At 72.7% G+C, this 228329-nt stretch carries 207 protein-coding genes and 2 riboswitches (2 of these 209 cut by a window edge); of the genes, 71 read left to right on the forward strand and 136 right to left on the reverse strand.

Annotated elements, in window-relative coordinates; translation table 11 throughout:
* Positions 1 to 607: the start of a glutamate synthase large subunit gene (gene gltB, locus FLV34_RS01075; RefSeq protein ID WP_147942166.1), read on the reverse strand. 3920 nt of this gene lie to the left of the window's left edge; the window shows 607 of its 4527 coding nt (coding positions 1-607); the start codon lies at positions 605 to 607; its stop codon lies beyond the left edge, outside the window.
* Positions 608 to 765: 158 nt separating this feature from the next.
* Between gltB and FLV34_RS01080 the strand changes: the two genes are divergently transcribed.
* Positions 766 to 2325, forward strand: a complete 1560-nt coding sequence (locus FLV34_RS01080) for a bis-aminopropyl spermidine synthase family protein (protein WP_261985608.1) — start codon at positions 766 to 768, stop codon at positions 2323 to 2325.
* Positions 2326 to 2474: 149 nt separating this feature from the next.
* On the opposite strand, the gene FLV34_RS40115 is transcribed toward FLV34_RS01080, so the two are convergent.
* From FLV34_RS40115 to FLV34_RS01155, 15 genes are all read right to left on the reverse strand, one after another.
* Complete coding sequence (locus FLV34_RS40115) at positions 2475 to 3398, reverse strand: hypothetical protein (protein WP_187280511.1); 924 nt, start codon at positions 3396 to 3398, stop codon at positions 2475 to 2477.
* Complete coding sequence (locus FLV34_RS01090; RefSeq protein ID WP_142645083.1) at positions 3395 to 4114, reverse strand: VIT1/CCC1 transporter family protein; 720 nt, start codon at positions 4112 to 4114, stop codon at positions 3395 to 3397. The genes FLV34_RS40115 and FLV34_RS01090 overlap by 4 nt, the downstream gene beginning before the upstream one ends.
* The gene (gene lgt / locus FLV34_RS01095) at positions 4111 to 5169 is read right to left on the reverse strand and encodes a prolipoprotein diacylglyceryl transferase (protein WP_147942167.1); all 1059 of its coding nucleotides are present in this window, start codon (positions 5167 to 5169) and stop codon (positions 4111 to 4113) included. Before lgt ends, FLV34_RS01090 begins: the two co-directional genes overlap by 4 nt.
* 204 nt (positions 5170 to 5373) lie before the next feature.
* Positions 5374 to 6111, reverse strand: coding sequence for a GPR1/FUN34/YaaH family transporter (locus tag FLV34_RS01100; RefSeq protein ID WP_147942168.1), 738 nt, complete (start codon positions 6109 to 6111; stop codon positions 5374 to 5376).
* Between the two features lie 387 nt (positions 6112 to 6498).
* Positions 6499 to 7245, reverse strand: coding sequence for a thioredoxin domain-containing protein (locus FLV34_RS01105; protein WP_142645080.1), 747 nt, complete (start codon positions 7243 to 7245; stop codon positions 6499 to 6501).
* Between the two features lie 51 nt (positions 7246 to 7296).
* Positions 7297 to 7863 carry a DoxX family protein gene (locus FLV34_RS01110; protein WP_142645079.1) on the reverse strand — a complete coding sequence of 189 codons (567 nt, stop codon included), beginning with the start codon at positions 7861 to 7863 and terminating at the stop codon, positions 7297 to 7299.
* 137 nt (positions 7864 to 8000) lie between these two features.
* On the reverse strand, positions 8001 to 8795 hold the full coding sequence (gene trpA, locus FLV34_RS01115) for a tryptophan synthase subunit alpha (protein WP_142645078.1): 795 nt from the start codon (positions 8793 to 8795) through the stop codon (positions 8001 to 8003).
* Positions 8796 to 8817: 22 nt separating this feature from the next.
* Complete coding sequence (gene trpB, locus FLV34_RS01120) at positions 8818 to 10044, reverse strand: tryptophan synthase subunit beta (protein WP_142645231.1); 1227 nt, start codon at positions 10042 to 10044, stop codon at positions 8818 to 8820.
* A gap of 44 nt (positions 10045 to 10088) precedes the next feature.
* The gene (gene trpC, locus FLV34_RS01125) at positions 10089 to 10913 is read right to left on the reverse strand and encodes an indole-3-glycerol phosphate synthase TrpC (RefSeq protein ID WP_142645077.1); all 825 of its coding nucleotides are present in this window, start codon (positions 10911 to 10913) and stop codon (positions 10089 to 10091) included.
* 144 nt (positions 10914 to 11057) lie between these two features.
* Complete coding sequence (locus FLV34_RS01130) at positions 11058 to 11483, reverse strand: DUF2752 domain-containing protein (RefSeq protein ID WP_147942169.1); 426 nt, start codon at positions 11481 to 11483, stop codon at positions 11058 to 11060.
* 10 nt (positions 11484 to 11493) lie between these two features.
* On the reverse strand, positions 11494 to 12183 hold the full coding sequence (locus FLV34_RS01135; protein WP_147942170.1) for an RDD family protein: 690 nt from the start codon (positions 12181 to 12183) through the stop codon (positions 11494 to 11496).
* Between the two features lie 439 nt (positions 12184 to 12622).
* Complete coding sequence (locus tag FLV34_RS01140; RefSeq protein ID WP_187280512.1) at positions 12623 to 13264, reverse strand: Trp biosynthesis-associated membrane protein; 642 nt, start codon at positions 13262 to 13264, stop codon at positions 12623 to 12625.
* On the reverse strand, positions 13261 to 13611 hold the full coding sequence (gene hisI / locus FLV34_RS01145) for a phosphoribosyl-AMP cyclohydrolase (protein WP_030509961.1): 351 nt from the start codon (positions 13609 to 13611) through the stop codon (positions 13261 to 13263). The genes FLV34_RS01140 and hisI overlap by 4 nt, the downstream gene beginning before the upstream one ends.
* Positions 13612 to 13652: 41 nt before the next feature.
* Positions 13653 to 14420: a hypothetical protein gene (locus FLV34_RS01150; RefSeq protein WP_142645073.1), complete on the reverse strand. Its 768-nt coding sequence runs from the start codon at positions 14418 to 14420 to the stop codon at positions 13653 to 13655.
* A 5-nt stretch (positions 14421 to 14425) separates the two neighbouring features.
* On the reverse strand, positions 14426 to 15169 hold the full coding sequence (locus FLV34_RS01155) for a FadR/GntR family transcriptional regulator (protein WP_147942319.1): 744 nt from the start codon (positions 15167 to 15169) through the stop codon (positions 14426 to 14428).
* A gap of 122 nt (positions 15170 to 15291) precedes the next feature.
* Between FLV34_RS01155 and FLV34_RS01160 the strand changes: the two genes are divergently transcribed.
* The 4 genes from FLV34_RS01160 (at position 15292) to FLV34_RS01175 (ending at position 19468) form a co-directional block, all read left to right on the forward strand.
* Positions 15292 to 16344 (forward strand): ABC transporter ATP-binding protein, encoded by a 1053-nt coding sequence (locus tag FLV34_RS01160; RefSeq protein WP_147942172.1) that lies wholly within the window; start codon positions 15292 to 15294, stop codon positions 16342 to 16344.
* Between the two features lie 97 nt (positions 16345 to 16441).
* Positions 16442 to 17671 carry an ABC transporter substrate-binding protein gene (locus tag FLV34_RS01165; protein ID WP_142645071.1) on the forward strand — a complete coding sequence of 410 codons (1230 nt, stop codon included), beginning with the start codon at positions 16442 to 16444 and terminating at the stop codon, positions 17669 to 17671.
* A gap of 71 nt (positions 17672 to 17742) precedes the next feature.
* Complete coding sequence (locus FLV34_RS01170) at positions 17743 to 18612, forward strand: ABC transporter permease (RefSeq protein WP_142645070.1); 870 nt, start codon at positions 17743 to 17745, stop codon at positions 18610 to 18612.
* A 55-nt stretch (positions 18613 to 18667) separates the two neighbouring features.
* On the forward strand, positions 18668 to 19468 hold the full coding sequence (locus FLV34_RS01175; RefSeq protein ID WP_142645069.1) for an ABC transporter permease: 801 nt from the start codon (positions 18668 to 18670) through the stop codon (positions 19466 to 19468).
* Positions 19469 to 19496: 28 nt separating this feature from the next.
* On the opposite strand, the gene FLV34_RS01180 is transcribed toward FLV34_RS01175, so the two are convergent.
* From FLV34_RS01180 to FLV34_RS01195, 4 genes are all read right to left on the reverse strand, one after another.
* Positions 19497 to 19931, reverse strand: a complete 435-nt coding sequence (locus tag FLV34_RS01180; protein WP_142645068.1) for a RidA family protein — start codon at positions 19929 to 19931, stop codon at positions 19497 to 19499.
* A 132-nt stretch (positions 19932 to 20063) separates the two neighbouring features.
* Positions 20064 to 20543: a DUF234 domain-containing protein gene (locus FLV34_RS01185; protein ID WP_142645067.1), complete on the reverse strand. Its 480-nt coding sequence runs from the start codon at positions 20541 to 20543 to the stop codon at positions 20064 to 20066.
* A 69-nt stretch (positions 20544 to 20612) separates the two neighbouring features.
* A complete protein-coding gene (locus FLV34_RS01190) occupies positions 20613 to 22487 on the reverse strand; it encodes an ABC transporter ATP-binding protein (protein ID WP_147942173.1) in 1875 nt (624 codons plus the stop codon).
* Positions 22468 to 24249, reverse strand: coding sequence for an ABC transporter ATP-binding protein (locus tag FLV34_RS01195; protein WP_147942320.1), 1782 nt, complete (start codon positions 24247 to 24249; stop codon positions 22468 to 22470). The genes FLV34_RS01190 and FLV34_RS01195 overlap by 20 nt, the downstream gene beginning before the upstream one ends.
* Positions 24250 to 24513: 264 nt before the next feature.
* Here FLV34_RS01195 and FLV34_RS01200 point away from each other — a divergent pair, with 264 nt between their 5' ends.
* The 4 genes from FLV34_RS01200 (at position 24514) to FLV34_RS01210 (ending at position 26918) form a co-directional block, all read left to right on the forward strand.
* Complete coding sequence (locus tag FLV34_RS01200; protein ID WP_147942174.1) at positions 24514 to 25149, forward strand: TIGR03085 family metal-binding protein; 636 nt, start codon at positions 24514 to 24516, stop codon at positions 25147 to 25149.
* 103 nt (positions 25150 to 25252) lie between these two features.
* Positions 25253 to 25417 carry a hypothetical protein gene (locus FLV34_RS40120; protein WP_168065545.1) on the forward strand — a complete coding sequence of 55 codons (165 nt, stop codon included), beginning with the start codon at positions 25253 to 25255 and terminating at the stop codon, positions 25415 to 25417.
* A gap of 578 nt (positions 25418 to 25995) precedes the next feature.
* Complete coding sequence (locus tag FLV34_RS40125) at positions 25996 to 26157, forward strand: hypothetical protein (RefSeq protein WP_167530286.1); 162 nt, start codon at positions 25996 to 25998, stop codon at positions 26155 to 26157.
* A gap of 521 nt (positions 26158 to 26678) precedes the next feature.
* Entirely contained in the window at positions 26679 to 26918 is a 240-nt protein-coding gene (locus FLV34_RS01210; RefSeq protein ID WP_142617153.1) for a hypothetical protein, read from the forward strand.
* Positions 26919 to 26961: 43 nt separating this feature from the next.
* Here FLV34_RS01210 and hisF read toward each other — a convergent pair whose 3' ends face one another.
* The 9 genes from hisF to hisD form a co-directional block, all read right to left on the reverse strand.
* Positions 26962 to 27732 carry an imidazole glycerol phosphate synthase subunit HisF gene (gene hisF / locus FLV34_RS01215; RefSeq protein ID WP_142617152.1) on the reverse strand — a complete coding sequence of 257 codons (771 nt, stop codon included), beginning with the start codon at positions 27730 to 27732 and terminating at the stop codon, positions 26962 to 26964.
* A gap of 3 nt (positions 27733 to 27735) precedes the next feature.
* Positions 27736 to 28155: a RidA family protein gene (locus FLV34_RS01220; RefSeq protein WP_205829677.1), complete on the reverse strand. Its 420-nt coding sequence runs from the start codon at positions 28153 to 28155 to the stop codon at positions 27736 to 27738.
* A 52-nt stretch (positions 28156 to 28207) separates the two neighbouring features.
* Entirely contained in the window at positions 28208 to 28933 is a 726-nt protein-coding gene (gene priA / locus FLV34_RS01225; RefSeq protein WP_142645064.1) for a bifunctional 1-(5-phosphoribosyl)-5-((5-phosphoribosylamino)methylideneamino)imidazole-4-carboxamide isomerase/phosphoribosylanthranilate isomerase PriA, read from the reverse strand.
* Positions 28934 to 28937: 4 nt separating this feature from the next.
* Entirely contained in the window at positions 28938 to 29309 is a 372-nt protein-coding gene (locus FLV34_RS01230) for a hypothetical protein (RefSeq protein ID WP_142645063.1), read from the reverse strand.
* Positions 29310 to 29423: 114 nt separating this feature from the next.
* Positions 29424 to 30056: an imidazole glycerol phosphate synthase subunit HisH gene (gene hisH / locus FLV34_RS01235; RefSeq protein ID WP_168065573.1), complete on the reverse strand. Its 633-nt coding sequence runs from the start codon at positions 30054 to 30056 to the stop codon at positions 29424 to 29426.
* Positions 30053 to 30205 (reverse strand): hypothetical protein, encoded by a 153-nt coding sequence (locus tag FLV34_RS40130; protein ID WP_167530285.1) that lies wholly within the window; start codon positions 30203 to 30205, stop codon positions 30053 to 30055. Before FLV34_RS40130 ends, hisH begins: the two co-directional genes overlap by 4 nt.
* A complete protein-coding gene (hisB, locus tag FLV34_RS01240; RefSeq protein WP_030509942.1) occupies positions 30205 to 30810 on the reverse strand; it encodes an imidazoleglycerol-phosphate dehydratase HisB in 606 nt (201 codons plus the stop codon). The genes FLV34_RS40130 and hisB overlap by 1 nt, the downstream gene beginning before the upstream one ends.
* Entirely contained in the window at positions 30807 to 31883 is a 1077-nt protein-coding gene (locus tag FLV34_RS01245) for a histidinol-phosphate transaminase (RefSeq protein ID WP_147942175.1), read from the reverse strand. The genes hisB and FLV34_RS01245 overlap by 4 nt, the downstream gene beginning before the upstream one ends.
* The gene (gene hisD, locus FLV34_RS01250; protein ID WP_142645060.1) at positions 31880 to 33187 is read right to left on the reverse strand and encodes a histidinol dehydrogenase; all 1308 of its coding nucleotides are present in this window, start codon (positions 33185 to 33187) and stop codon (positions 31880 to 31882) included. The genes FLV34_RS01245 and hisD overlap by 4 nt, the downstream gene beginning before the upstream one ends.
* 189 nt (positions 33188 to 33376) lie before the next feature.
* On the opposite strand from hisD, the gene FLV34_RS01255 reads away from it, so the two are divergent.
* The 4 genes from FLV34_RS01255 to FLV34_RS01270 are packed head-to-tail and all read left to right on the forward strand — an operon-like array spanning position 33377 to position 38308.
* Complete coding sequence (locus FLV34_RS01255) at positions 33377 to 34150, forward strand: DeoR/GlpR family DNA-binding transcription regulator (RefSeq protein WP_261985609.1); 774 nt, start codon at positions 33377 to 33379, stop codon at positions 34148 to 34150.
* Positions 34151 to 34191: 41 nt separating this feature from the next.
* Positions 34192 to 35634, forward strand: a complete 1443-nt coding sequence (locus FLV34_RS01260; RefSeq protein WP_142645059.1) for an FGGY family carbohydrate kinase — start codon at positions 34192 to 34194, stop codon at positions 35632 to 35634.
* Positions 35631 to 37073: an NAD(P)/FAD-dependent oxidoreductase gene (locus FLV34_RS01265; protein ID WP_221889845.1), complete on the forward strand. Its 1443-nt coding sequence runs from the start codon at positions 35631 to 35633 to the stop codon at positions 37071 to 37073. The genes FLV34_RS01260 and FLV34_RS01265 overlap by 4 nt, the downstream gene beginning before the upstream one ends.
* Complete coding sequence (locus FLV34_RS01270; RefSeq protein ID WP_147942322.1) at positions 37073 to 38308, forward strand: NAD(P)/FAD-dependent oxidoreductase; 1236 nt, start codon at positions 37073 to 37075, stop codon at positions 38306 to 38308. The genes FLV34_RS01265 and FLV34_RS01270 overlap by 1 nt, the downstream gene beginning before the upstream one ends.
* Here the strand turns inward: FLV34_RS01270 and FLV34_RS40135 are convergent.
* On the reverse strand, positions 38297 to 38950 hold the full coding sequence (locus FLV34_RS40135; protein ID WP_187280513.1) for a hypothetical protein: 654 nt from the start codon (positions 38948 to 38950) through the stop codon (positions 38297 to 38299). The two genes, FLV34_RS01270 and FLV34_RS40135, sit on opposite strands and share 12 nt — an antisense overlap.
* Positions 38951 to 39083: 133 nt before the next feature.
* Here FLV34_RS40135 and FLV34_RS01280 point away from each other — a divergent pair, with 133 nt between their 5' ends.
* From FLV34_RS01280 to FLV34_RS01290, 3 genes are all read left to right on the forward strand, one after another.
* Positions 39084 to 39440, forward strand: coding sequence for an arsenate reductase family protein (locus FLV34_RS01280; RefSeq protein WP_142645058.1), 357 nt, complete (start codon positions 39084 to 39086; stop codon positions 39438 to 39440).
* 103 nt (positions 39441 to 39543) lie between these two features.
* Complete coding sequence (gene ybaK / locus FLV34_RS01285) at positions 39544 to 40041, forward strand: Cys-tRNA(Pro) deacylase (protein ID WP_142645057.1); 498 nt, start codon at positions 39544 to 39546, stop codon at positions 40039 to 40041.
* A gap of 78 nt (positions 40042 to 40119) precedes the next feature.
* On the forward strand, positions 40120 to 41520 hold the full coding sequence (locus tag FLV34_RS01290) for an amidase (RefSeq protein ID WP_147942176.1): 1401 nt from the start codon (positions 40120 to 40122) through the stop codon (positions 41518 to 41520).
* On the opposite strand, the gene FLV34_RS01295 is transcribed toward FLV34_RS01290, so the two are convergent.
* Positions 41510 to 42028, reverse strand: a complete 519-nt coding sequence (locus FLV34_RS01295) for a hypothetical protein (RefSeq protein WP_142645055.1) — start codon at positions 42026 to 42028, stop codon at positions 41510 to 41512. The two genes, FLV34_RS01290 and FLV34_RS01295, sit on opposite strands and share 11 nt — an antisense overlap.
* Before the next feature lie 101 nt (positions 42029 to 42129).
* Between FLV34_RS01295 and murA the strand changes: the two genes are divergently transcribed.
* From murA to FLV34_RS01320, 5 genes are all read left to right on the forward strand, one after another.
* On the forward strand, positions 42130 to 43434 hold the full coding sequence (murA, locus tag FLV34_RS01300) for a UDP-N-acetylglucosamine 1-carboxyvinyltransferase (RefSeq protein ID WP_147942177.1): 1305 nt from the start codon (positions 42130 to 42132) through the stop codon (positions 43432 to 43434).
* A 52-nt stretch (positions 43435 to 43486) separates the two neighbouring features.
* Positions 43487 to 46513, forward strand: a complete 3027-nt coding sequence (locus FLV34_RS01305) for a transglycosylase domain-containing protein (protein WP_261985610.1) — start codon at positions 43487 to 43489, stop codon at positions 46511 to 46513.
* 418 nt (positions 46514 to 46931) lie between these two features.
* The gene (locus tag FLV34_RS01310; protein WP_147942178.1) at positions 46932 to 47609 is read left to right on the forward strand and encodes a response regulator transcription factor; all 678 of its coding nucleotides are present in this window, start codon (positions 46932 to 46934) and stop codon (positions 47607 to 47609) included.
* Positions 47584 to 48264 carry a response regulator gene (locus FLV34_RS01315; RefSeq protein ID WP_147942179.1) on the forward strand — a complete coding sequence of 227 codons (681 nt, stop codon included), beginning with the start codon at positions 47584 to 47586 and terminating at the stop codon, positions 48262 to 48264. The genes FLV34_RS01310 and FLV34_RS01315 overlap by 26 nt, the downstream gene beginning before the upstream one ends.
* A 53-nt stretch (positions 48265 to 48317) precedes the next feature.
* Positions 48318 to 48677, forward strand: coding sequence for a response regulator transcription factor (locus FLV34_RS01320; protein WP_205829675.1), 360 nt, complete (start codon positions 48318 to 48320; stop codon positions 48675 to 48677).
* Here the strand turns inward: FLV34_RS01320 and FLV34_RS01325 are convergent.
* From FLV34_RS01325 to FLV34_RS01350, 6 genes are read right to left on the reverse strand one after another with little or no spacing between them, the layout of a single operon-like run.
* Positions 48643 to 50088 carry an NAD(P)/FAD-dependent oxidoreductase gene (locus FLV34_RS01325; RefSeq protein WP_147942180.1) on the reverse strand — a complete coding sequence of 482 codons (1446 nt, stop codon included), beginning with the start codon at positions 50086 to 50088 and terminating at the stop codon, positions 48643 to 48645. The genes FLV34_RS01320 and FLV34_RS01325 overlap by 35 nt on opposite strands.
* Positions 50078 to 51976 (reverse strand): histidine kinase, encoded by a 1899-nt coding sequence (locus FLV34_RS01330; RefSeq protein WP_142645051.1) that lies wholly within the window; start codon positions 51974 to 51976, stop codon positions 50078 to 50080. Before FLV34_RS01330 ends, FLV34_RS01325 begins: the two co-directional genes overlap by 11 nt.
* Positions 51977 to 51979: 3 nt before the next feature.
* Entirely contained in the window at positions 51980 to 54397 is a 2418-nt protein-coding gene (locus tag FLV34_RS01335) for an ABC transporter permease (protein ID WP_147942181.1), read from the reverse strand.
* A 6-nt stretch (positions 54398 to 54403) separates the two neighbouring features.
* On the reverse strand, positions 54404 to 56803 hold the full coding sequence (locus FLV34_RS01340; RefSeq protein WP_142645049.1) for an FtsX-like permease family protein: 2400 nt from the start codon (positions 56801 to 56803) through the stop codon (positions 54404 to 54406).
* The gene (locus FLV34_RS01345; protein WP_142645048.1) at positions 56800 to 57519 is read right to left on the reverse strand and encodes an ABC transporter ATP-binding protein; all 720 of its coding nucleotides are present in this window, start codon (positions 57517 to 57519) and stop codon (positions 56800 to 56802) included. The genes FLV34_RS01340 and FLV34_RS01345 overlap by 4 nt, the downstream gene beginning before the upstream one ends.
* Position 57520: 1 nt before the next feature.
* Positions 57521 to 58822 carry an adenylate/guanylate cyclase domain-containing protein gene (locus FLV34_RS01350; protein WP_205829674.1) on the reverse strand — a complete coding sequence of 434 codons (1302 nt, stop codon included), beginning with the start codon at positions 58820 to 58822 and terminating at the stop codon, positions 57521 to 57523.
* 131 nt (positions 58823 to 58953) lie between these two features.
* On the opposite strand from FLV34_RS01350, the gene FLV34_RS01355 reads away from it, so the two are divergent.
* Together FLV34_RS01355 and FLV34_RS01360 are read left to right on the forward strand one after the other, a co-directional pair.
* Complete coding sequence (locus FLV34_RS01355) at positions 58954 to 59952, forward strand: cyclic nucleotide-binding domain-containing protein (protein ID WP_142645047.1); 999 nt, start codon at positions 58954 to 58956, stop codon at positions 59950 to 59952.
* Positions 59949 to 60722: an MBL fold metallo-hydrolase gene (locus FLV34_RS01360; protein ID WP_142645046.1), complete on the forward strand. Its 774-nt coding sequence runs from the start codon at positions 59949 to 59951 to the stop codon at positions 60720 to 60722. Before FLV34_RS01355 ends, FLV34_RS01360 begins: the two co-directional genes overlap by 4 nt.
* Positions 60723 to 60753: 31 nt before the next feature.
* On the opposite strand, the gene dnaE is transcribed toward FLV34_RS01360, so the two are convergent.
* Both dnaE and FLV34_RS43195 read right to left on the reverse strand, forming a co-directional pair.
* Positions 60754 to 64275 carry a DNA polymerase III subunit alpha gene (gene dnaE, locus FLV34_RS01365; protein WP_142645045.1) on the reverse strand — a complete coding sequence of 1174 codons (3522 nt, stop codon included), beginning with the start codon at positions 64273 to 64275 and terminating at the stop codon, positions 60754 to 60756.
* Positions 64276 to 64354: 79 nt separating this feature from the next.
* Positions 64355 to 65365: a chorismate mutase gene (locus tag FLV34_RS43195; protein ID WP_142645044.1), complete on the reverse strand. Its 1011-nt coding sequence runs from the start codon at positions 65363 to 65365 to the stop codon at positions 64355 to 64357.
* Between the two features lie 339 nt (positions 65366 to 65704).
* Here FLV34_RS43195 and FLV34_RS01375 point away from each other — a divergent pair, with 339 nt between their 5' ends.
* The gene (locus FLV34_RS01375; protein WP_147942182.1) at positions 65705 to 68365 is read left to right on the forward strand and encodes a serine/threonine-protein kinase; all 2661 of its coding nucleotides are present in this window, start codon (positions 65705 to 65707) and stop codon (positions 68363 to 68365) included.
* Between the two features lie 85 nt (positions 68366 to 68450).
* Here the strand turns inward: FLV34_RS01375 and FLV34_RS01380 are convergent, their stop codons facing one another.
* Both FLV34_RS01380 and FLV34_RS01385 read right to left on the reverse strand, forming a co-directional pair.
* Positions 68451 to 68942, reverse strand: coding sequence for a hypothetical protein (locus FLV34_RS01380; RefSeq protein WP_147942183.1), 492 nt, complete (start codon positions 68940 to 68942; stop codon positions 68451 to 68453).
* 188 nt (positions 68943 to 69130) lie between these two features.
* Complete coding sequence (locus tag FLV34_RS01385; protein WP_142645041.1) at positions 69131 to 69904, reverse strand: MerR family transcriptional regulator; 774 nt, start codon at positions 69902 to 69904, stop codon at positions 69131 to 69133.
* Between the two features lie 183 nt (positions 69905 to 70087).
* On the opposite strand from FLV34_RS01385, the gene FLV34_RS01390 reads away from it, so the two are divergent.
* Positions 70088 to 70813 carry a GNAT family N-acetyltransferase gene (locus FLV34_RS01390; protein ID WP_147942184.1) on the forward strand — a complete coding sequence of 242 codons (726 nt, stop codon included), beginning with the start codon at positions 70088 to 70090 and terminating at the stop codon, positions 70811 to 70813.
* 30 nt (positions 70814 to 70843) lie between these two features.
* Here FLV34_RS01390 and rpsD read toward each other — a convergent pair whose 3' ends face one another.
* Entirely contained in the window at positions 70844 to 71458 is a 615-nt protein-coding gene (gene rpsD, locus FLV34_RS01395; RefSeq protein ID WP_142645039.1) for a 30S ribosomal protein S4, read from the reverse strand.
* Between the two features lie 66 nt (positions 71459 to 71524).
* Between rpsD and FLV34_RS01400 the strand changes: the two genes are divergently transcribed.
* The 3 genes from FLV34_RS01400 to FLV34_RS01410 all read left to right on the forward strand — a co-directional run bounded on the left by FLV34_RS01400 (position 71525) and on the right by FLV34_RS01410 (position 74220).
* The gene (locus tag FLV34_RS01400) at positions 71525 to 72247 is read left to right on the forward strand and encodes a DUF2470 domain-containing protein (protein ID WP_142645038.1); all 723 of its coding nucleotides are present in this window, start codon (positions 71525 to 71527) and stop codon (positions 72245 to 72247) included.
* 195 nt (positions 72248 to 72442) lie between these two features.
* Positions 72443 to 73588: a sensor histidine kinase gene (locus FLV34_RS01405; RefSeq protein WP_142645037.1), complete on the forward strand. Its 1146-nt coding sequence runs from the start codon at positions 72443 to 72445 to the stop codon at positions 73586 to 73588.
* Positions 73585 to 74220: a response regulator transcription factor gene (locus FLV34_RS01410; protein WP_142645036.1), complete on the forward strand. Its 636-nt coding sequence runs from the start codon at positions 73585 to 73587 to the stop codon at positions 74218 to 74220. The genes FLV34_RS01405 and FLV34_RS01410 overlap by 4 nt, the downstream gene beginning before the upstream one ends.
* A gap of 123 nt (positions 74221 to 74343) precedes the next feature.
* Here the strand turns inward: FLV34_RS01410 and FLV34_RS01415 are convergent, their stop codons facing one another.
* Both FLV34_RS01415 and FLV34_RS01420 read right to left on the reverse strand, forming a co-directional pair.
* Positions 74344 to 75774: a M1 family metallopeptidase gene (locus FLV34_RS01415; protein ID WP_142645035.1), complete on the reverse strand. Its 1431-nt coding sequence runs from the start codon at positions 75772 to 75774 to the stop codon at positions 74344 to 74346.
* A 65-nt stretch (positions 75775 to 75839) separates the two neighbouring features.
* The gene (locus tag FLV34_RS01420; RefSeq protein WP_222709383.1) at positions 75840 to 78620 is read right to left on the reverse strand and encodes a M14 family zinc carboxypeptidase; all 2781 of its coding nucleotides are present in this window, start codon (positions 78618 to 78620) and stop codon (positions 75840 to 75842) included.
* A gap of 405 nt (positions 78621 to 79025) precedes the next feature.
* Between FLV34_RS01420 and FLV34_RS01425 the strand changes: the two genes are divergently transcribed.
* A complete protein-coding gene (locus FLV34_RS01425) occupies positions 79026 to 80951 on the forward strand; it encodes a serine/threonine-protein kinase (RefSeq protein WP_147942185.1) in 1926 nt (641 codons plus the stop codon).
* Between the two features lie 92 nt (positions 80952 to 81043).
* Complete coding sequence (locus tag FLV34_RS01430; protein ID WP_187280514.1) at positions 81044 to 82675, forward strand: serine/threonine-protein kinase; 1632 nt, start codon at positions 81044 to 81046, stop codon at positions 82673 to 82675.
* Positions 82676 to 82888: 213 nt separating this feature from the next.
* On the opposite strand, the gene FLV34_RS01435 is transcribed toward FLV34_RS01430, so the two are convergent.
* From FLV34_RS01435 to FLV34_RS01445, 3 genes are read right to left on the reverse strand one after another with little or no spacing between them, the layout of a single operon-like run.
* Positions 82889 to 83818 (reverse strand): RluA family pseudouridine synthase, encoded by a 930-nt coding sequence (locus FLV34_RS01435; RefSeq protein WP_142645032.1) that lies wholly within the window; start codon positions 83816 to 83818, stop codon positions 82889 to 82891.
* A complete protein-coding gene (gene lspA / locus FLV34_RS01440) occupies positions 83811 to 84368 on the reverse strand; it encodes a signal peptidase II (protein WP_312845711.1) in 558 nt (185 codons plus the stop codon). Before lspA ends, FLV34_RS01435 begins: the two co-directional genes overlap by 8 nt.
* 53 nt (positions 84369 to 84421) lie before the next feature.
* Complete coding sequence (locus FLV34_RS01445; RefSeq protein WP_142645030.1) at positions 84422 to 84814, reverse strand: TraR/DksA C4-type zinc finger protein; 393 nt, start codon at positions 84812 to 84814, stop codon at positions 84422 to 84424.
* 697 nt (positions 84815 to 85511) lie between these two features.
* Here FLV34_RS01445 and ileS point away from each other — a divergent pair.
* On the forward strand, positions 85512 to 88670 hold the full coding sequence (ileS, locus tag FLV34_RS01455) for an isoleucine--tRNA ligase (protein ID WP_142645028.1): 3159 nt from the start codon (positions 85512 to 85514) through the stop codon (positions 88668 to 88670).
* A gap of 82 nt (positions 88671 to 88752) precedes the next feature.
* Here ileS and FLV34_RS01460 read toward each other — a convergent pair whose 3' ends face one another.
* A complete protein-coding gene (locus tag FLV34_RS01460) occupies positions 88753 to 90000 on the reverse strand; it encodes an MFS transporter (RefSeq protein ID WP_147942187.1) in 1248 nt (415 codons plus the stop codon).
* 97 nt (positions 90001 to 90097) lie between these two features.
* Here FLV34_RS01460 and FLV34_RS01465 point away from each other — a divergent pair, with 97 nt between their 5' ends.
* Complete coding sequence (locus FLV34_RS01465; protein WP_142645026.1) at positions 90098 to 90460, forward strand: helix-turn-helix transcriptional regulator; 363 nt, start codon at positions 90098 to 90100, stop codon at positions 90458 to 90460.
* Between the two features lie 254 nt (positions 90461 to 90714).
* Here the strand turns inward: FLV34_RS01465 and FLV34_RS01470 are convergent, their stop codons facing one another.
* The 18 genes from FLV34_RS01470 to mraZ all read right to left on the reverse strand — a co-directional run bounded on the left by FLV34_RS01470 (position 90715) and on the right by mraZ (position 112679).
* Complete coding sequence (locus tag FLV34_RS01470) at positions 90715 to 92811, reverse strand: hypothetical protein (RefSeq protein WP_147942188.1); 2097 nt, start codon at positions 92809 to 92811, stop codon at positions 90715 to 90717.
* A gap of 46 nt (positions 92812 to 92857) precedes the next feature.
* The gene (locus FLV34_RS01475) at positions 92858 to 93721 is read right to left on the reverse strand and encodes a DivIVA domain-containing protein (protein WP_142645024.1); all 864 of its coding nucleotides are present in this window, start codon (positions 93719 to 93721) and stop codon (positions 92858 to 92860) included.
* A gap of 49 nt (positions 93722 to 93770) precedes the next feature.
* Positions 93771 to 94058 carry a YggT family protein gene (locus FLV34_RS01480; RefSeq protein ID WP_030509057.1) on the reverse strand — a complete coding sequence of 96 codons (288 nt, stop codon included), beginning with the start codon at positions 94056 to 94058 and terminating at the stop codon, positions 93771 to 93773.
* An 83-nt stretch (positions 94059 to 94141) separates the two neighbouring features.
* Entirely contained in the window at positions 94142 to 94669 is a 528-nt protein-coding gene (locus tag FLV34_RS01485; protein WP_142645023.1) for a cell division protein SepF, read from the reverse strand.
* 134 nt (positions 94670 to 94803) lie between these two features.
* On the reverse strand, positions 94804 to 95517 hold the full coding sequence (locus tag FLV34_RS01490; protein WP_142645022.1) for a YggS family pyridoxal phosphate-dependent enzyme: 714 nt from the start codon (positions 95515 to 95517) through the stop codon (positions 94804 to 94806).
* A 33-nt stretch (positions 95518 to 95550) separates the two neighbouring features.
* On the reverse strand, positions 95551 to 96987 hold the full coding sequence (gene ftsZ / locus FLV34_RS01495) for a cell division protein FtsZ (protein ID WP_142645021.1): 1437 nt from the start codon (positions 96985 to 96987) through the stop codon (positions 95551 to 95553).
* A gap of 247 nt (positions 96988 to 97234) precedes the next feature.
* Positions 97235 to 97906 carry a cell division protein FtsQ/DivIB gene (locus tag FLV34_RS01500; protein WP_142645020.1) on the reverse strand — a complete coding sequence of 224 codons (672 nt, stop codon included), beginning with the start codon at positions 97904 to 97906 and terminating at the stop codon, positions 97235 to 97237.
* A 31-nt stretch (positions 97907 to 97937) separates the two neighbouring features.
* Positions 97938 to 99362, reverse strand: a complete 1425-nt coding sequence (gene murC / locus FLV34_RS01505) for a UDP-N-acetylmuramate--L-alanine ligase (RefSeq protein ID WP_147942189.1) — start codon at positions 99360 to 99362, stop codon at positions 97938 to 97940.
* Complete coding sequence (gene murG, locus FLV34_RS01510; RefSeq protein WP_142645018.1) at positions 99359 to 100438, reverse strand: undecaprenyldiphospho-muramoylpentapeptide beta-N-acetylglucosaminyltransferase; 1080 nt, start codon at positions 100436 to 100438, stop codon at positions 99359 to 99361. The genes murC and murG overlap by 4 nt, the downstream gene beginning before the upstream one ends.
* Before the next feature lies 1 nt (position 100439).
* Complete coding sequence (ftsW, locus tag FLV34_RS01515) at positions 100440 to 101774, reverse strand: putative lipid II flippase FtsW (RefSeq protein WP_205829734.1); 1335 nt, start codon at positions 101772 to 101774, stop codon at positions 100440 to 100442.
* A 113-nt stretch (positions 101775 to 101887) separates the two neighbouring features.
* Positions 101888 to 103264 (reverse strand): UDP-N-acetylmuramoyl-L-alanine--D-glutamate ligase, encoded by a 1377-nt coding sequence (gene murD, locus FLV34_RS01520; RefSeq protein ID WP_142645016.1) that lies wholly within the window; start codon positions 103262 to 103264, stop codon positions 101888 to 101890.
* Positions 103246 to 104322, reverse strand: a complete 1077-nt coding sequence (mraY, locus tag FLV34_RS01525; protein ID WP_142645015.1) for a phospho-N-acetylmuramoyl-pentapeptide-transferase — start codon at positions 104320 to 104322, stop codon at positions 103246 to 103248. Before mraY ends, murD begins: the two co-directional genes overlap by 19 nt.
* Positions 104319 to 105686, reverse strand: a complete 1368-nt coding sequence (murF, locus tag FLV34_RS01530) for a UDP-N-acetylmuramoyl-tripeptide--D-alanyl-D-alanine ligase (RefSeq protein WP_147942190.1) — start codon at positions 105684 to 105686, stop codon at positions 104319 to 104321. Before murF ends, mraY begins: the two co-directional genes overlap by 4 nt.
* A gap of 63 nt (positions 105687 to 105749) precedes the next feature.
* Positions 105750 to 107324, reverse strand: coding sequence for a UDP-N-acetylmuramoyl-L-alanyl-D-glutamate--2,6-diaminopimelate ligase (locus tag FLV34_RS01535; protein ID WP_142645222.1), 1575 nt, complete (start codon positions 107322 to 107324; stop codon positions 105750 to 105752).
* Positions 107325 to 107403: 79 nt separating this feature from the next.
* Positions 107404 to 109134 (reverse strand): penicillin-binding protein 2, encoded by a 1731-nt coding sequence (locus tag FLV34_RS01540; protein WP_260617039.1) that lies wholly within the window; start codon positions 109132 to 109134, stop codon positions 107404 to 107406.
* Positions 109135 to 110153: 1019 nt separating this feature from the next.
* Positions 110154 to 111044, reverse strand: a complete 891-nt coding sequence (locus tag FLV34_RS01545; RefSeq protein WP_147942191.1) for a hypothetical protein — start codon at positions 111042 to 111044, stop codon at positions 110154 to 110156.
* A complete protein-coding gene (gene rsmH, locus FLV34_RS01550) occupies positions 111041 to 111964 on the reverse strand; it encodes a 16S rRNA (cytosine(1402)-N(4))-methyltransferase RsmH (protein ID WP_142645012.1) in 924 nt (307 codons plus the stop codon). The genes FLV34_RS01545 and rsmH overlap by 4 nt, the downstream gene beginning before the upstream one ends.
* A gap of 283 nt (positions 111965 to 112247) precedes the next feature.
* On the reverse strand, positions 112248 to 112679 hold the full coding sequence (gene mraZ / locus FLV34_RS01555) for a division/cell wall cluster transcriptional repressor MraZ (protein ID WP_079318531.1): 432 nt from the start codon (positions 112677 to 112679) through the stop codon (positions 112248 to 112250).
* A gap of 572 nt (positions 112680 to 113251) precedes the next feature.
* On the opposite strand from mraZ, the gene FLV34_RS01560 reads away from it, so the two are divergent.
* From FLV34_RS01560 to FLV34_RS01570, 3 genes are all read left to right on the forward strand, one after another.
* Entirely contained in the window at positions 113252 to 114232 is a 981-nt protein-coding gene (locus tag FLV34_RS01560; RefSeq protein ID WP_147942192.1) for a MoxR family ATPase, read from the forward strand.
* Between the two features lie 196 nt (positions 114233 to 114428).
* Positions 114429 to 115685 (forward strand): DUF58 domain-containing protein, encoded by a 1257-nt coding sequence (locus FLV34_RS01565; RefSeq protein WP_147942193.1) that lies wholly within the window; start codon positions 114429 to 114431, stop codon positions 115683 to 115685.
* Between the two features lie 35 nt (positions 115686 to 115720).
* On the forward strand, positions 115721 to 118162 hold the full coding sequence (locus FLV34_RS01570) for a DUF3488 and transglutaminase-like domain-containing protein (RefSeq protein WP_147942194.1): 2442 nt from the start codon (positions 115721 to 115723) through the stop codon (positions 118160 to 118162).
* Between the two features lie 218 nt (positions 118163 to 118380).
* Here the strand turns inward: FLV34_RS01570 and FLV34_RS01575 are convergent, their stop codons facing one another.
* The 14 genes from FLV34_RS01575 to FLV34_RS01640 all read right to left on the reverse strand — a co-directional run bounded on the left by FLV34_RS01575 (position 118381) and on the right by FLV34_RS01640 (position 129855).
* Complete coding sequence (locus tag FLV34_RS01575; RefSeq protein ID WP_142645008.1) at positions 118381 to 118761, reverse strand: DUF3040 domain-containing protein; 381 nt, start codon at positions 118759 to 118761, stop codon at positions 118381 to 118383.
* A 147-nt stretch (positions 118762 to 118908) separates the two neighbouring features.
* A complete protein-coding gene (locus tag FLV34_RS01580; RefSeq protein WP_142645007.1) occupies positions 118909 to 120153 on the reverse strand; it encodes a DNA polymerase IV in 1245 nt (414 codons plus the stop codon).
* A gap of 42 nt (positions 120154 to 120195) precedes the next feature.
* Positions 120196 to 120918, reverse strand: coding sequence for a methyltransferase domain-containing protein (locus tag FLV34_RS01585; RefSeq protein WP_142645006.1), 723 nt, complete (start codon positions 120916 to 120918; stop codon positions 120196 to 120198).
* 99 nt (positions 120919 to 121017) lie between these two features.
* Entirely contained in the window at positions 121018 to 121428 is a 411-nt protein-coding gene (gene nusB, locus FLV34_RS01590; protein ID WP_142645005.1) for a transcription antitermination factor NusB, read from the reverse strand.
* Between the two features lies 1 nt (position 121429).
* Positions 121430 to 121990 carry an elongation factor P gene (efp, locus tag FLV34_RS01595; RefSeq protein WP_142645004.1) on the reverse strand — a complete coding sequence of 187 codons (561 nt, stop codon included), beginning with the start codon at positions 121988 to 121990 and terminating at the stop codon, positions 121430 to 121432.
* A gap of 25 nt (positions 121991 to 122015) precedes the next feature.
* The gene (locus FLV34_RS01600) at positions 122016 to 123077 is read right to left on the reverse strand and encodes a Xaa-Pro peptidase family protein (RefSeq protein WP_142645003.1); all 1062 of its coding nucleotides are present in this window, start codon (positions 123075 to 123077) and stop codon (positions 122016 to 122018) included.
* A gap of 273 nt (positions 123078 to 123350) precedes the next feature.
* Entirely contained in the window at positions 123351 to 124385 is a 1035-nt protein-coding gene (locus tag FLV34_RS01605; RefSeq protein WP_142645002.1) for an LLM class F420-dependent oxidoreductase, read from the reverse strand.
* A 95-nt stretch (positions 124386 to 124480) separates the two neighbouring features.
* On the reverse strand, positions 124481 to 125278 hold the full coding sequence (locus FLV34_RS01610; protein ID WP_147942195.1) for an SAM-dependent methyltransferase: 798 nt from the start codon (positions 125276 to 125278) through the stop codon (positions 124481 to 124483).
* A 77-nt stretch (positions 125279 to 125355) separates the two neighbouring features.
* The gene (locus FLV34_RS01615; RefSeq protein ID WP_261985611.1) at positions 125356 to 125931 is read right to left on the reverse strand and encodes an NTP transferase domain-containing protein; all 576 of its coding nucleotides are present in this window, start codon (positions 125929 to 125931) and stop codon (positions 125356 to 125358) included.
* Positions 125928 to 127028 (reverse strand): XdhC/CoxI family protein, encoded by a 1101-nt coding sequence (locus tag FLV34_RS01620; protein ID WP_147942196.1) that lies wholly within the window; start codon positions 127026 to 127028, stop codon positions 125928 to 125930. Before FLV34_RS01620 ends, FLV34_RS01615 begins: the two co-directional genes overlap by 4 nt.
* Positions 127021 to 128220, reverse strand: coding sequence for a VWA domain-containing protein (locus FLV34_RS01625; RefSeq protein WP_261985612.1), 1200 nt, complete (start codon positions 128218 to 128220; stop codon positions 127021 to 127023). Before FLV34_RS01625 ends, FLV34_RS01620 begins: the two co-directional genes overlap by 8 nt.
* Positions 128213 to 129115, reverse strand: coding sequence for a MoxR family ATPase (locus tag FLV34_RS01630; protein ID WP_147942197.1), 903 nt, complete (start codon positions 129113 to 129115; stop codon positions 128213 to 128215). Before FLV34_RS01630 ends, FLV34_RS01625 begins: the two co-directional genes overlap by 8 nt.
* Before the next feature lie 106 nt (positions 129116 to 129221).
* Positions 129222 to 129542, reverse strand: coding sequence for a helix-turn-helix transcriptional regulator (locus FLV34_RS01635; protein ID WP_142644998.1), 321 nt, complete (start codon positions 129540 to 129542; stop codon positions 129222 to 129224).
* A gap of 118 nt (positions 129543 to 129660) precedes the next feature.
* The gene (locus FLV34_RS01640) at positions 129661 to 129855 is read right to left on the reverse strand and encodes a hypothetical protein (protein WP_147942198.1); all 195 of its coding nucleotides are present in this window, start codon (positions 129853 to 129855) and stop codon (positions 129661 to 129663) included.
* Between the two features lie 20 nt (positions 129856 to 129875).
* Here FLV34_RS01640 and FLV34_RS01645 point away from each other — a divergent pair, with 20 nt between their 5' ends.
* The gene (locus FLV34_RS01645) at positions 129876 to 130337 is read left to right on the forward strand and encodes a UbiX family flavin prenyltransferase (protein WP_142644996.1); all 462 of its coding nucleotides are present in this window, start codon (positions 129876 to 129878) and stop codon (positions 130335 to 130337) included.
* Positions 130338 to 130571: 234 nt separating this feature from the next.
* A complete protein-coding gene (locus tag FLV34_RS01650; protein WP_142644995.1) occupies positions 130572 to 131186 on the forward strand; it encodes a metal-dependent phosphohydrolase in 615 nt (204 codons plus the stop codon).
* 49 nt (positions 131187 to 131235) lie between these two features.
* Here the strand turns inward: FLV34_RS01650 and FLV34_RS01655 are convergent, their stop codons facing one another.
* Positions 131236 to 131502, reverse strand: a complete 267-nt coding sequence (locus tag FLV34_RS01655; RefSeq protein ID WP_147942199.1) for a DUF4031 domain-containing protein — start codon at positions 131500 to 131502, stop codon at positions 131236 to 131238.
* Positions 131503 to 132577: 1075 nt separating this feature from the next.
* On the opposite strand from FLV34_RS01655, the gene FLV34_RS01660 reads away from it, so the two are divergent.
* Positions 132578 to 133192 carry a hypothetical protein gene (locus tag FLV34_RS01660; protein WP_147942200.1) on the forward strand — a complete coding sequence of 205 codons (615 nt, stop codon included), beginning with the start codon at positions 132578 to 132580 and terminating at the stop codon, positions 133190 to 133192.
* On the opposite strand, the gene FLV34_RS01665 is transcribed toward FLV34_RS01660, so the two are convergent.
* Positions 133176 to 133484, reverse strand: coding sequence for a hypothetical protein (locus FLV34_RS01665; RefSeq protein WP_222709384.1), 309 nt, complete (start codon positions 133482 to 133484; stop codon positions 133176 to 133178). The two genes, FLV34_RS01660 and FLV34_RS01665, sit on opposite strands and share 17 nt — an antisense overlap.
* On the opposite strand from FLV34_RS01665, the gene FLV34_RS01670 reads away from it, so the two are divergent.
* The 5 genes from FLV34_RS01670 to FLV34_RS01690 all read left to right on the forward strand — a co-directional run bounded on the left by FLV34_RS01670 (position 133478) and on the right by FLV34_RS01690 (position 137592).
* Positions 133478 to 133690: a WYL domain-containing protein gene (locus FLV34_RS01670; protein ID WP_147942201.1), complete on the forward strand. Its 213-nt coding sequence runs from the start codon at positions 133478 to 133480 to the stop codon at positions 133688 to 133690. The two genes, FLV34_RS01665 and FLV34_RS01670, sit on opposite strands and share 7 nt — an antisense overlap.
* A gap of 71 nt (positions 133691 to 133761) precedes the next feature.
* Positions 133762 to 134619 carry an ABC transporter permease gene (locus tag FLV34_RS01675; RefSeq protein WP_142644991.1) on the forward strand — a complete coding sequence of 286 codons (858 nt, stop codon included), beginning with the start codon at positions 133762 to 133764 and terminating at the stop codon, positions 134617 to 134619.
* 128 nt (positions 134620 to 134747) lie between these two features.
* The gene (locus FLV34_RS01680) at positions 134748 to 135473 is read left to right on the forward strand and encodes an ABC transporter ATP-binding protein (RefSeq protein WP_142645218.1); all 726 of its coding nucleotides are present in this window, start codon (positions 134748 to 134750) and stop codon (positions 135471 to 135473) included.
* Positions 135470 to 136462: an ABC transporter substrate-binding protein gene (locus FLV34_RS01685; RefSeq protein WP_142644990.1), complete on the forward strand. Its 993-nt coding sequence runs from the start codon at positions 135470 to 135472 to the stop codon at positions 136460 to 136462. The genes FLV34_RS01680 and FLV34_RS01685 overlap by 4 nt, the downstream gene beginning before the upstream one ends.
* Complete coding sequence (locus FLV34_RS01690) at positions 136459 to 137592, forward strand: LLM class flavin-dependent oxidoreductase (RefSeq protein WP_142644989.1); 1134 nt, start codon at positions 136459 to 136461, stop codon at positions 137590 to 137592. The genes FLV34_RS01685 and FLV34_RS01690 overlap by 4 nt, the downstream gene beginning before the upstream one ends.
* Before the next feature lie 142 nt (positions 137593 to 137734).
* Here the strand turns inward: FLV34_RS01690 and FLV34_RS01695 are convergent, their stop codons facing one another.
* From FLV34_RS01695 to ribD, 6 genes are all read right to left on the reverse strand, one after another.
* Entirely contained in the window at positions 137735 to 138184 is a 450-nt protein-coding gene (locus tag FLV34_RS01695) for a PH domain-containing protein (RefSeq protein WP_147942202.1), read from the reverse strand.
* 185 nt (positions 138185 to 138369) lie between these two features.
* Entirely contained in the window at positions 138370 to 138858 is a 489-nt protein-coding gene (gene ribH / locus FLV34_RS01700; RefSeq protein ID WP_142644987.1) for a 6,7-dimethyl-8-ribityllumazine synthase, read from the reverse strand.
* Positions 138855 to 140114 carry a bifunctional 3,4-dihydroxy-2-butanone-4-phosphate synthase/GTP cyclohydrolase II gene (locus FLV34_RS01705; protein ID WP_142644986.1) on the reverse strand — a complete coding sequence of 420 codons (1260 nt, stop codon included), beginning with the start codon at positions 140112 to 140114 and terminating at the stop codon, positions 138855 to 138857. Before FLV34_RS01705 ends, ribH begins: the two co-directional genes overlap by 4 nt.
* A gap of 17 nt (positions 140115 to 140131) precedes the next feature.
* Positions 140132 to 140764: a nicotinamide mononucleotide transporter family protein gene (locus FLV34_RS01710; protein WP_142644985.1), complete on the reverse strand. Its 633-nt coding sequence runs from the start codon at positions 140762 to 140764 to the stop codon at positions 140132 to 140134.
* Positions 140761 to 141369, reverse strand: a complete 609-nt coding sequence (locus FLV34_RS01715) for a riboflavin synthase (RefSeq protein WP_142644984.1) — start codon at positions 141367 to 141369, stop codon at positions 140761 to 140763. Before FLV34_RS01715 ends, FLV34_RS01710 begins: the two co-directional genes overlap by 4 nt.
* Positions 141370 to 142476: a bifunctional diaminohydroxyphosphoribosylaminopyrimidine deaminase/5-amino-6-(5-phosphoribosylamino)uracil reductase RibD gene (gene ribD, locus FLV34_RS01720; RefSeq protein ID WP_261985613.1), complete on the reverse strand. Its 1107-nt coding sequence runs from the start codon at positions 142474 to 142476 to the stop codon at positions 141370 to 141372.
* A 131-nt stretch (positions 142477 to 142607) separates the two neighbouring features.
* Positions 142608 to 142758, reverse strand: a riboswitch (FMN riboswitch).
* Between the two features lie 339 nt (positions 142759 to 143097).
* Here ribD and FLV34_RS01725 point away from each other — a divergent pair.
* The 5 genes from FLV34_RS01725 to FLV34_RS01745 all read left to right on the forward strand — a co-directional run bounded on the left by FLV34_RS01725 (position 143098) and on the right by FLV34_RS01745 (position 149155).
* The gene (locus tag FLV34_RS01725; protein WP_142644983.1) at positions 143098 to 144126 is read left to right on the forward strand and encodes an ABC transporter permease; all 1029 of its coding nucleotides are present in this window, start codon (positions 143098 to 143100) and stop codon (positions 144124 to 144126) included.
* 32 nt (positions 144127 to 144158) lie between these two features.
* Positions 144159 to 145952 carry an ABC transporter substrate-binding protein gene (locus FLV34_RS01730; RefSeq protein ID WP_147942203.1) on the forward strand — a complete coding sequence of 598 codons (1794 nt, stop codon included), beginning with the start codon at positions 144159 to 144161 and terminating at the stop codon, positions 145950 to 145952.
* A 79-nt stretch (positions 145953 to 146031) separates the two neighbouring features.
* On the forward strand, positions 146032 to 147012 hold the full coding sequence (locus tag FLV34_RS01735) for an ABC transporter permease (RefSeq protein ID WP_142644981.1): 981 nt from the start codon (positions 146032 to 146034) through the stop codon (positions 147010 to 147012).
* 50 nt (positions 147013 to 147062) lie between these two features.
* Positions 147063 to 148127, forward strand: a complete 1065-nt coding sequence (locus FLV34_RS01740; protein ID WP_147942204.1) for an ABC transporter ATP-binding protein — start codon at positions 147063 to 147065, stop codon at positions 148125 to 148127.
* Positions 148124 to 149155, forward strand: coding sequence for an ABC transporter ATP-binding protein (locus FLV34_RS01745; RefSeq protein WP_142644979.1), 1032 nt, complete (start codon positions 148124 to 148126; stop codon positions 149153 to 149155). Before FLV34_RS01740 ends, FLV34_RS01745 begins: the two co-directional genes overlap by 4 nt.
* Before the next feature lie 331 nt (positions 149156 to 149486).
* Here FLV34_RS01745 and rpe read toward each other — a convergent pair whose 3' ends face one another.
* A complete protein-coding gene (gene rpe, locus FLV34_RS01755) occupies positions 149487 to 150158 on the reverse strand; it encodes a ribulose-phosphate 3-epimerase (protein ID WP_142644978.1) in 672 nt (223 codons plus the stop codon).
* Positions 150159 to 150292: 134 nt separating this feature from the next.
* Positions 150293 to 151579, reverse strand: a complete 1287-nt coding sequence (locus tag FLV34_RS01765; RefSeq protein WP_147942206.1) for an MFS transporter — start codon at positions 151577 to 151579, stop codon at positions 150293 to 150295.
* A gap of 53 nt (positions 151580 to 151632) precedes the next feature.
* On the opposite strand from FLV34_RS01765, the gene FLV34_RS01770 reads away from it, so the two are divergent.
* On the forward strand, positions 151633 to 152505 hold the full coding sequence (locus FLV34_RS01770) for a winged helix-turn-helix transcriptional regulator (protein ID WP_147942207.1): 873 nt from the start codon (positions 151633 to 151635) through the stop codon (positions 152503 to 152505).
* A gap of 198 nt (positions 152506 to 152703) precedes the next feature.
* Here FLV34_RS01770 and FLV34_RS01775 read toward each other — a convergent pair whose 3' ends face one another.
* The 20 genes from FLV34_RS01775 to pyrR all read right to left on the reverse strand — a co-directional run bounded on the left by FLV34_RS01775 (position 152704) and on the right by pyrR (position 177021).
* Complete coding sequence (locus FLV34_RS01775; RefSeq protein WP_261985638.1) at positions 152704 to 153987, reverse strand: RsmB/NOP family class I SAM-dependent RNA methyltransferase; 1284 nt, start codon at positions 153985 to 153987, stop codon at positions 152704 to 152706.
* 552 nt (positions 153988 to 154539) lie between these two features.
* Complete coding sequence (fmt, locus tag FLV34_RS01780) at positions 154540 to 155469, reverse strand: methionyl-tRNA formyltransferase (RefSeq protein WP_142644973.1); 930 nt, start codon at positions 155467 to 155469, stop codon at positions 154540 to 154542.
* A complete protein-coding gene (gene def, locus FLV34_RS01785; protein WP_147942209.1) occupies positions 155469 to 156017 on the reverse strand; it encodes a peptide deformylase in 549 nt (182 codons plus the stop codon). Before def ends, fmt begins: the two co-directional genes overlap by 1 nt.
* A 46-nt stretch (positions 156018 to 156063) precedes the next feature.
* On the reverse strand, positions 156064 to 157305 hold the full coding sequence (locus tag FLV34_RS01790) for a hypothetical protein (RefSeq protein ID WP_142644971.1): 1242 nt from the start codon (positions 157303 to 157305) through the stop codon (positions 156064 to 156066).
* Between the two features lie 23 nt (positions 157306 to 157328).
* A complete protein-coding gene (locus tag FLV34_RS01795; RefSeq protein WP_142644970.1) occupies positions 157329 to 158996 on the reverse strand; it encodes a hypothetical protein in 1668 nt (555 codons plus the stop codon).
* Between the two features lie 40 nt (positions 158997 to 159036).
* Complete coding sequence (locus FLV34_RS42130; RefSeq protein ID WP_261985639.1) at positions 159037 to 161703, reverse strand: hypothetical protein; 2667 nt, start codon at positions 161701 to 161703, stop codon at positions 159037 to 159039.
* 532 nt (positions 161704 to 162235) lie between these two features.
* Positions 162236 to 163423, reverse strand: a complete 1188-nt coding sequence (gene metK / locus FLV34_RS01815) for a methionine adenosyltransferase (RefSeq protein WP_147942210.1) — start codon at positions 163421 to 163423, stop codon at positions 162236 to 162238.
* A gap of 186 nt (positions 163424 to 163609) precedes the next feature.
* A complete protein-coding gene (locus FLV34_RS01820; RefSeq protein WP_142644968.1) occupies positions 163610 to 163978 on the reverse strand; it encodes a hypothetical protein in 369 nt (122 codons plus the stop codon).
* Positions 163979 to 164045: 67 nt separating this feature from the next.
* The gene (coaBC, locus tag FLV34_RS01825) at positions 164046 to 165464 is read right to left on the reverse strand and encodes a bifunctional phosphopantothenoylcysteine decarboxylase/phosphopantothenate--cysteine ligase CoaBC (protein WP_142644967.1); all 1419 of its coding nucleotides are present in this window, start codon (positions 165462 to 165464) and stop codon (positions 164046 to 164048) included.
* A gap of 14 nt (positions 165465 to 165478) precedes the next feature.
* Positions 165479 to 165742, reverse strand: coding sequence for a DNA-directed RNA polymerase subunit omega (rpoZ, locus tag FLV34_RS01830; RefSeq protein WP_030508986.1), 264 nt, complete (start codon positions 165740 to 165742; stop codon positions 165479 to 165481).
* Between the two features lie 13 nt (positions 165743 to 165755).
* Positions 165756 to 166400 (reverse strand): guanylate kinase, encoded by a 645-nt coding sequence (gmk, locus tag FLV34_RS01835; RefSeq protein ID WP_260617010.1) that lies wholly within the window; start codon positions 166398 to 166400, stop codon positions 165756 to 165758.
* Positions 166401 to 166438: 38 nt separating this feature from the next.
* A complete protein-coding gene (gene mihF / locus FLV34_RS01840) occupies positions 166439 to 166762 on the reverse strand; it encodes an integration host factor, actinobacterial type (protein ID WP_030450375.1) in 324 nt (107 codons plus the stop codon).
* A gap of 219 nt (positions 166763 to 166981) precedes the next feature.
* Positions 166982 to 167680 (reverse strand): orotidine-5'-phosphate decarboxylase, encoded by a 699-nt coding sequence (gene pyrF, locus FLV34_RS01845; RefSeq protein WP_142644965.1) that lies wholly within the window; start codon positions 167678 to 167680, stop codon positions 166982 to 166984.
* Complete coding sequence (locus tag FLV34_RS01850; RefSeq protein WP_142644964.1) at positions 167677 to 168651, reverse strand: dihydroorotate dehydrogenase; 975 nt, start codon at positions 168649 to 168651, stop codon at positions 167677 to 167679. Before FLV34_RS01850 ends, pyrF begins: the two co-directional genes overlap by 4 nt.
* A gap of 21 nt (positions 168652 to 168672) precedes the next feature.
* Positions 168673 to 169530, reverse strand: coding sequence for a dihydroorotate dehydrogenase electron transfer subunit (locus tag FLV34_RS01855; RefSeq protein WP_142644963.1), 858 nt, complete (start codon positions 169528 to 169530; stop codon positions 168673 to 168675).
* A 179-nt stretch (positions 169531 to 169709) separates the two neighbouring features.
* On the reverse strand, positions 169710 to 172988 hold the full coding sequence (gene carB / locus FLV34_RS01860; RefSeq protein ID WP_147942211.1) for a carbamoyl-phosphate synthase large subunit: 3279 nt from the start codon (positions 172986 to 172988) through the stop codon (positions 169710 to 169712).
* Positions 172981 to 174207, reverse strand: coding sequence for a glutamine-hydrolyzing carbamoyl-phosphate synthase small subunit (gene carA, locus FLV34_RS01865; protein ID WP_147942212.1), 1227 nt, complete (start codon positions 174205 to 174207; stop codon positions 172981 to 172983). Before carA ends, carB begins: the two co-directional genes overlap by 8 nt.
* Entirely contained in the window at positions 174204 to 175535 is a 1332-nt protein-coding gene (locus FLV34_RS01870; protein ID WP_222709385.1) for a dihydroorotase, read from the reverse strand. The genes carA and FLV34_RS01870 overlap by 4 nt, the downstream gene beginning before the upstream one ends.
* Positions 175532 to 176467, reverse strand: coding sequence for an aspartate carbamoyltransferase catalytic subunit (locus tag FLV34_RS01875; RefSeq protein ID WP_142644959.1), 936 nt, complete (start codon positions 176465 to 176467; stop codon positions 175532 to 175534). Before FLV34_RS01875 ends, FLV34_RS01870 begins: the two co-directional genes overlap by 4 nt.
* On the reverse strand, positions 176464 to 177021 hold the full coding sequence (pyrR, locus tag FLV34_RS01880) for a bifunctional pyr operon transcriptional regulator/uracil phosphoribosyltransferase PyrR (RefSeq protein WP_168065543.1): 558 nt from the start codon (positions 177019 to 177021) through the stop codon (positions 176464 to 176466). The genes FLV34_RS01875 and pyrR overlap by 4 nt, the downstream gene beginning before the upstream one ends.
* Before the next feature lie 490 nt (positions 177022 to 177511).
* On the opposite strand from pyrR, the gene FLV34_RS01885 reads away from it, so the two are divergent.
* The 4 genes from FLV34_RS01885 to FLV34_RS01900 all read left to right on the forward strand — a co-directional run bounded on the left by FLV34_RS01885 (position 177512) and on the right by FLV34_RS01900 (position 180198).
* Positions 177512 to 178006 carry a transcriptional regulator gene (locus FLV34_RS01885; protein ID WP_030508976.1) on the forward strand — a complete coding sequence of 165 codons (495 nt, stop codon included), beginning with the start codon at positions 177512 to 177514 and terminating at the stop codon, positions 178004 to 178006.
* Positions 178007 to 178193: 187 nt separating this feature from the next.
* Positions 178194 to 179438: an arginine deiminase gene (locus FLV34_RS01890; RefSeq protein WP_142644957.1), complete on the forward strand. Its 1245-nt coding sequence runs from the start codon at positions 178194 to 178196 to the stop codon at positions 179436 to 179438.
* Between the two features lie 66 nt (positions 179439 to 179504).
* Positions 179505 to 179774: a hypothetical protein gene (locus FLV34_RS01895; RefSeq protein ID WP_142644956.1), complete on the forward strand. Its 270-nt coding sequence runs from the start codon at positions 179505 to 179507 to the stop codon at positions 179772 to 179774.
* Positions 179767 to 180198 (forward strand): type II toxin-antitoxin system VapC family toxin, encoded by a 432-nt coding sequence (locus tag FLV34_RS01900; RefSeq protein WP_142644955.1) that lies wholly within the window; start codon positions 179767 to 179769, stop codon positions 180196 to 180198. Before FLV34_RS01895 ends, FLV34_RS01900 begins: the two co-directional genes overlap by 8 nt.
* A gap of 142 nt (positions 180199 to 180340) precedes the next feature.
* Here FLV34_RS01900 and FLV34_RS01905 read toward each other — a convergent pair whose 3' ends face one another.
* Both FLV34_RS01905 and FLV34_RS01910 read right to left on the reverse strand, forming a co-directional pair.
* The gene (locus FLV34_RS01905) at positions 180341 to 180778 is read right to left on the reverse strand and encodes an SAV_6107 family HEPN domain-containing protein (RefSeq protein ID WP_076432068.1); all 438 of its coding nucleotides are present in this window, start codon (positions 180776 to 180778) and stop codon (positions 180341 to 180343) included.
* 403 nt (positions 180779 to 181181) lie between these two features.
* On the reverse strand, positions 181182 to 182036 hold the full coding sequence (locus FLV34_RS01910; RefSeq protein WP_261985614.1) for a L,D-transpeptidase family protein: 855 nt from the start codon (positions 182034 to 182036) through the stop codon (positions 181182 to 181184).
* Positions 182037 to 182162: 126 nt separating this feature from the next.
* Here FLV34_RS01910 and FLV34_RS01915 point away from each other — a divergent pair, with 126 nt between their 5' ends.
* Together FLV34_RS01915 and FLV34_RS01920 are read left to right on the forward strand one after the other, a co-directional pair.
* Positions 182163 to 182639 carry a YbaK/EbsC family protein gene (locus FLV34_RS01915; RefSeq protein ID WP_142644954.1) on the forward strand — a complete coding sequence of 159 codons (477 nt, stop codon included), beginning with the start codon at positions 182163 to 182165 and terminating at the stop codon, positions 182637 to 182639.
* A gap of 44 nt (positions 182640 to 182683) precedes the next feature.
* Positions 182684 to 183262 carry a GNAT family N-acetyltransferase gene (locus FLV34_RS01920; RefSeq protein ID WP_147942214.1) on the forward strand — a complete coding sequence of 193 codons (579 nt, stop codon included), beginning with the start codon at positions 182684 to 182686 and terminating at the stop codon, positions 183260 to 183262.
* A 17-nt stretch (positions 183263 to 183279) separates the two neighbouring features.
* Here FLV34_RS01920 and metF read toward each other — a convergent pair whose 3' ends face one another.
* Positions 183280 to 184212, reverse strand: coding sequence for a methylenetetrahydrofolate reductase [NAD(P)H] (gene metF / locus FLV34_RS01925; RefSeq protein ID WP_142644952.1), 933 nt, complete (start codon positions 184210 to 184212; stop codon positions 183280 to 183282).
* A 140-nt stretch (positions 184213 to 184352) separates the two neighbouring features.
* On the opposite strand from metF, the gene FLV34_RS01930 reads away from it, so the two are divergent.
* Complete coding sequence (locus FLV34_RS01930; RefSeq protein ID WP_147942215.1) at positions 184353 to 185420, forward strand: polyprenyl synthetase family protein; 1068 nt, start codon at positions 184353 to 184355, stop codon at positions 185418 to 185420.
* A gap of 113 nt (positions 185421 to 185533) precedes the next feature.
* On the opposite strand, the gene thiE is transcribed toward FLV34_RS01930, so the two are convergent.
* From thiE to FLV34_RS01945, 3 genes are read right to left on the reverse strand one after another with little or no spacing between them, the layout of a single operon-like run.
* Positions 185534 to 186178, reverse strand: a complete 645-nt coding sequence (gene thiE, locus FLV34_RS01935; RefSeq protein ID WP_142645215.1) for a thiamine phosphate synthase — start codon at positions 186176 to 186178, stop codon at positions 185534 to 185536.
* Positions 186179 to 186215: 37 nt separating this feature from the next.
* A complete protein-coding gene (locus FLV34_RS01940) occupies positions 186216 to 186590 on the reverse strand; it encodes an Rv2175c family DNA-binding protein (RefSeq protein ID WP_142644950.1) in 375 nt (124 codons plus the stop codon).
* A gap of 43 nt (positions 186591 to 186633) precedes the next feature.
* Positions 186634 to 187812 (reverse strand): NAD(P)/FAD-dependent oxidoreductase, encoded by a 1179-nt coding sequence (locus FLV34_RS01945; protein WP_168065541.1) that lies wholly within the window; start codon positions 187810 to 187812, stop codon positions 186634 to 186636.
* Positions 187813 to 187983: 171 nt separating this feature from the next.
* Positions 187984 to 188094: riboswitch (TPP riboswitch) on the forward strand.
* On the opposite strand from FLV34_RS01945, the gene thiO reads away from it, so the two are divergent.
* The 4 genes from thiO to FLV34_RS01965 all read left to right on the forward strand — a co-directional run bounded on the left by thiO (position 188083) and on the right by FLV34_RS01965 (position 192683).
* The gene (thiO, locus tag FLV34_RS01950) at positions 188083 to 189219 is read left to right on the forward strand and encodes a glycine oxidase ThiO (protein WP_142644948.1); all 1137 of its coding nucleotides are present in this window, start codon (positions 188083 to 188085) and stop codon (positions 189217 to 189219) included. (Overlaps the previous riboswitch by 12 nt.)
* Entirely contained in the window at positions 189216 to 189416 is a 201-nt protein-coding gene (gene thiS / locus FLV34_RS01955; protein ID WP_079320013.1) for a sulfur carrier protein ThiS, read from the forward strand. Before thiO ends, thiS begins: the two co-directional genes overlap by 4 nt.
* A gap of 2 nt (positions 189417 to 189418) precedes the next feature.
* Positions 189419 to 190183 (forward strand): thiazole synthase, encoded by a 765-nt coding sequence (locus FLV34_RS01960; protein WP_147942216.1) that lies wholly within the window; start codon positions 189419 to 189421, stop codon positions 190181 to 190183.
* Positions 190184 to 190562: 379 nt separating this feature from the next.
* Complete coding sequence (locus FLV34_RS01965) at positions 190563 to 192683, forward strand: PASTA domain-containing protein (protein WP_261985615.1); 2121 nt, start codon at positions 190563 to 190565, stop codon at positions 192681 to 192683.
* 170 nt (positions 192684 to 192853) lie between these two features.
* On the opposite strand, the gene alc is transcribed toward FLV34_RS01965, so the two are convergent.
* From alc to uraD, 9 genes are all read right to left on the reverse strand, one after another.
* Positions 192854 to 193819, reverse strand: coding sequence for an allantoicase (gene alc / locus FLV34_RS01970; RefSeq protein ID WP_147942217.1), 966 nt, complete (start codon positions 193817 to 193819; stop codon positions 192854 to 192856).
* Positions 193816 to 195111, reverse strand: a complete 1296-nt coding sequence (allB, locus tag FLV34_RS01975) for an allantoinase AllB (RefSeq protein ID WP_261985640.1) — start codon at positions 195109 to 195111, stop codon at positions 193816 to 193818. The genes alc and allB overlap by 4 nt, the downstream gene beginning before the upstream one ends.
* A 102-nt stretch (positions 195112 to 195213) precedes the next feature.
* Entirely contained in the window at positions 195214 to 196386 is a 1173-nt protein-coding gene (locus FLV34_RS01980; RefSeq protein ID WP_222709386.1) for a glycerate kinase, read from the reverse strand.
* Between the two features lie 43 nt (positions 196387 to 196429).
* The gene (locus FLV34_RS01985) at positions 196430 to 197794 is read right to left on the reverse strand and encodes an 8-oxoguanine deaminase (protein WP_261985616.1); all 1365 of its coding nucleotides are present in this window, start codon (positions 197792 to 197794) and stop codon (positions 196430 to 196432) included.
* A 207-nt stretch (positions 197795 to 198001) separates the two neighbouring features.
* Positions 198002 to 198514 carry a (2Fe-2S)-binding protein gene (locus FLV34_RS01990; RefSeq protein ID WP_147942220.1) on the reverse strand — a complete coding sequence of 171 codons (513 nt, stop codon included), beginning with the start codon at positions 198512 to 198514 and terminating at the stop codon, positions 198002 to 198004.
* Positions 198514 to 199371 (reverse strand): xanthine dehydrogenase family protein subunit M, encoded by an 858-nt coding sequence (locus FLV34_RS01995; protein ID WP_147942221.1) that lies wholly within the window; start codon positions 199369 to 199371, stop codon positions 198514 to 198516. The genes FLV34_RS01990 and FLV34_RS01995 overlap by 1 nt, the downstream gene beginning before the upstream one ends.
* Before the next feature lie 3 nt (positions 199372 to 199374).
* Positions 199375 to 200247 (reverse strand): factor-independent urate hydroxylase, encoded by an 873-nt coding sequence (pucL, locus tag FLV34_RS02000; protein ID WP_142644941.1) that lies wholly within the window; start codon positions 200245 to 200247, stop codon positions 199375 to 199377.
* 1 nt (position 200248) lies between these two features.
* Complete coding sequence (uraH, locus tag FLV34_RS02005; protein ID WP_142644940.1) at positions 200249 to 200596, reverse strand: hydroxyisourate hydrolase; 348 nt, start codon at positions 200594 to 200596, stop codon at positions 200249 to 200251.
* Positions 200593 to 201066 (reverse strand): 2-oxo-4-hydroxy-4-carboxy-5-ureidoimidazoline decarboxylase, encoded by a 474-nt coding sequence (gene uraD, locus FLV34_RS02010; RefSeq protein ID WP_142644939.1) that lies wholly within the window; start codon positions 201064 to 201066, stop codon positions 200593 to 200595. Before uraD ends, uraH begins: the two co-directional genes overlap by 4 nt.
* A 175-nt stretch (positions 201067 to 201241) precedes the next feature.
* Here uraD and FLV34_RS02015 point away from each other — a divergent pair, with 175 nt between their 5' ends.
* The gene (locus tag FLV34_RS02015) at positions 201242 to 202081 is read left to right on the forward strand and encodes a deoxyribonuclease IV (RefSeq protein WP_147942222.1); all 840 of its coding nucleotides are present in this window, start codon (positions 201242 to 201244) and stop codon (positions 202079 to 202081) included.
* A 563-nt stretch (positions 202082 to 202644) separates the two neighbouring features.
* On the opposite strand, the gene FLV34_RS02020 is transcribed toward FLV34_RS02015, so the two are convergent.
* Positions 202645 to 203376, reverse strand: coding sequence for a LytTR family DNA-binding domain-containing protein (locus FLV34_RS02020; RefSeq protein WP_142644937.1), 732 nt, complete (start codon positions 203374 to 203376; stop codon positions 202645 to 202647).
* Positions 203377 to 203591: 215 nt separating this feature from the next.
* Here FLV34_RS02020 and FLV34_RS02025 point away from each other — a divergent pair, with 215 nt between their 5' ends.
* The gene (locus tag FLV34_RS02025) at positions 203592 to 204956 is read left to right on the forward strand and encodes a HAMP domain-containing sensor histidine kinase (protein ID WP_142644936.1); all 1365 of its coding nucleotides are present in this window, start codon (positions 203592 to 203594) and stop codon (positions 204954 to 204956) included.
* Here FLV34_RS02025 and FLV34_RS02030 read toward each other — a convergent pair.
* Positions 204943 to 206100: a sensor histidine kinase gene (locus tag FLV34_RS02030; protein WP_260617008.1), complete on the reverse strand. Its 1158-nt coding sequence runs from the start codon at positions 206098 to 206100 to the stop codon at positions 204943 to 204945. The two genes, FLV34_RS02025 and FLV34_RS02030, sit on opposite strands and share 14 nt — an antisense overlap.
* A gap of 27 nt (positions 206101 to 206127) precedes the next feature.
* Positions 206128 to 206748, reverse strand: a complete 621-nt coding sequence (locus FLV34_RS02035; protein WP_142644935.1) for a sulfite oxidase-like oxidoreductase — start codon at positions 206746 to 206748, stop codon at positions 206128 to 206130.
* 252 nt (positions 206749 to 207000) lie between these two features.
* On the opposite strand from FLV34_RS02035, the gene aroF reads away from it, so the two are divergent.
* Complete coding sequence (aroF, locus tag FLV34_RS02040) at positions 207001 to 208050, forward strand: 3-deoxy-7-phosphoheptulonate synthase (protein WP_142644934.1); 1050 nt, start codon at positions 207001 to 207003, stop codon at positions 208048 to 208050.
* Positions 208051 to 208114: 64 nt separating this feature from the next.
* On the opposite strand, the gene thiI is transcribed toward aroF, so the two are convergent.
* The 4 genes from thiI to FLV34_RS02060 all read right to left on the reverse strand — a co-directional run bounded on the left by thiI (position 208115) and on the right by FLV34_RS02060 (position 212747).
* On the reverse strand, positions 208115 to 209311 hold the full coding sequence (thiI, locus tag FLV34_RS02045; protein ID WP_142616738.1) for a tRNA uracil 4-sulfurtransferase ThiI: 1197 nt from the start codon (positions 209309 to 209311) through the stop codon (positions 208115 to 208117).
* A 244-nt stretch (positions 209312 to 209555) separates the two neighbouring features.
* A complete protein-coding gene (locus FLV34_RS02050; RefSeq protein WP_142645211.1) occupies positions 209556 to 210206 on the reverse strand; it encodes a response regulator transcription factor in 651 nt (216 codons plus the stop codon).
* 89 nt (positions 210207 to 210295) lie between these two features.
* Positions 210296 to 211537, reverse strand: coding sequence for a MacS family sensor histidine kinase (gene macS, locus FLV34_RS02055; protein WP_147942223.1), 1242 nt, complete (start codon positions 211535 to 211537; stop codon positions 210296 to 210298).
* 184 nt (positions 211538 to 211721) lie between these two features.
* Positions 211722 to 212747 (reverse strand): 6-phosphofructokinase, encoded by a 1026-nt coding sequence (locus FLV34_RS02060; protein ID WP_142644932.1) that lies wholly within the window; start codon positions 212745 to 212747, stop codon positions 211722 to 211724.
* Between the two features lie 263 nt (positions 212748 to 213010).
* On the opposite strand from FLV34_RS02060, the gene FLV34_RS02065 reads away from it, so the two are divergent.
* Together FLV34_RS02065 and FLV34_RS02070 are read left to right on the forward strand one after the other, a co-directional pair.
* On the forward strand, positions 213011 to 213919 hold the full coding sequence (locus FLV34_RS02065; RefSeq protein WP_142644931.1) for a helix-turn-helix domain-containing GNAT family N-acetyltransferase: 909 nt from the start codon (positions 213011 to 213013) through the stop codon (positions 213917 to 213919).
* A gap of 251 nt (positions 213920 to 214170) precedes the next feature.
* Complete coding sequence (locus FLV34_RS02070) at positions 214171 to 214773, forward strand: trypsin-like peptidase domain-containing protein (RefSeq protein ID WP_147942224.1); 603 nt, start codon at positions 214171 to 214173, stop codon at positions 214771 to 214773.
* A gap of 104 nt (positions 214774 to 214877) precedes the next feature.
* On the opposite strand, the gene FLV34_RS02075 is transcribed toward FLV34_RS02070, so the two are convergent.
* Positions 214878 to 216071 carry a PhoX family protein gene (locus tag FLV34_RS02075; RefSeq protein WP_261985617.1) on the reverse strand — a complete coding sequence of 398 codons (1194 nt, stop codon included), beginning with the start codon at positions 216069 to 216071 and terminating at the stop codon, positions 214878 to 214880.
* A gap of 385 nt (positions 216072 to 216456) precedes the next feature.
* Here FLV34_RS02075 and FLV34_RS42135 point away from each other — a divergent pair, with 385 nt between their 5' ends.
* The 4 genes from FLV34_RS42135 to mmuM all read left to right on the forward strand — a co-directional run bounded on the left by FLV34_RS42135 (position 216457) and on the right by mmuM (position 223121).
* Positions 216457 to 217746: a helix-turn-helix domain-containing protein gene (locus tag FLV34_RS42135; RefSeq protein ID WP_261985618.1), complete on the forward strand. Its 1290-nt coding sequence runs from the start codon at positions 216457 to 216459 to the stop codon at positions 217744 to 217746.
* 4 nt (positions 217747 to 217750) lie between these two features.
* Positions 217751 to 220618, forward strand: a complete 2868-nt coding sequence (locus tag FLV34_RS02085) for a VIT domain-containing protein (protein ID WP_261985619.1) — start codon at positions 217751 to 217753, stop codon at positions 220616 to 220618.
* An 804-nt stretch (positions 220619 to 221422) separates the two neighbouring features.
* Positions 221423 to 221890, forward strand: coding sequence for a MerR family transcriptional regulator (locus FLV34_RS02090; RefSeq protein ID WP_147942226.1), 468 nt, complete (start codon positions 221423 to 221425; stop codon positions 221888 to 221890).
* Positions 221891 to 222266: 376 nt separating this feature from the next.
* On the forward strand, positions 222267 to 223121 hold the full coding sequence (gene mmuM, locus FLV34_RS02095) for a homocysteine S-methyltransferase (RefSeq protein WP_142644927.1): 855 nt from the start codon (positions 222267 to 222269) through the stop codon (positions 223119 to 223121).
* Between the two features lie 191 nt (positions 223122 to 223312).
* Here the strand turns inward: mmuM and FLV34_RS02100 are convergent, their stop codons facing one another.
* The 3 genes from FLV34_RS02100 to FLV34_RS02110 form a co-directional block, all read right to left on the reverse strand.
* Complete coding sequence (locus tag FLV34_RS02100; RefSeq protein ID WP_142644926.1) at positions 223313 to 224851, reverse strand: MDR family MFS transporter; 1539 nt, start codon at positions 224849 to 224851, stop codon at positions 223313 to 223315.
* Between the two features lie 634 nt (positions 224852 to 225485).
* On the reverse strand, positions 225486 to 226193 hold the full coding sequence (locus FLV34_RS02105) for an SDR family NAD(P)-dependent oxidoreductase (RefSeq protein WP_142644925.1): 708 nt from the start codon (positions 226191 to 226193) through the stop codon (positions 225486 to 225488).
* A 299-nt stretch (positions 226194 to 226492) separates the two neighbouring features.
* On the reverse strand, positions 226493 to 227191 hold the full coding sequence (locus tag FLV34_RS02110; RefSeq protein WP_142644924.1) for a 1-acyl-sn-glycerol-3-phosphate acyltransferase: 699 nt from the start codon (positions 227189 to 227191) through the stop codon (positions 226493 to 226495).
* 118 nt (positions 227192 to 227309) lie between these two features.
* Between FLV34_RS02110 and FLV34_RS02115 the strand changes: the two genes are divergently transcribed.
* Together FLV34_RS02115 and FLV34_RS02120 are read left to right on the forward strand one after the other, a co-directional pair.
* Positions 227310 to 228074: a carboxylesterase gene (locus FLV34_RS02115; protein WP_142644923.1), complete on the forward strand. Its 765-nt coding sequence runs from the start codon at positions 227310 to 227312 to the stop codon at positions 228072 to 228074.
* A 12-nt stretch (positions 228075 to 228086) separates the two neighbouring features.
* Positions 228087 to 228329 carry the 5' portion of a hypothetical protein gene (locus FLV34_RS02120; protein ID WP_142644922.1) on the forward strand. Its footprint extends 255 nt past the window's final position, so 243 of the gene's 498 nt are visible here — the first part of the coding sequence; its start codon is at positions 228087 to 228089; its stop codon lies off the right edge, out of view.

Consider the following 228329-nt stretch of genomic DNA (forward strand, 5'->3'; position numbering starts at 1 on the left):
AGGTCAGCATGCCCTTGTAGACGATGGTCCGCGAGGACAGCGAGGCGAAGTAGACGTCCGCCTCGTGCTCGGCCCGCTTGCGGAAGGCGAACACGATCCGGTCGAGGTCGACGCCGGTCTCGCCGCCGGGCGAGGTCACGAACAGCTGCGCGAAGTGCGGCATGACCGCACGGGCGGTGGCGCCGGGCAGGTCGCGGTCCACCGGCAGGTCGCGCCAGCCGAGGACGGTGACGCCCTCCTCGGCGGCGATCTGCTCGATGAGGCCGATCGCGGTCTGCCTGGCCTGCTCGTCCAGCGGCAGGAACGCGGTGCCCGCGGCGTACGCGCCCTCCGCGGGAAGCTCGAAGTCCACGACGCCGCGGAAGAACGCGTCGGGGATCTGGGTGAGGATGCCCGCGCCGTCGCCGGTGTCCGGCTCGCTGCCGCTCGCACCCCGGTGATCGAGGTTGCGGAGCGCGGTCAGTGCCTTGGCGACGATGTCGTAGCTGCGGCGGCCCGCGACATCGGCCACCATGGCTACGCCACAGGCGTCATGTTCGAAACCGGGGTCGTAGAGTCCCTGGGGCTCGGGGAGACCTCCGGAAAGGCCAAGGCGGGCAGCAGGCATGTAGTCACTCCCGTCGTCAACGTCTGCGTGGAACAGAGGGACGACGCTGGCCCTGCTGCGGTTGTGGTGCTTAGAGATTACAACACGCTGCCGGAATAGTGCCCCCCAGGTCCGCTTCGCGAACCTTCACAGGCCAGCGCCGTGGATATGGTTTGCGCATGGGTGGTCATGAGGCGATCGACGAACTGCTGGCGGAGGCCGGAGTGGACGGCCTGCGCCTGCGCGGAGCGCTGTCGCTCCTGTCCGACGGCCGCTGGTGGACCCTGGCAGACCTGGTCCGGGATACCGCGACGTCGCGGCGGACGATCGAGTCGCTGCTTCGGGTGCTCCCCCTTGAGCACAGCGGCGACCGTGTCCGTATTCCCAGGGATCAGGCCAACCGCTACAACGTCTGGACGGATACGGATATTTCCGGTCTCGGGAATCCGGTCGCCGGAATGGTCGCGGAGCACGCCGAGACGCTCGGCCGCCTGGAGACCCTGATCGCCAAGGCGCCCCGGGGACGGCACGCGCTCGACCACGTCTCCGCGACCGCCGAGACCGTGCTGCGCCGCGCCCTCCTGCTGGGACGGCGGTTCTGGCTCCCCGGCGCCCGCCTGCTGTGCGTCGGCGACCACGACCTGACCTCGCTGGCCGTACGGATGGTCCATCCGGAGGCCGAGGTCGCCGTGGCCGACATCGACGACCGCATCCTGGAGTACATCGACGCCCAGGACCTCGGGGTGCGCACCCGCTGGGCCGACCTGCGCCTCGGCCTGCCGCCGTCGCTGCGCGGCTGGGCCGACCTCGCGATCACCGACCCGCCGTACACGCCCGAGGGGATCGGCCTGTTCGCCGCCCGGGCCGCCGAGGGCCTGCGCGACCGCGACCAGGGGCGGATCCTCGTGGCGTACGGCGCCTCCGAGCGCACCCCGATGCTCGCACTGAAGGTGCAGAAGGCCCTGTTCGACCTCAACCTGCTGCACGAGGCGATATTTCCGCACTTCAATCGGTATCACGGGGCGGAGGCCATCGGCAGCGCGGCGGACCTGTACGTGCTGCGGCCCACCACGAAGACGTGGCCGGCGATCGCCTCCCGGCTCGACCGCCTCGCCACCGCCATCTACACGCAGGGCCCGCAGGCCGTCGAGTCCGCCCCGGCGGCGCCGCCGGACGAGGCGGCCGTGGCGGCGTTCGGGCCGGACCTGCTCGCCGGCGACTGGCCGCGCGGCCTGCTGCCGAAGGTGCCGCGCACCCGGCTCGCCACCCTGCTGGCCAAGCCGTACGCCGCCGACCCCGAGCGGGTGGCGATCGCCGTGCCGGCCGGGCTCGAGGCGGCGCTGCCCCGCCTGATGCTCGCGACGCGCGCCCGGCACGTGCGCGTGCTCACCGCGGGTCCCGTGGCGGACGTGGTCGCCGACCTGCCCGCGCTCGCCCGCCTGCTCTCCCCCGTCTATCGCCTGGCCGCCGAGGGCCACGTCCTCGACGCCGTACGGCTCCCGCCCCCGGACGGCGGGCAGGACCGGGTGGTGCGCAGGATCATGGACAGCGCGCACGGGAAGACCGGCAACGCCTGGCGCGAGGCGTTGACCGAGACGGCCGGGCTCACCAAGCGGCAGGCCAGGGCCGCCGTCGAGGAGGCCGCGCCGTGGGCCCTCGACGCCGCCCCGCTCGAACTCCCCCTCCACCGCCTCAGCGGGCTGGCGGCACAAGTGACGGCACAGGTGACGACCGGCTGACGGTCCCATTAGGGCGCGGATCGCCGCGCCCGGCCCCAGCGGAGCACGGCCCCAGCTCAGCCGAACCGCCGTGGTCCACAACCCACACGTCCTCGTCTGGCGGCCGGCCCGACATCGGCCGGCCGTCTGACGACTACATGACCGGCGCTCTAGGGTTCGAGGGACGACTGCGCCGAGGTCGCCGTCGCGGACGGGGACGCCGCGGGAGAGGAGCCGGGTTCGGAGGGCGGCTCCTCGGACGGCTGCGCGGTGTCTTCCGGGCCCGGCGGCTGCGCGGGGTCCGACGGCACTCCCGTCACCTTCACCACGCGCCGGAAGATCGCCTTCTCGGCCTCGCGCACGGCCAGCCCGAGCATGATGAAGTCGTCCTTCTCTCCCGGTTCCGCGCCGTCGGTCCGGCCGATCCAGGTCACCCCGAGGTAGTGCCCCAGGACGTAGGCGTTGCCCTCGCTGTAGGTGCCGAACTTCGCCCGCGCCGACTCCAGCGGCTGCACCCAGGCGCCCCGGTAGAGCGACGCCAGCGACTTCGCCAGCGTGTCCGCCGCCGTGACGTCCGCCAGGTTGAACAGGGTGTACTGCGCGACGTACACGCCGTCGGCCGTGCCGTACAGGCCGCGTACGGCCTGGCTGCATCCGGCCTCGGCCAGCGCGTCGGCGAGATCGACTCCCCACACGGCGCCCGCGCACGACTGGTCGAGGCGGCTGGCGAGCCTGCGCAGCGTGACCTTCCCGGAGGTGAGCGTCCGCGCGCCGAACACCTCCTGAGCGGTCAGCGGCGCGGTGTCGGCCTTCCTGTCGGCGATCGGGGCCAGTTCCTGCACCGTCGGCCAGGGCTGGAAGGTCGCGGGCAGGCCCTCCCCCGACACGTCGCCCGACGCCTCGGCCGGTTGCGACTGCCCGCCGCCGATCGCGTTGACCACCAGCGTCAGCACGAGGGCGATCGCCAGCACTCCCACGGCGCTGACCGACCACACGACCACACGCTGCTGCCGGTCGTCCAGCCCGAGGTCGGAGAGCGCGGCCCCGGTCCGCCCCTCGGCCGGCGCCGGCGACCGGCGCTTGCGCTTGGTCATAGACCGCCGGTTCCAATCAGCGAGCCCAGTCCCCAGGTCAGCGAGGCCGCCACGGCCCCCACCACGAGCTGGCGCAGGCCGCTGAACCACCAGCTGCGGGCCGTCACCCGGGATACCACGGCGCCCGCGGCGAACAGCGCCGCCATCGACACCGCGGCCGAGATCCACAAGCCCCGCACGCCCAGCAGGTAGGGCAGGAGCGGCACCAGCGCCCCGAGGCTGAACGACAGGAACGACGACACGGCGGCCACCACGGGCGAGGGCAGGTCGTCGGGGTCCACGCCCAGCTCGGCCCGCGTGTGGACCGCCAGGGCCTCCTCCGGGTTGCGGGAGATCTGCCGGGCGACCTCCCTGGCGGTCTCCGGGTCCACTCCCCGCGCCTCGTACATCCGGGCGAGCTCGACCTCCTCGGCCTCGGGGTGCCGCTCCAGCTCCCGCCGCTCGACGTCGATCTCCGCCTGGGCGAGCTCGCGCTGGCTGGCGACCGACACGTACTCTCCGCCCGCCATGGAGAACGCTCCGGCGGCCAGGCCCGCGATGCCGGCGAGGGCGATGATCCTGGTCTCCGCGGTGCCGCCGGCGACGCCCGCGATCAACGCGAAGTTGGAGACCAGCCCGTCCATCGCGCCGAAGACCGCCGGGCGTAACCAACCGCCGGTGACGTCCCGATGCTCGTGGTGGATCTCGGCCCGCGCCCCCGTCGTGGCCTTCGTCATCGTTGGCCGGCCTCCGGTTCCGCCGCCGGGCCGTCGCTCGCGGCGCCCGCTCCCGCGGTCGCCGTCTGCTTGCCGGAGCCGGTGTCGCCGTCCGGCGGCAGGTCGTCGCCGGCGCCGTCTCGCGCCTCCGCGTCCTCCCGCTCCTCGCCGGAGACGAGCTCCGGCTCGTCGGCCTGGTCGCGTCCGTGGGCGGGATCGGCGGAATCGGCGGGGGCGGCGCCGGCGTCGCCGCTCTGCACGCCCAGCGGCTCCTCGCCCGTACGGGTGCGGGCCAGCCACAGGTATGCCAGCGCGCACAGGAAGATGACGATCGAGGTCCACTGGTTCAGCCGCAGGCCGAGGATGTGGTGGGCGGGGTCCACCCGCAGCCCCTCGATCCAGAACCGGCCGAGCGTGTAGCCCGCGACGTACATCGCGAACACCCGGCCGTGCCGCAGGCTGAACCTGCGGGCGGCGAGGATCAGCACACCGGCGAGCGCGAGGTCCCACAGCGACTCGTACAGGAACGTCGGGTGATAGAGGGTCTCACCGGGGACGGTGCCCGGGCGGCCCGGCTCGATCTCCAGTGCCCACGGCAGGTCGGTCGGGCCGCCGAACAGCTCCTGGTTGAAGTAGTTGCCCCACCGGCCGATGGCCTGCGCCACGGCGACGCCGGGGGCGAGGGTGTCGGCGATGGCGGTGAAGGAGATGCCGCGCCGGCGGCAGCCGATCCATACGCCGAGCGCGCCGAGGGCGATCGCGCCCCAGATGCCGAGGCCGCCCTCCCAGATGAACAGCGCGTCGATCGGCCGTTTGGGCGCGTCCGAGCCGAAGTAGATCTGCCAGTCGGTGATGACGTGATAGAGGCGTCCGCCGACGAGGCCGAAGGGCACGGCCCAGACCGCGAGGTCGGTGATCGTTCCGGGGGCGCCGCCACGGGCGCGCCAGCGGCGTTCGCCGATCCAGACGGCGACGATGACGCCGAGCACGATGCACAGCGCGTACGCACGGATCGGGATCGGTCCGAGATTCCAGACCCCCTGTGACGGGCTGGGAATCGAGGCGAGGAGGGGCATGTAACGTGACGTTACCGCAAGAGAGGGCGGGTCCGGAGCGAGGTCGCGGGCAACCGTTCCGCGACCTGCGCCGACCGATCATCACACCTTGTTCAGGCCCCGGCGGCGGGCGTACGGCGGAGACCGGCCAGGCGCGCGACCGCCCGGCGGGCCTCCGCCACCGGCCAGGCGCCGGGCGGCCGGCACCATCTGCGTGGTCGAGCATCAGAGCTGGTCGCGGACGCCCGCCTCGCGTGCCAGGCCCTTGGTCTGGTCGCCCAGGTCGCCCCGGAGCGCCGTACGGGCCCGGCCGAGGCGGGCCACGGGAAGGAGCGCGCGCCCGTGCGTGTCCTCCAGCTCGAAGGCCAGCGCGGCGTAGTAGGCGGCGGCCGCGAGCACCAGACCTGCGACGCCCGCCGCGGTCCGCCATTCCGGGGACGCGGTGAGCTCGTAGACACCGGTGAGCGCGAACCTGGTGGCCGATATCGTCATCACGACGGCGGCCAGCAGCTTGGGCAGGCCCGCGAGGGCCGGGACGAGCATGGCCGCCGCGGCCGTGAGCAGAACGACGCCCAGCGCCGGGTCGGCGGTGCCGGGCGCGGAGGTGCCGGGCGCGGAGGTGCCGGGCGCGGAGGTGAGCGTGACGGCGCCGACCACCGCCCACGTTCCGGAGAGGATGCCCATCGCGGCCCCGGCGACCGGATCGCGGGCGAGGAAGGCGAGCACCGAGACGAGGAACTGCAGCGGCGCGGTGAACAGCAGCACGGCCAGGGCGGCGATATGCGCCTGCGCGGCGGACACCAGTCGAAGCTCCACGACGGCGAAGGCGGTCGTGGCCATGGCGAGGCCGAGGAACCCCAGCGGCAGCGGGCTGCCCATGGGCCGCAGGACGACACGGACGGGACCGGCCTGTCCGTCGTCCCGTCCGCCGGACCGCTCTCCCGGGAGGTCGCGCCCGCTCATCGCCCCGGCCGGGGCGCCCCCCCGCGGTCTCGGTGGAAGACCCCGCTCTTGTGGGCCTTCTTCCCCGGTGTGGGCGGGCACGGCGCCTCCTCGCTCGGCTCACCGCCGCGGATTCGCCGGGCGCGGGCGGGAAACCGGCCGGACCGGCCCCTCCCCCGCCTGTGGCGGAGCGTGTGACACCGCGCTCGATACCCCTGTCGCGGGAGCGCCACGCGGCCCTTGCCCGATTCTTGGGGAGGGCCGCGTTCTCGGCGGGGGCCGCGCTCTCAGCGGGGGCGCGCTCTCAGCGGGGGGCGCGTTCTCAGCGAGGACCTGCTCTCGGCCGGACCGCGTTCTCGGCGAGGACCGGCCCGGGACGGCCCGGGTGGGGGCCGTCCCGGCGGGAGGTCACTTGCCGGCGTTCTCCACCGCGTCACGCAGCGAGCTCGGCACGAAGGCGACGTTGCTGTCGAGTTCCTTGCCGTCGATCTTGAGGGTCGGCGTTCCCTGCAGCTTCTGCGCGGTCATGGTCTGCGACGAGAACTGCTGGTGCGCGGCCACGTTGCGCTGCTGCCGCACGCAGGTGTCGAAGTCGGGGGCGGTGACGCCGGCCTGCTTGCCCCACTTGATCAGCTCGTCGGCGGAGAAGCCGCTCACGGTCTCGCTCGGCTGGTTCTTGTAGAGCAGGTCGTGGAACGCCAGCCACTGCCGCCCGTCGGTGATGCAACGGGCCGCGGAGGCCGCGCGCAGCGAGTTGCTCTTGGTCGGGTCCTCCGTGAAGATCGTGATCGGGTGATACACGACCTTGGCCTTGCCCTCGGCGGCGAGGTTCTTCAGCGTCGAGCCGCTGGTCTCCTCGAACTGCTTGCAGGCCGGGCACTGGAAGTCCTCGAACACGTCGACCACGGGCTTGGTCACGCCGGCCTTGGCCATCACGACCGTGCCGTCCTTCTCCACGGTGACGGGTGCGACATTGCCGGTCGCCTCCTCCGAGGTTCCCTGCCGCACCGACCACACCGTGAAGGCTGCGGCGATCACGACGATCACCGCGATGGTGACGATCATCGTGATGCGCTTGCGCTGCTCCTGCTTGCGCAGGGCCTCGCGCTGGGCCGCGATCCGGGCCCTGGCCGCCTCACTCGTCCGCTTGCTCACGAAGCTTCCCCCCTGGCTGTTTTCACGGCCGCGTGCCGCCGTCGTACGCGGTCACGCGGCGTCGTCCTCGCCGTCCGAACCGTCCGCGTCCGCTGTTTCCCGCTCCCCCGTGAAGCCCAGCGCGGAGTCCAGCGACAGACGGCCGGACGGCCTGACCACGATCCACGCCGCGCAGAGCAGCAGCCCGAGGTCGCGCATCAGCTCCCAGAAGTAGTTCGGATCCTGTCCGGCGGCGAGCGTGCCGTCCCCGCCGAAGCAGCCGCAGTCGATGCGCAGCCCCCGGGCCCAGGCCGACGCGATGCCGATGACGAACGCCACCATCAGCACCCCGCCGACGACCGCCACCGCGCGCGTGAACAGGCCGACGAGCAGCAGCAGGCCCGTGATGATCTCCAGCACGGGCAGGCCGTATCCCACGACCTGCGCGACGGAGTCGGGCAGAAGTTGATAGGCCCGCACCGCCTGGACCGACAACGCGGGCGCTCCGATCTTGAGCGCCCCGGCGACGATCAGTACGCCGGCGAGCACGACCCGTGCGGCGGTCGTGACCCAGGAGAGCACGGGTTTCGCGGGCTGTAACCGTTCGGACACCGAGGCGCCGGATGCCAACTGAACCATGAGTCTCCTCGCCCGGTAGGCAACACCGACTGAACAGTACCGGGACCCAACCTCACCATGTGCTGGATAAGAGCATGGTAAGCCGCCTTATCTTGGCTGCTCACGGCGCATGTACGGGAAGGAAACCCCAGGGCGGCTCAGCGCCGGACACCCCTGGCGAGTTCGGACGCGAGCTCGCGTACCGCCGCAAGACCGGACTTCTCGTCCGGCGCGTCGAGCAGGCGCCGGATGAAGGCGGACCCGACGATGACGCCGTCGGCGTACGCCGCGACCTCGGCGGCCTGGGCGCCGTTGCCGACGCCGAGACCGACGCAGACGGGCAGCGACGTGTTCGCCCTGGTCCGCTTGACCAGGCCCTCCGCCGCCGAGCTCACGGACTCCCTGGCACCGGTCACGCCCATCAGCGAGGCCGCGTACACGAAGCCCGTGCAGCAGGCGGCGACCCGGGCGATGCGCTCGTCCGGCGAGCTGGGCGCGACGAGGAAGACCGTGTCGATGCCGGCGTCCTTGCTCGCGGCGAGCCAGGGCTCGGACTCCTCGGGCGTCAGGTCCGGCGTGATGGTCCCGACGCCGCCCGCCGACGCGAGGTCGCGCGCGAAGCGCTCGGCGCCGTAGCGGTCGATCGGGTTCCAGTAGGTCATGACCAGCGTCGCGGCCCCCGACTTCGCCACGCCCTCGACGGTGCGCAGCACGTCGGCGATGCGGGTGCCGTTGGTCAGCGATCGGTGGACCGCGTCCTGGATGGTCGGGCCGTCCATGAGCGGATCGGAGTACGGCAGGCCGATCTCGATCACGTCGCAGCCGGCCTCGACCATCGCGGTCGCCGCGGCGACCGCGCCGTCCTTGGTCGGGAAGCCCGCCGGCAGGTAACCGACGAGCGCGGCCCTGTCCTCGGCACGGGCCTTGTCGAACACCGCGTGGAGTGTCGTCATCGGGATGCCCTATCGATGCTGATCAGAGGTTGAAGTACTTCATCGCGGTGCCCATGTCCTTGTCACCGCGGCCCGACAGGTTCACCAGGATGAGAGCGTCGGGGCCGAGCTCGCGGCCCAGCCGCAGCGCGCCCGCGAGCGCGTGCGAGGACTCGATGGCCGGGATGATGCCCTCGGTGCGGGCGAGCAGGGCGAAGGCCTCCATGGCCTCCGCGTCGGTCACGCCCTCGTAGGTGGCCCGGCCGGTGTCCTTGAGCCACGCGTGCTCCGGGCCCACACCGGGGTAGTCGAGGCCGGCCGAGATCGAGTGGGACTCGATCGTCTGGCCCTCCTCGTCCTGCAGGACGTAGGTGCGGGCGCCGTGCAGCACGCCGACGCTGCCCTCGGTCAGGGTCAGCGCGTGCTCGCCGGTCTCCGCGCCCCGGCCGCCGGCCTCGTAGCCGTACAGCCGGACGTCCTGGTCCTCGACGAAGGCGTGGAAGACGCCGATGGCGTTCGAGCCGCCGCCGACGGCGGCGCAGACGGCGTCCGGCAGCCTGCCGGTGAGCTCCAGGACCTGACGGCGGGCCTCCACGCCGATGATCCTGGCGAAGTCGCGCACGATCTCAGGGAACGGGTGCGGACCCGCGACGGTGCCGAACAGGTAGTGGGTGTGGTCGACGTTGGTGACCCAGTCGCGGAACGCCTCGTTGATGGCGTCCTTGAGGGTCTGGCTGCCGTTGGTGACGGGCACGACCGTCGCGCCGAGGAGCTTCATCCTGGCGACGTTGAGCGCCTGGCGCTCGCAGTCGACGGCGCCCATGTAGATGACGCACTCCAGGCCCATGAGCGCCGCGGCGGTGGCGGTGGCCACGCCGTGCTGGCCCGCCCCGGTCTCCGCGATGACGCGCCGCTTGCCCAGCCGCTTGGTCAGCAGCGCCTGGCCGAGCACGTTGTTGATCTTGTGTGCGCCCGTGTGGGTGAGGTCCTCGCGCTTGAGCAGGATCCGCGCGCCGCCCGCGTGCTCGGCGAACCGCGGCACCTCGGTCAGCGTCGTGGGACGGCCGGCGTACGTGCGCAGCAGGTGGTCGAACTCGCGCAGGAAGCCCAGGTCGGTCTTGGCCTTCTCGTACTCCGCGGCGACCTCGTCGAGGGCCGGGATGAGCGCCTCCGGAACATACCTGCCGCCGAAGATGCCGAACTTGCCGTTGATGTCCGGGTCGTTGCCGTGGACGCCGTTGCCGGCCAGGTCCGCGGGGGTGAGGATCATCCCCTCCGTCGCGGTCACGTGGCCTCCTTCCGATGCGCTGTCGTTCACGAGTGCCTCTCGGAGCCGGTGTCCTGCCGGGAGGCCGGGTGGGCGCCCGCGGTCACGAGGTCGTTGACCGCCGCCTTGGGGTCCCTGCCGGTGACCAGGCTCTCGCCGACCAGGACGGCGTCCGCCCCCGCCCTCGCGTACGCGAGCAGGTCGTGCGGGCCGCGCACCCCGGACTCGGCGACCTTGATGACGCCGTCCGGCACCTTGGGCGCGAGCTTGGCGAACACCTCGCGGTCCACCTCAAGCGTCTTGAGGTTGCGGGCGTTCACCCCGATGATCTTGGCGCCGGCGTCGACCGCCCGGGCCAGCTCCTCCTCGGTGTGCACCTCGACGAGCGGGGCGAGCCCGATCGACTCGGCCCGCTCGATCAGCGAGACGAGCGCCTGCTGGTCGAGGGCCGCCACGATGAGCAGGGCGAGGTCGGCGCCGTGCGCCCTGGCCTCCCACAGCTGGTAGGAGGTGACGATGAAGTCCTTGCGCAGGACGGGGATGTCCACGGCCGCGCGCACGGCCGCGAGGTCGGCGAGCGTGCCGCCGAACCTGCGCCGCTCCGTGAGCACGCTGATGACGTGGGCGCCGCCCTCCTCGTAGTCCGCCGCGAGGGCGGCGGGGTCGGCGATCGCGGCGAGCGCGCCCTTCGAGGGGCTCGACCGCTTCACCTCCGCGATGACCGACACCCGGTCGCCGCCGAGCGCGGCGTAGGCGTCCCGGGGTTCGGGTGCGCGGGCGGCGAGCCGCTTGAGCTCTTCGATCGGCACGTCGCGCTGCCGCTCCTCGAGGTCCTCCCGGACGCCCGAGATGATGTCCTCAAGAACACTCACGCGTCCTCCTCGCCTTTGGCTCGGAGCTCACGCGATCTGCCTGTCCGCTCGCTCACGCGTAAGGGTCCCTCCGGTCGGCTGCTCTGCGTGTCCTGCCCTGCGATGGTATCGGCCCGTCTCGCGTCGAGCCGCCACCGGGTCGATTCACGGTGCGAGGAATTGCCCGAAAGGCGTATTACGCACCACCCCGAAGACGGCCGCGACGGCGAGGAGTCCCCACAGGTACGCGGGGCGCGCGCCGTCCGGGCGCATGGGCCGTCCCTGCCATGATCGTAACGCCCATCGGGCCCACAACGTGATTACGACAGGAACGCAGAAGACAAAGAGCAGGTTCATCCGCGCCGCCCCGGCGATGTCGGCGTGGGCGAGGTCGTGCACGGCGCGCAGCGCGCCGCACCCGGGGCAGTAGAGGCCGGTCAGGTAATAGAGCGGGCAGACGGGGTAGTGACCCGGTTCGTGCGGGTCGACCACCGCCAGGCATGTCACCGCCGCGGCCAGAACGGCCGCGGCGCCGAACGGCGCGCACAGCGACCGCACCCGGTCGCGCGCGCGCCGTCCGGTGACTTCCATGGAGGTCAGCCTAACGCGGGGCTCGCACGACCACGGTGCCGACGATCTTGTCGGCGAAGGTCTGGCGCTTGGCGTCCCAGAGCGGCCACAGGTAGCCGATGTAGCAGGGCAGGCCGTCCACGATGTGGCAGATGTACCGGACGACGGCCATGCCGAATCCGATGTACTCGCCGGTCTGCTCCTTGACCGTCTGGATGCCGACGACCTTCTTGCCGACCGTCTGGCCGGTGGTGCCCTCCTTGTGCTTCAGCCACAGGCCCAGGCCGAGGGCGACGACGATGGCCAGGAGGGAGAGCACCAGGCCGATGCCGAAGCCGGAGCCGACCTGGCCGGTCTCCTGGTCCACCGAGCCGGCGCTCAGGGCGCTGCCGATGATGCTCAGGATCCAGGTGGGGACGCCGACGATGAGGCCGTCGATCAGCGTGGCGCCGACGCGCAGGCCCCAGTGCGCGAGCTCGGGAGCCGGGTAGCCCCCGGGCTGGCCGTACGCGCCGCCGTACTGGGCGCCGTACTGACCGCCGTACTGGTCGCCGGCGGGCGCGGACGGGTAGCCCTGCGGCGGCGGGTAACCGCCACCCTGGGGGTAGCCGCCCTGGGGAGGCGGGTAGCCGCCCTGCGGCGGGGGGTAGCCGCCCTGCGGGCCGGGCTGGTTCTGCGGGTAACCACCCGGGTTGTAGCCCGGGTCGTTGCCGTACGTCATGGAATGCTCCTGCGTGAGTGGGGGAAAAGGGGTCTCGGATCTTCTCAGCGCGACAAGACCGGAGACGGCCCCGAGAATCCGCGGAGCGCCGCATGGAGACGGGCCGGGGATGCCGGAGAGAAGTGACGCGACGACCACGCCGTTGCCGCCCGCGCCGGAAGGTGGCCGGCGCTGATGCGGACCGGACGGAGGAGATGGCGACGACCGCCGGACACCGGCGGCAGGTCACACCGGCCGGGCCGGCGGCCGTGGCCGCCTGTGCCGCCCAGCCGACTCCCGTGGCTCATTCGGTCTCCTACGCGACGATCAGAGGTCGGCGGGAAGCCTATCGGCAGCAGGGCGGCCGGCCGGGGCAAGACTTAGCTTTGTGGACAATTTGTAATCGAGGTGTAAACGGCCCAACACGCACCGGAGAGCTGCTCTCCAGCCGGTGGACGGGCTACGCGGTGGGGTCCTCACCCTCGTCGATGGCGTCCCACATCGCCCTGTCGGCGTCCTTGACCCTCGCGGTGCCGCCGCCCGTGCCGGTGTGCCCGGCCCCCCGCTCGTACCTGCTCGACATGCCGGGCCAGCGCGCGCTCAGGATCGCCGCCGCCACGCCCGCCCCGGCCAGGACGAGCCCGCCCACGACGGTGAGCAGCGGCCAGACCCAGGCGCGCGACTCCACGGAGATGTGACCGGAGGACGTCACCGCGGTCGTCATGTGCCGCGCGGCCACGGACAGGATCGTCGCCTCGCGCGTGCCGTCCCAGGCCCCGGCCGCGACCGCCACGCCGAGGAGGGCGACCACCACGCTCGTCACGCGCCGCGCGGCCCCCCGGGTCGCCAGCACGGCCAGCACGGCGGCGAGCGCGGCCAGCGCGGCGGGGGTGAGCCAGGCCACCAGGTCGTTGCCGGTGAGGGAGCCGCTGCCCGCTCCGGCGGGGCCTTCCGCCGTGCCTTTCACGGTGCCGAGCGCGACCCACACGCGGCCCGCGGCGAGCAGCGCGAGCCCGCCGCCTGCGGCGCAGGCGGCCAGCCACACCAGCAGCGAGCGCCGCGCCGTACGCGCCTGGTCGCGGGCGGGAGCGGGGGCGGTCACGGCGCGCCGCTCACGTCGAGGACGTCGGCGTCGAAGCAGGTGCGGTCGCCGGTGTGGCAGGCCGCCCCCACCTGGTCGACCTTGAGCAGGATCGTGTCGCCGTCGCAGTCGAGCGCCACGTGCTTGACCCACTGCACGTGGCCGGAGGTGTCGCCCTTCACCCAGTACTCCCCCCGGCTGCGGGACCAGTAGGTCGCCCGGCCGGTGGTGAGCGTGCGGTGCAGCGCCTCGTCGTCCATCCAGGCGAGCATGAGCACCTCTCCGGTGTCGTGCTGCTGGACGATCGCGGGCACCAGGCCGTCCGGCGTGCGCTTCAGCCGGTCGGCGATCTTGGGGTCGAGGGCCATGAGGCCAATTCTGCCGCAGCCCCCGGCCGCCCCCGCCGCCGCTATGCGGACGCGGCGGTCACCAGCGACAGCGGAAGATCGCCCACTCGGCGTACGGCGTGCTCCTCGCCGCCCCGGCCGCCCCGGTAGACCGATCCCGTGACCCAGGTCGCGGTGTTGGACGCGACGACCCGGCCCTCGTCGTTGACGAGGAACGCCGGGCCCGGGATCGCGCGCAGCGCCGGGAGCACCGCGGCCTCGAACCGCCGGACGAACACGTCGGCCGCGGCCACCCCGGCGAAGGTCCCGCCCGCCAGCACGGGCACCGACAGCGTGAGGCTGTACTCGTCGGTGCACAGATAGTCGACGTACGGCCCGCAGATCGTGCGCTCCGCGCCGGACGACGGGCCGGCGTACCAGTCCCAGTGGGTGTAGTCGTAGAAGGCGCTGCTCGCCGGGTCCATGTCCCGCAGGAGCTGCACGGGATCTCCGGAGGGGTTCTCCTGCCACCACTCCAGGTACCACGGCGCGTCGGCCAGCAGGCCGGGCGCGGCGATGAAGCCGATCCCCGCGATCAGGGCGGGCAGATGGGCGGGCATGTGCGCGGACAGCGCGCCGCCGCGCAGCCGGGCCCACAGCAGCGGGCGCAGCGCCGCGAGGTCGGCCGCCACCGGGCGGCGCGTGCCGCCGGCGGGCAGGGCGCAGGCGACGGCGGCGTCGCGGACCTCGCGCAGCGCCTCGAAGACGCCCTCGGCCGCCTCGCGCACCCGCGCCACCGCCGCGGCGGCGCGGTCGTGGCCGGCCTGCGCAAGAGACGCCACTGTGCTCATGCCTGTCACTCCCGCAGACGCAGCCGAAGCTCGATGAGGTGTCGTGTCGCGTCGAGCACGTGCCGCTCGGCGACGGCCCTGGCCTGCTCGCCGTCGCCGCGCTCGACGGCCTCGGCGATGGCGCGATGCTGTGCCGCCGTCTCATGGTGCCCGCCCAGGCCCTCGTGCGGAAGCCAGAGCAACGCTCCGATGTCAGCCTGTAACCGGGTCTCCTCCTGAGTGAGGCGAGCCGACTGCGAGGCCGCCGCGACCTCGATGTGGAACCGGCCGTCGAGCCTGCGCAGCCGGGCGCACGCCTCCGCGGACCCGGCCGCCTCCGGCGCGGCGGCGACGGCGTCCATCTCGTCCAGCGTGCGCCGCAGGGGCGCGACGTCCGAGGGCAGCGAGCGCTCGGCGGCGAGCCGGGCCGCCGCCCCCGCGATGGCCGCGTAGTGGTCGCCGAAGTCGCGCAGCTCGTCGGGGGCGAACGCGCGCAGCCGCGCCAGGAGGTCGATCCCGGCGGGACGCCGCACGAAGCTGCCGCCGCCCCGCCCGCGCCGCGTCTCGACCATCCCCTGCTGGCGCAGCGCCATGAGCGCCTCCCGCAGGGTCACGGTGGAGACACCGAGCCGGCCCGCGAGCTCGGCCTCGCTGGGCAGCTGCTCCCCGTCGGCGAGCAGGCCGACCGCGATCGCGTCGGCGAGCCGCCGGACCACGGCGTCCACCCGGGCGGTGCTGTCCACGGGTGAGAAGACGGCCAGGCGGGCCATGTTCACGGTCGCACTCCTGTTCGCCCGCGCCGTCGCGAAAAATCGGGCCTCCGCGGAAGTTCACAACAGTGATACCGGATCGGGTCTTTACGCGAAACATTTAACTCCATATGTTTCAGGTCATGCCAGACCAAGCAGTCAGTCTTCGCGGCCTGCGCAAGAACTTCGGGCCGGTCGAGGCCGTGGCCGGGATCGATCTCGACGTCGCCGACGGGGAGTTCTTCGCGATGCTCGGGCCGTCCGGGTCGGGGAAGACCACCGTGCTGCGCATGATCGCCGGGTTCGAGTCGCCCACGGCGGGCACGGTCGAGCTGGGCGGGCGTGACGTCACGCGGCTCGCGCCGTTCGAGCGCGACGTGAACACGGTCTTCCAGGACTACGCGCTGTTCCCCCACATGAGCGTGCTGGACAACGTCGAGTACGGCCTGCGGGTGAAGAAGGTGCCGCGAGCGGAGCGGCACGAGCGGGCGCTCGCCGCGCTGCGCTCGGTGCGGCTCGAGGGCTTCGAGAAGCGGCGCCCGGCCCAGTTGTCCGGCGGCCAGCGCCAGCGGGTCGCGCTGGCCCGCGCGCTGGTCAACCGGCCGCGCGTGCTGCTGCTCGACGAGCCGCTCGGCGCGCTCGACCTCAAGCTCCGCGAGGAGATGCAGGTCGAGCTGAAGGCGATCCAGCGGGAGGTCGGCATCACGTTCCTGTTCGTGACCCACGACCAGGAGGAGGCGCTGACGATGAGCGACCGGATCGCGGTGTTCGACCAGGGCAGGATCGAGCAGATCGGCACCCCCGCCGAGGTGTACGAGCGCCCGGCCACCGCCTTCGTCGCCTCGTTCGTGGGCACCTCCAACCTCGTCTTCGGCGAGGCCGCGCGGGCCGTGCTGGGCAGGGAGGGCACCTTCAGCGTCCGGCCCGAGAAGCTGCGCGTCGTGCTCGGCGAGGAGCCGCCGGCACCGGACGAGCACGAGGCCGCCGGTGTGATCCGCGAGGTCGTGTACGCCGGTCCGGCGACCCGGTTCGTCGTGGACCTCGACGCGGGCGGGCGCCTGATCGCCCTCCAGCAGAACCTGGAGGCGTCCTCCATGGACGTGACGGGCCTGCGCGGCGCCCGCGTCCGCCTCGTGTGGAACCGCCGGCACGAGTTCCCCATCGACACCCCGGCCGAGCCGGTCGCCGCCGGCTGACGCCGGCTGACTCCGCCACCGCGCCCCCGGCACCGCGCCCAGGCACCGCGCCCAGGCACCGCGCCCCCCGGCACCACTCACAGCAAGGAGAACCACGATGCGGTCCCCCCGTCCGCGTTTCGCCAGGCCGTCTCTCGTCGTCACCGCCGCGCTCGCCCTCGCGGCCGTCGCGGGCTGCGGCGGCGGCTCGTCCACCGACGGCGGCGGCTCGGCCGCGGCCCCCGGCGGCGCCTTCACCCCGCCGAAGATCGAGACCCTGAAGTCCCTCGGCCCCGGCGAGGGACAGGTCAACCTCGTCGCCTGGGCCGGCTACGCGGAGGACGGCTCCAACGACCCCAAGGTCGACTGGGTCCACCCGTTCGAGAAGGCCACCGGCTGCACGGTCAACACCAAGACCGCGGGCACGTCCGACGAGATGGTCAACCTGATGAAGACCGGCGAGTACGACGCGGTGTCGGCGTCCGGCGACGCCTCGCTGCGCCTGATCGCCTCCGGCACGGTCGCGCCGGTCAACACCGACCTCGTGCCCAACTACAAGGACGTGTTCGAGGGGCTGAAGCTCAAGCCGTGGAACTCGGTCAACGGGGTCGCGTACGGCATCCCGCACGGCCGCGGCGCGAACCTCCTCATGTGGCGCACGGACACGGTGAACCCGGCCCCCGACTCCTGGGGCGTCGTGTTCGACCCCGCCTCGCCCTACAAGGGCAAGGTGACGGCGTACGACTCCCCCATCTACATCGCCGACGCCGCACTCTACCTCATGTCGGCCAGGCCCGAGCTGGGGATCAAGGACCCGTACGCGCTGGACGAGACGCAGCTCAAGGCCGCGGTCGACCTGCTCAAGCAGCAGAAGCAGAACATCGGCGAATACTGGTCCGACTACACCAAGGCGGTGCAGTCGTTCAAGTCCGGCGACACGGCCGTGGGCACGACCTGGCAGGTGATCGCCAACCTGGTGGAGGCCGACAAGGCGCCGGTGCAGACGACGCTGCCCAAGGAGGGCTCCACCGGCTGGTCGGACACGTGGATGGTCGCCGCGCAGGCCAAGCACCCCAACTGCGCCTACAAGTGGCTCGACTGGATCATCTCCCCCACGGCCAACGCGCAGGTGGCCGAGTGGTTCGGCGAGGCGCCGGCCAACGCCAAGGCGTGCGAGCAGACGTCCGACAAGTCCTTCTGCGACACCTACCACGCGACCGACGAGGAGTACTTCTCCAAGGTCCACTACTGGACCACGCCGATCGCGCAGTGCCTCGACGGGCGCACCGACGTCAAGTGCACCGACTACTCCGAGTGGACCCGGGCCTGGACCGAGATCAAGGGCTGAGCGCTCCCCGGGGGACGGCCGCCCGGCCGTCCCCCCCTCGGCCGCATGAGCAGCCCCACGGAGAGAAGACGATGACGACCCTCACGACGACGGCCGCCTCCCCCGGGATGCGGAGGCGGGCCGCCTCATTCCTGCACCGGCACGCCGGCGTGCGGCTGTCGCTGCTGCTGTCGGCGCCCCTGGCCTGGCTGGGACTGGCCTACCTGGGCGCGCTCGCCGCCCTTCTGGTCACCGCGTTCTGGTCGACGGACGTGTTCACCGGTGACGTGGTCAAGGTGTTCACCTGGGCCAACTTCACCGATCTGGTCACCGGCGAGGTCTATCGCACGGTCGCCCTGCGCTCGATCGGCGTGGCCGCGGCGGTCACGCTGATCGACCTGGTGGTGGCCTTCCCCATGGCGTTCGCGATGGCCAAGCTGGCCTCGCCGCGTGCCCAGCGCTGGCTCGTGATCGCCGTGCTCACCCCATTGTGGGCGTCCTACCTGGTCAAGGCGTACGCGTGGCGGGTGATGCTGTCCTCGGACGGCGTGCTCGGCTGGGGTTACGGCCTGACCGCCACCGTGGTGACCCTGTCGTACCTGTGGCTGCCGTACATGATCCTGCCGATCTACGCGGGGCTCGAACGGCTGCCGAACTCGCTGCTCGACGCGGCCGGGGACCTCGGCGCGCGCCCGTGGCGGACGTTCCGCACGGTGGTCTGGCCGCTGACCTTCCCCGCCGCCGTGGCGGGGTCGATCTTCACGTTCTCCCTCTCCCTGGGCGACTACATCACCGTGAAGATCGTCGGTGGCAAGACCCAGCTCATCGGCAACGTGGTCTACGACAACATCGGCGCGGCCAACAACCTGCCCTTCGCCGCCGCCGTCGCCACCGTCCCCGTCGTGATCATGCTGGTCTACCTCGCGGCCGTACGCCGCACCGGCGCGCTGGAGAACCTGTGAGAGAGCGAAGCGAACGAACCGGCGACCGGATCCACCGGCGGGCGGAGGAGGCCCGGTGAACCTGTCTCGTACGGCCCGGACGCTGCTGCGGGCGGCGCTGGTGGCCGGCCTGGCCGTGATCTACGTGCCGCTGGCCGTGGTGCTGCTCAACTCGTTCAACTCCGACCGGACCTTCTCCTGGCCGCCCGCCGGGTTCACGCTGCGCTGGTGGGGCGCCGCCTGGGGCTCGGCCGGCCTGCGCGACGCGCTGTGGACCTCGGTCCAGGCGGGCCTCGGCGCGACCGCGATCGCGCTCGTGCTCGGCACGATGGCCGCCTTCGCGGTGCAGCGCTACCGGTTCTTCGGCCGGGAGACGGTCTCGCTGGTGATCGTGCTGCCCATCGCCCTGCCCGGCATCGTGACCGGCATCGCGCTGAGCAACACGTTCCACACGGTGCTCGGCCTGCCTCTCGGGCTGCTGACCGTGATCGTGGGCCACGCGACGTTCTGCGTGGTCACCGTCTACAACAACGTGCTGGCCCGGCTGCGCCGCATGGGCCTGAACCTGGAGGAGGCGTCGGCCGACCTCGGGGCGGACACGTTCACCACGTTCCGCCTGGTGACGTTCCCGATGATGCGCTCGGCGCTGCTCGCGGGCGGGCTGCTCGCCTTCGCGCTGTCGTTCGACGAGATCATCGTCACGACGTTCACCGCCGGGGCCGGCGTCCGCACGCTGCCGATCTGGATCTTCGAGAACCTGTTCCGGCCCAACCAGGCGCCGGTGGTCAACGTGGTCGCCGCCGCGCTGATCCTGCTGTCAGTGATCCCGATCTATCTGGCCCAGCGCCTGTCCGGCGGCGACCCGCAGACCCACTGAGGCGACCCGCCCGCCGGACTACCCGGCGTCATCCCGGCACCACCGCCGTCGAGGCGATCTCGACCAGCAGGTCCTCGCGGGCCAGCCCGGCCACCACGATCAACGAGTTGATCGGGTAGTCCCCCTCGGGGAACCACTCGGCGAGCACCTCGCCGATGCCGCGGCGCACTCCGGGAAGCGCCTCCCGGCTCGCGACCATCGTGAACAGCGAGACCAGCCCCTCCGCCGGGGTGCCTCCGGCGTCCTCGACGACCGCCGCGATGTTGCGCAACGCCTGGACGGTCTGCCCGTACGCGTCCGGGGCGACCGTTCCGTCGGGGGCGTTGCCGATCTGCCCCGCGATGTGCAGGACGGCGGCGTCCGGCGAGACCCGCGCCGCATGGCTGTACGCGCCGAGGGGCGGGGCGATCCTGTCCGTGCTGCGCCGCTCGACCAGCACCGGCTTCCCCACGATGTCCCCCATGTTCCGCTCGCTCCCGCTCCTGCCGCCGCCCTGGCGGTGATCTCCTTCATGACGGCCGTCAAGATACCCAACGCCTCGCCGGCCTCCTCGGGCCGGGCGGACAGCGGCCTCTCCGACGCCGTACGGACCTGATCAGGGACGGAAGACGTCGGCCGCGGTGATCGGCAGGACGCCCTCGCGCACGTGGGTGACCTCCTCACGGGCGCACACGGCGTAGGTGAGCGCGTCCACGTCGCCGGTGAGTTTCGCCGCCTTGCGCGACAGGCGCGCCCGCAGCCGTTCCGCGTCCACGGTGCGGCTCCACTCGGCCTCGCCGACGAGGACCGGAACGCGCGTGCGGGCGGGTTCCGCGAGCACGACGGCGTCGATCTCGTCCTGGCCGTCGTCCTTCCACCAGGGTCCGACGGCGACGACCCGGGGCCCGAGCTCCCTCGCCGCCGCGCGCCGCCGCAGGTGGTCTCGGAACGCCTCCTCGTAGACCTGCCCGAGATGCTCGCTCATCGCCTCGTACAGGGCCTGGACGACGTCCGGCCCGGCGCCCAGCTCGATGTCGGCCCGATAACGCGAGAGCGGGCCCAGGTAGAAGGCGAGGAAGGGGTTGACGAATCCCAGCCTTCATTACTGGCAGGGGACGTCGCTGACGTCCAACGTCGGTGACGTTCGACGTCAGTGACGCGGCATTCAGCGGACGGTGGTGGCGGTGGTCCAGGAGGCGTAGAGGTCGGCGTACACGCCGGGCTGCTCGACCAGGACGGCGTGCGGGCCGCGCTGGACGATCCGGCCGTGCTCGAACACGATGACCTCGTCGGCCGCCTGGGCGGTGGACAGGCGGTGGGCGATCGAGACGGCCGTACGGCCACGGGGGATGCCGTCGAGGGCGCGGGCGAGGCGCACCTCGGTGGCGGGGTCCACGGCGGAGGTGGCCTCGTCGAGCAGCAGCAGGTCGGGGTCGGCGAGGTAGGCGCGGGCGAGCGCGACGAGCTGGCGCTCGCCGGCGGAAAGGGACTCGCCCCGCTGGCCGACCGGGCTGTCGAGGCCGGCGGGCAGGCCGTCGAGCCAGTCGGCCAGGCCGAGCTCGGTCAGCGCCCGGGTGATCTCCTCCCGGGTCGCCGAGGGCCGTCCGAAGCGGATGTTGTCCTCAAGCGTCGAGTCGAACAGGAACCCGTCCTGCGGCACCATGACGATCCGCTCTCGGAGCGAGGAGAAGCTCACCGTGCGCAGGTCGGTGCCGTCCACGAGGATCCGGCCGGAGGTGGGGTCCATGAGCCGGGTGAGCAGCTTGGCGAAGGTCGTCTTGCCCGAGCCGGTCTCCCCCACCACGGCGATCCGCGTGCGCGGCGGGATCTCGACCGACACGTCGTGGAGCACCGGCGGCCCGCCGGGGTAGGCGAAGCCCACGCCGTCGAAACGGACCGAGATCGGGCCGCGCGGCAGCGTCGCACCGTTCTCGGGGTCGGCCACGTCGGCCGGGGTGTCGAGCACGCCCAGGATGCGCCGCCAGCCGGCGATCGCGTTCTGCGCCTCGTTCAGCACCTCGGTCGCGGTCTGCAGCGGGCTGATGAACAGCGTGATCAGGAACAGGAACGCGATGAGCCGCCCGGCCGTGATCGAGCCGCCGACGCCCAGCCAGACCCCGGCCACGACCACCAGCGCGACCGTGATCGAGGCGACCAGCTCGGTGACCGGGAACGTGAACCCGACGATCTTCTGGGCCCGGGTCTGCGCCACGCGCATCCCGTCCACCGCCGTGTCGATCCGGTCGGCGGTGCGGTCCTCCGAGCCGTACGCCCGGATCACCGCGCTGCCGACGACCGACTCGCTGACGGCGGCGAGGACGTCGCCGGCGCGCTCGCGCACCTTGGTGTACGCCTTGGCCACCAGGCGCTGGAAGCGGGGCAGGGCCAGCACCAGCGGCAGGAAGCAGGCCCACACCAGCAGCGTGAGCTGCCAGGAATAGACGGCCATGAGCACGGTCGCCACCACGAGCTGGCCGGCGGACACGATGACCATCAGCCCGCCCCACTGCATGAACGTGCTGATCTGGTCGACGTCGCCGGTCACGCGGGACACCAGGCCGCCGCGCCGCTCGGTGTTCTGCGTCAGCACCGACAGGTCGTGCACGTGGCGGAAACCCTTGCCGCGCAGGGCCGCCAGGCCCGACTCGGTGGAGCGGTAGAGCCGGACGTTCATCAGGTAGCCGCACAGCGCGGTCAGCACGACGGCGAGGGCGCACAGGACGACCGCGTTCCGGATGAACGGCAGGTCGGGCTCGCCCGACCCCAGGCCGCGGTCGATCACCTGCTGTACGGCGATGGGGACGACGACCTTGCCCAGTGTCGCCAGCACGGCCAGCACGAGCGTGCCGGTGAGCCCGCGGCGGAACTCCGGCGACAGCCGCAGGCCCTGCCTGAGCGTCTCCAGGGCGCTCCGGTCGGCCGACCGCAGAGACGAGGTCTCTCCCGTGGCCGTGTCGTTCACGGCGGTCACCGCGTCACGCTCCTCGTCAGGGTCCTCGTCAGGGTCCTCGGGCCGGGCGTCATGCCACGACCTCCTCATCGGTGTCTTCGAACGCGGCGCGTTCGGCCTCCTCGCGCTCGTAGGCGGTGACGAGGTCGCGGTAGCCCGCGCAGCGGGCCAGGAGCTGCTCGTGGGTGCCGTGGTCGGCGACCACGCCCTGCTCCAGGTAGACGACCTCGTCGGCCAGCGCGATCGTCGCCATCCGGTAGGCGACCACGATCACCGTGGCCTCGGCGGCCCCGTCGCGCAGGCCGTACAGGATGCGCTTTTCGACCTGCGGGTCGACGCTGGAGGTGGCGTCGTCGAGGATGAGCAGCCGGGGCTCGCGCACGACCGCGCGGGCGAGGGCGAGACGCTGGCGCTGGCCGCCCGACAACGTCGCGCCGCGCTCGCCGATCCGGGTGTCGAGGCCGGACGGCAGGGCGCTGACGAAGCCGTCGGCCTGCGCGAGCCGCAGCGCGGCCCAGATGCGCTCGTCCGGCACCTGGCCGCCGAGCGCGATGTTGCCGCGCACGGTGTCGTCGAACAGGAACGTCTGCTGCGGCACGAGTGCCACCGAGGCGCTCACCTCGCCCCTGGCCACCTCGCGCAGATCGACGCCGTCGACGCGGACGACGCCCTCGCCGGGGTCGATCAGGCGCGCGAGCAGCTGGGTGAGCGTCGACTTGCCCGCCCCGGTCGGCCCGACGAGCGCGATCGTACGGCCCGGCGCCACGGCGAAGCTCACGTCCTTCAGCACGGGGTTGCCCGGCACGTACGCGTAGGAGACGCCCTCGGCCTCCACCCGGGCCGGGCCGGAGTCGTCCAGGCGGGCGGTGCCGTACTCCATGGAGCCGGTGGCGTCGAGGACGTCCCTGACCCGCGTCCAGCCGACGACGCTGCGCGGCAGCTCGGCCAGCACCCAGCCCAGCGCCCGGATCGGGAAGGCGAGGAGGGTGAACAGATAGGCCACCTGGATCAGGTCGCCCGCCGCGACGCCGCCCGACTCCAGCCGCAGCGCCCCGACGAGCAGCACGGCGAGCACGCCCAGCGTGGGCAGCGCCTCCAGCATGGGGTCGAACAGCCCGCGGATCCGGCCGACGGCGACGTTGGCGTCGCGCAGCGCGTCGGCCTTGGCCTGGAAGCGCGCGGCCTCCGCGTCCTCGCGGCCGAGGGTCTTGACGACGAGCGCGCCGTCGAAGCTCTCGTGGGCGACCTCGCTCACCTCGGCCCGCAGCTGCTGGGCCCGCATCGCGAGCGGGGAGAGCCTGCGCTGGTAGACCAGGTTGAGCACGGCCACGGCCGGGAAGATCAGGAAGCCGACGACGGCGAGCACCGGGTCGACCAGCACGATCGCCACGGCGGCCGTCACCAGCATCACGACCACGCCCACCGCCATCGGCAGCGGGGCGAGCGGCGCCCAGGCCGCCTCGACATCGGAGTTGGCGTTGGACAGCAGCTGCCCGGTCGGGTGGCGGTGGTGCCAGGCGAGGGGCAGCCGCAGGTACTGCCGCGTAACGGCGCGGCGGGAGTGGGCCTGCATGCGGTATTGGTGGATCCCGGCCATGATGCGCCGGCCCATGATCCCGGCGGCCTTGAGCACCGCCACGCCCACGATCAGCAGGGCCGCCACGACCAGCGTGCCCGAGCTCGCCGCGCCGTCCCGGAACGCGGGCAGCACCGCGTTGTCGGTCGCCCAGCCGAGCGCCCAGGACGCGGCGACGGTCATCGCGCCGTAGACGGCGCTGGCGACGACCGCGCCGGTGAAGATCTTCGGCTCGGTTCTGATCGCCACGCCGATGACCTTGAGACCCTGGAGCATGACTGAGCTGCCGGGCCGCGCGGGTGACTCCTTGGTCGGCACGCGGTGCGTTCCTTCCGATCGGGGGACCTGCCGGGGCCGCTCCCTGTGAGCACCCCGAAGGGGGACGTTACTCACTCGGGGACGCCGCCGGATCGGTCACCGGACCGACGCCGCCCGAGTCCTTGGTCCTAGTTACTCCCTATCATCCTGATCAACCGGTTTATTCCTCGGACACCCGCGGCCGCCGGTCCGGGCGGGACGAGGGACGCATAGGCTGATCGCGTGACACACGCCCGGACAGAGCGCGCGGCGCTCTGCGACCTGCTCGACCGCCTCGGCCCCGAGGCGCCCACGCTGTGCGAGGGATGGGCGACGGCGGACCTCACGGCCCACCTCGTCCTGCGCGAGCGCCGGCTCGACGCCGCGCCCGGCATCGCGCTGCCGTTCATGGCGGGCTACACCGCCGCGGTGCAGGAGCGCGTCAAGCGCCGCCACCCCTATCCCGAGCTGGTCGAGCTCGTCCGTCAGGGCCCGCCGCGCTGGACGCCGTACGGGCTGGTCCCCGGCCTGGACGAGATCGTCAACACGGCGGAGTTCTTCGTCCATCACGAGGACGTACGGCGGGCGCAGGCCGGCTGGGAGCCCCGCGTCGTCCCCCGGGACCTCCAGGAGACGTTCTGGAAGCGGCTGCGCGGCGGCGCCCGGCTCTTCCTGCGCAAGGCCCCCGTGGGGGTCGTGCTCCGCCGTCCCGACGGGACGAAGACCGCCGGGCGGATGGCCGAGCCCGCCGTGGTGGTCACCGGCGAGCCGTCGGAGCTGCTGCTGTTCGCGTTCGGCAGGCAGGCGCACGCCCGGGTCACGTACGACGGGGACGCGGCGGCGGTCGCCCGGCTCCAGGATGCCCGTTTGGGGCCGTGAGGATGAATCGCGGGAGTTGTCCGGAATTCTCCACGTAAACCTCGTGCAATGGGGCAGCATGTGAAACCAGCGCACGACGTGTGGGAGCGTTTGGGAGCCCCGGATGAACCTCAAAAAGGTCCTGACCTATCTGGCCATCGCGTTCGTGGTCTTCTATTTGTTCACGCAGCCGGCGAACGCGGCGGACGCGGTCAAGAACCTGTTCGGGGGGATCGGCACGGGAGCCGAACGCCTGTCGGCGTTCTTCACGTCGCTCTTCTCGGGCTGAGGCGCGTTCGTCCGGGGCGCCGCCCCCGTTCATCCGGGGCGAAGCCCCCTGCCTGTCGGGGGCGAACCCGGACAAGCTCGAACGCGCGACCGCGCAGTGGGCCGCGGCCGACGCCGGCGATACCCGGGCCTTCCCGGACACCGTATGCCCACCATCCTCGGCAGCCCCCTGCTCACCTGGGCGGCTACGCACATTTCCGACATAGACGCTCGGTTCCGGCATGGCCCCGCTCTTCTCCCGGCCGAGCCCCGCTCTTCTCCCGGCCGAGCCCCGCTCGCCGCCGGCCAGAACCCGGTCGGCGGGGCCAGAACCCTGCTAGAACCCGGCTCGGCGCGGGCCAGAACCGCACTCGTTCGAGGACCGATCCCGCATGTTTCAGCGGCCGGACCCCGCTCTTTCCACGCCGCGCCGGCAGGGTCCGGACAGGCCCGCAGGTCGCCGGTATCGCGCCGCGATGAGCCGCTCCGTCCCGTCGTCTCACTATGAGGGCGGAACGGCCTCATGTCCTCTCGGCTAGTTATGATCATTACTGCCGCCGGGTACAAACGACCGGGATATCGACTGCAGGAGGCCCCCCGATGAAGGCGAAGAAGGTTCTTACGTACGCGGCCATCGCGTTCGTGGTCTTCTACCTCTACAGCCAGCCGCAAGCGGCGGCAGGAGCCGTGCGAGGCGTGTTCGACACGGTCAACACCGGAGCCAGCAGATTGGCGACCTTCTTCACCTCGGTGCTGAGTTGAGACCGTGGACCGCCCGCCTCCGTTCTCCCTCAGGTAACCCCGATCACCACCACAGGCAGCGACGAACCACTAACGAACCGCACTGACAGTCAGAGCCCCGAGGCTCTCCGCCCACAGGCCGGCAGGGCATCCGCCCTTGCTCCGCCGGCCTCTCCTTTCGCGTCCCCGCGTGACCGGCCGCAGTCTCATGCCGCCCGCGCCGCCCATGCCGCCCGCACCTCCCGCGCCGCCGGCGCCTCGTAAGCGCGTACTCCGCGCTCCATAGGCGCATACTCCGCGAACGCCCCGTCATCGCCCGCCGGACGGCCTCGGCGACCTCTGGGGACGGCCCCTCGCGCTCCGCGCACACCCGACCCTGCCCGAAATCACGATAAAGAACACACAATCGCGTATGCCGGTTTTCGCCCACTATCGTCCTATTTGCGGTGATTGGGATGGACGGTTGTGCGATGTCCGGCTGACCATTTGAGGAGGGCGGACTCCGGAGCGCCGCGTGATCCTTTGACGGACAGGAGACAGCTATGCGTGCCAAGCGTTTCCCGAGCCTGCTGGGCCTGGCGTTCCTCGCCGCATTCGGTCTCGCGGCGGCCCAGCCCGCTCACGAGGCGTCCGCCGCCACGACGTGCTGGGGCGACGACTGGTGCGGCCACGGCGGCCACGGCGGCGCCTTCCAGGGGCAGTGGCAGTACCAGTCGATGGCGTCGTCGTCGCTCGGGACGGGCCCGGACGCCTACCCCACGGCGATCATCGACATCGACTGAGCACCCACCGGCCGGGGGCCGGATTCCGGCCCCCGGCGGGCGGTCAGCGCACCGGGTGACCGGCCGCGCGCAGCGTGTCCTTGACCTCGTGGATCTTGAGCTGGCCGAAGTGGAAGACCGAGGCGGCCAGCACGGCGTCCGCACCGGCCTCCACGGCGGGCGGGAAGTCCTCCAGCCGCCCGGCGCCGCCGGAGGCGATCAGCGGGACGCTCACCGCCGCCCGTACGGCACGCAGCATCTCCAGGTCGTATCCCGACTTGGTGCCGTCGCCGTCCATGGAGTTGAGCAGGATCTCGCCGACGCCGAGCTCCTCCCCGCGACGCGCCCACTCCACCGCGTCGATGCCGGTCCCCCGGCGCCCGCCGTGGGTCGTCACCTCGAACCCGGAGGGCGTGGGCGGCCCGTCGACCACCCGGCGCGCGTCCACCGACAGCACGATGCACTGCGACCCGAACCGGCGCGAGGTCTCGGTCAGCAGCTCCGGCCGCGCGATGGCCGCGGTGTTGATGCCGACCTTGTCGGCGCCCGCGCGCAGCAGCCGGTCGACGTCGTCGGCCGACCGCACGCCGCCTCCGACCGTCAACGGGATGAACACCTGCTCGGCCGTACGGCGCACCACGTCGAGCATGGTCTCGCGCTCGCCCGAGGAGGCGGTGATGTCGAGGAAGGTCAGCTCGTCGGCCCCCTCGGCGTCATAGCGCGCGGCCAGCTCGACCGGATCGCCGGCGTCCCTGAGGTTCTCGAAGTTGACCCCCTTGACCACCCGGCCCGCGTCCACGTCAAGGCAGGGGATCACCCGCACCGCCACGGTCATCGCTCAGCCTCCGCAGTCGCCACGTTCCACCGGCCGGTAGGCCTCGACCTCGACCTCGACCAGCATGCGCTCGTCGACCAGCCCGGCGACCTGCACGCTTGTGCAGGCGGGCCGTACGTCGCCGAAGACCTCGCCGTGGGCCTTGCCGACGGCATCGAAGTCGTCGGCGTTCACCACGTAGAGGCGGGTCCGCACCACGTCGGCCCGGGTGATGCCGGCCTTCTCCACGGCGTCCAGCGCGATGGAGAAGGCGGTGAGCGTCTGCTGGTAGGCGTCGCCCACGTGCTGGACCTCGCCGCCCACGGTGGCGGTGCAGCCGGACACGAGCACGTGCGGCCCGGCCACGACCGCGCGGGCGTAGCCGTAGCGGTCCTCCCACGGGCCGCCGGAGGAGATCCGCCCTTCGGGCATCTCCATGCTCATGCCGCCTCCTCTCCTTCGGCCCGGAACGGCATGCGCCAGGGGTCGCGCTCGCTCATGCGGACTTCACCGCCGCGAGCGCCTCTTCCAGGGTGAACGCCTGGGCGTACAGCGCCTTGCCCACGATGGCGCCCTCGACGCCGTCCGGCACGAGCGTCGCGATCGCGCGCAGGTCGTCGAGCGACGACACCCCGCCGCTGGCGATGACCGGGCGGTCGGTCCGCGCGCACACCTCACGGAGCAGGTCGAGGTTGGGACCGCGCAGCGTGCCGTCCTTGGTCACGTCGGTGACGACATAACGCGGGCAGCCCTCCGACTCCAGCCGGTCGAGCACGTCCCACAGGTCGCCGCCCTCCTGGGTCCAGCCGCGGGCGGCCAGCGTGGTGCCGCGCACGTCGAGTCCAACCGCGATGCGGTCGCCGTGCTCGGCGATCGCCCTGGCGCACCACTCGGGGTTCTCCAGCGCGGCCGTGCCGATGTTGACCCGGCGGCAGCCGGTGCTCAGCGCGGCCTCAAGAGAGGCGTCGTCACGGATCCCGCCGGACAACTCGACGTTCACGTCCAGCGCGCCGACGACGGAGGCGAGCAGCTCGCGGTTGTTCCCCCGGCCGAACGCCGCGTCGAGGTCGACCAGGTGGATCCACTCCGCACCGGCCTTCTGCCAGGCGAGGGCGGCGGCGAGCGGATCCCCGTACGAGGTCTCCGTCCCCGCCTCGCCCTGCACGAGGCGGACGGCTTGGCCGTCGGCGACGTCGACGGCCGGGAGCAATACGAGCGACATTTATTCATGACCTCCGGTCGAAAACGATGGTGACGAGCACCGGGAGCAGCAGGATCGAGCCGAGGAACACGCCCAGGCGGGCCATCCACGAGTCGAGCAGGATCCAGGCGAGCACCTGGACGAGGAACCACAGCACGACGACGACGCCGTTCTCCGTGCGGCGGCGGCGGGCGAGATACCCGCGCTGCCGGGCCACCCGCACGGGTCTGGCCGGTCGTGGCAGCACCGCCGCCACGGCTCCGGCGAGCGGCCCCACGAGCCGCTCGCGCATCTCGCGCCGCCTGGCCGCCCTCGCCTCACGCTCGGCCCGGGCCGCCGCGAGGCGTTCGCGCTCGGCTTCGCGCTCTGCCCTCCGACGGGCCCGTTCCTTGCTCATCGGGCCTCCCGCTCAGGTCCGGTCACGGCCTCGGCCTGGCCGGCCGTACGCGCCGCGGCCCCGCCGGTTCCCAGTGTCGCACCGCTGCCTCGATATTTCGCCTGCCGGACACGCTCACAACGTGCTCAGCCAGTTGGACAGCAGCACGGCCCCCGCGTCCCCCGACTTCTCCGGGTGGAACTGGGTGGCCATGAGCGGGCCGTTCTCGGCCGCGGCCACGAACGGCACGCCGTGCTCGGCCCAGGCGACCAGCGGCTGCTCAAAGCCGTCGCCGGCCTGCAGCCGCCATTCGCGCACCCCGTAGGAGTGGACGAAGTAGAAGCGCGTCCCCTCCTCCATGCCGCGGAACAGCACGCTGCCCTCGGGCGCGGTCACGGTGTTCCACCCCATGTGGGGCAGCACGGGCGCGTCGAGCCGCTCGACCGTGCCGGGCCACTCGCCGCAGCCCTCGGTGTGGACGCCGTGCTCGACGCCCTTCTCGAACAGGATCTGCATGCCGACGCAGATCCCGAGCACCGGGCGCCCGCCGGACAGGCGGCGGCCCACGATCTGGTCGCCGCGCACGCGCTTGAGCCCCTCCATGCAGGCCGCGAACGCGCCGACGCCGGGCACGACGAGCCCCTCCGCCTCGAGGGCCGCGTCGAAGTCGGCGGTGACGGTGACGTCCGCCCCGACGCGGGCCAGCGCCCGCTCGGCCGAGCGGAGGTTGCCCGACCCGTAGTCGAGGACGACGACCCGCCTGTTCACTGCCACCACATCACCCCCGCTGTGATCGCCATGACGGCCCCGACGCCGGCGAGCGCCGCCAGCAGCTTGAGGCCCTGCCGGATGCCCGAGATGACCCCGCCGATCAGGAAGAGACCGATGAAGATCATCCCCCCGGACGCGAAGGTCATCAGAGCACGCCCTTCGTGCTGGGCACGCCGGTCGCCCGGGGGTCGCGCTCCGACGCCTCGCGCAGCGCCCGCGCGAGCGCCTTGAACTGCGCCTCCACGATGTGGTGGGCGTTGCGCCCGTACGGCACGTGCACGTGGAGGCAGACCGCCGCCTGCGCGACGAACGACTCCAGGATGTGCCGGGTCATGGTGGTGTCGTAGTCGGGCCCGATCATCGGGGCCATGCCCTCGGGCTCGGTGTGCACGAGGTAGGGCCGGCCGGACAGGTCCACCGTGACCTGCGCGAGCGCCTCGTCCAGCGGGCAGGACGCGCTGCCGAACCGCCGGATGCCCGACTTGTCGCCCAGTGCCTCGCGGAACGCCGCGCCGAGCGCGATCGAGGTGTCCTCGATCGTGTGGTGGGCGTCGATGTGCAGGTCGCCCTCGGTCTTCACGGTCAGGTCGAACAGGCCGTGCTTGCCGAGCTGGGCGAGCATGTGGTCGTAGAAGCCGACACCGGTGGACACGTCGACGATCCCGGTGCCGTCGAGGCCGACCTCGACCAGCACCGACGTCTCCTTCGTGGTGCGCTCGACGCGGCCGCGGCGCTCGTTGAGCTCGGTCATGCGAGGACCCCCTCCAGCGCGGCGCGGAACGCCGCCATCTCTTCCGGCGTGCCGATCGACACGCGCAGCCAGCCAGCGGGACCGGTCTCCCGGATCAGCACCCCGCGATCGAGCAGTCCCTCCCATACGGACCGCCGATCCGCAAAGGTACCGAACAACACGAAATTGGCGTCGGAGTCGGCGACCTTCAGGCCGCGCCCGCGCAGCCAGCCGACGGTGGCGTCCCGCTCGGCGCGCAGCGCGTCGACCGTGCCGAGCAGCTCCTCGCGGTGCGCCAGCGCCACCCGGGCCGCCGCCTGGGTCAGCGTGGACAGGTGGTAGGGCAGGCGGACCAGCAGCAGGGCGTCGACCACCGCCGGGTCGGCGGCGAGGTAGCCGAGCCGGGTGCCGGCCATCGCGAACGCCTTCGACATGGTGCGGGTCACGATCAGCCGGGGGTTGCCGGGCAGCAGGGTCAGCGCCGACGGCGTGCCCGTGCGGGCGAACTCGGCGTACGCCTCGTCGACCACGACCATGCCGGGCGCGGCGGCGAGGATCCGCTGGATGACCTCCAGCGGCAGGGCCGTGCCGGTCGGGTTGTTCGGCGAGGTCAGGAACACCACGTCGGGGCGGTGCTCCTCGATCGCGGCCACGGCGGCGTCCGGGTCGATCGCGAAGTCCTCGTCGCGCAGGCCCTCGATCCAGCGGGTGTTCGTGCCGCCCGCGATGATCGGGTGCATCGAGTAGGACGGCTCGAACCCGATGGCGGAGCGGCCGGGGCCGCCGAACGCCTGGAGGATCTGCTGGATGATCTCGTTGGAGCCGTTGGCCGCCCACAGCCGGCGGGCCGTCAGCCCGTGGCCGAGATAGTCGGCGAGGTCCTTGCGCAGCTCGACGGCGTCCCTGTCGGGGTAGCGGTTGAGCGTCGCCGCGCCCTGCCGTACGGCACGGGCGAGGTCGTCGATCAGCGCGGCCGACGGCGGGTAGGGGTTCTCGTTGGTGTTGAGCTGGACGGGCACGTCGAGCTGCGGCGCGCCGTAGGGCTGCTTGCCCCGCAGGTCGTCGCGGATCGGCAGGGCGTCGAGGGTCGTCATGCGGGCACTTCCCAGTCGAAGCGGGCGCGGACGGCGGCGCCGTGGGCGGGCAGGTCCTCCGCGTCGGCGAGGGCGCACACGTACGGCGCGGCCCCGGCCAGCGCCTCGCGGGTGTAGTCCACGACGTGGATGCCGCGCAGGAACGTCTGCACCGACAGCCCCGAGGAGTGGCAGGCGCAGCCGCCGGTCGGCAGCACGTGGTTGGAGCCCGCCATGTAGTCGCCGAGCGACACCGGCGCGTACGGGCCGACGAAGATCGCACCGGCGTTGCGCACCCGGGCGGCGACCGCGCGGGCGTCGGCCGTCTGGATCTCCAGGTGCTCGGCGGCGTAGGCGTCGACGACCTTGAGGCCGTCGTCGATGCCCGAGACGAGCACGATGCCCGACTGGCGGCCGGCGAGCGCCTCGGTGATGCGCTCGCTGTGCCGGGTCGCCGCGACCTGGCCGGGTAGCTCCTTCTCCACGGCGTCGGCCAGCTCCACGCTGGTGGTGACCAGCACCGAGGCGGCGATCACGTCGTGCTCGGCCTGGCTGATCAGGTCGGCCGCGACGTGCACGGGGTCGGCGGTCTCGTCGGCGAGGATCGCGATCTCGGTGGGGCCGGCCTCGGAGTCGATGCCGATGCGGCCCTTGAGCAGGCGCTTGGCCGCGGCCACCCAGATGTTGCCGGGGCCGGTCACCATCGTGGCCGGCCGGCACTCCTCGGTGCCGTAGGCGAACATCGCGACGGCCTGGGCGCCGCCCACGGCGTACACCTCGTCGACGCCGAGCAGCGCGCACGCGGCGAGGATCGTGGGGTGCGGGAGCCCGCCGAACTCCTTCTGGGCGGGCGAGGTGACGGCCAGCGAGGGCACGCCCGCCTCCTGGGCGGGGACGACGTTCATGACCACGCTGGAGGGATAGACGGCCCGGCCGCCGGGGACGTAGAGCCCCACGCGGTCGACCGGCACCCAGCGCTCGGTTACCGTGCCGCCCGGCACGACCTGCGTCGTGGTGTCGGTGCGCCGCTGGTCGCGGTGGACCAGGCGGGCGCGGCGGATCGACTCCTCCAGCGCCGCGCGCACGGCCGGGTCGAGCTCCTCCAGGGCGCGGGCGAGCGCCTCGGCGGGCACCCGGGCCGACTCCAGCCCGACGCCGTCGAACCGCGCGGTCAGCTCCCGTACGGCTGCCGCGCCGCGATGGCGTACGTCCTCACATATGGGCCGCACCTTCTCCAGGGCGGCCTCGACGTCGAGTTCGGCGCGGGGCAGCACGTCGCGCAGGTCGGCAGGAAGGGACCCGCGCAGGTCGATACGGGAAATCACCGTCCCAGTCTACGGACGACCAGGGAGCGATCCGCGTGTGTCCAGCATTCGAAACGGGCGTTTCACCGGTCGGCACACCCCTCGGGAGCTGGGAATCTTCGCGTCCGCCTGTTTTACGCGGCCCGCGGTTGACAGCTTTCCGGGCATCCATCCACACTCTCGGGCAAGAACAGTCACACTCGGTCAGGGGTGGATCTCGTGCTTCCGGCGCAGCGTCACCAGCGGATCATCGAGACCCTCGGGCGGAAGGGAACCGTCCGCACCGAGGACCTGGCCGCGCTGCTCGGCGTCTCCCACGAGACCGTCCGGCGCGACCTGGCGATCCTGGAGCGCCGGGCGCTGCTCGTCCGCGTGCACGGCGGGGCGACCTCGGCGCCGTCCGGCACCGGCGAGGAGCTGTCCTATCTGGAGCGCTCGACCAGCCGGTCGGAGGCGAAGGCCGTGATCGGCGAGCTCGCGGCGCGGCTGCTGCGCCCGGGCCAGACCGTGATCATCGACGTCGGCACCACCGCCGTCCACGTCGCCAGGGCCGTCCCCCCGTCCTTCCGTGGCGTGGTCGCCACCTGCTCGCTGCTGGTGGCGGCCGAGCTCGCGGGCCGTCCCGGCGTGGAGGTGCTGGTGGCGGGCGGGCGCGTACGGCAGGGCGACCTCGCCGTCTCCAACGCGCACACGCTGGGGTTCTTCCGGGACCTGCGGGCGGATGTGGCGTTCCTCGGCTCGGGCGGGGTGGACGCGGAGGCCGGGCTCACCGACTACTTCCTGGACGAGGTCGCGACCAAGCGCGTGATCCTCGCCGGCTCCGCCCGGACGTACGTGCTCGCCGACGGCTCCAAGCACGGCAGGGTCGCCGCCTACCGGGTGTGCGCACTGGACGGCCTGTCGGGTCTCATCACCGACGCGGAACCCCCGGAGCCGATCACGTCCGCCCTGGTCAGCGCGGGTGCCGAAGTGATCAACCCATAGGCTGGCCGTCACGACCCCCAGCTCCCGCCAGGAGACGATCGATGTCCCATCCCCCTGCCGTGCTCGCGATCGACCAGGGCACCTCGGGCACCAAGGCGCTCGTGGTGGACGGCGACGGCGCGGTCCTCGCGCCGGCCGAGGCGCCGGTCCGTCCCGCGTACCTGCCGGGCGGGCGGGTGGAGCAGGACCCGCGGGAACTGCTCGACTCGGTGCTGGCCGCCGGGCGGGAGGCGGTCGCGGCGGCGGGCGTGCCCGTCGGCGCGGTCACGCTGGCCAACCAGGGCGAGACCGTGCTGGCCTGGGACCCGGCGACCGGCGAGCCGCTGACGACCGCCCTGGTGTGGCAGGACCGGCGGGCCGAGGAGGTCTGCGCCGATCTGGCCGGGCACGCCGGGAGGATCGCCGAGCTGACCGGGCTCGTGCTCGACCCGTATTTCTCGGCGCCGAAGATGGCGTGGATCCGCCGCAATCTCACCCGCGAGGGTGTGGTGACGACCAGCGACACCTGGCTCGTCCACCACCTGACCGGGGAGTTCGTCACCGACGCGGCGACCGCCAGCAGGTCGGCGCTGCTCGATCTCGACACGGTCGAGTGGAGCGGGGAGCTGCTCGGCCTGTTCGGCCTGGACGGCGAGCACCTGCCCGCGATCGCCGCCTGCGACGAGGTGATCGGGACGACCCGGGCCTTCGGCGGGGAGATCCCGGTCGGCGGCCTGGTCGTCGACCAGCAGGCCGCGCTGCTCGCCGAGGGCTGCCTGTCGGCCGGCGAGGCCAAGTGCACGTACGGCACGGGGGCGTTCCTGCTCGCCAACACCGGTGAGCGGGCCGTGCGCTCGGCCTCCGGCCTGACCACGTCGGTGGCGTGGCGGGCCAGGGGGGCCACGCCCTACTGCGTGGACGGCCAGGTCTACACGGCCGCCTCCGCGGTGCGGTGGCTGAACGGCCTCGGCCTCGTCGGCGACGCCGCCGACCTGGACGCGCTGGCAGAGCCGGACGCCGAGGGCGCGCTGTTCGTCCCCGGGCTGGCCGGGCTGGCCGCGCCCTGGTGGCGGCCGGACGCGACGGGGGCGTTCCTCGGCATGACGCTGTCCACCCGGCCCGGCCACCTGGTCCGCGCCGTGCTGGAGGGCATCGCCGCCCAGGTGGCCGACCTCGCGGCGGTCGTCGCGGCCGATCTCGGCCGCCCGCTGGCCCGCCTGCGGGTGGACGGCGGCCTCACCCGGTCGGCCGCGCTCATGCAGGCCCAGGCCGACCTGCTGCAGGCGCCGGTGGACGTCTATCCGTCGCCGCACGCGACCGCGCTCGGCGCCGCCGCGCTGGCCCGCCTCGCCGTGACCCCCTCGCTCACGGTGGCCGGCGCCGTGCCCGCGTGGGCCCCGGCGACGACGTACGAGCCGCGCTGGCCGGCGGACCGGGCGGAGGAGTTCATGACGCGCTGGCGGCGGGGTGTCCGCGCGGCGATCGAGACGGGGAGGGACGCGTGAGCGGATGCGCGAGCGGATGCGTCAGCAGGTCGGGGCCGCTGCCGGGCGAGACGGTCGACGTGGCGGTGGTCGGCGGCGGCGTGGTGGGCGCGGCCGTGGCCCGCGAGCTGGCGGGACGCGCACACGACGGCCGCGCGCTGTCGGTCGTGCTGGCCGAGGCGAGCCCGGACGTCGGCGACGGCACCAGCAAGGCCAACACCGCGATCCTGCACACCGGCTTCGACGCGACACCGGGCACGCTGGAGTCGCGCCTGGTGCGGCGGGGATACGAGCTGCTCGGCGGGTACGCCGAGCGCACCGGCATCCCGGTCGAGCGGACCGGCGCGCTGCTGGTCGCCTGGACCGGCGAGGAGCTGGCCGCGCTCCCCGGGCTGGCGGACAAGGCGGCGAAGAACGGATATCGGGAGTGCGAGATCGTCGGGCCTGACGAGGTCTACCGGCTGGTCCCGGCCCTCGGCCCGGGTGCGCTCGGCGGGCTGACCGTGCCCGGAGAGTCGATCGTCTGCCCGTGGACCACCACGCTCGCGTACGCCACCGAGGCGCTCTCGCGGGGGGCCCGCGTGCTGCTGAACACCCGGATCGAAGGCGTCGAGCACGACGACGGGCAGGCGACCGTGCTGCGGACGAACCGGGGCCCGCTGCGGGCCCGCTGGGTCGTCAACGCCGCCGGGCTGGGCTCCGACGCCGTCGACCGCCTGTTCGGGCACGAGCGGTTCACGGTCACGCCGCGCCGGGGCGAGCTGCTGGTCTTCGACAAGATGGCCAGGCCGCTGGCGACCCGCATCGTGCTGCCCGTGCCGAGCTCGCGCGGCAAGGGCGTGCTGATCAGCCCGACGATCTACGGCAACGTGATGCTCGGCCCCACCGCCGAGGACCTGCGCGACCGCGCCGACACCTCCACCTCCGAGGAGGGGTTCGCGTTCCTCGTGGACAAGGGCCTCGCGCTCATGCCCGCACTGATGAGCGAGGAGGTCACCGCCTCCTACGCCGGGCTGCGGGCGGCCACCGAGCACGGCGACTACCAGGTCCACCTCGACGCCGGGCGGCGCTATCTCGTGCTCGGCGGCATCCGGTCGACCGGGCTGACCGCGTCGATGGCGCTCGCCGAGCACGCCGCCGGGCTGCTGGCCGAGGCGGGCCTCGTCACCTCCGTACGCGACGGCCTGCCGGAGCCGCCCCGGATGCCCAACATCGGCGAGGCGTTCCCCCGGCCGTACCTGCGCGAGGACCTCATCGCCCGCGACCCGGCGTACGGGACCGTGGTCTGCTTCTGCGAACGGGTCACCGCCGGGGAGATCAGGGACGCCCTGGCCTCTCCCCTCCCCCCGGCGGACCTCGACGGCCTGCGCCGCCGCACCCGGGCCATGATGGGCCGCTGCCAGGGCTTCTACTGCGGAGCCGAGATCGCCGGGCGCCTCGCCCGCGTGGAGGGATCGTGATGCGCGTCACCACCGACGTCGCCGTCGTGGGCGGCGGCCCTTCCGGGCTGACCGCCGCCGCCGGTCTCGCGGCGGCCGGCCTGCGGGTGCTGGTGCTCGACCGGGAGCGGGAGGCGGGCGGCATCCCCCGGCACAGCCACCACACCGGCTTCGGCCTGCGCGACCTGCGCACGGTGATGACCGGCCCCGCGTACGCCCGCCTGCTGGCCAACCGCGCCCTGGAGGCCGGGGCGCGGGTGCGCACCTCGGCCATGGTCACCGGGTGGGCAGGGGAGCGTGCCCTCGACGTCACCACCCCGGAGGGCCGCCTCCGGGTGGACGCCCGCGCCGTCGTCCTGGCGACCGGTGCGCGGGAACGTCCCCGTACGGCCCGGATGGTGCCGGGCGACCGCCCGCCGGGCGTGCTGACGACCGGGCAGCTCCAGAACCTGGTCCACCTGCATCGCGGCAGGGCCGGCACGCGGGCCGTCGTCGTCGGGGCCGAGCCGGTGAGCTGGTCGGCCGCGCTCACCCTGCGCGCGGCGGGCTGCCGCACCGTGCTGATGACCAGCGAGCACGCCCGTGCCGAGTCGTACGCGGCGTTCGGCGTGCCGGGGCGGGCCCTGTTGCGCGTGCCCGTCGCCACCGCCACCCGCGTCGTGCGGATCAACGGGCGCGACGCCGTGGAGTCGGTCGAGGTCGAGGACCTGCGCACGGGCGAGCGCCGCACGGTGCCCTGCGACACGGTGGTGTTCACCGGCGGCTGGATCCCGGACCACGAGCTGGCCCGGGCCGCCGGGCTGGCGATGGACCCGGGCAGCAGGAGCCCGGTCGTGGACAACACCCTGGCCACCAGCCGCCCCGGCGTGTTCGCGGTCGGCAACCTGATCCACCCCGTGGACACCGCCGACGTGGCGGCACTCGACGGCCGTCACGTGGTGCGGCACGTCCTGGACCACCTCGGCGGCACGTCGACGGACGCGGGTGCGATCCCGCTGCGGGCCGGGACGCCGTTCCGATGGGTCTCCCCCGGCCTGGTCAGGCCGGGTGCGGGCGCGCCGCCCCGGCGCCGGATCCTGCTGTGGCCGGACGAGCACCGCGCCGTCGCGAGGGTCGTGGTGACGCAGGGCGGCCGGGAGATCGCCCGCCGCACGCTGCCGTGGCCGGTCTCCCCCGGCCGGGTGTTCCGGGTGCCGTCGTCGCTGCTGTCCGGCGTGGACCCGCGCGGCGGGCCGATCACCGTCTCACTGGCATGAGACCGTCGCCGGGGAGGCGGCGGGTGCGGCTGCGGGTGCGGCGGCGGGCGCGCCGCCCGAGGCCACGGCCGCCGCGGCGATCGGGGGCGCGAGCAGCGGGAGCGTCCTGGCCAGCACCAGGGCGAACCCGAGCTGGAACGTCGCCTCGCCGTGGATGAGCAGCCCCTCGGTCTGAAGCACGTACACCGCGGCGAGGACGCCCCCGCCGAGCTGGACCAGGAAGAACGCGACGCCGACCGCGTCGCCGTGGGCCCACGCGACGAGCCGTACGGCCAGCAGGAGCTGGAGCACGAACAGGGCCGCGCCCAGCCCCCGGTGCGCCCAGTCGACCACCCCGCCCAGCGTGTAGGGCGTCAGCACGATCCCGGCCAGCAGCACGACGAACGAGCCGGCCATCCGCCGTAGGTGGGCGGGGTGCGGCGTGCGGGCCGCCGCGTCGCGCAGCGCCCGGTGGGTGAACAGCGCGGCGCCCGCGAGACCCGCGGCGTACGGCAGCAGGGTCTGCCAGTGGACACCGAAGTAGCTCATGCCGTGGTTGACCGCCAGACCCTCCGGCCGGAGGGTGACGCACACCCCGAGCCCGCCGAACAGGCATGCCTGTCCCTTCGCGACGTCACCCACGACACCACTGACCGTTCCCATCCGCTGCCCTCCCGCTCGGCCACTCCCATCGACAAAAGGCCACGTGAAGAAATTGTCCCCTTTAGATCGTTTTGCCATTCGCCGGGTGGGCATGAAGCCCCGTTTACGCTCCGCCGGGCGGGACAATGACCGCATGGAGATCTGGATCAACCCGGCCTGCTCGAAGTGCCGGTCGGCCCTGTCGCTGCTCGACGCCGAGGGCGCCGGATACACCGTGCGGCACTACCTGGAGGACCCGCCGAGCGCGGAGGAGCTCACCGAGGTGCTGCGCCGCCTCGGCCTGGAGCCCTGGGACGTAGCCCGCCTCGGCGAGCCCGTCGCGGCCGAGCTCGACCTGGAGTCGTGGCCGCGCGACGAGGCGGCCCGCGGGCGGTGGATCGAGGCCATGGCCGCTCACCCGATCCTGATCCAGCGGCCGATCATCACCGCCGACGACGGCACCGCCGTGGTGGCCCGCTCCCCCGAGGCCGTACGCTCCGTCCTCCCCTGAACGCTCCCCTGACGCGGTCGCCCGCCGGGAGCGGAGCGACCTTAAGCGGCCGGAGCGGAGCGACCTTAAGCGGCCGGGGCGGAGCGACCTTAAGCTTGCCGTCGTGAGCAAGACCAAGAGCAAGGGCGGCCAGGGCACTCCGGCGACGGTCGCCCTCACGCAGGCGAAGGCGGAGTTCACCCTTCACCCCTATGACCACGATCCGAACGCCCAGGCGTACGGCGAGGAGGCGGCCGACGCGCTCGGCCTGCCGTACGAGCGGATCTTCAAGACGCTGGTGGCGGAGACCGAGACGGGCCTCGCGGTCGCGGTCGTGCCGGTGGCGGGCAAGCTCGACCTCAAGGCGTTCGCGGCGGCGCTGAAGGGCAAGCGGGCGGCGATGGCCGAGGCGGCCAAGGTGGAACGGGTCACCGGCTATGTGGTCGGCGGCATCAGCCCGCTCGGCCAGCGCAAGCGGCTGCCGACTGTCGTGGACGAGTCCGCGCTCGGCTTCGAGACGATCTTCTTCTCCGCCGGGCGGCGCGGGCTGCAGATCGAGACCGCGCCGGGCAACCTCATCCGGCTCGCCCAGGCGGTGACCGCCCCCATCGCGAAGCTCTGAGCCTGTCTACTGTTGCCATCGCCCGTACGGCTCCGCGGCCGTAAGACTGGCCGGGGAACCACACCGAACGGGGGAGCCGTGAACGAGCTGGCCGACCTCACCGCGACGGAGATGGCCGCGCTGCTGCGGGCGCGCGAGGTGAGCGCCGTCGAGCTGACCGAGGCCTGCCTGCGCCGCGTCGAGGAGACGAACCCGCGGGTCAACGCCATCGTGACGCTGACCGCCGAGCGCGCGCTCGACCAGGCCGCACGCGCCGACGAGGACCTGCGGCGCGGCCTGGTGCGCGGCCCGCTGCACGGCATCCCGGTCGCGCACAAGGACCTCGCCGACACCGCCGGCGTGCGGACCACGTACGGCTCGCGGGCGTTCGCCGACCACGTGCCCACCGAGGACGACCCGCTCGTGCGGCGCATCCGCGAGGCGGGCGGGATCGCGCTGGGCAAGACGAACACCCCGGAGTTCGGCACCGGCTCGCACACGGTCAACGAAGTGTTCGGGGCGACGCGCAACCCGTACGACCTGTCGAAGAGCGCGGGCGGCAGCAGCGGCGGCGCGGCGGCGGCGCTGGCCTGCCGGATGGTGCCGCTGGCCGACGGTTCCGACATGGGCGGCTCGCTGCGCAACCCCGCGTCGTTCTGCAACGTGGCCGGTCTGCGGCCCACCCCGGGACGGGTGCCGGCGAAGTCGGCGACGGCGGCCTGGTACACGCTCAGCGTGCCGGGGCCGATGGCCCGCACCTCGGGCGACCTGGCGCTGTTCATGTCGGCCATCGCCGGGTTCGACCCGGTCTCGCCGTTCTCGATCCGCGAGGACGGCTCGGCGTTCGCGGGGTCGCTCGACATGGACCTCGCCGGGGTCCGCGTCGCCTTCAGCCCCGACCTCGGCGGCCTGCCGGTCGATCCCCGCACCGCGGCGGCGACGGCGCGGGCGGCCGAGACGCTGGTCGCGCTGGGGGTCGAGGTCGAGCGGGTGGATTTGGACCTGTCCGCTGCCGAGGAGGCGTTCCGCGTCTACCGGTCGTGGTTCTACGCGCTCAACTTCGGCGACCTCCCCGACGTGGGCCCCAACGTGGCCTGGAACGTCGAGCAGGGACGGAAGGTCACCGGGGCCGACCTCGCCAGGGCCGAGCGGCTGCGCACCGGCCTGTTCCACCGCATGCGCGAGTTCTTCGGCCGCTACGACTTCCTGGTCGCGCCCGTCAGCCAGGTGCCGCCGTTCCCGGTCGAGCAGCCGTACGTCACCGAGGTGGCCGGGGTGGAGATGCCCGACTACCTGGCCTGGATGCGGTCGTGCTACTGGATCAGCGTGCTGCACGCGCCCGCGATGTCAGTGCCGTGCGGGTTCACGCCCGACGGCCTGCCGGTCGGCCTGCAGATCGTCGGCAGGCCATGGGCCGACATGGACGTCTTGCGCCTCGGGCACGCCTTCGAACAGGCGACCGGCTTCTGGCGGACCCAGCCGGGCATCGTCAGAGCTTAGGCCCCGGCGGCAGGGCCTGGGGCGTGCCGCCCCGCTGGTTGTAGGTCACGGCGAACTCGATGACCCAGAAGACCGCGGTGGCCAGGAGCGGCCAGGCGAACAGCACGCCGTGCGCGGTCAGGTCCAGCGAGGTGGTGGTGGTGTAGCCGTCCGGTCCCGCCGCCTGGACCCCGCCCTTGGCCGTACTGCCGACCAGCATGGCGACATATCCGGCGAGCAGCCCGCCGGCGGCGAGCCCGATGAGGACCTGGACCGGCTGCTTGCGCGACAGCACGTAGCCCACGATCCCGCAGGCCAGGCCGAACGCGCCGGTGACCACGGCGAACCAGCCGTCGGCCTCGATGAGCGACTGCGACTCGGGGTCGGCCAGATGCGGCGTCCCGTCGATCAGCACGTATCGCGCGGCGGGGGCGAGCGCCGACCAGACGTATCCCGCGACCACCCCGAGGACGGCGAGTACGAGGACGGTTACCCCGATCGCCGCCAGATTGCCCCTCAGATGCCGCACCGTCCCGATAGTACCCACGTGGTGATCGGGCCCGGTCCCGTTACTCTTGCCTGAGCCGCGTGCAGGGGACACACGGCATCGGTGTGGGCCAAGGAGGCCGAGTGAGCGAAGAGGTATGGCAGATCGACCCGTCCGGCCCCCTGCGGGGGGACGTGGAGGTCCGCGGATCGAAGAACGCGGTCTCGAAACACATGGTGGCCGCGATGCTCGGCACGGGTCCGAGCACGCTGCACAACGCCCCCGAGGTCGGCGAGGTGGGGCTCACCGCCGCCATGCTCGAAGCCCTCGGCATCCACGTGGAGATCACCCCCGGTGAGATCACCATCGAGCGGGGCTCCGAGATACGGCCGCGTGTGCCGGAGGAGTACACCGGGCTCAACCGCATCCCGATCCTGATGCTCGGCCCGCTGCTGCACCTGGCGGGCGAGGCGTTCGTCCCCCTCGTCGGCGGCGACCCGATCGGCAGGAGGCCGGTCAACTTCCACGTCGAGGCGCTGCGGTCGATGGGCGCGGAGATCGAGGTCGGCGACAACGGCATCACCGCCAAGGCGGCCCGGCTGCGCGGCAGCCGTATCACGCTCCCCTACCCCAGCGTGGGCGCCACCGAGACGATCCTCATGACGGCGGTGCTGGCGGAGGGCAAGACCGTCATCAAGGGCGCGGCGATGGAGCCCGAGGTGGTGGAGCTGGCGCTGTTCCTCCAGCGCATGGGCGCGATGATCGAGCTGAGCCCCGACCGGCGCATCGTCATCGAGGGCGTCGAACGGCTGCACGGCGCCTCCACCTGGCTGGCCGGCGACCGTATCGAGGCGTTCTCCTACCTCGTGGCGGGCCTGGTGACGGGGGGCGAGGTGCGCGTGCACGGCTGCCACCAGGACCGGCTCGTCACCGCCATCACCACGCTGGCGAGGATGGGCGCGCGGTTCGAGATCACCGACGAGTGGCTGTGCGCCTCCGCCCCGGACGGCCTGCGCGCCGCGGCGGTGCAGACCGACACCCACCCCGGTTTCATGACGGACTGGCAGACGCCGCTGATGGTGCTGTTCACCCGCGCCGAGGGCATGTCGGTGCTGCACGAGACGGTGTTCGAGAACCGGCTCGTGTACGTTCCCGCGCTGCAGAAGATGGGGGGCGAGATCGAGGTGTTCGCCCAGTGCCTGGGCGGACCGGCGTGCCGCTACCACGACACCAACGCCAAGCACTCGGCGGTCGTGCGCGGAGTCTCCAACCTGCGCGGGGCCGACGTCACGCTCCCCGACATCCGCGCCGGGTTCTCCGCGGTGCTGGCCGCCGCCGTGGCCGAGGGCACCTCGACCCTGCGCGGCGTCAACCACATCGAACGCGGTTACCACAGGCCGTTCGAACAGTTCACCTCCCTCGGGTTGAAGATCAACCGGCTTACGTAAAGCTTTGTGGCCCCTGGGTTTGGAGAAACGCCAGAGGTCGCACTGATATCCCGTGACCTCTCGTCTTCTCGGCGTCAGTCTCGGGCGCGTCAGTCTCGGGCGCGTCAGTCTCGGGCGCGTCAGTCTCGGGCGCGCCGTCCTCGCCCTGGGCATGTGCGGCGCGGCCGGGGGCACCCTGGTCGCCGGGCTGGTGATGCCCTTCGTGGGCGGGGCCGGCCTGGCGGCCAGGAGCGCCGCGTCCACCCTCACCTACCTGCCCGCGCCCCTGCGCGAGGAGCCGCTGCCCGAGGTGACACGGCTGCTCGACCGCAACGGGCGCCAGATCGCCCAGTTCTACTACCAGAACCGGCAGTCGGTGCCGCTGAGCGCGGTCGCCCCGGTCATGCGCCAGGCCATCGTGGCCATCGAGGACGCCCGGTTCTACGAGCACGGCGGCCTGGACATCAAGGGCACGCTGCGCGCCTTCGTCACCAACACGCGGGCCGGCGGGATCCGGCAGGGCGGCTCGTCCATCACCCAGCAGCTCGTCAAGAACATCATGGTGAGCCAGGCCGAGTCGGAGCAGGAGCGGGCGCAGGCCCTCGTCCGTTCGTTCCGCCGCAAGCTCGACGAGCTGCGGTACGCGCTGGCGCTCGAGCGCAAATACACCAAGGACCAGATCCTCGAGCGCTACCTCAACATCGCCTACTTCGGCGCGGGCGCGTTCGGCGTCCAGGCGGCGGCCAAGCGGTTCTTCGGCGTCGACGCCGCCGACCTCACGCTCACCCAGGCCGCGACGCTCGCCGGCGCCGTGCGCACGCCGTACGACACCGATCCCTCGCTGGGCGACGAGCACCGTGACCGACTGCGCACCCGGCGCGACCTGGTCCTCGGCCGGATGGCGGAGCTCGGCATCATCGGCAAGGACGCGGCGCGCACCGCCGCGGCCGCGCCGCTGGGGCTGCACCTGAGTCCCGAGCCCGGCGGCTGCGCGGGCAGCGCCCACCCATTCTTCTGCGTGTACGTGGAGCGCGAGGTGCTCACCAACCCCGCCTTCGGCTACAGCAGGGCCGACCGGGAGCGGCGCCTCCAGCGCGGCGGGCTGACCATCTGGACGACCATCGACCCGGTCGCGCAGCGGGCCGCCGAGCGCGCCATCTCCGCACGGGTCAAGCCGCGCGACCACCAGGTGGCGTCGGAGACGATGATCGAGCCGGGCACCGGGCACATCCGCGCGATGGCCGTGAGCAAGCGCTACGGGCGCAACCCGCACAACCGCGACCTCGGGCCCAGCACCACCTACAACCTGGCGGCCGACACCGCCCACGGCGGCGGGCTGGGCCTGCAGGCGGGGTCCACGTTCAAGGTGTTCACGCTGGCCACCGCGCTCAAGCAGGGCATGCGGTTCGGCGACGGCTTCGCGATCCCCGGCGCGTACGTCCCGTCGTACGGCTATCGCGACTGCTCGGGCAGGGCGGTCAACGACCCGCACACGGTCATCCACAACGCGGGCGGCGAGGGCGGCGGCGGGCCGTACAGCCTGGAGATGGGCACCTGGCAGTCGGTGAACATCTTCTACATGCGGCTGGAGCGCGAGGTCGGCCTGTGCGACGTCGTGCAGACGGCCAAGTCGCTGGGCGTCAGGCGGGCGGACGGCACGCCGCTCCACGAGGTGCCGACGTTCACGCTGGGCGCCAACGAGATGGACCCGACGACCGTGGCGGCGGCGTACGCGGCGCTCGCCGCCCGCGGCCGCTACTGCCGGCCGATGGCCATCACCGCCGTCGTGGAGCGCGACGGCACCCGCACCGACATCCCGCCCGCCTGCGTGACCGCGCTCGAACCCGCGGTCGCCGACGCGGTGAGCCACGTGCTCACGGGGGTCTTCAGCAAGGGCACGATGCGCGGACAGTCCATCGGCAGGCCCGCCGCGGGCAAGACCGGCACGAACAACGGCTACACCTCGGCCTGGTTCGCCGGGTACACCCCCGCCCTCGCCGCCGCCGTCAGCGTGGGCGACATCCGGGGTTCCTACCGCTATCCGCTCACCGGCGTCACCATCGGCGGCCGTTATTACGGCGCGGTGCAGGGCGCCTCGCTGCCCGGCCCGATCTGGGTGGACTCGATGCGCGCGGCCCTGCGGGACACCCCGGCGTACGGCTTCGTGCCGCCCGACATGGCCCGGTTCGGCGGCGGGTTCACCCCGGGCCTGAAGGAGGCGCTGGAGAAGCAGCGCGAGAAGGAGAAGAAGAAGCGGAAGGCCGAGCGCGAAAAGCACGACGACGACGCTTCGGAGCAGGATGCGACAGCCGGTGCGGCGAGCGGCGTCGCGGGGGCTTCCGGCGGCACCGCGACCAGCCCCCTGGCAGCGGGCGGCATGACCGCTCCTACCGGCGTCGGAGCCGCCCCCGCCGTCCCCGTGATCCGCCCGCCCATGCCCGGCGGCGTCTCCACCCGGCACTCGTCCGCCGCCTCGGGCGCGCGGACACCCGGCCGTCCGCTCTTCTCCGGAGCTCGCCCGGTGGCTCACGGCTCCTCTTCCCGTGCACCGGTCCGTACGGGGTCGGCCGGCGCGCCTCCGGCGGCCCGGCGGGTGGGCTGGGCGAGTCTCATCCGTCCCCGCGACGCCGCTTCTCCGGCGTCGGCTCCCGCCGCCCAGCGCGCCTCCGCCCGAAGCGGCCCACCCCATCAGGCCAAGGCCCGGAAGGCCACCACCCAGCACGCCACGGCCCGGACAACCACCGCCCAGCACGCCACGGCCCGCAAAACCACGGCCCGGCAGGTCGAGGCGCGCAAGAGCGCGGCGCAGAGGAGTCAGGCCCGGAAGAGCCAGGCGCGGAAGAGCCAGGCACGGCAGGACGAGGCGCGGCAGGACGAGGCGCGGCGGAGCAGGACGCGCCAGGGCGGAACCTCAGCGACCGGTGGCCGCAAAACCGCCCGTACCGCCACACACGCCGCCACACACACCGGCGCCGCACGAGACGGGCAGCGCGGCCGGGCGGCCCGCCAGACCGGTCACGGAGCGGGCGGACACCGCAAGAAGCACCCCGACGGTGGCCGCCATCCCCGCCACCAGACCAACGGCCACCCCCGGCACTGACAGCACGTCCCGAGCCGCCGCCCGCACCACCGGGCCAACGGCCACCCCAGGCGCTCACAGCACGTCCCGAGCCGCCGCCCGCACCACCCGGCCAACGGCCACCCCAGGCGCTCACAGCACGTCCCGAGCCGCCATCCCCGCCACCAGACCAACGGCCACCCGGCGCCGGCACCGCGACGCCTCGACACCGACAGCCGCGCCACAGGGTGAACAGCCACCCCGGCGCTGACACCGCGACATCGACAGCGGCCACGTGCGGCCTCAGGCGAACACCCGCCCCGGGCACTGACGCCGCGCGGTTCGCCCTGACGCGCGCGGGCCGCGCTCGCCGTTTCCCGGAGTGGGCGTCCGGCGCCGGCAGCCGGGACCGCCCGCTGCAGGTCTCGGGGAGTGTGCGAGCCGTGTCACACTGACTTGCATGCGGGTGGTGATCTGTGACGACTCGGCCCTGTTCCGTAAGGGACTGGCTCTCCTGCTCGACCGCGTCGGCGTCACCATCGTGGCGCAGGCCGCCGACACCTCCGAGCTCACCGCCCTGCTGGAGAAGCAACCGGCCGACGCCGTCATCCTCGACGTACGGATGCCTCCCACCTTCACCGACGAGGGGCTGGTGGCGGCGACGGAGCTGAAGAAACGCTTTCCCGCCCTCGGCGTGCTGGTCCTGTCCACGTACGCGGAGGGGGCGCTGGCCGCGCGGCTGCTCGAATCGAGCCCGCGCGGCGTCGGCTATCTGCTGAAGGACCGGGTCGACGACGCGTCCGCGCTCCGGGACGCGCTGGAGCGGGTCGCCGCCGGCGGCGTCGCCGTGGACCCCGAGGTCGTCAGCATGCTGTTCCGGCTGCGGCAGGAGGAGTCGCTCGCCGACCGGCTCACCGCGCGCGAGCGGGATGTGCTGCGCCTGATGGCCGAGGGCCGGTCGAACGCGGCGATCGCCCGGGCGCTGTTCCTCGGCACGAAGACGGTCGAGGCGCACATCGCGGCCGTGCTCACCAAGCTCGCCCTGAGCCAGCCCCCGGATGACAACCGCCGTGTCCTCGCGGTGCTCACGTGGCTGCGTATGGAGGGGACAGGTGCCCATCAGAATCGTGATCGCTGAGGACTCGCTGCTCGTCCGCGAGGGCGTGCGGCGGGTCCTGGATCTCCAGCCCGACCTGGAGGTGGTCGCCACCTGCGGCGACCTGCCCGGGCTGATGGCGGCGGGGGGCGAGCACGATCCCGACGTCGTGGTGACCGACATCAGGATGCCTCCGACGGCGTCCGACGAGGGGGTCCAGGCCGCCGTCAGGCTGCGCGAGTCCCACCCGCGGGTGGGGGTCGTGGTGCTCTCCCAGTACGCCGAGCCCGCGTACGCGACGCCGCTGCTGGCGGGGGGCAGCAGCGGCCGGGCCTATCTGCTCAAGGAGCGGGTGAGCGACGCGCACGACCTGATCGAGGCGGTCCGCACGGTGGCCCGGGGCGGCTCGGTGATCGACCCGGCGGTGGTGGACGCGCTCGTGGCCGACACCGTGCACGCGCGGTCGTCGCCGCTGGCCCAGCTCACCTCGCGCGAGCGGGACGTGCTGGCCCAGATCGCGCAGGGCAAGAGCAACGCCGCGGTCGGGGCCGCGTTGTTCCTCACCGAGCGGGCGGTGGAAAAGCACATCAACGCGCTGTTCGCCAAGCTCGGGCTGGGCGCCGAGCCCGACATGAACCGCCGGGTGATGGCCGTGCTGATGTACCTGTCCGAGCACGGGGGTGCTAGCACCCGCTGATCGGGGTGGTCACGCCCTTGGACGCGGGCACCGGGTTCCGGGATCCTGGAGGCATGCGAGTGGTCGACGTGATCATCGTGGACGACCAGGCTCCGTTCCGTTCGGTCGCCCGCGCGTTGATCCGGCTGCTGCCGGGATGGCGGGTGGTGGGCGAGGCGGCGACGGGCGAGGACGCCCTCGACCTGGTGACCGGCGGCCGGCCCACTATGATCCTGATGGACATCAACCTGCCGGGGATCAACGGCATCGAGGCGACCCGCCGCATCCTGGCCGAGTCGCCCGACGTGAAGGTCGTGCTGGTGTCGACGTACGCCGCCGACGACCTGCCGCCCGACGCCGGCGCGTGCGGAGCGCTCGCCTACATCCGCAAGGACGACCTCACCCCCGCGCTGCTGCGCGCGCTTCCCGTCTGAGCGCCAGGCGGGCCGCCTGCAGGCCGCCCATGCCGTGCACCCCGGGCCCGGGCGGGGTGGCGGCGGAGCAGATGTAGAGGCCGGGCACGGGCGTCGCCCAGGGGTGCGGGGAGTAGACGGGCCGTCCGATGAACTGGCCCAGGTCGCCCGCCCCTCCCCCGATGTCCCCGCCCACGTTGTTGGGGTTGTGCGCCTCCAGCGCCCGCGTGTCCATGGTGGCGCGGGCCAGCACGAGGTCCCGGAAGCCGGGAGCGAACCGCTCGATCTGCGCCTCGACCGCCTCGGTCATGTCCACCCGCGAGCCGTTCGGCACGTGGCAGTAGGCCCACAGGACGTGCCCGCCCTCGGGTGCCCGGGTGGGGTCGGCCACGCCCGGCTGGACGAGCAGCACGTAGGGCCGGTCAGGATGGCGGCCCCGGCTCACCTCCGCCTCCGCGTGCGCGATCTCCTCCATCGTGCCGCCGAGGTGGACGGTCGCGGCCGCGCCCACGGCGGGGTCGGCCCACGGCACCGGTCCCGACAGCGCCCAGTCGAGCTTGAACACGCCGGGGCCGTAACGGTAGCGGCTCAGCCGCGCCCGGTAGGCCGCGGGCAGCCGGTGGCCCGCCACGGCCAGCACCTGGCGCGGCGTGAGGTCCAGGAGGATCGACCGGGCCGCGGGCACCTCGTCGAGGCTGCGCACCCGGTGTCCGGTGTGCGCCTCGCCGCCGAGGTCCTTGAGCCGGCGGACGAGCGCGTCGGCGAGCCGCTGGGAGCCGCCGCGCACCAGGGGCCACCCCACGTGGTGCGCGAGCCCGGCCAGCATCAGCCCATATCCGCCGGTGATCGGCGCGCGCAGGTCGAGCATCGAGTGCGCGGCCATCCCGGCGAGCGCCGCCCGCGCCCCGGCCGTACGGAACAGGGCGCGGGCGAGCGTGGTCGCGGGGAGCGCGGCCACCGCGCCGAACCCGGCGGCCCGCAGCGGCGCGCGCGGCACCGACAGAGGGGCGAGCAGTGTGTCGACGAGCCGGTCGCCCCCGCGCGTGATCATCCCGACCGTGGCCCGCCAGGCCGCGCCGTCCCGGCCGAGCCCCAGCGCGGTCTCGCCGAGCGAGCGGTGGACGAGCACCGCCGGGCGTTTGTCCAGCGGATGCGCGGCCGGTATGGCGGGATGCGCCCACTCGACTCCCAGGTCCTGCCAGAACCGGTCCCGGCGGAAGGCGGGCGAGGCCAGCGCGAGCGGCAGCACGGTCGCGCACAGGTCGTGCCGGAACCCGGGCAGTGTCACCTCCGCGGTGCGCAGCCCGCCGCCGAACGCGTCCGCCGCCCCCAGCAGCAGGACCCGCCTGCCCGCCTCGGCCATGGTGACGGCCGCCACCAGCCCGTTCGGGCCCGACCCGACCACCACGGCGTCGAAGCCGTCAGCAGCCATGCACCGGCACCTCTCCCCTGATCGTCGTCCCGGCCCCGGGCGCGGACTCGACGTGCAGCCGCCCGCCGATCGCGCCGAGCCGGTCGGTCATGTTGACGAACCCGTGCCCCTGGACGCCGCCCGGTGTGAAGCCCGCGCCGTCGTCGCGCACGCTGAAGTGCAGCACGCCGTCCTCGGCGTGGATGCGCACCTCCACGGACGCGCCCGGGCCGGCGTGCTTGCCCGCGTTCTGGATCGCCTCAAGGCAGCAGAAGTACACCGCGGCCTCGACCTGCTCCGGATAGCGTTCGGTCAGGTTCACCTCCACCCGGTACGGCAGCGCCACCCGGCGGCCGGCCGAGCGCAGGGCCTCGCCGAGCCCGTGGTCGCGCAGCAGGGGCGGATAGATGCCGTGGGCCAGCTCGCGGAAGGCGGCGTTGGCCTGCTGCACGTCGCCACGCAGTTCGTCGAGCAGCTCGGCGGCCATGGCGACATCATCCTTGATGATCTCGCGGACGAGGCCGAGCTTGACCGCGAGCGCGACGAGATGCTGCTGCGCGCCGTCGTGCAGGTCGCGTTCGATCGCCCGCCGGGAGGCGTCCGCGGCCGTGACGATGCGCAGCCGGGACGCCTGCAGCTCCTCGTTGCGCTGCCGCAGCTCCTCCAGCGACGCCTGCAGCGCGGTGTCCAGGCGCATGTTGTGCAGGGCCAGCCCCACCTGGCGGGCGAGCTGGATGAGCACGCGGTCGTCCTCCTCGGAGAACTCCACGCCTTCGCGTGGCCGCCGCACGACGAGCAGGCCCAGCAGGTCGCCCAGGTGGGCGGCGGGCGCGACCCTGATCGGCGCCTCGCGGTCGTCGAGCAGCGCGGGCAGCCAGACCGACGTCCAGGCGGTGCCGCCGATGCGGGTGCCCCCGATGACGAGCCGTTCCTTGTCGGTGAGGGTGATCACGTCGGCCGGGCGTTCCGGCACGCTGACCTGGCGGTGGAGCGTGCCGTCCGCGCCCACCCACACCTCGGCGCCGGCCTGGCCGAGCGCGGCCCGCAGCGACTCCACGAGCTGGAGCAGCAGTTCGTCGAACGGCACCGCGCGGCTCATCCGGGCGCCGAACGACGCGAGCGCCTCCTCCGGCGTCTGCCCGCGCCGTCCCAGCAGCGACATCCCCACCGAGACCAGGCGGAACCGTACGGGCAGGGCGAGCAGCACCGCCGCGAGCGAGGCGGCGACGCTGGCGACCAGCACGTCGCGCTCGGCGGCGACAGGACGGCGGGCCAGCCCGATGACCACGACCAGGTAGACCGCGACCACGAGCATGGTCAGGCCCGCGATCACCACCGCCTCGACCAGGGCCCGCTCCGCGAGGCGCGCGGTCGCCTTCACCTGGCCGAGCAGCAGGCCCACGGGCATGACCGCCATGGCGCCGAGCATCCAGGGCAGGAGATCGTGCGGGGTGCCGAGCAGGGCGTTGACCGCCACCAGCACGGCGTCGATCGCGGCCGTCACCACCGTGGCCGCGGCGATCCACTGCAGGGTGCGGCGGCGCGCGGCGGGAGCCCTGGGACAGCGGACGGCCACGCCCCCGAGTGCCACGGCCGAGGCGGCGGCCGAGGCGGCGACGACGGACCCCGTGGTGACCGGCAGCGCCGGCGTCCACACGAGCGCGCCCGTCGCCGCTCCGGCCGCGAGCAGCCGGCGGGCCGGGGATCCGAGCAGGCCGTCCGGCAGGCCGAGCCCGCAGATCAGCCAGGCGGCAACGACCAGCGGCGCGGCCCGGGGCACCACGACGGCCACCGCGTGCGTCACGGCGACGAGACCGGCCACGCGGGCCAGCGCCGGGCGGCCGGCGAAGAAGGCGGCCACCGTGGCGGCGAGCCAGGCGGCGGCGACGAGCGCACAGGCGATGATCATGGGCTACTCCGCCCGCAGGATGTGGCCGATCCGCAGCCGGCCGGCGAGCCGCCCCGGCCGGACGGCCAGCAGGTTGGCGACGGCGACGGTCAGCGGCCCGGCCAGGAGCAGCGCCGTCACCGCCAGGGGCGGCACGTACATCAGCGGCATCGTGTCCGCCACCACCCTCCACAGCGTGCGCCCGAGCGCGACCCCGAGCGGCACCCCGAAGCACAGCCCGAACAATGCCAGCAGCGTGGCCTGCACGACCACAGTCCATCGGGCCTGCCCGCGCGTCATGCCGAGCGCCCGCAGCACCGCCACGTCGTGCCGCCGTCGCCGGACCGCCGTCGCGAGGACGTGCCCGACGGCGCCGACCGCCAGGAGCGCCATGAAGACCGCCAGGAGGGCGGGCAGCCGCTCCACACCGCGGATCTGGACCATCGCCTCGGGCAGCGGCCAGGCGTCTCCGAACTCCATGTTCTCGGCGCCCTCGACCGCGGCGACGACGGCCCGCAGCCTCTCCCGCGCGGCGGCGACGTCGATGCCGGGACGCAGGGCGACCTCGGCCGCGTGGAACTTGAAGGCCTGCGCCCCGGCGAAGATCCGGTCGTATCCGCCGGAGGTGACCCAGCCTCCGTCGCCGAAGTCGTTGTGCGGGCTGGCGGGCACGAACGCGATCCCCGTGACGGTCATGGTCACCGGTGTGGCGCCGCCCCGCAGCGCGATCCGGTCGCCCACGCCGGCTCCGAGCAGGTCGGCGCTCTTGGGCGCGAGCGTGACCTCGCCCGCCGTCCGCGGCATCCGGCCGGCGAGGAGCGCCACCGGCAGCGGCCGGCCCACCGGGGCGTACGTGCCCATCGTGACGGAGACGTCTCCGGACTCCGCGACGGCGATCCGGCTGTCGTTGATCCCCTGGATGTCCGGCTCCCGCGCCAGGGTGCGCAGCACCTCGCCGGCCGGCCCGAAGTCCGTCCCGTTCATGCCGAAGAACGCCGACAGCTGGTAGGTCAGCCCGAACCGCTCCGGATGAGCGGAGGCGTCCTGCACCCCGGCGGAGAAGGTGAAGGCGGCCAGCACGCCGAGCACTCCGGAGACCGCGCCGGCCAACGCCGGCCTGACCGGGACCGCTGCGGCGCCCCTGCCCGGCTCCAGGGCGAACCGCGCACCGACGACGAGCGGCACGGGAAGACCGGCGCGGGCCGCCGCGAGGGCCACCAGGGACCGGCGTCCCGCCGGGTCGTGCCGGGCGACGGCCAGGGTGACGGCCGCCGCGCCCCCGGCTCCGGCGAGGACGAGCGCGGGGATGAGGATCGACCCGCCGGCCAGGACCGGCCAGTCCAGGTCGAAGCCGGGAGCGGGCTCGACCAGCGCCGCCGATCCGATCGGCATCCAGGTGGACGCCACCGCCGCGGCGACGACCCCCGCGGCCGTGCCGGCGAGCGCCGCGAGGAACGGACCGGCCGCGGCCGCCCGCACCGTCTGGCGCGGCGTCAGGCCGACGGCCCGCAGCACCTGCAGGTCGGCGACCGTCGCCGCCGTGTAGCGCACCACCGACTGCCCGATCAGCACGATCGCCGCGGCCAGCGCGGCGAGCCCGAAGGCGAGCAGGCAGGCGGCCTCGAAGCCGGCCATCCGGCGGATAGGCTCGGCGAACTTCGTCTCGTTGTTCCACACGTCGATGTCGTTGCGGTGGGAGACCCTCGCGAGGCCCTCCCGGAACGCGGGGATGTCCCGCACGCCGTGCTTCAGCCGGACGATGGCGTTGACGAAGCCGTCCTCCCCGATCAGGTTCTCCCGATATTTCGCGAACAGTCCGTACGACGGGAGGAGGGCGCCGTTCTCCCCGACGCGGTCGGCGAACCACGGCGCGCGGACCATGCCGACGATCGTGACCGGGAGCGACGGTCCCCGTGGCGGCTCGCCGTTCGCCGGGTCGTAGTCCGGGTCCGATGCCTGATCAGGGGACATCAGCCGCATGACCAGCCGATCGCCCGTGCGGCGGTGGTAGGACTCGGCGAACCCCGGAGTGATCACGGCCTCGTCGGCCCGCCCCGGATCGGGCAGCCGTCCGTCGAGGACGACGGGCCGCTCGACGGTGTGCAGGAAGCCGGTGTCGGCGGGCGGGAAGCTGGAGATGTCGTCGGACGCGGGGATGCCGTCCACTCCGAAGCCGACCGTCACCGCGAACGTCGTCAGCGCCTCGACCTCGGGGAGCGCCCGCACCGGTGCCCAGTCGAAGCCCGGCTGGTTGGGCAGCACCGCGATCGTGGCGGGCAGCGTCTCCCGCTGCAGCCGGTCCAGCGCCGTGCCGCCGCGCCGTGCGCCCGCCACCGAGGCCAGGACGGTGGCCGAGGCGAAGGCCACGAGCAGGGTCAGCACCGCCAGTGGCCGCCAGCGGCGGCGTAGCTCCAGCCGCAACCAGGTGGCCGTCATGGTCATCGTCGCTCACTCCGTCCGGAGGATGTGGCCGATGCGGAGCCGGGCGGCGTGCCGCCCCGGCCACAACGCGAGGAGGTTGGCGATCAGGACCGCCGCCGGCCCGATCGCCAGCAGCGCCCAGAGGGCGACCGGCGGCTCGTAGAACAGCGGGGTGCGCTCCGCGACGACACGCCAGAGCGTGCGGCCCAGCGCGACGCCGAGCGGCACGCCGAACGCCAGCCCGGCCACCGCCAGCAGCGACGCCTGGGTGAACACGACGAGCCGTGACTGCGCCCGGGTCATGCCGAGGGCCCGCATGACGGCGACCTCGTGCCTGCGCCGCCGTACGGCGGTGGCGAGCGCGTGGCCCACCGCTCCCACCGCGAGCAGCGCCAGGAAGCCGCCGAGGAAAAGCGGAAGGATCTGCACGTCCTGCACCTCGGCGAGCTGCTCGGGCGGTTGCATCGCCTCGACCGAGATCCGGTCGCCGCCCCCGATCCCGGCCATGCCCTTCGTGAGGCGGTCGAGGACGGCCTGCGGATCCGCGCCCGGGCGCAGGGCGACGAGCGCCAGGTGATACTTGAAGGCCGCGCCGAACATCGCCTCGAATCCGTCCGCGGTGGCCCACGCGCCCGCGTCGTAGTCGTTGTGCGACCCCTGCGGGACGAAGCCGATCCCCCGCACCGTCATCTCCCGCGGCCCGGTCGTGCCCGCGAGCCGTACGGACGAGCCGACCTCGGCGCGCAGGGACCGCGCGGTCGTGGGGGCCAGGACGACCTCGCCGGGGCCTTCGGGCATCCGCCCCGACAGGAGCACGACGTCCGCGGATCCGGCGAACGACTGGTGCCGGTAGACCGTGACGGACACGCCGCCCGCCTCCGCGACCGCCACCCGGGCGTCGTTCACCCCCGCGACGTCGGGGTCCCGGGCGGCGGCCGTCATGACCTGCTCCGCCGCGGCCCAGTCCTCCCCGCTCTCGCCGAGGTAGGCGGTGAGCTGGAAGGTCTGCCCGAACCTGGTGGGATTGCCCGCCGCGTCGGCGACCCCCGCGGCGAACGTGAAGGAGGCGAGCACGCCGAGCACACCCGCGACCGCCGCCACCAGCGCGGGACGCACCGGAACCGAACTGGCGCCCTGACCGCGTTCCAGGGCGAACCGGGCGCCGGCCACCAGGGGCACGGGCAGCCCGAGGCGGTCCGCCGCCCGCGCCACCACGGAGCGGACCGGTGCCGCCTCGGACCGGGCCGACACGACGGCGAGCCAGGCCGCGGCGAGCGCCCCGGCCAGGACCAGCAGCGGGGCGGCGGCCCAGCCGCAGCCGAGCACGAGCGGGTCGGCGCTGAAACCGGGGGCGGGCTCGACCAGGGAGGCCGCACCGATCGGCGTCCACATGGAGGCCGCCGCCGCGCCCGCGGTCCCCAGCGTCGAGCCGGCGACCGAGGCGAGGAACGGCCCGGCGCAGACGGCGGCCAGGCACTGCCGTGTCGTCAGCCCCGACGCCCGCAGGACCTGCAGCTCTCCGACGCCGGCCGCGACGTAGCGGGCCACGGACTGGCCGACGAGGACGATCGCTGCGGCCAGGGCCGCCAGGGCGAAGAAGACGAGACACAGGCTCTCGTAGGCGTTGACCTGCTGACGGTGCCGGGCGACGTCGGCGGCGTTCCAGATCTCGATGTCCGTACGCCCGGTGATCTTCGCCAGCCCGGCGCGGAAGGCGGGCAGCCCGCGCTCCCCTTGGTCGAGCCGCACCAGGGCGTTGACGAATCCCGACGAGGAGGGGCCGAGGAAGTTCTTCGGATGCGCGGCGAAGAGGGCGGGCGAGGGGAAGACGGAGAACCAGGCGCCCTTGTCGGCGAGCTTGTCGGAATACCACGGGGAGCGGATGACGCCGACGATGCGCGCCCGCACGCGGGGACCGCCCGGCTCGCCGCTGAAAATGAAGTCGCCGGCCTGTCGCTCGGACAGCAGGCGCAGGGTGAGGGTGTCGCCGACGCCCAGTCCGTACGCGCCGGGGAAGTAGCCGGTGACCATGACCTCGTCCGGGCGGGCGGGGTCGGCGAGCCGTCCCTCCAGCACCACGGGCCGCTCGACGGTCCGGAACGCCTCACGGTCCACCGGGGGCAGGTAGCCGAAGTAGCCGGGCAGCTCCTCGACGAAGAAGGGCGCCACGGCGAAGCCCGACACCGCCGCCACGCCGGGCAGTGCGCGCACCGCGTCCCAGTCGAATCCCGGCTGGTTGGGCAGGACGACGGCGTCGGCCGGCAGGGTGACGGCGTTCAGTCGGGCCATCGCGCTGTCTCCGCGCCGCGCGCCGGCGAGGGCCGCCAGCACCGTGGTGGTCGCCACCGCCACGAGCAGCGCGAGCACGGCCAGCGACCGCGCCCGCCGGCGCGCCTCCAGCCGGAGCCAGACGCTGACAAGGCTCACGGCGTCTCCACCCGGCCGTCGCGCATCCGCACGGTGCGGCCCGCACCCGCGGCCACTTCCGGCGAGTGCGTCACCATGATGATCGTCTGGCCGGTGCCGTGGAGCCTGCGGAACAGTTCGAGGATCTCCAGCCCGCCCTCGCTGTCGAGCGCGCCGGTCGGCTCGTCGGCGAGCAGCAGCGTCGGCTCGTTCACGAGCGCGCGGGCGATCGCCAGGCGCTGGCGCTGTCCGCCGGACAGCACCGCGGGCACCTGCTCCGCGCGGTCGCTCAGCCCGAGCAGGTCGAGCACGTCGCGGGCCCGCGACTCGGCGGCCCGCCGCTTCATGCCGGCGAGGACGCCCGGCATGATCAGGTTGTCCAGCGCGGACACGCCGTCGAGCAGGTTGAAGAACTGGAACACGAATCCGATGTGGCCGCGCCGGAAGCGGGCCAGCCAGTCCTCGTCCCTGCCGTCCACCCGCTCGCCCGCGACCTCGATCGTCCCCTCGTCGACCGCGTCGAGGCCCGCGATGACGTTGAGCAGTGTCGACTTGCCGCAGCCGGAGGGGCCGGTGACCGCGACGAACTCTCCCTGGCGTACGTCGAGGTCGACCCCGCGCAGCGCGCGCACCGGGGCGAGGTCGGCGGTGAACGTGCGCCGGGCGCCGCGGACCCGCACCGCCGCGGGTTCCGTGGTGACGCCGTCGATCGCGGCGGCGGGCTGGGGGGCGGACATATCAGTTCACCTCTAGGTGATAGGCGTTGACGGGGGTGGAGCGGCCCTTGACGAGCCGGGGGCCGAGGGGTTTCCAGGGCCAGTGCTCGCCGGCCGCGCGCACGGTCGTCTCCGCCGCGACCGTGCCGGCGGGGCGGGCCAGGTCCTGCATGCGCTGGGCGAGGTTCACCGTGTCTCCCACGAGGGTGTACTCGACCCGTTCATCGCTTCCGAGGAGGGCCGCCGCTACCTCCCCCGTGGAAATGCCGATGCCGAGTCCGAAGGGGACGAGCCCCTGCCCGGCCCACTCGGCGTCGAGCCCGCGCTGCCGGACGTGCATCTCACAGGCCGCGTGTACGGCTCTCGCGGCGTGGTCGGGCGTGGGGTCGGGGGCGCCGAAGACGGCCATCACGGCGTCGCCCACATACTGCATGACCGTGCCGCCCGCGCTGAGGATCGCCGCGTTCATGGCCCGCCGGTGGGCGTTGAGCTGGCTCGCGAGCACCGCGGGGTCGGTGGCCTCCGCGATGGCCGAATAGCCGCGCACGTCTGACATGAGCACGGTCACGACGAGCCGTTCCGTGCGGCCTGCGGCGTCGCGGTCGCGCAGCAGCTTGTCGGCGAGGCCGCCGGGGAGCAGCCGCGACAGCGTCTCGCCCTGCTCGTCTCGGCGCAGGATCGCGGTGTGCAGCATCCGCAGCCGGCGCAGCGCCCCCTGCAGTCCCGCGCTCGCGCCCCTGGCGAGGACGAGGAAGAGACGCTCGATCTCGGCGTTGACCACCTCGGGCGGCTCGCCCCGCGACGCGGCGATCGCCTTCACCGTACGGCCCTGGGCGACCTGGTGGAGCAGGTCCTCCTCCGCGGGCGAGAGCCGTCCATCGTCGTGGGCAGGCGTCACCAGCTCGCGCACGATCGCCGGGTCGATGAGCGAGCCGCCGGCGGCGACCTCCCGGATGGCCCTGCCGAGCAGGCCGGCGTCGGCGACCCGGTCCTTGAGAAGGTAGGCGTACCCGGCCGCGCCCTCGTCGAGCAGCCGGATCGCGTAGTCCGGGTCGTCGTACTGGCTCAGCACGACGACGCCGGTGCCGGGTAAGAGCTTGCGCACCTCGCGCGCCGCCTCGATCCCCTCGTCCTGGTAGGTCGGCGGCATCCGGATGTCGGTGACGACGACCTGCGGGCGCAGCCGGACCGCGGCGGCCACGACTTCGGCGTAGTCGGCGGCCAGCCCCACGATCTCCAGTGCGGCGTCGCGGCCCAGCAGCGCGCGCACACCCTCGCGGACGATCAGGTTGTCGTCCGCGAGCACCACGGTGATGCGTTCCACGAGCGAAATTACATATCCGGCGGGGCCGGGCGGGAAGGGTGCCAGGACGAGAGTCCGGGGGTGCTGGCACCCCCACGCGTTCGCAGGCTGACGCCCTCGAAGCCGGCCCGCATGGTTCCTACGGTCGGAGCATGCGAGTCGAATCGAAGATCACTTCTATCTCCTGGATCCCGTCCGAGGCGGTCAAGGGCTACACCAAGCCCGCGTTCACGATGGGGTTCACACATTACGACGATCCACCGCCCGACGTGATCACCGACGTCGCCGGCCTGCGTGACCGCGACGCGTTCCGGTTCGCCAACCGGCTGCGCGTCTGGGCCGAGTTCGACGGCGACCGGGTGGTCGCGCACGGCGCGGACGGCGGCCTCGTCATGGGCGCCACGACCGTCCGCCTGGGCCCGCTGGGCGTGCGGTTCGCCGCGTACGGCCTGCCCGACCTGCGGCCCGAGCCGCGGACCGGCGACGGGTGGATCACCTTCAGGCAGACCGCGGGCGGACGCACCGCGCTGCCGTTCCCCCGGCGCGTCTCGCGACCGCCGTACCTGCGGATGCAGTCGCCGCTCGTGTGGACCACGCTCGCGGTGACCCTGCACGCCGACGGACGGACCGAGGGGACGCTGGAGGGCGCCAGCCCGTTCCCCCGCCACTGGGTCTACGGGCCCGACGACCGGCTGACGCTCAAGGCCGGTCTCACCGACATCACGGCGTGGGCGGCCCAGGCGGGGCCGGACCGCACGCCGTGGGGCGACGAGGACTCCCCCGTGCTGGTCACCGCGGCCGAGACGGCGCTGGAGCGCCGGCTTTCCCTGCTGATCATGCGGGGCGCCCGCAAGCCGGTCATCCGCTCGCTGCCCGCCGGCGCGCGGCTCGTGCGGCAGGGCGAGCCGGGTTCCTCCCTGTTCCTGCTTCTCGACGGCGTGCTCGGAGTGGACGTGGACGGCACGCCGCTGCCCGAGCTCGGCCCCGGCGCGATCCTCGGTGAGCGCGCGGTGCTCGAAGGCGGCCTGCGCACGGCGACGCTGACGGCGCTGACCCCGGTCAGGGTGGCCGAGGCGGCCGCGGACGCGGTGGACAGGAAGGCACTGGCCGCGCTGGCCGAGGGGCACCGGCGAGAGGAACAGCTCACGTGAGGCTCGCGATGCTCGGCGTCCGCGGCTCGACCCCGGCGCCGGGCCCCGAGTTCGTGCGGTATGGCGGTCACACGAGCTGCGTGGCCGTGCTGCCCGACGACTCCGCCGTCCCGGCCCTGGTGCTGGACGCGGGAACCGGCCTGCGCGGGCTGGGGGCCCTGCTGGACGGGGCGCCGTTCCGCGGCTCCGTCCTGGTCACCCACCTTCACTGGGACCACGTGCAGGGGCTGCCGTTCTGCCCGCCGCTCGACCACCCCGGCGCGCGGGTCGACCTCTACCTGCCCTCGCCGCGGCCGCTCGAGACGCTGACCCGGGTCATGTCCCCGCCGCACTTCCCCATCACCCCGGGCGGCCTCGCGGGCGCCTGGCGGTTCCTCCCCTCCGCCTGCGGCGTGATCGCGGGGTACGCCGTCACCGTGGCCGAGATCACCCACAAGGGCGGTATCACCCACGGCATCCGGGTGGAGGGCGACGGAGTCGCCATCGCGTACCTGCCCGACCACGCGCCGCAGGCGGGATACGCGGCCGCCGCCGAGCTGGCGGCGGACGTCGACCTGCTGCTGCACGACGGCCAGTTCCTGCCCGGGGAGCAGGCGACGGCCGACGCCTACGGCCACTCCACGGTCGCCGACGCCGTCGCCTTCGCCGCCCGCTGCGGCGCCCGCCGCCTCGTGCTCACCCACCACGCCCCGGCCCGTACGGACGACGCGCTGGACGTGCTGGCCAAGGAGGTGGAGGTGGCCCGCCAGGGGGACGTGCTCACCCCCTGAGACTCGTTCCCGGCCCCGGCCGGGCGCCCGGTCAACCGGCCAGGCAGGCCGGGCCGAGCAGCTGCTTGAGGTCGCCCATCAGGGCGGGCGAGGGGGTCACCCGGAGCCGGTCGTCCAGCCGCATGACCGTCGTGCGCGGCCCGTTGTGCACCTGGAGGTGGACCTCCGTGGTGCCGGGGTGGGTGGTCAGCACCTCCTTGAGCCGGCCGACGACGGGCGGCGTGCAGCGGTTGATCGGCATGCTGACCACCAGCGGCCCGCCGTTCTCGGCACTGAGGTCCGGCGCGGTCACCTCCATCGCGATGATCTTCGCGACGTCCTCCCGCTTGTCGATCCTGCCCTTGACGAAGACGATCGCGTCCTCGGCGAGCACGGTCGCGCAGAGCTGGTAGGCCGACGGGAAGATCATGACCTCGATCGAGCCCTCCAGGTCCTCCAGCATGGTGAGGACCCAGGTGTCGCCCTTCTTGGTCACCTTGCGCTGCAGGCCCGACAGGATGCCGCCGACCGTGACGACCTGCCCGTCGGGACGGCTGTCGTCCTGGAGGGCCGCGATCGAGCAGTCGGCGCCCGCCGACAGGATGTGCTCGACGCCGAACAGCGGGTGGTCGGAGACGTACAGGCCGAGCATCTCGCGCTCGAACTGCAGCAGCGTCGTCTTGTCCCACTCCCCCGGCGGGATCTGCACGTCGAAGGTCTGGTCTTCGGCGCCGTCGATCGCGCCGAACAGCGAGTCCTGGCCGATCGCCTCGTTCTTCTTGATGTCGATGATCGCGTCGACGGCCTGTTCGTGCACCATCAGCAGGCCCTTGCGCACGTGCCCGAACGAGTCGAACGCGCCCGACTTGATCAGCGACTCGATGACGCGCTTGTTGCAGACGATCGCGGGGACCTTGCGCAGGAAGTCCTTGAAGTCGGTGAACCTGCCCTTCTCCTTGCGCGCCGCGATGATCCCGTCGACGACGTTCGCGCCGACGTTGCGGATGGCCGACAGGCCGAACCGGATGTCGGTGCCGCGCGGGGTGAAGTCGAAGTCGGAGTCGTTGACGTCCGGCGGGAGCACCTTGATGCCCATGCGGCGGCACTCGTTGAGATAGAGGGCCGACTTGTCCTTGTCGTCCTTGACGCTGGTGAGCAGGGCCGCCATGTATTCGGCCGGGTAGTTGGCCTTGAGATAGGCGGTCCAGTAGGACACCAGGCCGTATCCGGCGGTGTGGGCCTTGTTGAAGGCGTAGTCGGAGAACGGCAGGAGGATGTCCCACAGGGCCTTGATGGCCGCGGCGGAGAACCCGTTCTCCTTCATGCCCTTCTCGAAGAACTCGAACTGCTTGTCCAGCTCGGCCTTCTTCTTCTTGCCCATCGCGCGGCGGAGCAGGTCGGCGCCGCCGAGCGTGTAGTTGGCCACCTTCTGGGCGATGGCCATGACCTGCTCCTGATAGACGATCAGGCCGTAGGTCGTGCTGAGGATGTCCTTGAGCGGCTCCTCCAGCTCGGGGTGGATCGGGGTGATCTCCTGCTGGCCGTTCTTGCGCAGCGCGTAGTTGGTGTGCGAGTTGGCGCCCATCGGGCCGGGCCGGTAGAGCGCGAGGGCCGCGGAGATGTCCTCGAAGTTGTCGGGCTTCATCAGCCGCAGCAGCGTGCGCATGCCGCCGCCGTCCAGCTGGAAGATGCCGAGCGTGTCGCCCTTGGCCAGCAGCTCGTACGTCTTGGTGTCGTCGAGCGGGAGCTCCAGCAGCTCGATCCTGTTCCCGGTGTTCGTCTCGATCATCTTGAGGCAGTCGTCGATGATCGTGAGGTTGCGCAGGCCCAGGAAGTCCATCTTCAGCAGGCCGAGCGTCTCGCAGGTCGGGTAGTCGAACTGCGTGATGATCGCGCCGTCGGAGTCGCGGCGCATGATCGGGATGTGGTCGGTCAGCGGCTCGGCCGACATGATGACGCCCGCGGCGTGCACGCCGGTCTGCCGGATCAGGCCCTCCAGGCCGCGCCCGAGGTCGATCGTCGCCTTGACGTCGACGTCCTCCTCGTACAGCTTGCGCAGCTCGCCCGCCTCGTTGTAGCGCGGGTGGTCGGAGTCGAAGATGCCCGACAGCGGGATGTCCTTGCCCATCACCGCCGGGGGGAACGCCTTGGAGATGCGGTCGCCCAGCGCGTACGGGTAACCGAGGACGCGGCCGGCGTCCTTCACGGCCGCCTTCGCCTTGATGGTGCCGAACGTGGCGATCATGGCGACCTTGTCGGCGCCCCATTTCTCGGTGACGTAGCGGATCACGTCGGCGCGCCGGCGCTCGTCGAAGTCGATGTCGATGTCGGGCATCGAGACGCGCTCGGGGTTGAGGAACCGCTCGAAGATCAGGCCGTGCGGGATCGGGTCGAGGTCGGTGATGCCCAGCGAGTACGCGACCAGCGAACCGGCGGCCGAACCACGGCCGGGACCGACCCGGATGCCGTTGTTCTTGGCCCACATGATGAAGTCGGCGACCACGAGGAAGTAGCTCGGGAAGCCCATCTGGATGATGACCGACAGCTCGTTCTCGACCCAGGCGCGGTGCTCCTCGTCGACGCCGCCGGGGAAGCGGCGCTTCATGCCCTCCCAGACCTGCTGCCGGAAGTATTCCTCCTCCGTCATCCCCTCGGGGATCGGGTAGGTCGGCATGAGGTTGTGGTAGGGGAAGAAGCCCTCGGGGTCGACCTTCTCGGCCACCAGCAGCGTGTTGCGGCAGCCCTCCTGCCAGATGTCGGAGGAGTCGACCGCCCGCATCTCGTCGGCCGTCTTGATGTAGTAGCCGCTGCCGTCGAACCGGAACCGGTCGGGGTCGCTGAGCTGCTTGCCCGTCTGGATGCACAGGAGGGCGTCGTGACCGGCGGCGTCCGACTCGTACGTGTAGTGGGAGTCGTTGGTGACCACCGGCGGGATGTCCAGCTCGCGGCTGATCCGGATCAGGCCGTCGCGGACCCGGCGCTCGATGTCGAGCCCGTGGTCCATGATCTCCAGGAAGTAGTTCTCCTTGCCGAAGATCTCCTGGTATTTCGCGGCGGCCTTGAGCGCCTCGTCGTACTGGCCGAGCCGCAGCCGGGTCTGCACCTCCCCGGACGGGCAGCCGGTCGTGGCCATCAGGCCGTCGGCGTGCTCGGCGAGGATGTCGGCGTCCATCCGGGCCCACTTGCGGACGAAGCCCTCGGTGTAGGCACGCGAGCTGAGCTTCATCAGGTTCTTCAGGCCGGTCTTGTTCCGCGCCCAGATGGTCATGTGGGTGTAGTAGCCACCCGCCGAGACGTCGTCGCTCTTCTGGTGCGGCTCGCCCCACAGCACCGGCTTCTTGTGCATGCGCGACTCGGGCGCGACGTACGCCTCGATGCCGAGGATGGGCTTCACCCCGGCGCCGGTCGCCTGCTTGTAGAAGTCGTAGGCGCCGTGCATGTTGCCATGGTCGGTGATCGCGATCGCGGGCATCTCCAGCTCGCCCACGAGTTTGAACATCTGCTTCAGCCGCGCCGCTCCGTCGAGCATCGAATACTCGGTGTGGACGTGCAGATGAACAAACGAATCACCCATGAGACCCCCATCGTCACCGGACCGCGGACCAGAGCCTACGCCGTGATCGCCAACCAGTGGGACTCAGGTGAAACAGAGTTTATCTCCGTTCCTCGCCGTCGCGCGTCTCCTCCGACAGGCGCAGCCCGGCCTCGATCACGGCGTTCATGATGGGGGCGAGCCGACCCGCGCCGAGGCTGGGGGCGCGGCGGGCCATGGCCTCCACGAGGCGCCGCTCACGCTCCATGTCGCGCCCCCGGAACCCGCCGACGGGCTTGAGCCGCTGGATGCGCCCGGCCAGCGCGGCCCGGCGTTCGAGCAGCGTGGCGAGGGCCGCGTCCACCCGGTCGATCGCGGCCCGGGCCGCGCCGAGGGTCTCGGGGTCGTCGCGCCGCACGAGCGCCGCCATGACCGTCGCCGCCTCGTGCGCCGCCGCGAGGGCCGGCGCGGGCGCGCCCGGGGCGACCAGCAGGCCGTCCGCGCCCGCCGCCACCGCCGCGTTCGCGAGCCCGCCGTCGGCGCCCAGCCCGGCGAGCACGGGACGGCCGGCCCGCTCCCGAGCGGCGCGCATGAGCCCGAGATCGGGCGCGGCGTCCTCCGCGTGACCGCCGCTCTCGCATAGCACGACCGCCTCGTTGCCCTCGGCGGCGCAGTCGTCCGCCGCGGCCAGCCACTCCTCCAGCGTCGCCGCCCGCCCGTTCCGGCCGGCTCCCCGCTGGAGGACGACAGGGAGCCCGAGCCGGGCCGCGGCGCGGACGAGATCGGGGTCGGCCGCCCAGGCCGCCCCGACCACCACGCCGTCGGCGTGCCGGGCCACGATGGACAGGTCGGCGACCGTGGCGGGCTCCATCAGCAGTGGGCCGGCCTCGGCGACCGCCCTGTCTCGCGAGGAACCCTCCCCGGAAGCGTCCCCGTGCTCGGGCCCCGCGCCGTCCGCGGAAGTGCCGGCGGGAGCGCCGGGAGCGCCTGGAGTGCCGGGGATCGTGCCGTCGCCGCGCAGGCGCACCCAGCGGGCGTCCCGGCCCCCGATGACCACAACGGGGCGCCCGTCGCCGATCACGAGGTCGCCGATCCGTACGGCATCGCGGTCGAGTTGGGCTGCCTTCGTCATGTGGGCTCCTCCATGAGCGCCCCCGCGGAACCGGCGGTCCGCCACGAGGGCTCGCTGAGATCGGGACTGGCCGAGAAAACGAACGTCCGAAAACCAAAAAGGCAGAGACGCTGGCGTCCCTGCCTCAAGCCGGCTCCGGATGGTCGCTAGCTCACGTCACGCGACCGGCTCTCCGGAGCCGGCCTCGTAAACGAGCTGTACCTACCCATAACAAGGACCTTAGCAGCGGCGGGCCACGACTCGAACCGATTTGTCTCGGATTCCGGGATCGCCTGTCATGTACGCGGTTGATCCCTTTGCCATCCGTGGGACGATTCATGGGTCCAGGAAGGGGTTCGAGTGTCGCGTGCGGAAGGCCGGCTCGTCGGAGGCCGGTACCAGTTGGTGGAGCCGATCGGCCGGGGTGGCATGGGCGTGGTATGGCGCGCCCACGACCAGTTGCTGGACCGCGCGGTCGCGGTCAAGGAGGTCCGCTACGACAGCGCCATGGGCGACGAGCTCAGCGACCTCAATCGCCGGACCATGCGCGAGGCCCGGGCCGCGGGCCGCCTCACCCACCCCAACGTGGTGGTCGTCCACGACGTGATCGAGGAGGACGACCGCCCCTGGATCATCATGCAGCTCGTGCCGTCCCGCTCGCTGGGGCAGGTGATCAGGGAGGACGGCCCGCTGTCCGCCGAGCGCACCGTCGAGATCGGCCTGCAGATCCTCGACGCGCTGCGCGCCGCCCACCGCCAGGGCGTGCTGCACCGCGACGTCAAGCCGGAGAACGTGCTGCTCACCGATGACGGCCGGGTGGTCCTGACCGACTTCGGCATCGCCAGGCTCGAAGCCGACTCCACCATGACCCGCACCGGCCTCGTCGGCACCCCCGCCTTCATCGCCCCCGAACGGCTCCGCGGCGAGGCCGCCCAGCGCGAATCGGACCTGTGGTCGCTCGGCGCCACGCTCTACACGGCGGTGGAGGGCAAGCCCCCGCACGACCGGGGCATGGCGATGGCCACCATGCACGCCGTGCTGAACGACGACCCGGCCCCGCCGCGGCGCGCGGGCGCGCTGGGTTCCGTCCTCCAAAGGATGCTGGCCAAGGAGCCCGCCGACCGGCCCGGCTATGACGAGCTCATCCGGCTGCTCAAGCGGGCGGCGCGGGAGCTGGCCCCGCCGCCGTCCCGGCCCGCCGCCGAGCCCGCCTCCCCGCAGGCCGCGAAGCCGGAGGCCGCGAAGCCGGAGGCCGCGAAGCCCGAAACGCCCGCCTCCCGGCAGGGCAAGGCGTCCCGGGGTGCGGCGCCGTACCCGCCCGTGTCCCCCTCGCCCGCGTCTTCGCCGGAGGCCTCCTCCTCCCGAAGGGACGAGGCGGCGGAGCGCACCCCCGCCGCCGGTGAGGGAGGAGCGGCCGGGCGCGGCGGCGCCCTGCGCGATGCCGCGGGCCCCGGCGAGATCACCTCGCCCCTCCCGGTCATCCGCGACGACGCGGCACCCGGACAGGCGGACGGCCCGGCTCAGGAGCGGCCCGGGAAGACTCCGGCGGCCATGCCGGAGACCGGCGCGCAGGCCGCCCCGCCCGCCCGTACGACGCCTTCGACCGGCGCTTCCGCCAAGGGGAGGCCCGGGAAGGAGGACGGCCGTGCGGCGGACGCGGACGCCGGCGACGGCACCACCAGGATCGCCCCCGCCGCCTCCGCGGGCTCCGTGGCCTCCGCGGCCTCCGGTGGGAAGGGCCGTAATGGGCAGGAGGGCTCGTCCGCCGCCGGGAAGGCGAAGGATTCCGGCGCCTCCTCCGGTGAGCGCCCCGCCACCACGGCCTCCGGGTCGAGCGCGACACCGAAGGGCGCCACGGGCGGGAGCACCACAGGGGGGAGCACCACAGGGGGGAGCACCACAGGCGGGAGCACCACAGGCGGGAGCACCACAGGGGGAAGCACCACAGGGGGGAGCGCCGCGTCGAAGGCCGCGGCGGGTTCGGCCTCGTCCGCGTCGTCCGCGTCGTCCGCCTCATCTGGTTCGTCCGGTTCGTTCGCCTCCTCCGGTTCCACCGGCTCCGGGAGCTCCGGCGGCTTCGGGGGTTCCGGTGGCGGCAGCCGTACGTCCCGGCCCTACGCGAACGACCGGCCCACGCCGGGTGCGGGCGACGAGCGGCCCGCCGCCACGGCGGACCGTACGCAGGAGTCCTCGGGCGGCATCGCCGGGAGCCCGATCGCCGGGCTGCGGCAGGCGTCCCCGACGATTCCCCCGCAGGACGGGGCGGCCTGGCAGGGGTCGCCGACCAGCCTGGTCGTGCCGCGGTCGTCGAACAGCCTGCTGAAGGTCGCGTTGATCCTCGTTCCCGCGCTGCTGGTCATCGCCGGTGTGGCGGGGTACCTCGGCCTGCGGGCGGGTGAAGGCGACTCGGGAAGCGACCCCGCCGCCGGGCCGAACGCGGCCGCGGCGGTCGGGGGCGGCGACACGCCCTCCGCTGCGGAGCCCTCATCGGCCGCGCCGAACTCCCCCGAGCCGTCCGCGTCGGAAGAGGAGACGAAGTCCCCCGAGCCCTCCCCCAGCCCCAAGACCTCCGAGCCCGCCGGTGTCCCCGACGGGTGGCACAAGTACAAGCACTCCAGCGGGTTCTCCATCGCGCTGCCGAAGGGATGGCATGTCGACGGCAGGGGCAACGGCGAGGTCCGCTTCCGCGGCGACTCGCACACCTATCTGGAGGTCCACCACACCACGAGTCCCGAGTCGGACGCGCTGAAGGTCTGGCGGCGCGACGTGCCGGGCATGAGCCGGAACTTCCCCGGCTACAAGCTCGTCGAGATCCGCGAGGTCAAGGGGTTCTGGAAGACCGCGGCCGACTGGGAGTTCACCTTCGGCGACAGCCGCTATCGGTCCCGGGTGATCGACCGTGGCTTCGTCACCGACAAGCACAACGGCTACGCGCTGCTCTACAAGACCCAGGACAAGGACTGGAAGAAGAAGAAAGAGCTCTTCGAGACCATCGCCTCCACCTTCAAGCCGGCGAAGTAGCGACCGGCGGGCGTGTCACGCCGGTGACCGCGGGCGCTCATACGCGGGTGCCCGCGGTCCCGGCACTGGCGGCGACGCGATGCGGTCAGGGCTGGCCGACGTAGGCGACCACCACGGTCGCCGGGCGGGCGGTCCAGCTGTCGTCCACGGGGGTGAACGTCACCTTCCCGGAGCCGTAGCACGGCAGTGTCGCGGTGGCCGGGATGTCGGCCTTGACCCCGTAGTAGCGCAGCACGAGCGCCCTTGTGACGGTCGACGGGTCGCCCAGGTTCACCGCGATCGAGGTGCCGCCGCTGCCGGTGTAGCCGAGGCCCGCGAGCGACGACGCGATCCCGGCGGGCCGCACCTCCACCGTCTGCCCGGGTAACGGATGCCCGGTCTGTCCAGGGAATACCGGCCCATAGCACGCCATCTTGATGACCGTGTGGCTGGTCTGGCCGTTGACGAAACCGTAGAAGTACTCGTGGGGGCCGATGGGAGCGGGGTCGGCGACCTCGGCCGAGGCGGGGAGCGCGGTGGCCGCCACGAGGACGGCGGCGGCCAGGGGGACGAGGCGCGCGGCGGCGGTGCGGAACACGGAACCTCCGGCTGACGACAGGTGCGCGAACGGGCGATCCGGACGGTAGGCCGGTCCTTCCTGCCGGTCAACGTCCGCCGTCCCCCGCTCGGCCCGGCGCTCGGAAGACGCGGCGGAACGGGTGAAACGTTCACCGGCTCAGCTCCGCCTCGGCGCCCCGGCCCCCTGACCACCGTGGCGGGGCGGGCTCAGCCGGTGTGGCGGGCCTGCGCCAGGTAGGCCACCAGGCCGGCGATCCGTTCGGCCGGCCAGGGCAGGCTCCGGCCGATCTCCGCGCTGTTGTCCTGCCACATCCTCTGGGCCGCCGCCCTCGTCCGCTCGCCCTCCGGTCCGGCGGGGTGGAACCGGCCCGCGAGGGCGTCCCAGCGGCGTACGAGGTCGCGGGCGCGCTCGTCCTCCGCGGGAACGCCGGTCTCCACGAGCCGCAGGCCCTCCTCTACGAGCCCCTTCCATTCGTGCTTGGCCGCTTCGACGCCCTCGCCGCCCAGGGCGGCCCTGCGCTCGGCCAGCCGCTCGCGCTGCTCTTCGGTCAAGTAGGTCTCGAACACCGACATCAACTCCAATGCGGTCATCAACCGGTCCGGATCGGGGCCGGACGAGTCGCCGGCCTGCCGGAGCAGGCCGCGGACCCGCCGGCGCAGCATCCCGATCAGCTCGGCATGCTCGTCGAGCCTGCGCAACTGCGCCGTCAGCAGATGGCGCATCGACTCGGGGTCGTCCGCCGCGCCGTCGAGAACGCCCGCGATCTCCTCCAGCGACAGGCCGAGGGTCCGCAGGGTGCGGACGCGGTACAGCCGCCGCAGGTCCCGCTCGGTGTAGCGGCGGTGCCCGGCGGGCGTACGCTCGCTCGCGCGCAGCAGCCCGATCTCGTCGTAGTGGTAGAGCGCGCGCACCGTCATCCCGGTCGCCCGTGCCAGCTCGCCGATCGACCATCGCCGCCCGGCGTCGTCCGTCCCGATCACGCTCGGAACGCTACGACCTCCCGCCGCGTAGGGTTCAAGCCCCGCGAGCGCGCGATCACCGGCGTCCGGCAGGCCTCCCTCTGCCGAGGACGGGAACCCGCCTGACTACACTGCGGCTGCGATCCGGTCGCGACGCCGTCGAAGGCTGGAGCTCCCCCGCCCGGAAACGAAAGGCACGGCACGATGGCCGACCGCGACACCGCCGCACTCGACGACCCCGTCGGCGAGTCGCTTCGCGGCCACCACGCGCACCTGGCCCGCCGGATCGGACGGGCGGCCGGTTATCCGCCGGAGATCGCGACGTTCTCCACGGTGTCCGCCGACCCCGGCCCGGCCGAGTGGGACGACCTCGCGCGGCTGCTCGGTCGCGGCGGGTTCGCCGATCTGTTCAGCTCCCCGGCTACCCCGCCCGCGGACTGGGAGCCGGTGTTCAGCCTCGACGGCTTCCAGATGATCTGGCCCGAGGGCGCCCACCCCGGTCACACGGAGGCCCAACCCGCTCATGCGGAAGCCGAGTCCGGCGCGCGGATCGCCGAGCTGGACGCCGGCGACGTGCCCGAGATGCTCGATCTCACCGCGCGGACCCGGCCTGGGCCGTTCTGGCCCCGGACCCCCGAGCTCGGCGCCTATCTCGGCGTCCGCGAGAACGGGGCCCTGGTCGCCATGGCGGGCGAACGGCTCCGCCCGCCCGGGGGGACCGAGATCAGCGCCGTCTGCGCCGCCCCCGAGGCCCGCGGGCGCGGGCACGCCTCCCGCCTGGTGCGCGCCCTGGTCGCCCGCATCACGGCGCGCGGCGAGCGCCCGTTCCTCCACGTGGCCGAGGCCAACGTCGCCGCGATCGCGCTCTACGAGCGGCTCGGTTTCAAGGTCCGCAGGCGCGTGACGTTCCGCGGGTTCCGCACACCCTGACCGGCCGTCACGCCCGCCGCCGTCGCGGCGTCAGCGGGAGTAGTGCTCGACCACGAGCTGCTCGTCCACCGGCACGGCGATCTCCTCGCGTACGGGTCGCCGCAGCAGCGTGAAGCGCAGCGCGCGGTGGTCCACGTCGAGGTAGGGGGCGATCCGCTCGTCCGCGTACGCGCCCTCGGCGGCGGCCGCGAACGGCTGCATCCGGACCGACCGCTCCCGTACGGCCACCGACTGGCCCGGCTTGACCTGGTAGCTCGGGATGTCCACCTTGCGGCCGTCGACCGTGATGTGCCCGTGGTTCACGTACTGCCGGGCGGCGTAGATGGACGGTGCGAGGCCGGCCCGCAGGACGAGCGAGGCGAGCCGGGTCTCCAGCAGCGCCACCAGTTCCTCCCCCGAACGGCCGGGGCGGCGGACGGCCAGATCCCAGTAGCGGCGGAGCTGACGTTCCGGCACGTCGTAATACCAGCGGAGCTTCTGCTTCTCCAGCAGCCGCATTCCGTAGTCGCCGGTGTTGCGCCGGCTGGTCTTGCGGCCGTGCTCCCCCGGCGGGTAGGGCCGGGCCTCGAAGTACTTCACCGCCTTCCGGGTGAGCGGGACGCCCGCCCGGCGCGACAGCCGCACCTTCGGACCCGTGTAACGCATGACGCCTCTTTTCAAGTTAGGTGAGCCTTACTAAGGTAAGCCTAACCTACGAAGCGAGGAGCTCTCATGCGCCACCCGGTCACCGCAGCCCCCATCCCCGAACGCGTACGGACGCTCGCGGCGGTGGCGGCGCCCACGCACGTCTCCGTCGCCGGGTCCGGCGTGCCCACGGCCACCGCCCGGGGCGGCGTGGACGGCACGGGCCGGCCGGTCCTGCTCGTGAAGCCCGGCGAGACCCTGTACGGCACGCCCGCGGAGACCCTGGTGACGGTCGACCTCACAGTGAGCAGGGAGGTCGGCGGGGTCGAGCGGCAGCGCGCCCTGCTGAAGGTGCGGGGGTGGACGCAGCCCGTGCCGGAGGCGGAGACGCGGGCCACCGCCGTCGCCATCGCGGAGGCGTGCCCCGACGAGGACCTGTTCGCGGCGGTCGAGGGCGGCGGTCCCGCGCTGCTGCGCGTCGACGTCTGCCACGTGATCTACCTGACCGGCCAGGAGTCGGGCGTCCTCGACGCCGAGAGCTACCTCGCCTCGGCTCCCGACCCGTTGCTCCCTCTGGCCGAACGCATGGTGCGGCACGTCAACGAGTCCCACGCGCGGCAGCTGAAGGAGGCGGTGGAGAGGCTGACGGGGGAACCGGCCCAGGAGGAGGTGTGGCTGTGGGAGCTCGACCGCTACGGCGCCACACTGCGGCCGGGGCCCGGCCACCTGGTGAGGATCCCCTGGCCCGCGCCCGTCACGACGCCCGCGGCACTCGAACACGCCCTGGCCTGTCTCATGCACGCCTCCTGAGCGACGGCCTCCCGCGTACGTGCGGACGGGCCGCTATTCGCATACCGCCCACACGGGCGTGGCGGCTCTCATGCGAGGAACGCTGGGTTCGCCCCGTTCGCGGGCACATCGAGCGGCGGATAGACACGGGCATGACCTTCGTCATGGCCCCGATGGGCGATTGCATCCGGTCCGGATCTCTCTAGGGTCGAGACCATGGCGCGTTTCGACTGGCTTCGCGACGCCGACCGGCCGTTCCTGTTCAACGTCGTGTTCTGGGCGATGACGGCCCTGCTGGCCGCCAGCCTCACTCAATGGGTCGCGGCCGGCCCCGCCGCCCGGCCGCAGGTCGTGCTCTTCGGCGCCAACCTCGTGCTGCTCGCGGTGCTCTGGCCGGTGCTTCCCTGGAATCCGGCGCGAGGCCGCCATTGGGTGGCCCCGCTGTTCCTGGCGGCGACGATCATGCTGGGGTTCACCGGCTCGCGGCAGACCCACCTGCCGCTGATCCTCATCGCGGTGGCCGACCTGGCCTTCCTGTACGGCATGCGCGTCGCGACGGCCATCCTGTCGGGCGTCGTGGTCCTGTGCGCCGTCACGCCTCCGCTCGTCGGCGACACCATCGCCGACGGCCTGGTCCAGGCCGCCTGGATGGCGGCGTTCTCCGCGTTCGTCCTGGGCATGGTGGCGTCCATACGCGAGGCGCGGCGCAGGCGCGAGGAGGCCCAGGGGTTGCTGGAGCGGATCAGGGAGCTGGCCGTCGCCGAGGAACGGGCGCGGATGGCGGCGGAGATGCACGACTCGGTCGGCCATCACCTCACCGTCATCAAGATGGGCCTGGAGAACGCCGAGCGGTTCCGCGAGCGCCGCCCCGAGGCCGCCTGGGCGGAGGTCCGCCAGGCCAAGGAGCTCACCGTGGAGGCGCTGGCCGACGCGCGGCGCTGGGTGCGGGCGCTGCGGCCGCTCGCGCTCGACGGCCGCGTCGGCAGCGCCGCGCTCGAACGGCTCGCGGCGTCGTTCGACGGCACCGGTATCAGCGTGAGCTTCGAGGTGCGGGGCGAGGAGCGGCGCCTGGAGGCCGACACCGAGCTCGTCCTCTATCGGGTGCTGCAGGAGGGCCTCACCAACGCGCTGCGGCACGCGAAGGCCGAGCACGTGCACGGCACGCTGACGTTCGGCGACGGCCGGGTGGCGCTCGTGGTCAGCGACGACGGAACGGGCCGGGACGACGGCTCGCGCGGCTTCGGGCTGGCGTCGCTGGCCGATCGGGCCAGGGCGCTCGGCGGCACGCTGGCCGGCGGCAACAGGCCGGGCGGCGGGTTCGAGCTGCGCGCCGAGCTGCCGCTGGCGGGGGTGCGGGCGTGACGCCGGTCACGGTGGTGCTGGTGGACGACCAGGCGCTGCTGCGCCAGGGCCTGCGCAAGCTGCTGGAGGTCGAGGACGGCATCGAGGTCGTCGGCGAGGCGGCCGACGGCCACGAGGCGCTGCGGGTGATCGGCGAGCGACGGCCGCACGTGGCGCTCGTGGACATGCGCATGCCGGGCATGAACGGCGTGGAGCTGATCGTCCGTCTGGCCGCCGGGCATCCGGAGGTGGCGGTCGTCGTGCTCAGCACGTTCGACGAGGACGAGTACATCTTCGGCGCGCTGCGCGGCGGCGCGACCGGCTATCTGCTGAAGGACTGCTCGCCGGAGGAGCTGGTCTCGGCCGTCCACCGGGTGAGCCGCGGGGAGACCGTGCTGGGCAGCCCGGTGGCGGCCCGGCTGGTCGCCGAGCTGCGGCACCTGCCGGTGAACGCGGTCGCCTTCCGCGGGCGGGAGCTGCTGTCGGCCCGCGAGGTGGAGGTGGCGCGGATGGTCGCCGCCGGGGCGGCCAACAGGGAGATCGCGGCCCGGCTGTGCATCACCGAGGGCACGGTCAAGAACCACGTGTCGAGCGTGCTGCGCAAGCTGGGTCTGCGCGACCGCACCCAGCTCGCCCTGCACCTGCGCCCCTGACGCCGCCGCCGCCGACCGGAAGAAGCCCGGCCGCGAAAAGCCCGGCCGGAAAGCCTCCGGCGATGAAAGCCCCACGCCATGAAACCCGGCGGCTCCCGCGGAACGGGAGCCGCCGGAGGAGGGTCACCAGGAGGTGGGCTTGCCCTTCTGGTACAGCCACACGTCGAAGAACGCCTGCAGGTCCTTGCCCGAGACCTTCTCCGCCGCCTTGATGAAGTCGGCGGTGCTGGCGTTGCCATACCGGTGCTGGGTCGTCCAGTCCTTGATCAGCGTGAAGAAGGCGGTGTCGCCGATCTTGCCGCGCAGCGCGTGCAGCGTCATCGCGCCGCGGTTGTACGGCACGTTGCCGAACATGTCCTCGGGGCCGGGGTCGGCCGTGACGACCTGCCAGAACGACGAGGTCGCCGCCCGGCCGTAGTTGCTGGAGCTGTCGAACGTCTGCTGCACGGTGGCGCCGCCGGTGTGCTCGGTCCACAGCCAGCTCGCGTACGTCGCGAAGCCCTCGTTGAGCCAGATGTCGGACCACTTGGCGACGCTCACGCTGTCGCCGTACCACTGGTGCGCGAGCTCGTGCGCCATCGTGCCGACGCTGGGCGCACTGGAGAAGATCGGCTTGGTCTGGCTCTCCAGGGCGTAGCCGACGTCCGGCGCGCGGTCGATGATGGCGCCCGCCTGGTTGTACGGGTACGGCCCGAAGATCGAGGAGAAGAACTCCAGGATGTCGGGGATCCGGGCGACGGCCGCCGCCGACTGGGCCTCCAGACGCGGGTCCACGGCCGTGTAGACCGGGATGCCGCTCGGCGTGGTCGTCTCGTTCACGGTGAAGTTCCCCAGCGTCACGGTGGCGAGGTAGGTCGCCATCGGCTCGGCCGAGTCCCACACGAACGTCGTCTTGCCCTTCGCGGTCGTCTTGGACACCAGGCGGCCGTTGCCGACCACCGTGACGCCCTCGGGGACCGTCGCGTGGAAGGTGAACGTCGCCTTGTCCGTGGGGCTGTCGTTGGACGGCAGCCAGGCCGGGGCGCCCTGCGGCTCGCCCGGCACGAAGGCGCCGTCGTCGGTCGGCACCCAGCCCTCGATCGAGCCGTCGGGGTCGGTGACGACCGGCGGCGTCCCGGCGTACGTCACCGTGACCGTGAACGTCTCCCCGGCCTTGAGCTTCGGCCGCGGCGTGACGACGAGCTCCTGCCCGTCGCGGCGGAAGTCGGCCGGGTGCTTGCCCACCTTCAGCGACGTGATCTCCGGGCCCCGGAAGTCCAGGTCGAACTGGTCGAGGTCCTGGGTGGCGACCGCGGTGATCACCGTCGTGGCGTCCATGACCTTGGTGGCGGGGTCGTAGGAGAACGTGACGTCATAGTGCTGAACGTCGTAGCCGCCGTTGCCCTGGTCGGGGAAGTACGGGTCGCCGAGCGAGGGGGCGCCGGCGGAGAAGCGCGGCTCCCCGGGCTTGCCGGGGGCCGCGAGAGCCGTGGTCGCCTGGGTGGTGGCGAGCAGCGCGGCCGCGAGGGCCGCACCGCCGAGCCGCACCGCCCGGCGCGAGCGGGACGAGGTCATGAGGTTCCTTTCGGAGGGCCGGGCGGCCGGGAGACCGGCCGCCCGGCCCGGTTTCTCAGGTGGGATCAGGCGACGACGGACCGGAGCGGGATGCCCGCTGTGCCGAGGTCGCGGACCAGGTCGCGGACGAACGGGTGCTCGTCGGCGGGCAGGCCGTCGGGGTTCGGGATCGTGATGTAGGACGAGCCGTCCGCGGACGCGGTCTGCGCCGTGTCCGTGTAGCGCTCGACCACCGCCTGCGCCCGCGCCAGGTCGGCGTCGGCCACCTGGATGACGATCGGACGCCACTCGCCGCCGAGGTTCGGCGGCTCCTCGGCCGTCGCCGCGGCGCTGCGCAGCGTGTCCGGAGCGACGCGGAGCTTCGCCTTGGGCGAGGCCTGCGACGCCGGGTAGAGCACGGCGTTGGCGAGCAGGTGGATGCCGTTCTCGTTGTACGCCCGGAACAGCGGGTTGTACGCGAACAGCACGGCGTGCCCGGCGCCGGTCGGCTCGTCGACGAGGGAGGCCGTGCCCTTGAGCGCCTCGGCGCCCACCGTGTAGCCGTTGGACCAGAACGTGTCGTCCGTGGGGTAGGTGAGCACGTTCACGCCGGTCTGGCTGGGGTTGAGGATCGGGTCGCCGTTGTTGAACTGGAAGTCCTCCGCCGGACGGCCGAGCGACACCGGGCTGTCCTGGGCCACGTCCACCCGGAAGTGCGAGCCGATGACCTGGTAACCGGTCGGCTTGGCCTTCTCGGTCGTGGAGGTGAGGCCGGCGGCCCTGGCCACCCGGGTGCCCTCGTTGCGCAGCCCGACGTACGTGCCGCCCGCGGCCACCCACTGCCTGAGGTTGGCCAGGCCCTGCTCGGTCAGGCCGCCGTTGGAGCTGCTGCCGTCCGGGACGAGCAGGACGGTCCGCTCGGTGAAGGCGGGGGTGTTGTCGTTGACGTCGGCCGCGGTCACCGGCTTGAGGCCGAGACCCCAGCGGTCGCCGAGCACGTAGCGGGCCTCGCCGTACGACCCGGAGGTGGTGGAGATGCCGGTGCCGGCGAACAGGCCGACGTCGGGGGTGCGCAGCGCGGCGCCGGACGCGGGGGTGCGGACGCCCTCGACCGTCACGCCCAGCGAGCGGGCCAGCTTGTCCAGATCGCCGCGCTTCATGGCGGCCTCGGGCAGGCTGACGACCCCGCTGGTGGCGTCACGCGTGAGCGGCACGCCCGCGCCGAGCAGCCGGAAGGTCAGCTCGGAGGCGGCGGCGGAGTCCATCGGGTAGGCGTACGACCCGCCCTTGGGCGCGTTGGAGGCGACGCCGCCGTCGATGTCCTTGACGAGGTCGGCCTTCGGCGACACCACGTCACCGGTGGTGATGGTGTCCACGCCGGCGAGCAGCGGGTTGCTCCACGAGGAGACGTCGTAGAAGTACGGGAACGGGACGTAGGGGTCCTCGCCCATGACCGCCTGGATCCAGTGCTTCTGCGGCTGGTCCATGGGGATCCAGTAGGCGCCCTCGGGCACCGTCACGTCACTGGCCGTCCGGCCGCCGAAGACCCGCGCGGAGGGCACCTTCACGGGCTTCTTCACCCGGTAGACCTCGACGTCCATGCGGCGCAGCCGCTCGACCAGGCGGCGTACGTCGCCGAGCTGCCGGTCGGGCAGCAGGAAGTAGGACCGGATCGTGATGTCGGGCACCGGGAACCGGACGGTGTTGGCCGGCTGCACGACCTCGTTCGGCTCCAGGGCGCCCGCGGCGCCCTCGGCCAGCGCGGTCTGCCAGATCGAGTAGTAGCCGTTCAGCACCTCGCGCCGGTTGTCGGCGGCCCAGCCGGTCGTGGCCCACTGGGTGTTGAACTGCTGCTGCACCCGGTCTTCGACCGCCGACGAGCTGCCCTTCTCGAACGTCATGCCGGCGGCGCCGAAGCCCGTGGCCGGGACGCTGTCGCCGTAGCCCATGTAGAACAGGTCGTACGTCGCGTAGTTGAAGTAGCACTCGGTGGTGACCACGTCGTTGCAGGCGCCGTTGTAACCGAAACCGGCGGCGTTCGCCGCGCCGATGCGGTTGATCCAGTCCACCGGCTGGTCGGCGATCTCGTGGTGGATCGGGTCGGCGTTCGGCGGGAAGAAGTACTGCCTGCCGCCCATCTCGTGCGCGTCGACGAAGACCTGCGGCGGATAGCGGCGCAGCATCTCGAGCTTGCCGTCGGTCTCCGGCTGGGTGCGGGCGAACCAGTCGCGGTTGAGGTCGAAGCCGTACTCGTTCGTCCGGCGGCTCGCGTCGCGGCCGTCCGGGTTCTGGGTCGGCATGATGACCGTGACCAGGTTGTCGTTGCGCTTGGCGACGTCGCAGGACAGGCCGCTGGCCAGCTCGTACAGGGTCTTGAGCGAGGCGTCGGCGCCGCTCTTCTCGCCGCCGTGCACGTTGCCCGCGATCCAGACGATGGCGGGCGAGTCGTCGGCGATGCGCGCCGCCTTGTCCGCCTTCAGCGACCTCGGGTCGCGCAGCGAGCGGATCTGGTCCGCGATCTTCTTGAGCTGCCCGGGCACCATGTTGTGGGAGTCGGACACGATGGCGTACGGCAGGTCCTGGCCGGTCACGCTGTGCGCCACGCTGCCCGTGACCACGCGGTCCGAGGCGCCGCCCACGGCCTGGACGTACTTCTGGATCTCTTCGGTCGTGAGCACCCGGGGCTGGCCCTTGCCCAGCGGGAAGCCGAAGAACTGCTCGGGGGACGGCACCTTGGCCTCGTGGGCGTTCGGGTCGGTGCTGCACCCCGCGGGCGGCTTGCCACCCGGCTTGCCGCCCGGCGCGGCCAGCGCCGGCGCCGCGGGCGTCAGCGTGGCCGACACCAGGACGGCGGCGCCGAGCGCCACACCAAAGGGGGATCTTCCGCACAGCAATGTGCGTAACCGCATCTCGCCTCCAGGCGGGGGGACGGGGAGGTCTCCGTGGGAGAGCGCCCGTCCGGGAAACGACAAAGTCACTGCGGACAGTATTAGAACGGAATAAACCGGACAAGCCGCCGCGAAACATAACCATGCGCGAACGGAAACTGTGAGCAATGGAGTTTTCGCAAGTCAATGTAGCGATGACTGTCCGAATCACCCTTTTATAACGTCCGATAACAACTGAGCATCGGGTTCGCCCGCCTCGCAGGCGTTCCCGGCCGGTCGGCGCGGACTGCGACTTGCCCGCCCGCGCCGGGCATCGCGTGATCGAAGACGGACGCCCGCGCGCTCCGCTGTGGGACCATTCAGGATGTTCGGAGGAGGGACAGAGTGGACGAGGAGCGCCGCGTCGCGGGCAGATATCACCTGCTCGAACCGATCGGCCGTGGAGGCATGGGCGTCGTGTGGCGTGCCCACGACGACCTGCTCGACCGCGCGGTGGCCGTCAAAGAGGTGCTCTACCACCCCGCCTCCGAAGAGGACAGGGAGACGTTCAACCGGCGCACCATCCGTGAGGCGCGGGCGGCGGGCCGCATCGACCATCCGAACGTCGTCGTCGTCCACGACGTCATCGAGGAGGACGGCCGCCCCTGGATCGTGATGCAGCTCGTGCGAGCGCAGTCGCTGGGCCAGGTGCTGCGCGACCAGGGCACCCTCCCGCCCGCCCGGGTCGCCGCGATCGGCCTGCAGGTGCTCGACGCGCTGTGCACGGCGCACGCCGCCGGGGTGCTGCATCGGGACGTCAAGCCCGAGAACGTGCTGCTCAGCGGGCAGACCCGGGTGGTGCTCACCGACTTCGGCATCGCGACGATGCCCGAGGAGGCCGGGCTGACCATGACCGGCGGCATCATCGGCACCCCCGCCTTCATGCCGCCCGAGCGGCTCAACGGCGATCCCGCGACCCCCGAGTCCGACCTGTGGTCGCTCGGCGCGACGCTGTACGCCGCGGTCGAGGGCGGAACGCCGTTCGACCGCAAGACGCCCGTGGCCACTCTGGCCGCCATCCTGCACGACGACCCGGCCCCGCCCCGGCAGGCGGGCGCGCTGACGCCGGTGCTCGAAGGGCTGCTGCGCAAGGACCCGGCCCGGCGGATGGGCGCGGCCGAGGCCGCGGCCCTGCTCAACGCCGCACTGACGGCCGCCCCCGGACCCGCCCCCGGACCCGCCGCCGCCCCCGGTCCCCCGTACAACCTGCCCGAGCCCGGCCCGTGGAGCGGCGCCCCGTCCGGGCCGCCGCAGCCTCCGCCCGGTACCCCGCAGCCTCCGTCCGGGCCGTCGCAGCAGCCTCCGTCCGGTTTCGCGCAGCCGCACGGGACCCGGCCGTACGGCGGCACCGCCGTATGGCCCGGGGGCGCCGGTCCCGAGGGACCGACCGGGCCCGGAGGCGGCATCGGCATGGCGGGCCACCCCACGGCGCCGAACGGCGGAGGGGTCAACGCCGCGAGCCACGCCGGTCCCGCCGCCCCACCCGGAAGCCACCCCGGTCCCGGCGGACCCGCCGTCCCGCCGGGAAGCAGGCCCGGCGCGTACGCCGCACCGGGTGCGCGCCCTCCGGGACAGGTCTCCGCGGCCAAGCAGACCCTGGCCAAGGTGATCCTGGGCGTCGTGTTACCGCTGGCGCTCGTGGCCACCGGCGTGGGCCTCTGGTACGGCTCCCGCTCACCGGCCGGCGACGAGACCCTCGCCGAGGATCCCAATACCACGCAGATCGGCCCCACCACGGGCGCCTATCTCCCGTCGGGGGACACCTCACCGAGCGCCTCCCCCGGGCCGGTCACGCCCTCGGAGAAGCCGTCACCGGAGGCCCCCAAGCCGCCCAAGGGGTGGAAGACCTACCACGACCCGCTGGGCTTCTCCATCGCCCTGCCCTCCGGCTGGGTCCCGTTCGGAAGGGAGGGCGCCCGGGTGCGCTTCCACCATCCGAACAGTCACGACTACCTGCAGGTGGACCTGACGCCGTGGGAGGACCCGAATCCGGTGAACGCCCTGCGCATCGTCGAGATGAACTCGACCAAGCAGGGCTACCTGCCGGGCTACGAGCGCATCGACTACAAGACGAGTCGTTACCTCGGGGTGGAGTCGGCGGAGTGGGAGTTCACGTTCAAACCGAGCTTCGGCAAGGTGCGGGTGATCGATCGCGCCTTCAGGCTCCGTGACGGCCGGTCCATCATGCTCTATTGGCAGGTCGCCGACTCCCGATGGACATCCGGTTTGTCCTATTTCAACGCCTTCACGCGGACCTTCCAGCCGGCATAGCCGATCCGGGGACGATCCGCAGGTCGAGGGGATTTCGCCCGGGCAGGCAATGATGTCGCATGCGTCCGCCCAAGGCGGGTAGCGCGACAACCATGGCTGAAGCGCAGACCTCCGAACGTGTCGTGGCAGGACGCTATCGCCTGATCGAGCCGCTGGGGCGGGGCGGCATGGGCACCGTGTGGCGCGCCGTCGACCAGGTGCTCGAACGTGAGGTCGCCGTCAAGGAGCTGCTCGCGTCGGCCGGGCTCACCGGCGCGGAGCGGGAGGTCTTCACCATCAGGACCTTCCGCGAGGCCAGGGCCGCCGGGCGGTTGAGCCATCCGGGCGTGGCCGCGGTGTACGACGCATTCGAGGAGAACGGCTGTCCCTGGATCGTCCTCGAACTGATCCCGTCCCGGACGCTGGGATCGGTCATCCGGGAGGAGGGCCCGCTGCCGCCACGGCGGGTGGCGGAGATCGGGTCGCGGGTGCTGGCCGCGCTGCGCGTCGCCCACGCGAACGGCGTGCTGCACCGGGACGTCAAACCCGACAACGTGCTGCTCGCCGACGACGGCCGGGTCGTGCTGACGGACTTCGGCATCGCCGCGATGGAGGACGACTCGCCGGTCACCCGCACCGGCATGCTGATCGGCACCCCGGCGTTCATCGCACCCGAGCGGGCGGCGGGACGGCAGGCGCAGCGGGCCTCGGACCTGTGGTCGCTCGGAGTGACGCTGTTCATGGCCGTCGAGGGGCGCTCGCCGTTCCACCGGGGGCACGCGCTGGCGACGCTCGCCGCGGTCATGTACGAGGAGGCGGGCCCGCTCCACAACGCCGGGCCGCTGGCACCGGTGATCGAGGGCCTGCTGGTCAAGGACCCGGCCCGCAGGATGACCGCGGACTACGCCGCCCAGCATCTGTACGCCGTGGCCCCCGGCCGGGCGACCGACCCGGTCGTGCCGCGCCCGCGGCAGCCGCCCCGGCTCGCCCGGCTGATGCCCGGCTTCGACCCCACGCCTTCGGCCCCCGCCTCCACCCCCACGCCGGTGCCCTTCGGCGAGGGCACCCCGACGCCGGTCCCGGTGCCCGCACCGGTGCGCGGACGCCGCAGGCCGTGGGCGCTGGCGGCGGGCTCCGGGGCACTCGTCGCGCTCGTCGGGCTGGCGGCGGGCGCGGTCGCGTTCGCCACCGCCAGGGTTCCGGCCGACCCGAGGGGGACCGCCGTGGTGAGCACGCCCACGGTGACGGTCTACGCGACCAGGACCGCCCCGCCCGGGACCGCCCAGCCCGGGACCGCCGAGCCCGGGACCGCCGAGCCCGGGACCGCCGAGGCCGGCAGGCGGGCCGAGAGCCGCGGGGCGGAGAAGGCGGCCACCCGGCCGGTGGGGAACCCCGGCGCCGCGGGCGGGCACCGTACGGAGGATCGCGGCGGGCCCGCCGGAAGGCACGGCGGGGGAAAGCATGAAGGTGGGGCCGCGTCCAAGGGCGGGGGCAGGCCCAAGGGGTCTCCCCCGGCGAAGCGCAACGGCCCCGCGAAGCAGAGCGGCAATGGGCCCGCGGGCAAGCCCGGGAACGGCGGCGGCAGCGCCAAGCCGTCCCAGGGCGCAGGTGGAGGCCAGGGAAAAGGTGGAGGCCAGGGAAAAGACGAGGGCCGGGGGCCCACCACGGACGACACCACTGATCTCGGCGACCTCGGTGACATCCCCGACGGCTACACCCAGCCGGAGACCGGCTGGGCGGCCTGACCCGGCCGCGCCGCCAACGGTCCACCCGGCATCCTGGCGCGTCCCCCGGAGATCACGGCGCTCGCGGAGCCGGAGCGAAGACCATGGACACGTGGAACCCGGCGCCCCGGCGTTCCCCGCCCCGACAGGCCCCGGAGCCGGACAACCGCCCCGCTCGCCGGGCCGGGCGGCCCGCCCGCCCCCAAAAGCCTCTGGAGCCGGCGGAGCCGGGGTTCAGCCCTCGTCGGAGAGGATCTCCAGGGCGTGGGCGAGGTCGGCGGGGTAGTCGCTGGTGAAGGTCATCCACTCGCCCGTCGCGGGGTGCTCGAACGACAGCGAGACCGCGTGCAGCCACTGCCGGCCCACGCCGAGGCGGGCGGCGAGGGTGGGGTCGGCGCCGTACAGCAGGTCGCCCACGCACGGGTGCCTGAGCGCGGACATGTGGACCCGGATCTGGTGGGTCCTGCCGGTCTCCAGCTTGATGTCGAGCAGCGACGCCGCCCGGAACGCCTCGATCGTGTCGTAGTGCGTGACCGAGTCCTTGCCTCCGGCCACCACCGCGAAGCGCCCGTCGCCCGCCGGATGCCGGTCGATCGGGGCGTCGACGGTGCCCCGCAGCGGGTCCATGTGCCCCTGGACGAGCGCGTGGTAGCGCTTGTCGACCGTGCGTTCCTTGAACGCCCGCTTGAGGTGCGAGTAGGCCCGCTCGCTCTTGGCGACGACCATGACGCCGGTGGTGTTGGCGTCGAGCCGGTGCACGATGCCCTGGCGCTCGGCCGCGCCGCTCGTGGACACCCGGTGGCCGCCGCCGAGCAGGCCGCCGATCACGGTGGGGCCGGTCCAGCCGACGGTCGGGTGCGCCGCCACGCCGATCGGCTTGCTCACCACGACGATGTCGTCGTCCTCGTAGAGGATCGCCATGCCCGGCACCGGCTCGGCCACGGGCATCGGCGCGGCGGGCGGCGGCGGGATCGTGACGTCCAGCCAGGCCCCGGCATGGACACGGTCGGACTTCGCCGGGACGGCGCCGTCGACCAGCACGTCCCCCGACGCGATCAGCTCGGCCGCGCGGGTGCGGGAGAAGCCGAAGAGACGGGCCAGGGCGGCGTCGAGGCGCTCGCCCTCCAGGCCGTCCGGCACGGGCAGGCTGCGCTGGTCACCCATCGGTCCGCTCCCTCGCCGGCTCGGCGGCCTGCGTGTCCGCCTCGCTCTCCGCGTGGCTCTGCCCGCGGTCCTCGACCGGCTCCGGCTTGTCGGTCTGCCGGGTGCCGTCGATCTGGTAGCCGCGCCAGGCGAGGAACACGGCGAGCACGCCGCCGCACACGATGCCCGAGTCGGCGAGGTTGAACACCGGAAAGCGGGTGACCGGGAACACCTGGATGAAGTCGACCACATGCCCCTGGAACGGGGCCGGCCACCGGAAGATGCGGTCGGTCAGGTTGCCGACGGCGCCACCCAGCAGCAGGCCCAGCGTGATCGCCCAGGGCAGGCTGTGCAGCTTCCGAGCCGTACGCACGATCGCGACGACGACGGCCAGCGCGATCACCGTGAACACGATCGTCATGCCGGTGCCGATGCTGAAGGCGGCGCCGGCGTTGCGGATCACGGTCAGCACCAGCGCGCCGGGCACGACGGTGAGAGGCTCCTCGTGCTCCAGGAACTCCACGACGAGGAACTTGCTGACCTGGTCGAGCACGTACACGACCGCGGCCACGACAACGAGGAGAGCGATCTTCCGCGCGCGGTCGGGCCGCGCCGGTGGATCGCTCAGCGGCGCTCCTCCCGCTGCTTGCACGCTACGCACAGCGTCGCCCTCGGGAATGCCCGAAGACGCTCCTTGCCGATCGGCTTGTGGCACGATTCGCACTCTCCGTAAGTCCCTGCCTCGACGCGGGCGATCGCCCGCTCGTTCTGCGCGAGCAGGTCGCGCGCATTCAGGGTAAGGGCGATCTCGCGCTCACGCTCATAGGTCTTGGCCCCGGCGTCCGCCGGATCGTCCCCCGCGCCCTGGCTCACGTCGCCGGACGCGAGCTGCTCCTCCGCCCGGGCGATGTCGGTGCGCAGTTCCTCGATCTCGTGCCGCAGCCGCTCGCCGACCTCCGCGAGTTCCTCGTCGGACCAGACGTCGTCACTGATGGCGGTTCTCGCCGAGCGCGTCATTGCGGGCCTCCCCTTCGCCCAGAACCCGTCGGGCTCAGGGCACCCGTCGAGCGGGTGCGATTCGAGCCGGTCCGGGCAGAATAAGTCGTCGATAACGAATCGGCAACGGACTCGCCGAGGCTTTTACCCCACCCGTACCGGGACGGGGCATTCGGCCAGCTCCTCCTCGTCACGCTCTGTTTCGATCAGTTTGTCGCGGACGGTGTCATCGAGACCATGCCCCGGATCCCGAGGCGAAGGCCCGCGGACCACCACCGGTCGTCCTCCCGACGGCCGCCGGGGCCCGCCCGCACATCCCCACAACAATCGCGAGGCCTGCGCGTGTTCCTCCCTATTCCCGGGACGGGCCGGGTCTCACCCCTAACGTCGCGCGTATATCGGGAAGCCCTTCCGCCCGCGTTGCGTTATCGTCGTAGTCTGCAAGGTGTTGATGGGGACGAGTACCTCCGCATCCGCCCGCACAGCGACCCGGGGACGGTGTGAGCCCGGGGCGGGCCGCGCAGGGAAGATCACCCCGGAGCCGCCGGAAGAAAGGCCGTCCCGGCCGAGTAGAACCGGCAGCGGAGAGGAAAACGAGAGGGCGCCCGGCCAGGCCGGTCGTCAAGAAGGGTGGTACCGCGGAGCCGTTCCCGGCTTCGTCCCTTCACGCCATGTCAGCAGCGCTGTCACAGCCACCGCGTGGAGGTCCCGCCCGACGATGTCTTCCCACTATTTCCGCTCACTTCCCGCGCAGGTCGACCTGCCGGCCCTCGAGCACGAGGTCCTCGAACGCTGGCGGGACGGGAAGGTCTTCGAGCGCTCGCTGGAGCAGAACGCCGGAGGCCCCACCTGGGTGTTCTACGAGGGCCCGCCGACCGCCAACGGCATGCCCGGCGTCCACCACGTCGAGGCCCGCGTCTTCAAGGACGTCTTCCCCCGCTACAAGTCGATGCGCGGCTACCACGTGCCCCGCAAGGCCGGCTGGGACTGCCACGGCCTGCCCGTCGAGGTCGCCGTCGAGAAGGAACTCGGCCTGTCCGGCAAGCCCGAGATCGAGTCCTACGGCATCGCCGAGTTCAACGCGCGCTGCCGCGAGTCGGTGCTGCGGCACGTGGACGCGTTCGAGGAGATGACCGAGCGGATGGGCTACTGGGTCGACATGTCCCAGGCCTACCGCACGATGGACCCCCAGTATGTCGAGGCCGTCTGGTGGTCGCTCAAGGTCGTCTGGGACAAGGGCCTGCTGTTCCGCGACCACCGGATCACTCCGTACTGCCCGCGCTGCGGCACCGGCCTGTCCGACCACGAGCTCGGCCAGCCCGGCGGCTACGAGACCGTCTCCAGCCCGTCGGTGTACGTGCGGATGCCCGTCCTGTCCGGCCCGCTGGCCGAGATGGGCGCCTCGCTGCTGATCTGGACCACCACCCCTTGGACCCTGGTGTCCAACACCGCGGTCGCCGTGCACCCCGACGTGACGTACGTCGCGGCCCGGCGCGGCGACGAGGTGCTGGTCGTGGCCGAGCCGCTGCTGCGGCGGGTCCTCGGCGAGGACGCCGAGGTGCTGGCCACCTACCAGGGCTCCGAGCTGGAGCACACCGCCTACCAGCGGCCCTTCGACCTGGTCGACATCGAGGGCGCCCACTACGTCGTGCTCGGCACGTACGTCACGGTCGAGGACGGCACCGGCCTGGTCCACCAGGCTCCCGCCTTCGGCGCCGACGACATGGCCGTCTGCAGGCGCTACGGCCTGCCGGTGGTCAACCCGATCGGCCCGGACGGCCGCTTCCTGCCGGACGTGCCGTTCGTGGGCGGCAAGTTCTTCAAGGACGCCGACGAGCCGCTGACCGAGAACCTGCGCGAGCGCGGCCTGCTGTTCCGCGGCGAGCACTTCGAGCACAGCTACCCGCACTGCTGGCGCTGCCACACTCCGCTGCTCTACTACGCGCTGCCGTCCTGGTACATCAGGACCACCGCGATCAAGGACCAGCTCCTCGCCGAGAACGAGCGCACCAACTGGTTCCCCGAGACGATCAAGCACGGCCGCTATGGCGAGTGGCTGCGCAACAACGTCGACTGGGCGCTGTCGCGGTCGCGCTACTGGGGCACCCCGCTGCCGCTGTGGGTCTGCTCGGAGAACGAGGACCACGTCACCTGCGTCGGCTCCCTCAAGGAGCTGGGCGAGCTGGCGGGCCAGGACCTGACCGGCCTCGACCCGCACCGCCCGTACGTCGACGACGTGACCTTCCCGTGCCCGTCGTGTCAGGCGGAGGCCCGGCGCGTGCCCGACGTGATCGACGTCTGGTACGACTCCGGCGCCATGCCGTTCGCCCAGTGGGGCGCGCCGCTGGTCAACAAGGAGGTCTTCGAGAGCTCCTACCCCGGCCAGTTCATCTGCGAGGCGATCGACCAGACCCGCGGCTGGTTCTACTCGATGATGACCGTCGGCACGCTGGTGTTCGGCCGGTCGTCGTACGAGAACGTGCTCTGCCTCGGCCTGATCCTCGCCGAGGACGGCCGCAAGATGAGCAAGCACCTCGGCAACGTCCTGCAGCCGATGCCGCTGATGAACCAGCACGGCGCCGACCCCCTGCGCTGGTACATGGCCACCTCCGGGTCCCCCTGGGCTCCGCGCAGGATCGGCCACGCGGCGCTGGAGGAGATCGTCCGCAAGGTCCTGCTGACCTACTGGAACACCGCGTCGTTCTTCACGCTGTACGCCAACGCCGAGTCGTGGTCCCCGGCCCGGGCGGCCGAGGCCCCGGCGTACGCGGACCGGCCGCTGATCGACCGGTGGGCGCTGGCGGAGCTGCACCGCACGGTGGCCGAGGTCACCGCGTCGATGGAGGAGTTCGACACCGCCCGGGCCGGGCGCCGGCTCACCGAGTTCCTGGACGACCTGTCCAACTGGTACGTCCGCCGCTCGCGCCGCCGCTTCTGGTCCGGTGAGGCGTCGGCCTTCGCGACGCTCTACGAGTGCCTGGAGACCGTCACCCGGCTCATGGCCCCGCTCGTGCCGTTCCTCACCGACTATCTGTGGGACGTGCTGCGCGAGCCGGACGCCCCGGCCTCGGTGCACCTGGCCACCTGGCCCGAGGTGAACACCGCGCTGCTCGACCCCGAGCTGTCGGAGCGGATGGCGCTGGTGCGCCGGCTCGTTGAGCTGGGCCGCTCGGCGCGTGCCTCGTCGTCGGTCAAGACCCGCCAGCCGCTCGGCCGTGCCCTGGTCGGCGCTCCCGGCTGGGCCGCGCTCCCCGGCGAGCTGCGCGACCTGATCGCCGACGAGCTCAACGTCCAGCGGCTTGAGGACCTGTCGGGCTTCTCCGCCGACCTGGTGACGTTCACGGTCAAGCCCAACTTCCGCAGCCTCGGCAAGCGGTTCGGCTCGCAGACCAAGCTCGTCGCCGCGGCGGTGTCGAGCGCCGACCCGGCGGAGCTGGCCCGCGCCCTGCGCTCGGGCGGGTCCGCGACGGTCGACGCCGGTGAGCTGGGCACGGTGGAGCTGGGCACGGACGATGTGATCGTCACCGAGCAGCCGAAGTCCGGCTGGGCCGTGGAGACCGGCGCGGTGGACACCGGCACCGGCGAGACCGTGGCGCTCGACCTGGCGATCACCGACGAGCTGCGCCGGGCCGGCCTGGTCCGCGACGTGATCCGGCTCGTCCAGGAGGCCCGCAAGTCCACCGGCCTGTCCATCACCGACCGCATCCACCTGTGGTGGTCGGCCAAGGGCGAGCCGGCCGAGGCGCTGCGCGAGAGCGGCGACGCCGTCGCCGAGGAGGTGCTGGCGGCGAGCATCACCGAGGGCACCCCGGACGAGGACCTGCCGGTGCACGAGGACGCCGACCTCGGCCTGTCCTTCCGCCTCCGCAAAGCCTGATCCCGACGCCGATGGGGGCCGGTCACGCCGACCGGCCCCCATCGTGCATGTACGGCGGCCGGGGGTGCCCCGGCGGCTCCGCTCAGCCGGGCTCGACAATGCGGCGGCGGGTCGCCATGACGACCACCCCGCCCGCGAGGGCGAGGGCGGCCAGCACGGCGGCGAAGATCGTCGAGCCGGTGGTGAGGCCCGCCGCGTCGCTGAGATACCCCGCGGCGACCGGCAGGAGACCGGCGGGTACGTACCCTCCCACATTGAGCGCGGCGTTCGCCTCGGCCAGCCGGGTGGCCGGAACGGCGGCATTCAGCAGCGACAGCCCGGCCAGCTGGCCCATGCCCTGGCCGGCTCCGGCCAGCAGCGCGGCGGCCACCAGCAGCACGACCGAGCCCGCCCGCATGGCTCCCGCCAACGCCGCCATGGCGGCCACGGTGCACACCGCGGCGGCCGTCAGCACCGTGCGGCGTGAGACGCGCTGGACGGCGAACTGCGTGCCCGTCGCCGCGGCGAACATCACGAACGCGGTGACGCCGGCGAGGACGCGGCTACTGGAATGCAGCAGGCCCGCGAGCAGCGAGGGGCCAAGCGACAGCACGAACGAGGTCGCGGTGATCCCCGGGCCGAAGGTGGCGATGCCCAGCAGGAGCGGCAGGCGCCCCTCGGCAGGAACCGAGGGCACTCGAATCCACCGGCCGGAGATCACCCGGGCGGGGCGGCCCAGCGGCATCCGCAGCACGGTGACGGCGGCGGTCAGCAGCAGGGCGGCCTCCACCACGAACACGGTGACCGTGGGCCCCGGCAGAGTCTCCGCGAAGACGCCGGCCAGCAGCGGGCCCAGGCCCGCACCGAAGACCATGGCGCAGGAGGCAAGCAGCGCCGCGAGGCGCTTGCGGTGCGCCCCGGCCACATCCGTCACGGCGGCCATCCCGGCGCTGACCACGGCGCCCACCGCGATGCCGGTGCACACGCGGGCGACGGCCAAAGCGGCCACCGACGTGGCCGGGGCGAAGACCAGGCAGGCGATCAAGGCCAGCGCCAGGGCCGGCAGCAGGACCGCCTTACGGCCCAGCCGGTCCGATGCGACACCGCTGACCAGCAGGGAGACCAGCAATCCGACGATGTAGAGCGCGAAGACGACCGTCAAGGTCCCCTTGGAGAACCCGATCTCCCGCTGCCACAGCACATACAGCGGCGTGGCCGCGTTGGACAGCACGAACACCGCCGTGACCGGCCATGCGGCCAGCCAGACCCACCAGGTCGGCGCCGGCCGGGGCCGCGGCGGGGGCGCGGTCCCATGGGTGGCGGTGGCAGGGACGATGCGGACATGCGACATGAGAGGCTCCGTCTCCGCGGGCAGTACGATCTTTTTCGAAGTTAGCATGCAGTACGAGAAAATTCGTACTGGCTCCTAGCGGCAGGAAGGAGCCGCGATGCCCGCAGCCTCCACAGCGTTCAAGGTCTATCCCCCGCGTGCCGACGCGCCCCCGCCCTTGCCCGAACCCGCGCGTGAAGACATTCGGCTGGAACACGTGCTCGCCGCACTCGCCGATCCGCTGCGGCTGACCATCGTGCGCAAACTCCTGCTGGAGGCCGAGGAGTTCGACCATCCCTGCGGCTGGTTCGGGATCGACCGGCCCAAGTCCTCCCTCACCCACCACTTCCGCGTCCTGCGCGAGGCCGGCGTCACCCGTCAGCGGCAGTACGGCCTCGAACGCCGCAGCCAGGTCCGCGTCGACGACCTGCAGGAGCGCTTCCCCGGCCTCCTCGACCTCGTCGCCGCCTGGCATCCCTGACGGCCTCGCGCCCACGCCCAAGCGCCCCGGTCGCGCCGTCGGCAGCGGGGTGAACAGACAAGCCGCTCGCCGGGACCCTCCCGACGTTCTCGTCGCAGAAGTGATCGCGTTCGGTGCGGGATGCCGCAGGTTCCTTCGGACGTGCTCGCGAGGTGGACGTGTCACACCGTGCGGCAGGTCTCGCTGCCTCGCCGGGCTCGCGGATCAGCCGGTCCTGTCCCAATCGCGCGACCGTGGGACGATGCCCCGCGCTCTCAGTCGTTCTGGCAGACCGAGCAGGGGGTGAGGCCGGCCTCGTCTGCCTCGGCCCGCGTCATGGTCTCGACGCCCGAGTCGCCCATCCCGCTGATCAGGGGGCACTCGCCCTTGTGGTAGCGCCGTGTGCCGATCATGACCCGCACCGGCACGTCCCCGTCCGCGGACGGCTCCGCCGCGTCGGCCGCGCGATCCTCACCGGTCTCGTCGCCGGACCCGCCACGGTCCTCAAGGTCCGTATCCGTGCCGCCGGGACGGGACGTGGCCGCCCTTCCTGGGCGGGCCGTAGCGGCGGCGCGATCGCCGTCGCCTGCGCCGTCCTCCTCGTTGGAGGCGTCGGCCTTCCCGCTGCTCTTCTCAGCGGTGCTCCCGGCGGCGGGCGCCGAGCCGGAGGTGGAGCCGGCCGAGGCCGCGGATCCGGCGCGCCCGGATCCGGGGGTCTCTGCCGGCTCCACCGGCTTCCGGGCCCCCGCGCCCGCGGGCGTGGGGGCGTCCTCCGGACGGGACGCCGTGTCGGCGTCCGCGGTCCCGGAGTCGTTCTGGTCGTCACGGGCCTGCTCGTCGTCCGCCCGGGAGGAGGCGGCCTGCCGCGGCGAGGCCGCGCCCTTGGCCTTGCCCTTGGCGGCGGGTGCGCCGGACTCGCCGCCCTCCGGCGACGAGGTGTCCTCCGTCGCCTCCCCTGCGGCCTTGGACCGCGCGGGGTCCCACGGCTGGGAGAACATGCCGGGCTTGAACCAGCCGTGCACCGCGGTGTCGGTGAGCGACTCGTCCGTCTCGGCGTCCGACCGGCCCGATGCCGATCCCGTCGCCGGCGGAGACCAGGCCGGTGCGGACCATGACGTGGCAGAAGGCCGGGACGACGCGGAGGAACCGGACGACGATCCCGAAGACGAGGCAGAAGGCGAGGCGGAAGGCGAGGACTGCGAAGACGGGGACTGCGGGGCGGAGGCGGCGGGCCGCTGCGGCGTCGTCTCGGCACCGGGCTCCTGCGCCGCGCGCCGGCCGAACCAGTCCACGGGCGTGTGCGTGCCGCCCGTGGTCGCGGCGCCGGCCTCGGAAGTCGTGTCGGCCGCCGTGTCGGCCTGCTCGGCGGTCTCGCCGCCGGCGGTCTTCCCGGACGGCTTACCCGCCGTCTCACGGGGCTCTTCGCGCGCTTCGTCGTCGGACGGCGCAGACGATCCCTCTGTGGAAGGGGCGGCTGCGGAAGAGCCGGACGCGGGGGGAACGGCCGCGGCACCCGCCGCGCCGGCAACGGATGTGCCGGGGCCGGAGGACTCTGGTCCGGGCGACTCGGGCAGGCGCGGCCCCGGGACGCCGGGCTGAGGGAACCGCGCGACAGGCGGCTCACGATCAGCGGACGTGGGACGGGACGGGGTCCTGCCGGTCGTGCCGGAGGTCCCGGCCGAAGGCGTGGTGGTCGTGGGAGCGGCTTCCGCGCGCAGGCTCTCGTCGCGGGCCGCGTCACCGCGGGCTGTGCCGCCGCGGGATGGGGCCTCCTCCGGCTCCGCCGTACGGGTGGAGACCTCGGGGAGGCAGGTGGTGCAGGGCGTGAAGCCCTCCTCGCGGGCCTCCTCGTGCGTCAGCTCCTCGGTCTCACGCCCGGCGAGCTGGCGGCAGGTGGCCAGATGGAAGCGCTTGCGCCCGGGGATCACGATGACGATCGCGTCGGGGGCGAGGCCCCGGCCGGAACCGGCCGGCGGCCGCGTGATCGGTCCCGTCCGCTGCGGGGGCGGGGACGGGAAGGTCTGCGGGGGCAGTGCCCCGTGATGCGTGACCGGCGGGGCCGCCAGCATGGGCGCGGCCACCGGATGCGCCGGTGCCCCGGCGAGGGCTCCGCCGTACGCCCCGCTCACGGCACCGACGTGCGCGAGCTGGGGCACGGACGAACCCTGGGGGGTGGGAGCGGTTCCCTCGGCGGCACGCCCACCGGCAGGGAACAGCTCGTGGCGCCTCAGCAGTGCCCCGATCAGCAGGCAGACCGCCGACAGCACGCTGACGACGATCGACCACATCACGAGAGGGGGCGTCCCCAGCACGACGCCTGCGATGAGCAGGACGATTGCGGCGAGGACCAGGGCGGCACTGATGAGGATCACGGGGGGTTCTCCGAGCTATCGGGTCCCGGTGGGGCCCCGCCACTGCTTACCGGCGGTCGTTGTGGGGGCCGTCGGGTCCGGGGAAGGCGCCGGAGTGCTGTGAGGGCTCCTGGCCGAACGGGTTGGGGGCCGCACCCATCTGCTGGGGAGCGGGGGCGACGGCGTGGGCCATGGCCGGGGCGGCGCCCACGATCGGGAAGCCTCCGCTGCCCTCACCGGCCACGTTGAGCTCGGCGAGCTGGTTCTCCAGGTACAGCTTGAGACGGCTGCGGTACTCACGCTCGAAGCTGCGCAGCTCCTCGACCTTGCGCTCCAGCTCGTCGCGGGTCTGCACGAGGGTGCCCATGGCCTGGCGGTGCCGCTCCTGGGCGTCGCGCTCCAGCGTCTCGGCGCGGGCGCGGGCGTCACCGATGATCTGCTCGGCCTGGCGGCGGGCCTTGCCGAGGATGTCGTCGGCCTCGCGACGGGCGCGGGTCACGGTCTCGTCCGCCTCGCGACGGGCGTCGGCGATCGCCTGGTCGGCCGTCTGCTGGGCGAGGGCGAGCACGCGGGCCGCGGTGTCCATGTTGTCCTCGGCGGGCGGCAGGCCCATGCCGACGGGCACCGGCTCGGGGCGGGCCGGCTCCGGAGGCTTGATCGGCTCCGGCTGGGGCGCCATCATCTCGGGCTTCGGCTCGGCCACGGGAGCGGGAGCCATCTGCATGGAGCCGGGCATGCCCATGCCTCCGGGCACCTTGCCCCTGAGGCACTCGGCCAGCTTCGCGCGGAGTTCCTCGTTCTCCTGGATGAGGCGGTCCAGCTCGGCCTCGACCTCGTCGAGGAAAGCGTCGACCTCCTCCTCGTCGTACCCCGGCCTCAGCCGGGTGGTACTGAACTGCTTGTTCCGCACATCAGCGGGCGTCAACGGCATTTGGGTCTCCTTGGCGCGCTTGGAGTCTGTCCGGTCGGACGGTACCCGATCAACGAAGCGCGTTCACGACTTGGATCAAGACCAAAACCACAATGAACAGCACTGTGAAGCTCAGGTCAAAGGCCACCGTACCCAACCTGAGGGGCGGAATGAAACGGCGGAGGAACTTGAGAGGTGGGTCGGTCACTGTGTAAACGACCTCCGCCAGCACCAGGACGACCCCTGTGGGCCGCCAGGCGCGGGCGAACGCCTGCACCGTATCTATGATCATTCTGCCGATCAGCAGAACCAGGAAGAGGGTCAGGGCGATGACCAAGATCTCGCTAATGATCCCCACGGTCGAGCCCCGCCTCCCCTCGGTCCAGCCGCCCTCGGGCCGCACGGGCACCGCTCAGCCGGTCACTGTTCATGTATGGAACTCTAGCTCTGGTTGAAGAAGCCGCGTTCCGCGATTCTGGCCTTGTCCTCGGCGGTCACCTCAACGTTGGCGGGGGACAACAGGAACACCTTGTTGGTAACACGTTCGATGCTGCCGTGTAGGCCAAAGACGAGACCTGCCGCGAAATCGACAAGGCGTTTTGCGTCGCTGTCGACCATCTCTGTCAGATTCATGATGACCGGCGTGCCCTCACGGAAGTGCTCGCCGATCGTGCGCGCCTCGTTGTACGTGCGGGGATGCAGGGTGGTGATACGCGCCAGATCGGTCGTACGGCGCTCCAGCACGGTCGTGGGAGGACGCGGGGCGGGGACGGCCGTCTCGGCGTCGTCCTCGCGCTCCAGGGGCCCGGAGTGCGCGCCCGAGGGCCCGGCGAAGCCGCGCCGCGGCGACTCGTACTCCTCGTCGCCATAGTCCTCGTCTGTGCCGTATTCTGCCGCGTACCTGTCTTCGTAGCGGTCGTCCTCCACGAGACCGAGGTAGACCGCCATCTTGCGCATCGCGCCGGCCATCGCTCGTCGTCCTCCGCGTTACTGGTGCCTTCAAGGTCCCTTTGGAAGGCCAGGGCGGTAGCCGTACCCCCCTTGGAGCTCACCGCTGATCGACCTCTACCTGTGCGCGGACACCATGGTCCACTTGGGGGACATTACCTGACGAAGGGCTTTCTGCGGCCGAGCAACGCCGTACCGACTCGAAGGTGTGTCGCGCCGTTCGCCACAGCTTGGGGGATGTCTCCGCTCATTCCGGCCGATATGACGTCGGCCGTGGGGTGTTCCTCGCGGACCCGCTCGGCGACGGCCCGCAGCCGCGCGAACGCGGCCGACGGGTCCTCCCCCAGCGGGGCGACCGCCATGACCCCTCGCAGGCGAAGCCCCTCCGTCTTCGCCACGAGCCCGGCGAGCGCCGGCACCTCCTGCGGTGCCGCGCCGCCCCGTCCGGCCCCGCCCTCGCCCGGAGCGGCGTCGAGGGCGACCTGGATGAGGCAGTCGACCTCGCGCCCCGCGCGTACGGCCTCGCGGCCGAGCGCGTCCACCAGCCGGGGGCGGTCCACCGAGTGGACCATGTCGGCGTAGGAGACGACCGAGCGGACCTTGTTGGTCTGTAACTGGCCGATGAAGTGCCACGTGAGGCCGAGACCGGCGCACTCGGCCGCCTTGGCCGCCGCCTCCTGGTCTCGGTTCTCGCCGATGTGCGACACGCCGAGCTCGGCGAGCAGCCGCACGTCGGAGGCCGGGTAGGTCTTCGTCACCGCGATCAGGGTGATCTCCGACCTCGACCGGCCCGCGGCCCGACAGGCGTCCTCGATCCGCCGCTCCACCTCGGCCAGGGCCGCGGCCAGTTCCTCGCGCCGGTCACCCACGGACCGCGTCCCCGGCCGTACGGACGTCCAGGGTCACTTGAGGAAGTCCGGCACGTCGAGGTCCTCCTCCTGCTCCTCGAACACCACCGGACGCCGGGGGCCCGGCTGCGCGGTCCTGGAGGTGATCGGGGTCGGCGGCTCGGGAGCCGGGCGCGGGATCGACAGCGGTCCGGTGGCGCCCTGGTCGCGACCGCCGTCGGCCGTCTCACGCGGGAACGCCGTGGACCCCTCGGCCTGCTGGGCCTGCGGCGCGGACGCCGGCTGCGACGTCGCCTGCTGGACCGGCTGGCTCGCGGGCTGGGCCGGCGGCGGCACCGGAGTGGCCGGAAGCGAGTTCACCGGAAGCTGGGTCACCGGCGGAGTCGCGGGCTGCGCGGGCGCGGGCTGCGCCACGCTGCTCACCGGACGCACGGGCGGTGCGGGCTCCACGCGCGGCTCCGGCTTGGCCGGGGCGGGCGGGGGCGTCGCGGGACGGGCCGCCTGCTGGGGCCGCGACAACGGCGCGGCCACCGGCTTGGCCGGCGCGGGCTCGTCGAACCCGGCCGCGATGACCGTCACCCGCACCTCGTCGCCGAGCGCGTCGTCGATGACCGTGCCGAAGATGATGTTGGCGTCGGGCGCGGCGGCGTTGCTGACGAGCTGGGCCGCCTCGTTGATCTCGAACAGGCCCAGGTCGGAGCCGCCCGCGATGGACAGCAGCACGCCGTGGGCGCCGTCGATGCTCGCCTCCAGCAGCGGGCTGGAGACCGCCATCTCGGCGGCGGCGACCGACCGGTCGTCGCCCCGGGCGTGGCCGATGCCCATGAGGGCCGAGCCCGCGCCGGACATGACCGACTTCACGTCGGCGAAGTCCAGGTTGATCAGACCGGGCGTGGTGATGAGGTCGGTGATGCCCTGCACACCGGACAGCAGCACCTGGTCGGCGGCCTTGAACGCGTCGAGCACGCTCACCTGGCGGTCGGAGATCGACAGCAGCCGGTCGTTCGGAATGACGATCAGCGTGTCGACCTCCTCGCGGAGAGTCTCGATGCCGGCCTCGGCCTGCATGGCCCGGCGCTTGCCCTCGAAGCTGAAGGGCCGGGTGACCACGCCGATCGTCAGCGCGCCGAGGGAGCGGGCGATGCTGGCCACGACCGGCGCGCCGCCGGTGCCGGTGCCGCCGCCCTCGCCCGCGGTCACGAAGACCATGTCGGCGCCCTTGAGGACCTCCTCGATCTCCTCCCGGTGGTCCTCGGCGGCCTTGCGGCCCACCTCGGGGTTGGCGCCCGCGCCGAGACCCCGCGTGAGCTCGCGGCCCACGTCGAGCTTCACGTCGGCGTCACTCATCAGCAGCGCCTGGGCGTCAGTGTTTATGGCGATGAACTCGACGCCCTTGAGTCCCTCCTCGATCATCCGGTTGACGGCGTTCACTCCGCCGCCGCCGATGCCGACGACCTTGATGACCGCGAGGTAGTTCTGCGGTGCTGCCACGACGAGGGGCCTTTCCGCTCGTTTGCGTTTCATGCGGGCAGGGCCCGCCGTCTTCTGAACTCTCACCCTCAAGTTGAGATTTAGAGTTATGTCAACCTGAGGATTGATACGGACAGTAGGGTTGCGCGTCCCCCAGGGTCAACTAACCGCGCCGCAAGGCCGTCCGGCGTGTCGCGCGCTGTCCTTTTCGCACGAAGCCCCGCTCTCCGGCGGGCCCGGACCACGTTTTCCCGGCCCGTGAGAAATCTCACTTGACCGTCACCACCTGCGGCGAGCTGACATCGTAGCTGGTTCCCGGCTTGGCGAGGGCGGCGAGCAGGACACGTCCCTTCTGTGCCGAGCGCTCCGCGTCTCCCCACACGACCGTACGGCCGTCGGTGAGCTTGAGCGTGATCGACCGGGGCGAGGGGACGCGCAGCTCCCGCAGGCGCTGCAGGACGCTCTCCGGCAGCGCCCGGAGCACGGTGAGCCCGGCCCTGGTGGCGGGGTCGTCCACGGCGGCCCGCTGGACGCGCAGCACCGGCAGCCGGGGCGGGGCCACGGCCACCTCCTGCAGGACGACGCCATAGCGGTCGACGATCGCGGTCGTCACGCCCATGGGCACCGCTGCGGCGGGAACGCGCTCGACCACGCTGATGTGCAGCGTCCCGGGCCAGCCGCGCTCGACCGTGGCCGACTCGACCTCGCGCATGGCGCGCACCCGCTGTTCGACCCCGGCGATGTCGACGGTGGCGAGCGGCGTTCCGGTGCGCACTCCGACGACCTGCCGCACCTGCTCGGCGGGGATCCGGTTGTTGCCGGTGATCTCGACCTCGCGCACGCCGAGGACGGGCGAGAAGAACACGACCCACGTGGCGACGCCCACCACCCCGCCGGCCAGCAGGATGGCGAGCGCCGAACGCCGGACGGCCCGCCTCACCGGTCCCCCACGCTCCGGATCACGGCGCGCATCACCGGGCGGACAGCTCCGCGACGATCTTCGGGCCGAGCTCCGTCACGTCTCCCGCGCCCATCGTCAGGACGATGTCGCCGGGACGGGCCCGGCCGGCGACGAGCTCAGGCACGGCCCGCCGATCGGGCGCGTAGACGACCCGTTCGGCGGGAAGCGGCACCTTCCCCGCGACCAGCGCGCCGGAGACCCCGGGCTCGGGGTCCTCGCGCGCGCCGTACACGTCGAGCACGATCACCTCGTCGGCGAGGCCGAGCGCCGCGCCGAACTCGTCGGCGAAGAACCGGGTGCGCGAGTAGAGGTGCGGCTGGAAGACCGCGATGACGCGGCCGTCGCCGGTCACGACGTCGCGGGCGGCGCGCAGGTCGGCGGTCAGCTCGGTCGGGTGATGGGCGTAGCTGTCGAAGACCGTCACGCCCGCGGCCTCGCCCTTGGATTCGAACCGCCGCTTGGCCCCGGTGAAGGCGGCCAGGCCCTCCTTGACGTCGTCGAAGCGCAGGCCGAGGTGGAGCGCCACGGCGATCACCGCGGTGGCGTTGAGCGCGTTGTGCCGGCCCGGCACGGCCAGGCGCACCTCACCGCGTCCCGGCCCGCCGGGAACGGCGGGGCCGAGCTCCACGCCGAACTCCACGCCGAGGCCGCGCGGCACCACGTCGGTCGTGCGCAGGTCGGCGCCGGCGCTCTCGCCGTACGTGACGACGGTGAGGCCGCGCTCACGGGCGATGGGCACGAGTGCGGCGGCGCCCGGATCGTCGGCGCACACCACGAGCAGCGACCCGATGCGCTCGACGAAGCGGGCGAAGCTGTCGTGGACGGCCTGGGGGTCGCCGTAGGTGTCGAGGTGGTCGGCCTCGACGTTGGTGACCACGGCGACGCCCGGCGCGAGCATGAGGAACGAGCCGTCGCTCTCGTCGGCCTCCGCGACGAACACCTCGCCCGCACCGTCGTCGGCGCCGAGCCCGGTCGTCACGAGCTGCCCGCCGACGCAGTAGGACGGGTCCTCGCCGCACTTCTGCAGCGCCACGGTCAGCATCGAGGTGGTCGTGGTCTTGCCGTGCGTGCCGGCGACGGCGATGCCGGTGCGGCCGGCCATCACCGAGGCCAGCGCGGCGGCGCGCGGGATCACCCGCAGGTTCTGCCGCAGCGCCTCCCCCAGCTCGGGGTTGGAGTCGCGGATGGCGGTGGACACCACGACCGTGTCCACCTCCTTGATGTGGGAGGCGGCGTGGCCGACGTGGATGACGGCGCCCAGCTCGCGCAGCTCGGCCAGCAGCTCGGAGGGCCGCGCGTCGCTGCCCGACACCGGCACGCCTCGCTTGAGCAGGATCCGGGCGATGCCGGACATTCCGGCGCCGCCGATGCCGATGAAGTGCACCCGCCCAAGGTCGGCCGCGGGGACGGGATCCACGAGCTTGACGAGACTCATCGGTGAGCGATCTCCAGCACCTTGCGGGCGAGCGCCATGTCGGCGTCCTTGCGGCCCATCCGCGATGCGGCCTCGGACATCGCGACCACGCGCTCGGGGTCGTTCAGGATCGGCAGCAGCGTCTGGACGATCCAGGCCGCCGACAGGTCCGCGTCGTCGACCATCAGGCCGCCCCCGGCCCGCACGATGGGCTCGGCGTTGAGGCGCTGCTCGCCGTTGCCGTGCGGCAGCGGCACGTACGCCGCGGGCAGCCCCACGGCGGTGAGCTCGGCGCAGGTCATGGCGCCGGCGCGGGACAGCACGAGGTCGGCGGCGGCGTAGGCGAGGTCCATCCGGTCGACGTACGGCAGGATGACGTACTGCGGGTCGCCGGGCGGGGGCTCCACCTCGACGGTGTTCTTGGGCCCGATCACGTGCAGCACCTGGACGCCCGCAGCCCGTAGGTAGGGCGCGGCCTCCAGCGCCGCCTGGTTGATCGAGCGGGCGCCCTGGGAGCCGCCGAACACGAGCAGCGTCACCCGGTCGGACTCCAGCCCGAAGTACGACCGCGCCTTGTCGCCCATCGACAGGCGGTCCATCGTGCTGATCTCACGGCGCAGCGGGATGCCGATGTATTCGGCGTTCGGGAGCACGGCGTCCGGGTGGCCGGTGAAGACGTGCTCGGTGACGCGGGCGCCGAGCCGGTTGGCCAGGCCGGGCCGGGGGTTGGCCTCGTGGACCACGATCGGCACGCCGCGCCGCCGGGCGCCGAGATAGCCGGGCGTGGCGACGTATCCGCCGAAGCCGACCAGGACGTCCGCGCCGACCTTGTCGAGGATGCCCGCGGCGCTGCCGATGGCCCCCGCGAGGCGGCCGGGCACGGTCAGGAGCTGGGGGCTGAGCGAGCGGGGCAGCGGCACGGCGGGCACGAGTTCGAGCTCGTAGCCCCGGGCGGGCACCAGGCGAGTCTCCAGGCCGCGCTCGGTGCCGAGGCAGGTGATGCCGATCCTCGGGTCGAGCCGGCGAAGCGCGTCGGCCAGCGCGAGCGCCGGCTCGATATGGCCGGCCGTCCCGCCGCCGGCGAGGACCACCCTCATGTCACTCCCTGTCTTCGCGGACGCCTTCGCGGACGTCTTCCCGGATCTTCTCGCGAATGTTCCCGCGTCCGTTCCCTGTCGTTCCTCTTCGTGCCGTCGGCGGCCGCGCCGCCCGCTGACGGGCCGGTGCCCGCGAGACCGCGGGCCGCCGCCCGGCGCGGCCGTTCAGGCCAAGCCAGCTTAGAGCCCGCGCGGCCGGTCCCGGGCCACGGGCGGCGAGCGCCTCGGCCGCTCCGGGCTCCTGTTTGGCGAACGACACCAGCATGCCGAGCGCGGCGAGCGTCGGCAGCAGCGCCGATCCGCCGTACGACACCAGCGGCAGCGGGATGCCGGTGACCGGGAAGACCCCGATGACCGCGCCGATGTTGACGACGGCCTGCCCGGCGATCCAGGCGGTGACGGCGGCGGCCGCCAGGCGGACGAAGGGGTCCTTCGTCCGGATGGCGATGCGCAGCCCGGCGTAGCCGAGCAGGCCGAACAGCGCGACCACCACGAGCGTCCCCATCAGCCCGAGCTCCTCGCCCAGGATGGAGAAGATGAAGTCGCTCTCCGCGTGCGGGACGTAGTTCCACTTCTGCCGGCCCGCACCGAGCCCGATGCCGAACCAGCCGCCCGAGCCGATGGCCATCAGCCCCTGGACGGCCTGGAAGCCCTCCTTCTGCGCGGTGTCCCACGGGTGCAGGAAGCCGGTCAGGCGGTCGAGCCGGTACGGCTCGGCGATGATCATAGTGGCGGTCGCCAGTGCGAGCAGCGCGAGGATCCCGCCGAACAACCGCACCGGCGCGCCGACCACCCACAGCAACGCCAGGAAGATGATCATGAGCACGAGCGTCGTGCCGAGGTCGCGCCCGAGCATGACCAGGACGGCCAGCAGGGCCACGCCCGGCATCAGCGGGATCAGCAGCTGGCGCCACTCGATGCGGCCGACGCGGGCCCGCGTCGCGAGCAGGTCGGCCCCCCACAACGCCAGGGCCAGCTTCGCCGGCTCGGACGGCTGCACCGAGAACGGGCCGATGACGATCCACCGCTGGGCGCCCAGCAGTTCCTGGCCGAGGAAGATGACCATCAGCAGGCCGAGGATCGACAGGCCCATCAGCGGATAGCCCGCCAGGCGGAAGAACCGCTGCGGCAGCCGGGAGCAGACCCACATCAGCGGCAGCCCGATCGCCACCGAGGTGACCTGCTTGAGGAACCAGTAGAACGGGTCGCCGGTCCGCTGCAGCGCCTCGATGCTCGACGCCGACAGCACCATCATCAGCCCCAGCGCGAGCAGCAGCGCGCTGCAGCCGAGCACCAGGTGGTAGGACGTCAGCGGGCGGCCGAGCAGCTCGCGCAGCGCGGCGAGCTGGGCGGCGGCCCAGCCGACGGGCTCGGGCCCCCGACGCTCCGGCTCCCGGGCGGTGGCGGCGCCGGCCGAGCCGCCGGCCCCCGGGCCGGTCGCTGGGCCCGTCACGAGGCCGCCAGCCGCCGCACGGCTCGGGCGAAGGCCTCCCCACGGGCTCCGTAGCTCGCGAACATGTCCAGTGACGCCCCGGCGGGGGCGAGCAGCACGGTGTCACCCGGGGTGGCGAGCCGGGCGGCTTCGGCGACGACACGGTCCATGACCCCAGTGTCTTGCTCCGGCACGTCCACCACGGGGACATTCGCGGCGTGTCGCGCCAATGCGCGCCGGATCACATCCCGGTCGGTCCCCAGCAGCACCGCTCCGCGCAGCCGCGGCGCGGCCTGCCGTACGAGGTCGTCGACGTCGGCGCCCTTGAGCTGGCCGCCCGCGATCCACACGATCGACGGGTAGGCGGCCAGCGACGCGGCGGCCGCGTGCGGGTTGGTGGCCTTGGAGTCGTCCACGTAGTCGACCTCGCCGACCCGGGCCACGTGGGCGATCCGGTGCGGGTCGGGGACGAACTCCCGCAGGCCGCGGCGTACGGCCTCGGGCGGCACGCCGTACGCGCGGGCCAGCGCGGCGGCGGCGAGCGCGTTGGCGACGTTGTGCGGCGCGAACGGCCGCACATCGGCGAGGCAGGCCAGCTCCTCCGCCGAGGCCACCGGGTCGGCCACGAAGGCCCGGTCGACCAGCAGGTCCTCCACGACGCCCAGCTCCCCCGGCCGGGGCACGGCGAGCGTGAAGCCCACCCGCGAGGCGTACGGCTCGGCCAGACGGGACGACGACGCGTCGTCGGCGTTGTAGACCACCGTCCCCGCCGCCGCGAAGATGCGCGCCTTGGCCGAGGCGTACTCCTCCATGGAGCCGTGCCAGTCGATGTGGTCGGGCGCGACGTTGAGCACGGCTCCCGCGAGCGGGGCCACGGTGGACGACCAGTGGAGCTGGAAGCTCGACAGCTCCACGGCCAGCACGTCGTAGGGCCCGTCGACGGCCTCGACGATGGGGACGCCGACGTTGCCCACGGCCACGGCCTTGTGCCCGGCGGCCGACAGCATGGACCTGAGCATGCGGACGGCGGTGGTCTTGCCGTTGGTGCCGGTCAGCGCCAGCCAGGGGGCCGCGGGCTCCCGCCGCAGCCGCCAGGCCAGCTCGACCTCCCCGATGACCTCGACGCCCGCGTCCGCGGCGGCGACGAGCAGCGGGTGGGACGGACGCCAGCCGGGCGAGGTGACCAGCAGCGAGGTCCCGGCGGGCAGGGCGGGCTCGCCGAAGCGCACCTCCACGCCCAGCTCGGCGAGCTCGGCGGCCGTGACGCGCTGCCGCTCGCCGTCCGCGGCCTCCAGCACGGTCACGCGCTCGCCGCGTGCCGCCAGGGCCCGCGCCGCGGCGGCGCCCGACACGCCGAGGCCGGCGACGACGACGGTCACTGCTTCGGCATCCATTCGAGGTAGAACAGCCCGAGACCGGCGGCGACGCACAGCGCGGCGATCAGCCAGAAGCGCACCACGATCGTCGTCTCGGCCCAGCCCGACAGCTCGAAGTGATGCTGGAGCGGCGCCATCCGGAAGACGCGTCTGCGGGTCAGCTTGAAGGACCCGACCTGGATGATCACCGACATCGTGATGATGGCGAAAAGGCCGCCCAGGATGACGAGCAGGAGCTGGGTCCGGGTGGTGAAGGCCAGGCCGGCGATCACGCCGCCGAGGGCCAGCGAGCCGGTGTCACCCATGAAGATCTTGGCGGGCGGGGCGTTCCACCACAGGAAGCCGAGGCAGGCGCCCAGCACCGCCGCCGCGACCACGGCCAGGTCGAGCGGGTCGCGCACCCAGTAGCAGTTGGGGCCGAAGCCCACCGTCGTGCAGCTGTTGCGCAGCTGCCAGTTGCCGATCAGCACGTACGCCGCGAGGACCAGGCAGGTGGCGCCGGAGGCCAGGCCGTCGAGGCCGTCGGTCAGGTTCACCGCGTTCGAGAAGCCCACGATGAAGAACACGACCCAGATCATGAAGCCGATCAGCCCGATGGACGGCCCGATGTCCCGCAGGAACGACACGTGCGTGTCGGCCGGGGTGACGGCGTAGGCGTTGGGGAACCGCAGCACCAGCACCGCGAAGATCGCGCCGACGACGAGCTGCCCGCCCGCCTTGGCGCCGCTGCGCAGGCCCAGGCTGCGCTGCTTGTAGATCTTGATGAAGTCGTCGAGGAAGCCGACCGCGCCGAGGCCCGTCATCAGGAACAGCACCAGCAGTCCCGACGCCGTCGGCGGGTCGCTGACCGCCGAGAAGACGGTCACCCCGTGGGCCACGAAATAGCCGATCAGCGACGCGATGACGATCACCGTGCCGCCCATCGTGGGAGTGCCCTTCTTGTCGTAGTGTCCCGACGGGCCCTCCTCCCGGATGTTCTGGCCGTAGCCCCTGCGGGCGAACAGCCGGATGGCCAGCGGCGTGCCGACCATGGACAGCATCAGCGAGATCGCCCCCGCGATGAGGATGTTCCTCACCGGGCGTCACCTCCGAGGATCGCCTCGGCGACCCGCTCGAGCCCGGCCGCACGCGGCCCCTTCACCAGCACCACGTCGCCCGGCGCGAGGCGGCCGGACAACTCCCGCGCCGCCGCGGCGGCGTCCGGGACGTGGATCGCGCCGGGCGCGCCCCGGAGCACCGGCCCGGCGTCCTCTCCCACAACGACGACGGCCTCCAGGCCCGCGCCCGCGGCCAGCCGCCCGAGGTCCTCGTTGAGCGCCGCGCTGTCCTCGCCGAGCTCGCGCAGCGCGGCGATCACCGCGAACCGCCGCCGCCCCTCCCCCATCACCGCGAGGCTGCCGAAGGCGGCCCGCATGGAGTCGGGGTTGGCGTTGTAGGCGTCGTTGATCACGGTGACGCCGTCGGGCCGCTCGCCGACCTCCATGCGCCAGCGGCTGCGCGGCTCGGCCGCCGACAGCTCCTCGGCGATGACGGCCACCGGCAGCCCCAGCTCGTACGCGGCCGCCGCCGCGGCCAGGGCGTTGTCCACCGCGTGCGCGCCGTACAGGCGCAGCCGGACCGGGGCGGAGCCGGACGGCGTGCGCAGCGTGAACGAGGCGCGGCCGGTCGCGTCGAGCGTCTCGTCCTCCGCCCGCACGTGCGCCTCCGGCGAGCGCCCGAAGTAGGTCACCCGCGCGCTCGTACGGCCGGCCATCGCGCGCACCAGCGGGTCGTCGGCGTTGAGCACGGCGACCCCGTCGGCGGGCAGCGCCTCGACGAGCTCGCCCTTGGCCTGTGCGATGGCCTCCTTGCCGCCGAAGACCCCGAGGTGGGCGGTGCCGACGTTGAGCACCACGCCGATGCGGGGCGGGGCGATCCGCGCCAGGTAGTCGATGTGGCCGACGTTGCGCGCGCTCAGCTCCAGCACCAGGAAACGGGTGGTCTCGTCGGCCTTGAGGACGGTCAGCGGGTGGCCGATCTCGTTGTTGAACGAGCCGGCGGGGGCGACCGTGGGGCCGAGCCGGGCGGCGAGACCGGCGAGCAGGTCCTTGGTCGTGGTCTTGCCCGCGGAGCCGGTCACGCCGGCCACGGTCGTGCCGGGCAGCTCCGACAGCACGGCGGTGGCGAGCGAGGCCAGGGCCGCGAGCGGGTCGCTCACGATCACGGCAGGCGCGTCGACGGGCCGGGGGGCGAGGACGGCGACGGCGCCGGCGTCGTGGGCCTGCCGGGCGAAGTCGTGCCCGTCGGCCCGTTCACCCTTGATCGCCACGAACAGCGAGCCCGGTCCGGCCGCCCGTGAGTCGATCACGACGGGTCCCCGGACCACGGCCCCGGGGTCGGCCACCCCGTGTAGTGCTCCGGACGTGATCTCGGCGACCCGGGCCAGCGGCAACGGGATCATGGTGTCTTTCCTGCTCTCTTTCGCGTCGCTAACTCGGCCGCCTGGACACGGCCCGGCATCGGCTCACGCATCGGCGGCCTCCCGCACCGCCCGCCGTGCCCGGCTTCGCTCCGCGATGGCCGCGGCGGCCACCTCACGGTCGTCGAAGGGAATGACCTCGCCCCCGACATACTGCCCCTGCTCGTGTCCTTTGCCGGCCACAACTACCACATCTCCGGGCACCGCACCGCCGACCGCCAGACGGATGGCGGCCGCCCGGTCCGGCTCCACAATCACGTGGGCCCGCTCCTTGATGGGTACCCGCAGCGCGCCCTCCAGCATCGCGGCGAGGATCGCGAGCGGGTCCTCCGTACGAGGATTGTCGCTGGTGAACACGGCCAGGTCGGCGAGACGGACGGCGGCCTCGCCCATGATCGGGCGCTTGCCGCGGTCGCGGTCGCCGCCGCAGCCGAGCACGATCACCAGGCGGCCGCCCGGCCCGTCGTCCAGCACGGCGCGCAGCGAGCGCAGGACCGACTCGACCGCGCCCGGCTTGTGCGCGTAGTCGACGATCACCTGGACGTCGTCCGCGCCCGGCACCCGCTCCATGCGGCCCGGCACGCCGGCGAACTCGCCGACGCCGGTCACCGCGGCCTGCAGCGGGACCCCGGCCTCCACCAGCGCGACCAGCGCACCGAGCGTGTTGGCCACGTTGAACGGGCCGGGCAGGGCCACCGACACCTCGGCCTCGACCCCGCCGGGACCGACGAGGCGGAACGCGCTGCCCGCGGAGCCGAGGCGCACGTCCTCGGCGCGCCAGTCGGCCTCCGGCGCCCCGGTGGCGGAGAACGTGGTGATGGGGATCTTGGCTGTCGCGGCCAGCTCACGCCCGTGGGCGTCGTCGATGTTCACCACGCCCGCCCGGCTGAACTCGGGGGTGAACAGCCGCGCCTTGGCCGCGAAGTAGTCGTCCAGGTCGCGGTGGAAGTCCAGGTGGTCCTGCGAGAGGTTCGTGAAGATCGACACGTCGTAGCGCAGGCCGTCCACCCGGCCGAGGGCAAGGGCATGGCTGGAGACCTCCATGGCCGCCGCGCTCACGCCCCGCTCGCGCATCAGCGCGAACAGCCCCTGCAGGTCGGTCGCCTCCGGGGTGGTGAGCTCGGGGATGAACCGCACGTCGCCCGCGCGGATCTCCACGCCGCCGACCAGGCCGGTGCGGTGGCCCGCCGCCCGCAGTCCCGCCTCCAGCAGGAACGTCGAGGTGGACTTGCCGCTGGTGCCCGTGACGCCGATGAGCGCGATGCCCTCGGCAGGCTTGCCGTACACCCAGGCGGCGACCTGTCCGAGCACCGCGCGCGGGTCGGGCACGACGAGCACCGGCAGCCCAGTGGCGACGGCCCTGTCACGGCCCTCCTCATCGGTCAGGATCGCCGTCGCGCCCGACGCCAGGGCGTCGGCGGCGAACTCCGCGCCGTGCCGGGCCTTGCCGGGCGCGGCCACGTACAGGTCGCCGCGCCGCACCCGGCGCGAGTCGAGGGTGATGCCGGTGACCGTGCCGCGCACCGCCCGCGCTCCGGGGGACGGGACGGCCGACGACGTCGCGCCGAGCAGGGACGCCAGGGCGGACAGCGGACGGGCCTGGACGGCCTCGGGACGCATGGACGACGGGGAACGCACGGCGAGAGCGTACCCCCCTCCGTCGCCCCTCCCGGCCACGTCGGCTCCGGTCACGTGCCCGTCACTCCGACGGGCGAAGGACCATCGCGGGCGCCTTCGTGCCGGTCGGCGGGATCTTCCTGCTCTTCAACGCGAAAGTCATGACGTCCTTGAACACCGGGGCGGCGACGGAGCCGCCGTAGTGGTCCTTCTTCGGGTCCTGGATCACCGCCAGGGCGACCAGCCTGGGCTGGTCCGCCGGGGTGAAGCCGACGAACGTGGCGGTGTACCCGCAGTATCCCGCGCATTTCTCGTCGTAGCGCATGGCGGTGCCGGTCTTGCCCGCGACACGGTAGCCCTCGATCGAGGCCTCCTCTCCCGTGCCCTCGTTGCCCACCACGGCCTCCAGCATCAGCGCGATCTTCTTGGCGTTGGCCTCGCTGATCACCCGGGTGCCCTTGGCCGGGGGGCTGGGGACGAACGCGCCGTGCTCGTCGGTGGTGCCCGCCACGATCGAGGGGGTCAACCGCACTCCGCCATTGGCGATCGTCTGGTAGACGCTGGCCATCTGCAGCGCGGTGACCGAAATGCCCTGGCCGTAGGCGATCGTACAGCGCTGGCTGCCCGACCACGTCTCCCACTGCGGCAGCAGGCCGGCCTGCTCGCCGGGGACCCCCGACCCGCTGCGCGCGCCGAACCCGAAGGACCGGAACATGTCGTACAGCCGCTGACTGGTGATCTTCTCCGATACCATGATCGTGCCGACGTTGCTGGACTCGGCGAGGATCCCGGTGAACGTCAGAGGCTCGGGCTTGTGCGGATGGGCGTCCCTGAGCTGCTGGTCGGCGCACTGGATGTGGTCGGGCACGCGGAAGACGGTCTCCGGAGTGACCACACCCGCCTCCATCGCCGCCGCGGCCGTGATCACCTTGTTGGTGCTGCCCGGCTCGAAGATCTCCGACACGGCCCGGTTGGCGCGGTCCTCGGCCGGGGCCGACTGCCAGTTGTTGAGGTCGGCCTGGGGCGCGTTCGCCATGGCGAGGATCTGCCCGGTCCGCACGTCCATGACGATCACGCTGCCGCTGCGCGCCCGGCTCTCGCGCACCTGCCGGTCGAGCGCCTGCTCCGCCGCCCACTGGAGGTCCCTGTCGATGGTGAGGCGCACGTCGCGGCCGGGCACCGGCGCCTCGCGCTGGCTGCGCGTCATCGGGATGCGCTGCCGGTTCGCGCCGAGCTCGACGCTCTGCTTGCCGTCCTTGCCCGCCAGGATGGCGTCGTACGCGCTCTCCAGGCCCTCCAGGCCTCTGCCGTCGACGCCGACGAACCCGAGCAGGCCGCCCGCGAGCGAGCCTCCGGGATAGAGACGGCGGTAGGTCTCCTTCATGCCCACGCCCTTGAGCTCGAAGCCCATGATGCGCTTGGCCCGAGGCGGCTCGACGTCGCGGGCGAGCGGGATGTACCGCTGGGTGGTCTTGGCCAGCGCGGCGGCGATCTCCTCCTTGGGCTTGTTCAGCTCCCGGGCCAGCGTGGTGGCGACCAGGTCGCGCTTGGCCGGGTCGACGTCCGCTGGGTCGACGTAGATCTCCCTGGCCTCGACCGTCACGGCGAGGTCGTGGCCGTTGGCGTCGGTGATCGAGCCGCGCTTGGCCGGCAGCGTCTCGGGGCGTACGCGCTGCTCGGCTGCCCTCGCCTGGAGCACCTTGGAGTCGAACCCCTGGAGCTGGACCAGCCGGCCGGCGAACAGCGACAGCACGATCGCCATCACGACCAGCGCCGCCCGCAGCCGCCGGGCGGGGTTGCCCAGCCGGAGCACGGCGGGCGGACGCGGCGGGCCGGGCGGGCCCGAGGACCGCTGCGGGCCGGAGGGACGCTGGGGACCCGGCGGGCGCGGCGGCGCGCCTCCGGTTCGGGGACGCCCGCCGCCGGTGCCACCCGTCCCACCGGACGCGCCGGGTCCGGACGCCCGTGATGCGGACGGCCGTGCAGTGGACGGTCGCGGCGCGGACGGGCTCGCCGCGGACGGGCTCGCCGCGGACGGACGTGGTACGGACGGGCGCGGCGCGCCGGTCCTGCCCGGGGCGCCCGCCTTCGACGACGCGCCGTCTCCGGTCGTTCTCGATGTCCCCGACGTCCCCGGGGCACCGGGCCTGCCGGGAGCGCCGGACCTGCCGGTGGACTTTCCCGGGGCATCGGGTTTTCCTGAAGCGCCGGGTTTTCCGGTGGCCCCGGCCTTGCCTGGGACACCGGGCCTTCCCGTGACGCCGGGCTTTCCCGCGGCGCCCTGCTTTCCCGTGCCGGACTTTCCTGCGGTGCCCTGCTTTCCTGTGGCGCCGGGACGCGGATCGCCGCCGTTCGCCGCACGTGGACGGCCGGAGGCGCCGGACGCGCCTCCCCGCGCACCGTGACCCGACGTCCCGTGACCCGACGTACCGTGCCCCGACGTACCGTGACCCGACGCGCCGTGTCCTGACGTACTGGGCCCCGACGCGCCGTGCCCCGGCATGCCGGTGTGCGGCCGGGCGGGTCGCCGCCCGGCCGACTCGCCGCCGCGGCCGTTCCTGATGTCGTCGCGCGCGCCGTCCGCCCGGCCGCCGCCCTGCCTGCCTCCGCCTTCCGGAGCGCCGCCGGTGCGGCCGCGCCGGGGCGAGCCGCCCGTCGCGTCGTCGCGTCCGGGGTCGGCGGGACGACCGGGACGACCGAGCCTCGGCGGCCCGTCCTGGCGGGGCGGCCGCCCCGGGGATCCCGGGCTCCTCCTGTCACCGCCCGGGCCCTGGCCACCGCCTCGCCCGCTGGGACCCCCGCGGCCGGGACCCGGGTTCCGGCCGCTGTCTCTCACCGGTCCGTGCCCTCCTTCTGGGCCTGCTCCCGCGCCGCCGCGCCGCCGCCCGCGTCGAGGAACTTCGGCGCGGACTTGTCGGGCTCGAGGCCCTGCGCCGCGGCCTGCTCCTTCACCGCGTTGGGCTGCGTCCACTGGCGGAGCTGGTTCTCCTGCTCCGCTGCCTGCTCGTGCAGCTCGTCGATGCTCGACTGCAGGTCGCTCAGCCTGAACGAGTCCTTCGAGAGGACCACGTTCAGCAGCAGGAGGGTCACCAGGCCACCGCACATGAGGCCCACGACGAGCAGCACGAAGGGCGCGCGCGGCGGCCGCCGGAACGCCCGCCGCGCCATTGTGGCACGTGAGGTCGCCGCCGGCCGGGTTTCCGCACCACCGCGCCCGACGCGCCGCGGCGCGGGCACTACCTCGGTGAGACTCCTGGCCTCGCGGGACGGTGCGGGGCGGGTCGCCGTACGGGATGCGGCGGAGCGGGACGCGGCGGTGCCGGAAGCCGCCGTGCCGGACGTGGCGGGGGCGGTCGTACGCACCCGGGAACCGTCGCGCTTCGGGGCCGCGACGGATCCCGCGGACGCCGCCGCCTCACCGGGGCGCGCGTCCGTACGAGCCCTGCGGGGAGCCGGGACCGCCTCACGGCGGGGCCGGCCGTCCGCGCCCGGCCGGGACGCCGGGGCGGCCTCGCGGCCGCGGCTCTGCGCGCCGCCGCGGGGAGCCAGGACGGCCTCGCGCGCGCGGTCGTCGCCGGGCGCGCCGGGGCGGACGCGGCGCTTGTCCGGAGCGGCGACGGCCTCGCCCGCCGGCGCGGCTGTCCGGCCCGGCGTGCGGCCGGGCACGCGGGGCGGCGCGGCCGTACGCCCGGCCGCCCTCCTGCTCTCCTGCTCTGTCCTCATCCCTCGCGGATCCTCTCTGCCGCCCGCAAGCGGGCCGAGGCCGCCCGCGGGTTGCGGGCCACCTCCTCGTCGTCCGGGAGCTCCGCTCCCCTCGTCAGAAGGCGGAACCGGGGCTGGTGAGCCTCCAGGGGGACCGGCAGCCCGGGTGGGCTGGTGTCCCTGGTTCGCGCCGCGAGGACCTGCTTGGTGAGCCGGTCCTCAAGGGAGTGGTAGGCGAGCACGACCACGCGCCCGCCCAGCGCCAGCGCGTCCAGTGCGGCGGGGAGCGCCTGTTCGAGCGCCGACAGCTCGCCGTTCACCTCGATGCGCAACGCCTGGAACGTTCTCTTCGCCGGGTTGCCCCCGGTCCGCCTCGTGGCGGCGGGTATCGCCGCGCGGACCAGGTCGGCAAGCCGTTTCGTGCTGGTGATGGGGTCCTTGGCGCGCTCTTTGACGATGAGGCTCGCGACGCGTGCTGCGAAGCGCTCCTCGCCGTAGTCGCGCAGGATGCGTGTGAGGTCCGCGGCGGAGTAGGTGTTCACCACACGCTCGGCGGTGAGCTCCTGCTCGCGGTCCATCCGCATGTCGAGGGGGGCGTCATAGGAATAGGCGAAACCGCGCTCGGCCTCGTCGAGCTGAGGGGATGACACGCCGAGGTCGAACAGCGCGGCGTCCACACGGGGCCGTCCGGCGTCGCGGAGCACGTCGGCCAGTTCGTCGGAGACGGCGCGCACCAGAGTGATCCGGTCCGCGTACGGCGCGAGCCGGGCGGTGGAACGCTCGATGGCGGTGGGGTCGCGGTCGATGCCGATGAGGTGGAGGGAGGGGTGGGCGGCCAGAAGCGCCTCGGCGTGCCCGCCGAGACCGAGGTTGGCGTCCACGGCCACCGGCTCCGGTCCGGACAACGCCGGAGCGAGCAACTCCAGCACGCGATCGAGCATGACCGGAACGTGACCACCCGGGTGACCGGGCTCTTGCGACAACGCTTCCAACCCCCATTTACGCCGCAGTACTCGCGGATTCGCGGCTGTGCCGCCGGTGACTACCCAACGGACCCCCACCCATGCCGGTTCCCGGAGAACCGACCCGTCCGGCCAGGTCCCCATCCGCGTCGCCGGCCGTGGCGTCTGACACCGGGGAAGGTGCATCAGCTGCCACATGGGAGCGGGTGGAGACCTCGCCGAACGTCACCGACGGGTCAATTGATCAAAAGAAAGGACCGATCTACAGAATCCCGGGCAGCACCTCCTCCGACAGATCGGAGAATGCCTGTTCCTGGGCCTCCAGGTAGGTGTCCCATGCCTGGGCGTCCCAGATCTCCAGTCGCGTGTTGGCGCCGATCACGACGCAGTCACGTTCCAGCCCGGCGTAACGCCGCAGCGTCTGGGGAATCGTGATGCGTCCCTGCTTGTCCGGCACCTCGTCGGACGCGCTGGCGAAGAAGACACGGCTGTAGTCGCGGACCGCCTTCGCCGTCACCGGAGCGGTACGCAGGGCCTCGGTGATGCGCTGGAACTCCTCTACGGGGAAGACGTAGAGGCAGCGCTCCTGGCCTTTGGTGATCACCAGACCCTCCGCCAGCTCCTCGCGATACTTCGCCGGCAGGAACAGCCGTCCTTTGTCGTCGAGGCGCGGGTGGTGGGTGCCAAGGAACACCGGACCCACCTCCTGTGCCTTGTGGAGCGCTCAGCGCTATAGCCCCTGCCCTCCACTGCGCACCACCATACTCCACTTCTCCCCACCGTCAACCGATTCTGGCCGTGTCGGCATTCAAAATCGACGGCGTTTTCGCAGGTGAAATGGGGTGGGTCGGGGTGGGGCACCGCGGCGCCCCCCGCCCCGCGCACGGGCGTGTCGGCACCCCGGAAACCCCGGCGCGTACGGGGTTCCCGGGGGCGGCAGGAGAGGGGTGGGGGAACCGGGTGGAGGGAAGTGGAGCGCGCCAGGCTTCAGGTGCCATGAGCCGCCGCACGGGACGCCGGTGGACGTCGCGGGATGGCGCGGGAAGTCGCGGGATAGCGCGGGAAGTCGCGAAAAGTCACGGGATGTCACGGGATTCGGACGAACGCGCCACGCGACCGTGAAGAGACGCCACAACACTGTGGGCAGTTCACCCGGATTTCCGGACAAAGTCGCTCGAGAACCAGAGGGGACATAGGGTCAGTACACAGAATGGAAAAGGAACGTATAACGCCCCATTCTCGGGGACGCACCCTCATGGAGGCCTGGTGGCAGTAACTCCCGACGTCACCGATGCTTCAGCCCGGCTCGAGGATCTCATCGACACCGCCCACCGGATCCGCGCCTCGATCGAATCGGTGATCGAAGGCAAGAGCGACGTCGTCCGTCTTACTCTCACCGTGCTCCTGGCGGAGGGCCACCTGCTGATCGAGGACGTGCCCGGTGTGGGCAAGACGATGCTCGCCAAGGCTCTGGCGCGCTCCATCGACTGCCCGGTCAAGCGCGTCCAGTTCACCCCCGACCTGCTGCCGAGCGACATCACCGGGGTCAGCGCGTACAACCAGCAGACGCGTGAGTTCGAGTTCAAGCCCGGACCGGTCTTCGCCAACATCGTCGTCGGCGACGAGATCAACCGCGCCTCCCCCAAGACGCAGTCCGCCCTCCTGGAGTGCATGGAGGAGCACCAGGTCACGGTCGACGGCGTGACCTACGCGCTGGAGGCGCCGTTCATGGTCATCGCGACGCAGAACCCGATCGAGATGGAGGGCACCTATCCCCTCCCCGAGGCGCAGCGCGACCGATTCACCGCCAAGATCGCCATGGGATACCCGGAGCCTGCCGCCGAGCTGGAGATGCTGGACGTGCACGGCGCCTCGCAGCCGCTGGACAAGATGGAACCGGTCGCGACCACGGCGGAGGTGGCCGCGCTGATCGAGGCCGTCCGCGCGGTCTACGTCTCCCAGCCGGTCAAGCGCTACGCGGTCGACATGGTCGCGGCCACCCGGCACTCCCCCGACCTGCGGCTCGGCGCCTCCCCGCGCGCCACCCTTCATCTGGTGCGCAGCGCGCGGGCCCACGCCGCGCTGTCCGGCCGCGACTACGTGATCCCGGACGACCTGCAGGAGCTGGCCGTCCCCGTGCTGGCGCACCGCCTGATGCCGAGCCTGGAGGCGCAGGGGCAGCGCCGCCACCCCGAACAGCTCGTCGGCGAGCTGGTGCGGCGCGTCCCGGTGCCCGACGCCAAATAACGGACGCGAGTGGGCCGGATGTGAGCGAGCCGGATGTGGGCGAGCCGGGTGCGGTGAACCGGGTGCGAGTGAACAGGGTGCGAGCGAGCAGAGCGCGAGCGAGCAGGGCGCGAGCGAGCAGGGCGCCGGTAAGCGGGGCGCCGGTAAGCAGGGCGCGCGCCCGGCGATGTGACAGTGAGCAAGTGACGGAGGGCCCATGATCGGGCTGAAGGCTCTGACCCCGCGAGGACGCTCGTTCCTCGCGTCCGGCGTGGCGGCCCTGCTGTGCGCCCTCGTCCTCGGCGAGCAGGACCTGCTGCGCGTGTCCGTGCTGATCATCGCGATGCCGTTGCTCGCCTCGATGGTCGTGGCCCGCACGCGCTATCGGCTGGCCTGCGCCAGACGGCTCACCCCGGCGCGGGTGCAGGCCGGCGAGCAGACCACGGTCACCCTGCGGCTGGAGAACGTCACCCGGCTGCCCACCGGGCTGCTGCTGGTGGAGGACAACCTGCAGTACGCGCTGGGGACCCGGCCGAGGTTCGTCCTCGACCGGATGGAGTCGCGCGGCGTCCGGGAGATCGACTACAAGGTGAGCTCGGACCTGCGCGGGCGCTTCCCGATCGGGCCGCTCTCGGTGCGAATCGCCGACCCGTTCGGGCTGGTCGAGCTGACCCGCTCGTTCACCATCACCGACACGCTCGTGGTCACGCCCGAGGTGGTGCCGCTGCCGCCGGCGCGTCTTTCCGGGGAGTACAGCGGCGGCGGCGACAGCCGTACGCGGTCGGTCGCGGCGGCGGGCGACGACGACGTGGCGCCGCGCGAGTATCGCCAGGGCGACGACCTGCGCCGCGTCCACTGGCGCTCGACGGCGCGGCACGGCGAGCTGATGGTCAGGCGCGAGGAGCAGGAGTGGCAGAGCCGGGGCGCGCTGCTGCTCGACACCCGCAGGCACGCCCACCGGGGGGAGGGGCCGCGCTCGTCGTTCGAGGTCGCGGTCTCCGCCGCCGCGTCCATCGGCGTGCACCTGTCCGCGGAGGGGCTCGCCCTGCGCCTGGTCACCGACCAGGGCGCGGGACACGTGGTGGACACCGGCCAGTCGTGGTCGCTGCTCGACACGCTCTCGGTCATCCGGCAGAGCACGGCGCGCTCGCTGGAGCACGGCGTCGGCGCGCTGCGTCAGGGCGGCGGCGAGGGCCTGATCATCGCGGTCCTCGGGGGGCTCGATCCGGAGGAGGCCCGGGCGCTCGCCCAGCTCCGCCACTCGGGCGTGACCGCCGTCGCGATCCTGCTCGACCTCGCCTCCTGGGACCGCGCGTCCGGGCACGGGGCTTCCTGGGACGCCGTCGCCGAGGAGAACGCGCGGGCCGCTCGATCGGTCCTGACCGGCGCCGGGTGGCGGGTGCTCGACCTGCCCGCCGGCACGCCGCTCGCCGACGTGTGGCCGCAGGCCGGAAACAAGAGGAGCGCGGCCTGAGCCGGCCGCACCGGCGGGACGGAAGGTAGGAAGCAATGAAACTGCCGGTTGCGGCGGGGCTGGCCACGGCGGCCGTCACGATCACGCTCTATCCGCTCTTCGAGGGCGGCACCTGGTTCTGGTCCTGCATGGGGGCGATCCTGGTCGTCACCGTGACCGGCACGGTGGCCTCCCGTCTGGGCGCCCGCCCATGGGTGGCGCCCGCCGTGACGCCCGTGACGGTCCTGATCTACCTGACGCTCGTCTTCACGCCCGACGAGGCGTGGCTGCGGATCATCCCCACCAGGGACTCGGTCATCCGGCTCGCCAAGCTGATCGCCTCCGGATATGACGGCATCCAGCAGTACGCCGCCCCGGTGCCGGACCGTCCCGGCATCGTGCTGCTCACCACGGCGGGTGTGGCGCTGATCGCCCTGCTCGTGGACGTCTTCGCGGTGCGGCTGCGCCGGGCGGCGCTGGCCGGGCTGCCGATGCTCGCCCTGTTCACCGTGCCCGCGGCGGTCATCACCGACCCGATCGGGTGGATCGCGTTCGTCGTCGCGGCGTTCGGCTACATCGGCCTGCTCGTCGCCGACGGGCGCGAGCGGCTGAGCCGCTGGGGCCGGGCCGTCGTGGTGCGGCGTTCATCCGACGCCTCGCGCGGCTCCGCCCCCGACACCGAGCGGCTCGCCCTGTCGGGCAAGCGCATCGGCGTGACGGCGATCGCGCTGGCCGTGCTGGTGCCCGCGCTGCTGCCGGCCCTCTCCCCCGATCCGCTGTTCGGCTTCGGCGTCGGCAACGGCCTCGGCGGGGGCGGCGGCAACATCGGCATCCCCGACGCCATCGCCAAGCTCGGCGGCCAGCTCAGGCAGCAGCGCAACGCGACCGTGCTCACCTACACCAGCAGCGACGACGTGCCGCGTTATCTGCGGATCTTCTCGCTCGACATCTTCGACGGGACGAAGTGGACGCTGGCCCCGCTGCGCGGACGCCCGGAAGACCGCGTGTCGGAGGGGCCGCTGCCGCCCGCTCCCGGGCTGCGGCCCGGTGTGACGGTGAAGCGCGCCGAGATGCGGGTCAAGATGAGCGATGAGATCGACACGCTCCACTTCCTGCCGCTGCCCTACCCGGCCAGGCAGGTCGAGGCCGACGGCGACTGGCGCGCCGACCGGGCCTCGCTCATGGTCTTCTCCACCGAGGACGAGGCGGCCGGGCTCGACTACCGGGTGATGACCGAGGAGCCCGAGCCCACCCTGACCGAGCTGCGCACGGCGGTGACCCTCCCGGACAGCGACCGCTACCTGCAGCTGCCCGAAGGACTCGACCCGCGGGTGACCGCCCTCACCCATCGCATCACCGCCGACGCCGCCTCGCCGTACGAGGCCGCGGTCAAGCTGCAGGAGTGGTTCACCCAGGACGGCCGGTTCACCTACGACGTGCGCGCGTCCGGATCGGGCGCGCAGGCGCTGTCCCGGTTCCTGCTGCGTGACCGCACCGGCTACTGCGAGCAGTTCGCCGGGGCGATGGCCGTGATGGCGCGTCTGCTCAACATCCCGGCGCGGGTGTCGATCGGATACACCGGCGGCACCAAGATCGGCAACGAGTGGACGGTCCGCACCCACGACGCCCACGCGTGGCCGGAGCTGTTCTTCGACGGGATCGGCTGGCTGCGGTTCGAGCCCACCCCCACCGGCGCCACCGGGCAGGGCACGGCCCAGGTGCCGCTCTACTCGCTGCCTGTCACGCCGACGGACGGCCCGACGGCGAACCCGTCCGACGGGCCGTCGTCGAGCGCGGAGGACGACGCCGGGCAGAGCGCCGGACCGGCCCGGCCGAACCCGCGCCAGCTCGACCGCGACCTCGACGGCACGGCCACCGCGGCCGACCCCGGCATGCCCGTGCCCGTCGAGATCGGCATCGGCGTCGCCGCCGCGCTCGCGCTGCTGTTGCTGCCCGCCGCCGCGCGGGTCCTGGTGCGACGTCGTCGCCTTCGCCTGGTCACGCGTACGGCGGCGGGAGGCCACGCGGCCTGGGCCGAGCTGCGCGACATGCTCACGGACCTGGGGATGGCCGGGGAGCCGAGCGAGACGCCGCGCGCGCTCGGCCGCCGGATCGGCGAGCGGTACGCGCTCGGGCCGCAGGCCGCCGAGGCGCTCACCCGCGTCGTCACGTCGGAGGAACGGCTCAGGTACGCCCCCACGCCCTCGGCGTCGGGGCCCGTCCCGGCGGACCTGCGCCGGATCAGGCGCGATCTGGCGTCGAAGGCCTCACGGTGGCGGCGTCTCGGGGCCGCGCTCGCCCCGATGTCCGTGCTGCTGCGGGTGCGGGCGGCCGGCGAGGGCGCGCTCGACGTCTTCGACCGGCTGGAGGGGCTGCGGCCCCGGCTCTGGCGGGCGCGGCCCGGCGGAACGCGGGCGGCCGCCACGCCGGAACGCCCGGACGGCACCCGGGCCGACGACACCGCGAAGGAGCGGACCCTCACCGGCGCCCGCCGCTGATCGCCCTGCCCCCGGCGGCCACTGGCCGGGGGTGCCGTTCCCTTTTGGGGCGGACGGGGGAAAGCGCGCGGCAGGCGAGCACCCGCGGGCAGGGCGGGGCGAAAGCACCGATCAGCGCGGAGGCGCGCCGCGGGCGAGCCGGGGGCGCGGGGCGCCGCAGACGACTCGGTGGGCCCGGGAAGCGGGCCCACCGGCGGTGGCTCAGGTCGTGATGGGGATCAGTGCTCGTCGTGGCGACGGCGCCAGCGCTCCTCCATGCGCTCCATGAAGCTCTGGCGCTGGGGACGGCGGCCGCGGCCGCGGGCCGTCGGCGGGGAGTCACCGAACCCGTTCATGCGCTTCCAGCTCGACAGGCCCCACAGGCAGGTTGCCAGCATGACCACGAAGCCGGCGGCACCGAGCCAGATCTGGGCCGCGACGGCGCCGACCATCAGCAGGACCACGCCGAGTGCGAAGCCTATGGAGGCCTTCACCAGGCGGCGCTTGTAGTGGCTGCGCGGATCGCTGATCCGTACGGTGTTCGCCCACTTCGGGTCCTCGGCATAGAGGGCCTGCTCGATCTGGTCGAGCAAGCGCTGCTCGTGCTCAGACAGCGGCACGGCGCCTCCCAAGGACGGCCCCATTCAGGGGAAGACGGCAACGGACGACACGGGGTGTCCGAACCTCGCGGTCGGTTATCCCCAGAATACGAGGCCTCAGACGTAGGCGAAAGAAAACGTCCAACGCGGTCCAAACCGGAGGTGACGTCATAGACCTATTGGACCAAACGGACGCCGAACAAGCGATGCCGGTTTCACCGCGTCCGGACCGAAGCGGCGGGCCGCCCGGTCCATGGCCTGTTCGGCCTCCCGCCAGCCGGTCTCCCGCTCCCCCAGGCCGAGCTGACGCGTCGCCGCGGCGGCCGGGATCAGGTTCTCCACACGCACGCCGACCAGCCGCAACCGCACCCGCTCCAGCCCGGCGGCCTCGTAGAGCTCGCATGATGTGTCGAAAATCTCCTTCGCGACGTCGGTCGCCTCGCGCAGCGTACGCGACCGGGTGATGGTCGTGAAGTCGGATCGTCGGAGTTTGACGCTGACCGTGCGGCCGACATGCCCACCGGCCCGCAGGCGCGCGGCGACCCGCTCCGACAGCCGCAGCAGCTCACGCCTGATCGTCTCAGGGTCGTCGACGTCGTGCGGGAACGTCTCCTCGTTGCCGATGCTCTTGTCGGGCGCGTGCGGCACCACCCGGCGGTCGTCGCGTCCCCAGGCGAGGGCCGCCAGGTGCGCGCCGACGGCGCCGAACTCACGCTGGAGCGTCGCCACCGGCACCTGGGCCAGGTCGCCCACGGTGCGGATGCCGAGCCGTACGAGGGCCTGCTCGGTGCGCTCTCCCACGCCCCACAGGGCGGCGACGGGCAGCGGGTGCAGGAACTCCACGACGCGGTCGGCCGGGACCACGAGCAGGCCGTCCGGCTTGCACTGGCGCGAGGCGAGCTTGGCCACGAACTTCGTGCTCGCCACCCCCACCGAGCAGGTGATGCCGAACCGCTCGGCCACCTGGGCGCGGATCATGCGGGCGATGGCCGCGGGGCTGCCGAGCCTGCGGCGGGCCCCGCCCACGTCGAGGAACGCCTCGTCGGACGCGATCGGCTCGACTTCCGGGGTGATCGACTGGAAGATCTCCATCACGCCGCGGGACACCTCGGCGTACTTCGCGTGGCGGGGCGGGATGACCGTGGCCTGCGGGCAGATGCGCCGGGCCCGGGTCATCGGCATCGCCGAGTGGACCCCGAACCTGCGGGCCTCGTAGGTGGCGCTCAGCACGACCCCGCGCGCGCCGGTGGCGCCGACGATGACCGGGGTGCCCCGCAGCTCCGGACGGTCGAGCAGCTCGACGCTGGCGTAGAAGGCGTCCATGTCCACATGGAGGATGGGGCAGCCGCTGTCGTCGGCCGGGCCGTCCGGCGGTGGCGACGGATCCCGAGGCAGCAGCTGATTCCGGGACATGAGGTCACCCTACCCGACCACCACGCTATCCGAACATCTTTTCTACTGACGATAGGCGATGACGTGGATCTGGGTGGCGATGTCGCGGAGCACGGGATGGGTGGCCGCCGCCCGCTCCAGCGCCACGAGGCCCTCGGGGTCGCTCTCGGCCAGCATGCCCGGCACGAGGTCGGCGAAGATCCGCACGCCCTGCACCTCGCCGACGGTGAACCCGGCGCCGGACAGCAGCTCGCCCAGCGTCTCACGGGAGAAGCGGCGCGGCGTGGGGTCGCGGTCGCCCCAGCGGCCCGCCGGGTCGGACAGCACCCGGCGCGCCTCGTCGAAGTGGCCGGCCAGCGAGCGGTGGACGGCCGCGGCGACCGAGTTGGCGGCCAGCACGCTCACCACGCCGCCGGGCCGCAGGATGCCGCCGACCGCGCCCAGCGCACCCGCCGGGTCCTCGACGTACTCCAGCACGCTGTGACACAGCACCAGGTCGGCGCTGCCGGGCGCCAGCAGGTCGCCGAGGTCGGCGGCGTCGCCCTGCAGGCCCTTCACGCCGACGCCCGTCTCGGCGGCGCGGCGCTCCAGTGCGGCCAGCGAGTCGGGGGTCGAGTCGACCACCGTCACGGTGTGCCCGAGCGTGGCCAGCGGCACGGCGAAACCGCCCGTGCCACCGCCGGCGTCGACGATGTCGAGCGTCTCGCGCCCGGTGGCGGCCGTCCGCTCGGCCAGGAGCGCGCGCAGCGCCTCCCAGACGACGGCGCGGCGTGTGGCGTCACGCACTTGCGGCCTCCCTGTCGGGCCTCTCGGAGCTGTCGGCCTCCCGGACCGCCTTGGCCGCCCGGGATGCCGGGCCGCCGGTCGGGCCGAGGGACCGTGGGATCAGAGCGAAAGCGAGGGCTTGAGCTGCTTGAAGCGGGCCAGCAGCCCGTTGACGAACTGCGGCGACTCGTCGGTCGACAGCTCCGCGGCCAGATGCACCCACTCGCTGATGACCACGCCCTCCGGAACCTCCTCCGACCACAGCATCTCGTAGGTCCCGCCGCGCAGGACGTTGCGGTCCACGGCCGGCATGCGCTCCAGGGTCCAGCCCTCGGCGTACGTCGAGATCAGCTCGTCGATGCGGTCCAGATGCCGGACCACGCCCTCGACGATGAAGGAGGTGTACTCGTTGACCGGCGGGTCGGCCCGCTCAACCCGCTCGGCGAGCACGTTGAGCGGGCTCAGCTGCCGGGCCTCGGCCTCGAAGAGAATGTCCAGCGCGCGGCGGCGGGCCTTCCCCCGAGCCGACACGTCAGGCCCGACCGAGGTACTCGCCGGTGCGAGTGTCGACCTTGACCTTCTCGCCGGTCGTGATGAAGAGCGGGACCTTGATCTCGGCACCGGTCTCCAGGGTGGCGGGCTTGGTGCCGCCGGTGGAGCGGTCGCCCTGCAGGCCCGGCTCGGTGTGCGAGATCGTCAGCTCGACGGCCGCCGGGAGGTCGACGTACAGCGGGTTGCCCTCGTTGAACGCGACGGTCGCGGTCGTGTTCTCCAGCATGTAGTTGGCCGCGGTGCCCACCACGTCGCGCGGGACGTTGACCATGTCGTAGGTCTCGGTGTCCATGAACACGAAGTCGTCGCCGTCGAGGTAGGAGTACTGCATGTCGCGCTTGTCGACGTTCGCCACGTCGACCTTCACGCCGGCGTTGAAGGTCTTGTCCACGACCTTGCCGGACAGGATGTTCTTGAGCTTGGTGCGGACGAACGCGCCGCCCTTACCCGGCTTGACGTGCTGGAACTCGACAACGGTCCACAGCTCCCCACCGTCGAGCTTGAGCACGAGTCCGTTCTTCAGGTCGTTCGTCGTCGCCACGTAGCGTCTCCCGCGTGCGGCTGCCCTACAGGACGAGCAGCTCCTTGGTCGTCAGTGTGAGAAGCTCCGGCCCGTCAGCACGCGTCACAAGCGTGTCCTCGATGCGCACACCGCCCCTGCCCGGAAGATAGACCCCCGGCTCGACGGTGATCGGAACTCGATCCTCTAGTCTACCGGTCTTGCCAGGGCCCAGGAACGGCAGCTCGTGGATCTCCAGGCCGACTCCGTGACCCAGCCCGTGACCGAACCGCTCGGCGTGACCCGCCTCGGCGATCACGTCGCGCGCGGCGGCGTCCACCTCGTGCGCCGTCGCCCCCGCCCGTACGGCGTGGCGGCCCGCGCGCTGGGCCTGCCGTACGAGGTCGTGGAGGTCGCGCTGCCAGGCGGCGGGCGGACCCACCGCGACCGTGCGGGTCATGTCCGCGTGATAACCGTCATAACGGGCGCCGAAGTCCATGGTCACCAGGTCGCCCCGCTCGACCGGCCGGTCGGAGGGCGAGTGGTGCGGGATCGAGCCGTTGGGGCCGCTCGCCACGATGGAGTCGAAGGCCGGCTTGTCGGCGCCGAGCTCGACCATCGCGGCCTCCAGCCACCGGGCGATCTGCCGCTCGGTGACGCCGGGGGCGATGCGCTCCACGACCAGCGAGAACGCCTCGTCGGTGATCGCGCAGGCGCGGCGCAGCGCGGCGATCTCCCCTTCGTCCTTCACGGACCTGACGGCCTCCACGAGGCCGCCGGCCGGATGGAGGGCGGCATGCTCGGCGGCCAGCCGCTGGAACAGCCCCACCGGCATGTGGTCGGCCTCCACCGCGATCCGCGCCGCGGCGGGCACGCGGCCGAGCAGGGCCCCCGCGACGTCACGCTCCTGCGTCACCTCGATGCCCGAGCACACCGCCTGTGCCGTCTCCAGGTAACGCGAGTCGGTGGCGAGCGCGGCCTCACCCGTCGCAGTGACGAGCACGGCGGCGTTGGAGCTGCTCAGGCCGGTCAGGTAGCGGACGTTGACCGGCCAGGTGACCAGGGCGGCGGCCGCGTCGTGCTCGGGGAGCGCCGCGGCCAGCCGCGCGCGGCGGGATTCGTACGTCACGTCCCGGACTTTACGCCCACCCGGCGGCACTCACACGCCGCGGCCGAGGAGGCCGCGGGGCCCGAGCCCACCGAGATCGTCGAGCGGGGCGGGCCGCCAGGCGTGCGGGCAGGGACGACCTTGCAACGTATGCCGCTCACGCGAGGTGACCCGCCCGGCATGCACCCGTGCCGTCCACGCGGGTGAGCCGTGGCGGCGCGGCGCGGGCCGCCCAGGCGACGCGGGCGGCCCAGACGCTCACGAGGCGCGGGCAGGTCAGGCGGCGCGGGCGGCTCAGGCGGCCATGTCCTTGATCTTCTCGATGAGCTTGACGCGCTCCTCATGCGTGGGGGCCATGGGTGCGACGTTGAGCGTGGTGACCCCGGCCTCGCGCAGCGCGGCCAGCCGCTCCCGCACGTGGCCCTCCGAGCCGACCAGGGACACCCGCTCCAGCAGCTCCCTGGGCACCAGCGCCTCGGCCTCCTTCTTCCTGCCCTCCAGGTAGAGGTCCTGGATCTGCTCGGCCTCCTTCTCGTAGCCGTAGCGGCGGGCGAGGTCGTTGTAGAAGTTCCTGCCCTTGGCGCCCATGCCGCCGATGTAGAGGGCGGCCATGGAACGGCCCAGCTCAAGCACGCCCTCGACATCGTCGCCGATCGCGAGCACGGCCTGCGCGATCACGTCCAGCTCGCCGAGAGCGGGGTCCCTGCGCTCGCGGCCGGCGGCCAGCGAGGGGCCCCACACCTCGCCTGCCTTCTCCGGCATGTAGAAGATCGGCTCCCAGCCCTCGGCCAGCTCGGCGGCGAGCTCCACGTTCTTCGGCCCGATGGCGGCGATCACGATCGGGACGCGCTCGCGCACCGGGTGGTTGATCAGCTTGAGCGGCTTGCCGAGGCCGGTGCCGCCCTCCAGGGGCAGCGTGTAGTGCTTGCCGGAATACTCCAGCCGCTCGCGCCGCCACACCTTGCGGCAGATCTCGATCACCTCGCGGGTGCGGCCGAGCGGCGCGGTGTACGGCACGCCGTGGAAGCCCTCGATCACCTGCGGGCCGGAGGCGCCGATGCCGAGGGTGAACCGCCCGTCGGAGACGTAGTCGAGGCCGGCGGCCGTCATGGCCAGCAGGGCCGGCGTGCGGGAGTAGATCGGCAGGATGCCCGAGGCGATCTGCAGCCGCTCGGTCCTCGCCGCGATGTAACCGAGCTGGCTGACGGCGTCGAAGCTGTACGCCTCGGCCACGAACACGATGTCGAGCCCGGCCTTCTCGTAGTCGGCCAGCTCGGCGACGGTCTCCTTGAAGCCCCCCGAGTAGTTGAGGGCCATACCGATCCGCATCCGCTTCGTCCTTCCGCGCGTGAACCCGCCAGTAACCGAATGATGTTCCACACTCGGGTCCCAAGGCTAGCCAGCCGGAAGGGCCGTGACCACCGTCAGGCGCGGCGGCCGACGCCTCCGAGCACCGGCAGGAAGCCGCCGCGCAACGGCAGCGCGTCGAGCTCGGGGCGCCACTCGTTCAGCGGCACCGTGCCCGGCTCGACCAAGTCGAAGCCGTCGAAGAACCGGGCGATCCGCGCCGCCGGCCTGGCCTCGAAGGGCGCGTTGGCCCTGCCGTACACGCCGCCCGCGGCGGCCATCGCCTCCGGAACGGGGTCGGAGCAGGCGTGCGAGATGACGATGTGGCTTCCGGAGGGAAGCACTTCGCGGTAGGCCGCCACGATCCCCTCCGGGTCCTCCTCGTCCGGCACGAAGTGGAGGCAGGCCACCAGCAGCAGCGCGACGGGCCGGTCGAAGGCGATACCGGCCGCCGACGCCGCGGCGACGATCTCCTCGGGCCCGCGCAGGTCGCCCTCCAGGAAGCGCACCCGCGGATCGCCCTCCAGCAGTGCCCGCGCGTGCGCCGCCACCACCGCGTCGTTGTCCACGTACGTCACGAGCGAGTCGGGCGCGTGCTCCAGCGCGATCTCGTGGACGTTGCCCTGCGTCGGCAGCCCGGCGCCCAGGTCGAGGAACTGGCGGATGCCGCACTCGGCCGCCAGGTAGCGCACGGCCCGGCCGAGGAACGCGCGGTTCTCCCGCACGGCCTCCCGTACGTGCCCCTCGGACAGCTCGATGATCCGCTCGGCCGCCGCCCGGTCGGCCGGGAAATGGTTCTTGCCGCCCAGGTAGTAGTCGTACATGCGGGCGACGTTGGGCTGAGTGACGTCGAACCCGGGCGCCTGCTCCGTCATGACAACGCTCCCTGCTCCGCCGGACTGCTTTTGCGATCATTGTGACGGAGCTCACCATCGGCGGCGAATCGGGCAAATCACTCCTTGCTGAGTCGCCGCAGGTCATCCGGGGTGTCGATATCCGCAGGAGCGCCCACGTCGTCGCAGGGCACGGCCGTCACCAGCTCCGGGTGCGCGCGCAGGAAGGGCCGCGCGCCCACGTCGCCCTCGGCGAGCGCGGCCACCTCCGCCAGGTGCTCGCGCGCGACGAGCACCGGGTTGCGCGGCGCTCCGCCGTACGCCGCGACGGCGACACGGGCGCCCGCCTCGAACGCGGCGATCAGCCGGCGCCCCGCCTCGGGCCGCACCAGCGGCTGGTCGGCCAGCGCGATCACCACGGCGGGGGCGGACGGCGGCAGCGCGCGCAGCCCGGCCCGCAGCGACGACCCCATGCCGGACGCCCACCCGGGATTGCGCACGACGACCGCGCCCGCGACCGGCACGTCGGCGGCCCCGAGCACGATCAGCACCGGGCGGCACCCGCCCTCGGCCAGCAGCCGCACCCCGCGGTCGGCCAGCCGCTCCCCCTCGAACTCCACCAGCGCCTTCGGCATGCCGAGCCGGCTGCCGCCCCCGGCGGCCAGCAGCAGCCCCGCGACCGCCGCGCCGCTCACCGCGGCTCGCCGTGGATGCGCCCCGACGTCTCGCTGAGCGGCCTGCCGGTGCCGCCCCAGCGAAGCCGGATCAGCTCGGCCGCGATCGACACGGCCGTCTCCTCCGGCGTACGCGCCCCGAGGTCGAGCCCGATCGGCGACCTCAGCCGGGCCAGCTCGTCCTCGGTCAGGCCCGCCTCGCGCAGCCGCGCCAGCCGGTCCTCGTGCGTGCGCCGCGACCCCATCGCCCCGACGTACGCCGCGGGGGTGCGCAGCGCCACCTCCAGCAGCGGCACGTCGAACTTCGGGTCGTGGGTGAGCACGCAGATCACGGTGCGCTCGTCGACCTCGACGCCGGACAGATAGTCGTGCGGCCAGGCCACCACGACCTCGTCGGCCTCGGGGAACCGCTTGGCCGTGGCGAAGACCGGCCGCGCGTCGCACACGACCACGTGGTAGCCGAGGAAGCGCCCGATCCGCGCCACGGCAGCGGCGAAGTCGATCGCGCCGAAGACCAGCATGCGCGGCGGCGGCGCGAACGACTGCACGAACACCCGCAGGTCGTCCAGCCGCCGCTCGCCCTCGGGGCCGTAGCGCCGCACGCCGGTCAGGCCCTGCGCGAGCATGCCGCGCACGTCGTCGTCCACCGCGTCGTCGAGCCGGGCCGAGCCGAGCGAGCCCGCCGCCCGGTCCGGCCAGACCACGCGCCGCGCCCCCACGCGTCCGGGGCCCGCGACGATCGTGGCCACGGCGACCGGACGCCGCGCGGCGACGTCCGCGGCGACCTCTCCGAGCTGCGGATAGTCCTGTCTGGAGACCGGCTCCACGAACACGTCGATGATCCCGCCGCAGGTGAGGCCGACCGCGAAGGCGTCGTCGTCGCTCACGCCGTACCGCTCCAGCACCGGCGTCCCGGTCGCGACGACCTGCGCGGCGAGCTCGTAGACCGCTCCCTCGACGCAGCCGCCCGACACGCTGCCGGCCGCTTCGCCGTCGAGGACGGCCATGGCCGCGCCGGGCGGGCGCGGCGCGCTGCGGAAGGTCTCGACGACGGTGGCGAGGCCGAACCGCCGCCCCTGCTCCCACCAGCGCAGCACCTGGTCGAGCACGTCACGCATCGGCCCCTCCCCTCCCCCCGGCCCGCACGGGCCGGTCGCCGGCCAGCAGCGCGGCCAGCTCCTCGTACGCGGCCAGGCTGTGCCCCGCGACGAAGTCCGTCACATAGGGCAGCGCCGCGCGGATGCCCGCGGTGAGCGGCCGGTACGCCGGGTCGCCCTTGTGCGGGTTGACCCACACGACGCGGCGGGCCAGCCGGGACAGCCGGGCCATCTGCACGCCCAGCAGGCCCGCCTCGCCCCGCTCCCAGCCGTCGGAGGCGATCACGACGATCGCGCCCCGGGGATCGGGCAGGCGCAGCAGCGCCCGCACCTCCTCCCCCAGCCGGGTGCCGCCGCTCCAGTCCGGGATGGCCGCCGAGCACTCGTCCATGGCGTGGCCGGGGTCGCGATGGCGCAGCGCGGCGGTGATCCTGGTGAGCCGGGTGCCGATGCTGAACACCTCGGTCGCCCGCGGCTCCGCGCGCACCAGCGCGTGGGCGAAGCGCAGCAGCGTGTCGGCGTAGGCGGCCATCGAGCCGCTGACGTCCACGAGCATGACGACCCGCCGCGGCCGTTCCCGGCGCACGCGGCGGCGCAGCCGCGCCGGTTCCCCGCCGTGCCGAAGGATCTCCCTGACCGTGCGCCGCGCGTCGATCGCGCCGCCGTGGGGCGACGGGCGGTGGCGGCGCGTCCTGCGCGGCTGCCGCGCACCGCGCAGCAGCGCGAGCAGGCGGTGCACCTGCCGCCGCTCGGCCTCGCTCATCCGCGCCACGTCCCGGTGCCGCAGCACCTCGATCTCGCTCGCCGTGGCCGGGGGCGCGCCCTGCTCGTCACCCTGCTCGCCCGTCGTTTCCCGCTCCCTTCCGCCGTACGGCGACGCCACCGGGCGGGTCACGGACACGGTCATCGCGCGTACGCGGTGCGGCGGGGCGGAGGCGGCGGAGAAGTAGGCCGCGAAGCAGTGGTCGTAGCGCGCCAGGTCGTCGGGCCCGGCGCACAGGGTGAGACGGCCGGCCCAGTAGACGTCCCGCCCGTCGGCGGCGTCGAGGTGGCCGAGCGCGGCCAGGAAGGTCCGCGTGCGATGGTGGTCGGCCGCGACCCCCGCGGCCCGCAGCGTGCGGACGAACCCGGTCAGCACCGCGACCGGTTCGGGGCCGCCGGGCGGCGCGAGCGGGCCCGTGCGGCGGCCGGTCACGGGGGCGTCGTCAGCCACGGCCGCCGTCCGGCGTGAGCAGCCCCCGGGCGCGGACGGTCTCCTGGTCCTCCCGGTGCTTGAGCACCGCGCCCAGCGTCGCGGCGGCCAGGGCCGGATCGAGCTCGACCGCGCCGAGCGTGAGCAGCGCCTCGGCCCAGTCGAGGGTCTCGGCGATGCCCGGCGGCTTGACCAGGCCCGCCTCGCGCATCCGGCCCGCCGTCCGCGCCACGTCGGCCGCGAGCCGCTCCGCGCATCCGGGCAGGCGCCGCCGCAGGATCGCCACCTCCCGGTCGAACCCGGGGTGCTCCAGCCAGTGATACAGACAGCGCCGTTTGAGGGCGTCGTGCACCTCGCGGGTGCGGTTGGAGGTCAGGACGACGACCGGCGGGGTCGCCGCGCGGATCGTCCCGATCTCCGGCACCGAGATCGTGAAGTCGGACAGCACCTCCAGCAGGAACGCCTCGAACTCGTCGTCGGCCCGGTCGATCTCGTCCACCAGCAGCACGCTGGGCTGGGTCTCCAGTGCCCGCAGCAGCGGCCTCGCGATGAGGAACCGCCGGCCGTAGATCTCGCCCTCCAGCGCGGCGACGTCGGCCGCGCCCGCCGCCTCGGCCGCCTTGAGATGCAGAAGCTGCCGGGGGAAGTCCCAGTCGTACAACGCCTGCGCCGCGTCGAGCCCCTCGTGGCACTGCAACCTGATCAGCGGCGCGCCGAGGATCGCCGCCAGCGTCTTGGCCAGCTCGGTCTTGCCGACGCCCGCCTCGCCTTCCAGGAACAGCGGTCTGCCCATCTTCAGGGCGAGGTAGGCCGCGGTCGTCACGCCCTCGTCGGCCAGGTAGTCATGGTGGTCGAGCAACTCCGCCAGCGTCGCCGGCGCGTCGAGGTCCGAGATCGTGGTCGTCCGCCGCAGCACACGGCCAGGCTACGTGGCGGCGTTCCGCGAGGCTCTGGCCGATTCCACCAAAGCCGGACGGGCCGGGTGGGGTCGCGTCACCACGATCGCACAGACCCGTCCGGTCCTACTCCGGATCAGTGCCGAGCACGGCGTCCAGCAGGCCGGGGAAGCGGTCGTCGAGGTCCTCCCTGCGCAGGCTCACGTATCGCTGCCTGCCCTCGGGCACGTTGCGGACGACACCGGCCTCACGGAGGGTCTTCAGGTGGTGCGACAGCGTCGACTTCGGCACCTCTCCTCCCGTGGGCTGGCACGCGGCCACCTCCAGCGGCCCCTGCGCGAGCCGCCGTACGAGCGCCAGCCGCGAAGGGTCGCTGAGCGCGAACAGCACGTCGGTCAGCACCAGGCTCGCGGCGTCGGGGTGGGGCAGGTCCCGGGTTCCAGGCATAGTTCGATAATAGTTGAACTATCGCGCGCCGCGCCGTACGGCGTGACGACCCGGAACGCACCGCCACCCCGGCCTCGTCCTCCTCATGGCCGCCCGGGAGCGTACGGCCCGAGCCGGCTCAGCGCTCGCCGCGCAGGGCTTCGGCGGAGTAGCCCGCGATCTCCTGGTATCGCTGGGAGATCGCGGCCGGCTCCTCCACCTTGATCACGTCGTCGATGGACTCGAACGGCCGGTCGCCGGTCCCCTGCCACACCTCGCGGATGATCACGTCCGGCGGCATGCTCCGGTTGGCCAGCACGACCTGCGCCGTCACGGGCCACGTTCGACGCCGAGGTGGTGCACAACTTCCGCGACATCGGCGCCTCCATCGCGTCCGGCTACCCGGTGGACGGGATGATCGTGATCCCGTGCAGCGTCAAGACGCTCGGCGCAATCGCCTCGGGCGTGTCGGAGAACCTGCTGGTGCGGGCCGCCGACGTGACCCTCAAGGAACGCCGGCGGCTCGTGCTGTGCGTGCGCGAGACGCCGCTGCACCTGGGACACCTGTGGGCGATGGTCACCGCGACCGAGATCGGCGCGATCATCGCACCCCCGATGCCTGCCTTCTACTCCAATCCGGAGTCGCTGGACGACGTGGTGGACCACATCGTGGCCCGGGCGCTGTCGCTGATCGGCGTGCACGTGCCCGCCGCGCCACCGTGGCAGGGCACCCCCGCCTCGGCGACGCGTACCGGCGATCAGGAGCGGCCCGGCGACGCGGACCCGGCGACCGTGCTGGGACGTCCCGCCTGGTAGGCCGCCCGCCCATTGGTTCGGCAGAGGCCCGGACGAGCGGGTGGTCCCGCAGCGCTCAGGCCCGGCACCGTTCAGATCAGGCACCGTTCAGGTCCGGCAGCGCTTAGGTCCGCGGCACCGTTCAGGTCCGGCAGCGCTTAGGTCCGCGGCACCGTTCAGGTCCGGCAGCGCTTAGGTCCGCGGCACCGTTCAGGTCAGGCACCGTTCAGGTCAGGCACCGGTTAGGTTCGGCGCATGACCGATGATCGGAGCCTGCCCCGGCCCGGCTGCCTCAGCGGCTCGCCCGCCGGGCGGGCGCTGGCCGCCGAGCTGGAGGCCCGCTGGGCCGAACCGCACCGGCGCTATCACACAACGGCCCACCTGCGGGCGGTCCTGGCCGCGATCGAGCCGCTCGCCGCCCAGGCCCGGGACGCCGACGCCGTACGGCTGGCCGCGTGGTTCCACGACGCCGTCTACGAGGGGCGGCCCGGGTGGGACGAGGAGCGCAGCGCCCAGCTCGCCCAGGCCCGGCTGCCCGCCTGCGGCCTGCCCGCGGAGCGGGTGCGCGAGGTGGCCCGGCTCGTACGGCTCACGGCGGGGCACGCCTACGAGCCCGGCGACGTGAACGCGGCCGTCCTGTGCGACGCCGATCTGGCGATCCTCGCGGCGCCGCCCGGCGCCTACGAGGCGTACGCGAGAGCCGTACGCGAGGAGTATCGGCACGTGCCGGACGAGGCGTTCCGGATCGGACGTGCCGGGGTGCTGCGGGAGTTGCTCGGCAAGCCCCGCCTGTTCGGCACTCCGGTGGGCAGGGACCTGTGGGAGGCGCGGGCCCGCGAGAACGTCGCCGCCGAGCTGGCCGCGCTCTGACCAGCGCACGCACACGGCGGCTCGCCGGCCGACGCCTTTACGATGTAGATCAGGCGCGGGTCTTCGGGCGGCGCAGGCCGGACGCGCGCAGGCGGCGCACCAGCTCCTGGCTGCCGACGGGCTCGGCACCGAGGAACACGGCCCGGTCGTAGACCGTCTCCGGCACGTCGTAGTGGTCCCGGTCGAAGGCGCGCTCTGGCACGCCGAGCAGGCGGGCGAAGTCGTGCAGCTCCTCCAGCGAGGAGTCGCTGACCAGATGGGACCACAGCAGGCCCCGGGGTCCCGGCCAGTTCGGCCGGTCGATCAGCACCGCCATGCGCCCCTCCCCCGGGCCCGTCGCACGACCCGCGGCGGCGGAGCACCCGACCGCGCTGCGGGTCCGGGGGTCGTCCCCCGTGTCGTCCCGGGTGAGCATAGTGCGCGGCCCCGGCCAGCACCCCGCCGCCCGCCCCCTGGGATACGGCAGCCGACGCCGCGACCGAGGAACCCCGATCGGATCCGGAATCAGAGCGAATTCGCAGGGGAATCGGCGCGGAATTCGGAGCGCGTCCGGCCGGACCCGGCTCGAATTCGGACCGGAATCAGCGCGGACCCGATGCGGGCCCAGCGCGGATTCCGGGCGAATTCAGCGCGGCTCAAGGGCGGATTCCAGGCGGGATGACAGATCGCCGGATAACGCGCCGGCAACCCCCGTGGACCGCCCCAGCGGGGATCGCCTCCTAGCACTTCCCCGCAACGCGCTTACATTTGGGACAGCATTTGAACTTGCGGTGGTTTGTGCATCGATAAGTGCACCTGGGCGGCTTCGGGTTCGTGTAGGCATCGCCGGGAGCCGCCCGCGTGACGGTCGCGTCACCCACGCCCGCCGATGCGGGAGACGCCGTGGCCGGCCAGAGCGCGATCGTGCCGAGCAGCGCCGAGCCGACGATGATGCTCAATCGCCCATCTCGCATGACCTTTCCCCTCTCCATCAAGCCGCGACGCGGCGGTTTGGGCTATTTCTCCCTCATTGTCCAAATTTGCTACGAGAGGCGTCCAGCCCGTCGCCCGCCATCGCGCATGATCCAGGGAAAATCCGATGCGAATCCGGATGCGGCGATTGGCAGGGATCGACGAATGAGGGGCCGGTTCGGCTCCGGCATGGCCCCCGGTTTCCACCGACGTGGGATCTACGTCTGCACGATGGACCTCACCGGGCCGGGCCCGACTCCCCGGCGGCTTCGCCCGCACGTCCCGCGCTTTCGCCATGCCGACCGTGCGGCGGCCGCAAAATGTCCGTCCGGCCACGGCATGGAAAGCGCCCCGACCCGGCAAAGACCCGCATAGTCGCCGTCTGGGCGGCAACCGTCGGGAGCCAGGGTCACAGGAGGCAGGGGTCACGGGGGAAGACGATGGCTGCACGAACTGTCCGGTCCGTTACCGCGCTCGCGGCGGCGGCCGTGCTGACGGCGGCGCTGCTCGCCGGCTGCGGCGGCGGCACGACCACCGTCGTCCCGGTGTCCGGCGGCGCGGCCAGCCCGGTGGCCGGGGGTGCCGCCGTGGCCGGCCCGGCGGCGGTCGCCACGCCGACCGCCGCCGAGACCGAGGACGACTCGCCATGCCCGACCGGCGGCAACGTCAAGAAGTTCGCCAAAACGCGGTTCGCACTGCACGCGGGTCTCGCACTCGGCGCCTTCCACCGCTACATCTACAAACCGCTACGCAGCGGCGGCTTCAAGGCCGGGGCCGACAAGCGCAAGCGCACGATCGCCAAGGCCGCGATCGCCGGCGTCTTCGCCCTGCACCAGCTGAAGGTCGCCAAGCGCTTCGCCAGGGCCAATCCGACCCTGTGCAGGGCCGTCGAGGGCGTCAGCTCCCGTTTCAAGACGCTGGCAGGCAAACTGCACGACGGCACCGCCACGCCGGCCGACATCGCCGCAGGCAAGAGCTCGATCGACGGCCTGCAGCGCGACGCGTTGCGGACCGGCTACAAGTTCAAGGAGCAGAACGTCACCATCCCCGGGTGAGCCGCGGATGACGATGCCGCCGGCGCGCGCCGGTCAGCCCGTACGTGAACGTCTGCGGTGCCGCGCGCAGCAGACCGTGGTGGTCGACGCCGTTCATCCAGTCCTGTTCCATCAGCCGGGCATAGGCCGCCCGCTCGTCCTCGGTCATCTCCGGCAGGTCCTTCTCGGCGGGGAAGCCGAGACCGCTGATGATGTAGACGCCGACGACGTTGTCCGGCGCCGCCTTGGCCAGCTCCGGGGCGACATAGGCCCCGAAGTCCCGGCCCTGCGTGCCGTAGCGCTCAGGTGGCACGCCGGCTCGGCGCCGCCGCGGGGAGCGTCGAGCCGATCGACGACCACAGCTGCCGCCTGCGCGGGTGGGCCGACACCCTGGAGTGGCTCGCGTCGCGTCTGCTCATGCTCGGCTGCGCGTTCGAGGTGCACGAGCCGCCGGAACTGCGGGCGTATCTGCGCGAGCTGAGCGCCCGTGCCGCTCGCGCCGCGACACCCGGCGATTAACCCATTGACTTGGTAGGAAATGTGGGCAACGCTGGTGGCGAACCCTTCGTCGTCAACAGCGAGGTGTGTCCATGTCCGTCGTCGAACTCCAGGGCGAGTTAGGAGGCGAGTTAGGAGGCGCGGTCCGGGCGGATCCCCGGCCGCGTCCCCGCTCCGCCACGGCCCGCGGCCCGCGGAGGGGGTGGCACAGGTGGATCAGTCCCCTCGTCGTCGTGCTGCTGTGGCAGCTCGCCAGCACGCTCGGGCTGCTGCCCGCCCGGTTGCTCGCCGCCCCGTCGCAGATCGCCGTGACCGCGCTCGACCTGGTGGGCTCGGGGACGCTGCCCACGGCGATCGCGGTGTCCCTCGAACGGGTGCTCCTCGGCTTCGCCGCCGGCGCGGTCGCGGGCGTCGGCCTCGCGCTGGTCGCCGGGCTGAGCCGGGCGGGTGAAAACGCCGTCGACCCGCTCATGCAGATGCTCCGGGCCCTGCCGTTCTTCGGCCTGATCCCGCTGTTCATCCTCTGGTTCGGGATCGGGGAGACGCCCAAGGTGCTGCTGGTGGCGCTCGCCGTCTCCTTCCCGCTCTACCTCAACACGTTCTCGGGCATCCGGGGCGTGGACGGCAAGCTCGCCGAGGTCGCCCGTACGCTGCGGCTCGGCCGGGCCGCGCTCGTACGGCACATCGTGCTGCCCGGCGCGCTCCCCCAGACGCTCGTCGGGCTGCGGCAGAGCCTCGGAGTGGCCTGGCTGGCGCTGATCGTGGCCGAGCAGGTCAACGCCGACGCCGGCCTCGGCTACATGATCAACGACGCGCGGGAGTTCCTGCGTACCGACGTGATCGTGGTCGGCCTTCTCGTCTACAGCGCGCTCGGCCTGCTCACCGACGCCCTGGTCCGGCTCCTGGAAAGGAGGGCGCTGGTATGGCGGCGCGAGTTCCTGTCCCGGTGAGCGGCCCGGTGAACAGCACCGTGAACAGCGCGGTGACCGGCGCGGCGGACACCCCCGTGAACGGCACGGTGACCGGCGCTGCGGACGCCCCGGTGAACGCTTCGGTGACCGGCGCTGCGGACGCCCCGGTGAACGCTTCGGTGAGTGGCACGGCGGTGGCCACCGTACGCGGGCTCACCCGGCGTTTCGGCGACCGCACCGTGCTCGACGCCCTCGACCTCACGATCGGACGCGGCGAGTTCGTCGCGCTCCTCGGCCGCAGCGGCTCGGGCAAATCCACGCTGCTGCGCGCGCTCGCCGGCCTGGACGAGGAGGTCGAGGGCCGCCTGGAGGTGGACGGCTCGGTGGCCGTGGCCTTCCAGGAGCCCCGGCTGGTGCCGTGGAAGCGGGTGCGCGACAACCTCACGCTGGGCCTCGACGCGCCCGACCCGGCCGCCCGGGCGGAGGCGGCACTGGCCGAGGTGGGCCTGACCGACCGCGCGCGAGCCTGGCCGCTGACCTTGTCCGGCGGCGAGGCGCAGCGGGCGAGCCTGGCCCGCGCGCTCGTCCGCGAGCCGAGGCTGCTGCTGCTCGACGAGCCGTTCAGCGCGCTCGACGCGCTGACCCGGATCACCGTGCACCGCCTGGTGCTCGACCTGTGGGCGGCGCACGGCCCGGCCGTGCTGCTGGTGACCCACGACGTGGACGAGGCGCTGCTGCTGGCCGACCGGATCCTGGTGCTCGACGGCGGACGCCTCGCCCACGAGTGGGCCGTCACCGCGCCGCGGCCCCGGCACCGCGACCACCCCGACCTGCTCACCCTGCGCGCGGCCCTGCTGTCCGCGCTGGGCGTCACCCCGGAGGGACCCGCATGACCAGGAGACCGCTCGCCGCGCTGCTGATCGTCCTGGCGGCCGTCACGGCCTGCTCCTCGACGGGACAAAGCACGTCAGGAGGGAACGACGGGCAGGCCACGGGCCGCGTCACCCTCCGGGTCGGCGACCAGAAGGCCGGCTCGGAGGCCCTGCTCAAGGCCGCGGGGCTGCTCGACGGCACCTCCTACGCGATCACGTTCTCGCAGTTCACCTCGGGGCCGCCGCTGCTGGAGGCGGTCAACGCCGGGGCGGTCGACATCGGCGGCGTCGGCAACACCCCGCCCGTCTTCGCCGCCGCCGCGGGCTCGAAGATCAAGATCGTCGCCGCGTACCGGCAGAGCGCCAAGGGGTCGGCGATCCTCGTCCCCAGCGGGTCCGCGATCACCTCTCCGGCCCAGCTCAAGGGCAAGAAGGTCGCGGTGGCCAAGGGCAGCTCCGCCCACTACCACCTGCTGGCCGTCCTGAAGAAGGAGGGCCTGTCGTTCAAGGACATCCAGCCGCAGTATCTCCAGCCCGCCGACGCCCTGGCGGCGTTCTCGTCCGGCACCGTCGACGCCTGGGCCATCTGGGACCCCTTCACCTCGCAGGCCGAGATCCAGCACAAGGCGCGGCTGCTGGTCGACGGCGCGGGCATCGTCAACGGGCTGAACTTCCAGGTGGCCGCTCCCGCCGCGCTCGACGACCCGGGCAGGCGGGCCGCGATCGACGACTTCCTCACCCGTCTCGCCAAGGCGCGGAACTGGGCCGCCGGCCATCTGGACGAGTGGGCGAAGGTGTGGGCGCAGGAGACGGGCCTGCCGGTCGAGGTGGCGAACGCCGCCGTCGCCAACGCCGTGGCCACCCCGATCGTGATCGACGACGCGGTCGTCGCCTCGGAACAGGAGATCGCCGACGCGTTCACCGCCGAGGGCCTCGTGCCGGGCGCCATCACCTTCTCCCAGTTCGTCGACGACCGCTTCAACGACGTCGTCAGGAAGGCGCAGCAATGAGATTCCACTGGTTCCTGCCCACCTCGGGCGACGGCCGCTCCATCACCGGCGGCGGCCACGGCCTGGCGCGCCGGCACGGCCAGGCGAGGGCCGCCGTGTCCCGGCCGCCGACGGTCGACTACCTGGCACAGGTGGCCCGCGCGGCCGAACAGGCCGGGTTCGAGGCGGTGCTCACCCCCACGGGCACCTACTGCGAGGACGCCTGGCTGGTCACCGCCGCGCTCACCCAGGTGACGACCCGGCTGAAGTTCCTGGTCGCGTTCCGGCCGGGGGCGCTGTCCCCGACGCTCGCGGCGCAGATGGCCGCCACCTACCAGCGGATCTCCGGCGGCCGGCTGCTGCTGAACGTGGTGACCGGTGGTGAGGCGGCCGAGCAGCGGCGGTTCGGCGACCACCTGGGCAAGGACGAGCGGTACGCGCGGACCTCCGAGTTCCTGTCGATCGTGCGCGGCGCCTGGGACGGTCCGTTCGACTTCAGAGGCAACTATTACGAGGTCGAGGGGGCGACGGTCGCCGAGCGGCCCGACCCCGTGCCCGAGCTGTACTTCGGCGGCTCCTCGGCCGCCGCGGGCCCGGTCGCGGCCCGGCACGTGGACGTCTATCTCACCTGGGGCGAGCCGCCGTCCCAGGTCGCGGCCAAGCTCGACTGGATGCGCGAGCTGGCCGCCGCCGAGGGCCGCACGCTGCGCTTCGGCATCCGGCTGCACGTGATAACCAGGGACACCTCCAAGGAGGCGTGGGCGGAGGCCGGGCGGCTGCTCGACCAGATCTCCCCCGAGGACATCGCGTCGGCGCGGGCGATCCTGTCCCGCAGCGAGTCGGTCGGCCAGCAGCGGATGCTCGCCCTCCACGAGGGCTTCCGCGGCGGCAGGGCCAGGGACCTGGAGATCCACCCCGGGCTGTGGGCGGGGGTCGGCCTGGTGCGCGGCGGCGCGGGCACCGCGCTCGTCGGCAGCCACGCCGAGGTCGCCGATCTCGTGGAGGAGTACGCCTCACTCGGCGTGGAGGAGTTCGTCCTGTCGGGCTATCCGCACCTGGAGGAGGCCTTCTGGTTCGGCGAGGGCGTGCTGCCCGAGCTGCGCCGCCGCGGTGTGCTCGGCGCCGGCGAGCCCGTACGGCTCAGCGCCTGACGGCGTCACCCGCCGGGGCTCCATGGCCGTGGCAGGAGGCCCGTGACAGGAGGCCCCGTGACAGGAGGCCCCGTAACGGAAGGTCTCGTCACAAGCGGTCAGGAGCCCCGCCGTCCAACGGGCGGTCCGGCCCCCGTCGCCGTCAGAGGCGGTCGGGGGCCTCGCCGCGTTCGCGGATCAGGGCGGTGAGCTGGGCCCCCGCCCGCCGCGATCGTTTCCGCTCGGTGCTCTGGATGCCCATCGCCCCCAGGCTGACCCCGTTCGCGAGGTCCAGCTTGGGCCAGGGGTCGCCCTCCCCCATGGTGACGTCCAGCACCTCGGCCCACTCGAAGCGGTGGACCCGCAGGGCGTTCACCACCGTGATCCCCTTCTCGTCGGCCGTGACCCGCAGGCGGCCGAGCAGGTGGAGCACGCACGCCACCGCCACGCCGAACACCACCATGCCCACCCGGTCCGGCAGCCCGAACTGCTCGGGCAGGCCGACGGCGAGCAGGATCGAGCCGATCACCATCACCGCCGCCATGCCGTACGCGATGATCGTCGTGATGCGGGGACGCCACGTGACGGGCAGCGGCGGCGCGCTCTCAGGCATGACGACCCCCGCGAGCCGGCACGGCGAGGCGGCGTACGGCGTCCCCGGCCTGCGGGACCGTGGGCGGATACTGCGTGATCACCAGTCAAGTCTTCCCGGCTCGGCGCTGCGGATGCGAGGGCCGCGGCTTCGAGGCTGTGGCTTCAAGGCTGTGGCTTCGAGGCCGCGGCTTCGCGGACTGCGGTTCAGGTGACCGGGCGAGGTCGGCCGGCGAGGCCGCGGAGGAGGAGGGCGGTCTCCAGGGCGGCGATCGTCGCCTCATACCCCTTGTCCTCCTTGCTGCCCGGCACGCCGGACCGGTCAACCGCTTGATCAAGGGTGTCACAGGTGAGCACCCCGTTGCCCACCGGGGTCGACTCGTCGAGCGAGACCCTGGTCAGTCCCGCGGTCACCGAGTCGCAGACGTAGTCGAAGTGGGCCGTCTCCCCCCGGATCACCACGCCGAGCGCGACGACGGCGTCGCAACGCCGGGCCAGGGCCTGCGCGACCACCGGGATCTCCAGCGACCCGGCCACACGGGCCGTGACGACGGCCGCGCCGCTGTCGCGCGCCGCCTGCTCCGCCCGCGCGAGCAACTGGTCGGTGATCTTCTCGTGCCACCGGGCCGCGACGATGCCGACGGTCAGCCCGCCCGCGTCCACCGCCGCCGCGTCCGGTCGTCCGACGCCGCTCATGAGGCCTCCTTGCCGAAGTGTTCGCCGTGGATGTCGCGGGGCACGTCGCCCGAGATCTCGTGACCGAGCCGGTCACGCTTGGCGGTCAGATACTTCTCGTTGTAGGGGTTCATCGCCACCGGCATGGGCTCGCGGCCCAGGACCTTGATGCCGTACCCGTCCATGCCCCGCACCTTGGCCGGGTTGTTGGTCAGCAGCCGCACCGACTTCACGCCGAGGTCGGCGAGCATCTGCCCGGCGTTGGAGAACTCCCGGGCGTCCACCGGAAGCCCCAGCTCCAGGTTGGCGTCGACGGTGTCGCTGCCGTTGTCCTGCAGGCTGTAGGCCCGCAGCTTGGCCAGCAGGCCGATGCCGCGTCCCTCGTGGCCGCGCAGGTAGACGATCACGCCGCGCCCGTTCTCGGCGATCATGCGCATGGCGGTGTCGAGCTGCACGCCGCAGTCGCAGCGCAGCGAGCCGAGCACGTCGCCGGTGAGGCATTCCGAGTGCGCCCGGACGAGCACGTTCTCGCCGTCCTCGATGTCGCCGTACACCAGCGCGACGTGCTCGCCGCCGTCGAGCGCGCTGGCGTAGCCGTACGCCCGCCAGACGCCGTAGCGGTTGGGGATGCGCGTCTCGGCGACCCTGGTGACCATGCTCTCGGACCTGCGGCGGTGCTCGATGAGCTGCTCGATCGACACGAGCGCGAGGTCGTGCTCGTCGGCGAACTCGCGCAGGCGGGGCAGGCGGGCCATCGTGCCGTCGTCGTTGACAATCTCGGCGAGCGCGCCGGCCGGGGTCAGCCCGGCGAGCCTGGCGAGGTCGACCGACGCCTCGGTGTGCCCGGGCCGCGCCAGCACGCCGCCCTCGCGGTAACGCAGCGGGAAGATGTGCCCCGGCCGGACCAGCTCGTACGGCTCGGTGGCCGAGTCGCACAGCGTCCTGATCGTCTTGGCCCGGTCGGCGGCGGAGATGCCCGTGGTCACCCCGTCCCTGGCGTCCACGCTGATCGTGTACGCGGTGCGCAGGCGTTCGCGGTTGTCCTGCACCATCAGCGGCAGGCCGAGCCGGTCGAGCGTGGCGCCCTCCATGCCGACGCAGATGACGCCGCTCGTGTAGCGGATCATGAAGGCGACCAGCTCCGGCGTGGCCTTCGACGCCGCGAAGATGAGGTCGCCCTCGTTCTCACGGTTCTCGTTGTCCACCACCACGACGGGCTTGCCGTCCCTGATGTCGTTGACGGCCCGCTCGATCGGATCCAGCCTGATCCCGCTCATGGGACGCCTTCCCTCACTCATGCGGTCACCGCCCGCAACCCGCGCGACTGGCGCAGCCAGTCACGGAACCCGATCATCACCATCACGAAGAACAGTCCGTAGACGAGGCCGGAGACCACCAGCCCGGAGCTGAACGCCAGCGGAACCCCCACGAGGTCCACGGCGACCCAGATGATCCAGAAGTCGACCAGCGCCTTGCCCTGCGCCCAGGTCGCCACCGCGCTGCCGACGAAGATGTAGGCGTCCGGCCACGGCGCCCAGGAGATGTTCCAGCCCCGGGAGTTGAGGAAGGTGAACAGCAGCGCGACCGCGACCGTCCCGGCGATCATGACGGCCACGAGCGCCCCGCGCTCCCGGACGCGCGCCGAGCGGATCGGCAGCTCCGCGCCGCCGCGGGTGCCGCGCGACCACTTCACCCAGCCGTAGACCGCGAGGATGCCGAACAGCGCCTGCTTGAGCGCGTTGCCGGTGATGTGCGCGCTGAACGACGCCACGAACAGCAGCACGGAGCCGACGAGCTGCACCGGCCAGGTCCAGATCGTCTTCTTGATCGCGAGCCACACCGTGCCCAGCGCGCACACGTTGCCCACCAGGTCGGTCCACAGGACGTGCTGCCCCAAGACGTCGAACCCGGCCTCCGTCCAGCTCATGCCGAGGCCCCCTTGGCGGTCGCCGCGGTGAGCTTCTCGACATACTTGGCGATCACGTCGACCTCGAGGTTGACCGGCTCGCCCGGCTGCTTGCGGCCGAGCGTGGTGAGGTCGAGGGTGGTGGGGATCAGGCTGACGGAGAAGGTGTCGTCCGTCACGGCGGCCACGGTGAGGCTGACGCCGTCCACCGCGATCGAGCCCTTCTCGACGACATAGCGGGCGAGGTTCGCGGGCAGCGAGAGCCGCACGACCTCCCAGTGCTCGCCGGGCTCGCGCGACAGCACCTCCCCGGTCCCGTCCACGTGGCCCTGCACGATGTGCCCGCCGAGCCGCTGGTCGGCGCGTACGGCACGCTCCAGGTTGACCCGTGAGCCGGGGCGCAGCGCCCCGAGCGACGACCGGTCGAGGGTCTCCTTCATCACGTCGGCGGTGAAGGAGTCCCCCTCCGCGCCGGCCACCGTGAGGCAGACGCCGTTGACGGCGATCGAGTCGCCGTGCCGGGCGTCGGCGGTGACGAGCGGGCCGCGCACCGTGAGGCGCGCGGAGTCGCCCAGCGGTTCGAGTGCCACGACCTCGCCGAGCTCCTCGACGATTCCGGTGAACATTCAGCTCTCCTTAGGGGACTGCGGGGCGGAGGACTTGGGCCGCAGGACCAGCCTCAGGTCCGGCCCGACAGGGGTGACGCCGGCGAACTCCAGCCGGTGGATCTCGGTGATCGTGGAGGCGCCCGCGGGGCCGAGCGCGGCCGCCCCCGCACCCAGCAGGGCCGGGGCGAGGTAGCCGACGACCCGGTCGACCAGGCCCTCCCGGAGGAAGGCGCCGGCGAGGACGGGCCCGCCTTCGATCAGCACGCTCACGACCTGCCTGCCGTGCAACTCGGCCAGGAGGGCGCGCAGGTCGATCCCGCCGGGGACGCGCGGGAGCCGTACGGCGTGGGGGGACAGATGGGCGGGGACGGCCGCGTCCTCGGCCACGGCGACCAGCGTGGGGGCCTCGCCGTCCAGGACGCGGGCGGCGGCCGGGGTGCGGGCGCCGGAGTCCACGACCACGCGCAGCACGGGCGCCTCGCGGAGCGGGGCGGGGACGCGGGCGGTGAGCCGGGGGTCGTCGGCGAGCACGGTGCCGATCCCGGCGATCACGGCGTCGCTCTCGGCCCGCAGCCGGTGCACGTCGGCCCTGGCCTCGGGCGAGGTGATCCACTGGCTGGTGCCGTCCTCTGCCGCCGAGCGGCCGTCCACGGTGGCGGCGAACTTCCAGGTCACGTACGGCCGGCCGGCCCGGACGTAGGTCAGCCAGGCGGCGTTGACCTCCTCGGCCTCGGCGGTCAGCACGCCCTCGTCCACCACCACGCCGTGCTCCCGCAGGACGGCGGCGCCGCCCGCGGCCTTCGGGTTGGGATCGGAGACGGCGACGACGACCCGGGCCACGCCCGCCTCGAGGAGGGCGGCGGAGCAGGGGCCGGTCCTGCCGGTGTGGTTGCAGGGCTCCAGCGTCACGTAGGCCGTGCCGCCCCTGGCCCGTTCGCCGGCCTCGCGCAGCGCCACGACCTCGGCGTGCGGCCCTCCGGCGTAGGCGTGGAAGCCCTCGCCCGCGACCTCGCCGGACGGATCAAGGATCACACAGCCGACGACGGGGTTGGGACTGGTGCCGCCCAGTCCCCGGGCGGCGAGCGCGATCGCGCGCCGCATGTGAAGGATGTCCCGTGAGGTCACCCCGGTCTTCCTCTCGCCGTTGTCTACGGCGGGCCCCGGGGTTGTTCGGGATGCGGCCTCGCATCATCTGCACGGACGGCCTCGCTGCCGACGCGGCCACACGGCCGCCCGGCGGCACCACGACCGCCCGTTCGCGCGCTTCCTCCCATCCGGACTTTCACCGTCGGTCCTGGAATCTCACCAGGTCCACCGGCCGATGGCTTCGGCCGGGTCGCGGACTTCCCCCCTGGGGGCAGGGATGTCACCGCCGGTTCGGAATTACACCGACCCCGGAGCACGCTGCTCTGCTACCCGTCAGTGTAGCCGTGCCCGGCTCGTGGCCCGAAGGTGGGATTGGGGTGATCTGCGGCACACGCTTAGCAGTTGTGTTTCGTCTCAGCGGTGTGCGAGTTGTGTCACAAAGCTGTGACACAAAAGGATTTGTGTAATAAGTAGTGTTCCGCGCCACGTATAACGAGGTCAATGCGGTCGCAGGACACAAGGTGATTTACTTTGCACAACGAAGCAAGCAAGCGGCGAACTACCCGCCTCAAGTGATTGACCCCCGCAAAATTAGTTGCCAGGGTTCCCTATAGTCGGATCTCTTCCGATCGTTAATGGTCCATCCGGGAGCACCGCACCATGACGTTCCCCTCCTCGACCGCGACCGACGCCGGCGCGGAGTCCGCGGACGCCGCGGACGCCGCGGGCACGGCCGGTTCCGGTCCCGCCGTCGTCGGCCGCTCGCCCGGCCAGCTCATGTGGCGCCGCTTCCGGCGCGACAAAACGGGCGTGGCATCGGCCATCATCGTGCTCGCGTTCTTCCTGATCGCGTTGCTGGCTCCCGTGATCTCCGCGCTGTACGGCAAGGATCCGTACACGACCTACGGGCAGAACCAGCCCGGCCTGCTGAACGACTTCGGCTACCCGATCGCGCCCAACGGCGGCATCAGCGGCGACTTCTGGTTCGGCCTGGAGCCCGGCCTGGGTCGCGACGTGTTCACGCAGCTCGTGTACGGCATCCGCACCTCGCTGAGCATCGCCCTCGTCGTGACGGTGATCACCACCATCATCGGCGTCGCGATGGGCATCACCTCCGGCTACCTCGGCGGCAAGACCGACTACGTGATCGGGCGGGTCATCGACACGCTGCTCGCCTTCCCCTCGCAGCTCTTCCTGATCGTGTTCCTGCCGGTCGTCGAGGCCGCGATCGTGCTGCCCGAGGAGGAGACGCCCGTCTGGCTGCGCTACGTGTCCATCTGCGTCGTCCTCACCGTCCTCGGCTGGGCCACGATCGCCCGGTTGCTCCGCGCACAGGTGCTGTCGCTGCGGGCGCGCGAGTTCGTCGAGGCCGCCCGCGTCACCGGCGCGTCGCCGTTCAGGGTGATCTTCAAAGAGCTTCTGCCCAACCTCTGGACTCCGATCATCATCCAGTCCACGCTCGCGCTCCCGCTGTACGTGGGCGCCGAGGCCGGTCTCGGCTTCCTGGGCGTCGGCATGACGGAGCCCACCCCCGACTGGGGCCGGATGTTCCAGGTGGGAGTGAACGTCTACCACTCCGACGTGACCTACCTCCTGTTCCCCGGCGTCTCGATGCTGATCTTCGTGGTCGCCTTCAACCTGCTCGGGGACTCCATCCGCGACGCCTTCGACCCCAAGACAAAGCGCTGACCACACGCGCTCTCCCCCATAGGAAGGACCACATGAGATCGCATAGCAGGCGGATCGCCTCGATGACGGCCGTGCTCGCGGTGGGCGCGCTCGCCCTCGCCGGCTGCGCCAAGGGCGGGGGCGGCGCGGCACCCCAGGGCGCTGCGGGCACCTCGCAGAAGCCGCTGGAGAACAAGGCCGTCAGCGCCATCTCGGTCGGCACCGCGGCCGACTCCACCGGCCCCGCCCCCGAGGTTCCGGGCGCCAAGTCCGGCGGCACGGTCTACATGATCGACCGGGACGACTTCAGCCACCTGGACCCGGGCCGCGTCTACGTGAACTACAACTCCTCGGTGTCCCACCTGTTCACCCGCCAGCTCACCGCGTACAAGCACGACGACTCGGGCGACATCAAGCTCGTCGGCGACCTGGCGACCGACACCGGCACCACCACCGACAACGGCAAGACGTGGAAGTTCACGCTCAAGGACGGCCTGAAGTGGGAGGACGGCTCGCCGATCACCTCCGCTGACATCAAGTACAGCTTCGAGCGCCTGTTCGCCGACTTCATCACCGAGGGCCCGGACTACGCCGAGACGTGGCTGGTCCCGGACCCGAAGAAGCCGTTCCGCGACCAGTACAAGGGCCCGTACGACGGCAAGGAGCTCGACACGATCGAGACTCCGGACGACAAGACGGTGGTCTTCCACCTCAACGGGGAACACCCGGACTTCAACTTCACCGTGGCCATGACCGGCTACGGCGCCGTGCCCAAGGCGCACGACACGAAGCAGAAGTACGACAAGCAGCCGTTCTCCTCGGGTCCGTACAAGATAGTGAGCCACATCACGGACAAGTCGCTGGACCTGGAGCGCAACCCGAACTGGGACCCGAAGACCGACCCCATCCGGCACGCGTACCCGGACAAGTTCCACATGGAGTTCGGCCTGCAGGCGCAGCAGACCACCGAGCGCTTCATGGCCGACACCGGCACCGACAAGCAGGCGTTCACCTTCCACAACCCGGTCGCCCCCGAGCGGGTCCAGGAGGTGCTGGGCAACCCCGAGCTGATGAAGCGGTCGCTGCAGGGCCTGACGCCGTTCACGACCTTCTACAACATCAACACCAAGCGGATCACCGACGTCAACGTCCGCAAGGCCATCATCACGGCCTGGCCGTCCAAGCAGATCCAGCAGCTCGAGGGCGGCGAGATCGCGGCCGGCAAGATCGCCACGACGGTCATGAGCCCGACGGTCCTCGGCTACGAGCAGTTCGACCTGTACAACAAGCTCGCCAAGCCCGAGGGCGACCCCGAGGCGGCCAAGGCGCTGCTCGCCAAGTCGGGCACCCCGAACCCGACCGTCGTCTACGCCTACAACCAGACGCCGGTCCAGGAGAAGGTCACCGTCGCCATCAAGGAGGCGCTGACCAAGGCCGGCTTCAACGTGGTGGCCAAGCCCCTCAACCCGACGACGTACTACGACGCCATCGGCCCGGTGGACAACAAGTACGACATCTACTGGGGCGGCTGGGCGGCCGACTGGCCGACCGGATCGACCGCGATCCAGCCGCAGTACGACGGCCGGCTGATCTCCGACAACCAGCCGAACTACACGCACCTCAACGTGCCGGAGATCAACGACGCCATCGACAAGGCCAACGCGATCAGCGACCCGGTCGAGGCCGGCAAGGCGTGGGCCGCGATCGACCGGCAGATCATGGACCAGGCCGCGATCGTCCCCGAGTTCTACCAGACCTACTTCGGTCTGTACGGCTCGGGCCTCGGCGGGGTCAAGTTCGACCCGATCGAGGGTGAGCAGTCGGCCCTCGACATCTACGTGAAGTAGCAGCAACCAGGGTCCGCCGCCCCTTCGCCGGGGCGGCGGGCCCCAGGCCCGTCCCGCCCGCAGGAGCAAGTGCGAGACCATGACCAGCTATCTGGTACGCCGCGTCGCCGGCGCCCTCGTGATCCTGATGATCATCAGCGCGATCACGTTCTACCTCTTCTACGCCGTCCCGCGTGACCCTGCCCGGGCGTTCTGCGGCAAGATCTGCCAGCCCGAGACACTGGCGCTGATCCGGCACAACCTGGGCATGGACGAGCCGCTCTTCGTGCAGTACTGGCACTGGCTGGCGGGCATCTTCACCGGCCGCGAGTTCGTCCAGTTCGGCGAGTGCCCGGCGCCCTGCCTCGGCTACTCCTTCGCCACCCAGGAGCCCGTCTTCGGCGCCATCGTCGACCGCTTCCCGGTGACGCTGTCGCTCACCCTGGGCGCGTCGGTGGTCATCCTGGCGTTCGGCATCATGACCGGCATGATCGCGGCCTGGAAGGTCGGGCAGCCGCTCGACAAGATCGCGAGCGCCTCGTCGGTCGTCGGAGCCTCGCTCCAGATCTACTTCGTCGGGCCGCTGCTGGCGTTCTACCTCGTGGACACCCTGCAGCTGATCCCCCGCCCGTCGTACGTGCCGATCACCGAGAACCCGTTGGACTGGTTCACCCACCTGCTGCTGCCGTGGGTGGTGTTGTCGATCATCTTCACCGCCAACTACACCCGCATGACCCGTTCGCAGATGGTCGAGCAGCTCACCGAGGACTACGTCCGTACGGCCCGCGCCAAGGGCATGTCGAACAAGGCGGTCTTCTTCCGCTTCGCCTGGCGCGGCGCGATGATCCCCATCGTCACGATCTTCGGTGTCGACCTCGCAACGCTCCTGGGCGGCGCGATCATCACCGAGCAGACGTTCAGCCTCCACGGCATCGGCGAGCTCGCCGTACGCGCCGTGCAGAACACCGACCTGCCGATGCTGCTCGGCGTGACCATCGTGGGCGCGGCGGCGATCGTCCTGCTGAACATCGTGGTGGACGTGCTCTACGCGTTCATCGACCCGCGGGTCCGCCTGACCTGAGCCCGCCCTACCAACGCCCTACCAAGTCGAACCGGGAACTGGAGCAGCAAGTGACCACCGTGTCGTGGAGCAGCGAGCCGGGGACCTCGCGCGGCCCCGGGCCGTTCCTGTCCGTCCGCGACCTGAGCGTCGAGTTCAGCACCGAGGACGGCATCGTGCACGCCGTCGACGGCCTGTCCTTCGATCTGGAGAAGGGCACCACGCTCGGCATCGTCGGCGAGTCCGGATCGGGCAAGTCGGTGACCAACCTCGCCATCCTCGGCCTGCACGACCCCGCACACACGAAGATCAGTGGGGAGATCTGGCTGGAGGACCAGGAGCTGATCTCGGCGGACCGCACCACGATGGAGCAGCTCCGCGGCAACCGCGTCGCGATGATCTTCCAGGACCCGCTGACCGCGCTGTCGCCGTTCCACACGATCGGCCGGCAGATCGGCGAGGTCTACCGCAAGCACAAGGGCGCGAGCAAGAAGGAGGCCCGCGACCGGGCCATCGAGATGCTCCGCCGGGTGGGCATCCCGCAGCCGGAGCGTCGCGTGGACAGCTACCCGCACGAGTTCTCCGGCGGCATGCGCCAGCGCGCGATGATCGCGATGGCGCTGGTGTGCGACCCCGACCTGCTCATCGCCGACGAGCCGACGACCGCGCTCGACGTGACCGTGCAGGCGCAGATCCTCGACCTGCTCAAGGAACTCCAGCAGCAGTTCGGCACCGCGATCATCCTGATCACCCACGACCTCGGCGTGGTGGCCGGCACCGCCGACAACGTCATGGTCATGTACGCCGGGCGGGCCGCCGAGCGCGGCACCGTCCGCGAGGTGCTGCGCGAGCCGCAGCACCCCTACACGTGGGGCCTGTTGTCGTCGATGCCGCGCCTGAACGCGCCCGTCGACGTCCCGCTGATGCCGGTGCGCGGCACTCCCCCGAGCCTGCTGCACCCGCCGTCCGGCTGCCCCTTCCACCCGCGCTGCGACTACACGAAGCTCGCCGGGCCGGAGCTGTGCTTCGGCCAGCGGCCGTCGATCTCCCCGGAGACCGGGCACGGCGACGCCTGCTACCTCACGCTGGAGCAGAAGAGGGAGCTCCGCACCGCGAAGACCGAGGACCACGCATGAACGAGACGCTGCTGGAGCTCAAGGACCTGGTCAAGCACTTCCCCGTGCGGGGCGGTGCGCTGATCAAGCGCCAGGTGGGGGCCGTCCACGCCGTGGACGGCATCGACCTCACGGTCGGCGAGGGCGAGACCGTCGGCCTGGTGGGCGAGTCGGGCTGCGGCAAGTCCACCAGCGGCCGCCTGGCGGCGCGCCTCCTCGAACCCACCTCCGGCAAGATCCTCTATCGGGGCCAGGACATCAGCCACCACTCGCGCCGGCAGCTCAAGCCGATCCGGTCCGAGATCCAGATGATCTTCCAGGATCCCTACAGCTCGCTCAACCCGCGCCACACCGTCGGCACGATCATCCGCGGGCCGATGGAGGTCAACGACATCAACCCGCCCGGCGGGCGCAAGAAGCGGGTCCAGGAACTGCTGGAGATCGTCGGCCTCAACCCCGAGCACTACAACCGCTTCCCGCACGAGTTCTCCGGCGGCCAGCGGCAGCGCATCGGGATCGCCCGGGCCCTGGCGCTCGACCCCAAGCTCATCATCGCCGACGAGCCGGTCTCGGCACTGGACGTCTCCATCCAGGCCCAGGTGGTCAACCTGCTGCAGCAACTGCAGCGCGACCTCGGCATCGCGTTCCTGTTCATCGCGCACGACCTCGCGATCGTCCGGCACTTCTCGCAGCGCGTCGCCGTCATGTACCTTGGCAAGATCGTCGAGGTGGGCGACCGCGAGTCGATCTACGAGCGGCCCCGGCATCCGTACACGCACGCCCTGCTGTCGGCCGTGCCGGAGCCGGACGTGTCGAGCGAGCCGCGCGAGCGCATCCGCCTGGCCGGCGACGTCCCGTCGCCGATCAACCCGCCGTCCGGCTGCCGGTTCCGCACGCGCTGCTGGAAGGCCCAGGACAAGTGCGCCACCGAGGTGCCGCCCCTGGTCAGGCTCAGCGGCAACCGCGAGGGTCACCTGACCGCCTGCCACTTCCCCGAGGCGCCCACCACGCAGGGCGAGGACGTGGTCCTCGACCCCGCCCTCGCCTGACGCTTCCCGGCACGCGCGACGGGCGCGGCCCCCTCGGGGGTCGCGCCCGTCGTCGTTTCGTCCGATGTACGCCCGCTGCCCTGCCGTACGGATGCGGCACCGGCGGCGTGGCCCGGTGGTCGGCGCCGCTGTCCCCCGGGGACGCCCGAAGCGGTGACGGCCACCGCCGTCAGCCGCCCTGCGGCGCAGGATTCCGGCCCCGGAGGCGCCGACGCGCAGGTGCCTGCCGTGTGCTCGGCGACGGGCCGGGCGGGGCCGTTCAGGCGGGCGGGGCCGTTCAGGCGGGCGGGGCCGTTCAGGCGGGGGGGGGCGTTCAGGCGGGCGGGGGCGTTCAGGCGGGCGGGGCGGCCCGTTCGGCGAGGCTCCTGAGCTCCTGGACGGCGCGGGCGGGGTCGTCGGAGCCGTAGACGGCGTTGCCCGCCACGAAGACGTCGGCCCCGGCCTCGGCACAGCGCTCGATCGTCTCCGCGGAGACACCGCCGTCGACCTGGAGCCACACCTCGCCGCCGTACTTGTCGATCAGCGCCCGGGCCCGCGACAGCTTCGGCAGCACGATGTCGAGGAAGCGCTGCCCGCCGAAGCCCGGCTCGACGGTCATGACGAGCATCATGTCGATCTCGGGCAGCAGGTCCTCGTACCCCTCGACGGCGGTCGCCGGGTTCAGCGCCAGACCTGCCCTGGCCCCGGCGGCGCGGATCGCCCGCAGCGTGCGCACGGCGGCCTTGGCCGCCTCGGCGTGGATCGTCACACTGGCCGCGCCCGCCTCCGCGTAGTCCGGCGCCCATCGATCCGGGTCCTGGATCATGAGGTGGCAGTCGATCGGCGTCGAGGTGGTCTTCAGCAGCGACTCGACGACCGGCAGGCCGAGCGTCAGGTTCGGCACGAAGTGATAGTCCATGACGTCGACGTGGAGCCAGTCGGCGACGTCCTTGACGCGTGCGGCCTCGTCGGCGAGGCGGGCGAAGTCCGCGGACAGGATGCTGGGCGAGATCTGAACGGCCATAGTGCCTGCAGTCTATTTCGCCGGGACCTCCGTCCCGCTCCTTCCCCCGGCAACCCCGACGACCCCGACGACCCCGGCGACCCCGGCGACCCCGACGACCCCGTCGTCCCCGATGGCAGGGCGCGGGTGCCCGCTCAGGCTTCGGCGGCGAGCTGCCGCCGATGCGCGGGCGGGCCGGTGGAGTCGCCGCTCCGCCGATAGTCGGTGAGGTCGCGCAGGCGCCGGATCGGTGAGGCCAGCAGCACCAGCGGAATGCAGACGGCCGGGACGACGAAGATCAGCAACGTGATCCGGCCGCCGAGCATCCCGGCGACCGCTCCGGCGACCAGGCCTCCGACCGGGATCGCGCCCCAGGAGACGAAGCGCACCGTGGCCATCACCCGGGACAGCAGGCCGGGCGGGCTGGCGATCTGCCGATAGGTGCGGGTCACCACGCTGAACGTCACGATGCCGGCGGCGAACACCACGTTGCCCACGGCGAAGGCGGCGAAGCCCGGCCAGCCGGCGCCGAGGGGAATGACGAGCGCCCCGGCGACCGCGGCGAAGCCGGCGACGATCAGGGCCCGGGCGGTGCCGAGCCTGGCCGTGACCCGGTTCGTCAGGGCCGCGCCGATCAGCGAGCCGACGCCGTCCGCCGCCAGCAGCAGGCCGACGAGGCCGGGCGCGGCGTGCAGCTCGCGTACGAGATACAACGCGTAGAGCGCCTGCTGTGCCCCGCAGACCGCGTTGGCCGCGGTGGCGGCCCACATGCACGGGCCCATGACCGGGTGGCGCGCGACGAAACGCCAGCCTTCGCCGATCATCTCGCGCATCGGCGGCCAGCGGTCGGGGGCCTGTGCGCGGCGTTCCGGCAGGGTCCGCAGCAGCAGGGCCGAGACGAGGTAGCCGGCCGCGTCGACGAGGAGGGTGGGCACCGCCCCGAGCACCTGGACGACGATGCCGCCCGCCGACGGCCCGCCGAGCTGGGTGGCGGCATGGGTGCCCGACGTCAGGCTGTTGCGCGACTGCAACTGCTCCCTGCTCACGATCGACGGCAGAAAGGTCGAGTTGGCGACGTCGAAGACGACGTTCGCGAAGCTCGTCACGAGGGCCACGATCACGAGCTGGGCGACCGTCAGCCGGTCGGACCACCAGGCCAGCGGGATGGAGACGATCGCCGCCGCACGGGCCAGGTCGGCGCCGACCTGCACCCGTCGCATGGGGAGCCGCTGCACCACCACCCCGGCGGGCAGGCCGATCACGATCCAGGCGACGTAACCGGCGGCGGCGATCAGGCCCATCTCGAACGCGGAGGCGTCGAGCACCGTCAGGGCCGTCAGCGGCAGCGCCACCGCGCCGACCGCCGAGCCGACCGCGCTGACCGTGCCGGCCGTCCACCACCGCCAGAAGACGGCCGCCCCGCCTCCGCTGTCCATTCCCATCCCCGCGCCTCTCCTCAGTCAGTTCCAATCTGAAACGCACTATACTGGAGCGCGTGAAGCGCGCGGATCTACCCGACTCCGACTGCGGTATCGCGCAGGCCCTCGGCGTGATCGGCGACTGGTGGACGTTCCTGATCGTTCGCGACATCGCGGGCGGCATCACCCGCTTCGACGGTCTTCAGCGTGAGCTCGGCGTCAGCCGCCGGGCGCTGGCCGAACGCCTGGCCGGGCTCGTCGACCACGGGGTGCTGGAGAAGCGGCCCTATTCCGAGCACCCGCCGCGTTACGACTACGTGCTGACCGCGAAGGGCGAGGGCCTGCTGCCGGCGCTCATCGCACTGCAGGACTGGGGCACCAGGCATGTGATGAGCGACGGGGCGCTGACCGCGACCAGCGAGGACGGGTCCGCCGAAAGCCGCCGCGTGCACGATCTGGTCGGCCGGAAGGTGCCGGACGTCGTGCTGGATCGCCACGACGGCGAGCCGGTCACGCCCGTCGCGCCGGGCGTCTGGACCGTGCTGTTCTTCTTCCCCGGTGCCTTCGCCCCGGGCACCCAGGGCTACCCGCCCGGCTGGACCGACATCCCGGGGACGAAGGGATGCACCCTGGAGGCGCTCACCTACGCGTCACGGCATGCCGGCTTCGAGGCGGCAGGCGCCGCGGTCCGGGGCGTGAGCACGCAGCGGCCCGACCAGCTGGCCGCCTTCGTCGAGCATGCGACGTTGCCCTATCCCCTGCTGTCCGACCAGGACAGCAGGCTCGCCGCAGGGCTGCTGCTGCCGACCTTTCGGACGGCCGGCGTCGACCGCTTCAAGCGCCTCACGCTGCTGGCCGACCCCGGCGGGATCATCCGGGCGGTGCAGTTCCCGATCAACGATCCGGCCGGTTCAGTGGACGAGATGCTCGCCCTCGTCCGCGATCGATGACATCCACCGCCGCCCGCAATCAGCCGCGCGTACGCGGGCCGATGACTGCGGCCCGCGCGCCGGCCGCCTGACGCGCGCCTGCGCTTCACCGTCGCCCGGGAGACGCCCGGCTCCGCGGGTGGTCTCCTCCGCGGGTGGTCTCCTCTGTGGGCGGTTCGGCTGTGGGCGGTTCGGCTGTGGGCCGTTGCGGCGGGACCGTCAGGTGCGGCGCAGCAGCGCGAGGAACATCGCGTCCGTGCCGTGCCGGTGCGGCCAGAACTGCGCGTACGGGCCGTCGCCGAGACCGGGCACCTCCGGCAGGAACGCGCGGGCGTCCAGCACCTCCACGCGGTCGCGCACGTCCTCCACCACCGCGCGGGTCTCGGCCAGGTGCGGCGAGCAGGTGACGTACGCAACGACACCGCCCGGCCGGACGGCCTCCAGCGCCGAGCCGAGCAGCCGCCGCTGCAGCGCGGTCAGCTCGGGGATGCTCCGGGGGTCGCGCCGCCAGCGGGCCTCCGGACGCCTGCGCAGGGCGCCGAGCCCGGTGCAGGGGGCGTCGAGCATCACCCGGTCGAACACGCCCGGCCGCCAGGCGGGCCGGGTGCCGTCCGCCGTGATCACCTTCGCCTCGCGGGTGGTGCCCCACACCAGCCGAGCCCGGTGATACTGCACGTCGGCGCCGAGCAGCCGGGCGCCGCGCTGGGCCGCCACCGCGTCGAGCAGCCCGGCCTTGCCGCCCGGGCCCGCGCACATGTCCAGCCAGGTGAAGTCCTGGTCGAGCGGCACACGGGTCAGCGCGAGCGCCACGAGCTGGCTGGCCTCGTCCTGCACCGCGGCCCGCGCCTCCCCCACCGCGGGAAGCGAGCCCGGGTCGCCCTCCGGCAGATAGGCGGCGTACGGCGAGTAGGCGGCCCGCTCGGCGCCCGCCGCGACCAGCTCGTCCACCGTGGCCCGGCCCGGCCGCGCCACCAGCGCCACGCGGGGCCGCTCGTTGTCGGCCTCCAGCAGCGCGGCCGTCTCGTCCACGTCGCCGCCGACCGCGTCGCGCAGGGCGGTGACGATCCAGCGCGGGTGGCTGTAGGCGATCGCCAGGTTGCCGATCGGGTCCTGGTCACGCGGCGGTGCGACGATCTCCAGCCACTGCTCCAGCGTGCGGCCCGCGACCTTGCGCAGCACGGCGTTGGCGTAGCGGGACGGGCCCGGCCCGACACGCAGCCGCACGAGGTCGATGGTCGCGCTGACCGCCGCGTGGGGCGGGATCCGGGTGCGCAGAAGCTGGTGGACGCCGAGCCGCACCGCGTCGAGCAGCGGCGGGTCCACCTCCTCCGGCGGCCGGTCGCTGCACGCGGCGATGACCTCGTCGTAGGTCCCCAGGCCGCGCAGCGTGCCGTACGCCAGCTCGGTGGCGAGGGCCGCGTCACGGCCGGTGATCCGCCGCTGCCGCAGCAGGGTCGGCATGAGCAGGTTGGCGTACGCGTCGCGCTCGTCGACGGCCCGCATCAGGTCGTAGGCGGCGTTGCGCGCCTCGTCGCGGGCCGGGCGTCCGCGGCCCTGCCTCGGCTGCCCGGCCTTCGCCGCGTGCGCGGCCTGCCCGCCGCGTCCCGGCCTGCCGCCGCGTCCCGGGCGGGCCTGTCCTGAGTCGCCTCCCGGGCCGCCGCCCTGGCCGCTCCCCTGGCCACGCCGTGCGCCGCCGCCCTGCCCTCTGCCCTGCTTCACGGTGTCACCCTCGACCCTGCCACAACCACTGCCACGACCACTGCCACGACCACTGCCACGACCCTGTTCACCCTGAGATGCCGCCGCTCTTACTCCGCCCTCCGCGGCCCTGTCATCTTCGGCGCTGTCACCTTAGACACCGCCCCGTTCGATGGAGGCACGTGCGGCGCTGCCGCCCTCGGTCCTGTCCCTCACCGATCCGCCGGCCCTAGTTCCGCCGGCCCGGTCGGCCAGCCCTGGTTCCGGCCACCGGGACGGTTCCGGCTCGGCGGCGGATTCCACTGCCTGCCGGGCCGTCTCCCGGAACGATGCCGGGGCCGTGGCGGGCGGGGCCGTTCAGACCAGGGTCTCACCATCCGCGAACCGGACGCCGCGCCCCCATTCGGCCGCGGTCATCTGGCGCTTGCCCTGCGGCTGCACCTCGCCGAGCTCCACCGGGTGGGTGCCGGTCCCGACGAGGACGGACTTCCGCGTGGCCGCGATCTCGCCGGGGGCGAGCTTGCCCGCGTCGGGCGCGAGCCGCACCGGGCCGATCTTGACCCGCTGGCCGCGGAACTCGGCCCACGCGCCGGGAGCCGGAGTGCAGGCCCGCACCAGCCGGTCGACCCGCATCGCGGGCGCGGTCCAGTCGATCCTGGCGTCCTCGACCGTGATCTTCGGGGCCAGGCTGACGCCGTCCGCGGGCTGCGGGCGCGCCTCCAGCGTGCCGTCCTCTACCCCGTCGAGCGTGGCGAGCAGCAGCCCCGCGCCGGCGTCCGCGAGCCGGGCCAACAGTGCCCCGCTCGTGTCGCCGGGCCGGATCCGCTCGGTGAGCACGCCGAACACCGGCCCCGCGTCCAGCTCCTTCACGATGCGGAAGGTCGAGGCGCCGGTGACGTCGTCGCCGTGCAGCACGGCGTGCTGCACGGGCGCCGCGCCGCGCCAGGCGGGCAGCACGGAGAAGTGCAGGTTGATCCACCCCTGCGGGGGGATGTCGAGCGCCGCCTGCGGCAGCAGAGCGCCGTACGCGACCACGGGGCAGCAGTCGGGGCCGATCGCCCTCAGCCGGTCGAGGAACTCCGGGTCTCCGGCCTTCGCCGGCTTGAGCACCTCGATCCCCGACTCCTCGGCGAGCTGCGCCACCGGGCTGGGATGCACCTTGCGGCCACGGCCGGACTGCGCATCGGGCCGGGTCACCACGGCCGCCACCTCGTGACGGGGCGAGTCCAGCAGGGCGCGCAGCGACGGGAGCGCGGTGTCGGGCGTGCCGGCGAAGACCAGGCGCACTACAGGGCCCTTCCCTGCGTGGCGTGCGGCGAGACCTTCACCACCGGCGCCGACAGGCCGCTCCACTCGGCCTCGCGGATCGCCTTCATCGCGAGCTTGCGCTGCTTGGGGTCGAGGCGGTCGATGAACAGCACGCCGTCGAGGTGGTCGGTCTCGTGCTGGAAGCAGCGCGCCATGAGGTCGGTGCCCTCGATCGTCACCGGCTCGCCGTGCATGTTGAAGCCCTTGGCCACCGCTCTGATCGCGCGGGGCGTCGGGAAGGTCAGGCCGGGGAAGGACAGGCAGCCCTCCTCGCCCTCCTCGTCGATCTCGCCGCCGAGGTCGAGATCGGGGTTGATGAGGTGCCCGAGCTGCTCGTCGACGTAGTAGGTGAACACGCGCAGGCCGACGCCGATCTGCGGCGCGGCCAGGCCGGCGCCCGGCGCGTCCATCATGGTGTCGGTCAGGTCCTTGACGAGCTTGCGCAGTTCCTTGTCGAAGTCGACCACCGGCTCGGCAGGGGTGCGCAGCACCGGGTCGCCGAACAGGCGGATCGGCTGAATGGCCAAGGGTTGACTCCGTTCACGTCACGTACACGAGGAGGATCACCCCAGTCTACGGGCGCGAACGCACCTTCATCGCCGTCTTCCTGGCGGTCTTCGCGATCAGCGGGTCGGGGTGGTGCCTGCCGAGCATCTCCAGCACCGCGAGAGCGTCGGGGTGGTCGACCCGGCCCATCTGGGGCACCAGCGTCAGCAGGTCCTCCCCGAGGAGGTCGAAGTGGGCCACCGAGTCGACCGGGGCGCCGATGTAGAGCAGGGCGGCGAGGGTGTCCACCGCCACCCAGGCCCCGTCGCCCTCGCCGAGAGCCGGCGCCTCCAGATCGCGTACGCCCAGCCAGGCGGCGGCGTAGCGCCACATCATCGGCTCGTCCAGGGCCTCCCGTACGGCCTGCGCGGCCTCCGGGCCCAGCTCCTCCAGCACGGTCCCTGCGGTGCCGCGCTGGGCGGCGTTGCCCGACGCGGCGATCTTGATGAGCTCGCGCGCCGCGTCCTCGGGCACCCGGCGCTCCAGCCACAGCGTGGCGGCGCTGGCGGAGGCCCGGCCGGTCAGCATGGCGTCGATGAGGTCGGCGGCGCCCAGCTCGGCGAGCGCGGCCACCTCGCCGAGCGACGGCGCGTCGTGGCCCTCCCTGAGCAGGTCGCGGCGCACGGCCCACACGCCCGGCTGGGTGAGCCGGACGAGCTCCCCGGTCAGCTCGATCAGCCCGCAGTACTCCAGCAGCGCCATGGCCGCCGCCAGCTCCCCCGGCAGCGTCATCCGCAGCCGCCGCAGGTCCGCCGGCCGCGCCTCGCAGCCCACCTCGTGGGCCTGGAGGATGCCGCCGGCCAGGGCGGCGAGCGGCATGCCCTCACGCACCGAGTAGATCGTGGCGAGGATCTCGGTCAGGTGCTCGTCGATGACCGCCGACCCGGTCAGGCCCTCCTCGGTGCGGTCGAGCACGTCCATGACCACGCCGTCCCAGAACTCCATCGGGTCGGGCACGCCGGGCCCGGGGCGGGCGCCCTGCCGGGTGACCTCCACGAGGCGGCCGTTGACCGCGACCACCCACAGCAGGCGCAGCCTGGCGGCCTCCAGGCCCAGCTCGGCGACGACCGCCTCGGCCTCGGCGGGGTGCGGCAGCCCCTGCTCGGTGACCTCGCACACACCCCGGGGAGAGGCCGCGCAGCGGGCCCCGACCCACTCGGCCACGCGGCGGGCGTCCCGCACGAGCGGGACCTCCCGAACCGCGAGGACGAGCTGCTCGTCGGGGGCGATGTCGACCGGCGGAAAGGTGAGCACGTCGCTGTCGGCCATTCCAGCAACTTACTGCACAGCAGTCACCTGATGCCCCGCGAACGAGCCTTGAAAGCCGCTTTCCGGGCGGCTTTGGCGGCGGCCTGGTCCGTCAGCGTGCTGCCGAGCAGTTCGAGAACCTCGACCACGTCGGGGTGATCCACCCGCCACATGTCCTCGATCAGATGGGCGGGCGGCCCCGAGGCGGCGATGTTCTCCGCGAAGCCCTCCGGGTCCGCCTCGGCGGCGGGCAGCGCGAGCGCGAGCATGTCGACGCTCACCCACAGGACCTCCTCGGGGGTGAGCGCGGGCGCGTCCAGGCCCCGCGAGGAGAGCCAGTGGATGGCGTGCGGGCGCAGCTCGGCGTCGTCCAGGTAGGACCGCACGACCGGCGCCGCCTCGACGCCCAGCCGGTCGACGATGGTCACGGCGACCCCGCGCACCTCCGCCGGGGCGCCGGCCACGGCGGCGAGCAGCTCCGCCGCCGCCTGCTCCGGGGTGCGCCGCGACAGCCACTCGGCGATGTCCCGCTCGGCCGCCTCGTCGGTCGTGCCGTCGCCGATCAGCCCGGCGATCAGCCCGCTCGCGTCGCCCTCGGCCGGGGCGGGCGCGAGCGGCGCGTCCAGGCCCATGCCTGCGTACAGCTCCCGCAGGCCCCACAGGGCGTGCGCGGTCAGGGCCAGGCCGTCCTCGGTGCGCTGGACCGTTCCCGCGTACACCAGCGTGGCCAGCGCCTCGTCGAGCCGCCCGACGGGCCGACCCGCGGCCACCTCGCGCAGGTAGTCGGCGAGCGCGTCCACCGGGACGGGCGACTGCAGCCGATAGAGCAGGTCGTGGATCTGGGACATCCCCTCGTCCACGACCGCCTCCCCGGTCAGCGGCACGGTCCTCTCCACGAGGAACTCCAGCGCCGACCGCCACAAATCGAGCAGCTCGTCCTCGCCGCGCGCGTCCAGCTCGCGGAAGTCCTCCGCGACCACGACGGCCGTGCCGTCGAGCCGGGCCAGGCCCAGATCGAGCGCGAGCCGCCACGCCGGCTCCGGGCACTCGACGCCGAGCTCGGCCGTGCACGCCCGCGCGTCCCTGACCCGCATGGACCGGCGCTTGGTCACCGTGCGGCCGCCGTCCGCCAGCCAGGTCACCACCCGGTGGGCGTCGCGCAGCAGCGGCACCTCGCGTACGGCCCGCGCCACCTCCTCGCGCGGCGCGAGCCGTACGGGCGGCAGGGGCGCGCAGCCGGGGCAGTCGCACTCGCCGCCGTCGGCCGCCTCCTCCGCCCGCGCGGACTGGGCCGCGTCGAGCTCCAGGTCGTCGGGTCCGATGGCGCTGAACAGGCTCTTGGCCATGCCGAACTTGGACGTGTCGGCCAGCGCCTGCGGCATCTCGGGCTCGATGCGGTCGATGGTCTCCCGCATCCGGACGGCCGTCTTGCTGCCGATCTCGCCCGTGTCCAGCAGGAACTCGACCAGTGTCCGCGCCGCGGCGACCGTCTCCGGCGCGCTCTCCGGCGGCGCGATGACCTTGCGCGGATAGATCTCCAGCAGGAGCTCCTCGAAGGTGCCCGGCCGGAAATCGCCCAGTTCGTTCACCTCCAGGTAGTCGCTGGCGTAGTCGCACAGCAGACGTACCTCGTCGACGTCGACCTCGACGTTCCGCTCGCGCCCCCAGGCACGCAGGCCGTCGATGGCCCGGTTCACCCATTCGATCGACACAGAGGCACGCTAACGGCTCCCTTAGTGCGAGGCGAATCGGTCAGATGAGGTCGAGCGGATCAATGTTCACACGGACCACGTCCGGAGCCTTGCGCGCGGAGCGCACACCGGAGGCCCCCTTGAGCGCCCGGGCCAGCGCGGACCCGAGATAGCGCGGCACCCGGACCATCGCCCGCTCCAGCCCGCCGTCCACCGGCACCGGCCCCAGCACCTGCGCTCCGGGAGGCAGCCCGGCGGACGTCAGCGTCTCCCTGACCGCCGCTGCCGGGCCGGTCAGCGTCGCCATCCGGACGGCCGGGGGAAAACCCAGCTCGGCCCGCTCGTCGAGCTCGCGTTCCGCGAAGGTGACGGGATCCCAGCGCAGCAGGGCCTGTACGGCGGGCACCCCGGCGTCGGCCAGGACGACCAGCTCCCCCGCCGGACGCAGCAGGGCGGCGGCGTTCATCCAGCGTCGCAGCGCCTCCTCGGCCGCGCGCAGGTCGGGACGGCCCAGCAGCGCCCATCCGTCGAGCAGCACGGCCGCCGCGTAGCCGCCGTCCGGCACGGGCTCGGCCCCGGGCGTCGCCACGACCAGCGCGGGAGCGCCGCTCACCGTCGCGAGCACGCCGTCGCGCCCGCTGGTGCGCACGGCCACCGAGGGAAAGGCCCGGCCCAGCTCCTCGGCGGTGCGGCGGGCGCCCACGATGACGGCCCGCACACCCGTCCCGCCGCAGGACGGGCAGCGCCAGTCGCCCGCGATCCGGCCGCACCAGCGGCAGTAGGGCACGGCGTGCCCGCCGCGCAGCGCGAGCGGACCCGAGCACACCGGTCCGGTGGCCGCGGGCTCCGCCGGCACCGGGTCCACGAGCGGCCTCGCCCTGCCGCCCGCCCTGCCGCTCTCCTGGCCGGTCCCCCCGGGGACCACGGGCCGATGGACGCCCGATCCGCGCCCGGCGGCCGTCGCGGCGCGGCCCCGCGTGTCGCCGCCGAGCGCCGGCGCGCCTCCCAGGGCGGCGTCCGGTGCCGCCGCCGGGCGCACCTGCGGCAGGCCCGAGCAGCGGGCGGGGGCACGGCAGTGACGGCACGCCAGCGCGGGCAGATAGCCCCTGCGCGGCACCTGGACGAGCACAGGGCCGTGCTCCAGGCCCTCGCGCAGCGCCCGCCAGGCGATGCTGGGCAGGCGGGCCGCCCTGGCCGCCTGGTCGCGGGCCAGCTCCGCGTCGTCGCCCGCCGGGCGCACCCGGGGCGCCCGGGCCCGGACCGCCCCCCGGTCCGGCACCAGCGGCGCGGCCCAGCCCGTCTCGACGAGCGCCGTTGCCTCGGCCGTGCGCGCGTAGCCGCCGACGAGCAGGCCCGCCCCCGCCTGATGCGCTCGCAGGGCGAGCACCTCCCGCGCGTGCGGATAGGGCGCGTGGCGCTCGGCGTGCAGGTCGTCGCCGTCGTCCCAGACGACCGCCAGCCCCAGGCGGGCCACCGGCGCGTACGCCGCGGGGCGGTTGCCCACCACGATGCCGATCTCGCCGCGCAGCGCCTTAAGCCAGCGCCGGTAGCGCTCCGCGGGCCCGAGGTCCGCCGTGATCGCCACATGCGGAGTCTCTCCCAGGGCCGCGGTCACCAGCGCGACGTCCTTGCCGTCGGGCACCACCACGACGACGCCCCGGCCGCCGTCCAGCGTCGCCCGCGCGGCGGCCGCGATGGCGCGCGGCCACGCCGGCCCGTCCGCATCCGTGCCGGGCAGGGCCGTCCACACGGCGCGTGGAGCCCTGCCCTCGGCCAGCGCCTCAAGGAAGCTGGCGCCTGCCGGGTAGGCCCTCCAGGCGTCCCCATACGCCCGCGCCGCCCGCCGCCCCGCCTCCCCGCGTGGCCCGGTCTCCTGCGGCGCGGTCTCCTGCGGCGCGGTCTCATCCGGCACAGCCGGGGATGCCCCCTTGCCGTGCGCGGCCTCGGGTGGCGCGCCTTCGTGTGGGGCGGGCTCGCCTCGCACCGCCTCGGGTCGCGTGGCTTCGGGTGGCGTGGTCTCACCATGGACCGCCGCCGCGTGCGCCGCGTCTTCGGGGGCCCCCCCCCGCCCCGGTCCCGCACCCTCGGATGGCGTGGTCTCGCCGTGGACCGCCGCCGCGTGCGCCGCGTCTTCGGGGGCCACCCCCCGCCCCGGTCCCGCAGCCTCGGATGGCGTGGTCTCGCCGTGGACCCTCGCCGCGTGCGCCGCGTCTTGGGGGGGCGCTTCCGGCTCCTCTCCCGCGCCCTCGGCGGGGTGCGAAGGAGGGCCGTCGTCCACGGTCGCGCGTACGGGCTCGGGGGCGGGCTCGGGGGCGGGCTCCGGGGCGGGCTCGGGGGCGGGCTCCGGGGCGGGCGGGGGAACGTCGCCGTCACCGGAGGACGCCGCCCGGCGGGCGGGGGTTCTCGCCTCGCCCTCGACCCGGGCGTGCCGGGGCGGAACGGCCAGGCGCAGGACGTCCGACATGGTCCCGGCATAACGGTCGGCCACGGCGCGGGCCAGCCGCGCGATGTCGGGAGTGAGGACGGGCTCCGGGGAGATCACCCGTTCGAGGAAGGACAGCCGGCCCTCGTGCTCGCTCTCGGGGAGCCGTTCGAGCAGGTAGCCGTCGGCGAGCTGCCCGGCGAAGCGGACGCGCACCCGGCAGCCGGGCACCGCCTCGGCGTCCATCGTGGTGGGGACCAGGTAGTCGAAGGGGCGGTCGAGGTGCGGCAGCGGCGTGTCCACCACGACCCTGGCGACCGGAAGGTTCTGGGCCGCCTCACGCGCGCCCTTGGACGCGCCCGCGCGCGCCCGCCCCGCGCCCCGTGCTGTCGCGCCCTGCCCCCTCGCCGCCGCGCCCTGCTCTCTCGCCGCCGCGCCCTGCCCCCTCGCCGCCGCGCCCTGCTCTCTCGCCGCCGCGCCCTGCCCCCTCGCCGCCGCGCCCTGGCCCCGCACGGCCGTGCCTCGGCCTGTCGCGCCTTCACCCCGCGCATCCTGCCCCGGCGCAGCAGCTCCCTGCCCCTGCCCCTGCCCCTGCGCGGCGGCGCCCCGCGCCCGCTCGGCGGGCCGCCGTACGGCGGCCGGGGGCGCCGGAAGGAGCGCCTCCTGAGGATGCGGGGCGCGGGTCGGCTCGGTCACGTCTACGTCCTACCAGACCCGGCGAGCCGCAATCGCACGTACGCCCACCGCCTGTGGACATCCACATGCCCGGCGGGCATGCCAGGGCGGCGCCCGCCGTGAGAGGCGGGCGCCGCCCGGAGTGCGTGCCGTCAGGCGGGGGTCACAGACCCGCGGCCGTACGCAGGGCGTCGGCCCGGTCGGTGGACTCCCAGGAGAAGCCCTCTCGGCCGAAGTGGCCGTACGCGGCGGTCTCGGAGTAGATCGGGCGCAGCAGGTCGAGGTCCCGGATGATCGCGGCGGGGCGCAGGTCGAAGACCTGGAGCACCGCGTCCTGGATCACGTTGACCGGCGCCTTCTCGGTGCCGAACGTCTCGATGAACAGGCCGACCGGCTGGGCCTTGCCGATGGCGTAGGCGACCTGGACCTCGCAGCGGTCGGCCAGGCCGGCCGCGACGACGTTCTTGGCGACCCAGCGCATGGCGTACGCGGCCGAGCGGTCGACCTTGGACGGGTCCTTGCCGGAGAAGGCGCCGCCGCCGTGGCGGGCCATGCCGCCGTAGGTGTCGATGATGATCTTGCGGCCGGTGAGGCCGGCGTCGCCCATCGGGCCGCCGATCTCGAAGCGGCCGGTCGGGTTGACCAGCAGGCGGTAGCCCTCGGTCTCGATCTCCAGGTCGGCCAGCACGGGCTCGACCACGTGCTCGCGGATGTCGGGGGTCAGCATCTCCCGCAGGTCGATCTCCGGAGCGTGCTGGGTGGAGACGACGACGGTGTCGAGGCGGACCGGGCGGTCGCCGTCGTACTCGATCGTGACCTGGGTCTTGCCGTCGGGACGCAGGTAGGGAACCGTGCCGTTCTTGCGCACCTCGGACAGGCGGCGGGCCATCCGGTGCGCGAGCTGGATCGGCAGCGGCATCAGCTCGGGGGTCTCACGGCAGGCGTAGCCGAACATCAGGCCCTGGTCGCCCGCGCCCTGACGGTCGAAGTCGTCGGAGCCCTCGCCCTCGCGGTGCTCGTAGGCGTCGTCCACGCCCTGCGCGATGTCCGGCGACTGCGCGCCGATGGACACCGACACGCCACAGGAGGCGCCGTCGAAGCCCTTGTGGGAGGCGTCGTAACCGATCTCGAGGATCTTCTCGCGGATCAGGGCGGGGATGTCGACGTAGGTCTCCGTCGTCACCTCACCGGCGACGTGGACCTGGCCAGTGGTGATCAGCGTCTCGACGGCGACCCGGCTCTTGGGGTCGTCCTTGAGCATGGCGTCGAGAATCGCGTCACTGATCTGGTCGGCGATCTTGTCCGGGTGGCCCTCGGTGACCGACTCGGAGGTGAACAGGCGACGGGACAACTCAGGGCTCCTCATGCAGCGGCTGCTGACGTCCATGAGTGACCGGCGGTAGAGCCTCGCCCCACCGCGGTCACTCGATGCTCACGCGAGTCTAGCCCTAGGCGCTGCGGAGCCGCGAAGCCATCCGGTTTCGGGTCGCCGGGATGATGGACCGAAAGCGGGCCCGGCGCGCCCGCGTACGGCGTGTCAGAGATCGGGCAGAGGGTCTCTGGGCAGGTCACCGGGTGTGAACGCCTCCGCGTCGGCCGCCGCGACCACGGCGGCGTACTCGTCGTCGACCTCCAGTGTCATGCCGCCGATTTCGATGCGGGGGCCCGACCCGAACTCGATCGGCCCGAGACGGGTGCGGCGGGGGTAACGCGCCCACACCCCCGACGGCTCGTCCCTGCTGAACATCTTGGTGGACAGCAGGGTGATCGACCGGTCCGTCACCACGACGAGGAAACCGATCGTGGCAGGGGGCGGCACGGCCACCGCGGGGAACACGTAGCGGATGTCCTCTCCGGGGCCGAGCATCGCCCGGCAGCGCTCCCTGATCGTGGCGGACACCGGCATGGCGATCGCTCCCTCGACGCACGCTGTGGGGGCTGGGGCGGGCGCCCGCGCCGGCACCACGCGAAGATCAGGCGAGACGCTGCGCCACCAAATCCCACACTACGTCGGCGAGATCCTCTTTGGGACCCCTCGGAATGTCCACGGACCCGCCCTCCGCCGTGAGGACGACCGCCGCGTTGTCCGGCGTGCCGAACGCGAGGTTCTCCCCGACCTGGTTCACCACGAGCAGGTCGCAGCCCTTGCGCTCCAGCTTGGCTCTGCCGTTGGCCAGGACGTCGTCGGTCTCCGCCGCGAATCCCACGATCACCCGGGGATACGGCCCATCGGCCCCGGCGTCCCGTGTGGCACCGGCCCTGGCCTCCCCCACAGCGCCCGGCCCGACGGCCTCGGCGTCCTGCGCGGCGCCCAGGCCGTCACCGGTCTCCCGCGCGCCACCCGCCCCATCGGCCGTCCGCGCGGCGCCCAGGCCGTCGCGGGTCTCCCGCGCAGCGTCCGGGCCGTCGCCGATCGCGGGTCCGCCGCCCACGGCGGCGTACGCCTCCCGCTTGGCCCGGCGGATCTCCCCCAGCTCGGCCAGGATGTCCGGATTTTTCGCCAGATGGATTGGATCAGGCTCGGCGGACGACTTCTTGATCTTCGTGTCGCTCTGCCGTACGGGCCGGAAGTCGGCGACCGCGGCGGCCATCACGACCGCGTCGGCGTGCTCGGCCGCCGCCAGGACCGCGTCGCGCAACTGCCGCGCCGACTCGACCCGGACGACCTTCGCGCCCGCGGGATCGGGCAGCGTCACGTTCGCCGCGACGAGCGTGACCTCCGCGCCCCGGGCGACGGCCGTACGGGCGAGGGCGTATCCCTGCAGCCCGGAAGACCGGTTGCCGATGAAGCGCACGGGGTCGATTGCCTCGCGGGTGCCTCCGGCCGAGACGACGACGTGCCGGCCGGCCAGGTCCTCGCGCCGCCCGGCCAGCACCCGCCGGCACACCTCGAAGATCTCGGCGGGGTCGGGCAGCCGCCCGGGGCCGGTGTCGGCGCCGGTGAGCCTGCCGACGGCGGGCTCGATCACGATCGCGCCGCGCTCGCGCAGCGTCGCCACGTTCGCCCGCGTGGCCGGGTGCTCCCACATCTCGGTGTGCATCGCGGGCGCGAACACCACCGGGCACCGCGCCGTGAGCAGCGTGTTGGTGAGCAGGTCGTTGGCCAGCCCGTGCGCGGCGCGCGCCAGCACGTCCGCCGTCGCCGGGGCGACGACCACCAGGTCGGCGGACTGCCCGATGCGCACGTGCGGCACCTCGTGCACCGACTCCCACACCTCGGTGGTCACCGGATTGCCCGACAACGCGGCCCAGGTCGGCTCGCCGACGAACCGCAGAGCGTCACGGGTCGGCACGACGCGCACGTCGTGCCCCGACTCGGTGAACAGGCGGAGCAGCTCGCAGGACTTGTAGACCGCGATGCCGGCGCTTACGCCCAGCACGACAGACGTCATGACGGAGGCGGTGCTCAGCCCTCGATGGGCTCAGAGGTGAGCAGACCCTCGGAGACCTCGCGCAGCGCGATCGACAGCGGCTTCTCCTGGGCGTGGGTCTCCACGAGGGGCCCCACGTACTCCAGCAGGCCCTCGCCGAGCTGCGAGTAGTAGGCGTTGATCTGGCGCGCCCGCTTCGCACCCATGATCACGAGGCTGTACTTGCTGTCGACGATGTCGAGAAGCGCGTCGATCGACGGGTTGGTGATGCCTTCCGCGTAGGCGGAGCTGCTTGCCACGTCAGTGATTCCCCTAGCTAGGTGAGTTTCCCATCAAGGTTATCAGCCGGTGGCACACATCCTTGACGGACGTGTTGACGATCGTGAGATCGAACTCCTTCTCCGCCGCCAGCTCGATCCGGGCCATCTCCAGGCGCCGGGCGATCACGTCGGGAGGCTCGGTGCCGCGGCCGCGCAGCCGCCGCTCCAGCTCCTCCCAGCTCGGCGGGGCGAGGAACACCAGCAGGGCATCGGGCATCGTCTTGCGCACCTGCCTGGCGCCCTGCAGGTCGATCTCCAGCAGGGTGGGGACCCCTGCCGCCAGCTTCTCCAGCACCGGCCCTCTGGGCGTGCCGTAGCGGTTGCCGGCGAACTCGGCCCACTCCAGAAGCTCACCGGAGGCGACGAGCCGGTCGAACTCGTCGTTGTCGGCGAAGAAGTACTCCACGCCGTGCTGCTCCCCCGGCCGGGGCTTCCGGGTTGTCACCGAGACCGACAGCCACACCTCTGGGTGGGACCGCCGGAGCTCGGCGACGACCGTGGACTTCCCCACACCCGACGGACCGGACAGGACCGTCAGGCGCGGGCGGGGCTTGGAGTCACCGCCGTGTGCCCTGGACCCGCTGGTCGCGACTGCCTCGTGGGCCCGATCTCCAGCGGACCGGGACATGTCGGTCACTCCGTACCCCCGTGAAACTCGCTCGTACGCCGCCGAGATCAGCTCTCGGCGCCGCCGAACTCGCGCTCCAGGGAGGCGCGCTGGTTGGCGCCGAGACCCCGCACGCGGCGGGATTCGGCGATACCAAGGCGCTCCATGAGCTGCTTGGCGCGGACCTTGCCGACGCCAGGGAGCGACTCCAGCAGAGCCGAGACCTTCATCTTGCCGATGACGTCGTCGGTCTGCCCATCCTTCAGCACCTCAGCCAGCGAAACCGCGCCGTGCTTGAGCCGGTTCTTGACCTCGGCACGCTCCTTGCGTGCCTTGGCAGCCTTCTCAAGAGCTGCGGCGCGCTGCTCGGGGGTCAGGGGAGGAAGAGCCACGCCGGGTCACCTCGAATTTCTTGTCGATGTACTCGGACGGGAGGGGAAACTAGCTGGTCTTGGCCGTAACGGCAACGTCAAGGGCGGTTTCTCGGACTACAAAATTGATTTTACTACTTTTGGTATTGGAAAAGTCACTCTTCGTAGATCAAAACCGCCTCAGCAGGCCCTAAGCAGGATGACGCAAGGTGACGGCGCCCGAGGCCGGCGAACGCCCGATCAGGCGCTCACGCGACGCAGCGCGGCGGCGATCCCGGCGGCCGCCGCACCCGGGTCCGGCGCCCCGGTGATGGGCCGTCCGATCACCAGAAGATCGGCTCCCTGGGCGATCGCGTGCTCCGGCGTGGCCACCCGCGCCTGGTCCTGGGTGTCGGCGCCGGCGGGCCGCACGCCCGGAGTGATCAATGTCACGTCCGGGCCGACCTCCGCGCGTACGGCGGCGACCTCCCTGGGCGAGCAGACGAGGGCCTGGGCGCCCGCCCCGACGGCCACGGCGGCCATGCGGCGCGCGATGTCGGTAGGGGGTCCCTGCATGCCGAGCTCGCCGAGATCGGCCTCGGAAAGCGACGTCAGGAGCGTCACGGCCGCGATCTGGATGTTGGGGGCCGCCTCGACGGCCGCCTTGACCATCGCGTGGCCCCCCGCGGCGTGCACGGTGAGGTACGTCGGCTTGAGCCGGGCGACCGCCCGGGCGGCGGCGCCCACGGTGTTGGGGATGTCGTGCAGCTTGAGGTCCAGGAAGACCTGCACGCCGCTCGCGCCGCGCACCGAGGCGATCACGTCGGGGCCGTGGCGCAGGTAGAGCTCCAGCCCCACCTTCACCGTCGAAACGTGCGGGGTGACCAGGCCGGCCCAGCGGGCCGCGGTCTCCATGTCGGGCGCGTCCAGGGCGACGGCGATGGGAGCGGGCGTGGTCAAAGCGAACTCTCCTCGAGGTCTGTGCGTGTTCGTGGTTGCGCGCCCGCCGGGCGGTGGGCCAGGCCCACGGCGTCGGCGAGCCGGTCGAACCCGCGCTCCTGCAGAAGCTCCTCAAGCTCCCTCAGGACGCGTGGGCAGGCGTAGGGGTCATGGAACAGCGCCGTGCCCACAGCGACGGCGCAGGCGCCCGCCAGGACGAGCTCAAGGGCGTCCCTGCCGGTCGTCACGCCGCCCATGCCGATGATGGGCACTCCCGGCAGCGCCGCGTGCACCTGCCACACGCAGCGCACCGCCAGGGGCCGTACGGCGGGGCCGGACAGGCCGCCGGTGCCGGCCGCGAGCGATGGGCGCATCGTGTCCACGTCGATGCTCATCCCCACCGGGGTGTTGATCATGGCGAGGGCGTCGGCGCCGCCGTCCACGCACGCGCGGGCGACCGCGACGATGTCCGCCACGTCCGGGGACAGCTTGGCGATCACCGGCACCTCGTACGGCGTGGCCGCGCGCACCGAGGCCACGACCTCCGCCGCGGCGGCCCCGTCGCGGGCGAACACCCTGCCGCGGTCCTCGACGTTCGGGCACGACAGGTTGATCTCCACGGCGGTGATGCCCTCGACGCCGGCCAGGCGCCGTGCCAGCGCGGTGTACTCGGTCACGGTGCCGCCGCCGATCGACACGACCGTGCGGGCTCCGCGCTCGGCCAGCCAGGGCAGCTCGCGCTCCAGGAACGCCTCGACTCCCGGGCCCTGCAGGCCCACGGCGTTGAGCAGCCCCGAGGGCGTCTCGGCCATCCGCGGCGTCGGCCGTCCCGCGCGCGGGGCCATGGTGATCGACCGGGTGACGAAGGCGCCCAGCCGGTGGACGTCGGAGAACTGGGCCAGCTCGCGGCCCGTCCCGCCGCAGCCCGAGGCGGTCAGCACGGGGTTGGGCAGCTCCACATGGGCCAGGTAGGTCCGCAGGTCGGCGGTCACGGCCGCCTCCCCCGCCCCGGCTCAGGCATGCCGTCCGCCGGGCGCGCCGAGCGCGTCGAACGGGATCGTCCCGACGTCGTCGAACCGCACCCGCTCGCCCCGGAACACCGGCCCCTCGGTGCAGGCGCGGACCATGCGGGTCACGCCGTCGTCGCCGATGACCGGCACCACGCACGTCATGCAGACCCCGATGCCGCAGGCCATGGACTCCTCCACGGCCACCTGCACGGGGATGCCGAACTCGGCGGCGACCGCCGTGACGCCGCGCAGCGTCGCCATCGGCCCGCACGCGTAGACCGCGTCGGCCCGCGCGTCGGCGATCACGCCGGGCAGCACGTCGGTCACCGTGCCGCGCATGCCGAGCGAGCCGTCCTCGGTCGTCAGCGTGGTCGTCTCGCCCATCCTGCGGGCCCGCAGCGCCCCGAAGACCCGGTCGGCCGACGGCGCCCCCAGCACGAAGTCGATGCGGCAGCCCCGCTGCTGCAGCGCGTCCGCCAGCGCGAACAGCGGCGCCGCGCCGTGCTCGTCGCCGACCAGTACGCAGGTGCAGGGGTCGCGGGGCAGGGGGAACGGACGGCCGAGCGGGCCGACCAGGTCGAGCGTGTCGCGCGCCCGGAGGTCGGCGAGCCAGGCCGTCCCGGCACCGCGCACGCCGAAGACGAGCTCCACCGTGCCACCGTAGTCCGGCTTCACGTCGTGGATCGTGAAGGCCCGCCGGGTGAGCATCGAGGAGTTGCGGCCTCCGACGGCGACCGTGACGAAGTGGCCCGGCCGGAACCGGTCGGCGATGCCCGGCGCGACGACCGTGAGCGCATGGTAGGCGTCCACGCGGCGCGTCGTCAGCACCGTGCCCGTGACCTGAACCGGACTCCCGGCCACTCCCTTCCTCCCTGCCTATGGCGCGCGCCCTGCTCATGGCGCCCGCTCCGTTCGAACGGGCGCCTGAGCCGGCTTGGTCGTGCCGGAGGCGCGCAGTGTACCCAGCCCTCGTCGCTCCGGGTCGCTCGTACCTCGCCCCCCTCGCTCCTCAGTCCAGATTGCCAGCGCGCCCTCCGCGCTCAGTCTCGCAGCCTCCTGGCGTGTTCCTGCAGGGAACACACGTCGATGTCACCCCTGACGATGTGCTGGATGCCCTGCACGGCCGCCGCCAGGCCTTGGACGGTCGTGATGCAGGCGATGCCGCGGCTGACGGCGGCGGTGCGGATCTCGTACCCGTCGAGGCGCGGCCCGCCCTGACCGGGGCTGCCGAACGGGGTGTTCACGATGAGGTCCACCTCCCCGTCGAGGATGCGCCGCACGATCGTCGGCTCACCGTCGGGACCCGTCCCGTCGCTGTGCTTGCGCACGATCTTGGCACGTACGCCGTTGCGGCGCAGCACCTCGGCGGTGCCCTCCGTGGCAAGGATCTCGAAGCCGAGGTCCGCGAGCGCCTTCACGGGGAAGATCATTGCCCGCTTGTCCTTGTTGGCGACCGAGACGAACGCCCGCCCCTTGGTCGGCAGCGCGCCGTAGGCCGCCGACTGCGACTTGGCGAAGGCCGTGCCGAAGAACTCGTCGATGCCCATGACCTCGCCGGTCGAGCGCATCTCCGGCCCGAGCACGGTGTCCACGCCGCGGAACCGGTTGAACGGCAGCACCGCCTCCTTGACCGCGACCGGCGCGTCCAGCGGCAGCGTGCCGCCGTCGTAGCCGGCCGGCAGCATGCCCTCGGCGCGCAGCTCGGCGATCGTCGCGCCCAGCATCAGCCGCGCCGCCGCCTTGGCCAGCGGCACCGCCGTCGCCTTGGACACGAACGGCACCGTACGGCTGGCCCTCGGGTTGGCCTCCAGGACGTACAGCACGTTGGAGGCCATGGCGTACTGGACGTTCAGCAGGCCGCGCACGCCCACCCCGCGGGCGATGGCCTCGGTGGCCGCGCGGATCCGCTTGATGTCGAAGCCGCCCAGCGTGATCGGCGGCAGGGCGCACGCCGAGTCGCCGGAGTGGATGCCGGCCTCCTCGATGTGCTCCATGACGCCGCCGAGGTAGAGCTCCTCGCCGTCGAACAGCGCGTCCACGTCGATCTCGATGGCGTCGTCGAGGAACCGGTCGATCAGCACCGGGTGCTCGGAGGCCGCCTTCGCCATGTACGCCCCGAGGGTGTCCTCGTCGTACACGATGGCCATGCCGGCGCCGCCGAGCACGTACGACGGCCGCACGAGCACCGGATAGCCGATCTCCTCGGCGACGGCCTGAGCCTCTTCCACGGTCGTCGCGGTGCCGTGCTTGGGCGCGGGCAGCCCGGCCTCGGCGAGGACCCGCCCGAACGCGCCGCGCTCCTCGGCGAGGTGGATCGACTCGGGCGAGGTGCCGACCACGGGCACCCCCGCGTCCTTGAGCGCCTGGGCGAGCCCGAGCGGCGTCTGGCCGCCGAGCTGCACGATGACGCCGGCCACCGGCCCGGTCTCCTGCTCGGCGTGCACGACCTCCAGGACGTCCTCCAGCGTGAGCGGCTCGAAGTAGAGCCGGTCGGAGGTGTCGTAGTCGGTCGAGACGGTCTCGGGGTTGCAGTTGACCATCACGGTCTCGTAGCCGGCCCTGGACAGCTCGAACGACGCGTGCACGCAGGCGTAGTCGAACTCGATGCCCTGGCCGATGCGGTTGGGCCCGCTGCCCAGGATGATCACCTTGGGCCGGTCCCCTGCCGGCACCTCGGTCTCCTCGTCGTACGTGGAGTAGAGGTACGGCGTGCGCGCGGCGAACTCGGCGGCGCAGGTGTCCACGGTGTTGTAGACGGGCCGGACGCCGAGCTCGTGGCGCGCGGCCCGCACCTCGGGCTCCGGCACGCCCAGGATCTCGGCGATCTGCGCGTCGCTGAAGCCGTGCCGCTTGGCCAGCTCCAGGGTGGGCCGGTCGAGCGCGGTGATCGACCGAGCGACCTCGTCGATCGCGAAGAGCTGGTCGACGAACCACGGGTCCACCGACGTGACCTCGTGGATCTGCTCGGGGGTCGCGCCCGCCCTGATCGCCTGCTGCATGGTGCGCAGCCGTCCGTCGTGCGGCCTGCGGCAGGCCTCCAGGAGCTCGTCCAGGTCGCCGGGCTCGCCCGCCCAGGTGAACGACGACCCCTTCTTCTCCATCGACCGCAGCGCCTTCTGCAGCGCCTCGGGGAAGGAGCGGCCGATCGCCATCGCCTCGCCGACCGACTTCATGTGGGTGGTGAGCGTCTGGTCGGCCCCGGCGAACTTCTCGAACGCGAACCTCGGCACCTTGACCACGATGTAGTCGAGCGACGGCTCGAACGACGCCGGGGTCTCCTTGGTGATGTCGTTGGGGATCTCGTCGAGGGTGTAGCCGATGGCGAGCTTGGCGGCGATCTTGGCGATCGGGAAGCCGGTGGCCTTGGACGCCAGCGCCGACGACCGCGACACGCGCGGGTTCATCTCGATGACGATCATGCGGCCGGTCTTCGGGTCGACCGCGAACTGGATGTTGCAGCCGCCGGTGTCCACGCCGACCTCGCGGATGACCGCGATCGCGACGTCGCGCATGTTCTGGTATTCGCGGTCGGTCAGCGTCAGCGCGGGCGCCACCGTCACGCTGTCGCCGGTGTGGACGCCCATCGGGTCGATGTTCTCGATGGAGCACACGATGACCACGTTGTCGTTGCGGTCCCGCATGACCTCGAGCTCGTACTCCTTCCAGCCGAGGATCGACTCCTCCAGGAGCACCTCGGTGGTGGGGGACGCGTCGAGGCCGGCGCCCGCGATGCGGCGCAGCTCGGCCTCGTCGTGGGCGAACCCGGAGCCGGCGCCGCCCATGGTGAAGCTCGGGCGGACCACGACGGGGTAGCCCAGCTCGCCGGCCGCGGCCAGGCACTCGTCCATCGTGTGGCAGATCGCGCTGCGCGCCGACTCGGCGTTGAGGCCGCGCTCGGCGGCGACCTTGGCGACGATCTCCTTGAACCGCTCGCGGTTCTCCCCCGCCTGGATGGCGTCGATGTCGGCGCCGATCAGCTCGACGCCGTACTTGTCGAGCACGCCCGCCTCGTGCAGCGCCACGGCGGTGTTGAGCGCCGTCTGGCCGCCCAGCGTGGGCAGCAGCGCGTCGGGCCGCTCCTTGGCGATGATCTTCTCGACGATGTCCGGCGTGATCGGCTCGACGTAGGTGGCGTCGGCGAACTCCGGGTCCGTCATGATCGTGGCGGGGTTGCTGTTGACGAGGACGACCCGGAAGCCTTCGCTGCGCAGGACGCGGCAGGCCTGGGTGCCGGAGTAGTCGAACTCGCACGCCTGTCCGATGACGATCGGGCCGGAGCCGATCACCATGACGGACCTGATGTCCGTACGCTTAGGCACCCTCGGCCCCCTTCTTGTCGTCGGTGTCCTCGGTCGCGCTCCGTCGTGCCTGGGGCGCGCCGAATGACCGAGCCTCGCTCGCAGGCAGGGAGGCACGCTGCGCGCCGCTCCCTCGCTCCCTCCCGCGCTCCATCAGCTCGCAGAACTCGTCGAACAGGTACGCGGCGTCGTGCGGGCCCGCGGCCGCCTCGGGGTGGTACTGCACGCTGAACGCGGGACGCTCCAGCAGGCGCAGCCCCTCCACGCAGTCGTCGTTGAGGTTGACGTGGCTCACCTCGGCCGCGCCGTACGGGGTCTCGAAGGGGCCGTCGAGCGGCGCGCGCACGGCGAAGCCGTGGTTGTGCGCGGAGATCTCGACCTTGCCCGTCCTGCGGTCCTGCACCGGCTGGTTCACCCCGCGATGGCCGTACCGCAGCTTGTAGGTGCCGAGGCCGAGCGCCCGCCCGAGGATCTGGTTGCCGAAGCAGATGCCGAAGAACGGCACGCCCGCGTCCAGCACCTCGCGCAGCGACTCGACCGCGTAGTCGGCCGTGGCGGGGTCGCCGGGGCCGTTGGAGAAGAAGACGCCGTCCGGGGCTAGGGCGAGGATGTCGGCCGCCGTGACGGTCGCCGGCAGCACGTGCACCTCGCAGCCCCGCTCGGACATCCGCTCCGGCGTCATCGCCTTGATGCCGAGGTCGACCGCGGCGACGGTGAAGCGCTTGCGGCCGCGCGCCGGCACGACGTACGGCTCGGCCGTGCTGACCTCGCGGGCCAGGTCGGCGCCCTCCATGCCGGGCGAGCGCCGCACCCGCTCGACCAGCTCGTCGATGTCGCCGCCCTCGCTGAAGACGCCCGCGCGCATCGCGCCGCGCTCGCGCAGGTGGCGGGTGAGGGCGCGGGTGCCGGGCATCGCGATGCCGACCACGCCCTGGTCGCGCAGGTAGTCGTCGAGCGTCCTGCGGGAGCGCCAGTTCGACGGGATCCGGGACGGCTCGCGCACCACGTAGCCCGCTACCCAGACCCTGCCGGACTCGGGGTCCTCGTCGTTGACGCCGGTGTTGCCGATGTGCGGGGCGGTCATCGCCACGATCTGGCGGTGGTAGGAGGGGTCGGTGAGCGTCTCCTGGTAGCCGGTCATGCCGGTGTTGAAGACCATCTCGCCGAACGTCTCGCCCACCGCGCCGTACGGGGTTCCTTCGAAGACGCGTCCGTCCTCGAGCACGAGCAGGGCTGTCATACGAGCTTCCCTTCGAGAACGGTGGGGCGGCCGCGCAGGAACGTCGCGACGACGCGGCCGGGCAGGGTCAGCCCCTCGTAGGGGGTGTTGCGGCTCTTCGACGCCATCGCGGACGGGTCCACGGGCTGCCGGACCGACGGGTCGTACAGGGTGACGTTGCCGGGGGCTCCGGCCTCGATCGGGCGGCCGTGGCCGGCGAGCCTGCCGATCCTGGCCGGCCGGGCGGACATGCGGTCGGCGACGCCGGCCCAGTCGAGCAGGCCGGTCTCGACCATGGCCTCCTGGACCACGGACAGGGCCGTCTCCAGGCCGATCATGCCCATGGCCGCCGCGGCCCACTCGGTCTCCTTGTCCTCGACCGGGTGGGGCGCGTGGTCGGTGGCCACGCAGTCGATCGTGCCGTCGGCCAGCGCCTCGCGCAGCACCCGTACGTCGTCGGCGGTGCGCAGCGGCGGGTTCACCTTGTAGATCGGGTTGTACGGCCCGAGCGGCGAGCTCTCCGCGCAGGAGTCGGTCAGCAGCAGGTGATGGGGGGTGACCTCGGCGGTCACGTCCCAGCCCTTCGACTTGGCCCAGCGGATGATCTCGACGGAGCCCGCGGTGGAGACGTGGCAGACGTGCAGCCGGGAGCCGACGTGCGCGGCGAGCAGGCAGTCGCGCGCGATGATCGCCTCCTCGGCGACCGCCGGCCAGCCGGTCAGGCCGAGCCTGGCCGACACCTCGCCCTCGTTGAGCTGGGCGCCCTCGGTCAGCCTGGGCTCCTGGGCGTGCTGGGCGACGACGCCGTCGAACGCCTTGACATACTCCAGCGCCCGGCGCATCAGCACGGCGTCGGACACGCACTTGCCGTCGTCGGAGAAGACCCGCACGCGGGCCGCGGAGTCGGCCATCGCGCCGAGCTCGGCGAGCTGGCGGCCCTCCAGGCCGGAGGTCACCGCGCCCACGGGCTGCACGTCGCAGTGGCCGAACTCCTGGCCGAGCCGCCAGACCTGCTCCACCACGCCCGCGGTGTCGGCCACCGGGGAGGTGTTGGCCATCGCGTGGACGGCGGTGTATCCGCCCCGCGCCGCGGCCTGGGTGCCGGTCTCGACGGTCTCGGCGTCCTCCCGGCCGGGCTCGCGCAGGTGGGTGTGCAGGTCGACCAGGCCGGGCAGGGCGACCAGCCCGTCGGCGTCGATCGTCTGGTCGGCCTTGGCGCCCGCGAGGTCGCCGGTCTCCGCCACGACGCCGTCGCGCAGCAGGATGTCGCCCGGGGCGCCGCCCAGGATCCGCGCGCCCTTGATGAGGATGGTGGTCACAGTTCCCCCGTGAAGGTCGTACGTGCTCATTCGGCGCCTCCGATCGCGGGCTCGGAACCGCCGAGCAGCAGGTAGAGGACGGCCATCCGGACCGTCACGCCGTTGGTGACCTGCTCGACGATCGTCGAGCGCGGCGAGTCGGCGACCTCCGCGGAGATCTCCATGCCGCGGTTCATCGGGCCGGGGTGCATGACGACGGCGTCGTCGTGCAGGCGGGCGAAGCGCTCGCGGTCGAGGCCGTAGCGGCGGCTGTACTCCCGCGCCGAGGGGAAGTAGGCCGCGTTCATCCGTTCGAGCTGGACCCGCAGCATCATCACGACGTCCGACTTGGGCAGCACGGCGTCGAGGTCGTACGAGACCTGACAGGGCCAGGTCTCGACCGCAACCGGAAGCAGGGTCGGCGGGGCGACGAGCGTCACCTCCGCGCCGAGCGTGTGCAGCAGCAGCACGTTGGACCGGGCGACCCGGCTGTGCAGCACGTCGCCCACGATGGCGATCTTCAGGCCCTCCAGGCGGCCCAGCCTGCGGCGGATGCTGAAGGCGTCGAGCAGCGCCTGGGTGGGATGCTCGTGGGTGCCGTCCCCGGCGTTGACCACGCTGCCGCGCACCCAGGTGGCCAGGCGGTGCGGCGCGCCCGAGGCGCTGTGCCGGATCACCACGGCGTCGGCGCCCATGGCCTCCAGGGTGAGCGCGGTGTCCTTCAGCGACTCGCCCTTGGACACGCTCGACCCCTTGGCCGAGAAGTTGATCACATCGGCCGACAGGCGCTTGGCCGCGGCCTCGAAGGAGATGCGGGTCCGGGTGGAGTCCTCGAAGAAGAGGTTCACCACCGTGCGGCCGCGCAGCGTGGGCAGCTTCTTGATGGACCGCTGCGAGACCTGCGCCAGCTCCTCGGCCGTGTCGAGGATGAGGAGCGCGTCGTCGCGGGTGAGGTCGCCGGTCGAGATCAGGTGATGCTTCATCGGTCGTCCTCCTTGATGAGCACGACCGCGTCGCGCCCGTCGGTCTCCTCAAGGAAGACCTTGACCTTCTCGCTCTTGGAGGTCGGCAGGTTCTTGCCGACGTAGTCGGCGCGGATCGGCAGCTCGCGGTGGCCGCGGTCGACGAGCGTGGCGAGCTGGACGGCCCTGGGCCTGCCCACGTCGTTCAGCGCGTCGAGCGCGGCGCGGACGGTGCGGCCGGAGTAGAGGACGTCGTCCACGAGGACGACGGTCCTGCCGTCCACGCCGTTCTGGGGAAGTTCGGTGCGGCCGAGCGGGCGCGCGGGCCGCAGGCGCAGATCGTCGCGGTACATCGTGACGTCGATGGCGCCGACGGGGACCTTGATCCCCTCGAACTGGGCGATGCGCCCGGCGATGCGGTGCGCGAGAGTGGCGCCGCGGGTGGGGATACCGATCAGGACGACGTTCTCCGCGCCCCTGGTGCGTTCGAGGATCTCGTGTGCGATCCGGGTGAGCGCCCGGTGGATGTCGGGCCCTTCCAGTACGGCGCGGGCCTGATTTCGGGCATCAGACATCAAAAAGTCACCACCTTTCCCGCCTCACGGGACGGGTCTTAAAAGGGTGTCGGTTCTGCTTAGAGTATCAGGGCCGTCTGCGAACCCCCCTCCCGCCAGGGGTGATGCCACCGCAGGGGGTGTTCGCCCTCGGCGTGACGAGGACGTGCCGGGGCCTTCGGGGACCCTCCGGCGCCGTTCACGGGGACGCGCCGGGGACGTCCGGAAGACGGGCGAGAGACGGGCCGGGGATCGGAAGCCGCATCACACCGGGTGTCGGTGATTTCGGTGAGAGCACTGTTTCACGCTCTTTTTTCCAATCAGCTTGACCTTTGGGAGTGTCGGCTTTACCGTCACTGTCCGTAACCACAACACGCGACCTTCCTGGGTAAAACCCGACGCAGCGGTCACCGAAGGTGCCGGTCTCGGGCACCAGCCCCGGTGTACGGAACGCTTAGGACAAGGACGCACAATCAAGTGAGAAGAGACATAGAAAGCCGGGGGCCACACGATGCCGTCTGACTACGCCAAGTCGCTGGGCGCGCGCCTGCGCGCCATCCGGACCCAGCAGGGGCTGTCCCTGCATGGTGTGGAAGAGAAGTCCCGCGGACGGTGGAAGGCCGTCGTCGTGGGCTCCTACGAGCGGGGCGACCGCGCGGTGACCGTGCAGAAGCTCGCCGAGCTCGCGGATTTCTACGGAGTGCCGGTGTCGGAGCTTCTTCCGGGCGGAGCCGCCCCCAGCCCGCTTGCGCCCGCTCCCAAGTTGGTCATCGACCTTGAGCGCCTTTCGCAGCTGCCGAAGGACAAGGCCGGTCCGCTTGCCCGTTACGCCGCGACCATCCAGAGCCAGCGGGGTGACTACAACGGCAAGGTGCTGTCCATCCGGCAGGAGGACCTGCGTTCGCTGGCGGTCATCTACGACAAGTCGCCGGTCGAGCTGACCGAGGAGTTCATCCACTGGGGCGTGCTCGACGCGGAGGCCCGCCGCGCCGTCGAGTCCTTCTGACCTCCCACGGGTCCGCACCCGGCTCCCCGCGGCGATGCCGGTCGTTTCCGGCACGCGCCGTGCCTGGAGCGGTCCGGGCGGCGCCTTCGCGGCATCGGCGCCGGCGGGCCCCTTCGTCACGGGCGGCGTCTCCGCGACGGGGAGCCGCCCGTACGACTGATTCCCGCCACGCGGGGATAGGCAGGACATGACGTTTTTCGTGGGCTCCGAGGTGGGCAGGCTCCGCCGGGTTCTGGTCGACATACCCGAACTCGCGCTAAAGCGGCTCACCCCGGGCAACAAGGACGCCCTGCTGTTCGACGACGTGCTGTGGGTGCAGCGCGCTCTGGAGGAGCACCGGGAGTGGTGCGAGGTGCTCGCCGGGCGCGGCGTCGAGGTGCATCACCTCGGCGACCTCCTCCGGGAGGTGATCGAGATCCCCGACGCGCGCAAGCACATCCTCGACGGCAGCGTCGACGAGCACTGGTTCGGCCCCCTGACCGCCGACGCGATCCGCAACACGCTCGACGCCCTCGACGCGGACGCGCTCGCGCCGCTGCTGACGGGCGGGATCACCAAACGCGAGATCCTCGAACTGGGCTGCGACCCGGCCTCCATCGTCTTCCACACCCTCGGCCTGGACGACTTCGTCCTCCCGCCGCTGCCCAACCACCTGTTCGCCCGCGACACCTCCTGCTGGATATACGACGGGGTGTCGATCAATCCGATGCGCAAGAAGGCCCGCAGGCGGGAGACCGTCAACTACGAGGCGGTCTACCGGTGGCACCCGCTGTTCGCCCCGGGCTACGGCAACCCGGACGGCGGCGGTTTCAACGTCTGGTACGAGGGCGTGCGCATGGCCCCGGCCACCATCGAGGGCGGCGACGTCCTGGTGCTCGGCGACGGCGTCGTGCTCGTCGGGGTGAGCGAGCGCACCCAGCCGCAGGCCGTGGAGATGCTGGCGACCAACCTGTTCCGAGCGGGGTCGGCGACCCGCATCGTGGCGCTCGTCCTGCCCAAGACCCGCGCGTTCATGCACCTCGACACTGTCATGACCAACGTCGACGTGGGCGTGTTCACCAAATACGCCGGGCTCGGCATGCTCCCGTCCTACACGGTGGAGCCGGGCGACACCGACAAGGAGCTGAAGATCACCGACCATCCGCCGGAGGACATGCACAAGGCGATCGCCCGGGCCATCGGCCTCGACGACATCAAGGTCCTCACGCCGACGCAGGACGTGCACGCGGCCGAACGCGAGCAGTGGGACGACGGCTGCAACGTGCTGGCGCTGGAGCCCGGCGTGGTCGTGGCCTATGAGCGCAACACCACGACCAACAACCACCTGCGCAGGCACGGCATCGAGGTCATCACCATCCGGGGCAGCGAGCTCGGCCGCGGGCGCGGCGGGCCGCGGTGCATGAGCTGCCCTCTGGAGCGCGACCCCGTCTGACCACAGCCGCGATCCCACCGGCCTGAATCCCCGCACCGCGCGAGCAGCGTCGGTATGATCCCGGGTATGAGCGGAGACAGGAAGGCGCGGATCACGATCACCGTGGACCCCGGCGTCCTTGAATACGCCGAGCACCTCGTGGCGACCGGCAAGGCCACCAGCGTGGCCGCCGTCTTCAACGACGCCATCGCGGAAAAGCGCATCACCGACCAGCGCGCGCTCGCCCTGCTGCGCGAACGCGCCCGCCAGGCCGACCCCGAACGGGTGGCCCGCATGATGCGGCACGTGAACCGCCAGCTCGCCGAGCATGGTTTCCCGGCAGCGTCCGGTGAGTGACTTCACCCCCACGCCGTACATCCTCGACACCAGCGTGCTGACCGACGTCGCCCGCGGGGACGCCGACGTCATCGGCCTCCTGCAGGACTTCGACCGGGCCGGTCAGACTCTCGTCGTCCCCGCACTGGCGGCCGCCGGGGCACTCCTCGACGGCCGCGGCACGCCGGACGCCCAGGCCCTGCTCGCCGGCCTGGCCGCGTTCGAGCATGCCGTCGTCGCCCCGCTGGACGGCATCGCACAATCCGCCAAGCTCGTCGACACGATGGCCGTCACCGGCCTCGACATCCATGACGCTCACGCCGCCGCAATCGCGGACGTCTCGGTCTGCCCGATCCTCACCCTGCGCGGCGGCAAATGGCAGCGACCGTCCCGGGCCCTGGACAACCCGCTGCGCATCATCGAGATCGCCGACCCCGACGAATAGGCCCCGTGGGACACGCTGGTGAGGCCTGACGCGATCCCGAGCGAGAGCCCCAACGCATGGCCGCTCCATAGCCCGCCTGGGCAGGGCTCGGTGCCAGCCGGCCGTGGGTTCGGCGTCGGGCGGGCATGGGCGGGGTGCGGGGTCAGCCGGCCATGGGGAGGGTGGGACGGCCGGGCAGGCCGAGGATCGACTCGACCTCGCCGACGAACCTGTCCGCCTCCGCTATGATTTCCTCCGCGTCGTTCTGCGTGACGGCGCGGACCATGCCGGCCTCGGCCGCCGCGCGCTTGGTCGCGCTCACCGCGAAGTAGGCCGCCCAGTCCGCGAGCTTGGGCTCGGCCTCCGGGAGCAGCTCCCAGGCGCTGCGCAGCCGCCGCCTGCGGCCGTCCATCGGACGTGGACGAGCCGCGAGGATCCCGGCGGCGGCGCGGAGAGCCGCCAGATGGGCCGAGACGTAGCGGTCCGCGGGTGTGGGCCCGACGGTGGCGTCAGCGAGGCATGCCCTGGCGTCCGCGAGGTGTGCCAGAACCGCCTGCGAGAGCCGGGGCCCGCTCTTCTGATCGTCGTTCTGCTCAGTCATGCCCGCCTCCTTGAGTCGTGGCACTCCGGCGAAGGTCGCCGGTGACCTCACAGTCGCAGATCGCACCGACAATTTCGCCGGCCGGAGATCCCGCGAACCGCTCGAGATCGCCCGGCGCTTTCCCAGGCTCCCGTGGGCGGCCGGACGAGGAGCTTCCCCTCTCCCCGTCCGGCCCACGCCGCGGGCCGTGCCGCATCCGTCTCCGCCGACGACGAAGGCACGGAACCAACGGGGTGGGCGCGAGCCGCGAGTCCCACGCCCACTCCATCGAACATAGATTCGATCATGTCCCCTGTCAAGACTGTCAACGAAAACGTGTTCGAGGATCGCGTTCGAAACGAGCGGGGCGGACGACAGAGGGGCCCCGCGCGACGATCTCGCGCGGGGCCCCTCCTGAAGGGAGTCAGCGCCTGAAGGCGCCCCTGACGTGCACCGGGACGCCCGTGCCGAGCATGCCCGGCAGGATCTCGGCCACGCTCATGGGCAGCCGCACGCAGCCGTGCGACGCCGGGTAGAGCGGCACCGACAGCGCGCCGTGGAGCGCGATGCCGCCGTTGAAGAAGATGGGGTTGTAGAGCTGCCCCAGGTAGGACCGGTGCCAGCCCTTGACCCGCCAGGTGGTCCTGTAGTCGCCGGTCGGCGTGCGGGCGCTGCCGGAGAACCGCTGCCGCTTGCCGTTCCAGGTGGCCCACTCGGTGTAGGGGATGCCGCTGCCGCTGGAGATGTGGCTGATCAGCACCGGCACGCCACCCCGATAGAGAACCATCACCTGCTTGGTCAGGTTCACCTCGACACGGTTCGCCTTGCCCCTGGGCACCAGGACCTTGGGCGCCCGGGGGTTCTCCAGCGCCCGCCAGGTGCGGGCGGCGATCGTGCTGGTCGGCGTGACCCCCTGCCCCTTCTGGACCGCCCAGCCCGCCATCTGCGTGCCCCCGCCGTACCGTCCGTCAATGCTGCCGGGCACATACCCGAGCTCCTTGAGCCGGGCCTGCAGCGCCTTGACGGCGGAGCCCTTGGCGCCGAGCTTGAGCGTCTTGCCCGGGGCGGTGAACGGCGCGTAACCGGTGGCGCGTGCGGGGACGGCGGCCCGCGCCGGGAGCGCCGAGGACGGCGAGAGCGCGGGAAGCGCCCCGAGCACGGCCTCCGCCGGTGCGGCGGTGCTCGCCTGGGCCGTGCCCGCGGCGCCGGTCGCCGCGAAGGCCGTCGCGAACGTCACGACCCCGGCCGCGACGAGTAGTCTCCGTCGACCCCTCATCATGACCAACCCCCTCATAAGCCGGTTTCTCGATCAAAGGACTCACCTTACGGTCCGATTGTGAGCCGCGTGATCGTAAGTGGCCATAATCGGCCGCGTATGTCCTGGCAATCCGTTTAGAGTGACCGGGTGGCAGAAAAGTTGCATCCGAACGTCGCCCGGGTTCAGGAGGCCCTGCGGGCCCACGCGGTGACGGGCGAGGTCGTCGTGCTCGACGAGGCCGCGCCGACGGCCGCCACGGCGGCGGCCCAGCTCGGCTGCGAGGTCGGCGCGATCGCCAACAGCCTGATCTTCGACGCGGACGGCGCGCCGCTGCTGGTGCTGACCAGCGGCGCCCATCGCGTGAACACCGATCTGATCGCGCGCCTCGTGGGCGCGGCGAAGGTGCGGCGGGCCACGCCGGAGTTCGTCCGCGAGCACACCGGGCAGCCCATCGGCGGCGTCGCCCCGGTCGGCCACCCCGCGCCCGTACGGACGCTGGTGGACACCTGGCTGAGCAAGCACGACGTGGTCTGGGCCGCCGCCGGGCACCCCCACACCGTCTTCCCGACCTCCTATGACGAGCTGCTGCGCATCACTGGAGGCACGTCGGCGGATGTGGAGTGACGCCTGCCGAACCGGCCCGGCGTCGCTTTGCTAGTGTGCGACGAGTGATCCGACTGCGACGGGTGGGGCCCGACGAGTTCAGGGCCGTGCTGGACACCGTGCTGGAGATCTACACGGTCGCCATGCGCCCGCCGTCGGACCAGCTCGCGGGCCGTATGGCGATCATGCGCAACCACGCCACCTATCCCGACTTCGACTGCGTGCTCGCGGAGGAGGCGCGGACCTCCGTCATCGTCGGCTTCGCGTACGGCTTCCACGGCGGCCAGGGGCAGTGGTGGCACGACGTCGTGCGGGGGGCGCTGCAGGACCGGGCCGGGCCGCTGGTGGCGGACGACTGGTTCGGCGACGCCCTGGAGATCGCCGAGATCCACGTGCGCCCCGAACATCAGGGCCGGGGCGTCGGCCGGCGGATGATCCACGCGCTGTGCGAGGGCCGCCCGGAGCGTACGGCCGTGCTGTCGACGCACGACGCCCCCACGGTGGCCCGGCACCTCTACCGGGACGTCGGGTTCACCGACCTGATGACCCGGTTCGTCTTCCCCGGCGGCTACGAGGAGTACGTCATCGCCGGGGTGCGGCTGCCGCTGGCCGAGCGCGAGGCCGCCGGGGCAGAGGAAGGCTGACGGGACCCGGCCGGCTCTCAGCCGGCCACAGCGGCGGCGGGCACGCTGTGCAGCGCCTGGAACACCTCGCGGGTCGCGCTCGACCGGTTGAAGGTGATGAAGTGGATGCCGGGCGCGCCCTCGTCGAGAAGCTTCTGGCACATCTCGATGGCGTGCTCGATGCCGAGGCGGCGGACCGCGGCCGGGTCGTCGGCGACGGCCGCGAACCGCTCGGCCACCTCCGGCGGGAACGGCGCACCGGACAGCTGCTCCGACCGGGCGATCGTGCTCATCTGCGTGACGGGCATGATCCCCGGGATGATCGGGGTGTCGCACCCGTGGGCCGCCACACGGTCGCGCAGCCGCAGGTAGTCCTCGGCCCTGAAGAACATCTGGGTGATCGCGTAGTCCGCGCCGGCCCGGCACTTCTGCACGAAATACTTCGTGTCCGACTCGATCGTCGCCGACCTGGGGTGCTTGTACGGGAAGGCCGCCACGCCCACGCAGAAGTCGCCCGCCTGGCGGATCAGCCGCACCAGCTCCTCGGCGTACAGCACGCCCTCGGGGTGCTTGACCCACTCGTCCAGGGGGTTGCCGCCGCGCGGGTCGCCGCGGACGGCGAGGATGTTGCGCACGCCCGCGTCGGCGAACCTGCCGACGAGGTGGCGCAGCTCGCGGATCGAGTGGTCGACCGCGGTGAAGTGGGCGACGGGCGTCAGCGTGGTCTCGTGCGCCAGCCGCTCGACGATGTCCACCGTGCGGTCCCGGGTCGAGCCGCCGGCGCCGTAGGTCACGGAGACGAACGTCGGGCGCAGCGCCTCCAGCTCACGGATCGCCCGCCACAGCTGCCGCTCCCCCTCGTCGGTCTTCGGCGGCATGAACTCGAACGAGAACGAGCGCTCACCCGCGGCCAGCAGTTCGCGGACCGTCGGGACGCGATCAGGAAGCCGCGAGGGCAGACCGAGAGCCATACCGGCAAGGGTACAGCGACGGTGGTTTTGACGGCCGTCACAGTCTTGCAATGTGGACATTTGCCCTATCAGAGCGAGTTGACACGATTGGAGGGGATCTGCTGATAGGTGTCTGGATCAACCCCGGTTAGTCTCAGAACATGACCGCTTCCGCCGCCTCGCTCGATTCCATCCGTACGGAGGTGGACCTCGCACTCCGGGAGTTCCTCGACCGGCAGCGACCACACTTCGGTGACCCCCATCTGGCCGTCCTGCTGTCCGCCGCGGAAGACTTCCTTGCTGGTGGCAAGAGGCTGCGGCCCGCCTTCTGCTACTGGGGCTGGCGCGCCGCCGGAGGAGGCGACGACCCGGGGCTGCGCTTCGCCGCCGCCTCGCTGGAGCTCCTCCAGGCCAGCGCGCTCATCCACGACGACGTCATGGACGCCAGCGACGTGCGCCGGGGCATGCCGTCGGCGCACCGCCGGTTCGAACGCATGCACACCGAGGCGGGCTGGCACGGGTCGGCGCCGCAGTTCGGCGAGGGCACGGCCGTGCTGCTGGGCAACCTGCTGCTGGTGTGGTCCGGGGAGATGTGGCGCACCAGCGGCCTCGCCCCCGAGGCGATCGCCGCCGCCCAGCCGATGCACGACTACATGCTCACCGAGCTCATGTGCGGGCAGTATCTCGACCTGCTCGAACAGGCGCAGGGGGAGAGCACGTTCGACAGCGCGCTGCGGGTGGCGCTCTACAAGAGCGGCAAATACTCGGTCGAGCAGCCGCTCCGGCTCGGGCTCGTCCTCGCCGCCCGGGCCCGCCACGCCTGGATCGACCGGCTCTGCGTGCAGTACGGCCAGCAGGTGGGCATCGCCTTCCAGCTCCGCGACGACATCCTCGGCGTGTTCGGCGACCCGGCGGAGACCGGCAAGCCCGCCGGTGACGACCTTCGCGAGGGCAAACGGACCGTCCTGATCGCGCGTGCGCTCGCCTCGGCCACCCCCGCTCAGACGGAGGTCGTACGGTCCCTGCTCGGCGACCCGGAGCTGGACGCCGAAGGGATCGGGCGGTTGCGTACGGTGATCGAGGAGACCGGCGCGCTGACGGCGTGCGAGGACATGATCAAGCGCTACCTCGACGACGCGCTGCACGCCCTCGACCAGGCGCCGATCGAGGACGACGCCCGCGCCGCACTGGCCGCCCTGGCCGTGGCGGCCACGACCCGCCGCACCTGACCCGACGACGGACATTCCTCACCTGGCGGCGGGCGTCCCGCCCCGCCTGACGCGGACGTTCCGCCGCGGGTGACGGGCGGGCGCCCCACCGTGCCTGAATGTGCGCGTTCCGCTCAGAGCGGGACGGCGGACAGCCGTGCCTTGAGCGCGGCGGCGGCGGCGCCCGGATCGTCGGCCTCGGTGATGGCACGGACGACCACGGCGCGGCGCACGCCGTGCGCCATCACCTCGTCGAGGTTGCCCAGGTCGATGCCGCCGATGCCGAACCACGGGCGGTCGGCGCCCAGGCTCGCGGCATGCTGAAGCAGCGCGGGGCCGGGCGCCGGACGGCCGGGCTTGGTGGGCGTGGGCCAGATCGGCCCGCAGCAGAAGTAGTCCACGCCCGGCTCCACGGCGGCGGCCGACGCCTCGGCCGCCGAGTGCGTCGACCTGCCGATGAGCACGTCAGGACCGAGGATCTCCCGCGCCACCGGGACCGGGAGGTCGTCCTGGCCGAGGTGCAGGATGTCGGGCCGCGCGGCGTAGGCCACATCCGCCCGGTCGTTCACCGCCAGCAGGGCACCATGCCTGTCGCAGGCCGCGCGGAAGACCTCGAGCAGCTCCAGCTCCTCGCGCGCCTCCAGGCCCTTCTCCCTGAGCTGCACGATGTCCACCCCGCCGGACAGGACCGCGTCGAGGAACTTCTCCAGATCGCCGCGGTCCCTTCTGCCGTCAGTGCAGAGGTAGAGCCTGGCCTGCGCGAGCCGCTGTCGCCGGATGTCGTCCACCCGACCACAATGCCATGCGGCGGCGGGGTCAGAAGCCGAGGGCCTGGGCCCTGCGCTTGACCTCCGTGTGCCGGCCCTTCACGATCGCGTCGATCGGGGCCCCGGGCAGCGAGTCGTCCGGGGTGAACAGCCACCGGATCGACTCCACCTCGTCGTACCCGGCGTCGGACAGGACGGTGAGCGTGCCGGGCAGGCCCTTGAGCACCTCACCGTCCGCGATGAACACCGCCGGGATCTGCGGCTCGCCGCCGCCCCGGCGGACGCCGACGAGCTTCTTGTCCTTGAGGAGTTGCTTGGCGCGGCCGACGCTGAGCCCCAGCTTCTTGGCGGCCTCCGAGAGGGGGAGCCACTCCCCTACGAGCTGGTCGGTCTCCCGGTCGATCTGCGCAACAGTAAGCGTCACGGAACCACCATTACCACAGGCGGGCCGCCACGAAACACCTCGATTAAGCCATAATGCAGTCGCGTAGCGGCCGGGCCGAATCCCCCACCCGCAGGGGGTCGAGCCGCCGGCCGCTCTCGATGATCTTCCGGCCCTGCACCACGTCGCGGGGGCGGTCGACGGTGAGCACCGCGGCGAGCCGGTCGTCGGCCTTCAGCCAGCACACCGCCCACTTCGGGTCCCTGCGCGGGTCGCCGCGCAGCACCATGCGGTCACCGGCCTCCCGGTGACCGGCGAACTGCACCATGTGGCCGAACTGCTCCGACCAGAAGTACGGCACCGGGTCGTAGACCGCCTCCTCGCCCAGCAGGGTGGCGGCGGCCACGTCGGGGGCCTGGAGCGCGGTGTCCCAGTGCTCGACGCGCAGCCGGGTGCGGAACCTGCGCGACCACCAGCTCGCGCAGTCGCCCACCGCGACCACGTTGGGCAGCGACGTGCGCAGGTGCTCGTCGACCACCACCCCGTCGTCGACCCGGACCGCCGACCCCTTCAGCCAGTCGACGGCCGGGCGCACACCGACGCCGGTGACGACCACGTCGGCCGGCACCCGGGCGCCGGACATGAGCGTGAGGCCGTCGGGGTCCACGCTGCCGACCAGCGCCCCGAGGCGCAGCTCGACGCCCGCCCGCGCGTACCAGCCGGTGGTGTGGCTGCCCACCTCGGGCCCGAGGGCCACGGCGAGCGGGCTCTCCCCCGCCTCCACGACGGTCACGGCGCACCCGGCCCTGGCCGCCGCGGTGGCGACCTCGGCGCCGATCCAGCCGGCCCCGACGACGGCCACGCGGGCGCCGGGGACCAGCCGCTCGCGCAGCGCGAGCGCGTCCTCGATCGTGCGCAGCACGTGCTGGCGGCCCTCGCCGCGCAGGCGGATCGGGGCGGCGCCGGTGGCGATCACCAGGCCGTCGTACTCCAGCTCTCCCTCGGTCGTCTCCAGCACGCCCTCGCGCAGGCCCTTGGCCGCCGTGCCGAGGCACAGCCGTACGTCGAGGGCGTCGAGATCGGAGTCGACCACGGTGGAGTCGGTCTCTCCGAGCAGCACCGCCTTCGACAGCGGCGGCCGGTCATAGGGGCGATGGTTTTCCTCGCCGATGAGCGTGATGCGTCCGGTGAACCCACGGAACCTCAACGCCTCGATGCTTCGCACGCCGGCCAGGCCGGCACCCACCACCACGACGTGATCCACAGCTCGACCATAGATTGCCGACAGGGGCCCTGGCCAACGGGGCCCCCATAACGAGTTGGGTAATTGACGCGCACTCGAACAGGCCCGGGTTGTGAGGCCCCGGGTGCTCTCACCACCCGGGCTCATCGGTCCCGCGATCGGCCGTTTCGGGCGGCGTACTACCCTTGGGGACGTAAGACGCGCGGGAGCCCGGCGGACCGGGCTGAGAGGAGAGCACGAGGCTCTCGACCGCCCCGACCTGATCCGGGTAATGCCGGCGAAGGGAGCGCTGTGTCCCGCACACCGCCACCCGGCGTTCAGTCCGGCTACGACGTCGTGATCGTGGGCGGCGGGGTGGAAGGCCTGGCCGCGGCCTGGCGCACCGTCCGGCGCGGCCTGTCGGTCGCGGTGGCCGACCCCTCCCCCGGAGGCGGCGCCACCCACGCGTCCGCGGGGATGCTCGCGCCGGTCAGCGAGGTGACCTACACGGAGGAGCCGCTGCTGCGGCTCGGTCTCGCGTCACTGGCGGCCTGGCCGGCGTTCCGGGCGGAGCTTGAGGACGAGACCGGCGCCGACCTCGACTACCGGACCGAGGGCACCCTGGAGGTCGCCCGCGGCGCGGACGACATGGCCGTCCTCGACGACCTCGCCGCCTTCGAGCGGACGCTCGGCCTGCGGGTAGAGCGGCTCACCGGGCGCGAGTGCCGCTCCTTCGAGCCGATGCTCTCTCCCTCCGTACGCGGTGGGCTGCTGGCCCGCGACGACGCCTGGGTCAACCCCCGCAGGGTCGTACGCGCCCTGCTCACGGCGTTCGAGAAGGCGGGCGGCACGCTGGTGACCGAGCGAGTCGCCGCGATCGACGCCCCGGAGGCGGGGGGTCCGTCCGTACGGCTGGAGTCCGGCGGGACCGTCGCGGCCGGGCAGGTCGTCGTGGCGGCCGGGTCGTGGTCGGCGTCCCTGCTGCCCGGCCTGCCGGTGCGCCCGGTCAAGGGCGAGATCCTCCGGCTGCGCGGGCCCCGGGGCTTCCTCACCCGGTGCGTCAGGGGGCTGGTGCACGGCTCCCCCGCCTACCTCGTCCCCCGGGGCGACGGCGAGATCACGCTGGGCGCGACCACCCAGGAGATGGGGTACGACGCGCGGGTCACCGCCGGAGGCGTCTACGAGCTGCTGCGCGACGCCCGCGAGCTGGTGCCCGGCATCACCGAGCTCGAACTCGCCGAGACGACGACCGGCTTCCGCCCGGGCACACCCGACAACCTGCCGCTCATCGGTCCCGCCGGGCCGCCCGGCGTGCTGGCGGCGACCGGGCACGGGCGCAACGGGGTGCTGCTGTCCCCGGTCACGGCCGACGCCGTCGCCGCGTTCCTCACCGGCGACGAGGTGCCCCCGGTCGCCCGGTTCTGCGATCCAGGGAGATTCAGCCAATGAAAGTCACGATCAACGGAGGCGCGGCCGAGCTGCCGGACGGCGCCACGGTCGGCGACGCCGTACGGACCCTCACGGCCCTCACGTCGGGGGTCGCGGTGGCGCTGAACGGCGAGGTCGTCAGCCGGAGCGCCTGGGACTCCACCCAGGTCGCCGACGGCGACGGCGTCGAAGTGCTCACGGCCGTGCAGGGAGGGTGAACATGACCGACGACGTCCTCGTGCTGGGCGGGGAGAAGTTCACCTCGCGGCTCATCATGGGCACCGGCGGCGCGCCGTCGCTCGAGGTGCTCGACCAGGCGCTCGAGGCGTCCGGCACCGAGCTGACGACCGTCGCGATGCGCAGGCTCGACCCGCAGTCGCGTGGCTCGGTGCTCGACCTGCTGCGCGCCCGCGGCATCAAGGTGCTGCCGAACACGGCGGGCTGCTTCACCGCCGGGGAGGCGGTGCTGACCGCCCGGCTGGCCCGCGAGGCGCTGGAGACCAACTGGGTGAAGCTGGAGGTCATCGCGGACGAGCGGACCCTGCTGCCCGACCCGATCGAGACCTTCGACGCCGCCGAGCGGCTGGTCGCCGACGGCTTCGTGGTGCTGCCGTACATCGGCGACGACCCGGCACTGGCCCGCAGGCTCCAGGACGCCGGGTGCGCGGCCGGGATGCCGCTCGGCGCCCCGATCGGCTCCGGGCTGGGCATCCGCAACCCGCACAGCATCGAGCTGATCGTCGAGGCGGCCACGGTGCCGGTGATCCTCGACGCCGGCATCGGCACGGCCAGCGACGCCGCGCTCGCGATGGAGCTGGGCTGCGACGCCGTCCTGCTGGCCAGCGCCGTGACCCGGGCGCACCGGCCGGACCTGATGGCGGCGGCCATGCGGCAGGCGGTCACGGCCGGGCGGACGGCCCGCCTCGCCGGGCGCATCCCGCGCCGCCGCTACGCCGAGGCGTCCTCGCCCGCCCGCGCGTCCTGAGATCCGCCGCACAGTCCGGCACCGTGGTCCGGCGCCGTGGTCCGGCACCACGGTCCAACTGTGCGGACCGACCCTGCGGTCGGGCACCACAGTCCGCCATCACAGTCCGGCTCTGGGGTCCGGCTCTGCGGTCCGGCACCACGGTCCGGCACCGCAGCCCGGCTCTGCGGTCCGGCACCGCCGTGGCCTCTGTCCTCCTCTCGCCCGCCTGCCCCGGAACGCCGGCGCGGGCGAGGCGGGAGGCGGCCGATTCCGCGTCTGGTAAGGCCGGTTTTCGGAATCGGTATGGCTTTTCGGACGGCGCGCGAGGCTGCCGAATAGGTCTCGGTTTGGGATTCGGGAACACGCCCGGCGGCAAATCACCCGTAAACTCTGGCGAGTGGACACGACGCTAACCGACCCGCTCGTGGGGCAGTTGCTCGACGGGCGCTACCGCGTCGAGTCCCGGATCGCCCGGGGTGGCATGGCCTCCGTATACCTGGCTCTGGACGTCCGGCTCGACCGCACGGTCGCCGTCAAGGTGATGCACCGCTCGCTGGCCGAGGACCCGCAGTTCGTGCGGCGTTTCATCGGCGAGGCCAAGTCGGTGGCCAGCCTCTCGCACCCCAACATCGTGCAGGTCTTCGACCAGGGCACCGACGGGGCGCACGTCTACCTGTCCATGGAGTACGTCCCCGGCCGTACGCTGCGCGACGTGCTGCGCCGGCGCGGCCACCTCCCGGCCCGCGAGGCCCTGGAGATGGTCATCCCGGTGCTCGCCGCGCTCGGCGCGGCCCACCAGGCCGGGCTCATCCACCGCGACGTCAAGCCCGAGAACGTGCTGCTCGCCGACGACGGCCGGGTGAAGGTCGTGGACTTCGGCCTGGCCCGCGCGATCGAGGCGACCAACCAGACCAAGACCGGCATGATGATCGGCACGATCGGCTACATGTCGCCCGAGCAGGTCACGACCGGCAACGCCGACGCCCGCAGCGACGTGTACGCCGCCGGGATCATGCTGTTCGAGCTGCTCACCGGGCGGCAGCCGTACTCGGGTGAGACGCCGATGTCGGTCGCCTACCGGCACGTGCACGAGACCGTGCCCGCGCCGTCGTCGATCGTGCCCGACGTGCCGCCGGTGATCGACGCGCTCGTCGCCGCGGCCACCGACAAGGACCCCGCCGCGCGCCCGGCGGACGCGACCGCGATGCTCGTCGCCGCCGTCGAGGTCCACCGTACGCTGCCGAAGACCGGGCACACCGACGCGCACGCCGCCCGCCACGGGGCCCCGGACACCGGCGCCCACAGCGGCGTGCGGACGGGCGCCCACCGGACCATGCCGCCGGCCGGCGGGGCCTCGTCGTTCGGCACGGAGTCGCACGGCACCGGGTCGCACGGCACCGGGTCGCACGGCACCGGGTCGCACGGCACCGGGTCTCCTGGCACGGGGCCGCACGGCAGCGGATCGTTCGGCAGCGGGTCGTTCGGCATGGGGGCGCACGTGCTCGCCGAGCCCGAGTCGCCGCTCGGCCACACGATGATCCAGCCGCGCTCGGAACTGCTGACCGACCGGGCCGAGACGGGACGGCGCAGGGGACGCGGCGGGATCAGGCCCGTCTGGTTCGTCGCCGCGCTGGCCCTCGTCATGCTGGCGGGCGTCGCGTTCACCGGCTGGTGGTTCTCCCAGGGCCGCTACACGAAGGTCCCCGACCTGGTGAACAAGCCCGTCACCGTCGCGAGGCAGATGGCGCAGCAGGCCGGCTTCGAGGTGCGGATCGGCCAGGCGCGGTTCGACGACAAGGTGCCGAAGGACATCGTTCTCGACACCGAGCCGGGGCTGGGAGCCGAGGTGGTCAAGGGCTCGGTGCTCACCCTGATCCCGTCGGCCGGCCCGGAGCTGATCGCCGTGCCGCTGGTCGAGAAGTACAGCCTGGCGGACGCCCGGGCGAAGATCGCCGATGCCGGGCTCACCCCCGGGCGGGTGAGCAAGAGCGCGAGCGACACCGTCCCCCGCGACCAGGTGATCCGCACCAACCCGCCGGTGGGCAAGCGCGTCAAGAAGGGCAGCACGGTCAACTTCGTCGTCAGCGCCGGGCTGCTGATGCCGGACGTCACGCAGATGATGCGCGACCAGGCGGAGAAGTTCCTGCGCGAGAAGGGCTTCAACGTCCAGGTCGACGAGACCACCGACGACGCCCCGCCGGGCACGGTGATCGCCCAGGACCCGGCCGGCGGCGCCGAGGTGGTGGCCGGGGCGACCGTCCACCTGACCGCCTCACGCGGCCCGGACCAGGGCTTCCACTGGCCGTGGGAGGCCAACCCCGCCGATCCCGACCAGACCCCGCCCGTCGTCGTCGCCGTCCCCAACGTGATGTTCAAGTCCGTCAAGGACGCGGCCAACGAGCTGAAGGCGGCCGGTTTCAAGGTCAACGTCCGCAGGGTGATGGGCACCGACCGCGTGGTCGGCGAGAATCCGCTCGGCCAGCAGCCGCCGGGCACCACCATCACCATCTGGCACTGATCCGCGCCTCCCCGCGCCTCGTCATCGTCCCCGGCGTCCCTCCGGGGGCGTGCGCGACGCGCTCGGCCATGCGGCCGGCTCACGCATGAAGAGCCCCGCCGGTTCCGGAGAACGACGGGGAGTAATGACCCCGGCGGGACGTCGTACTCGAGTCCCCGTGTGCGTAGGGCTCAGGGGATGAGGGTGCCGAGGAGGCGGAGGCGGGCGAGGCCGCCGTCGGGGTAGATGTCGAGCCGGGCGTGGGTCATCCGGCGGTCGTCGTCCAGGCGGAAGCGGTGGCGGGTGTCGGGCTGCAGGCGCGTTCTGGGCAGCAGCGTGAACCAGGCGTCCTCGTCCTCCAGCGGCGCACGGTCCGCGTCCGCGCCCTTCAGCGACGCCCAGCCGGGGGCGTTGAACACCAGGTTGGTCGTGTCGAGCTCGGCGACGGCCACCCGGCCGGGCCCGGCCAGGGCCACGACGAGCCAGTCGTTGCCGTCGTCGCGGCGGCGGGCGGTCTCCCAGCCCTCGGCCTGGTTGCGGGCCAGGCCGGGCGCGATGACGTTGTTCGGCGAGGAGTAGAACTCATTGGAGCACGCCGTCACCAGGCCGCCGTTCTCCAGCGCGGCGAGGTCGATGGTGAGGCCTTCCAGGAACGTGTGGTCGGGCACGACCCGCCCGTGGACCCGCAGCCGCGCGACGCCGCCGTCGGGGAAGATGTTCAGCCGCACGTGGGTGAAGCGGCGGGGATCGGGCACGGCGAACTCGTGGACCGCGTCGCCCTTCAGCGGGCTCTTCGGCACGATCTCCACCCAGCCGTCCAGCTCCTCCGGCGCGGGGTGGCCCTCGGCCGCGCACGCCTCGACCGACGCGTACGGCGGGTAGTTGCCGCGGAACCACGCGGTGTCCACGACGACGCCGTGAATGACCCCGGGCATGCCGAGCCGCACGATCGCCCAGTCGTGGCCGGGCTCGCGCCGCCGCCGGGTCTCCCAGCCGTCGTAGACCTGTCCCTTGGCCCCGAACGTGTGCGGCCGGAACTCGGCCGGTCCCGGCCGGATCAGGGCCTCCCGTTCGGCGAACGACTCGTCGTTGGCGGCCACGACCGACCCGCCGTACGTACGGAGGGCGAGATCGGGCAGGCGGGTGAAGCCGGTCATCGGGCTCCTCTCGTCAGCAGCCGGCCACGCGGGGTGGCGAAGTCGACGGGCGTGCCGCGTAGCCAGGTGGTGCGCACCACGCCCGCCAGCCGCGCGCCGTGATAGGGAGACACCGGGTTGCGGTGGTGCAGCTCCGCGACGTCCACGGTGAACTCGGCGTCGGGGTCGAAGGCGACGAGGTCGGCGTCGTCGCCCTCCCGGATCGCCCCCTTGCCGGGCAGGCCAGCCAGGCGTGCCGGTCCCTCGGCCATCCAGCGCGCGACGTCCGCCAGGCCGTGGCCGCGGGCACGCGCGGCGGTCCACACGACGGGCAGGCCGACCTGGAGCGAGGAGATCCCGCCCCAGGCGGCGGCGAAGTCGGGCACCTTGAGGTCGGGCGTCGACGGGGAGTGGTCGGAGACGATCCCCATGAGCACACCGTCGGCGAGCGCCCGCCACAGCGCGTCGCGGTTGGCGGCCTCCCGGATGGGCGGGCAGCACTTGTAGGCGGGCCCGGTGACCTGCTCGGCCGCCAGGGTCAGATAGTGGGGGCAGGTCTCGGCCGTGACGCGCACCCCTGCCGTCCGGGCGGCGCGCAGCGGTTCGACGCAGGCGGCGGCCGACACGTGCACGATGTGCGCCCGCGCGCCCGTCTCCGCCGCAAGCTCGATCACCTGCTCGACGGCCCTGCGTTCGGCCTCCTGCGGGCGCGACCCGAGGAAGTCGCCGTACGCGGGGCCGCCGGGCTCGGACAGCAGGGCGGGGTCCTCGGCGTGGGCGATCAGCAGGCCGTCGAACGCGGCCACCTCGGCCAGCGCGGCCCGCAGCCCGTCGCGGTCGAGCGCGGGGAACTCGTCCACGCCGGACGGCGACAGGAAGCACTTGACCCCGGCCACGCCGGCCTCGTGCAGGGGCCGCAGGTCGGCGAGGTTGCCGGGGATCGCGCCGCCCCAGAAGGCGACGTCCACGTGACACCGGCCCTCGGCGGCCTTCCGCTTGACGTCGAGTGCCGCCACGTCCACGGTCGGCGGCAGCGAGTTGAGCGGCATGTCCACGATCGTGGTCACGCCCCCGGCCGCCGCCGCCCTGGTGGCGGTCGCGAAGCCCTCCCAGTGGGTGCGGCCCGGCTCGTTGACGTGCACGTGGGAGTCGACCAGCCCGGGCAGCAGCGGCAGGTCGCCGAGGTCGGCCGACTCCTCGGCCGCCGGTGGCTCGTCGTAGGGGCGCAGGGCCGCGATCACGCCGCCGCGCACGGCGACGGCCAGCGGACGCTCCCCCTCCGGGGTCACGGTCCGCCGGGACCGCACCACCAGGTCGTACGCCCCCTCCGCCGCCGCGACCCCGCTATCCGCCGCCGGCCCGGGCCGGTCACCGCCGCGATCACGCACGAGACTCGCCGCTCCCCTCACGATCACCTACTCGTTCACGAGATGTACGGCGGCGATCCGCGCCGCCAGCCGCTCCAGCAGCGGCCTGGCCTCGGCCATGCACCGCCGCACGTCGGGCTCGACGTCGGTCAGCGCGTACGCCGCCTCGATGCCGGCCGCCCTCAGCTCGTCGTCGCCGGCGGTGCGCCGCCCGCAGACGGCCACGACCGGCACGCCGTGCTTGGCCGCGGCGGCGGCGACGCCCACCGGGGCCTTGCCGCGCAGGGTCTGCTCGTCGATCGAGCCCTCACCCGTGATCACCAGCCGGGCGCCCTCCACGTGGCGGTCGAAGTCCACGAGGTCGAGCAGATAGCCGATGCCGGGCCGGATCTCCGCGCCGAGGAACGTCAGCGCGCCGAAGCCCCCCCCTCCCGCGGCGCCCGCCCCCGGCCGCCCGGCCACGCCCATCGCCCGCACCACGCCGTCGTGCTCGGCCGCGCCCGCCAGGCCGTGGGTGTGCGCGGCGACGGCCGCCAGCCGGGCCAGCCCGGCCTCCAGCACGGCCACGTCCTGCGGGCTCGCGCCCTTCTGCGGGCCGTACACCGCCGCCGCGCCGTACGGCCCGAGCAGCGGGTTGTCCACGTCGCTCGCCACGATCACCTCGAAGCCCCGCAGGAGGCCGGAGGCGTCGATGGTGTGCAGGTCGCGCAGCGCGGCCCCGCCCGCGGGCAGGTCGTTGCCGGCCGCGTCGAGCAGCCGCGCGCCGAGGGCCTGGGCCATGCCCGCGCCGCCGTCGGTGCAGGCGCTGCCGCCCAGGCCGAGCACGATCCGCGTCGCGCCGTGCCGTACGGCGTGGGCGATCAGCTCGCCGGTGCCGCGGCTGGTGGCGGTGAGCGGCACCGGCTCGCCCGGCAGCCGGCGCAGGCCCGACGCCTCGGCCAGCTCGATCACCGCGACCCGTGCGCCGGGCTCGTCGCGTACGGCGTAGCTCGCCGTGACCGGATCGCCGGCCGGCCCGGTCACCCGCGTCTCGATCCGGGTGAACCCGCTCGCCACGACCGCGTCCACGGTGCCGTCGCCTCCGTCGGCCACCGGCAGCTCGACGACGGGGACGTCCCCCGCTCCCGCGAGACGCAGCCCGGCGGCCACGTGCGCGGCTACCTCGGGTGAGGTGAGCGACCCGCGGAACTTGTCCGGTGCGATGACGACGTGTCCTGTCATGGTGTGGCTCACCTGTGGCCCTTCGATCGTGTCTGGGAACGCCTCAGACATGATCCATCGTGGTGAGCCTGCGGTGGGCGTCGGCCCCGGCCCGCGCGGCCTCCTCCCCTGGCACGGTGCGCAGCTCGCCGTCGTCCACGACGGTCCGGCCGCCGACGAGCAGCCGGGCGAGCGGCGGGGTCGTGCCGAACGCGAACGCGACGACGGGATCGTCGATCGCCGCGTGGAAGCCGCCGAGCCGCCACAGCGCGACGTCGGCGAGCTTGCCGGGCTCCAGCGAGCCGATCTCTGTCTCCCTGCCGAGGCAGCGGGCGCCGCCGAGCGTGGCCATCTCCAGGGCCTGCCGGGCGGTCAGCGCGCGCGGGCCGTAGCGGGCCCGCTGCGTGAGCACGGCCATGCGGATCTCCCCGGCCAGCGGCGTCATCTCGCTGGACGCCGCGCCGTCGACGCCGAGCCCGACCGGCGCGCCCGCGGCCAGCAGGTCGGACACCCGGGCGATGCCCGCGCCGAGGCGTCCGTTGGACGACGGGCAGTGGGCCGTGCCGGTGCCGGTCTCGCCGAAGCGCCGCACGTCCTTGTCGGTCAGATGGACGCAGTGGGCCAGCCACACGTCGGGGCCCAGCCAGCCGAGCCGGTCGAGGTATTCGACGGGCAGCACGCCGAACTGCTCCCTGCAGTGCTCGTCCTCGTCGGCCGTCTCCGCCACGTGCGTGTGCAGCCGTATGCCGTGGGAGCGGGCCAGCTCGGCCGAGCGGGTCATGAGCTCGCCGCTGACCGAGAACGGCGAGCAGGGGGCGACCGCGACGCGCAGCATCGACCCGAACGACGGATCATGATATTTCCGGATGGCGTCGTCGGTGGCCTGGAGAATCTCGTCGATGTCCTCCACGACCTCGTCCGGCGGCAGGCCACCCTGAGAGGCGCCCCGGTCCATCGATCCCCGGCAGGGGTGGAAGCGCAGCCCGACCCGCCGCGCGGCCTCGATCTCCGCCTCGAAGAGGTCTCCCCTGCCCTTGGGGAAGACGTAGTGGTGGTCGGTGGAGGTGGTGCAGCCCGACAGGGCAAGCCAGGCCAGCCCGGCCGTCGCTGCGCCGACCACCACCTCGGCGTCCATCCGGGCCCACAGCCGATAGCTGGCGACCAGCCACTCGAACAGCGTGCCGTCCGGGGTCACTCCCTGGGACGCCCACTGGTAGAGGTGGTGATGGGTGTTGACCAGGCCGGGCGTGGCGAGGCAGCCGGAGCCGTCGACGCGTTCGGCCCCCTCCGGCACTGCCGGGGCGGGTCCTGGGCCGACCGCGGTGATCAGGCCGTCCTCCACGACGACGTGACCGGACGGGATCTCCGCCCCGGCGACGGGGACGACGTAGGCGTTCTCGATGACCACCGGGCGCTGACGCTCAGCCAATGGGACCCCCGTACACAGACGATTCGGGCGCCGCCCCTCGCGGATCACGGCCCGTACGCGGCAGCACCGCCGCCTGGTGATCGCGGCGGGGCATCCGTGACGCTCGGAGTGCGGACATGGCGCACCGCGGATAACACCCCGTACGCGGCAACGCCACCGGGTGATCGCGGCCTTTACGCGGCACCGCCGTCGGGCGGTCGCGGCGGGTCATGCGCGGGAGCCGCTTTCCGCGCGGCGGGCGGCGGCCAGGCGGACCGCGTCGAGGATCTTCTCGTACCCGGTGCAGCGGCACAGGTTGCCGGCCAGGGCCTCCCGGATGTCGGCGTCCGGCGGCGCCCCTTCGGTGCCCGCGAGCAGCGCGTGGGCCTGGACGATGAGACCGGGGGTGCAGAAGCCGCACTGCACGGCCCCCGCGTCCACGAACGCGCGCTGCACCTCGTCGAGCCCGCCGCCCAGCTCACCGTCGGACCCCTCACCGGGGGCCGCCAGGCCCTCGACCGTCACCACCTCGCGTCCCTCCGCCTGGCCCGCGGCGACGAGGCAGGCGCAGACCGAGGTGCCGTCGAGATAGACCGTGCAGGCGCCGCATTCGCCCTGTTCGCAGGCGTTCTTGGCGCCCGGCAGGCCGAGCCGTTCGCGCAGGACGTAGAGCAGGCTCTCGCCCTCCCACACGTCGTCGGCCGTCATCGGGCGGCCGTTCACGGTCACGTCGACCCTCATCACGCGCTCCCCCTGAAGTCGTCCCATGCCCAGCCGAGCGCGCGGCGCGCCATCACGGCCAGCGCGTGCGTACGGTAGGCGGCGCGGCCCCGCACGTCGTCGATGGGCGCGGCGGACGCGGCCACGAGCTCGCCGAAGCGGCGCGCGACGACCGGATCGAGCGGGCCCTGGCCGTCCCAGTCCAGTCTCTCCGACGCGAAGTCCCCGGCCTGCGGGGCGTGGCGCGGGGTCGGCGCGGCCGAGCCGATGCCGGTGCCCCCCCGCCGCTCGCCCGGGTCGAGCGCGACCGCGAACGAGCACACCGCGATCACCATGGCGTTCCTCGTGCCGATCTTCGAGAAATACTGCGGGCCGGTGGCGGCCGGGACGCGTACGGCGCGGATCAGCTCGTCGGGGGCGAGCGCGTTGCGCTTCACCCCGGTGTAGAACTCCCCGATCGGGATCAGCCGGGTGCCGCGCACCGACTCGGCCTCCACGACCGCGCCGCCCGCCAGCAGCGGCGGATGGCTGTCGCCGGCGGGCGAGGCCGCGCCGAGGTTGCCCGCGACCGTGCCCCGGTTGCGGATCTGCGGCGACCCGACCGTGCGGGACGCCTGGGCCAGGCCGGGCAGCTCGGTCCCGAGCTCGGCGATCAGGCGGGAGTAGGTCACGCCCGCGCCCACGCGGATCTCGCCGCCCTCCCGCGACCAGTCCCGCAGCTCGGGGATCGCGGTGAGGTCGAGCAGGGCGGCCGGGCGGCCCTTGTCGAGGTTGATCTCCACCATGACGTCGGTGCCGCCCTGGATCGGCGTGGCCTCGGGCCGCTCGGCCTTCAGCGCGAGGGCGTCCGGCCAGGTCGTCGGTCGCAGGAAGTCCATCGGCTACTCCCAGGCCGGGCCGGCGGCGGGCGCGTCCTCGCGCAGCACCGTGCCCTCGATCAGCCCGTACGGCCGGTCGGCGGCGAAGAAGACCTCGCCGTCGTTGTCCAGCCCGAAGGGCGCGAGATCCACGAGGAAGTGGTGCTTGTTGGGCAGCGACAGCCGCACCTCGCAGACCCCCGGGCACTCGGCCAGCACCCGGGTGCCCATGGCGTACAGGGTCTGCTGCAGCGACAGGCTGTAGGTGTCGGCGAAGGCCGCGAGCAGGGCGGCCCGCGCGTTCTCGTAGGTCTTGTCCCAGTCCTGTGTCGCGTCCTGGGAGGCGTCCGCGTGCCGCCAGGCCACGTCCACCGCGGTGGCCAGGACGCGGTCGCGGGTCTCCGGCAGCGTCGTGTACTCGTCCTTGGCGAAGCCCCAGAACTCGGAGTTGGTCGTGTTGAGCACGACGAGGTCGCGCAGCCCGGAGACCACCCACGACGCCGTCCCGTCGTAGTGGGCCACGCAGGTGCGGACCTCCCGGCCCGAGCGGACGAACGAGTGCCCGAACGCGCCGTTGCGCTCCCAGGCGTGCTCCTCGACGGCGACCCTCGCGTGGTGGATCGCGGGCTGGGAGTCCACGAAGTGACGCGCCAGCAGCAGCGCGAAGTCCTCGATCGCCCCGACGCCGTGTTTCTTGGCGAACGCGAAGACCGTGTTCTTCTGCGTGTCGGTGGGCAGGACGGCGGAGTTGTCCCCGCTCAGGTGCACCTCGGTCATGTCGCCCGACAGCGACGTGCTGACCGTGAGGTCCTTGATCCGGTGGGCGTCGCCGTGCCGGGTCACCCGTACGACCCTCGTCTCGGCCTTGCCATACCTGTTCGGCCCCAGAACGGCCATGTCAGCTCCCCCGGTAGGTCGAATAGGCGAACGGGCTCAGCAGCAGCGGCACGTGGTAGTGCTCGCCGGCCTCCCGGATGGCGAACACGACGCTCACCTCGGGGAAGAACGCCTCGTTCCCCAGATAGGCGCCGGTGTCGAACACGAGCCGGTAGGTCCCCGGGCGCGGGTCCTCGGCCGGGTCCCATTCCCGGCCCAGCGGGGTCCACTCGCGGATGCGGCCGTCGCCGTCGGTGCGGCCCTCCGCCACCGGCACGAACCCGTGCGCGGCGCGGCGCGAGAGCCGTACGAACAGGTCCTTGGCCGGCCGCCCGGCGGCGGTGTCGAGCACGTGCGTCGAAAGGCTCACCGGCCCTCCCAGAGCTTGGCCAGCCGCAACGCGACGATCTTCGACAGTTCGTCCCTGACGACCTTGCGCTCGGTCTCCTCGTCGTTGCCGAGCCGGTCGCGCAGCAGCGCCAGCAGTTCGCCGGCCTCCCGGCCCGTCGCGCAGACCAGGTAGACGTGGCCGAACCGGCTCTCGTAGGCGGCGTTGCCCTCGCGGAGCGCGCCGAGCACGTCCCGGCCGGCGTCCGCGGTTCCGGACTGCTCCGACCGCGACCACGCGGCCTCGCGTCCCGCACCGGCGGGCCGTTCGCCGATCCGCGGGTGCGCCGCCAGCGCCTCCAGCACGTCGTCCCAGGTCAGCTCCGCGAGGGCGGCCTCGCTCGCGCGCCGGAGCCCGTCGAGATCGCCGTACGGCCCGCGCGCGGCGACCGCCTCCACCCATCTGGTGGAGGCGCAGCAGGACCGCAGATCCTCCCGGCTGAGTTCGCGCATGCCCGTCAGTCAACCGCCGGGCCCGGGGCGATTCCAGCGGTGCGAAGTCCGAACCGGGCGCCCCGCTCCGGGGGCCGCTTTGTACGTTGTGACAAAGGGGGCGGCATCAGCCTGCGCCAACGCCCTGTGCCACTACTCCGCGCCACTACCCGGTGCCAATACTCTTGGGAGCATCATGACTCCTTCCAATCTCATCGGCGGACACGTCTTCGTCACCGGCGGTCTCGCCAAGGGCGGGCTGAAGTACGCGGCCGACATCGGCGCGGAAGTGATCCAGGTCTTCGTCACCAACCCCCGAGGCTGGGCGCTCTCCGAGGGAAACCCGGCGGAGGACGCCAAGCTCCGCGAGTCGGGCATGCCCGTCTTCGTGCACGCCGCGTATCTCGTGAACTTCGGGTCGCCGACGCCGGAGACCCTGGAGAACTCGATCGCGGTGACCCGGCACACCCTGCGCAGGGGCGTCGAGACCGGCGCGCTCGGCGTGGTCGTCCACACCGGCTCGGCCGTGAGCCAGCCGCGCGAGGCCGCGATGCGCCAGATCCACGAGCGCCTGCTGCCGGTGCTGGACGAGATTCCGGACGACGGTCCCGACCTGCTGCTCGAACCGATGGCGGGCCAGGGCCAGATGCTCTGCGCGACCGTGCAGGACCTCGGCCCCTATCTGGAGGCCCTCGACCATCACCCCAAGGTCGGCGTGTGCCTCGACACCTGCCACGCGTTCGCCGCGGGGCACGACCTGGCCGCGCCGGGCGGGGTGAAGGAGACGATGGACGCGCTGAACGACGTCGCCCCCGGCCGGCTCAAGCTGATCCACGCCAACGACTCGAAGGATCCCTGCGGCTCGAAGCGGGACCGGCACGAGAACATCGGTGCGGGGCACATCGGCGCCCAGGCGTTCGGCGACCTGATGCGCCATCCCACGGCCGCCGGGGTGCCCATCTGCATCGAGACGCCCGGCAAGGTGGAAAAGCACCGCGAGGACATCGAGCTGCTCAAGAAGCTGCGCGGCGACTGACCGGCATGTTCCCGGTGCCCGCCGGTCCCTCGCGTCACAGCGGGTTCCGGGGCGAGCGGTTTCCTGGCGACGGCTCCTCCGGGTGAGCGGCCTTTCCGAGGTGAGCGGCCCTTCGGGTGAATGACTCTCCCGAGGCGAGTGGCTCTTCCGGAGTGAGCAGGTCTCCCGGGGGATGCGAGTCTTCCGGCGGACGCGGCTCTCCCGGCGGACGCGGTTCTTCCGGCGGACGCGGCTCTCCGGGTGATCGGGATGGGGCGTTCGCGGCGATCCGGCGCCCCCGTATGGCCGGATCGCCGCGCACCCCCCGATACGCGTGGGCGGGGCCCTTCCCCCCCGAGTAGGGCCCCGCTTGGTAACCAGTCGGTGACAATCTGCTCACCTTGTGATTACCCCGCGTGTCTTGCGACGTGCGAAAGACTACGAGGTGTAGTCGGGCGGCGGGATGGCCCTTCGGACGAGCGGTCTCTAGTTAGCGCCATGCGGCCCGCTCCCGCACGACGAGCGGGCCGCGGAAGACGACGAGCGGTAGATCGGGGCGCACGAACACACCCCCCGGCACGGGCTCACGGACGGAACTGCCGGACGAGCTGCTCCCGCACCTGCCGGGTGTGCCGCCTGCTCACCGGCAGCGTCTCGCCGCCCACCTGCAGGACCACCCGCCCGGCGTCGAAGCGAAGCTCGCTGACGTGCCGCGCGTTGACCAGGGTGCTGCGGTGGGCCCGGACGAACCCGGAGCCCGCCCAGCGGCGTTCCAGCGCCGCGAGGGACATCCGTACGAGATAGACGGCCTCGGCCGTGTGCAGGCGGACGTAGTCGCCGTGTGCCTCGGCGTAGCACACGTCCTGCCGGGCCACGAACTTCGTGCGGCCCCCGAGCTCGACCGGGATCGTCTCCAGGTCCTCCCCCTCGGCGCCGGGAGGCGCGACGGCCGCCGAGAGCCGCCGTACGGCCTCCGCCAGCCGCTCCGGGCGTACGGGCTTGAGCAGGTAGTCGACGGCCTCCAGCTCGAACGCCTGGACCGCGCAGTCGTGGGCACTGACGAAGACCAGGCGGGGAGGCATGGGGAACCCGCCGATGAGCCGGGCGAGGTCGAGGCCGTCGAGGCCCGGCATGCGCACGTCCAGGAACACGCCGTCGAGGCGCACCCCGTCGGCGATCATCTGGACCATGTCGTGCAGGGCGGCCCCGCCGTCGGTCGCCGTGCTCACGTGCTCCACCCGGGCGTCCTGGCGGAGCAGGAAGGCGAGCTCGGACAGGGCGGGGACCTCGTCGTCCACCGCGAGGACACGCAGCATGGCGTCCACCGTGCCGCGTGCCCGGCCCTCCGCGCAAGGGGTGACCGAACGGTAAGTCACATTCCCGATACGCTCCGCCACTTTCCAGTGCGCAGTGAGGCAAGTTTCCCGCCAAGACATAGTAGAGCTATTGGCCTTTGGGCGTCTAACAGGACTTTTGTCCGTTAGGGCTGCTTACCGTTGAACAGGTAGCCCAGGCCCACCGAGGAACTTCGATGAGCATCAGGCCCGACAGGTGCCTTTTTTTCTCCAACTCGATCCAGGCGCGGGTGACGCTGACCGTGGCGGCGGTGTCGGTGCTCGTCGTCGCGGTGATCACCGTGGGCTTCTGCCTGCTCGTCCGCCACCGGATCGAAGCCGAGATCTACCAGGAGACCCGCAGGGTCGCGATCGAATGGATCGGCTCGATGGAACACGGGCGGATTCCGCCGCCGGCGCCGACGGCACGGGTGCCGCTCGTCCAGCTCGTCGACTCGCGCGGCCAGGTGGTGGCGGCCGGGCCCATGGCCGGCGATCGGCCGCTGAGCACGGTCAGGCCGACCGAGAACCACTTCGACGACGTGACCGAGTGTCCCGAGGGCAAACCGTGCATCATGCTCACCGCCGCCCGGGTTCCGATGTTCCAGTCCCGGGAGTTCTGGCAGGGCGAGCCCCACTTCGTCTACGCCGGCACGGACCAGCCGCCCGCCCTGCGCGGGCAGCGGCTGGAGCTCTTCAGCGCGCTCGGCGGGGTGCTGCTGGTGGTCCTGTGGACGTGGACGACCTGGCGGGCGACGGGCCGCATCCTGCATCCCATAGACACGATCCGGCAGCGGATGTCCGAGATCACCGCCCACGACCTGTCCCTGCGGGTGCCGCAGCCGTCCGGCCAGGACGAGATCTCCCGGCTGGGCCGCACCGCGAACGAGACGCTCGACCGGCTGGAGTCGGCGGTCACGCGGCAGCGGGAGTTCGCCGCCGTCGTGTCCCACGAGCTCAAGTGCCCGCTCGCCGGCCTGCGGACGGGGCTGGAGGAGGCGCTGCTCTTCCCGGAGATCGACGCACGCGAGGCGATCGCCAGGTCGCTGCCGGCCGCCGACCGCATGCAGCGGATCATCGACGAGCTGCTCACCTTCGCCAGGCTGCGCAACACGCCGTCCTCGCTGGAGCCGGTCGACCTCGGAGCGCTCGTACGCGCCGAAGCGGCGGCGCGTACCACGGGCGTGCCGGTGCGCACCAGAACCGAGCCCGACGTGCTGGTCCTCGGCAACCGCGTGCAACTGGCCAGCGTCGTGACGAACCTGCTGGTGAACGCGCAGCGCCATGCCACCCGTCAGGTGGAGGTGAGCGCCCAGCGCGCCGGGGCCCAGGCGCAGGTGGTCGTGCAGGACGACGGCGAGGGCATCGACGAGAAGGACAGGGAGCGCGTCTTCGAACCTTTCGCCCGGCTGGAGGCGGGACGACGCCTCGATCCCCACGGCAGCGGCCTCGGCCTGGCCCTGTGCCGGGCGATCGCCGTGGCGCACGAGGGCAGCCTGTGCCTCGAGGACTCCCCGCACGGTGCCCGCTTCGTCCTCCGGCTCCCGCTCATGACCGGCTGAGCCCCGGTCGGGCCGGGACGGGGCGGGGGCGGGTCTTGGGGATGCGCAGCCGGATGCGGGTGCCCTTGCCGGGCGCGGTCTCCACCATGAGCCCGTAGTCCTGGCCGTAGAGGTGGCGCATGCGCAGGTCCACGTTGCTCAGCCCGATCCCGCTGCTCTCCTCGGCGAGCGCGGCCCGCAGGTGTTCGGGGTCCATGCCGACGCCGTCGTCCTCGACCCAGATGTGCGCCTCCGGCCCGGCGTCCCTGATCACGACCCGGACCTCCCCCGGCATGCCGTGCTTGATGGCGTTCTCCACCAGCGGTTGCAGGCACAGGAACGGCACGTCGACCCGCAGCACCTCGGGAGCGACCTGGACGGTGAAGCGCAGCCGGTCGCCGAACCTCGCCTGCTCAAGCAGCAGGTAGCGGTCGACGCAGCTCAGCTCGTCGGCGAGCGAGGTGAAGTCGGCCGCCCTGCGCAGCGCGTAGCGGATGAAGTCGGCGAAGTCGAGCAGCAGCTCGCGGGCGCGCTCGGGATCGGTCCGGACGAACGAGGCGATCGTGGTCAGCGAGTTGTACACGAAGTGGGGCGAGATCTGCGCCCGCAGCGCCCGCGTCTCCGCCTCCAGGGTGCGCCGGCGGGAGGCGTCCAGCTCGGCGAGTTCGAGCTGGCCGGACATCCAGCGGCCCACCTCGGCCGCCGTGCGCATCAGACCGGCGCCGATCTCGGTGTCGTACGCCGCGAGCGCGCCGACCGCCCTGCCCTCCACGGTCAGGGGGACGACCACCCCGTGCCGGTCGCCTTCCGCGGCGGAGGCGAGGCGCGGCCTGCCGCCCGCCATGGTCGCGCGCACCTCCGCGAGGACGGCCTCGTCGGCCGGCACGCCCGTTCCGTTCCTGGCCAGGACGCGGTCACCCGTGGCGACCACCAGGCCGGCGGTGCCGAGCAGCGTCCGCAGGTGCCGCGCGGCGCGGCGCGCGGAGCCGCGGGTGAGCCCGGCGCGCAGCGAGCCCGCCGCCAGCCCCGCGACGCGCAGGGCGAGGAACATCGCCTCCTCCGGCAGCGCGCCGGGCGCCGGCCCACGACCGGCGAGAGCGCGGCCCAGCGCGCCGCCGCAGACCCCGCAGAGCGCGCACAGCGTGACCCAGACGGCTGAAGACACGCCGGACACCGTAGCCGCTCGGCGGCCTCACGGTGGGCCGTCGCCCGGGTCCTCCTGGTATGAGTAGCGCTGCTCCTTCCAGGGATCGGCCACGTTGTGATAGCCGCGTTCCTCCCAGAAGCCGCGCCGGTCCTCGGTCAGGTATTCGATCGCGCGCACCCACTTCACGCTCTTCCAGGCGTACAGGTGCGGCACCACGATCCGTACGGGATAGCCGCGCTCGGGGGACAGCGGGTTCCCGTCGAGGTGCGTCGCGAACAGCGTGGCCGGCCGGTCGAAGTCGGACATGCGCATGTTGGCGCTGAAGCCGTACTCGGCCCAGACCATGACGTGACGCACGCCGGGCGCCGGGGGCACGCGGTCGAGCAGCACCGACGTGGGCACGCCACCCCACTCGTTGCCCATGAGGGAGAACTTGGTGACGCAGTGGAAGTCGGCGATGACGGTCGTCGTGGGCAGCGCGGAGAACTCCTCCCACGTGAAGTCGTGGACCCGGCCCGAGGCCGTGGCGCCGAACACCTGGAACCGCCACGTCTCGGGGCGGAACGCCGGGACCCGTCCGTAGTGGACGACGGGCCGTCCACGTGGGACGTACTGGCCCGGCGGCAGGCGCGTCTCCTCCTCAGGGTTCTCCGGCACGCACGCCATCCTGCCATCCGCCCGGAGTGCGGCCGCACCGGCCCCCTGGGGGTGGGGGTGCGGCACGACAAGGACGCGTGCGCTATATTTCGTCGCATGCGCACCGCTTGGTCGTTTTGGTATGGCGACGGACCCGTGAGGACCGATCGCCTCCATGCGCTGCGCTGACAGCCACGGCGAACGAAGGCCCCGGGTCCAACGGACCCGGGGCCTTCGTCGTTTTTCCCCCGACCCGCACGATCAACAGCGACAGGAGTCACCATGGTCATCGTCATGGCCCCCGAGGCAACGCAGGACGACATCGAGGCGATCACCGACGTCGTGGCCGCCGCCGGAGGCGAGGCGTTCGCGAGCCGCGGCGTGAACCGCACGATCATCGGCCTCATCGGCGACGTCGAGCAGTTCGCCGCGCTCAACCTGCGCGCCATGCCGGGCGTCGCCGACGTCGTGCGGGTCTCCACCCCGTACAAGCTCGTGAGCAGGGAGAACCACCCGCAGCGCTCCACGGTGACCGTGCGCGGCGTCCCGATCGGCCCGGACACCGTCACGCTGATCGCCGGCCCGTGCGCGGTCGAGACCCCGGAACAGACGCTTGAGGCCGCGCTGATGGCCAAGGCCGCGGGCGCGACGCTGCTGCGCGGCGGCGCCTACAAGCCGCGCACCTCGCCGTACGCCTTCCAGGGGCTGGGCGAGAAGGGCCTGCGCATCCTGGCCGACGTGCGCGAGCAGACCGGGCTGCCGATCGTCACCGAGGTCGTGGACGCCCACGACGTGGCGCTCGTCGCGTCGTACGCCGACATGCTGCAGGTCGGCACCCGCAACGCGCAGAACTTCGCGCTGCTGCAGGCAGTGGGCGCGGCGGGCAAGCCGGTCATGCTGAAGCGGGGCATGACGGCGACCATCGAGGAGTGGCTCATGGCGGCCGAATACGTCGCCCAGCGCGGCAACCTCGACATCGTGCTGTGCGAGCGCGGCATCCGCACCTACGAGCCCGCCACCCGCAACACGCTCGACATCTCGGCGGTCCCTGTCGTACAGCGGCTGTCGCACCTGCCGGTGATCGTCGACCCGTCGCACTCCGGCGGCCGGCGCGACCTCGTGCTGCCGCTGTCGCGGGCCGCCGTCGCGGTCGGAGCGGACGGCCTCATCGTCGACGTGCACCCCCACCCCGAGCAGGCCCTGTGCGACGGCCCGCAGGCCCTGGTGGACGGCGACCTGGACGCCCTCGCGGCGGTCATGCGCGACTTCCCCCCGCTGGTGGGCCGCACCGCCGCCACCGGCGCGACGACGCCGTCCGCCATCCCCGCCTGAACCCGTCTGCTGGGCCCGGGGACCGCGTTACGCGGTCCCCGGCTCCTGCCAGGCCGGGGAGGGCTCAGACGTCGAGCTTGTACGGCTGGATCGAGTCGGCGAGCTGGGCGGCGAGGTCCTCGGCGTCGAGGCGCTTCTCGATCTGCTTGAGGTCCTCGATCTTCGCGCGGGTCTCGGCCTGCCGGGGCGCGAGCAGCGTGCAGCAGTCCTCGTCGGGCAGCTCGGAGATCTCCAGCGTCCCGATCCTGCGGGCCTCGGCCATGATCTCGGTCTTGTCCAGGCCGATCAGCGGGCGCAGGATCGGCAGGTCCACGGCGTGGTCCTGGGCCGTGATGTTGGCGAGGGTCTGCGAGGAGACCTGGCCGAGGCTGTCGCCGGTGACCAGCGCCTCGGCGTGGATGCGGTGGGCGACCTCCTCGGCCGTCTTGAGCATCAGCCGCCGCTGCGCGATCACCGCGAGCCGGTCCTGGCCGGAGTTCCTGATCGACTGCTGCGCCTTGCCGAACGGCACCACCCACAGCCGCGACTTGCCCTGGAACTTGTCCAGGTTGCGCACCAGCGCGTACGCCTTGTAGATCGACTCGGAGGTGGTGAACGGGATGCCGGAGAAGTGCAGGAAGTCCACCCGCAGGCCGCGCCGCATCATGCGGTAGGCGGCGACCGGGGAGTCGATGCCGCCGGACAGCAGCGCCAGCGCCCGGCCGCTGGAGCCGACCGGCAGGCCGCCCTGGCCCGGCCGGCCACCGGTGAACAGGAACGCCTCGTCCTTGTCCACCTCGATGTGCACGGTCAGCTCCGGGTTGCTCAGGTCGACCGGCAGCCCGTAGGTGTCGTTGATCGCCCCGCCGACCACGCGGTCGAGCTCGTTCGAGCGCAGCGGGAAGCGCTTGTCACGACGCCGCGACCGTACGGCGAAGCGCGCCTTGCGGGCCACCTCGTCGCTGTCCCTGATCAGCTCGATAGCGGCCTTGGTGATCGCGTCCGTGTCCTTCGCCACCCGCCAGGCCAGATGGACCAGCACGATGCCGGGCACGTCGGCCACGCGGGCCGCCACGGCCTCGGCCTCCTCCACCTCGGTCCCCGCGGGCAGGAACAGGGCGATCACCCCGTGCCGCTGGCGGATGTCGACCCGGTGGTCCTTGAGAGCGTGCTTGATGTTCGCCCGCAGGCGCATCTCGAAGATCTCGCGGTTCCGGCCCTTCAGAACCACCTCGCCTAACTTGAGCAGCACCGAGGGCTCTCCGAGGGCGGTCATGGTCATCTGTGGAAACCTCCGGAACGGACGTGGACGGCCGTCACGCCGGGGAGGGCTGCGGCCAGGGGACGTTCGCCAGGGACAACGCGTCGCGGCGATGCAGGCTTCCCACTGTAATGCCGCCGCCGCGACAGCGCCGATCAGCACCCGGCGCCCCGCCATTCTTTGCCCTGCCGCGTCGTCGCGCCGGGGGCGTCCCGGACTCCGGGCCGGTCACCGCGCCGGAGGAACCTCCGTCGATGGCCCCGCGCTAGTCGAGCTCGGCCAGGCCCTTCTCTATCGCGTAGCGGACCAGTTCGACGCGGTTGTGGAGCTGGAGCTTGCTCAGCGTGTTCTGCACGTGGTTCTGCACGGTGCGATGCGACAGCACCAGGCGCTCGGCGATCTGCCGATAGGTCAGGCCCTTGGCGACCATGCGCAGCACCTCGGTCTCCCGGTCGGTCAGCCGGGGGCCGTCCTGCGCGGCGTCGCGGCCCGGGCCTGCCGTCCGGTGGGCCAGCCTGCGATACTCCCCCAGCACCAGCCCGGCCAGGCCGGGGGTGAAGACGGCGTCGCCCTCGGCGGTGCGCCGGACGGCGTCCAGGAACTCCTCCCGGCTCGCCGATTTCACGAGATATCCGGAAGCGCCCGCCTTGACCGCTTCCAGGACGTCCTCCTCCTCGGCGCTGGCCGACAGGACGAGCACGCGCGGCGGGACGGCGGACGCGCCGAACCCCCGGGCCACCTCGACGCCCGGCAGGTCGGGCAGCCGCAGGTCGAGCACCACCACGTCGGGCCGCACCGCCGCCGCCACGCGCAGCGCCTGACGGCCCTCCCCGGTGGTGGCGACGACGTCGTACCCGGCCTCGGCCAGGTCGCGGGCGACCGCCTCCCGCCACATCGGATGGTCGTCCACCACCATGACCCGCACCCGCGGGCGTTCCCGGCGACCGGCGCCCTCACCGGCCGCCGGGCGCGCGGGATCGCCGGCGCGCAGCCGTTCGTCTCCGCTCACGACCGCCTCCCGCTCGCCTCGTCCGCGCTCGCCTTGTCCGCACCCACTGGGACCGTCAGCTCGATCTCCGTTCCCGTACGCGACGAGGTGATGGCCACCGTGCCGCCGAGGTCGGCCACGCGGCCCCGGATCGAGCGGGCCACGCCCATGCGCCCCTCGCGGGCCGCCTGCTCCAACCGGCCCTCGGGGATGCCCGGCCCGTCGTCGCGTACGGTGACGACGACCGCGCCGTCGTCCTCCTCCGCGAGTATCCACGCGCGGGTGCCCTCGGGACAGTGCCGGGCGACGTTGTCGAGGGCCGCGCCGACGGCCGCCGCCACCTCCCGCGCGCTCCCGGCCGGCAGCCGCAGCGGTGTCGCGGGCGCGGACACCGTCACCCCGGAGGTGCCGTACGGCCGCAGCAGCTCGCGCAGGTCGACATCGGATTCCGCCGCGCCGGTCCCCGTGGAACCAGGAGAGGTGTGGGCGAGGCGGCGGCGCTGCCACACCGGAGCATGGAGACCGGGCGGCGGGGCGGGATCCGGCTCCTCCGCCACGGGCGGGGCCTGCACCAGCGCCCGCAGCGCCGCCTCCTGCTCCCCCGCCAGCCTGCCCAGCTCGGCCGCCTCGCCGCCGATCTCCGCGCCCCTGCGCTGCACCAGGGCCAGCACCTGGAGCACTGAGTCGTGGATGCCGCGGGCGAGCCGCTCCCGCTCGCGGCCGGCCGCCTCGATCCGCGCGGCGCGCCGCATGCGCTCCTCGGCCTCCCGCGCGAGCCGGGCGACATGCCCGACGACCACTCCGGCCATGAACATGAGCACGGCGCCGTTCACCGGGATCGAGGCGAGATCGACCCCGTTGCCGCTGCGCAGCCACAGGTCGGCCGCCGACATGACCGCGGCGGCGACCGCACCTGCGCGGCGTCCCCGCGCCACGCCGTACGCCAGGACGGGGCCGGCCGCCCAGGTCGCCGTGATCGGGATCGCCCCGGCCAGCATGTCGTCGCGGCTCTGCGCGTACGGCGCGGCCAGCAGGCACGCCACCGTGACGACGAGGTCGGCGGCCAGCAGCGGCCCCCGCCGTGCGGAGGGAGGCGGGACGAGCATGACGACCGTCCAGACGGCCATCACGCCGACGACGGCCCAGGCCACGGCGGGACGGGTGTAGCCGCCCGCCCTGAGCACGAGCAGCGCCGCGTACGCGAGCGACGCCACGCGGAACACCGCGATCGCCCGCCAGAACGGTCCCTCGATGCCCATCGCGCGGCGACCTCTCCTGATCGAGCCGGGGAGGGCCGGGCCCTCCGCTCACATACTCGGGCAATCGCCGCGCCCGGGGGGCTCACTTCGCGTGATTCGGGGCCTTTCATGCGTACGGCTCCCGCGGGGCGACGCGGGAGCCGTACAGGATCGTGCGCGGGCCCTGGTGACGGGCCCGCACCGATCAGCCGAAGAAGACCTCGGCCTCCTCGTAGCGGGAGACCGGCACGGTCTTGAGCTCGGCGGTCGCCTCGGCGAGCTCGACGCGGACGATGTCGGTGCCGCGCAGCGCGACCATCTTGCCGTAGTCGCCCTCGTGCACCGCGTCGATCGCGCCCAGGCCGAAGCGGGTCGCGAGCACGCGGTCGTAGGCGGTCGGGGTGCCGCCGCGCTGGATGTGGCCGAGGACCGTGGTGCGGGCCTCCTTGCCGGTGCGCTTCTCGATCTCCTTGGCGAGGACCTCGCCGATGCCGCCGAGACGCACGTGGCCGAACGCGTCGAGCTCGCCCGCCTGCAGCGCCATCTGGCCCTCGAGCGGGTGGGCGCCCTCGGCGACGACGATGATCGGCGCGTAGCGGGTCTTGAACCGCGACTCGACGTAGGCGCAGACCTTCTCGATGTCGAACGGCTTCTCCGGGATGAGGATGACGTTGGCGCCGGCGGCCATGCCCGCGTGCAGCGCGATCCAGCCCGCGTGACGGCCCATGACCTCGCAGATCAGCGCGCGGTGGTGCGACTCGGCGGTGGTGTGCAGCCGGTCGATGGCCTCCATCGCGATGTTGACCGCGGTGTCGAAGCCGAAGGTGTAGTCGGTGGCGTTGAGGTCGTTGTCGATCGTCTTGGGCACGCCGACGACCTTCACATCGCGATCGAACAGCTGCTTGGCCACGCCCAGCGTGTCCTCACCGCCGATGGCGATGAGCGCGTCGACGCCCTGTGCGGCGAGGTTCTCCTTGATCCGCTCGACGCCGCCCTCGATCTTGATCGGGTTCGTGCGGGAGGAACCGAGAATGGTGCCGCCGCGCGGGAGGATGCCCCGGACGGCCTGGATGTCGAGCGGCATGGTGTCGCCCTCCAGAGGGCCACGCCAGCCGTCGCGGAATCCGACGAACTCGTGCCCGTACACGCCGACGCCCTTGCGGACGACGCCGCGGATCACCGCGTTCAGCCCGGGGCAGTCGCCGCCTCCGGTCAGGACTCCAATACGCATGACGGGTTCTTCCTCCATCTGGGATTACGCGTGGAATGGCGCGGCCGGCCCGACGCAGGCCCCGGCACTCCACCGCACCGCATTCTGCCTGAGCCTATCTCAATGGTCTAGACCAAAAGGAGAGGCTACGCCACCCGGCCGACCAGACCAACTCAGTCTCGCACGACGAGACCGCGCTCGTCGTGAGTGGCGTCTTCCCAACCGGCCGCTGCGGCTCTATCTTTGACTTCGTCAATCATTTCCTTGAGTTAGGCAAGGGAAAAATGGACATCGTTTCCGAAGTCCGTGCGTTCAACCGCTTCTACACGTCCGTCATCGGCGTGCTCGGGTCGGGAATGCACGACACCCCCTACTCCCTGACCGAGGCGCGGGTGCTGTTCGAGCTCGGCACCAGGGACGCCGCCGACACCGCCGACGTCAGGGCAATGCTCGATCTCGACCCCGGCTACCTGAGCCGGATCCTCACCAGGTTCGAAGGCGACGGGCTCGTGTCCCGGGAGCGGTCGGCCGAGGACGCCCGCCGCCAGGTCGTACGGCTCACCCCCAAGGGCCGCGACACCTTCGCCCTGCTCGACCGGCGTTCGGCCGACGAGATCGAGACCCTCCTGGCCAAGCTGACCGATCCGGAACGCCGCCGGCTCGTCACCGCGATGGGCACCGTACGCAGCCTGCTGGAGCCCGGCGAGCGGCGCGAGCCGTACGTGATCAGGCCCCCGCGGGCGGGCGACCTCGGCTGGGTGGTGCACCGGCACGGGGCCCTCTACAGCGAGGAGTACGGCTGGGGCGCCGCGTTCGAGGCCCTGGTCGCGCGGATCGTCGCCGAGTACGTCGAGGACCAGGACCCCCGCCGGGAGGCGGCCTGGATCGCCGAGGTGCACGGCGAGCCGGTGGGATGCGTCTTCTGCCTGCGCAAAGGCGACACGACGGCCCAGCTCCGCCTGCTGCTGGTCGAGCCGTCCGCCCGCGGCATGGGCATCGGGCGGCGCCTGGTCGACGAGTGCCTGCGCTTCGCCGCGTCGGCCGGCTACAGCCGGATCGAGCTCTGGACCCGCGACGTGCTCGTCAGCGCCCGCCGGATCTACCAGGCCGCCGGGTTCGAGCTGGTGGAGCAGTATCCGAGCGAGGAGTCGGGCATCCCCGTCACCGACCAGATATGGGCCAAGGACCTGTGACCTTCCAGGTCGATCCAGGCGGCCTGTGACCCGCCCGGCCGATCTGGGCGGTCCGGGCGGTCCGGGCGGTCCCTATCATGATCTTCGTGCTGGGACCGGTGCGGCGGACCGTGAGAACGCCGAGACAGAGTGTCGCGCTCGCGGTTTGCGTGGCGGTGCTCGCGGGAGCGGGCGCGGCAGGGTGCGCGGGCGCTCATGTGCCCGCACGGCCCGCCGCCCCTGCAGCCGGGGCCACGACCGAGGTCACCGCCATGTCCGAAGCCGCGCACAGCGTGGTGCGGGTCCGGGGTTACGCCTCCTCCTGCCGGAAACCGCTGGAGGCGACCGGATTCGTCTACGCACCCGAGAGGGTCATGGTCAACGCGCACACCGTGGCAGGAGCGGACCGCGACCTGGAAGTCGTCCTCGGCGACGGGCGGTTCGCCGCACAGGTGGTGGCCTTCGACCCGGAGGCCGACGCCGCCGTCCTGCGGGCGCCCGGGCTGACCGCCCGGCCGCTGCGGTTCACGCAAGCCTCGATCACCGCCGCCGTGGTCGTCGGCTACCACAAGGGCGCGACCGTCCCGGTCGAGCTGCCCGCCAAAGTACGGCCGGACCAGCCCGCCGAGTCGTACGACATTTACAACCGCGTGCGAGTCTCACTGCGGATCCATCGCTTCCAGGGTGCGGCCATCACACCCGGCATGTCGGGCGCTCCGCTGGTCTCCGACGGAGATCGGGTGGCGGGGATGGTCTTCGCGGCGGACACGGAGAAGGCCGACGTCGGCTACGCGCTCACGACGGCACAGTTCAGCGCGGTCGCCACGTCCGGCAGGAGGGCCCCCACCGCCGTGCCGCACGACCCCTGCGACTGACATCCCTCGTACGCCGGGGGCTGCGGTCCGCCAGGCGAGTGGGCCGGATCGCGGCGGAGGGCCCGGCGATCCGTGTCGTCCGGCCTCGCCAGGCCATTGCCGGTTCAGGCCCGGAAGAGATCATGGAACGGCCCGCGGACCTCGACGGTCACGACGGCCGGGGCGGGCCGCCCGCTCCGGGACGGACGGCAGGAGAAGTAGAGCCGGTCGCCGTCGGGCGACATCGCGGGCCCCGTCACGGCCCAGCCGCCCGTGACACGCAGGAACGGCGCCGCCCGGTCACCGGCGACGAGGGTGAACCCGCCGTCAGCGCAGCCGCCCGGCGTCCCGGCCGTTTCGTGCAGCACGGTCAGGCACTCGCGGGCGGCGTCGTACGCCCACACCCGGCCATCGCCCTCGGTGACGAACCGCATTAGGCCATCGGAAAAGTGGCAGTCGCCGCCGCCCGCGAACCTCCTGGCCCCTCTCACCTGCTCCCGCAGGGGCACATAGTGGGGCACGTGGTCGGGGAGTGCCGGGATCGGCACCCGTTCCCACGTCACGGACTCCTCGCCGGGGTCGCCGGCCAGCACCTCCAGCACGCCCGTCGTGAGGTCGCCCCGGTCGTCCGGGCGGAACCGATACAGGCATCCGTCCGGCTCCCCCTCCGTGAGGTAGACGACGCCCCGGTCGGGATCACAGGCCACGCCGGCATGGGTGAACAGGCCCATCCCGAGCCGGGGCATGGGGGCGCGCCGGCCGTACGGGTCGCATTCGAAGACCCGGCCGTACGGCGTCCGCTCGCCCGAGATCCAGGTGTGCCATGGCGTGGCGGCGCCGGGCCCGCAGCGGTCGGCGCCGGACAGGATGCGATATCCGCCGCGCAGGGTCCCGTCCGGGGCGAAACGCAGCGCGGTCACGCCGCCGAGCAGCGGCAGCGCGCAGTTGGACACGTATATCCAGCCGTCCTCGTCGGGGAAGCAGCCGCCGTCGTCCGGGGCCGCGGGCCAGACGACTCCCCCGGCACGCTCTCCCGACCGCGCCACGACCCGGGCGGCGAAACCCGGCGGCAGGGCCCGCAGCACGTCCGCCGGGAACGGGTCATCCGGATCTCCCGGCCCGTACGACTCGTATGGCTCGTACGACTCTGGGCCGGGCGGCCCGTAGGACTTGTGCAGCTCGCGGTCGGGCGGCCCGTAGGACTCGTACGGCTCGTGACCGGGCGGCTCACCTCCGTCGCCAGGCCGTGCGAACGCCGCGCGCCACAACGATCCCGGCAGCGCCGAGAGCGCCACCGATCGGACGGAAGTTCCCTGCACCGCTGACCGCCTCCTCGCCCTGCCCCTGGTCATGCCGGCCGCCCACCGATGGGCCTGCCGAGTCCCCGCACCCCCGGCCGGCTGGGCGTGCGGCGCGTGGTGCGTGGAGCGTGGTGCCCGCCGGGCCCGGTTCGCCCGTCCAGGCTCAGGAGGGGCCGCACCCTCCTCCGTTCGCTCGTTCCGCACGGGCCGTCCCTCGTTTCCCGCCTCGCGTTCTCCTGTCCCTCGGCGGCCCGTCGCACACGTCGCTGCACCCAGTCGATCCGTTTCGTGTGAACGGCGGGAGAAGCGGCGTTCCTCACCGAGACGAACTCTTCGAAAACCATGACGCCGCATGACGGAGGCGATATTGACAGTGTCATTATGACAGTGTCATCGTGGAGGCATGAGCGACACCTGGACGATCGGCGAACTGGCGGAGCGGGCGGCGGACCTGCTCAGCCAGGAGCGGCGCGTCCACGGCCGGGAGCCGGGCAGCGGCGGTGGTCCCGAGTCGGGCGCCAAGGGCCGGGAGCCGGGCAGCGGTGGTCCCGGGCCGCGAGCCGACGGCCCCCAGTCACGCGCCAACGGCCCCGAGCCCCGCCCGAACGGCCCTGAGCCGCGCGCCAATGGCAGAGTCCGCGAAGTGCCGAACGAACGGCTCATCCGCTGGTACACGACGATCGGGCTGCTCGACCCCCCGCTCGGCCGGCGCGGCCGGGTGGCCCTCTATGGCCGCCGTCACCTGCTCCAGCTCGTGGCCGTGAAGCGCCGCCAGGCGGAGGGCCGGTCCATCGCCGACATCCAGGCGGAACTGGCGGGCGCGACCGACGCCATGCTTATGCGCGTCGCCGGGCTCACCGAGCCGTTGCCAGGACCGGCGCCCCGGCCGCTCTCCCCGCCCGCTCCGCCTTCCCCGCCCCCTCCGCACCGCCCGGCGGTCCCGGCTCCGGCGAGCGCCGCGGACCGTCCTCCCGGCCCGCCGTCCCCTCCGGCACCACCGGCGCCCGGTTGGCACGGGGCGAGCTACGGGGCGAACCCGGAAACCGACGCCGAGCCCGCCATCCCGGACATCGCACGGCCTGCGGCCCGCGACCGCTTCTGGGCGCGCCCGGCCTCATCCGCCGCCACGGCCGGCTCAGGCCACTACCTGACCCCGAACAAAGACATCGCACACGGAGACACCCCCCACAGGAACTCCCCGCGCAGAGGCGCCACGCGCGGAGACGCCTTGCACGGGAACACCCCGCATGAGGACATCGCACGCGGGGACGCCGCGACTGTTGACGCCACACCCGCGAACACCGGGCCCACGGAAACCGGGCCCTTGAACGCCGGGCTCATGAACACGGGGCTCATGAGCACAGGGCCCATGAGCACAGGGCCCATGAGCACAGGGCCCATGAACGCCGCGCCCCTCGACGTCGTGCTTCCGGACCTCACGTTCTCGGAGGTCGCACTCCCGGACGTCGTGCACGGCGTGCGGCTCGCGCCCGGGGTGACGGTCCTGCTCGACCGGGCTCACCGGGTCCCGGACGGCCACGAGGTGGCGGCGCTGCGCCGGGCCGCGGCTCCACTTCTCGCGGCCCTCGCCGCGCTCGGCCTGGCCGGGCCGTTCGAGAGCGCCCGCGACCCCCACGACGCCTCGGCACTCGATCCACATGCTTCCGACACGTCCGACCCGCTGGAGGGATGACGCCATGACCGTTCCCATCACACCTCTGCGGCCGGAGGAGTGCCGGCCCGTGCCGGACGCCGGGCTCGGAGCGCTGGAGACCGAGAAGGGCAACCTTCCCCTGGAGAGCGTGGACGTCACCGCCCACGTCACCGGACTGGTGGCGGGCGTCGAGGTCGTCCAGACCTTCCGCAATGCCTTCGACGTGTCGCTGGAGGCGACGTACGTCTTCCCGCTGCCGCCGCGGGCCGCGGTCACCGCCTTCCGGATGGAGGCGGACGACCGGGTCATCGAGGGCGTGCTCAAGGAGCGCGGGCAGGCGCGGGCCGACTACGACCGGGCGCTCTCCGAGGGGAGGCGTGCGGCGATCGCCGAGGAGGACCGGCCCGACGTGTTCACGATCAGGGTCGGCAACATCGTCCCCGGGGAGCGCGTGGTGGTCCGCCTCACGCTGAGCCAGCCGCTTCCCTACGAGGACGGCGCTGCCGAGTTCCGCTTCCCGCTGGTCGTGGCACCCCGCTACATCCCCGGGGCTCCGCTGTCCGGCCCGTCGGCGGGCGGCGGCGTGGCGCCCGACACCGACGCCGTGCCCGACGCATCCCGGATCACGCCGCCCGTCCTGCTTCCCGGCTTTCCCTATCCCGTACGGCTGTCGCTCGCGGCGACGATCGACCCCACCGGGCTCGACCTGCGTGAGGTCCGTTCCAGCCTGCACGAGGTCGATCGGGAGGGCGACACGATCAGGCTGCGGCCCGGCGAGCGGCTCGACCGTGACTTCATCCTGCGCCTGGCGTTCGACGCCTCCTCGTCACTCGCGCTCGTGCCGGACGACGCCGCCGACGCCACGGACGCCGGTTCGCCCGGCGACGAGGGCACGGCCCACGACGGCGGCACGGCTGACAGCAGCGGCACGGCTGACGGCAGCGGCGCCGCGAAGGGCACACCGGAGGACAGGGCACAGGGCACAGCGAAGGACCCGGCCAGGGACCCGGCTGACGCCGAGGGAACCTTCGTGCTGACCCTGCTGCCGCCGCCGGATGACGGCACCCGCACCGCGTCCCGTGACGTCGTCCTGCTGCTCGACCGATCCGGCAGCATGACGGGCTGGAAGATGGTGGCCGCACGGCGCGCCGCCGCCCGGATCGTCGACACGCTCACCCGGCATGACCGGTTCGCCGTGCTCTCGTTCGATTCGGTCGTGGAGCGGGCCTTCTCCGACGGCCTGGTGGAGGCTACCGACCGCAACCGATACCGCGCCGTCGAGCACCTGTCCCGGCTCGACGCACGCGGGGGCACGGAGATGCTCGCTCCCCTGGAGGAGGCCCTGCGGCTGCTCGATGACCACAACGCGCCCACCCACACCGCGCCCACCCACACCGCGCCCACCCACACCGCGCCTACCGGCAACATGCCGGGCCACAACATGCCAGGCCACACCGCGCCGACCCACACCGCGCCCGCCCCGGGGGCGGCCACCGGCACGGACCCCGGCCGGTCGGGTGGGGACGGCGGGTACGGCGGATCCGGCCCGTCCCGCGAACAGGCACGCGACCGCGTGCTCGTCCTGGTGACCGACGGCCAGGTGGGCAACGAAGACCAGATCCTCGAACGCATCGGCTCCCGCCTGCACGGCATCCGGGTGCACACCGTGGGCATCGACAGGGCGGTGAACGCGGGGTTCCTCGGGCGGCTGGCCCTGGCCGGCTCGGGCCGGTGCGAGCTGGTCGAGTCGGAGGACCGGCTCGACGCGGCGATGGAGCACATCCACCGCCGCATCGGATCGCCGCTGGTGACGGACATCGCGCTGAAGGCGGAAGGCGTGGATCTCGTGGCGGACACCGTCACGCATGCCGGCTCGCTCTACCCCGGCGTCCCTCTGGTCGTGAGCGGACGTTACCGGGGGCGGCGGCCCGCCGGAGCCCTCACGGTGCAGGGCCGTACGGCCGACGGCCGCCCCTGGGAGGAGCGGATCGAGGGCCGTCCCGTCCGCAACCCGGCGGCCCGGGCCGTGTGGGCACGGGCATATCTGCGCGCCCTGGAAGACCGATACGCCATGGGCGACCACTCCCTCGAACGGCGGATCGTCGACGTCTCACTGCGTTTCGGCGTGCTGTGCCGGTTCACCGCCTTCGTGGCCGTCGACACCCGCGTCACCGGCGAAGGCGGCCCGGAGCACCGGGTGATCCAGCCGGTCGAACCGCCGAGCGGCTGGGAGATGCCGACCGCGATGCCGATGGTGGCACCCGCCGCTCCGATGATGGCGAGAATGGCCGCGTTCACCACGGCCCGCCCTGAGATGCCTTCCGCCGCGGCGGCTGAAGGGCCCATCGCGGCGGCTCCGCCGCCCGGCGCGCCCCCGGCCGTACCTCCTGTCGCGCCTCCGGCCGCACCGCCTGCCCCGCCTTACGCCGGCGCGCCCGCACCGGCTCGGAGACGGGGCGCCCGTGGGTTCTCCATCGGTCGTTTCCTTCCGCATCCCGGCGAAGGGTTCGCCCCTGTCACGGATTTCGAGGGCATCCGGCCGCTGCTGGCCGAGGAACTCGCGAAGCTGGGCGAGGCGGAGTCGCTGCCCGAGTGGGAGCGGCGGCGTTATCTCGCGGATCTCGCCAGTCGCCTGCGCGTCCTCGCGCAGATGGCAGGTGGTCACCCGGATCTCGCCGCACTCGCTGCCGACCTGGAGAGAGCCGAGTGGGCCGAGGTCTCACTCGACGACCTCTGGCGGCGGACGGTCGATCTGCTGACCATCCTGACCGGCGGGCCCGGCGTCGGCTCGACAGGCCCGACGTCCCCCGGGTCCACGACCCCTGGGCACGCGTTCCCGGGTCCCTTGGGTTCCCCGGGCTCCGCGCCCGGACCGAAGGAGGGCCGGCGTCCTTTCTGGAAGCGATCGTGAGACGCCATCCGGGAGAGGCCGCGACACGACAGGGCTGAAACGAATGCGGCCGGGACGCCCGGCGAGGAAGCCGGGCCCCGGCCGCTTCGGGTTCCGCTGTAAGCGGAGCCCTTTACGAGGGTTCGGGTAGGCGAATGACATCGGACGGCGGGGTGGGTGCAGGACGCCGAGGCTCCCTCACCCCTCCCGTGTCAGGCCGATCGTCGCGTCCACCTGCGGGGACGGGAGACCGGCGGCGCAGCAACCGATTGAGAAGCCCTTTCAGCCCCATATGCCACCAACGCCTGAGATTGTCGATCGGTTCCTCACCGCGAGAGCCAGCCGCGTGCTCGCCGATCACTGGTCGCTGGTCGCTGGTCGCTGGTCGCTGGTCGCTGGTCGCTGGTCGCTGAAAGCGTGGCCGCCGGAGAGAACGCAGTCCAGCCTCTTGGTTCGAGATCGTTCCCGAATCGTTCCCGAGATCGTCCCGGCGATCGCGATTCCGGTACGGCCCTACCGGTCCTCCTTCGGCACTACCGGTCTGGCCACCGACGGAGGCCACCGAGGTGGGCTGTCTAGATGGGTGCACGCCGCTCAGACCGGTGGAGGCGGGTGAAGGCCGATGGAGGCTGCCGTGCCGGGGCCTCGCGCGGGCATTCCGGAGACGGCCGTACTGGTGATCGGCAGATCCGCCGACCGGGCCTGCGGTCCGATCGGCATGCGTCGCCGTCGCGGGGATGGTCCGCTCCGCGAGCCCGACCGAGCCGGCGCCGGTGACTGGCGGCACCCGCTTCGGGTAACGGTCACGAGGTTAGGCTTTCGAACATGCTCGAAGTGGATACGCAGGCGAGGTCCAAGCCCGCTCACCCGGTGCCGGAGGAGGGGCTGAGCATCGCCGAAGCCGCCCGCCGCACCGGTGTCAGCGTGCACACGTTGCGCTACTACGAACGCGCCGGTCTGGTCTTCTCCCCCGTCGGCCGCACCACCGGCGGCCAGCGGCGATATCACGGGGTCGACCTCAAGTGGATCGTCATCTGCACGAAAATGCGGGCCACCGGCATGCCCATCAAGGCCATCAGGCGCTACGCCCAGCTCGTCTCCGCAGGAGTCGGCAACGAGCAGGAACGGCTTGCCCTCCTCGAAGCCCACCGCGCGGAGGTGGCCGCCAAGCTCGCCGAAATACAGGAGAACCTCAGGCTCATCGACCACAAGATCGACGTGTACCGAGGTCGTCTCGCCGCCGGTGACGCCGATCAGCTGTGGGCACCCAGCCAGCCAGCGGACGCCCGCTGAGCCACTCCCCCACGTACGGCGGGCCTCCCGCGCCGCAGTAGAGCCGACCCCTGGGCGTGGACTTCGCGGGCGACCGGCGCGCTGTTGCCTGCAGGAGCGTGAGCTGTTCGGGTGTCGCGGCCTGTGCGGGCAGGAGAGCCGGTCGCTGCTCCGACTCGGCCGGGGAACCGGCAGTCGAGCCCGGCTCGGCCTTCAGGCCGCGCCATACGGCCCCGCGACTCCACCGCACACGGCGGACCTCGCGCACCATCTGCACGCGGCACAATGCCGCGCCTCGACCGGCTCGGCCGACCGGCCAGAGGCGTCCGAGACTCGGTCCGGCCGACGGTGAGGCCGCGACGCCGGTTCCCCGCGTGAGCACGTAGGGTTGCCCGGTATGAACCCAATCGTCCTCGACGGCGGTCTCGCCACGCACCTGGAGACACTCGGCTGTGACCTGAGCGACGACCTGTGGTCGGCACGGCTGCTCACCGACGATCCCAGCGTCATCCGTCAGGCGCACCTCGACTACTTCACGGCCGGAGCCGATGTCGCCACCACGGCGAGCTACCAGGCGAGCATCCCCGGGTTCGTACGGCACGGCCTCACCACCCAGGAGGCCCGCGACCTCATCCGGCTGTCGGTGACGCTTGCCGTACAGGCGAGGGACGAGGCCGGGCACGGGCTCGTCGCCGCGAGCGTGGGACCGTACGGCGCCTACCTGGCCAACGGCGCGGAGTACACCGGTGACTACGACCTGGACGAGGACGGCCTCACCGAGTGGCACCGGGAGCGGTTCGAAATCCTCGTCGGCGCGGGGGCCGATCTGCTGGCGTGCGAGACGATCCCCTCCCAGACCGAGGCGCGGGCGCTCGCGAGGCTCCTGCGCGAGACGCCGACCGTGAAGGCGTGGGTCACCTTCTCCTGCCGGGACGGCGAGCACATCAGTGACGGGACGCCGTTCGAGGAGTCGGCAGCGATCTTCGCGGACCTCCCGCAGGTGGTCGCCGTGGGCGTGAACTGCACCGCGCCGCGCTTCATCCCGGACCTGATCAAGCGCGGGGCCTCGATCGTCTACCCCAACTCGGGCGAGACGTGGGACGCCGCTAACCGGCGCTGGCTGGGGCTCGCCGATCCCGTCGAGTTCGGCAGGGCGGCGGCCGGGTGGGCCTCGCTCGGCGCCCATTATGTGGGCGGCTGCTGCCGCACCACCCCGGCCCACATCCGCGAGATCCGCGCCCAGCTCGCCTGAGCATGCTCCCACGCCACATGTGAGAGGCGAGACGCGCGAGAGCTCCATGCGAGAGGCGAGACCCGCACAAGAGATCTGCGCGCGAGACCGGCTCGCCACGTGAGAGCTGCACGACAGACCTGCACGCGTTGCCACGCCGGCGGCGGACCGCCCGTTCGTGGGGTGTATCCCGCCGCCGGCTGCGTGCTCGGTCAGCCCATGGCGGCCGGGCCGTCGGTGCTCCGGGCGGCGAGCGGGATCTCCTTGAGGAAGAAGGCCACGACCAGCGCGAGGGCGACGAAGGGCAGGCTGGCGAGGAACACGTCGTCGATCGCGCTGGTGAACGCGACCAGCACGTGATCCTTGACCGGCTGCGGCAACTGCTGGATCGCCTGCACGTTGTTGGCGTCCACGTGCCCCGGCGGCATCCTGCCACCGAACTCCACGGTCAGGTAGTGGGTGAGCCGGTTGGTGAGGACCGCGCCCATGATCGCCGTGCCGATGGCGGCGCCCATCATCCGGAAGAACGTCGTGGAGCTCGTCGCCACGCCCATGTCGGCGCGCTCCACCGCGTTCTGGATGGCCGTGACGATCGTCTGCATGGTGAACCCGAGCCCTGCGCCGAAGAGGTAGGCGTAGACCGCCACCTGCCAGTACGGCGTGTCCACCTTGATCGTGGACAGCAGCCACATGGCCACCAGGAGGACCGCCCCGCCCAGGATCGGGAAGATCTTGTATCGGCCGGTCCGGCTCATGATCTGGCCGGAGGTGATGGACGTGGAGAAGATGCCGAAGACCGCGGGCAGCAGCGCCAGGCCGGACACGGTCGGCGACATGCCCTGGACGGCCTGGAGGTAGACCGGCAGGAAGATCATGCCGCCGAACATCGCCAGGCCCGCGAGGAAGCTGAAGGCGTTGCCCACGCTGAAGATCTTGTTGCGGAACAACCGCATCGGCAGGATCGGCTCGGCCGCCCGCAGTTCGACGAACACGAACAGCGCCGCGAACCCCACGAATCCGGTCAGCAGGGCCAGCGAGCCGGGAGCCGTCCAGCCGATGTCGCCGCCCGCCCAGTCGAGGTAGAGCAGGAAGCACGACACCCCGGCCACGATCAGCGCCGCGCCCAGGTAGTCGATGCGGTGGCTGCGCCGGGTGAAGGGGATCCGCAGCGCCATCGAGGTGACGACGAGCGAGATAAGCCCGATCGGCAGGTTGATCCAGAAGATCCACCGCCAGCCGGGGCCGTCGGTGAAGAAGCCGCCGAGCAGCGGCCCGGCGACGCTGGAGGTGCCCCACACGGCGCCGAAGTAGCCCTGGTATCGGCCGCGTTCACGCGGCGGGATGACGTCGCCGATGATGCTGAACGCCAAGGCCATCAGCCCGCCGCCGCCCAGGCCCTGGATCGCCCGGAAGCCGATGAGCTGACCGATGTTCTGGCTCAGCCCGGCCAGCACTGAGCCGAGCAGGAAAATGCCGATGGCGGCCTGGAAGATCGTCCGCCTGCCGTACAGATCGGAGATCTTGCCCCACAGCGGGGTCGCCGCGGTCGAGGTGAGCAGGTAGGCGGTGACCACCCACGACAACTTGTCGAGGCCGCCGAGCTCGCTGACGATGCGCGGCAGGGCCGTGCCGACGATGCTCTGGTCGAGGGCGGCCAGCAGCATTCCGGCCGCAACTCCGGAGAGCACGACCAGGATCTGACGGTGCGGCAGATATCCCGTCTCGGCCTGCTGCTTCTCGCGGACGCTCATGCCGGGCACCCGCACGCGGCGACCCGAATCCGCCGCCCGCGACCGGCGGCCCGGACACGGCGCCCACAGGCGGCGACCCGGGATGTGGCTTCGCGGACGGCGTCTCCGGCGCGGCGCCCGCGAGCGGCGCGCCGCGCCCTGTCCCCGGCCGCGCACCCCGCTGTGTACCAGGCCGTATCCCCGTCTGTGTACCAGGCCGTGTTCCCGTCCGCGTGCCGGGCCGTGGTTTCGCGGGGTACGGCGGACCCGCTCGCCGGGATCATGGACGGGCCGTCCAATCCGTCACCCGCGCCGTCACCCGCTCCGTGCCTCGCGGCGCCGGGCTCGGCCCATGTGCGGTGCCTGCGTGCTGGCATGCTCCTACGCCTTCCGATCCGAACGTGTCTGAACGTCCCAAGGTGCGCGGCGAACACCGCAACGTTACCCGTCCGGTCCGGAAGTATTAGGAATTCTCGCGAGCTGCCCGGGTCGTTTCCGTCTTGGCCGCCGCCGCGTACCTGTCGGACGTACTCCTGGGCCGGGAAGCTCCGTCAGCGTGGACATCAGCGTGCGGGAGAACCGGCGGCAGGCGGCCTGCGGAGTCGGCCGCAGGCCGCCCGCCGGGACCGGTTCCATCCGCGTTCGCCGTACGGCTTCACCAGCGCAGCGGCCCGTTGATGTCGAAGTAGCCGCCGGTCGGACCGTCGGGGCCGATCTCCGCCATCCGGACGATGATCTCGGCCGCCTCTTCGACGGTCTGCGTGCCCGTGTTGCCGTTCAGGTCCGTCTTGGTGAAGCCGGGCTCGACGGCGTTGATCCGCATCTGCGGGAACGCCTTGGCGTACTGCACGGTGAGCATGTTGACCGCGGTCTTCGACGCCGGGTAGGCGAGGCCCGGGTAGAAGTGCGCGTGGTGGGCGGGGTCGGACAGGGCGGTCAGCGAGGCCAGGCCGCTGCTGACGTTGACCACGACCGGCGCGGCCGAGCGCTTGAGCAGCGGCAGGAACGCGTGGGTGACGCGGACCAGGCCGAAGACGTTCGTCTCGAAGACGGCGCGCACCTGGTCGGCGGTCGTGGACTCGGGGGCGGGAATGGCGTTGCCCTCGACGCGGGGCTCGACACCCGCGTTGTTGATCAGCACGTCGAGCCCGCCGTCCGCCTCGATGGTCTTGGCCGCCGCCTCGACCGTGGCGTCATCGGTGACGTCGAGAAGGACGAACCGCGCGCCCAGCTCCTGCGCGGCCCGGCGGCCGCGCTCGGCGTTGCGCGCGCCCACGTACACGGTGTGACCCGCGGCGACGAGCCGGCGGGCGGTCTCGCGGCCGATGCCCTTGTTCGCTCCGGTGATCAGTGTTGTCGTCATGCCTCCACTCTCCGGAACGGCGCGGTGGGCAGCCAGATGTCCCTGCTTCCTGGGACTGCCGGTACCAGGCGCGGCGCCGGCCCAGGATGTCCACTCGGGGCATGACGGCGACGGAACTCGGCAGGGCTCTGCGCGGCTGATGGGCTACCCCCTCCGGCCTGCGCGGCTGTGCGCGACAAGCGAGCGGTTCACCCGGACAAGTGAGCGGTTCACGCGGGCAGGCGAGCGGTTCACGCGGCCCGTGGGACTCGGCGGACACACGAAGCGGGCGACGCCCGTCGGCCGTCCGGCCGGAAACATCAGGACTTCTCGCGAGCCGCCCGGGTCGTTTCCGTCTTGGCCGCCGCCGCGTACTTGTCGACGTACTCCTGGCCCGACAGCTCCATCAGCGCGTACATGATCTCGTCGGTGACCGCCCGGAGCACGAGGCGGTCGTTCTCCATGCCGTAGTAACGGGAGAAGTCGAGCGGCTTGCCATAGCGGACGCCGGGGCGGATGCCGAACCTGGGGATCAGCCGGCCGGGGGGCATCATCTCGAACGTGTTGACCATCGCCCACGGGATCACCGGCGCCCGGGACTCCAGCGCGAGCCGGGCCACACCCGTCTTGCCCTTGTAAAGGCGGCCGTCGGGCGAGCGGGTGCCCTCGGGGTAGATGCCGAGCACCTGCCGCTCCCTGAGGATGCGCAGGCCGGTGCGGAGCGCCGCCTCGCTCGCCTTGCCGCCGGAACGGTCGATCGGGACGGTGCCGACGCCCGAGAAGAAAGCGCGGCTCACCACGCCTTTGAGCCCGCGGCCGGTGAAATATTCGGCCTTGCCCAGGGAAATCACCTTTCGGGGCAGGAATCCGGCCCCGAAGAAGTGGTCGGCGAACGACAGGTGGTTGCCGGCCAGGATGACCGGGCCCTCCTTCGGCACGTTCTCCACCCCCTCGGCCCAGGGGCGGAACACGAAGCGGAGGATCGGCCAGAGGATGGCCTTCACCACCCAATAAAACACGTGGGCACCCCCTCGGCTCGGATGTGCAGTCATCTTCGCACGCCCAGCCCTCTCGCACTAACGCTGACCAACGTGCGAGTATCGGGCGGAACACGCCGCCGTTTCACGGAGGTCACCCATGCCAGTGCTGCCCGGTGCGGAACCGTACCACCATGAGGGCGGCGACATCGGCGTCCTGCTCTGTCACGGATTCACCGGCTCGCCGCAGTCGCTGCGGCCCTGGGGTGAACACCTGGCGGAGGCGGGGCTGACGGTGTCCCTGCCGCGTCTGCCAGGACACGGGACGACGTGGCAGGAGATGAGCCGCACCCGCTGGGAGGACTGGTACGCCGAGCTCGACAAGGCGTTCGCCGACCTGCGCGGACGGTGCGCGGAGGCGTTCGTGATGGGCCTGTCCCTCGGCGGCTGCATGGCGCTGCGCCTGGCCGAGGTGCACGGTGACGCCGTCGCGGGCGTCGTGGTGGTCAACCCTTCCGTCGTCAACGACGTGCCGCTGCTGCGGCTGGCCCCGGCCCTTAAGTACGTCGTACGCTCGATCCCGGGGGTGGCGGGCGACATCAAGAAGGAGGGCATGAGCGAGCTCGGCTATGCGCGTACGCCCGTCCGGGCGGCCGCCACGCTGCCCCGGTTGTGGAAGCTCGTCCAGTCCGACATCGCCAAGGTGACCCAGCCGGTGCTGGTGTTCCACAGCAGGAACGACCACGTGGTAAAGCCGGGGAGCGTCGCGTTCCTGCAGGCGAGAATGGGAAACAATCTGGAGGTCAGAGAGCTGGCGGACAGCTATCACGTGGCCACTCTCGACAACGACGCGCCTGTGATCTTCGAAGGGAGCCTGGAGTTCATCCGCTCCCACGCCTCGGTACCCTTGACGAAGGACTTGTGACCCGGGATCGACGTGACGCCGCAAAGTGACGAGGACGAGGTCTGGCGCCAGATCGTCGCCTCGTTCAACGAGACAGCCGAGGACGCCTCGGCCGAACAACCATGGCCTGACCGGGAGAACGTCACCGAGGAGACCGACGCGGGCGACGACGCCCCCGGCGGGGGTGCCTCCGGCGGCGTGGCCCTCGGCGACGACGCTCTCGGCGACGAGGTCCGGGACGACGACCGGACCGCTGAGGAACAGGCTCCCACCTCC

The organism is Microbispora sp. CSR-4 (genome assembly GCF_008033685.1).
Lineage (GTDB): Bacteria > Actinomycetota > Actinomycetes > Streptosporangiales > Streptosporangiaceae > Microbispora.

What these genes read in the sequence shown, in the direction of transcription:
- FLV34_RS01080 (WP_261985608.1), top strand. Translation starts at nt 766, where the DNA reads ATGGGTGGTCATGAGGCGATCGACGAACTGCTGGCGGAGGCCGGAGTG.
- FLV34_RS40115 (WP_187280511.1), bottom strand. Translation starts at nt 3,398, where the DNA reads ATGACCAAGCGCAAGCGCCGGTCGCCGGCGCCGGCCGAGGGGCGGACC.
- FLV34_RS01090 (WP_142645083.1), bottom strand. Translation starts at nt 4,114, where the DNA reads ATGACGAAGGCCACGACGGGGGCGCGGGCCGAGATCCACCACGAGCAT.
- lgt (WP_147942167.1), bottom strand. Translation starts at nt 5,169, where the DNA reads ATGCCCCTCCTCGCCTCGATTCCCAGCCCGTCACAGGGGGTCTGGAAT.
- FLV34_RS01100 (WP_147942168.1), bottom strand. Translation starts at nt 6,111, where the DNA reads ATGAGCGGGCGCGACCTCCCGGGAGAGCGGTCCGGCGGACGGGACGAC.
- FLV34_RS01110 (WP_142645079.1), bottom strand. Translation starts at nt 7,863, where the DNA reads ATGGTTCAGTTGGCATCCGGCGCCTCGGTGTCCGAACGGTTACAGCCC.
- trpA (WP_142645078.1), bottom strand. Translation starts at nt 8,795, where the DNA reads ATGACGACACTCCACGCGGTGTTCGACAAGGCCCGTGCCGAGGACAGG.
- trpB (WP_142645231.1), bottom strand. Translation starts at nt 10,044, where the DNA reads ATGATCCTCACCCCCGCGGACCTGGCCGGCAACGGCGTCCACGGCAAC.
- FLV34_RS01130 (WP_147942169.1), bottom strand. Translation starts at nt 11,483, where the DNA reads ATGGAAGTCACCGGACGGCGCGCGCGCGACCGGGTGCGGTCGCTGTGC.
- FLV34_RS01135 (WP_147942170.1), bottom strand. Translation starts at nt 12,183, where the DNA reads ATGACGTACGGCAACGACCCGGGCTACAACCCGGGTGGTTACCCGCAG.
- hisI (WP_030509961.1), bottom strand. Translation starts at nt 13,611, where the DNA reads ATGGCCCTCGACCCCAAGATCGCCGACCGGCTGAAGCGCACGCCGGAC.
- FLV34_RS01150 (WP_142645073.1), bottom strand. Translation starts at nt 14,420, where the DNA reads ATGAGCACAGTGGCGTCTCTTGCGCAGGCCGGCCACGACCGCGCCGCC.
- FLV34_RS01155 (WP_147942319.1), bottom strand. Translation starts at nt 15,169, where the DNA reads ATGGCCCGCCTGGCCGTCTTCTCACCCGTGGACAGCACCGCCCGGGTG.
- FLV34_RS01160 (WP_147942172.1), top strand. Translation starts at nt 15,292, where the DNA reads ATGCCAGACCAAGCAGTCAGTCTTCGCGGCCTGCGCAAGAACTTCGGG.
- FLV34_RS01165 (WP_142645071.1), top strand. Translation starts at nt 16,442, where the DNA reads ATGCGGTCCCCCCGTCCGCGTTTCGCCAGGCCGTCTCTCGTCGTCACC.
- FLV34_RS01170 (WP_142645070.1), top strand. Translation starts at nt 17,743, where the DNA reads ATGACGACCCTCACGACGACGGCCGCCTCCCCCGGGATGCGGAGGCGG.
- FLV34_RS01180 (WP_142645068.1), bottom strand. Translation starts at nt 19,931, where the DNA reads ATGGGGGACATCGTGGGGAAGCCGGTGCTGGTCGAGCGGCGCAGCACG.
- FLV34_RS01190 (WP_147942173.1), bottom strand. Translation starts at nt 22,487, where the DNA reads ATGAGGAGGTCGTGGCATGACGCCCGGCCCGAGGACCCTGACGAGGAC.
- FLV34_RS01195 (WP_147942320.1), bottom strand. Translation starts at nt 24,249, where the DNA reads ATGCTCCAGGGTCTCAAGGTCATCGGCGTGGCGATCAGAACCGAGCCG.
- FLV34_RS40120 (WP_168065545.1), top strand. Translation starts at nt 25,253, where the DNA reads ATGAACCTCAAAAAGGTCCTGACCTATCTGGCCATCGCGTTCGTGGTC.
- FLV34_RS40125 (WP_167530286.1), top strand. Translation starts at nt 25,996, where the DNA reads ATGAAGGCGAAGAAGGTTCTTACGTACGCGGCCATCGCGTTCGTGGTC.
- FLV34_RS01210 (WP_142617153.1), top strand. Translation starts at nt 26,679, where the DNA reads ATGCGTGCCAAGCGTTTCCCGAGCCTGCTGGGCCTGGCGTTCCTCGCC.
- hisF (WP_142617152.1), bottom strand. Translation starts at nt 27,732, where the DNA reads ATGACCGTGGCGGTGCGGGTGATCCCCTGCCTTGACGTGGACGCGGGC.
- FLV34_RS01220 (WP_205829677.1), bottom strand. Translation starts at nt 28,155, where the DNA reads ATGAGCATGGAGATGCCCGAAGGGCGGATCTCCTCCGGCGGCCCGTGG.
- priA (WP_142645064.1), bottom strand. Translation starts at nt 28,933, where the DNA reads ATGTCGCTCGTATTGCTCCCGGCCGTCGACGTCGCCGACGGCCAAGCC.
- FLV34_RS01230 (WP_142645063.1), bottom strand. Translation starts at nt 29,309, where the DNA reads ATGAGCAAGGAACGGGCCCGTCGGAGGGCAGAGCGCGAAGCCGAGCGC.
- FLV34_RS40130 (WP_167530285.1), bottom strand. Translation starts at nt 30,205, where the DNA reads ATGACCTTCGCGTCCGGGGGGATGATCTTCATCGGTCTCTTCCTGATC.
- hisB (WP_030509942.1), bottom strand. Translation starts at nt 30,810, where the DNA reads ATGACCGAGCTCAACGAGCGCCGCGGCCGCGTCGAGCGCACCACGAAG.
- FLV34_RS01245 (WP_147942175.1), bottom strand. Translation starts at nt 31,883, where the DNA reads ATGACGACCCTCGACGCCCTGCCGATCCGCGACGACCTGCGGGGCAAG.
- FLV34_RS01260 (WP_142645059.1), top strand. Translation starts at nt 34,192, where the DNA reads ATGTCCCATCCCCCTGCCGTGCTCGCGATCGACCAGGGCACCTCGGGC.
- FLV34_RS01270 (WP_147942322.1), top strand. Translation starts at nt 37,073, where the DNA reads ATGCGCGTCACCACCGACGTCGCCGTCGTGGGCGGCGGCCCTTCCGGG.
- FLV34_RS40135 (WP_187280513.1), bottom strand. Translation starts at nt 38,950, where the DNA reads ATGGGAACGGTCAGTGGTGTCGTGGGTGACGTCGCGAAGGGACAGGCA.
- FLV34_RS01280 (WP_142645058.1), top strand. Translation starts at nt 39,084, where the DNA reads ATGGAGATCTGGATCAACCCGGCCTGCTCGAAGTGCCGGTCGGCCCTG.
- FLV34_RS01310 (WP_147942178.1), top strand. Translation starts at nt 46,932, where the DNA reads ATGCGGGTGGTGATCTGTGACGACTCGGCCCTGTTCCGTAAGGGACTG.
- FLV34_RS01320 (WP_205829675.1), top strand. Translation starts at nt 48,318, where the DNA reads ATGCGAGTGGTCGACGTGATCATCGTGGACGACCAGGCTCCGTTCCGT.
- FLV34_RS01325 (WP_147942180.1), bottom strand. Translation starts at nt 50,088, where the DNA reads ATGGCTGCTGACGGCTTCGACGCCGTGGTGGTCGGGTCGGGCCCGAAC.
- FLV34_RS01330 (WP_142645051.1), bottom strand. Translation starts at nt 51,976, where the DNA reads ATGATCATCGCCTGTGCGCTCGTCGCCGCCGCCTGGCTCGCCGCCACG.
- FLV34_RS01335 (WP_147942181.1), bottom strand. Translation starts at nt 54,397, where the DNA reads ATGACCATGACGGCCACCTGGTTGCGGCTGGAGCTACGCCGCCGCTGG.
- FLV34_RS01345 (WP_142645048.1), bottom strand. Translation starts at nt 57,519, where the DNA reads ATGTCCGCCCCCCAGCCCGCCGCCGCGATCGACGGCGTCACCACGGAA.
- FLV34_RS01355 (WP_142645047.1), top strand. Translation starts at nt 58,954, where the DNA reads ATGCGAGTCGAATCGAAGATCACTTCTATCTCCTGGATCCCGTCCGAG.
- dnaE (WP_142645045.1), bottom strand. Translation starts at nt 64,275, where the DNA reads ATGGGTGATTCGTTTGTTCATCTGCACGTCCACACCGAGTATTCGATG.
- FLV34_RS43195 (WP_142645044.1), bottom strand. Translation starts at nt 65,365, where the DNA reads ATGACGAAGGCAGCCCAACTCGACCGCGATGCCGTACGGATCGGCGAC.
- FLV34_RS01390 (WP_147942184.1), top strand. Translation starts at nt 70,088, where the DNA reads ATGGCCGACCGCGACACCGCCGCACTCGACGACCCCGTCGGCGAGTCG.
- rpsD (WP_142645039.1), bottom strand. Translation starts at nt 71,458, where the DNA reads ATGCGTTACACGGGTCCGAAGGTGCGGCTGTCGCGCCGGGCGGGCGTC.
- FLV34_RS01400 (WP_142645038.1), top strand. Translation starts at nt 71,525, where the DNA reads ATGCGCCACCCGGTCACCGCAGCCCCCATCCCCGAACGCGTACGGACG.
- FLV34_RS01405 (WP_142645037.1), top strand. Translation starts at nt 72,443, where the DNA reads ATGGCGCGTTTCGACTGGCTTCGCGACGCCGACCGGCCGTTCCTGTTC.
- FLV34_RS01415 (WP_142645035.1), bottom strand. Translation starts at nt 75,774, where the DNA reads ATGACCTCGTCCCGCTCGCGCCGGGCGGTGCGGCTCGGCGGTGCGGCC.
- FLV34_RS01430 (WP_187280514.1), top strand. Translation starts at nt 81,044, where the DNA reads ATGGCTGAAGCGCAGACCTCCGAACGTGTCGTGGCAGGACGCTATCGC.
- FLV34_RS01435 (WP_142645032.1), bottom strand. Translation starts at nt 83,818, where the DNA reads ATGGGTGACCAGCGCAGCCTGCCCGTGCCGGACGGCCTGGAGGGCGAG.
- FLV34_RS01445 (WP_142645030.1), bottom strand. Translation starts at nt 84,814, where the DNA reads ATGACGCGCTCGGCGAGAACCGCCATCAGTGACGACGTCTGGTCCGAC.
- ileS (WP_142645028.1), top strand. Translation starts at nt 85,512, where the DNA reads ATGTCTTCCCACTATTTCCGCTCACTTCCCGCGCAGGTCGACCTGCCG.
- FLV34_RS01460 (WP_147942187.1), bottom strand. Translation starts at nt 90,000, where the DNA reads ATGTCGCATGTCCGCATCGTCCCTGCCACCGCCACCCATGGGACCGCG.
- FLV34_RS01465 (WP_142645026.1), top strand. Translation starts at nt 90,098, where the DNA reads ATGCCCGCAGCCTCCACAGCGTTCAAGGTCTATCCCCCGCGTGCCGAC.
- FLV34_RS01475 (WP_142645024.1), bottom strand. Translation starts at nt 93,721, where the DNA reads ATGCCGTTGACGCCCGCTGATGTGCGGAACAAGCAGTTCAGTACCACC.
- FLV34_RS01485 (WP_142645023.1), bottom strand. Translation starts at nt 94,669, where the DNA reads ATGGCCGGCGCGATGCGCAAGATGGCGGTCTACCTCGGTCTCGTGGAG.
- murC (WP_147942189.1), bottom strand. Translation starts at nt 99,362, where the DNA reads ATGAGTCTCGTCAAGCTCGTGGATCCCGTCCCCGCGGCCGACCTTGGG.
- murG (WP_142645018.1), bottom strand. Translation starts at nt 100,438, where the DNA reads ATGAGGGTGGTCCTCGCCGGCGGCGGGACGGCCGGCCATATCGAGCCG.
- murD (WP_142645016.1), bottom strand. Translation starts at nt 103,264, where the DNA reads ATGGATGCCGAAGCAGTGACCGTCGTCGTCGCCGGCCTCGGCGTGTCG.
- murF (WP_147942190.1), bottom strand. Translation starts at nt 105,686, where the DNA reads ATGATCCCGTTGCCGCTGGCCCGGGTCGCCGAGATCACGTCCGGAGCA.
- FLV34_RS01535 (WP_142645222.1), bottom strand. Translation starts at nt 107,324, where the DNA reads ATGCGTCCCGAGGCCGTCCAGGCCCGTCCGCTGTCCGCCCTGGCGTCC.
- FLV34_RS01545 (WP_147942191.1), bottom strand. Translation starts at nt 111,044, where the DNA reads ATGAGGACAGAGCAGGAGAGCAGGAGGGCGGCCGGGCGTACGGCCGCG.
- rsmH (WP_142645012.1), bottom strand. Translation starts at nt 111,964, where the DNA reads ATGCTCGATCGCGTGCTGGAGTTGCTCGCTCCGGCGTTGTCCGGACCG.
- FLV34_RS01565 (WP_147942193.1), top strand. Translation starts at nt 114,429, where the DNA reads ATGATCGGGCTGAAGGCTCTGACCCCGCGAGGACGCTCGTTCCTCGCG.
- FLV34_RS01570 (WP_147942194.1), top strand. Translation starts at nt 115,721, where the DNA reads ATGAAACTGCCGGTTGCGGCGGGGCTGGCCACGGCGGCCGTCACGATC.
- FLV34_RS01580 (WP_142645007.1), bottom strand. Translation starts at nt 120,153, where the DNA reads ATGTCCCGGAATCAGCTGCTGCCTCGGGATCCGTCGCCACCGCCGGAC.
- FLV34_RS01605 (WP_142645002.1), bottom strand. Translation starts at nt 124,385, where the DNA reads ATGCGGATCGGTATGGCCCTCAACTACTCGGGGGGCTTCAAGGAGACC.
- FLV34_RS01610 (WP_147942195.1), bottom strand. Translation starts at nt 125,278, where the DNA reads ATGACGGAGCAGGCGCCCGGGTTCGACGTCACTCAGCCCAACGTCGCC.
- FLV34_RS01620 (WP_147942196.1), bottom strand. Translation starts at nt 127,028, where the DNA reads ATGCGTGACGTGCTCGACCAGGTGCTGCGCTGGTGGGAGCAGGGGCGG.
- FLV34_RS01635 (WP_142644998.1), bottom strand. Translation starts at nt 129,542, where the DNA reads ATGCCTGGAACCCGGGACCTGCCCCACCCCGACGCCGCGAGCCTGGTG.
- FLV34_RS01650 (WP_142644995.1), top strand. Translation starts at nt 130,572, where the DNA reads ATGACCGATGATCGGAGCCTGCCCCGGCCCGGCTGCCTCAGCGGCTCG.
- FLV34_RS01655 (WP_147942199.1), bottom strand. Translation starts at nt 131,502, where the DNA reads ATGGCGGTGCTGATCGACCGGCCGAACTGGCCGGGACCCCGGGGCCTG.
- FLV34_RS01660 (WP_147942200.1), top strand. Translation starts at nt 132,578, where the DNA reads ATGGCTGCACGAACTGTCCGGTCCGTTACCGCGCTCGCGGCGGCGGCC.
- FLV34_RS01675 (WP_142644991.1), top strand. Translation starts at nt 133,762, where the DNA reads ATGTCCGTCGTCGAACTCCAGGGCGAGTTAGGAGGCGAGTTAGGAGGC.
- FLV34_RS01685 (WP_142644990.1), top strand. Translation starts at nt 135,470, where the DNA reads ATGACCAGGAGACCGCTCGCCGCGCTGCTGATCGTCCTGGCGGCCGTC.
- FLV34_RS01690 (WP_142644989.1), top strand. Translation starts at nt 136,459, where the DNA reads ATGAGATTCCACTGGTTCCTGCCCACCTCGGGCGACGGCCGCTCCATC.
- FLV34_RS01695 (WP_147942202.1), bottom strand. Translation starts at nt 138,184, where the DNA reads ATGCCTGAGAGCGCGCCGCCGCTGCCCGTCACGTGGCGTCCCCGCATC.
- ribH (WP_142644987.1), bottom strand. Translation starts at nt 138,858, where the DNA reads ATGAGCGGCGTCGGACGACCGGACGCGGCGGCGGTGGACGCGGGCGGG.
- FLV34_RS01705 (WP_142644986.1), bottom strand. Translation starts at nt 140,114, where the DNA reads ATGAGCGGGATCAGGCTGGATCCGATCGAGCGGGCCGTCAACGACATC.
- FLV34_RS01710 (WP_142644985.1), bottom strand. Translation starts at nt 140,764, where the DNA reads ATGAGCTGGACGGAGGCCGGGTTCGACGTCTTGGGGCAGCACGTCCTG.
- FLV34_RS01715 (WP_142644984.1), bottom strand. Translation starts at nt 141,369, where the DNA reads ATGTTCACCGGAATCGTCGAGGAGCTCGGCGAGGTCGTGGCACTCGAA.
- FLV34_RS01725 (WP_142644983.1), top strand. Translation starts at nt 143,098, where the DNA reads ATGACGTTCCCCTCCTCGACCGCGACCGACGCCGGCGCGGAGTCCGCG.
- FLV34_RS01730 (WP_147942203.1), top strand. Translation starts at nt 144,159, where the DNA reads ATGAGATCGCATAGCAGGCGGATCGCCTCGATGACGGCCGTGCTCGCG.
- FLV34_RS01735 (WP_142644981.1), top strand. Translation starts at nt 146,032, where the DNA reads ATGACCAGCTATCTGGTACGCCGCGTCGCCGGCGCCCTCGTGATCCTG.
- FLV34_RS01745 (WP_142644979.1), top strand. Translation starts at nt 148,124, where the DNA reads ATGAACGAGACGCTGCTGGAGCTCAAGGACCTGGTCAAGCACTTCCCC.
- rpe (WP_142644978.1), bottom strand. Translation starts at nt 150,158, where the DNA reads ATGGCCGTTCAGATCTCGCCCAGCATCCTGTCCGCGGACTTCGCCCGC.
- FLV34_RS01765 (WP_147942206.1), bottom strand. Translation starts at nt 151,579, where the DNA reads ATGGGAATGGACAGCGGAGGCGGGGCGGCCGTCTTCTGGCGGTGGTGG.
- FLV34_RS01775 (WP_261985638.1), bottom strand. Translation starts at nt 153,987, where the DNA reads ATGCGGGCCGTCGACGAGCGCGACGCGTACGCCAACCTGCTCATGCCG.
- FLV34_RS01790 (WP_142644971.1), bottom strand. Translation starts at nt 157,305, where the DNA reads ATGGCCGACAGCGACGTGCTCACCTTTCCGCCGGTCGACATCGCCCCC.
- FLV34_RS01820 (WP_142644968.1), bottom strand. Translation starts at nt 163,978, where the DNA reads ATGCCGGTGTCCGCCACGATCAGGGAGCGCTGCCGGGCGATGCTCGGC.
- coaBC (WP_142644967.1), bottom strand. Translation starts at nt 165,464, where the DNA reads ATGACGTCTGTCGTGCTGGGCGTAAGCGCCGGCATCGCGGTCTACAAG.
- carA (WP_147942212.1), bottom strand. Translation starts at nt 174,207, where the DNA reads ATGACAGCCCTGCTCGTGCTCGAGGACGGACGCGTCTTCGAAGGAACC.
- FLV34_RS01870 (WP_222709385.1), bottom strand. Translation starts at nt 175,535, where the DNA reads ATGAGCACGTACGACCTTCACGGGGGAACTGTGACCACCATCCTCATC.
- FLV34_RS01875 (WP_142644959.1), bottom strand. Translation starts at nt 176,467, where the DNA reads ATGAAGCATCACCTGATCTCGACCGGCGACCTCACCCGCGACGACGCG.
- pyrR (WP_168065543.1), bottom strand. Translation starts at nt 177,021, where the DNA reads ATGTCTGATGCCCGAAATCAGGCCCGCGCCGTACTGGAAGGGCCCGAC.
- FLV34_RS01885 (WP_030508976.1), top strand. Translation starts at nt 177,512, where the DNA reads ATGCCGTCTGACTACGCCAAGTCGCTGGGCGCGCGCCTGCGCGCCATC.
- FLV34_RS01890 (WP_142644957.1), top strand. Translation starts at nt 178,194, where the DNA reads ATGACGTTTTTCGTGGGCTCCGAGGTGGGCAGGCTCCGCCGGGTTCTG.
- FLV34_RS01895 (WP_142644956.1), top strand. Translation starts at nt 179,505, where the DNA reads ATGAGCGGAGACAGGAAGGCGCGGATCACGATCACCGTGGACCCCGGC.
- FLV34_RS01905 (WP_076432068.1), bottom strand. Translation starts at nt 180,778, where the DNA reads ATGACTGAGCAGAACGACGATCAGAAGAGCGGGCCCCGGCTCTCGCAG.
- FLV34_RS01910 (WP_261985614.1), bottom strand. Translation starts at nt 182,036, where the DNA reads ATGATGAGGGGTCGACGGAGACTACTCGTCGCGGCCGGGGTCGTGACG.
- metF (WP_142644952.1), bottom strand. Translation starts at nt 184,212, where the DNA reads ATGGCTCTCGGTCTGCCCTCGCGGCTTCCTGATCGCGTCCCGACGGTC.
- FLV34_RS01930 (WP_147942215.1), top strand. Translation starts at nt 184,353, where the DNA reads ATGACCGCTTCCGCCGCCTCGCTCGATTCCATCCGTACGGAGGTGGAC.
- thiS (WP_079320013.1), top strand. Translation starts at nt 189,216, where the DNA reads ATGAAAGTCACGATCAACGGAGGCGCGGCCGAGCTGCCGGACGGCGCC.
- FLV34_RS01960 (WP_147942216.1), top strand. Translation starts at nt 189,419, where the DNA reads ATGACCGACGACGTCCTCGTGCTGGGCGGGGAGAAGTTCACCTCGCGG.
- alc (WP_147942217.1), bottom strand. Translation starts at nt 193,819, where the DNA reads ATGACCGGCTTCACCCGCCTGCCCGATCTCGCCCTCCGTACGTACGGC.
- FLV34_RS01980 (WP_222709386.1), bottom strand. Translation starts at nt 196,386, where the DNA reads ATGACAGGACACGTCGTCATCGCACCGGACAAGTTCCGCGGGTCGCTC.
- FLV34_RS01990 (WP_147942220.1), bottom strand. Translation starts at nt 198,514, where the DNA reads ATGAGGGTCGACGTGACCGTGAACGGCCGCCCGATGACGGCCGACGAC.
- FLV34_RS01995 (WP_147942221.1), bottom strand. Translation starts at nt 199,371, where the DNA reads ATGGACTTCCTGCGACCGACGACCTGGCCGGACGCCCTCGCGCTGAAG.
- pucL (WP_142644941.1), bottom strand. Translation starts at nt 200,247, where the DNA reads ATGGCCGTTCTGGGGCCGAACAGGTATGGCAAGGCCGAGACGAGGGTC.
- uraD (WP_142644939.1), bottom strand. Translation starts at nt 201,066, where the DNA reads ATGCGCGAACTCAGCCGGGAGGATCTGCGGTCCTGCTGCGCCTCCACC.
- FLV34_RS02015 (WP_147942222.1), top strand. Translation starts at nt 201,242, where the DNA reads ATGACTCCTTCCAATCTCATCGGCGGACACGTCTTCGTCACCGGCGGT.
- FLV34_RS02020 (WP_142644937.1), bottom strand. Translation starts at nt 203,376, where the DNA reads ATGCTGCGTGTCCTCGCGGTGGACGACGAGGTCCCCGCCCTGTCCGAG.
- FLV34_RS02025 (WP_142644936.1), top strand. Translation starts at nt 203,592, where the DNA reads ATGAGCATCAGGCCCGACAGGTGCCTTTTTTTCTCCAACTCGATCCAG.
- FLV34_RS02035 (WP_142644935.1), bottom strand. Translation starts at nt 206,748, where the DNA reads ATGGCGTGCGTGCCGGAGAACCCTGAGGAGGAGACGCGCCTGCCGCCG.
- aroF (WP_142644934.1), top strand. Translation starts at nt 207,001, where the DNA reads ATGGTCATCGTCATGGCCCCCGAGGCAACGCAGGACGACATCGAGGCG.
- thiI (WP_142616738.1), bottom strand. Translation starts at nt 209,311, where the DNA reads ATGACCATGACCGCCCTCGGAGAGCCCTCGGTGCTGCTCAAGTTAGGC.
- FLV34_RS02050 (WP_142645211.1), bottom strand. Translation starts at nt 210,206, where the DNA reads ATGGTGGTGGACGACCATCCGATGTGGCGGGAGGCGGTCGCCCGCGAC.
- macS (WP_147942223.1), bottom strand. Translation starts at nt 211,537, where the DNA reads ATGGGCATCGAGGGACCGTTCTGGCGGGCGATCGCGGTGTTCCGCGTG.
- FLV34_RS02060 (WP_142644932.1), bottom strand. Translation starts at nt 212,747, where the DNA reads ATGCGTATTGGAGTCCTGACCGGAGGCGGCGACTGCCCCGGGCTGAAC.
- FLV34_RS02065 (WP_142644931.1), top strand. Translation starts at nt 213,011, where the DNA reads ATGGACATCGTTTCCGAAGTCCGTGCGTTCAACCGCTTCTACACGTCC.
- FLV34_RS02070 (WP_147942224.1), top strand. Translation starts at nt 214,171, where the DNA reads ATGTCCGAAGCCGCGCACAGCGTGGTGCGGGTCCGGGGTTACGCCTCC.
- FLV34_RS42135 (WP_261985618.1), top strand. Translation starts at nt 216,457, where the DNA reads ATGAGCGACACCTGGACGATCGGCGAACTGGCGGAGCGGGCGGCGGAC.
- FLV34_RS02085 (WP_261985619.1), top strand. Translation starts at nt 217,751, where the DNA reads ATGACCGTTCCCATCACACCTCTGCGGCCGGAGGAGTGCCGGCCCGTG.
- FLV34_RS02090 (WP_147942226.1), top strand. Translation starts at nt 221,423, where the DNA reads ATGCTCGAAGTGGATACGCAGGCGAGGTCCAAGCCCGCTCACCCGGTG.
- mmuM (WP_142644927.1), top strand. Translation starts at nt 222,267, where the DNA reads ATGAACCCAATCGTCCTCGACGGCGGTCTCGCCACGCACCTGGAGACA.
- FLV34_RS02100 (WP_142644926.1), bottom strand. Translation starts at nt 224,851, where the DNA reads ATGAGCGTCCGCGAGAAGCAGCAGGCCGAGACGGGATATCTGCCGCAC.
- FLV34_RS02105 (WP_142644925.1), bottom strand. Translation starts at nt 226,193, where the DNA reads ATGACGACAACACTGATCACCGGAGCGAACAAGGGCATCGGCCGCGAG.
- FLV34_RS02115 (WP_142644923.1), top strand. Translation starts at nt 227,310, where the DNA reads ATGCCAGTGCTGCCCGGTGCGGAACCGTACCACCATGAGGGCGGCGAC.